Annotated in this window: 177 protein-coding genes and 4 tRNA genes (1 of these 181 running past the window's edge); 99 read left to right on the forward strand and 82 right to left on the reverse strand. The window is 64.6% G+C overall.

The features are described from left to right. From AAEO60_RS02145 to AAEO60_RS02170, 6 genes are all read right to left on the reverse strand, one after another. Nucleotides 1-647: the 5' portion of a type II secretion system F family protein gene (locus AAEO60_RS02145; protein WP_341672002.1), read on the reverse strand. Its footprint begins 325 nt before the window's first position; 647 of the gene's 972 nt are visible here — the first part of the coding sequence; the start codon lies at nucleotides 645-647; the stop codon falls past the left edge of the window. Between the two features lie 79 nt (nucleotides 648-726). After that, on the reverse strand, nucleotides 727-2,025 hold the full coding sequence (locus AAEO60_RS02150; protein ID WP_341672003.1) for a pilus assembly protein CpaE: 1,299 nt from the start codon (nucleotides 2,023-2,025) through the stop codon (nucleotides 727-729). Between the two features lie 3 nt (nucleotides 2,026-2,028). Continuing rightward, nucleotides 2,029-2,679: a CpaD family pilus assembly protein gene (locus tag AAEO60_RS02155; RefSeq protein WP_341672004.1), complete on the reverse strand. Its 651-nt coding sequence runs from the start codon at nucleotides 2,677-2,679 to the stop codon at nucleotides 2,029-2,031. A gap of 5 nt (nucleotides 2,680-2,684) precedes the next feature. Then, nucleotides 2,685-4,298: a type II and III secretion system protein family protein gene (locus AAEO60_RS02160; protein WP_341672005.1), complete on the reverse strand. Its 1,614-nt coding sequence runs from the start codon at nucleotides 4,296-4,298 to the stop codon at nucleotides 2,685-2,687. Between the two features lie 65 nt (nucleotides 4,299-4,363). After that, a complete protein-coding gene (cpaB, locus tag AAEO60_RS02165) occupies nucleotides 4,364-5,470 on the reverse strand; it encodes a Flp pilus assembly protein CpaB (RefSeq protein WP_341672006.1) in 1,107 nt (368 codons plus the stop codon). Nucleotides 5,471-5,545: 75 nt separating this feature from the next. Continuing rightward, nucleotides 5,546-6,103 (reverse strand): A24 family peptidase, encoded by a 558-nt coding sequence (locus AAEO60_RS02170; RefSeq protein WP_423970067.1) that lies wholly within the window; start codon nucleotides 6,101-6,103, stop codon nucleotides 5,546-5,548. A gap of 57 nt (nucleotides 6,104-6,160) precedes the next feature. Here AAEO60_RS02170 and AAEO60_RS02175 point away from each other — a divergent pair, with 57 nt between their 5' ends. The 3 genes from AAEO60_RS02175 (at nucleotide 6,161) to AAEO60_RS02185 (ending at nucleotide 8,459) form a co-directional block, all read left to right on the forward strand. Continuing rightward, on the forward strand, nucleotides 6,161-7,117 hold the full coding sequence (locus AAEO60_RS02175; protein WP_341672007.1) for an alpha/beta fold hydrolase: 957 nt from the start codon (nucleotides 6,161-6,163) through the stop codon (nucleotides 7,115-7,117). Next, complete coding sequence (locus AAEO60_RS02180; RefSeq protein WP_341672008.1) at nucleotides 7,117-8,214, forward strand: NAD(P)/FAD-dependent oxidoreductase; 1,098 nt, start codon at nucleotides 7,117-7,119, stop codon at nucleotides 8,212-8,214. Before AAEO60_RS02175 ends, AAEO60_RS02180 begins: the two co-directional genes overlap by 1 nt. A gap of 68 nt (nucleotides 8,215-8,282) precedes the next feature. Next, nucleotides 8,283-8,459, forward strand: a complete 177-nt coding sequence (locus AAEO60_RS02185) for a YegP family protein (RefSeq protein ID WP_341672009.1) — start codon at nucleotides 8,283-8,285, stop codon at nucleotides 8,457-8,459. On the opposite strand, the gene rnhA is transcribed toward AAEO60_RS02185, so the two are convergent. The 3 genes from rnhA to ispH are packed head-to-tail and all read right to left on the reverse strand — an operon-like array spanning nucleotide 8,460 to nucleotide 10,856. Further along, nucleotides 8,460-8,900: a ribonuclease HI gene (rnhA, locus tag AAEO60_RS02190; RefSeq protein ID WP_341672010.1), complete on the reverse strand. Its 441-nt coding sequence runs from the start codon at nucleotides 8,898-8,900 to the stop codon at nucleotides 8,460-8,462. Continuing rightward, the gene (thrB, locus tag AAEO60_RS02195) at nucleotides 8,897-9,871 is read right to left on the reverse strand and encodes a homoserine kinase (RefSeq protein ID WP_341672011.1); all 975 of its coding nucleotides are present in this window, start codon (nucleotides 9,869-9,871) and stop codon (nucleotides 8,897-8,899) included. Before thrB ends, rnhA begins: the two co-directional genes overlap by 4 nt. Nucleotides 9,872-9,881: 10 nt before the next feature. After that, entirely contained in the window at nucleotides 9,882-10,856 is a 975-nt protein-coding gene (gene ispH / locus AAEO60_RS02200; RefSeq protein ID WP_341672012.1) for a 4-hydroxy-3-methylbut-2-enyl diphosphate reductase, read from the reverse strand. 88 nt (nucleotides 10,857-10,944) lie between these two features. On the opposite strand from ispH, the gene AAEO60_RS02205 reads away from it, so the two are divergent. The 9 genes from AAEO60_RS02205 to tatC all read left to right on the forward strand — a co-directional run bounded on the left by AAEO60_RS02205 (nucleotide 10,945) and on the right by tatC (nucleotide 18,397). Next, nucleotides 10,945-11,595: a hypothetical protein gene (locus AAEO60_RS02205; protein ID WP_341672013.1), complete on the forward strand. Its 651-nt coding sequence runs from the start codon at nucleotides 10,945-10,947 to the stop codon at nucleotides 11,593-11,595. 87 nt (nucleotides 11,596-11,682) lie between these two features. Further along, entirely contained in the window at nucleotides 11,683-13,422 is a 1,740-nt protein-coding gene (argS, locus tag AAEO60_RS02210; RefSeq protein ID WP_341672014.1) for an arginine--tRNA ligase, read from the forward strand. A 3-nt stretch (nucleotides 13,423-13,425) separates the two neighbouring features. After that, nucleotides 13,426-14,124 carry an SPOR domain-containing protein gene (locus AAEO60_RS02215; protein ID WP_341672015.1) on the forward strand — a complete coding sequence of 233 codons (699 nt, stop codon included), beginning with the start codon at nucleotides 13,426-13,428 and terminating at the stop codon, nucleotides 14,122-14,124. An 85-nt stretch (nucleotides 14,125-14,209) separates the two neighbouring features. Further along, complete coding sequence (gene nagZ / locus AAEO60_RS02220; protein WP_341672016.1) at nucleotides 14,210-15,229, forward strand: beta-N-acetylhexosaminidase; 1,020 nt, start codon at nucleotides 14,210-14,212, stop codon at nucleotides 15,227-15,229. After that, entirely contained in the window at nucleotides 15,226-16,092 is an 867-nt protein-coding gene (locus AAEO60_RS02225; protein ID WP_341672017.1) for a segregation and condensation protein A, read from the forward strand. The genes nagZ and AAEO60_RS02225 overlap by 4 nt, the downstream gene beginning before the upstream one ends. Beyond that, complete coding sequence (gene scpB / locus AAEO60_RS02230) at nucleotides 16,085-16,777, forward strand: SMC-Scp complex subunit ScpB (RefSeq protein WP_341672018.1); 693 nt, start codon at nucleotides 16,085-16,087, stop codon at nucleotides 16,775-16,777. The genes AAEO60_RS02225 and scpB overlap by 8 nt, the downstream gene beginning before the upstream one ends. Nucleotides 16,778-16,811: 34 nt before the next feature. Beyond that, complete coding sequence (gene tatA / locus AAEO60_RS02235; RefSeq protein WP_341672019.1) at nucleotides 16,812-17,060, forward strand: twin-arginine translocase TatA/TatE family subunit; 249 nt, start codon at nucleotides 16,812-16,814, stop codon at nucleotides 17,058-17,060. Between the two features lie 26 nt (nucleotides 17,061-17,086). After that, on the forward strand, nucleotides 17,087-17,575 hold the full coding sequence (gene tatB / locus AAEO60_RS02240) for a Sec-independent protein translocase protein TatB (protein ID WP_341672020.1): 489 nt from the start codon (nucleotides 17,087-17,089) through the stop codon (nucleotides 17,573-17,575). A 3-nt stretch (nucleotides 17,576-17,578) separates the two neighbouring features. Beyond that, entirely contained in the window at nucleotides 17,579-18,397 is an 819-nt protein-coding gene (tatC, locus tag AAEO60_RS02245; RefSeq protein WP_341672021.1) for a twin-arginine translocase subunit TatC, read from the forward strand. Nucleotides 18,398-18,512: 115 nt separating this feature from the next. On the opposite strand, the gene AAEO60_RS02250 is transcribed toward tatC, so the two are convergent. The 3 genes from AAEO60_RS02250 to AAEO60_RS02260 all read right to left on the reverse strand — a co-directional run bounded on the left by AAEO60_RS02250 (nucleotide 18,513) and on the right by AAEO60_RS02260 (nucleotide 21,412). Beyond that, nucleotides 18,513-18,755, reverse strand: a complete 243-nt coding sequence (locus AAEO60_RS02250; RefSeq protein ID WP_341672022.1) for a hypothetical protein — start codon at nucleotides 18,753-18,755, stop codon at nucleotides 18,513-18,515. A 105-nt stretch (nucleotides 18,756-18,860) separates the two neighbouring features. Next, nucleotides 18,861-20,525, reverse strand: a complete 1,665-nt coding sequence (locus tag AAEO60_RS02255) for an amidohydrolase (protein ID WP_341673531.1) — start codon at nucleotides 20,523-20,525, stop codon at nucleotides 18,861-18,863. Nucleotides 20,526-20,527: 2 nt separating this feature from the next. Next, on the reverse strand, nucleotides 20,528-21,412 hold the full coding sequence (locus tag AAEO60_RS02260) for an NAD(P)-dependent oxidoreductase (protein WP_341672023.1): 885 nt from the start codon (nucleotides 21,410-21,412) through the stop codon (nucleotides 20,528-20,530). A 103-nt stretch (nucleotides 21,413-21,515) separates the two neighbouring features. On the opposite strand from AAEO60_RS02260, the gene AAEO60_RS02265 reads away from it, so the two are divergent. From AAEO60_RS02265 to AAEO60_RS02280, 4 genes are all read left to right on the forward strand, one after another. After that, nucleotides 21,516-22,754 (forward strand): threonine ammonia-lyase, encoded by a 1,239-nt coding sequence (locus AAEO60_RS02265; RefSeq protein WP_341672024.1) that lies wholly within the window; start codon nucleotides 21,516-21,518, stop codon nucleotides 22,752-22,754. A gap of 174 nt (nucleotides 22,755-22,928) precedes the next feature. Then, entirely contained in the window at nucleotides 22,929-23,780 is an 852-nt protein-coding gene (locus AAEO60_RS02270; protein WP_341672025.1) for an arginyltransferase, read from the forward strand. Then, nucleotides 23,713-25,899, forward strand: coding sequence for an autotransporter assembly complex protein TamA (locus AAEO60_RS02275; protein ID WP_341672026.1), 2,187 nt, complete (start codon nucleotides 23,713-23,715; stop codon nucleotides 25,897-25,899). The genes AAEO60_RS02270 and AAEO60_RS02275 overlap by 68 nt, the downstream gene beginning before the upstream one ends. After that, on the forward strand, nucleotides 25,899-30,104 hold the full coding sequence (locus AAEO60_RS02280; protein ID WP_341672027.1) for a translocation/assembly module TamB domain-containing protein: 4,206 nt from the start codon (nucleotides 25,899-25,901) through the stop codon (nucleotides 30,102-30,104). The genes AAEO60_RS02275 and AAEO60_RS02280 overlap by 1 nt, the downstream gene beginning before the upstream one ends. A gap of 15 nt (nucleotides 30,105-30,119) precedes the next feature. Here AAEO60_RS02280 and AAEO60_RS02285 read toward each other — a convergent pair whose 3' ends face one another. The 3 genes from AAEO60_RS02285 to AAEO60_RS02295 form a co-directional block, all read right to left on the reverse strand. After that, complete coding sequence (locus AAEO60_RS02285; RefSeq protein ID WP_341672028.1) at nucleotides 30,120-30,674, reverse strand: fasciclin domain-containing protein; 555 nt, start codon at nucleotides 30,672-30,674, stop codon at nucleotides 30,120-30,122. Nucleotides 30,675-30,686: 12 nt separating this feature from the next. Continuing rightward, nucleotides 30,687-31,694 carry a hypothetical protein gene (locus AAEO60_RS02290; RefSeq protein ID WP_341672029.1) on the reverse strand — a complete coding sequence of 336 codons (1,008 nt, stop codon included), beginning with the start codon at nucleotides 31,692-31,694 and terminating at the stop codon, nucleotides 30,687-30,689. Nucleotides 31,695-31,765: 71 nt separating this feature from the next. Next, nucleotides 31,766-32,419, reverse strand: coding sequence for a lysozyme (locus AAEO60_RS02295; protein WP_341672030.1), 654 nt, complete (start codon nucleotides 32,417-32,419; stop codon nucleotides 31,766-31,768). 138 nt (nucleotides 32,420-32,557) lie between these two features. Here AAEO60_RS02295 and AAEO60_RS02300 point away from each other — a divergent pair, with 138 nt between their 5' ends. Further along, a complete protein-coding gene (locus AAEO60_RS02300; protein ID WP_341672031.1) occupies nucleotides 32,558-32,764 on the forward strand; it encodes a helix-turn-helix transcriptional regulator in 207 nt (68 codons plus the stop codon). Next, complete coding sequence (locus AAEO60_RS02305) at nucleotides 32,761-33,420, forward strand: hypothetical protein (RefSeq protein WP_341672032.1); 660 nt, start codon at nucleotides 32,761-32,763, stop codon at nucleotides 33,418-33,420. The genes AAEO60_RS02300 and AAEO60_RS02305 overlap by 4 nt, the downstream gene beginning before the upstream one ends. Nucleotides 33,421-33,505: 85 nt before the next feature. Here AAEO60_RS02305 and glnA read toward each other — a convergent pair whose 3' ends face one another. The 5 genes from glnA to AAEO60_RS02330 form a co-directional block, all read right to left on the reverse strand. Then, nucleotides 33,506-34,915: a type I glutamate--ammonia ligase gene (gene glnA / locus AAEO60_RS02310; RefSeq protein ID WP_341672033.1), complete on the reverse strand. Its 1,410-nt coding sequence runs from the start codon at nucleotides 34,913-34,915 to the stop codon at nucleotides 33,506-33,508. A 57-nt stretch (nucleotides 34,916-34,972) separates the two neighbouring features. Next, nucleotides 34,973-35,311, reverse strand: coding sequence for a P-II family nitrogen regulator (locus AAEO60_RS02315; RefSeq protein WP_341672034.1), 339 nt, complete (start codon nucleotides 35,309-35,311; stop codon nucleotides 34,973-34,975). 255 nt (nucleotides 35,312-35,566) lie between these two features. Continuing rightward, the gene (gene argC / locus AAEO60_RS02320) at nucleotides 35,567-36,496 is read right to left on the reverse strand and encodes an N-acetyl-gamma-glutamyl-phosphate reductase (protein WP_341672035.1); all 930 of its coding nucleotides are present in this window, start codon (nucleotides 36,494-36,496) and stop codon (nucleotides 35,567-35,569) included. Between the two features lies 1 nt (nucleotide 36,497). Further along, nucleotides 36,498-36,857, reverse strand: a complete 360-nt coding sequence (locus AAEO60_RS02325; protein ID WP_341672036.1) for a hypothetical protein — start codon at nucleotides 36,855-36,857, stop codon at nucleotides 36,498-36,500. A 76-nt stretch (nucleotides 36,858-36,933) separates the two neighbouring features. Next, complete coding sequence (locus AAEO60_RS02330; protein WP_341672037.1) at nucleotides 36,934-38,316, reverse strand: leucyl aminopeptidase family protein; 1,383 nt, start codon at nucleotides 38,314-38,316, stop codon at nucleotides 36,934-36,936. Between the two features lie 48 nt (nucleotides 38,317-38,364). Between AAEO60_RS02330 and AAEO60_RS02335 the strand changes: the two genes are divergently transcribed. The 3 genes from AAEO60_RS02335 (at nucleotide 38,365) to AAEO60_RS02345 (ending at nucleotide 40,466) form a co-directional block, all read left to right on the forward strand. Beyond that, complete coding sequence (locus AAEO60_RS02335; protein ID WP_341672038.1) at nucleotides 38,365-39,183, forward strand: DUF4163 domain-containing protein; 819 nt, start codon at nucleotides 38,365-38,367, stop codon at nucleotides 39,181-39,183. A gap of 25 nt (nucleotides 39,184-39,208) precedes the next feature. After that, nucleotides 39,209-40,033: a type I methionyl aminopeptidase gene (map, locus tag AAEO60_RS02340; RefSeq protein WP_341672039.1), complete on the forward strand. Its 825-nt coding sequence runs from the start codon at nucleotides 39,209-39,211 to the stop codon at nucleotides 40,031-40,033. A gap of 85 nt (nucleotides 40,034-40,118) precedes the next feature. Beyond that, the gene (locus tag AAEO60_RS02345) at nucleotides 40,119-40,466 is read left to right on the forward strand and encodes a c-type cytochrome (RefSeq protein WP_341672040.1); all 348 of its coding nucleotides are present in this window, start codon (nucleotides 40,119-40,121) and stop codon (nucleotides 40,464-40,466) included. Here AAEO60_RS02345 and AAEO60_RS02350 read toward each other — a convergent pair. From AAEO60_RS02350 to ccmA, 4 genes are all read right to left on the reverse strand, one after another. Further along, the gene (locus AAEO60_RS02350) at nucleotides 40,460-40,864 is read right to left on the reverse strand and encodes a GIY-YIG nuclease family protein (protein ID WP_341672041.1); all 405 of its coding nucleotides are present in this window, start codon (nucleotides 40,862-40,864) and stop codon (nucleotides 40,460-40,462) included. The genes AAEO60_RS02345 and AAEO60_RS02350 overlap by 7 nt on opposite strands. Next, nucleotides 40,861-41,931, reverse strand: a complete 1,071-nt coding sequence (locus tag AAEO60_RS02355) for a hypothetical protein (protein ID WP_341672042.1) — start codon at nucleotides 41,929-41,931, stop codon at nucleotides 40,861-40,863. Before AAEO60_RS02355 ends, AAEO60_RS02350 begins: the two co-directional genes overlap by 4 nt. 88 nt (nucleotides 41,932-42,019) lie before the next feature. Continuing rightward, the gene (locus AAEO60_RS02360) at nucleotides 42,020-42,682 is read right to left on the reverse strand and encodes a heme exporter protein CcmB (RefSeq protein ID WP_341672043.1); all 663 of its coding nucleotides are present in this window, start codon (nucleotides 42,680-42,682) and stop codon (nucleotides 42,020-42,022) included. Further along, on the reverse strand, nucleotides 42,679-43,272 hold the full coding sequence (gene ccmA / locus AAEO60_RS02365) for a heme ABC exporter ATP-binding protein CcmA (RefSeq protein ID WP_341673532.1): 594 nt from the start codon (nucleotides 43,270-43,272) through the stop codon (nucleotides 42,679-42,681). The genes AAEO60_RS02360 and ccmA overlap by 4 nt, the downstream gene beginning before the upstream one ends. Nucleotides 43,273-43,325: 53 nt before the next feature. On the opposite strand from ccmA, the gene AAEO60_RS02370 reads away from it, so the two are divergent. The 3 genes from AAEO60_RS02370 to AAEO60_RS02380 are packed head-to-tail and all read left to right on the forward strand — an operon-like array spanning nucleotide 43,326 to nucleotide 45,261. Continuing rightward, nucleotides 43,326-43,613 carry a 4a-hydroxytetrahydrobiopterin dehydratase gene (locus tag AAEO60_RS02370; RefSeq protein ID WP_341672044.1) on the forward strand — a complete coding sequence of 96 codons (288 nt, stop codon included), beginning with the start codon at nucleotides 43,326-43,328 and terminating at the stop codon, nucleotides 43,611-43,613. Next, nucleotides 43,610-44,758: a hypothetical protein gene (locus tag AAEO60_RS02375; RefSeq protein WP_341672045.1), complete on the forward strand. Its 1,149-nt coding sequence runs from the start codon at nucleotides 43,610-43,612 to the stop codon at nucleotides 44,756-44,758. The genes AAEO60_RS02370 and AAEO60_RS02375 overlap by 4 nt, the downstream gene beginning before the upstream one ends. Further along, the gene (locus AAEO60_RS02380; protein ID WP_341672046.1) at nucleotides 44,755-45,261 is read left to right on the forward strand and encodes a DUF1697 domain-containing protein; all 507 of its coding nucleotides are present in this window, start codon (nucleotides 44,755-44,757) and stop codon (nucleotides 45,259-45,261) included. The genes AAEO60_RS02375 and AAEO60_RS02380 overlap by 4 nt, the downstream gene beginning before the upstream one ends. Here the strand turns inward: AAEO60_RS02380 and AAEO60_RS02385 are convergent. The 4 genes from AAEO60_RS02385 to AAEO60_RS02400 all read right to left on the reverse strand — a co-directional run bounded on the left by AAEO60_RS02385 (nucleotide 45,258) and on the right by AAEO60_RS02400 (nucleotide 50,071). After that, nucleotides 45,258-46,076, reverse strand: coding sequence for an SDR family oxidoreductase (locus AAEO60_RS02385; protein ID WP_341672047.1), 819 nt, complete (start codon nucleotides 46,074-46,076; stop codon nucleotides 45,258-45,260). The two genes, AAEO60_RS02380 and AAEO60_RS02385, sit on opposite strands and share 4 nt — an antisense overlap. Nucleotides 46,077-46,087: 11 nt before the next feature. Further along, the gene (locus tag AAEO60_RS02390; RefSeq protein ID WP_341672048.1) at nucleotides 46,088-48,049 is read right to left on the reverse strand and encodes an alpha/beta hydrolase family protein; all 1,962 of its coding nucleotides are present in this window, start codon (nucleotides 48,047-48,049) and stop codon (nucleotides 46,088-46,090) included. 163 nt (nucleotides 48,050-48,212) lie between these two features. Beyond that, a complete protein-coding gene (locus tag AAEO60_RS02395; RefSeq protein ID WP_341672049.1) occupies nucleotides 48,213-49,337 on the reverse strand; it encodes a DUF3500 domain-containing protein in 1,125 nt (374 codons plus the stop codon). A gap of 116 nt (nucleotides 49,338-49,453) precedes the next feature. Beyond that, nucleotides 49,454-50,071: a DNA-3-methyladenine glycosylase family protein gene (locus tag AAEO60_RS02400; protein WP_341672050.1), complete on the reverse strand. Its 618-nt coding sequence runs from the start codon at nucleotides 50,069-50,071 to the stop codon at nucleotides 49,454-49,456. A gap of 73 nt (nucleotides 50,072-50,144) precedes the next feature. Between AAEO60_RS02400 and AAEO60_RS02405 the strand changes: the two genes are divergently transcribed. From AAEO60_RS02405 to AAEO60_RS02560, 32 genes are all read left to right on the forward strand, one after another. Next, nucleotides 50,145-50,462: a 2Fe-2S iron-sulfur cluster-binding protein gene (locus AAEO60_RS02405; RefSeq protein WP_341672051.1), complete on the forward strand. Its 318-nt coding sequence runs from the start codon at nucleotides 50,145-50,147 to the stop codon at nucleotides 50,460-50,462. A gap of 63 nt (nucleotides 50,463-50,525) precedes the next feature. Beyond that, nucleotides 50,526-51,548, forward strand: coding sequence for a cysteine synthase A (locus tag AAEO60_RS02410; RefSeq protein ID WP_341672052.1), 1,023 nt, complete (start codon nucleotides 50,526-50,528; stop codon nucleotides 51,546-51,548). A 10-nt stretch (nucleotides 51,549-51,558) separates the two neighbouring features. Further along, nucleotides 51,559-51,930 (forward strand): hypothetical protein, encoded by a 372-nt coding sequence (locus AAEO60_RS02415; RefSeq protein WP_341672053.1) that lies wholly within the window; start codon nucleotides 51,559-51,561, stop codon nucleotides 51,928-51,930. A 28-nt stretch (nucleotides 51,931-51,958) separates the two neighbouring features. Beyond that, nucleotides 51,959-52,744: a Gldg family protein gene (locus AAEO60_RS02420; protein ID WP_341672054.1), complete on the forward strand. Its 786-nt coding sequence runs from the start codon at nucleotides 51,959-51,961 to the stop codon at nucleotides 52,742-52,744. A gap of 269 nt (nucleotides 52,745-53,013) precedes the next feature. Beyond that, entirely contained in the window at nucleotides 53,014-53,451 is a 438-nt protein-coding gene (locus AAEO60_RS02425; protein ID WP_341672055.1) for a division/cell wall cluster transcriptional repressor MraZ, read from the forward strand. Continuing rightward, a complete protein-coding gene (gene rsmH, locus AAEO60_RS02430) occupies nucleotides 53,448-54,398 on the forward strand; it encodes a 16S rRNA (cytosine(1402)-N(4))-methyltransferase RsmH (protein WP_341672056.1) in 951 nt (316 codons plus the stop codon). Before AAEO60_RS02425 ends, rsmH begins: the two co-directional genes overlap by 4 nt. Then, a complete protein-coding gene (locus AAEO60_RS02435) occupies nucleotides 54,395-54,928 on the forward strand; it encodes a hypothetical protein (RefSeq protein ID WP_341672057.1) in 534 nt (177 codons plus the stop codon). The genes rsmH and AAEO60_RS02435 overlap by 4 nt, the downstream gene beginning before the upstream one ends. Beyond that, nucleotides 54,925-56,688, forward strand: coding sequence for a peptidoglycan D,D-transpeptidase FtsI family protein (locus AAEO60_RS02440; protein ID WP_341672058.1), 1,764 nt, complete (start codon nucleotides 54,925-54,927; stop codon nucleotides 56,686-56,688). The genes AAEO60_RS02435 and AAEO60_RS02440 overlap by 4 nt, the downstream gene beginning before the upstream one ends. Beyond that, nucleotides 56,688-58,160: a UDP-N-acetylmuramoyl-L-alanyl-D-glutamate--2,6-diaminopimelate ligase gene (locus tag AAEO60_RS02445; RefSeq protein WP_341672059.1), complete on the forward strand. Its 1,473-nt coding sequence runs from the start codon at nucleotides 56,688-56,690 to the stop codon at nucleotides 58,158-58,160. Before AAEO60_RS02440 ends, AAEO60_RS02445 begins: the two co-directional genes overlap by 1 nt. Continuing rightward, a complete protein-coding gene (locus AAEO60_RS02450; protein ID WP_423970068.1) occupies nucleotides 58,127-59,614 on the forward strand; it encodes a UDP-N-acetylmuramoyl-tripeptide--D-alanyl-D-alanine ligase in 1,488 nt (495 codons plus the stop codon). Before AAEO60_RS02445 ends, AAEO60_RS02450 begins: the two co-directional genes overlap by 34 nt. 11 nt (nucleotides 59,615-59,625) lie before the next feature. Then, entirely contained in the window at nucleotides 59,626-60,696 is a 1,071-nt protein-coding gene (gene mraY / locus AAEO60_RS02455; RefSeq protein ID WP_341672061.1) for a phospho-N-acetylmuramoyl-pentapeptide-transferase, read from the forward strand. Continuing rightward, a complete protein-coding gene (gene murD / locus AAEO60_RS02460) occupies nucleotides 60,693-62,111 on the forward strand; it encodes a UDP-N-acetylmuramoyl-L-alanine--D-glutamate ligase (RefSeq protein WP_341672062.1) in 1,419 nt (472 codons plus the stop codon). The genes mraY and murD overlap by 4 nt, the downstream gene beginning before the upstream one ends. After that, nucleotides 62,108-63,328 (forward strand): FtsW/RodA/SpoVE family cell cycle protein, encoded by a 1,221-nt coding sequence (locus AAEO60_RS02465; RefSeq protein ID WP_341672063.1) that lies wholly within the window; start codon nucleotides 62,108-62,110, stop codon nucleotides 63,326-63,328. Before murD ends, AAEO60_RS02465 begins: the two co-directional genes overlap by 4 nt. After that, nucleotides 63,325-64,512, forward strand: coding sequence for an undecaprenyldiphospho-muramoylpentapeptide beta-N-acetylglucosaminyltransferase (murG, locus tag AAEO60_RS02470; RefSeq protein WP_341672064.1), 1,188 nt, complete (start codon nucleotides 63,325-63,327; stop codon nucleotides 64,510-64,512). Before AAEO60_RS02465 ends, murG begins: the two co-directional genes overlap by 4 nt. Next, entirely contained in the window at nucleotides 64,509-65,942 is a 1,434-nt protein-coding gene (gene murC / locus AAEO60_RS02475) for a UDP-N-acetylmuramate--L-alanine ligase (RefSeq protein WP_341672065.1), read from the forward strand. Before murG ends, murC begins: the two co-directional genes overlap by 4 nt. Continuing rightward, a complete protein-coding gene (gene murB, locus AAEO60_RS02480) occupies nucleotides 65,939-66,868 on the forward strand; it encodes a UDP-N-acetylmuramate dehydrogenase (protein WP_423970069.1) in 930 nt (309 codons plus the stop codon). The genes murC and murB overlap by 4 nt, the downstream gene beginning before the upstream one ends. After that, nucleotides 66,868-67,827: a D-alanine--D-alanine ligase gene (locus AAEO60_RS02485; protein ID WP_341672067.1), complete on the forward strand. Its 960-nt coding sequence runs from the start codon at nucleotides 66,868-66,870 to the stop codon at nucleotides 67,825-67,827. Before murB ends, AAEO60_RS02485 begins: the two co-directional genes overlap by 1 nt. Continuing rightward, entirely contained in the window at nucleotides 67,827-68,744 is a 918-nt protein-coding gene (locus AAEO60_RS02490) for a cell division protein FtsQ/DivIB (RefSeq protein WP_341672068.1), read from the forward strand. The genes AAEO60_RS02485 and AAEO60_RS02490 overlap by 1 nt, the downstream gene beginning before the upstream one ends. Next, nucleotides 68,744-70,042 (forward strand): cell division protein FtsA, encoded by a 1,299-nt coding sequence (ftsA, locus tag AAEO60_RS02495; RefSeq protein WP_341672069.1) that lies wholly within the window; start codon nucleotides 68,744-68,746, stop codon nucleotides 70,040-70,042. Before AAEO60_RS02490 ends, ftsA begins: the two co-directional genes overlap by 1 nt. 106 nt (nucleotides 70,043-70,148) lie before the next feature. Beyond that, the gene (gene ftsZ, locus AAEO60_RS02500; protein ID WP_341672070.1) at nucleotides 70,149-71,810 is read left to right on the forward strand and encodes a cell division protein FtsZ; all 1,662 of its coding nucleotides are present in this window, start codon (nucleotides 70,149-70,151) and stop codon (nucleotides 71,808-71,810) included. A gap of 53 nt (nucleotides 71,811-71,863) precedes the next feature. Beyond that, on the forward strand, nucleotides 71,864-73,429 hold the full coding sequence (locus AAEO60_RS02505) for a tetratricopeptide repeat protein (RefSeq protein ID WP_341672071.1): 1,566 nt from the start codon (nucleotides 71,864-71,866) through the stop codon (nucleotides 73,427-73,429). A 184-nt stretch (nucleotides 73,430-73,613) separates the two neighbouring features. After that, on the forward strand, nucleotides 73,614-74,120 hold the full coding sequence (locus AAEO60_RS02510; protein WP_341672072.1) for a type III secretion system chaperone family protein: 507 nt from the start codon (nucleotides 73,614-73,616) through the stop codon (nucleotides 74,118-74,120). A gap of 32 nt (nucleotides 74,121-74,152) precedes the next feature. After that, nucleotides 74,153-74,953 (forward strand): pyrroline-5-carboxylate reductase family protein, encoded by an 801-nt coding sequence (locus AAEO60_RS02515; protein ID WP_341672073.1) that lies wholly within the window; start codon nucleotides 74,153-74,155, stop codon nucleotides 74,951-74,953. Between the two features lie 129 nt (nucleotides 74,954-75,082). Continuing rightward, nucleotides 75,083-75,871: a Bax inhibitor-1/YccA family protein gene (locus AAEO60_RS02520; RefSeq protein ID WP_341672075.1), complete on the forward strand. Its 789-nt coding sequence runs from the start codon at nucleotides 75,083-75,085 to the stop codon at nucleotides 75,869-75,871. 143 nt (nucleotides 75,872-76,014) lie between these two features. Continuing rightward, complete coding sequence (locus AAEO60_RS02525) at nucleotides 76,015-76,944, forward strand: hypothetical protein (RefSeq protein WP_341672076.1); 930 nt, start codon at nucleotides 76,015-76,017, stop codon at nucleotides 76,942-76,944. Between the two features lie 99 nt (nucleotides 76,945-77,043). Further along, nucleotides 77,044-77,119, forward strand: a tRNA-Ala gene (locus AAEO60_RS02530). Between the two features lie 34 nt (nucleotides 77,120-77,153). Then, a complete protein-coding gene (locus AAEO60_RS02535; protein WP_341672077.1) occupies nucleotides 77,154-77,612 on the forward strand; it encodes a hypothetical protein in 459 nt (152 codons plus the stop codon). A gap of 55 nt (nucleotides 77,613-77,667) precedes the next feature. Beyond that, nucleotides 77,668-78,738, forward strand: a complete 1,071-nt coding sequence (gene obgE, locus AAEO60_RS02540) for a GTPase ObgE (RefSeq protein WP_341672078.1) — start codon at nucleotides 77,668-77,670, stop codon at nucleotides 78,736-78,738. A gap of 40 nt (nucleotides 78,739-78,778) precedes the next feature. Then, nucleotides 78,779-79,912, forward strand: coding sequence for a glutamate 5-kinase (gene proB / locus AAEO60_RS02545; protein WP_341672079.1), 1,134 nt, complete (start codon nucleotides 78,779-78,781; stop codon nucleotides 79,910-79,912). Further along, entirely contained in the window at nucleotides 79,909-80,817 is a 909-nt protein-coding gene (locus tag AAEO60_RS02550) for an NAD-dependent epimerase/dehydratase family protein (protein ID WP_341672080.1), read from the forward strand. The genes proB and AAEO60_RS02550 overlap by 4 nt, the downstream gene beginning before the upstream one ends. Nucleotides 80,818-80,926: 109 nt before the next feature. Further along, a complete protein-coding gene (locus AAEO60_RS02555; RefSeq protein WP_341672081.1) occupies nucleotides 80,927-81,382 on the forward strand; it encodes a hypothetical protein in 456 nt (151 codons plus the stop codon). A gap of 85 nt (nucleotides 81,383-81,467) precedes the next feature. Beyond that, the gene (locus AAEO60_RS02560) at nucleotides 81,468-82,670 is read left to right on the forward strand and encodes a cupin domain-containing protein (RefSeq protein WP_341672082.1); all 1,203 of its coding nucleotides are present in this window, start codon (nucleotides 81,468-81,470) and stop codon (nucleotides 82,668-82,670) included. A gap of 10 nt (nucleotides 82,671-82,680) precedes the next feature. Here the strand turns inward: AAEO60_RS02560 and AAEO60_RS02565 are convergent, their stop codons facing one another. The 11 genes from AAEO60_RS02565 to AAEO60_RS02615 form a co-directional block, all read right to left on the reverse strand. Then, the gene (locus AAEO60_RS02565) at nucleotides 82,681-83,181 is read right to left on the reverse strand and encodes a DUF6152 family protein (RefSeq protein WP_341672083.1); all 501 of its coding nucleotides are present in this window, start codon (nucleotides 83,179-83,181) and stop codon (nucleotides 82,681-82,683) included. Then, on the reverse strand, nucleotides 83,088-83,930 hold the full coding sequence (locus AAEO60_RS02570) for a hypothetical protein (protein WP_341672084.1): 843 nt from the start codon (nucleotides 83,928-83,930) through the stop codon (nucleotides 83,088-83,090). Before AAEO60_RS02570 ends, AAEO60_RS02565 begins: the two co-directional genes overlap by 94 nt. Before the next feature lie 29 nt (nucleotides 83,931-83,959). Further along, on the reverse strand, nucleotides 83,960-84,757 hold the full coding sequence (locus AAEO60_RS02575; protein WP_341672085.1) for a phosphoadenylyl-sulfate reductase: 798 nt from the start codon (nucleotides 84,755-84,757) through the stop codon (nucleotides 83,960-83,962). After that, nucleotides 84,750-85,220: a DUF934 domain-containing protein gene (locus AAEO60_RS02580; protein ID WP_341672086.1), complete on the reverse strand. Its 471-nt coding sequence runs from the start codon at nucleotides 85,218-85,220 to the stop codon at nucleotides 84,750-84,752. Before AAEO60_RS02580 ends, AAEO60_RS02575 begins: the two co-directional genes overlap by 8 nt. Continuing rightward, complete coding sequence (locus AAEO60_RS02585) at nucleotides 85,213-86,847, reverse strand: nitrite/sulfite reductase (protein ID WP_341672087.1); 1,635 nt, start codon at nucleotides 86,845-86,847, stop codon at nucleotides 85,213-85,215. Before AAEO60_RS02585 ends, AAEO60_RS02580 begins: the two co-directional genes overlap by 8 nt. Before the next feature lies 1 nt (nucleotide 86,848). Further along, nucleotides 86,849-87,145, reverse strand: a complete 297-nt coding sequence (locus AAEO60_RS02590) for a DUF2849 domain-containing protein (RefSeq protein ID WP_341672088.1) — start codon at nucleotides 87,143-87,145, stop codon at nucleotides 86,849-86,851. Beyond that, entirely contained in the window at nucleotides 87,142-87,897 is a 756-nt protein-coding gene (gene cobA, locus AAEO60_RS02595; protein ID WP_341672089.1) for a uroporphyrinogen-III C-methyltransferase, read from the reverse strand. The genes AAEO60_RS02590 and cobA overlap by 4 nt, the downstream gene beginning before the upstream one ends. 102 nt (nucleotides 87,898-87,999) lie before the next feature. Continuing rightward, nucleotides 88,000-88,731 (reverse strand): hypothetical protein, encoded by a 732-nt coding sequence (locus AAEO60_RS02600; protein ID WP_341672090.1) that lies wholly within the window; start codon nucleotides 88,729-88,731, stop codon nucleotides 88,000-88,002. Nucleotides 88,732-88,800: 69 nt separating this feature from the next. Beyond that, the gene (locus tag AAEO60_RS02605; RefSeq protein ID WP_341672091.1) at nucleotides 88,801-90,039 is read right to left on the reverse strand and encodes a mechanosensitive ion channel family protein; all 1,239 of its coding nucleotides are present in this window, start codon (nucleotides 90,037-90,039) and stop codon (nucleotides 88,801-88,803) included. Then, on the reverse strand, nucleotides 90,036-91,253 hold the full coding sequence (gene metC, locus AAEO60_RS02610) for a cystathionine beta-lyase (RefSeq protein ID WP_341672092.1): 1,218 nt from the start codon (nucleotides 91,251-91,253) through the stop codon (nucleotides 90,036-90,038). Before metC ends, AAEO60_RS02605 begins: the two co-directional genes overlap by 4 nt. Beyond that, nucleotides 91,250-92,098, reverse strand: coding sequence for a sulfurtransferase (locus tag AAEO60_RS02615; RefSeq protein ID WP_341672093.1), 849 nt, complete (start codon nucleotides 92,096-92,098; stop codon nucleotides 91,250-91,252). Before AAEO60_RS02615 ends, metC begins: the two co-directional genes overlap by 4 nt. Before the next feature lie 83 nt (nucleotides 92,099-92,181). Here AAEO60_RS02615 and queF point away from each other — a divergent pair, with 83 nt between their 5' ends. Then, the gene (queF, locus tag AAEO60_RS02620) at nucleotides 92,182-92,634 is read left to right on the forward strand and encodes a preQ(1) synthase (protein WP_341672094.1); all 453 of its coding nucleotides are present in this window, start codon (nucleotides 92,182-92,184) and stop codon (nucleotides 92,632-92,634) included. A 76-nt stretch (nucleotides 92,635-92,710) separates the two neighbouring features. Beyond that, nucleotides 92,711-94,015 carry a UDP-glucose dehydrogenase family protein gene (locus tag AAEO60_RS02625; protein ID WP_341672095.1) on the forward strand — a complete coding sequence of 435 codons (1,305 nt, stop codon included), beginning with the start codon at nucleotides 92,711-92,713 and terminating at the stop codon, nucleotides 94,013-94,015. Nucleotides 94,016-94,275: 260 nt separating this feature from the next. Here the strand turns inward: AAEO60_RS02625 and AAEO60_RS02630 are convergent. Continuing rightward, nucleotides 94,276-94,351: transfer RNA gene (locus AAEO60_RS02630), tRNA-Thr, on the reverse strand. A 132-nt stretch (nucleotides 94,352-94,483) separates the two neighbouring features. Here AAEO60_RS02630 and AAEO60_RS02635 point away from each other — a divergent pair. Next, the gene (locus AAEO60_RS02635; protein ID WP_341672096.1) at nucleotides 94,484-94,867 is read left to right on the forward strand and encodes a TM2 domain-containing protein; all 384 of its coding nucleotides are present in this window, start codon (nucleotides 94,484-94,486) and stop codon (nucleotides 94,865-94,867) included. Nucleotides 94,868-94,876: 9 nt separating this feature from the next. On the opposite strand, the gene AAEO60_RS02640 is transcribed toward AAEO60_RS02635, so the two are convergent. Both AAEO60_RS02640 and AAEO60_RS02645 read right to left on the reverse strand, forming a co-directional pair. After that, the gene (locus AAEO60_RS02640) at nucleotides 94,877-95,758 is read right to left on the reverse strand and encodes a hypothetical protein (protein ID WP_341672097.1); all 882 of its coding nucleotides are present in this window, start codon (nucleotides 95,756-95,758) and stop codon (nucleotides 94,877-94,879) included. After that, a complete protein-coding gene (locus AAEO60_RS02645; RefSeq protein ID WP_341672098.1) occupies nucleotides 95,751-97,067 on the reverse strand; it encodes a replication-associated recombination protein A in 1,317 nt (438 codons plus the stop codon). The genes AAEO60_RS02640 and AAEO60_RS02645 overlap by 8 nt, the downstream gene beginning before the upstream one ends. 104 nt (nucleotides 97,068-97,171) lie before the next feature. On the opposite strand from AAEO60_RS02645, the gene AAEO60_RS02650 reads away from it, so the two are divergent. Then, nucleotides 97,172-97,993, forward strand: a complete 822-nt coding sequence (locus AAEO60_RS02650; protein ID WP_341672099.1) for a PadR family transcriptional regulator — start codon at nucleotides 97,172-97,174, stop codon at nucleotides 97,991-97,993. A gap of 59 nt (nucleotides 97,994-98,052) precedes the next feature. Here AAEO60_RS02650 and AAEO60_RS02655 read toward each other — a convergent pair whose 3' ends face one another. Continuing rightward, nucleotides 98,053-99,204 (reverse strand): glycosyltransferase family 4 protein, encoded by a 1,152-nt coding sequence (locus AAEO60_RS02655; RefSeq protein WP_341672100.1) that lies wholly within the window; start codon nucleotides 99,202-99,204, stop codon nucleotides 98,053-98,055. Nucleotides 99,205-99,280: 76 nt separating this feature from the next. After that, on the reverse strand, nucleotides 99,281-101,122 hold the full coding sequence (gene typA, locus AAEO60_RS02660) for a translational GTPase TypA (protein WP_341672101.1): 1,842 nt from the start codon (nucleotides 101,120-101,122) through the stop codon (nucleotides 99,281-99,283). Between the two features lie 321 nt (nucleotides 101,123-101,443). Here typA and AAEO60_RS02665 point away from each other — a divergent pair, with 321 nt between their 5' ends. The 3 genes from AAEO60_RS02665 (at nucleotide 101,444) to AAEO60_RS02675 (ending at nucleotide 105,242) form a co-directional block, all read left to right on the forward strand. Continuing rightward, on the forward strand, nucleotides 101,444-104,173 hold the full coding sequence (locus tag AAEO60_RS02665; protein ID WP_341672102.1) for a TonB-dependent receptor: 2,730 nt from the start codon (nucleotides 101,444-101,446) through the stop codon (nucleotides 104,171-104,173). An 82-nt stretch (nucleotides 104,174-104,255) separates the two neighbouring features. Then, nucleotides 104,256-104,690: a DUF805 domain-containing protein gene (locus AAEO60_RS02670; RefSeq protein ID WP_341672103.1), complete on the forward strand. Its 435-nt coding sequence runs from the start codon at nucleotides 104,256-104,258 to the stop codon at nucleotides 104,688-104,690. An 87-nt stretch (nucleotides 104,691-104,777) separates the two neighbouring features. Next, nucleotides 104,778-105,242, forward strand: a complete 465-nt coding sequence (locus tag AAEO60_RS02675; protein WP_341672104.1) for a DUF805 domain-containing protein — start codon at nucleotides 104,778-104,780, stop codon at nucleotides 105,240-105,242. Nucleotides 105,243-105,261: 19 nt separating this feature from the next. Here AAEO60_RS02675 and AAEO60_RS02680 read toward each other — a convergent pair whose 3' ends face one another. Next, on the reverse strand, nucleotides 105,262-107,769 hold the full coding sequence (locus AAEO60_RS02680) for an ABC transporter permease (protein ID WP_341672105.1): 2,508 nt from the start codon (nucleotides 107,767-107,769) through the stop codon (nucleotides 105,262-105,264). A gap of 3 nt (nucleotides 107,770-107,772) precedes the next feature. Then, nucleotides 107,773-108,474, reverse strand: a complete 702-nt coding sequence (locus AAEO60_RS02685) for an ABC transporter ATP-binding protein (protein ID WP_341672106.1) — start codon at nucleotides 108,472-108,474, stop codon at nucleotides 107,773-107,775. A 27-nt stretch (nucleotides 108,475-108,501) separates the two neighbouring features. Here AAEO60_RS02685 and AAEO60_RS02690 point away from each other — a divergent pair, with 27 nt between their 5' ends. Next, on the forward strand, nucleotides 108,502-109,239 hold the full coding sequence (locus AAEO60_RS02690; RefSeq protein WP_341672107.1) for an arylesterase: 738 nt from the start codon (nucleotides 108,502-108,504) through the stop codon (nucleotides 109,237-109,239). Here the strand turns inward: AAEO60_RS02690 and recF are convergent. Next, a complete protein-coding gene (gene recF / locus AAEO60_RS02695) occupies nucleotides 109,236-110,321 on the reverse strand; it encodes a DNA replication/repair protein RecF (protein ID WP_341672108.1) in 1,086 nt (361 codons plus the stop codon). The two genes, AAEO60_RS02690 and recF, sit on opposite strands and share 4 nt — an antisense overlap. Before the next feature lie 225 nt (nucleotides 110,322-110,546). On the opposite strand from recF, the gene AAEO60_RS02700 reads away from it, so the two are divergent. From AAEO60_RS02700 to AAEO60_RS02710, 3 genes are read left to right on the forward strand one after another with little or no spacing between them, the layout of a single operon-like run. Next, nucleotides 110,547-110,675: a hypothetical protein gene (locus AAEO60_RS02700; RefSeq protein WP_341672109.1), complete on the forward strand. Its 129-nt coding sequence runs from the start codon at nucleotides 110,547-110,549 to the stop codon at nucleotides 110,673-110,675. Nucleotides 110,676-110,709: 34 nt separating this feature from the next. Next, nucleotides 110,710-110,838, forward strand: a complete 129-nt coding sequence (locus AAEO60_RS02705; RefSeq protein WP_341672110.1) for a hypothetical protein — start codon at nucleotides 110,710-110,712, stop codon at nucleotides 110,836-110,838. After that, nucleotides 110,835-111,056, forward strand: a complete 222-nt coding sequence (locus AAEO60_RS02710) for a PspC domain-containing protein (protein WP_341672111.1) — start codon at nucleotides 110,835-110,837, stop codon at nucleotides 111,054-111,056. The genes AAEO60_RS02705 and AAEO60_RS02710 overlap by 4 nt, the downstream gene beginning before the upstream one ends. Nucleotides 111,057-111,073: 17 nt before the next feature. On the opposite strand, the gene AAEO60_RS02715 is transcribed toward AAEO60_RS02710, so the two are convergent. Beyond that, entirely contained in the window at nucleotides 111,074-111,802 is a 729-nt protein-coding gene (locus AAEO60_RS02715; protein WP_341672112.1) for a queuosine precursor transporter, read from the reverse strand. Between the two features lie 57 nt (nucleotides 111,803-111,859). Here AAEO60_RS02715 and AAEO60_RS02720 point away from each other — a divergent pair. Further along, a tRNA-Arg gene (locus tag AAEO60_RS02720) sits at nucleotides 111,860-111,936 on the forward strand. Between the two features lie 214 nt (nucleotides 111,937-112,150). Here AAEO60_RS02720 and AAEO60_RS02725 read toward each other — a convergent pair. The 10 genes from AAEO60_RS02725 to AAEO60_RS02770 all read right to left on the reverse strand — a co-directional run bounded on the left by AAEO60_RS02725 (nucleotide 112,151) and on the right by AAEO60_RS02770 (nucleotide 117,926). Then, nucleotides 112,151-112,768 carry an SOS response-associated peptidase gene (locus tag AAEO60_RS02725; RefSeq protein WP_341672113.1) on the reverse strand — a complete coding sequence of 206 codons (618 nt, stop codon included), beginning with the start codon at nucleotides 112,766-112,768 and terminating at the stop codon, nucleotides 112,151-112,153. Nucleotides 112,769-112,780: 12 nt separating this feature from the next. Then, on the reverse strand, nucleotides 112,781-113,659 hold the full coding sequence (locus AAEO60_RS02730; RefSeq protein WP_341672114.1) for a hypothetical protein: 879 nt from the start codon (nucleotides 113,657-113,659) through the stop codon (nucleotides 112,781-112,783). A 112-nt stretch (nucleotides 113,660-113,771) separates the two neighbouring features. Further along, entirely contained in the window at nucleotides 113,772-114,101 is a 330-nt protein-coding gene (gene grxD, locus AAEO60_RS02735; protein ID WP_341672115.1) for a Grx4 family monothiol glutaredoxin, read from the reverse strand. Between the two features lie 33 nt (nucleotides 114,102-114,134). Then, nucleotides 114,135-114,368: a BolA/IbaG family iron-sulfur metabolism protein gene (locus tag AAEO60_RS02740; RefSeq protein ID WP_341672116.1), complete on the reverse strand. Its 234-nt coding sequence runs from the start codon at nucleotides 114,366-114,368 to the stop codon at nucleotides 114,135-114,137. A 4-nt stretch (nucleotides 114,369-114,372) separates the two neighbouring features. Then, a complete protein-coding gene (locus tag AAEO60_RS02745) occupies nucleotides 114,373-114,696 on the reverse strand; it encodes a DUF1476 domain-containing protein (protein ID WP_341672117.1) in 324 nt (107 codons plus the stop codon). 17 nt (nucleotides 114,697-114,713) lie between these two features. Further along, nucleotides 114,714-115,334 (reverse strand): 3-isopropylmalate dehydratase small subunit, encoded by a 621-nt coding sequence (leuD, locus tag AAEO60_RS02750; RefSeq protein WP_341672118.1) that lies wholly within the window; start codon nucleotides 115,332-115,334, stop codon nucleotides 114,714-114,716. Next, on the reverse strand, nucleotides 115,334-115,498 hold the full coding sequence (locus AAEO60_RS02755; RefSeq protein WP_341672119.1) for an isopropylmalate isomerase: 165 nt from the start codon (nucleotides 115,496-115,498) through the stop codon (nucleotides 115,334-115,336). Before AAEO60_RS02755 ends, leuD begins: the two co-directional genes overlap by 1 nt. A gap of 6 nt (nucleotides 115,499-115,504) precedes the next feature. Next, nucleotides 115,505-116,020, reverse strand: coding sequence for a DNA-deoxyinosine glycosylase (locus AAEO60_RS02760; protein WP_341672120.1), 516 nt, complete (start codon nucleotides 116,018-116,020; stop codon nucleotides 115,505-115,507). After that, entirely contained in the window at nucleotides 116,007-117,449 is a 1,443-nt protein-coding gene (gene leuC / locus AAEO60_RS02765) for a 3-isopropylmalate dehydratase large subunit (RefSeq protein ID WP_341672121.1), read from the reverse strand. The genes AAEO60_RS02760 and leuC overlap by 14 nt, the downstream gene beginning before the upstream one ends. Nucleotides 117,450-117,521: 72 nt before the next feature. Continuing rightward, on the reverse strand, nucleotides 117,522-117,926 hold the full coding sequence (locus AAEO60_RS02770; RefSeq protein ID WP_341672122.1) for a hypothetical protein: 405 nt from the start codon (nucleotides 117,924-117,926) through the stop codon (nucleotides 117,522-117,524). Nucleotides 117,927-118,144: 218 nt separating this feature from the next. Here AAEO60_RS02770 and AAEO60_RS02775 point away from each other — a divergent pair, with 218 nt between their 5' ends. The 3 genes from AAEO60_RS02775 to AAEO60_RS02785 are packed head-to-tail and all read left to right on the forward strand — an operon-like array spanning nucleotide 118,145 to nucleotide 119,524. After that, entirely contained in the window at nucleotides 118,145-118,570 is a 426-nt protein-coding gene (locus tag AAEO60_RS02775) for an acyl-CoA thioesterase (RefSeq protein ID WP_341672123.1), read from the forward strand. A gap of 41 nt (nucleotides 118,571-118,611) precedes the next feature. Next, on the forward strand, nucleotides 118,612-119,130 hold the full coding sequence (locus AAEO60_RS02780) for a sterol desaturase family protein (protein WP_341672124.1): 519 nt from the start codon (nucleotides 118,612-118,614) through the stop codon (nucleotides 119,128-119,130). Next, on the forward strand, nucleotides 119,123-119,524 hold the full coding sequence (locus tag AAEO60_RS02785) for a hypothetical protein (protein ID WP_341672125.1): 402 nt from the start codon (nucleotides 119,123-119,125) through the stop codon (nucleotides 119,522-119,524). Before AAEO60_RS02780 ends, AAEO60_RS02785 begins: the two co-directional genes overlap by 8 nt. Before the next feature lie 9 nt (nucleotides 119,525-119,533). On the opposite strand, the gene AAEO60_RS02790 is transcribed toward AAEO60_RS02785, so the two are convergent. From AAEO60_RS02790 to AAEO60_RS02850, 13 genes are all read right to left on the reverse strand, one after another. Then, complete coding sequence (locus AAEO60_RS02790; RefSeq protein ID WP_341672126.1) at nucleotides 119,534-119,881, reverse strand: YbaN family protein; 348 nt, start codon at nucleotides 119,879-119,881, stop codon at nucleotides 119,534-119,536. A gap of 5 nt (nucleotides 119,882-119,886) precedes the next feature. Beyond that, complete coding sequence (locus AAEO60_RS02795) at nucleotides 119,887-120,309, reverse strand: SufE family protein (RefSeq protein WP_341673533.1); 423 nt, start codon at nucleotides 120,307-120,309, stop codon at nucleotides 119,887-119,889. A 23-nt stretch (nucleotides 120,310-120,332) separates the two neighbouring features. Continuing rightward, nucleotides 120,333-120,572 (reverse strand): hypothetical protein, encoded by a 240-nt coding sequence (locus AAEO60_RS02800; protein WP_341672127.1) that lies wholly within the window; start codon nucleotides 120,570-120,572, stop codon nucleotides 120,333-120,335. Next, nucleotides 120,573-120,860 (reverse strand): hypothetical protein, encoded by a 288-nt coding sequence (locus tag AAEO60_RS02805; RefSeq protein WP_341672128.1) that lies wholly within the window; start codon nucleotides 120,858-120,860, stop codon nucleotides 120,573-120,575. Continuing rightward, entirely contained in the window at nucleotides 120,857-121,156 is a 300-nt protein-coding gene (locus AAEO60_RS02810) for a hypothetical protein (RefSeq protein WP_341672129.1), read from the reverse strand. The genes AAEO60_RS02805 and AAEO60_RS02810 overlap by 4 nt, the downstream gene beginning before the upstream one ends. Beyond that, nucleotides 121,156-121,404: a hypothetical protein gene (locus AAEO60_RS02815; protein ID WP_341672130.1), complete on the reverse strand. Its 249-nt coding sequence runs from the start codon at nucleotides 121,402-121,404 to the stop codon at nucleotides 121,156-121,158. The genes AAEO60_RS02810 and AAEO60_RS02815 overlap by 1 nt, the downstream gene beginning before the upstream one ends. Beyond that, complete coding sequence (locus AAEO60_RS02820) at nucleotides 121,404-121,736, reverse strand: hypothetical protein (RefSeq protein WP_341672131.1); 333 nt, start codon at nucleotides 121,734-121,736, stop codon at nucleotides 121,404-121,406. Before AAEO60_RS02820 ends, AAEO60_RS02815 begins: the two co-directional genes overlap by 1 nt. Next, nucleotides 121,736-122,020 (reverse strand): hypothetical protein, encoded by a 285-nt coding sequence (locus tag AAEO60_RS02825; RefSeq protein WP_341672132.1) that lies wholly within the window; start codon nucleotides 122,018-122,020, stop codon nucleotides 121,736-121,738. Before AAEO60_RS02825 ends, AAEO60_RS02820 begins: the two co-directional genes overlap by 1 nt. Before the next feature lie 62 nt (nucleotides 122,021-122,082). Further along, the gene (locus tag AAEO60_RS02830; RefSeq protein ID WP_341672133.1) at nucleotides 122,083-122,394 is read right to left on the reverse strand and encodes a hypothetical protein; all 312 of its coding nucleotides are present in this window, start codon (nucleotides 122,392-122,394) and stop codon (nucleotides 122,083-122,085) included. A 37-nt stretch (nucleotides 122,395-122,431) separates the two neighbouring features. Next, nucleotides 122,432-122,809: an envelope stress response membrane protein PspC gene (gene pspC, locus AAEO60_RS02835; RefSeq protein ID WP_341672134.1), complete on the reverse strand. Its 378-nt coding sequence runs from the start codon at nucleotides 122,807-122,809 to the stop codon at nucleotides 122,432-122,434. Then, entirely contained in the window at nucleotides 122,806-123,102 is a 297-nt protein-coding gene (gene pspB / locus AAEO60_RS02840; RefSeq protein WP_341672135.1) for an envelope stress response membrane protein PspB, read from the reverse strand. The genes pspC and pspB overlap by 4 nt, the downstream gene beginning before the upstream one ends. 3 nt (nucleotides 123,103-123,105) lie before the next feature. Further along, a complete protein-coding gene (gene pspA / locus AAEO60_RS02845) occupies nucleotides 123,106-123,915 on the reverse strand; it encodes a phage shock protein PspA (RefSeq protein ID WP_423970132.1) in 810 nt (269 codons plus the stop codon). Nucleotides 123,916-123,938: 23 nt separating this feature from the next. Then, nucleotides 123,939-124,091, reverse strand: coding sequence for a hypothetical protein (locus AAEO60_RS02850; RefSeq protein WP_341672136.1), 153 nt, complete (start codon nucleotides 124,089-124,091; stop codon nucleotides 123,939-123,941). Nucleotides 124,092-124,242: 151 nt separating this feature from the next. Between AAEO60_RS02850 and pspF the strand changes: the two genes are divergently transcribed. The 9 genes from pspF to AAEO60_RS02895 all read left to right on the forward strand — a co-directional run bounded on the left by pspF (nucleotide 124,243) and on the right by AAEO60_RS02895 (nucleotide 133,092). Next, nucleotides 124,243-125,271 carry a phage shock protein operon transcriptional activator gene (gene pspF / locus AAEO60_RS02855; protein ID WP_341672137.1) on the forward strand — a complete coding sequence of 343 codons (1,029 nt, stop codon included), beginning with the start codon at nucleotides 124,243-124,245 and terminating at the stop codon, nucleotides 125,269-125,271. A 121-nt stretch (nucleotides 125,272-125,392) separates the two neighbouring features. Beyond that, on the forward strand, nucleotides 125,393-125,827 hold the full coding sequence (locus tag AAEO60_RS02860; protein ID WP_341672138.1) for a hypothetical protein: 435 nt from the start codon (nucleotides 125,393-125,395) through the stop codon (nucleotides 125,825-125,827). 160 nt (nucleotides 125,828-125,987) lie between these two features. Next, the gene (gene rimP, locus AAEO60_RS02865) at nucleotides 125,988-126,548 is read left to right on the forward strand and encodes a ribosome maturation protein RimP (RefSeq protein ID WP_341672139.1); all 561 of its coding nucleotides are present in this window, start codon (nucleotides 125,988-125,990) and stop codon (nucleotides 126,546-126,548) included. Next, entirely contained in the window at nucleotides 126,548-128,212 is a 1,665-nt protein-coding gene (gene nusA, locus AAEO60_RS02870; protein ID WP_341672140.1) for a transcription termination factor NusA, read from the forward strand. Before rimP ends, nusA begins: the two co-directional genes overlap by 1 nt. Next, nucleotides 128,193-128,915 carry a DUF448 domain-containing protein gene (locus tag AAEO60_RS02875; protein ID WP_481125108.1) on the forward strand — a complete coding sequence of 241 codons (723 nt, stop codon included), beginning with the start codon at nucleotides 128,193-128,195 and terminating at the stop codon, nucleotides 128,913-128,915. Before nusA ends, AAEO60_RS02875 begins: the two co-directional genes overlap by 20 nt. Before the next feature lie 51 nt (nucleotides 128,916-128,966). Continuing rightward, nucleotides 128,967-131,495, forward strand: coding sequence for a translation initiation factor IF-2 (gene infB / locus AAEO60_RS02880; RefSeq protein WP_341672142.1), 2,529 nt, complete (start codon nucleotides 128,967-128,969; stop codon nucleotides 131,493-131,495). 136 nt (nucleotides 131,496-131,631) lie between these two features. Beyond that, nucleotides 131,632-132,054 (forward strand): PaaI family thioesterase, encoded by a 423-nt coding sequence (locus AAEO60_RS02885; RefSeq protein WP_341672143.1) that lies wholly within the window; start codon nucleotides 131,632-131,634, stop codon nucleotides 132,052-132,054. Beyond that, entirely contained in the window at nucleotides 132,054-132,449 is a 396-nt protein-coding gene (gene rbfA / locus AAEO60_RS02890) for a 30S ribosome-binding factor RbfA (protein ID WP_341672144.1), read from the forward strand. Before AAEO60_RS02885 ends, rbfA begins: the two co-directional genes overlap by 1 nt. Nucleotides 132,450-132,510: 61 nt before the next feature. Further along, complete coding sequence (locus tag AAEO60_RS02895) at nucleotides 132,511-133,092, forward strand: thymidine kinase (protein ID WP_341672145.1); 582 nt, start codon at nucleotides 132,511-132,513, stop codon at nucleotides 133,090-133,092. 4 nt (nucleotides 133,093-133,096) lie between these two features. Here AAEO60_RS02895 and AAEO60_RS02900 read toward each other — a convergent pair whose 3' ends face one another. Both AAEO60_RS02900 and AAEO60_RS02905 read right to left on the reverse strand, forming a co-directional pair. Continuing rightward, nucleotides 133,097-133,588, reverse strand: a complete 492-nt coding sequence (locus tag AAEO60_RS02900; protein WP_341672146.1) for a flavodoxin family protein — start codon at nucleotides 133,586-133,588, stop codon at nucleotides 133,097-133,099. Then, complete coding sequence (locus AAEO60_RS02905; RefSeq protein ID WP_341672147.1) at nucleotides 133,585-135,174, reverse strand: AbgT family transporter; 1,590 nt, start codon at nucleotides 135,172-135,174, stop codon at nucleotides 133,585-133,587. The genes AAEO60_RS02900 and AAEO60_RS02905 overlap by 4 nt, the downstream gene beginning before the upstream one ends. A gap of 123 nt (nucleotides 135,175-135,297) precedes the next feature. On the opposite strand from AAEO60_RS02905, the gene AAEO60_RS02910 reads away from it, so the two are divergent. The 8 genes from AAEO60_RS02910 (at nucleotide 135,298) to AAEO60_RS02945 (ending at nucleotide 144,136) form a co-directional block, all read left to right on the forward strand. Continuing rightward, on the forward strand, nucleotides 135,298-135,984 hold the full coding sequence (locus tag AAEO60_RS02910; RefSeq protein WP_341672148.1) for a site-2 protease family protein: 687 nt from the start codon (nucleotides 135,298-135,300) through the stop codon (nucleotides 135,982-135,984). 79 nt (nucleotides 135,985-136,063) lie between these two features. Next, a complete protein-coding gene (locus AAEO60_RS02915; protein WP_341672149.1) occupies nucleotides 136,064-136,444 on the forward strand; it encodes a DUF6491 family protein in 381 nt (126 codons plus the stop codon). Nucleotides 136,445-136,498: 54 nt separating this feature from the next. Next, the gene (gene truB / locus AAEO60_RS02920; RefSeq protein WP_341672150.1) at nucleotides 136,499-137,464 is read left to right on the forward strand and encodes a tRNA pseudouridine(55) synthase TruB; all 966 of its coding nucleotides are present in this window, start codon (nucleotides 136,499-136,501) and stop codon (nucleotides 137,462-137,464) included. A 23-nt stretch (nucleotides 137,465-137,487) separates the two neighbouring features. Continuing rightward, nucleotides 137,488-137,757 carry a 30S ribosomal protein S15 gene (gene rpsO / locus AAEO60_RS02925; protein ID WP_341672151.1) on the forward strand — a complete coding sequence of 90 codons (270 nt, stop codon included), beginning with the start codon at nucleotides 137,488-137,490 and terminating at the stop codon, nucleotides 137,755-137,757. Nucleotides 137,758-137,961: 204 nt separating this feature from the next. After that, nucleotides 137,962-140,247 carry a polyribonucleotide nucleotidyltransferase gene (gene pnp / locus AAEO60_RS02930; RefSeq protein ID WP_341672152.1) on the forward strand — a complete coding sequence of 762 codons (2,286 nt, stop codon included), beginning with the start codon at nucleotides 137,962-137,964 and terminating at the stop codon, nucleotides 140,245-140,247. Nucleotides 140,248-140,446: 199 nt separating this feature from the next. Beyond that, complete coding sequence (locus tag AAEO60_RS02935; RefSeq protein ID WP_341672153.1) at nucleotides 140,447-142,573, forward strand: PA5441 family protein; 2,127 nt, start codon at nucleotides 140,447-140,449, stop codon at nucleotides 142,571-142,573. Between the two features lie 16 nt (nucleotides 142,574-142,589). Continuing rightward, entirely contained in the window at nucleotides 142,590-143,282 is a 693-nt protein-coding gene (locus AAEO60_RS02940) for a DUF3142 domain-containing protein (protein ID WP_341672154.1), read from the forward strand. Nucleotides 143,283-143,347: 65 nt separating this feature from the next. Then, nucleotides 143,348-144,136: an SDR family NAD(P)-dependent oxidoreductase gene (locus AAEO60_RS02945; protein ID WP_341672155.1), complete on the forward strand. Its 789-nt coding sequence runs from the start codon at nucleotides 143,348-143,350 to the stop codon at nucleotides 144,134-144,136. Here the strand turns inward: AAEO60_RS02945 and AAEO60_RS02950 are convergent. Genes AAEO60_RS02950 through AAEO60_RS02960 form a run of 3 tightly spaced genes read right to left on the reverse strand, consistent with a single transcriptional unit; the run spans nucleotide 144,133 to nucleotide 146,728 of the window. Then, nucleotides 144,133-145,740 (reverse strand): GMC family oxidoreductase, encoded by a 1,608-nt coding sequence (locus AAEO60_RS02950; protein ID WP_341672156.1) that lies wholly within the window; start codon nucleotides 145,738-145,740, stop codon nucleotides 144,133-144,135. The two genes, AAEO60_RS02945 and AAEO60_RS02950, sit on opposite strands and share 4 nt — an antisense overlap. Then, nucleotides 145,740-146,258 (reverse strand): nuclear transport factor 2 family protein, encoded by a 519-nt coding sequence (locus tag AAEO60_RS02955; RefSeq protein WP_341672157.1) that lies wholly within the window; start codon nucleotides 146,256-146,258, stop codon nucleotides 145,740-145,742. Before AAEO60_RS02955 ends, AAEO60_RS02950 begins: the two co-directional genes overlap by 1 nt. After that, nucleotides 146,258-146,728, reverse strand: a complete 471-nt coding sequence (locus AAEO60_RS02960) for a DUF3237 domain-containing protein (RefSeq protein WP_341672158.1) — start codon at nucleotides 146,726-146,728, stop codon at nucleotides 146,258-146,260. Before AAEO60_RS02960 ends, AAEO60_RS02955 begins: the two co-directional genes overlap by 1 nt. Before the next feature lie 73 nt (nucleotides 146,729-146,801). Between AAEO60_RS02960 and AAEO60_RS02965 the strand changes: the two genes are divergently transcribed. Continuing rightward, nucleotides 146,802-148,388, forward strand: a complete 1,587-nt coding sequence (locus AAEO60_RS02965) for a GMC family oxidoreductase (RefSeq protein WP_341672159.1) — start codon at nucleotides 146,802-146,804, stop codon at nucleotides 148,386-148,388. On the opposite strand, the gene AAEO60_RS02970 is transcribed toward AAEO60_RS02965, so the two are convergent. Both AAEO60_RS02970 and AAEO60_RS02975 read right to left on the reverse strand, forming a co-directional pair. Further along, nucleotides 148,385-149,683 carry an MFS transporter gene (locus AAEO60_RS02970; RefSeq protein WP_341672160.1) on the reverse strand — a complete coding sequence of 433 codons (1,299 nt, stop codon included), beginning with the start codon at nucleotides 149,681-149,683 and terminating at the stop codon, nucleotides 148,385-148,387. The genes AAEO60_RS02965 and AAEO60_RS02970 overlap by 4 nt on opposite strands. Before the next feature lie 130 nt (nucleotides 149,684-149,813). Beyond that, nucleotides 149,814-150,329 carry a MarR family winged helix-turn-helix transcriptional regulator gene (locus AAEO60_RS02975; RefSeq protein WP_341672161.1) on the reverse strand — a complete coding sequence of 172 codons (516 nt, stop codon included), beginning with the start codon at nucleotides 150,327-150,329 and terminating at the stop codon, nucleotides 149,814-149,816. 174 nt (nucleotides 150,330-150,503) lie between these two features. On the opposite strand from AAEO60_RS02975, the gene AAEO60_RS02980 reads away from it, so the two are divergent. From AAEO60_RS02980 to AAEO60_RS02990, 3 genes are all read left to right on the forward strand, one after another. After that, nucleotides 150,504-152,864, forward strand: coding sequence for a TonB-dependent receptor (locus tag AAEO60_RS02980; RefSeq protein WP_341672162.1), 2,361 nt, complete (start codon nucleotides 150,504-150,506; stop codon nucleotides 152,862-152,864). A gap of 153 nt (nucleotides 152,865-153,017) precedes the next feature. Beyond that, nucleotides 153,018-153,704 carry a spermine/spermidine synthase domain-containing protein gene (locus AAEO60_RS02985; RefSeq protein WP_341672163.1) on the forward strand — a complete coding sequence of 229 codons (687 nt, stop codon included), beginning with the start codon at nucleotides 153,018-153,020 and terminating at the stop codon, nucleotides 153,702-153,704. Nucleotides 153,705-153,773: 69 nt separating this feature from the next. Next, on the forward strand, nucleotides 153,774-154,838 hold the full coding sequence (locus AAEO60_RS02990) for a class I SAM-dependent methyltransferase (RefSeq protein WP_341672164.1): 1,065 nt from the start codon (nucleotides 153,774-153,776) through the stop codon (nucleotides 154,836-154,838). On the opposite strand, the gene AAEO60_RS02995 is transcribed toward AAEO60_RS02990, so the two are convergent. After that, nucleotides 154,835-155,365, reverse strand: coding sequence for a DUF1993 domain-containing protein (locus AAEO60_RS02995; protein ID WP_341672165.1), 531 nt, complete (start codon nucleotides 155,363-155,365; stop codon nucleotides 154,835-154,837). The genes AAEO60_RS02990 and AAEO60_RS02995 overlap by 4 nt on opposite strands. 124 nt (nucleotides 155,366-155,489) lie before the next feature. Between AAEO60_RS02995 and AAEO60_RS03000 the strand changes: the two genes are divergently transcribed. The 4 genes from AAEO60_RS03000 to AAEO60_RS03015 all read left to right on the forward strand — a co-directional run bounded on the left by AAEO60_RS03000 (nucleotide 155,490) and on the right by AAEO60_RS03015 (nucleotide 159,062). After that, nucleotides 155,490-156,383, forward strand: a complete 894-nt coding sequence (locus tag AAEO60_RS03000) for an SDR family NAD(P)-dependent oxidoreductase (protein ID WP_341672166.1) — start codon at nucleotides 155,490-155,492, stop codon at nucleotides 156,381-156,383. After that, nucleotides 156,380-156,766: a VOC family protein gene (locus tag AAEO60_RS03005; RefSeq protein ID WP_341672167.1), complete on the forward strand. Its 387-nt coding sequence runs from the start codon at nucleotides 156,380-156,382 to the stop codon at nucleotides 156,764-156,766. Before AAEO60_RS03000 ends, AAEO60_RS03005 begins: the two co-directional genes overlap by 4 nt. Continuing rightward, nucleotides 156,766-158,160, forward strand: a complete 1,395-nt coding sequence (locus tag AAEO60_RS03010; RefSeq protein ID WP_341672168.1) for an MFS transporter — start codon at nucleotides 156,766-156,768, stop codon at nucleotides 158,158-158,160. Before AAEO60_RS03005 ends, AAEO60_RS03010 begins: the two co-directional genes overlap by 1 nt. A 206-nt stretch (nucleotides 158,161-158,366) precedes the next feature. After that, on the forward strand, nucleotides 158,367-159,062 hold the full coding sequence (locus AAEO60_RS03015) for a helix-turn-helix transcriptional regulator (protein ID WP_341672169.1): 696 nt from the start codon (nucleotides 158,367-158,369) through the stop codon (nucleotides 159,060-159,062). A gap of 377 nt (nucleotides 159,063-159,439) precedes the next feature. Here the strand turns inward: AAEO60_RS03015 and AAEO60_RS03020 are convergent, their stop codons facing one another. Next, nucleotides 159,440-160,123, reverse strand: coding sequence for a GcrA family cell cycle regulator (locus AAEO60_RS03020; protein WP_341672170.1), 684 nt, complete (start codon nucleotides 160,121-160,123; stop codon nucleotides 159,440-159,442). A gap of 80 nt (nucleotides 160,124-160,203) precedes the next feature. Between AAEO60_RS03020 and AAEO60_RS03025 the strand changes: the two genes are divergently transcribed. After that, nucleotides 160,204-161,061 carry an ABC transporter permease gene (locus AAEO60_RS03025; protein ID WP_341672171.1) on the forward strand — a complete coding sequence of 286 codons (858 nt, stop codon included), beginning with the start codon at nucleotides 160,204-160,206 and terminating at the stop codon, nucleotides 161,059-161,061. Between the two features lies 1 nt (nucleotide 161,062). Here AAEO60_RS03025 and hspQ read toward each other — a convergent pair whose 3' ends face one another. Beyond that, nucleotides 161,063-161,443 (reverse strand): heat shock protein HspQ, encoded by a 381-nt coding sequence (gene hspQ / locus AAEO60_RS03030; RefSeq protein WP_341672172.1) that lies wholly within the window; start codon nucleotides 161,441-161,443, stop codon nucleotides 161,063-161,065. A 166-nt stretch (nucleotides 161,444-161,609) separates the two neighbouring features. Between hspQ and AAEO60_RS03035 the strand changes: the two genes are divergently transcribed. Beyond that, nucleotides 161,610-161,700, forward strand: a tRNA-Ser gene (locus AAEO60_RS03035). A 307-nt stretch (nucleotides 161,701-162,007) separates the two neighbouring features. Here the strand turns inward: AAEO60_RS03035 and AAEO60_RS03040 are convergent. Beyond that, nucleotides 162,008-162,451: a PilZ domain-containing protein gene (locus AAEO60_RS03040; protein ID WP_341672173.1), complete on the reverse strand. Its 444-nt coding sequence runs from the start codon at nucleotides 162,449-162,451 to the stop codon at nucleotides 162,008-162,010. Between the two features lie 526 nt (nucleotides 162,452-162,977). Here AAEO60_RS03040 and AAEO60_RS03045 point away from each other — a divergent pair. After that, a partial coding sequence (locus AAEO60_RS03045) for a beta strand repeat-containing protein (RefSeq protein WP_341672174.1) occupies nucleotides 162,978-165,727 on the forward strand: 2,750 nt, incomplete at its 3' end.

Genomic DNA, 165,727 nt, shown 5'->3' on the forward strand with positions numbered 1-165,727 from the left:
TCTGCGGTGCCCAGCTTGTCGGCCGTTTCCTGCAGCGATTCTTCCATCGTGCGACCGATCTTGATGCGTTCGACCGCCGCGCGGAATTCCTGGCCCACGGGGCCGGGCACTTCCTGCGCCACCACGCCCAGCGTCTCGGTCACCGGCAGGCCGGAGCGCAGGCCGCGGACCAGCAGTTCGATGCCGTCAGGGAACTTGGCGTTGAAGTTGTTGGTACGGCGCTTGATGAAGAAGCCGACGAGCCAGTGCGGCAGGCCCGCACCGACGAGCACACCGACGCCCAGCGACATCAGGGCCGCTCCGCTCTTGAAGTAGAGCAACGCGGCAACTGCCAGTGCCAGTCCAAGCGAAGCGTAGAAGTACTGCGACAGCGTCCAGCCCATGCCGGTCCGATCAAGCCGGATTGCGAGGGCTTCCATCCGCGAACTGGCACCGGCCCGAGAGAACTGCTTCGGCTTGCGCGCGGCAATCGCCTTCTTCAGCTGGCTCTCGACCTTGTCCTTGGTGTTTTCCGAGTGGCGATAGCGAACCGCCTCCAGGCGTCGCTGGCCTTCCTTGGACGGCGAGCTGCCGTTGAGCAGCATATAGCCCAGGATCATCAGGCCCATGAGGCCACCGGCAACAAGCAGGAGCTGGATAATGCTCATGGCGATCCTTCTTTCACTAGTACGTCATTGCGCCAGCGGTTGGCGGGCAAGGGGAAGGCCTTGCCCGCCTGCCGCAGTCTTATTCGGCCGGCTCGGTAGCAGCGGCCTTGCCCTTCTTGGTGGAACCACCAAGCAGTGACTTGAGGTCGAAACTGCCGAGCATGGAGCTCTTCTTGCCAGCCTCTTCGATGCTCGCACCGCCATCCTCGCCCACGCCGACAATCATGCTGGCGATTTCGCGGATGGGGCCGACCGTCTTGGAGCCCTTGTTGGCCTCGATGAAGGTCTGGCCAAGCTTGGCAGCATTGGCGGCGGCCTTTTGGTCGAACGGGATCTGGAAGTTGATCTTGCGTTCGATCGAAGCCTCGAAGTCGGCCTTGCTGATTTCCGCCGCGCCGGTCTGCATCTTGTTACAGACGATCAGCGGATGGGCAGCCGGGGCATTCGACTTCAGCCACGAGAGGATGCGGATCGTATCGCGTGCCGAAGCCAGCGTCAGTTCGGTGACCAGGGTCACGACCTGTACTTCCTGCAGCAGGTGCGGGAAGTTGATCAGCATGTTGCGCGGCAGGTCGATGACAGTGGTGTCAAAGGCCTGGCGGAACTCTTCCTCCAGTTGCAGGAAGGCCGTGCCATCGGTCATCATCGGCGAACTGATCGGCGCCTCTGCGGACATGATGGCCAGATTGTCGTTGGCGCGGATCATGGCGCGTTCGATGAACAGGCCGTCGATACGGCTGGGGTTCTCGATCGCGTCGGTCAGGCCGCGGCCCGGCTCCAGGTCCAGCGCCAGGGCGCCGGTGCCGAAGTGGACGTCGAGGTCCAGCAGTGCCGTCGAACGGTGATGTTCGCTGGCGAACAGCCAGGCCAGCGAAGTGGCGAGGGTGGATGCACCCACACCGCCGCGCGTGCCGACCACGGCCGTGGCGACATGTTCGCGTTCGCCTTCACCGTCGGCATTGCGCGGCGAAGAGAAGACAGCCTGGGCCTGGGTCAGCGAATCCCGCAGCTGCGATGCCGACAGCGGCTTCAGCAGGTAGTCGTGGATGCCGCTGGCGAGCAGGTCGCGATAGAGGCGAACGTCGTTCACCTGGCCGACGGCGATCACCACCGTGCCGGGTTCGCAGACTTCGGCCAGACCGTTGATATCGTTCAGCGGGTCACCGCTTTCCGACAGGTCGACCATCAGGATGGCCGGGCTCGCGGCGATCGAGAGCGACTGGATGGCGTTACGCAGACCACCCTTGTTGCACTTCTCGGGCTGCCAGCCCATTTCGATCACCACGGGGCGCAGCACATCAAGCGCGGCTTCGTCGCAGATGAAGGCCGAAAACGGATCGCGATTGGCCATCGCACCGGATTTGAATGGCGAGTTCATCGATTAATCCCCCTCGGACGAAATTTGCGGAAGGCCACCGGCACCGGTGGGCTCCTGGTTACGATAAGTGTCGATCGCACGGTTGGAGGTCATCACGACCGTCTCGCCCGTGCCTTCGGCTCCCTCGAGCAGGTGCTCGGGGTTGGCGACCATGGCAGCCAGGTTGCCGTTCACTGCGCAGCCGAAGCCGTCGGAAGTGAAGTTGCCCTGCTCGAAACCGTAGTCTTCCGACCAGTTCGGGCAGTTCGGCACATGCGCCATCGAGCGCGTCACTACCACGCGGACATTGCCGGCATCGACATAGCCCTGGGTGATCGGTGTGCCTTCGGTCAGCAGCACGCCGTAGCGTCCGGCAACCGCAGCCACATCCTCGCGCACGGCGGGATTGGCGACCGGGCTGTCGATGGCGACGCGGTCGCCATAGCCAAGATCCAGCGTTTCGAACCAGTCAGCCAGGCGGCTTTGTTCAACCCCGTCGAGGCCGTTCGCACCGGTGCGCAGGTCGAGCACGTAGTTGCTGCGTTCCACGACCGGCTGGTTGACGCTGTTCAGCGAGTAGTTGTTGCCTTCAGCCATGCCGCCGCAAGCGGCGAGACCAAGGCTGAGCGAGATCGCCAGGGCAGAGCCCGCAGCACGTTTGATGCGATTGGTCATGACGATCACTCTCCGTTTGCAATGCTGAAGCCGGGCGTCGCCGCCGCGGTCTGCTGGTTGGCACCAGCCGGGCGTTCGCCGCCTGCCAGCGCAGTGCCGTTCTGGTCGATAAGGCTGACTTCAGGATTGGCCGGCGCTTCGTTGACAGCGCGCGGCATCGGGCGGCTTTCGCCGTCACGACCCGCAGTTTCGCGGCCGAGCAGGAACTGCTCGATAGCGCGCGGGCTGTTGTAACCGTCAGTCGGCAGGTGGATGTCGCGATCGTTGACCGGCTGCACCAGGTACGGCGTCACCACGATCACCAGCTCGGTTTCGCCACGCTGGAAAGCGTTGGAGCGGAACAGGTTACCGATGATCGGAATGTCACCCACGCCCGGAGCCTGGTTGATCGTGGACTGCGCATTGTTCGACAGCAGGCCGGCGATCATGAAGCTCTGGCCGGAGCCGAGTTCGATCGAGGTTTCCGCGCGGCGCACGGTCAGGGCGGGGATGGTGAAACCGTTGATGTTCACCGCGCCCTGGCTGGAAAGTTCGGAAACTTCCGGACGCACGCGGATGGAAATCCGGCCATTGGCCAGCACCGTGGGGGTGTAGGCCAGCGAAACGCCGAACTTCTTGTATTCGATGGTGGTGGTGCCAAGACCCTGCGACAGCGGGATCGGGAATTCGCCACCGGCGAGGAACTCTGCGGTTTCACCCGACAGCGCCGTCAGGTTCGGCTGCGACAGCGTGGTCACCAGACCGCGTGTCTCACCCAGGTCGAGCGCGGCACCGATATCGAGGCCGAACAGCGAACCGACGGCACCCAGTGTCGTGCCCGGTGAAATCGAGGTAATCGCGGTGCCCTGTCCGTCAATGAATTGCGGGTTGGCACCAGAGACGGGCTGCAGCGGATTGAAGTTCGGGTTGGGGATCTGAACGGCCACATCGCCGGCGTTGACGCCGGTCGCCGTGCCGGGCGCGAAGAATTCCGCGCCACGGCCCTGGCCGACACCGAACTGGAAGCCGCCCGTGCCGTCGATCGTCTGCAGGTTCGCTCCGATGTTGCGGACCAGCGAGCGGCTGACTTCGGCGAAGCGTACGCGCAGGTTGACCTGCAGCGGCGTTGCCATGCGCAGACGCGAAATCACGTTGGCTTCACCGCCGACGAAGGCCTGCACGAGACGCTCGGCTTCGGCGGCATCTTCCGGGGCCGCCACGGTGCCGGTGAGCAGCACGGTGTTGGAACCCATGGTAGCGACGCGGATGTCGGCTTCCGGCATGGCCAGGTCGAGCATCTGGTCGATGGAGTCGATGTTCGAACCCACACGGACGTTGGCAGACCAGATGATGTCGCCGGCAGCATTGCTGGCGTAGATCGTGGTCTCGCCACCCGACAGGCCGAAGACGAACAGCTGGCGCTGGGACTTCACCTGGACGTCGGCGACCGTGTCGTTCGACACGAAGATGTCAGCCATGGTGCCGGGGACGGTGATCAGTTCACCGCGACCGATCGACAGGACGATGTCGTTCGCAGGGCTGACGGTAGTCTGGGCGTTGGCCGTGCCGACCGGAACGGCGGCCAGCGGTGCCAGGGCGCAGGCAGCACCAAGCACGGTCTTGAAAAGGCGGCTAGTCATCATCTTGCCTTTCGTTTTCGCGTTTGCAGGCGAAGTGGATTGCGTGTTGAGAATGCTCATGGTGATCACCGCAGCGTCGACATGCCGATGGCACCGACGCGGCCAGCATCGCCCACACCCTGGGAGGTGCGGTCGAGCAGGGCACCGGCACCGGTGGTGACCGGGGTCACCGTGGTGCTCTGGCCACGGGTCACGCGAACCGTGGGTCCCGAAGGCGTGGCGTTGGCCGATACACCCGGCGCCATGGCCATAGCCGGCTGGCCATTGCCGCCGCCGCTGCGGTCACCGCCCTGCGGGGGCAGCGTACGACGCTGGAAGCGCGATACGTCACCGCCGGTCTGGTAGGTGCTGGCACCAGCACCCGGACGCGACATGGCCGTGCGCAGCAGACGCTCTTCCTCTTCGGGCGAGGCATCGTCAGGCAGGCTCACTTCGCCAGCGGCAATAGCGCGTTCCAGTTCGGCCTGATTGTCAGCGATCGAGCGCAGCGAGAGGCTGAGCGTACCGATGGTCTGAGCCACAGCAATCTGTTCAGCAATGCGCGGCGTCACTTCCATCGTCACCGTACGGAAGGCGCGGACAACAGTGCGGCCATCTTCGGTGGTGGTGGTTTCGGTCGACTGGTCAGTCGCCAGCACGCGCAGGTTGGTAAGGATCGTCTCCGAGGTGCGCAGGGTAGCGCCTTCATCGCCGGTCACCGACTGGGTCAGCACCATGTCGACGCGGTCACCCGGGAAGACGAAGCCGGCCACACCGGTACGCGCGGACACCGGAACGGTGACGGCACGCATGCCCGGACCAAGCGCCGCAGCAAGGAAGCCACGGTCACCAGGGGCAACGAGCGAACCCTGGGTCACCGGTTCCCCGGCAGTAACCTGGTGGCGAACCACCGTGCCGAGCAGCGCTTCCATGTCGGCCTCGCCGTCGATGAAGTAGGCGTCCTGTACCAGTTCCTGCGGCCACAGCTGGTAAGCCACGGCATCAGCAGTAATGATAGTGCCGACGGGCAGGCTGCGCTTGGCAACCAATACCTTCGGGCCGGTCGGTTCAGCGACAGCAGCCGCTTCGGCTTCGGGTGCAGCTGCACCGGCGAACATGCTCCGCGCAGCGAAGGCGGTACCGATCGCGATGATCAGCGCCCCTACCAGCAGAATAAGTTTCTTCTTGTCCATGGTGCGTCAAGCCCCCTCAGATGGTCCTTGCGTTAAGGTTTCCGCCAGATACGGCGGCAGTGGTTAAAATCAGGTTCACTGCACGGCTCCGGCCATGGCGGAGGCGGGCATGTAGAAGCTGCCGAGTACCCACAGGGCAGCCGCGGAGATCGCGACACCATAGGGAATTCCGATCTTGTTCTTTTGGCGGCGCATGACGTTCCAGCCGCCGAGGACCAGGGTGAGGACGCCGCCGAGCAGCGCCATCATCACGATGAGTTTCAGGAACAGTGCCGGCGCGATCCACAGCGCGAGGGCAGTCAACAGTTTCACGTCGCCGCCGCCCATCGCCTTGATGGCAAACAGCACGGAAAGGATGGCAAAGGTAATCACCGCAACGCCGAGCTGGGCGACAATGCTGGTCGGTTCGAACCAGCCGTCGGTTGGTAGGAACGGGATCTTGGCAGCCCACCAGTAGAGCGGTGCACCCAGCGCGATGGCGAGGTTCAGCCAGTTGGCGATGCGACGGCTCTTGAGGTCAGTAAAGGCCGCAATGAGCAGTGCGATTGCCAATGCGGCAAGCAAGCCATATTTGATCGGATCGTCTAGCATGAAGCCCCCGGTAAGTCCCTTGAGGCTCGTGCTAGCGCGCATGGCTTACTAAAAAGTAACCACAGGCAGGAGGATGGAATTAGCCACGCTGATCACGCTTTGGAGCCGGGATTCGATCGCCGGGTCATTCCGGAGGGGGCTACAGAGACGCTGTGGACCGCTGCTGACGGGCAGGAGATACGCCGGATCGACTGGCCTGCGCCCGCTGCCGGAACGCCGGTGCGCGGTTCGATCCTGTTCATGGCGGGGCGCGGTGACGCCTACGAGAAATACCTCGAGACCTTCGAATACTGGCGCCAGCGCGGCTGGCAGGTGAGCGCGGCTGACTGGCGCGGGCAGGGCGGTTCGGGCCGTCTCGGCAATGACGACAGCACCGGCCACATCGACGATTTCGGCTTGTGGATCGAAGACCTCGGCCAGCTCTGGAAGGAATGGGCTGCCGGTCGCGGGGGGCCGCTGGTGCTGGTAGGCCATTCGATGGGCGGGCACCTTGTCCTGCGCGCCGAGATCGACCAGGCACTGGACCCCAAGCCCGATGCCATGGTGCTGTCCGCGCCCATGCTCGACACCTTTCCCGAATCCCTGCCGCTGCCGGTCAAGCGCGGCTTTGCCTGGTTGATGACCGCTATCGGCGATCCCAAGCGTCCGGCATGGAAGATCAGCGAGAAGCCCGGCTCCAGGCCGGAAATGCGCCAGCTGCTGCTGACGCATGACGACGATCGCTATGAGGACGAACGCTGGTGGCGCGAACACCGGCCCGAGCTGAAGCTTGGCCCGGGCAGCTGGGGCTGGGTGAAGGGGGCGGCGGAAAGCTCGATGGCGATATTCCACCCGGGCGCGCTGGAAGGGGTGGACCTGCCGGTATTCATTGTTGCCACCGATGCGGACAAGCTGGTCAGTCCCTCGGCCATCCGTAGCGCCCTCGCAAGATTACCGAAGGTAGAATCCCTTATCTTCGGCAAGGAGGCGAGGCACGAAATTCTTCGCGAAGAGGACAAGATCAGGAACCGCGCGCTTGAAGCGATCGACCAGTTCCTCGACAGACACCTGTCGTAATGACCGAATCGTTCGATATTGCCGTAATCGGCGCCGGCATGGCCGGGGCCTCCATCGCCGCGGAGCTGGCGCCTTACGCGCGCGTGGTGATCTGCGAGGCAGAAGACTTTCCCGGCTACCACACCACCGGCCGTTCGGCGGCGTTTCGCGAAGAGTGCTACGGCGGCCCCGACGTGGTGCCGTTGACGCTGGCCTCCGGTGATTACCTGCAGGACAACGGATTCCTGACGCCGCGCGACGGGCTATATCTCGCGCAAGCCGGACAGGAGGATAAGGTGCAAGCCTTCCTCGACACCTTTCGTGACGCCGGGGTCACCATCGAGCGGCTGGACCGGGCTGCGCTCGAAGCCCGGTTGCCGGGGGTCCGTGCAGGGTGGGACCATGCGATCAGCCAGCCCAATTGCGCCGATATCGATGTCGCCGGCCTGCACCAGCACTACCTTGGCCTGGCAAAAGCGGGCGGTGTGGACCTGCGGGTGCGGCATCACTTGCAGGCGCTTGAGCGCGAAGGCGATAGCTGGCTGCTCGACTTCGGTGCTGCCGGAGAGTTGCGGGCGAGCGTGCTGGTCAATGCGGCCGGGGCGTGGGCAGATCATGTTGCCGCGCTTGGCGGGGCAGGGCCACTGGGTATCCAGCCGCTGCGCCGCACCGTCGTGCAACTGCGGGTCTCGCCGCCGTTCCCGGCTGACCTGCCGCTGACGCTGGATATCGCAGGTGGCTTCTACTTCCGTCCCGAGAACGGTCGCCTGTGGCTGAGCCCGCATGACGAGACGCCAAGCGAAGCCTGCGATGTCGCGCCGGAAGAATATGACGTCGCCCTGGCAATTGATCGCTTCGAAAAGGTGGTCGATTGGGAGATCGAGGCGGTCGAACGAAAGTGGGCGGGCCTGCGCAGTTTCTCGCCCGACCGGCTGCCGGTTTATGGCTACGACCCGGCCAGGGACGGTTTCTTCTGGTTCGCGGGGCAGGGTGGCTACGGCATCCAGACTGCACCCGCCGCAGCGCGCTTCGCGGCACAACAGCTGCTCGGCCAACCGCGCGATGCCATGACCGAACGGCTTGAAGCAGGGCTCTATTCGCCAACACGCTTCAGCTAGATCAAGCGCTGGCCAAGCCGTTCATCTTTGTTATTGTAGCCAGCATCCAAGCAAAGGAGACCAGCTGAATGGCACACCATTTCCAGATCTATAAGGACAAGGCCGGCGAATTCCGCGTGCGCTTCAAGTACAATGACGAGATCATGTTCTCGACCGAGGGCTATTCGTCGAAGGCCAGCGCCAAGAATGCCATCGAGTCGATCCAGAAGAACGGCCCGGGTGCCGAGGTCGTCGACGACAGCTAGTTATTGCGTACGCGCGCGGTCGGCGGCCTCGCTGGCGAGGCAGTCGACCCGCTCGTTCTCCGGGTGACCGTTGTGGCCTTTCACCCATTCCCAGGAGATCTGGTGCGGCAGCGCCGCCTCGATCAGGTCATGCCATAGCTCTTCATTGCGAACGGGCTTCTTGTCGGCAGTCTTCCAGCCACGCTTCTTCCAGCCATGGATCCACTTGGTCATGCCGTCGACGACGTAGCGGCTGTCCGTATGCAGCACGATCTCGCACGGCTCGGTCAGGACCTTGAGCGCGCGGATCACCGCGGTCATTTCCATCCGGTTGTTGGTGGTATCGGGGTCTGACCCCGACATTTCCTTTTCGTGCTTGCCCATGCGCAGCAGCGCGCCCCAGCCGCCGGGGCCGGGATTGCCCTTGCAGGCACCGTCGGTGAAGATTTCGATCTTCTTCATGATCCGAAAACCTGCGCTCCATTCTCGCGATAAAAATCCAGGCGGCGGACGAAGTCCATCGGGTCCTTGCGCGTTACCAATGCATCCGCCGGCGTATCGATCCAGTCCTGTGCGCGGCTGGAGACGAACCGCAGGGCTGCACCCTGTGCCAGCAACGACAGGGATTCACGCTCTGCGGGCAGGAGTTGCCGAACCGATTCATAGCCTTGCAGCAGCGCCTGTCCCACTTCGGGCCTGTAAGTGCGGCCATGATCGGCAAAACTCCATGCCGCATGGGTCACGGCCAGGTCGTAGGCCATGGCGTCGTTGCAGGCGAAGTAGAAGTCGATCAGCGCGCTGACCTTGTCGCCCAGCATCAAGACGTTGTCGGGAAACAGGTCGGAGTGGATCACCGATTGCGGCAGATCGGTGGGCCAGCGGCTGGCAATGTCCCCGGCCACGGCGATCACGGCAGGCAGGGCGGGGTCGATCTGCGCCAGCGCATCAGCGCCGCATTCCGCCAGCACGGCTGCCGAAACGTCCGGCCCAAGGTCGTTGGCGCGCTGGCCGGAAAAATCCTGAGCCAGCGCGTGCATCTGTGCCAGCACCTTGCCGACGGAGCGCGCCTGCGCGGCTGTTGGCTCGTCGACCGAAACACCGGGCAGGAACTCGATCAGGGCAACCGCCTTGCCCATGATCGTGCGCGAAGCCGCGCCGCTGCGATCGTGGATCGTGCGCGGCACCGGCGCGCCGTGTTCGGACAGGTGATCCAGCAGGCCAAGGAAGAAGGGCAGTTCGGCAATGTCGATCCGCCGTTCGTACATGGTGAGGATAAAGCGCGTTCCGCCTTCGGTCCCGCCCGTGGTCTCTACCAGCCAGTTGGAGTTGGACACGCCTTCGGCGATGCCTTTTGCGGATACAACTTCGCCCACGTCGTAGTGCGCGATGAGGTCCGCCAGCGCCTCTGAAGACAGGTGTGTGTAGACCGCCAAGACGCTTGCCTCAGTCCATCAATTGGCGAGGCAGCTTGAACACCATCTTTTCCTCGGCCGTGCGGATCTTGCTTTCCTCGACCTCGCGCCATTCGCCCAGCTTGGTGACGACTTCGCGCACCAGCACTTCGGGCGCGCTGGCTCCGGCGGTGACGCCCACGGTGCCCACGCCGTCGAGCCATGTGGGATCGATCTCGCTGGCGCGCTGGATCAGCCTTGCGGTGGTGCCCATGCGTTCCGCCACTTCGACCAGCCGCAGCGAGTTGGAAGAATTGGGCGCGCCGATGACCAGCACCAGGTCACAGCTCGGCGCCATGGCCTTCACCGCTTCCTGCCGGTTGGACGTTGCATAGCAGATGTCCTCCGCCTTGGGCGCGACGATGTGCGGGTAGCGTGCTTGCAGCGCCACCACGATCTCTGCCGTGTCGTCGACCGAAAGCGTGGTCTGGGTGAGGAAGGACAACTTGTCTTCATGCGTGAAGGGCAGGGTGGCGACATCTTCGACCGTTTCCACCAGCGTCATCTGCCCCTCGGGCACTTGCCCCATGGTGCCGATCACTTCGGGATGGCCGGCATGGCCGATAAAGATGATGTGCTTGCCCTTTTCGATCAGCCGTTCGGCCTGCCGGTGCACCTTGGACACCAGCGGGCAGGTGGCATCCACATAGATCATCTCCCGCCGCTTGGCCTCGGCGGGCACCGATTTGGGCACACCGTGGGCGCTGAACACCACCGGCATGTCGTCGGGCACTTCCTCGAGTTCCTCGACAAAGATTGCGCCCTTTTCCTTCAGGCTGTCGACGACGAAGCGGTTGTGCACGATCTCGTGGCGCACATAGACTGGCGCACCGAACTTCTCGATCGCCTTCTCGACGATCTCGATGGCGCGGTCGACACCCGCACAAAAACCGCGCGGGGCGGCGATCAGGACCATCAGCGGCTTGCGCTCGCCGGATTTTTTATCTTGCTGAAAGGGGGCGTTCATGGGCGTCTCTCTAGCTGTTGTGGCCGCCTCGCGAAAGGGCTAGGGCCTCGCAAACGCATTTGACGGTTTACTTGTGCAAGGAATGGGAATGAACGCTCGGATCGCAATGGTTGCTGCATTGGCAGGCCTGGTAGCCCTTGGTGGCTGTCGCAGCGAAGGCGATATCGTGGTGGATACGGGCGTGGGTATCACCGCGCTGCGTTCGGTTTGTCCGGCAGTTGGCGTTCCCGATTACACCGGCGACATCACCCTGTTCTCGCCCGAAGATGCCCGCACGGCCGATGCTATCGACGTGACCGCGGCGATCACCAACGTTCGCAGCCAGTGCAACGAAACAGGCGAGCAGGTCTATTCCAGCGCCACTTTCGACGTGGTCGCAACGCGCATGGACACTTCCACGGCGCGCACGGTTTCGCTGCCTTACTACTCCACCGTCCTGCGTGGCGGCACTTCGGTGGTGGCCAAGCGGATCGGTACGGTGGAACTCAATTTCGCTGCGGGCCAATCGCGCGCGCAGGGCAGCGGCACTGCCGGCGCCTATGTCGATCGTGCCGAAGCCACGCTTCCGGCGGATATCCGCGAGCGGATTACCCGACGACGCCGTGCGGGTGACCAGTCTGCCGCCATCGACCCGCTGACGGAGCCCGATGTGCGCGCAGCCCTCGCTCGCGCCACTTTCGAGCTGATGATCGGCTTCCAGCTGACCGAAGACCAGCTCGCCTACAACGCGACCCGTTAAGTCGAACCTTGAAAAATTGTCGCGTCCCCGCCAACGCGGGGGCCTGTTACAGGGAGGCTTCCGCCTGAGCGGGGGCTTACGAATGCTATGACCGATACGCTGTATTCCGCCTATGCGGAGAAGATCGACGCCGTGCTGGCAGCGCTGGAAGCCGAGGCCGTGCTGCCCGCCGGCACCAATCGCGCCAATGTCAGCGTGGAGCCGCCGCGCGACCCATCGCACGGAGACCTTGCCACCAACGCCGCCATGGTGCTGGCCAAGCCCGCCGCCACCAATCCGCGCGCGCTGGCCGAGAAGATCGTCGAACACCTGCAGCGCGATCCCGCCATTACTTCTGCCGAGATCGCCGGCCCCGGTTTCATCAATCTGCGGCTCGCCCCGCAAAGCTGGACGGACGAGATCGCCGCCATCGCCGAACTGGGCGATGACTACGGCAAGTCCGACATGGGTGCGGACACGCGGGTGAACGTCGAATATGTCTCTGCCAACCCCACCGGCCCCATGCACATGGGCCATTGCCGTGGCGCGGTGGTCGGTGATGCGCTGGCCAGCCTGCTGGAGCACGCCGGGCACGAGGTGATCCGCGAATACTACGTCAACGACGCCGGCGGTCAGGTGGACACGCTCGCCCGCTCGACGCACCTTCGCTACCGCGAGGCGTTGGGCGAAGACATCGGAGATATTCCGGAGGGCTTCTACCCCGGCGAATACCTGGTCCCGGTCGGCCAGGCCGCTGCCGAAGAGTTCGGCGACCGCTTCCAGGCAGCACCCGAAGAGGAATGGCTGCCGCTGTTCCGCGCCTTTGCGGTCGAGCGGATGATGGAAATCATCAAGTCCGACCTTGCCATGCTGGGTATCAGGCACGACGTGTTCTCGTCCGAAGCTGCGCTGCAGGCTGCGAAGAAGCCCGAAGCCGCCGAAATGTGGATGCGCGAGCACGACCTCGTCTACGATGGCGTGCTGGAACAGCCGAAGGGCAAGACGCTGGAAGACTGGGAACCGGTCGAACTGCCGCTGTTCCGCAGCACCAGGTTTGGTGACGACCAGGATCGCCCGATCAAGAAGAGCGACGGCAAGTGGACCTATTTCGGGGCTGACCTCGCTTATCACATGCAGAAGGCAGAGAACGCCGATGCGCTGATCGACATCTGGGGTGCGGACCACGCCGGCACGGTGAAGCGCATCAAGGCTGCCGTGGCCGCCATGTCCGAAGGGCAGGGCAAGCCGATCCCCTTCGACGTGAAGCTGGTACAGATGGTGCAGCTGCTGCGCGACGGCGAACCAGCCAAGATGTCCAAGCGCAGCGGAAATTTCGTCACCATCGCCGACATGGTGGACGAAGTGGGCAAGGACGTGGTGCGCTTCACCATGCTCACCCGCAAGCCCGAGGCACAGATGGATTTCGACTTCGCCAAGGTGGTGGAAGCCTCGAAGGACAACCCGGTGTTCTACGTCCAGTACGCCCATGCGCGGATCTGTTCGATCCTGCGCAAGGCAGCGGACGAGGGCATTGCGCCCTCGGGCGAGCAGCTAGACCTGCTGGGCGAAGACGAGCTGACGCTGGTGAAGCAGGCCGCGCAGTTCCCGCGCGAGGTGGAAGCGGCGGCGCGTGCGCGCGAACCACACCGGATCGCCTTCTACCTCTACGACCTCGCGGCGGCTTTCCATGCCTATTGGAATCTCGGCAACGACGATTCGAAAATGCGCATCATCGTGGCACAGGACCCGGCCCTCTCTGCCGCGAGGCTTTTCCTCGCTGTGCAAATCGGGCAGGTTATCCGTAATGGGCTCGGCATATTGGGTGTCGAGGCGGTTGAGGAGCTCTAGGTCATGATCTTTCCGGCAGGGGACCCGGACGACGAGGATATCGTCGACGAAACCTATGAGGCCGAGGAAGAACTCGCTCTGCAGGGCGAAGACGACAGCCTGCCGTGGCTTGAGGACGACGAGTATTACGAGGATGAAGGCGGTTTCGACGGCCGGATTATCTGGTTTGCCCTGATCGGCCTGCTGGTAATCGCCGGCATTCTGCTGGCTGCGTGGTGGTTCACCAAGGACGCGCCCGATGACGAGCTTGCTGCCGACGGTTCCACCATCGAGGCACCCGAAGGGGCCTACAAGCAGCTTCCCGAGGACCCCGGTGGCCGTCAGGTCGAAGGGACCGGCGACACCGCCTACCAGGTCGCCGAGGGGGAATCGCAGCGCGGTATGCTGGCCGACGATACGCAAGTGCCCCGGCCAAGCATCGACATAAACCAGGGTGAAGGCGAAGACGGGGCAGGCAGCGAAAGCCCCGATGCGGTCTATGTCCAGATCGGAGCCTTCACCAGCCGTTCCGATGCCAGTGAGGCATGGGTCAGCGCCAGCAACCGCTACAGCGGGCTGTCGGGGATGCGTCACCGCATCGTCGAGGCCGAAGTGAACGGGGCGACCGTCTACCGTTTGCAGGTCATTGCCGCCAACCGCGAAGCCGGGGACGCCGCCTGTCGCTCCATCCGCAATGCGGGCGGGGATTGCTACATCCGCTAAGGCCTGAGCTAAGTCGGGCGTTTTCCCCGATGGGCAGGTGAAGCGCACTTGCACCTCGGTAAGCTTTGGGGCCTATTCCAAGGCGATGACGCCCGCGATTTTCAGCCTTTCCGGCCCGGTCCTGACGCCGGACGAGCGCGCCTTCTTCAAGGAGGCGCAGCCGGCGGGCTACATCTTGTTCGGGCGCAATGTCGAAAACCGCGCCCAGCTTCGCGCGCTGACCGATTCGCTGCGCGAATTGCACGGGCGCGACGACCTGCTCATCTCCATCGACCAGGAAGGCGGGCGGGTGGCGCGGATGAAGCCGCCTGAATGGGACAAGTATCCCGCGCCTGGCGTCTTCGCACAGCTTTACGACGTCGCTCCAGCCAGCGCCATCCAGGCCATCCGCGCCAATTCCCAGCTGCTGGCCGCTGACCTTGCCGAAGTCGGCATCACGGTCGACTATCACCCGGTGCTCGATATCCCGGTGGAGGGCGCGCACGACGTGATCGGAGACCGCGCCCTGGGCCGCGAACCGATGCAGGTAGCCGCCCTTGGCCGCGCCACTCTGGACGGGCTGGCGCGCGGCGGTGTTGTCGGCTGCATCAAGCACATGCCGGGCCACGGCCGGGCCACGGTGGACAGCCACAAGGACCTGCCCACGGTCACCGCCAGCGACGCGGAGCTGGAGCGCGATATCGCGCCCTTCGCCAAGCTCAACGACGCGCCCATCGCCATGACGGCGCATATCCGTTTCACTGCCTGGGATGCCGACAATCCGGCCACCCAGTCGGAGAAGGTGATTTCCCAGATCATTCGCAAGCGGATCGGCTTCGACGGCCTGCTGCTGTCCGACGATATCGACATGGAAGCGCTGGAGGGCACAATTCCGGAAAGGTCGCAGCGCGCCATTGCCGCCGGGTGCGATCTTGTGCTGAATTGCTGGGGCAAGATGGATGACATGGTCGAAACTGCCCGGTGTTTGCCCGCGATTTCCGATGCCAGCCGGCAGCGGCTGGATCGCGCCATGGCCTCTGCCGGCAAAGTGAGCGACGACACGCCCCGTGCCGACTTGCTGGCCGCGCGCGATACCCTGCTCAAGCAGATGGAAGTGCGGGCATGACCGACGACGGCAACCGCCTCGACCATCCCGATACGCCCGACCTGCTGGAAGGCGGGACGGTGGACGGAAACGCCACGCTCTCGCGCGAGGGTGAAGATGAGTGGCGCGGTATCGCCGCACCCGGCACGGCCGACGAGAACGCGCTCTACCTTGAACTGGACACGTGGGAAGGTCCGCTGGACCTGCTGCTGGACCTCGCGCGGCGGCAGAAGGTCGATCTCAAGTCGATCTCGATCCTCTCGCTGGTCGACCAGTACATTGCCTATATCGAGCGCGCCGAGGCGCTGAAGCTGGAAGTCGCTGCCGACTATCTCGTCATGGCAGCCTGGCTGGCCTACCTGAAAAGCGGCCTGCTGCTACCCAAGGACGAGCAGGAAGATCCTTCGCCCGAAGAACTGGCGCTGAAACTGCAACTGCGGCTGCAGCGGCTGGGCGCCATGCGCGAGGCTGGTGCTCGCCTGATGGGGCGGAACCGGCTGGGCCGTGACGTCTTCGCCCGCGGCGCGCCCGAAGGCTTGAAGATTCTCAAGAAGAATCACTGGCAGTGCGACTGGTTCAGCCTTGTCCATGCCTATGGGCAGGTGAAGTTGCGCACCGAACCCGTGGTGCACATGGTCGCCAACCGACCGGTGATGACCCTGGAAAGCGCGATCGACCGCGTGTCGGCCATGCTCGGCGTATCGCTCGACTGGATGGAACTGCGCACCTTCCTGCCCGGTGACGCCGAACCGCGCCTCAAGCGTTCGGCGCTGGCTTCCAGCTTTGTCGCCGCGCTGGAACTGGCGCGGATGGGCAAGGCGGAAATCCGCCAGGAAGAGATTTTCGGGCCGCTGCACCTGCGCCGGATGAAGGCCGATGCCTGAGGCCGAGAGCCCTGACGAACTGGTCCGCGCGGTAGAGGCTTGCCTGTTTGCCGCCGAAGAGCCGATGACGCGCGAGCAGATTTCGGCGCACCTCGGCGACGCCGACGTGAAGGACGCGCTGGAGGCGCTGGTCGAACATTACGCCAACCGCGGCATCCAGCTGGTCGAGCGCGGCAAGCGCTGGCAGTTCCAGACCGCGCCGGACCTTGCCCACTTGCTCCGCCGCGAGAAGGACCAGCTGCGCCGCCTCAGCCGCGCCGCGACCGAAGTGCTGGCAATCGTGGCCTATCACGAACCGGTCAGCCGCGCCGAGATCGAGGCCATTCGCGGGGTGCAGACCAGCAGCGGCACGCTCGACGTGCTGATGGAAGCGGGCTGGGTGCGCATCTCCGGCCGCAGAGAGGTGCCGGGGCGTCCGGTGATCTATGCAACGACCCCCGAATTCCTGACGCATTTCGGCCTCGAAAGCCGCAAGGACCTGCCCGGTCTCGCCGAGCTCAAGGCGGCTGGATTGCTCGATCCGGTAGAGGACGCCTACGAAGACCTGATGGCTGAAAAGGCGGACGAAACCGAAGAGGCCGAGGACGAATCCGGCGAAACCGACGAGGTGGAGGAAGAGGAAATCGACTCCGTCGATCTCGATTGGGAGGCCGAAGCGCTGGAAAGTCCGGAGGAAAGCGCCTAAGTTAGGCTTCGAAGCGTAATTCGAGGAATTTCACATGCAGCCGGGTATTTGGCAGATCCTGATCGTCGCCGTCGTTGTTCTCATCCTGTTCGGACGTGGACGCATCTCGGAAATGATGGGCGATTTCGGCAAGGGAATCAGCAGCTTCAAGAAGGGTATGAGCGAGGAACGCAATTCCTCGGACAGCAGCCCGCAGATCCAGGCTCCGGCACCGACCGAAACGCCTTCTGCTACTGCGGACACCGCGGAAACCGCCAACACTGGCGACAAGTCCGCATCCTGATCCACTTCTGCGAGCGCCGCTGACCCATGTTCGATATCGGCGCAACCGAACTGTTGCTGATCGCCGTGGTGGCCATTCTGGTCATCGGGCCGAAGGACATGCCGCTCGCCCTGCGTACGGCAGGTCGCTGGATCGGCAAGGTCCGCAAGGTCTCCAGCCATTTCCGCTCCGGTCTCGACGCCATGGTGCGCGAGGCAGAACTGGAGGACATGGAGAAGAAGTGGAAGGCGCAGAACGAGAAGATCATGCGCGAACACCCCGATGGCGGTCCGTCAGAGATGGAGCCGACCGGGGCCTATCCGCCCGAAAAGCAGGCTGAGCTGATCAAGCTGACCAAGGAGCGCGACAAGGCGCGCGCCGAACTGGACGAAGCCAATCGCGTGGCGGAAGCTGCCGCGAAGAAGAGCGCGGCCGCAGGCAATGCCTCTGCCGAAGTGGAGGCAGAGCCAGCCGCCGAAGGCGAAGCTGCCGCCGAGAAGGCCGCCGATCCAAGCAAGCCGGCGAGCGAGGGGTAGGTCATGGCGCTCAAGCTGAAAGACCTCGACGACACGCAGGCGCCGCTGCTCGATCACTTGATCGAACTGCGCGGGCGGCTGGTGAAGGCCGTGCTGGCGCTGCTGGCGGCCTTTGCCGTGTGCCTCTATTTCGCGGACCGCATTTTCGGCTTTCTCGTTCGCCCGCTGACCAACGCCTTCCCTGAAGGCCAGGGCCAGCTGATCTACACGCGGCTGTACGAAGCCTTCTTCGTCGAAGTGAAGGTGGCGCTGTTTGCGGCTTTCTTCGTCGCCTTTCCTATCATCGCCAACCAGCTGTGGGCCTTCATTGCGCCGGGTCTCTACGCGCGGGAGAAGCGGGCCTTCCTGCCGTTCCTGATCGCGACACCGGTCCTGTTCTTCCTTGGCGGATCGCTGGCCTACTATGTCGTGATGCCACTGGCCTTCACCTGGTTCCTCGGGTTCCAGGGCGACGCGGGCGGGCTGGAAGCTCAGGCCTTGCCTGCCATGGGCGAGTACCTCGACCTGGTGATGCGCTTCATCCTCGCCTTCGGGATCAGCTTCCTGATGCCGATCCTGCTGATGCTGCTGAACGGGGCGGGGCTGGTGACCCGCCAGCAGCTGGCGACGGCGCGCAAATATATCGTCGTGCTGGTGTTTGCCCTGGCCGCGATCATCACCCCGCCGGACGTCATATCGCAGTTATTGCTCGCAGGCCCCCTGTTGCTGCTGTTCGAAGGTTCACTGGTGCTGATGCGGATAACCGAACGCCGCCGCGCCAAGGAGCAGGCGGCTGCCGAGGCCGAGGATGCAGAGGACGCCCCGGAAAAGGCCGAAAGCTAAGAGCAAAGATTGGCAATGCCCGCGCAAGTGGCCGAGTGCCAACACCTGCGCGGATTGCACATATGAAAACGGGGCCACGCGGGCCCCGTTTTGCATTCAATCTGTAGAAACAGCCTTACGGGCTTGCGGGCAGATCGTCGTCGCTATCGCCGAAAGCGATAACAACACCGGCAATGATCAGGCCAGCGGCCAGAGCGCCGAGCAGGATACCCGGGCCGTTATCATCATCGCTACCCAAACCTTCGGCCTGGTCGATGGCAGCCGCTGCAGCGCGCTGGGCGACTTCGCTTTGCGCCAGCACCGGAGTCGCAACCAGTGCGACAGTCGCAGCAACAGTCGTGAAAAGCTTCTTAGTCATGAATTCGGTACCCTCGTATTCTTCACGTCGCTTATGCCCATAAACCAAGCGCATGGCAATGGCGAGCCACTAATCTATAAGATTTCCGCTTGGTTTGAATGATGTCTAGCGATTTTGCAATTCGAAATCGTAAACGCGTTGTCCGGCAATCCACGTCTCCAGGATCCGGATGTTCCGTAACTCGCTGGGGTTTGCCAGCAGCGGATCGCGGCTCAGCATGACGAAATCGGCGCGCTCGCCGGGGGTGAGGCTGCCAAAGCGACCTTCGGCAAAACCGGCATAGGCTGCACCCGCCGTGTAGGCTGCAAGTGCCTGTTCACGCGTGATAACCTCTTCCGGATGCCAGCCGCCATCAGGCTCTCCGTCAGCGTTGGTACGACTGATCGCGACAGCGAGGCCAGCCAACGGGTCGATCGGTTCGACCGGCGCATCGGTGCCGAAAGCCAGCAATCCCCCGGCCTCGAGCACCGAGCGCCAAGCATAGGCGCCGCCCAGCCGGTCCGGCCCCAGCCGCGCTTCGGCCATGAACATGTCGCTGGTCTGGTGGACCGGCTGCATCGAGGCGATGATGCCGTTCTGGCCGAATCGCGGCAGGTCTGCCGGATCGACGATCTGCGCGTGTTCGATGCGCCAGCGGCGGTCGCCTTGGTAGTCGCGCGAGAGCTCCTCGATCGCGCCCAGCGCTTCGGCATTGGCGGCATCGCCGATGGCATGGATGGCGACCTGGAAATTGTCGAGCGCGGCGCGGCTCATCAGGTTGCGCAGCTGGGTGCCGGACAGCTGCGGCAAGCCGCGGTTGCCGTGATCGTCCGAATAGTCGGCGTTGAGCAATGCCCCACGCGAACCGAGCGCGCCGTCGAGGTAGAGCTTCACGCCGTTAAGCCGCAGCCGGTCGTCATAGAGCCACTGGGTCGGTCCCGGGCCGCCGATCAGCAGCATGGAATCGACAGAGTCGGCATAGGAGATGACGCGCAACTGCAGGCGGCCGGCATCGCCCGCGCGGCGGAAAGTCATCCAGTCCTCGACGCTGGTGCCCATGTCGGCGACGGCGGTGACGCCGTGGCTCAGCAGCAGCTGCTGGGCATTGTGCAGGGCAAGGTCGCGATCTTCCGGCAGGGGTGGCGGGACGGCGGCGCTGATTATCGGCACGGCCGCATCGACCAGCACGCCTTCGGGCGCGCGCGAACCGGCAATGCGCTCGATCCGTCCGCCGACAGGGTCGGGCGTGGCAGCAGTGACATTGCCCGCGCGCAGGGCCATCGAATTGGCCCAGCCGGCATGGCCGTCGACGCGTTCCAGCCAGACCGGGCGATCGCCAACGACCGCATCGAGTTCGGCGGCCGTCGGGAAGCGGCCAAGGCCCCAGCGCTCCTGGTTCCAGCCGCGCCCGATGATCCACGGACGGTCGGGATAGGCAGCGGCATAGGCGGCGATGCGGCCGAGTGCCTCATCGAGGGAGTTGGTCATCGACAGGTCAAGCACCAGGGTGCCGAGGCCGATGCCCATCAGGTGGGCGTGGGCGTCGATGAAACCGGGCACGACCACGCGGCCTTCGCCGTCGATGCGGTATTCGATCTCGCGGGTCGGGCGATCACCGAAGTCGAGCAGCTCGGAAATGCGGCCATCCTCGTCGATCACCATGCCGGTGAAGCGGTCGATGGAGCCGTCACGGCCCACCGAGATGCCGTCGATATTGTCGATATGGGTATCAGCCAGGGCGGGGACGGGCACGGACAGCATGGCCGCGATGGCAAGCAGGCGAGCGACCATCATCATGCCTCCGGCAAGTGACGGATCAGGGCGCTGGTGTCCTGCCGCGCGCCGCCTTGCGCCTGGACCTGGGCATAGAACTGGTCGACCAGCGCAGTGATGGGTAATGACAGACCTGCCTGCTTCGCTTCGCCGAGAGCGATGGCGAGGTCCTTGCGCATCCAGTCTATGGCAAAGCCGAAATCGAACTGGCCTTGCACCATGGTCTCCCAGCGGTTTTCCATCTGCCAGCTTTGCGCTGCGCCGCCGCTGATGGCTTCCAGCACCTTGTCGGTATCGACGCCGGTCGCCTGCGCCAGCCGCACGCCTTCGGAAAGGCCGGCCAGCACGCCCGCGATGCACACCTGGTTGACCGCCTTGCAGGCCTGCCCCGCGCCAGCCTCGCCCACGTGGACGATCCGGGCGGCGAAGGCTTCCATCACTGGTGTAGCAGTGGCCATGGCAGCATCCGTGCCGCCGCACATGATGGCGAGCTTGCCGTTCTCGGCGCCGGCCTGACCGCCCGAAACGGGGGCATCGACGCACAGCAGGCCGCGCGCTTCTGCCGTCTCGGCCAACTGCTTGGCGAGGGCGGGGGAGACGGTGGTGTGATCGATGAACAGCGCGCCTTCACGCATGGCTGCCAGCGCACCGGCATCGCCCAGCATGACACTGGCGACGTCATGGTCATTGCCGAGACAGGCCAGCACCACGTCGCAACCGGCGACAGCTTCGGCAGGCGTGGCGGCAATGGCGACGTCCAGCCCTTCGGCTGACAGCCTTGCTGCCCATGCGTCCGCGCGGCTGGCGGTGCGGTTGTATCCGGTGACCTGGTGCCCGGCGCGGGCGAGGTGTCCGGCCATTGGCGCGCCCATCACGCCAAGGCCCAAAAAGGCGACTTTGCTCATGGGCGCCGCACTGCCTTACCTCGCCCCTCAAGGCAATCTTTGTGCGGGCAAAGTCCGCCAGCTATTTGCACGCGCGCGCCATTGCTCTAGGCGCATCCCCGTAATGACCGAGACAACCACAGAGCAACAGGCCAGCCTCACCCTGCAAGACGTGCGCGACGCTGCCGAGCGGATCGCGGGTGCCGTCGTGCGCACGCCCACCATGCATTCGATCACGCTTTCGGCGATTACGGGCGCGGAAATCTGGCTGAAGTTCGAGAACCTGCAATTCACGGCAGCCTACAAGGAGCGCGGCGCGCTCAATGCGCTGTTGCAACTGACCGATGAACAGCGCGAGCGCGGCGTGATTGCGGCTTCGGCGGGCAACCACTCGCAGGGCCTCAGCTATCACGGCACGCGTCTTGGCGTTCCCGTCACCATCGTCATGCCGCGGACCACGCCGACGGTGAAGGTAATGCAGACCGAGGCCGTGGGCGGCAAGGTCGTGCTGGAAGGCGAGACTTTCGACGAGGCCTATGCCCATGCGCGCAAGCTGGAGAAGGAACTGGGGCTGACCTTCGTCCACCCCTTCGACGATCCGCATGTCGCCGCAGGGCAGGGCACCGTGGCCCTCGAACTGTTCGAGGACGCGCCCGATCTCGATTGCATCGTCGTGCCGATCGGCGGCGGCGGCCTGATTTCGGGCATGGCGACCGTGGCCAAGGCGCAAGAACCGCCGGTAACCGTGATCGGCGCCGAAGCGCGGCTCTACCCGTCGAGCTACAATGCCTGGCACGAAACCGACATGCCTTGCGGCGGCGACACGCTGGCCGAGGGTATCGCGGTGAAGGAGCCGGGCAAGTTCACCCAGGGCATCATCGAAGAGCTGGTTGACGACATCCTGCTCGTCGACGAACCGCATCTGGAAGAGGCGGTCTCGCTGCTGCTGCAGATCGAGAAGACCGTGGTCGAAGGGGCAGGCGCCGCGGGCCTTGCCGCCGTGATGGCGCACCGCGACCGGTTTGCCGGAAAGAAGGTCGGCCTGGTGCTATGCGGCGGAAACATCGACACCCGCCTGCTCGCCAACGTGCTGCTGCGCGACCTCGCGCGCTCAGGTCGCCTCGCACGGCTGCAGATCACCCTGCAGGATCGCCCCGGCGCCCTGTTCAAGGTGATGCGCGAGTTCGATCGGCATAGTGTCAATATCCTCGAAATCTACCACCAGCGCATTTTCACCAACCTGCCGGCCAAGGGCCTTGTTACCGACATCGAGTGCGAAGCGCGTGATCGCGGGCAGCTGGAGGCGCTGGTGCGGTCGTTGACCGACAAGGGATACACCGTCAGCCAGGTGGAATTGAACTGACCCGATACGGGGCGTTAACCGAGCCCCGTCGGCAATTTGTGGAAAATAATGGTCTGGCGGGCCTGTTTTATGGTTAATACAGTTCATCGCTGCGAATCCGTGTGGTCTTAAGGGGCAATACGGAATTCGGCGATCCGCGTCGTAACCGTTTGGCCACAAGGACAGCACAGCTTCGTGACGGCACCCGTTCGCTTCCCCCGCTTCTTCGTGACCAGCCCTGCGCCGTGTCCCTATTTGCCGGGCAGGACGGAGCGCAAGGTGTTTACCGAGCTCAAGGGCCCACACTCCGAACAGCTGAACGATGCGCTGGGCCGGATCGGTTTCCGTCGTAGCCAGACCGTGGCCTATCGTCCCAGCTGCGAAGGCTGCCGCGCCTGCGTCTCGGTGCGCGTCGTGGCGAACGAATTCCAGCCCTCCAAGGCACAGCGCCGCGTGATGAACCGCAACCGCGACCTTGTCGTCTCGGAATGTCGTCCGTGGGCAACCGCAGAGCAGTTCAGCTTGCTGCAACGTTACCTCGAACATCGGCATCCCGGTGGCGGCATGGCGGCGATGGACGAAGTCGATTATGCAGACATGGTGGAACACACGAGTGTTTCCAGCTTTGTTATTGAATACAGAGAACCTTCTGCAGATGGCCGGCCGGGACGCCTAGTCGCGGCTTGCCTGACAGACCGGCAGGGGGACGGGTTGTCGATGATCTACAGCTTCTACGACCCGGCAATCGAGGACCGTACCGGGCTTGGCAATTTCGTCATTCTCGACCACATCGAACGCGCGACGAAGGCAGGGCTGCCTTACGTCTACCTCGGCTATTGGGTCGAAGGATCGCCGCGCATGCAGTACAAGGTGCGCTTCCGTCCACTCGACGTGCTTGGTGCCGAGGGCTGGCGACGGCTTGGCGATGACGAGCAGCGGCGGCTTATCGAAAACGTGGCCAAAGGCGGTACTTCGCGCGATGCGGCAGAAGAAGGAAGTACCAAGGATCCTGCGGCAGACCTGCAGCGCGAATTCAAGCTCGCCTGACGTTATCCGACAGTGCTGGGCCACGACGACCGCGCTTGGCGCGGCATTGCTGCTGTCGCAGCCGGCGCTGGCGCAGGACATGCGCGATACGCCGCGGCTCGAAGACCTGATCCCCGATTCCGCGGTCGAAAACCCTGAGGATTGGGCTGCTCAGGGCGTAACCCCGCAGGACGAGGCAGCGGCTGAGAGACAACCCGAACTGCCTGTCGACGCGCCCATGGAGGAGATGCCGCTGGTCACCATTCCGTGGCCGGAGGATGTCGAGCTGCCCCAGCTGGCGCCGCTGGAGAGCGACGACGAGCAGATCGAATTCGTCCAGTTCGACGACGAGATCGGCCGCTTGCCCGAGGGCAGCGAGGAGCGCCTGTCCGACGAACTGGTGATTGTCTTCCCGACCGACCGCACGCTGTTCCCCGAACGCGACGACTTCCTCGACCGGTTCGAGGCACTGTCGACGGTCGAAGGGACCGATGCCGACGGCAACCTCGCTCGCCTTGCCGCACAGGCACGGGTGGACGAGGAACTGCTGCTGCGCCTGCTGGGCGTCTACGGCTATTTTGGCGGTCAGGTGATCCGCACCGTCGGCATGAACGGCGACCAGCCGGAAGTGCGCTTCGACGTGATCCCCGGCCAGCGGTTCCTGGTCGGTACGGTCGACCTTGGCAACCTCGCCGCCACGGGCGAGAACTTCGCAGACCTGCGGGCAGCCTATGCCATCCAGCCGGGCGATCCGGTGTCGCTCGATGTCGTTGCCGACCAGCAGATACGGCTGGATACGGCCCTGGGCGAAAGCGGCTATCCCTTCGCGGAAATCGACCCGCCCAGCCTGCTGGTTGATCACGAGCGGTACGAAGGCGACATTACGATGCCGGTGGAGCCGGGCGGGCAATATGTCTTCGGTTCGGTGCGCAGCGACAGCGAGCAATTCCTCTCCAGCCGCCACCTTACCCGCATCGCCCGCTGGCACGAAGGTGACACCTACCGTCGCAGCGACGAGTTCGACCTGCGCCGCGCCATCCTTGCTACCGGGCTGGTGGGGGCCGTCGATCTGGAGCCTGTCGTCGTGCAGGAACCCACGGAAGACGCGCCGGGCGTCGTCGACATTGCGGCCAGCCTTAGGCCGGCACCGCTGCGCACGATTGCCGGCAACGTGGGCTTCGGCACCGAGGAAGGTATTCGTGTCGAAGCGAGTTGGGAGCACCGCAACCTCTTCCCGCCCGAAGGCCTGCTGCGCGTGCGCGGGATTGCCGGCACGCAGGAGCAGCTGCTGGGCGTCACCTTCCGCAAGAACAACTTCCACGGCCGCGACCGCATCCTGACGCTGGATGCCTATGCCAGCACGATCGACTACGACGCTTACGATGCGCGCAGTGCTGCGCTGATCGGTACGTTCGAACGCGTCAGCACCTTGCTGTTCCAGAAGCAGTTCAGCTGGTCGCTGGGTGTTGAACTGGTGGCCACGCAAGAGAGCGAGCGGCTGGCCGACGGCAGCAGCCTTGAGCGCGAGACCTACTTCATCGGGGCCCTGCCGGTGTTCGCCCAGCTTGACGCATCGGACGACCTGCTCGATCCGACCAAGGGCTGGCGACTGTCGGGTCGGCTGTCGCCCGAAATTTCGGAAAACGACGGGGTGCAGAGCTTCTATGTGCGCAGCCAGGTCGACGCGGCCTTCTACCAGTCGGTGGGCGAGAACACGGTGCTGGCGGGGCGGGTACGCGTGGCGAGCATCCCGGGTGCGCCGCTGGAAGCTATCGCGCCGTCGCGGCGGCTCTATGCCGGTGGCGGCGGATCGGTGCGTGGTTACGGCTATCGCCAGATCGGCCCGCTGAACGACACGGGAGATCCGCTGGGCGGCCGCAGCCTGGTCGAATTCTCGCTCGAGGCGCGCATCGGTACGCCGCTGATGGACGGCGCGGTCAGCGTGGTGCCGTTCGTCGATGCAGGGTCCGTGGGCCTCGATCCGCTGCCCGACTTCGACACGATCAAGTACGGCGCCGGCCTGGGCGTGCGCTATGAAACCGGCTTCGGTCCGCTGCGGCTGGACGTGGCCGTGCCGCTCAATCCGGGGCCCAACGACAACTGGATCGCGGTCTATGTCGCGCTGGGGCAGGCGTTCTGATGGCTGACGAAGCAATCGCCGAGGACGCGACCGTGAGCGAGGCGAAACGTCGGTCTTGGCCTGTGCGCCTGTTGCGCTGGCTGGGTCTCGGCCTGCTGGCGCTGCTGGCGCTGTTGCTGGCGATTGTCGTCTTCCTGCACACCCCGCCGGGCCGCCAGTTCATCGTCGACCAGATCGCCAAGATCGCCCCGGCATCGGGCCTGCGCGTCGAGGTGGAGAGCATCGACGGTTCGGTGCTGTGGAGTAGCACGCTCAACGACGTGAAGTTCTACGATGCTGACGAGGTGCTGTTCCTCGAAGTGCCGACGATTGATCTCAACTGGCGACCTTTCAACTGGTTCACCAGCGGGCTGGACGTGCGTCACCTCGTGCTGACTGACGGTACGCTTTACGCCGCACCGCGGTTGGAGCCGGGCGATCCCGATGCGCCGATCCTCCCCGATTTCGACATTCGCGTTGACCGCTTCGTGATCGACAACCTTACCGTGGCCGAAGGCCTGCTGGGCGAGCAGCGCGTGATCGGCTTTGCCGCCGAGGCGGATATCCGCGACGGGCTGGTCTACCTCGACGCCGATGGCGACTTCGGCAGTGGCGACGATTTCGCGGTGCTGATCCATGCCGAACCCGATGGCGACCAGTTCGACTTCGACCTGACTTGGGAAGCCCCGGCGGGCGGCTTCCTCGCCACCATGGTCGGTGCGGAAGAGGACCTTTCGGTCGCGGTCGAAGGCGAAGGCAGCTGGTCGGCTTGGCAGGGAGACCTGCTGGCCCGCCAGGGCGAAACCGACCTGCTCGACTTCGATCTCTACAACGAGGCGGGACAGTACCGGCTGGTGGGCGAGGCTCGTCCCGCTGGTTATGTCGAAGGCGTGGCGGCGCGCGCGCTGGGCGACGTGGTCAGCCTGACGGCATCGGGCACGCTGGAAGATTCCGTGCTGGAAGGCGATTTCACCCTCCGCGCTCGCGGGATCAATGCCGACGGCGCGGGCGCGGTGGACCTGGCGGACAATGCCTTCGACGGTTTCGAACTGGGCGTGGAACTGCTCGACGCGACACTGTTCTCGCCCGACGTGGCGCTGAACGGGGCAGTCCTGCGCGGTACGCTGGATGGCCCGTTCCGTGACCTCACCATGCCGCACCGCCTGACCGTGCGCGAGATCAACGCGGGCGGGATCATTGTCACGGGCGTCGATCAGCAAGGTACACTGGCGTTCGACGGCAACCGCCTGACGATCCCTGTCAGCGCCGAGATTGCGCGCATTGTGAGCGGTGTCGAGCTGTTCGACCCGCGCCTTGCCAACGGCTCGCTCGCGGGCACGCTGGTCTATGCCGACGGGGAGATCCTGTCGGACGACCTCGACGTGCGCTTCCCGGGCATGCAGGCGCGGCTGGGCCTGAACTCGCGCCTGTCCGACGGGCTGACGCGGGTGAACGGTCCGGTCACCGTGAACGACCTGGCATTCGACGGCGTCGGGCTGGTCGATGGCGGCGCCCGCATCGACTTCCGCATCGGCGGCGGTGCGCCGTGGCAGTTGCAGGCAGACCTGCGCGGACTGGTGGACGAGGTCACCAATTCCACGATTACCTCGCTTGCCGGTGAGGATATCCGGTTCGACGGCGGCTTGGCCATGACTTCCGGCGGCCCGCTGCGGTTCAGCAATTTCGACGTCAACGCCACCCTCGTGACAGCGAATGTCGACGGCGAAGTGACCGAGGCAGGCACCAGCGTTATCGGTGCGGGCGAACACTCTGATTACGGTCCGTTCACCGTCGAGGCCCTGCTGGCTCCCGAAGGGCCGAGCGCAACACTTGTCTTCGCCAACCCGCTACCCGCCGCAGGCCTCGCCGACGTGCGCGTGGCGCTGGCTCCCAGCGACGAAGGCTTCCGCATCGAGACCAGCGGCGGCTCGCTGCTGGGTCCGTTCGACGGTTTGCTCGACCTCGTCATTGCCGAGAGCGGGGATACCGCCGTGCGCATCAACCGTCTCGACGTGGCGCAAAGCCGCGTGGCGGGTACGCTTAACCTTGTCGAGGGCGGGGCTGCGGGGCGGCTGTCCGTCAATCGCGGCGGGATCGACGGTGCGATTACCCTTGCCGTGCGTGATGGCGGGCAAGGTTTCGACGTCGACCTGACGGCGCGCGATGCCATGTTCGGGGGAGAGACGCCGCTTGGCATCCGGCGTGGTACGATCACAGCGCAGGGCCTGCTGCGCGAAGGCAGCTCCACGGTCACCGGCAATGCGAACCTGCAGGGCCTGAGCTACGGCAGCCTGTTCGTCGGACGCATGGTCGCGCAGGCCGAGGTCGAGAACGGCAGTGGCCATTTCGACGCCGCGCTTACCGGCCAGCGCGGCAGCCGCTTCGAGCTGCTGGTGAACGGCGACCTCGCACCGGGCCGCATCGCGGTGGCGCTCGACGGGTCCTATGGCAATCGTGACATCTCCATGCCGCGCCGAGCGATCTTCGTGAGTACCGAGGATGACGGCTGGCAGTTGCAACGAACCCAGCTGAGTTATGGCGACGGCTTCGCGATAGCGAGCGGACGCTTCGGCGGCGATGCACCCATGCTGGGTCGCCTGTCGTTGTCCGACATGCCGCTCGATCTTGCCGGTGCGATCACCGGCGACCTAGGCCTCGGCGGCGAGCTGTCTGGCGTTGTCGAGCTGACCGAAGGCGCGGGCGGCCTGCCCGTGGGCGAGGCACGCTTGCAGGTGGCGGGGCTGACCCGTTCCAGCCTGCTGCTGACCTCCGAGCCGCTCGACATTGCGCTGGTGGCGGAGCTTTCCGAGGACCTGCTGCAGACGCGCGCGGTCATTTCCGACCAAGGCGGCGCGAATGGCCGGTTGCAGGCGCGTATCAGCCAGCTACCCGCTACCGGCGGATTGGTCGACCGGCTCTACGCCGGCAACCTCGTCGGACAGTTCCGCTTCAACGGATCGGCGGCCAGCCTGTGGCGGCTTGCGGCCATCGACCTGCTCGACGTGACGGGCGACATCGGCATCGCCGCCAACCTGCGCGGCAGTCTTGGCGACCCGCAGGTGCGCGGTTCCCTGTCAGGTGACGGCTTGCGGGTGCGCAGTGCGATTACCGGCACCGACATCACCGACGTTTCGGCGCGTGGCCGTTTCGCCGGATCGCGGCTGGCGCTCACCAGCTTCTCCGGCACGGCGCCGGGCGGCGGACGTATCTCTGGCAGCGGCACGGTGGACCTTGCGGGTATCTCTGCCGAGCGCGGTCCGCAGATCGACCTGCGCATGGCAGCGCGCAATGCCCGCATCCTCGACCTCGACAATATGGGTGCGGTGGTGACGGGACCCATGCGGATCGTCTCCAACGGCGTGGGCGGCACCATTGCCGGTCGCCTGACCGTGCGCGAGGCCAGCTGGCGGCTGGGGCAGGCCGAGGCGGTCGCCGAGCTGCCCAACGTGGCCGTGCGCGAAATCAACCGGCCGGCTGATGCGCGACCGCTGGCCGCCAACCCGGCACCGTGGCGCTACCTGATCGACATCAGCGCGGCTGGCGGGATCGAGGTCGACGGCATGGGCCTCGACAGCGAATGGCGCACCAACAACCTCCTGCTGCGCGGGACGACTGACGATCCGCGTATTGGCGGTTCGGTTTCCATCGTGCCCCGGCAGGGATTCTACTCCTTTGCAGGGACCCGCTTCGAGATCACGCGCGGGGAGATCGCCTTCGACCAGTCCGTGCCGATCGACCCGCGTATCAACCTGACTGCCGCGACCGCCGTCAACGGCCTGAGCGTCGAGGTCGACGTGACCGGTAACGCCAGCCAGCCTGCCATCGTCTTCAGCTCCACGCCCGCCTTGCCGCAGGAGGAACTGCTGGCACGGTTGCTGTTCGGTGGTTCGATCACGGATCTGTCCGCCACCGACGCATTGCAGCTGGCGAGTGCCGTGGGATCGTTGCGGGGCGGGGCGGGCATGGGGCCGATCAACAGCCTGCGCAATGCCGTGGGGCTCGACCGCCTGCGCATCGTCCCGGCGGACCCGGCGCTGGATCGCGGGACGGCGGTCGCGCTAGGCCGCAACTTCGGCAATCGCTTCTATGTCGAGATCATCACCGATGGTGCCGGCTATAACGCCACCGACCTGGAGTTCCGCGTGACCAACTGGCTCAACCTGTTGGCAACGGTGAGTACGGTGGGGCGGCACCAGGTCGCAGCGGAGATCCGCCGCGACTACTGATGCCGCGAGAAGGTGTCAGTCGGAAGCGTCCGCAGACTTGAGAACCGCATCGACCGGGAAAAGGCTGCCGTTCGTTCCGGTCATCACGGTGCCGTCGACATGGGCTTCCACGCCATCGGCAGACGAGATGACCACGTCGCCCTCGTCGAGGGTGAAGGTGAGCGCGCCGCTACCCATGGTCGGCATTTCCACCGCGCCGCCCGCTGCCTCTGCGGCAGCGGTGATGTCCTCCAGCGTGAGGTAACCCGGCACGATGTGCTCGCGGATCACCGCGACACGCGCGGCGCGCAGGTCGTCGCCCTCCAGGGGCAGGTCGAACTGCGCAAAGGCGTCGTCGGTGGGGGCAAACAGGGTGTAGGGAACGCTGCCGTCGAAGAGGCCCTGCAGCCCGGCATCGCTGAGCAGGTCCGACATGGTCGAAAGTTCGCTCGCATCGCCCACCAGGGTGGCGAGCGTGGCGGAGCTGTTTTCCACGACGGGGACGTCCTCGCCTGTCTCGCCATCGCTGCAGGCGGGAAGCAGGACGAGGGTCGCGGCGGTAAACGCCGACAGCATGGGCGTGATCTTCATCGGTGGCACCTGTCAGGTCAGCAGCTGGATCGCGGAAACGACCAGCATGGTTTCGGGGTCGATCTCGTAGACGTAGCCGTTGTTGTAGCGATAGCGCGCGTCTGGCCGGTCATAGTACCGTTCACGATAGCTGTAGGGCACGTTGTAGACGTCGTAGCCGCGCGGGGCGGGCTGGCCGACCGTGAACTCGTTGCCTGTCAGCAGCGCCGCCACCGAGGCGATGGCCGCCGTTTCCGGGTCCATCCGGTAGATGACGTTGTCGGCATAGCGATAGTCGCGCGGCGACCCGAGGCCGTAGTAGCTCTCGTAATAGGAGGGCATGCGCGAATAGCGGTAGTCGTCGGGCCAGGGGTTGCCGACGGACAGCGCGCCGCCCAGCAGCGGGATGTAGCCCGAGATGCCGCCGTCACCGCCGATGCGCAGCAGGAAGCCGTCATCGTAGAAGTAGCTGCCTGAGCGACCGTAGCCGCGATAGCCCCACCAGTCCGGAGCGTAGCGGCGAAAGCCGTCCTGCTGGCGGGCAAGGCCGGGCGGGCGGCAGCCGTTGTACTTGCGGGCGAGGCCCGGAGGGCATCCATCGGCGACGCGGCGCGTGTCGGTACGGTAGGTGATGAAGTCGATCAGCCCGCCGCCCGAGACGTTTCCGCGTCCGTTGTTGCCATTACCGTTACCGTTTCCGCGGTTGCCCCGGATCGCCGGAGCGTTGCCGTTGCCATTCCCGCGATTTCCGCGAACTGCGGGGGCATTGCCATTGCCGTTTCCGCGCACGGCGGGCGGTCCACCGCGGTTGTCGTTACCGTTGCCGTTCCCGCGCGTTTGCGGTGGTCCGCCCCGCTCGTTCCGGGCATTGCCGCGCTCGTTAGCGCGATTGCCGCGTTCGGCATTGCCCTGGCCATTGCCGCGGGCGTTGTCCGACGCTGCGGGGTTGTTGCCGCGATTGCCGTTGCCGTTGTTTCCTTGCGCCAGTGCCGGGGTGGCCGCCAGTGCCAGTACCGATAGTCCTACGAGCAAATGCTTCATGGGTCTGTCTCCTCTTCCGCCCAACGACCAGCAGAGCCTCAAGGTTCCTAACGGCGGTTGCAAGGACAGGGTTAAGCGCCCGAACGGTAAAGCGCGGCTTCCGCTGCCCGCCGCCGAACGAGGCCCTTCATCACCCGTCCCCCGGCATGGCACCAGCGCTCGAACTCGCGTGCTGCCCCGGCGAAGTCGCCTGCCTTGTGCAGCCGCGTCAGCGTGGCCTTGGCGATGGCGCCGGTGTTGTAGTGGAAGCTGACCAGGGCATCGAACTGCGGCTGGCTGGTGGGTGCATCGCCCAGCGCGCGAGCGACCTCGCGGGCGTAGCGTTCGAGGTCTGCTTCCAGCCGCGCATCGCAGGCATCCTGCGTCCACACCGTGCCGGGACCGATGCCGGGCCCGGTCGCACCCCAGCCGATGGTCCACGGCTCGCCGCTACCGGATCCGGTCCGGGCCAGGCTCGAACCGGGGTCGGGATAGGCTTCCACCTTGCCATCGCGGCGCTGCCTTGCGCAGCCCTCGAATTGTTGGATGAGCGCAATGCCCTTTTCGCCGACTTTCCAGTCACTTGCGGGCGAAGGTGTGACAGGTGTGACAGTGTCCTGGAGAAAATTGTCACAGGTGCCTCCGGGCACCTTGTCCAGCACGGCGTCGATGGCGTCGACTTCGCTCTGGCGGAAGGGTCGCCCCAGTGCGCGGCGGATCAGGTCGAAGACGGTTTTGCGGTTCATGGGCAGGCCTTTCGTGCAGCGATTCGGGCTTGCCCGCTAGGCCCGGCATGAGGCTGTAGGAAAGTGGGTTGTAAAGAGCTCTTGACTGACAAGAGTTCTTTACAGTAAAGAGCTCTTTACAGGCAACGAGGTGAGTCGGTGAAAAACCGCGTGAAGGAATATCGCGAAGGGCAGGGCTGGAGCCAGGGTGAGCTGGCGCGCCGGCTGGGCGTTTCGCGGCAGACGATCAACGCGGTGGAAACCGACAAGTACGACCCCTCGCTGCCGCTGGCACTGCGCATGGCGAAGCTGTTCGCCGTGACCGTGCCGGACCTGTTTATCGACGACTGGGAGCCAGAAGAATGACCGATGCCGATATCGCAGCGGCCGACAAGAAGCGCCGATTCAAGAAGACCCTGTTTGCCATGGTGCTTGGCGGGGCAGCCGGTTTCCTGGCCGCCTTTACCGCGCTTCAGCTGATGGATGCGGAGACCATGCCCGAATTCGGCGCGTCGGTCGAAGTGGCCGTGCTGGTGGGGCTCATCTACGTGATCACCGCGCTGGCCGTGGCCGTGGGCGTGCTGAGCCCCAGGGCGGGGGCGAAATTCCTGAACGTCGAGGATGCCGAGGAGTTGCAGGAACAGCGCTCCATGCTCACCACTTCCGCCATTGGCATGGGTGCGGCGGGCATTGCCCTGGTGGTCGTGGCGCTCGGCGGATCGGTCGGGTTGGTGGACCCCACGGTTGCCCTGGTCGTCTACGCCGTGCTCTGCGCGCTTGCCGTATGGGTTTCGCTGAAGTCGTGGAAGCTGCAGGACGAACTGATGCGCGCCGTCGGGCGTGAAAGCGGTGCCATGACGTTTTACCTGGTGGTGGCCATTGGCGGTACCTGGGCGCTGCTGGCGCACCTCGGCTTCGTTGCCGGCCCGCAAGCGCTCGACTGGCTGACCATGTTCTGGGGCCTGATGTTGCTCGCCTGCTTCATCGTCGTGGGCAAGCGCGGGATGCTGGTGATGCGGTAGGCGTTGCCGTTCATCATTTGCCTAACCGAAAAGGGCCGCCCGGTTTCCCGAGCGGCCCTTTTGTTTGGCTTGAAGCCGGTGGCTCTTACGAGCTGTAGTACATGTCGAACTCGACCGGGCTCGGCGTGGTCTCGAAGCGGATGACGTCTTCCCACTTGAGATCCATGTAGGCTTCGATCTGGTCCTTGGTGAACACGTCGCCCTTCAGCAGGAAGTCCATGTCGTCGCGCAGGGCGAGCAGGGCTTCACGCAGCGAACCGCAGACGGTCGGCACGTCGGCGAGTTCGGCCGGCGGCAGGTCGTAGAGGTTCTTGTCCATGGCGTCGCCCGGGTGGATCTTGTTCTCGATACCGTCGAGACCAGCCATGAGCAGCGCCGAGAAGGCGAGGTACGGGTTGGCCAGCGGATCGGGGAAACGGAATTCCACGCGCTTGGCCTTTTCGCCCGAGCCGTAGGGGATACGGCACGAAGCCGAACGGTTGCGCGCCGAGTAGGCCAGCAGCACCGGAGCTTCGAAGCCCGGCACCAGGCGCTTGTAGCTGTTGGTGGTCGGGTTGGTGAAGGCGTTCAGGGCCTTGGCGTGCTTGATGACACCGCCGATGTAGAAGAGGCAGTTTTCCGACAGGCCGGCATATTCGTTGCCGGCGAAGGTCGGCTTGCCATCCTTCCAGATCGACATGTGGGTGTGCATGCCCGAACCGTTATCGGCCTTGATCGGCTTCGGCATGAAGGTGGCCGTCTTGCCATAGGCGTGGGCAACCTGCTGCACGACGTACTTGTAAACCTGCACGCGGTCAGCGGTTTCGGTCAGCGAACCGAAAGTGATGCCAAGCTCGTGCTGGGCAGCGGCCACCTCGTGGTGGTGCTTGTCCATCGGCAGGCCCATTTCCATCATGGTCGAAACCATCTCGGCACGGATATCCATGCAGCTGTCGACCGGTGCGACGGGGAAATAGCCGCCCTTGGCGCGCGGGCGGTGGCCCATGTTGCCCATTTCCATCTCGGCGCCCGAGTTGGTCGGCAGTTCGACATCGTCGATCTGGAAGCCCGAGCCCGAATAGCCGTCTTCGAAGCGGACGTCGTCGAACATGAAGAATTCGGGTTCCGGACCGACGAAGATCGTGTCGCCGATGCCGGTGGTCTTCAGGTAGGCTTCGGCGCGCTTGGCGGTGGAACGCGGGTCACGCGAATAGAGTTCGCCGTTGGACGGTTCGACGATGTCGCAGTTGATGATCATCATCGGCGTGGCGCTGAACGGATCGATGTAGACCGATTCCAGATCCGGCTTCAGGATCATGTCGCTCTCGTTGATGGTCTTCCAGCCCTCGATCGAGGAGCCGTCGAACATCATGCCTTCTTCAAGCATGTCTTCGTCAACGACGCTGGCGCACATGGAGAGGTGCTGCCACTTGCCCTTGGGGTCAGTGAAGCGGACGTCGACCCATTCGATCTCTTCGTCCTTGATGCGCTTCACGATGTCCTTTGCACTGGCCATTTTGGTAAATCCTTCTGTGAACGTATGCGTTTTCTGATTGGCGGGAATTCGGGTGGTCTAGAGGGCTGACTCGTCCTGCTCACCGGTCCGGATGCGGATCGCGGCGCTGATGTCCGAGACAAAAATCTTGCCGTCACCGATCCGCCCAGTCTTGGCTGCATTGGCAATGGCCTCGACCACCTGGTCGGCAAGGCTGTCGGCCACGATGACCTCCAGCTTCACCTTGGGCAGGAAATCGACGACATATTCGGCGCCGCGATAGAGTTCGGTATGGCCCTTCTGGCGACCGAAACCCTTGGCTTCGGTGACAGTGATGCCGGACACGCCCACTTCGTGCAGCGCGTCCTTCACCTCGTCGAGTTTGAAGGGCTTGATGATGGCTTCGACTTTTTTCACGACGTCCCTGTCTTTATGTCCGCTGGGTGCGGATGTTTCTCCCGAAGGCAATTCCCGAACTTTCAAGGTTCAAGAATCATGCCAGAGTGTGGAGTGACGGGGTTAGACAATCGTACGGCGCAACGAAAGGGCGGATTCGCAACATTTGCGCGCGCTGCCGCGCGTCACGCGACAGCAAATTGCGCGTCAGGCGGGCAAGGATTGGCGATTTAGCAAGCAGGCCTGCCCAAAATATGGGCACTGGCTGGCGCGCGATCAGAGCCGCAGGCCTGCCATCGGGTCGCACCCGGCCATCAGGTTGAGCGACTGCACGGCGGCGCCACTGGCACCCTTGCCGAGGTTGTCGAGCACGGCCACCAGCCGCGCCATCGAGCCGTCCTTGTTGGCAAAGACATAGAGGTCCAGCCGGTCGGACGGCGGAGCATCCTTGTGCAGCACCAGTTCGCCCACTTCTTCGTCGTGGACCGTCACCAGCGGGGCATCGGCGAAATAGCGGGCCAGTTCCTCGCGCAGTTCCGCGGGCGGCGAGGCGCTGCGCATGGCGGTGATCTGCAGTGGCACTTCCACCACCATGCCGCGATATCCGGGCACGACAGCGGGCGCGAATACCGGCGGATAGGTCAGGCCGGCTTTCGACTGCATTTCGGGCAGGTGCTTGTGATCGAGGCCGAGGCCGTAGTCGCGGAAGGCGATGTTGTTGCCGTCGCCTTCGAAGAACTGGATCAGGCTCTTGCCGCCGCCCGAATATCCGGAGACGGCGTTGACCGTGTACGGCCAGTCGCGCGGCAGCAGCCTGGCGCGGACCAGCGGCGCTATCAGCGCGAGGAAGCCCGTCGGATAGCAGCCGGGGTTGGACACCCGGTCCGCGCCGGCGACGACGCTGTCGCCGACCAGTTCGGGGAAGCCGTAGATCCAGCCCGGCGCGGTGCGGTGCGCGGTGGAGGCGTCGATGATGCGCGTGCCCGACTCCGGATCGATCATGTCCACGGCATCGCGTGCGGCATCGTCCGGCAGGCAGAGGATCACGAAATCGGCAAAGTTGAGCGCGGTGCGGCGGCAGTCCTCGTCCTTGCGTTCGCCTTCGTTGAGGCGGACGAGGTCGAACTCCTTCCGGCCTTCGAGCCGGTCGGCGATTTCCAGACCCGTCGTGCCGGCTCCGCCATCGATGAATACGGTGTGGGCCATATCAGGCGACGACCGGTTCGAGGTGGTCGAGGTGGACATAGCCCACCGGACCTTCGAGCGAGAGGCAACCCCAGGCCCATTCGCGGGAAAGGTCGAGTACTTCGAAGCTGTCGCCTTCCAGCAGGACGCACAGCTCTTCCGCCGTTTCCGAAGGTTCTGCCAGCAACCGCGCGCCGCCGGGCAGGACGCCGCGCGGCTGGGGTACGGCATAGTGCGGTACGAAGTGCTTTCCGGCGAGGCCGACATGCGCCAGGTCACCGCGCAGGGGTACCTTGCGCGGATCGGGGCGTGCAATCGGCCCCGCCAGCGCAAATGGTCCCTTCGCCGAGGTGGCGAGATCGTTCAGTTCGTCCTGGCTCAAGCGCCCAACATCCGTTTCACAATACCCTGTCATCCGCGCGCTTAGACGCGCTGGCGAACGGCTGCAACCTCACCTCTTAGCCGTAGCGTCCGCGCAAGGTGTGGAAAGCCGCACGCAAGCCCAGCGCCGCGCCACCCTTGGAACGGCCGGGCTTGGCAGCGGGACGCCAGGCGAAGGTGTCGAAATGGGCCCAGTCGATGTCGTCGCCAACGAACTTGTCGAGGAACAGTGCCGCGACGCTGGCCCCGGCAAAACCGTTGGTGTGGGTGTTGTTGGTATCGGCAATGTCGGACTTCAGCCATTCCGAATAGCCCTGGTGCAGCGGCAGGCGCCACGGCTCGTCATCGTGCGCCTTGCCTGCGGAAATCAGCGCTTCCGCGGTGTTGTCGCGGCGGGTGAACAGGGCGGGCAGGTCCGGCCCCACGGCCACGCGGGCAGCGCCGGTCAGCGTGGCGAAGTCGATGATGAAGTCGGGCTCATGCTCGCTGGCGAGCGTCAGGGCATCGCCGAGGATCAGCCGGCCCTCGGCATCGGTATTGCCGATCTCCACCGACAGGCCCTTGCGGCTGGCCAGCACGTCGCCCGGACGGAAGGCATTGCCGGCAATGGCGTTCTCTACCGCGGGGACGATGCAGTGCAGGCGGACCTTCAGCCCCGCTTTCATCACCAGTTCGGCGAGCGCCAGCGCGTGGGCCGCGCCGCCCATGTCCTTCTTCATCAGCAGCATGCCGCGCGATGGCTTGATGTCGAGACCGCCCGAATCGAAGCACACACCCTTGCCGACAATCGCCACGCGCGGATGATCTTCCTTGCCCCAGGTCAGCTCGATCAGGCGCGGAGCATGCTTGCGCTCTGCCGCGCGGCCCACGGCGTGGACCATGGGGAAGCCTTCCTCCAGCGCGTCGCCGCGCGTCACTTCGACCTTCGCATCCTGTTCCTTGGCGATGCGTTCGGCCTCGGCCTCCAGCGCGGCAGGGCCCATGTCCTCGGCCGGGGTGTTGACGAGGTCACGCACCAGCGAGGCGGCCTGTGCTTCTGCCGTCACGAGGTCGATCTTGGCGACGTCCTCGGTCAGCAGCACGCGCGGGCCCTCGGTGCTGTCGTCGCTCAGGTAGCGGTCGAAGCGATACTGCGCGGTGAGCCAGCCGAACATGGCCGGGCCCGCCTTCACGTCGGCGAGACGATAGGTCCCGGCGGGAAGGCTCTCGGCCAGCTTGGCAAGGCACCAGCTGGACAGGTCTTCCGGATCGGCCACGCCGCCCACGGCAAACCAGTGTTCGCCATCGGGCACGATTCCCACCTGGTAGCCGCCGCCGGTGAACTTCTGCCCGGCCAGCGCGGCGCGTTGCGGCCCGCTGAGATTTTTGGCAAAGCCCTCAAAGCTCTCGGTATTTACGAGATGGATCAGGGTGGCGTCTTGCCCGCGGTCGGGCAGGATCAGGTCTGCTGCGATAGTCATGTAATTCCGCTTGCCGTTTTCGTTGCCGTTTGGGAAGGCTGCATTCCTATGCTGGGTCGATTCACCGCAATTGCAATGCTTGCTGCGGCTCTCGCGGGGTGCGAGCCTGCGGAAGACGTGGCCGATCCCACGCCTGCCGCAACGCCCGAACCGCCTGTTCCGCCGGGTGACACCGAAGCGCCTGCCCCCGCTGGCGGGGCGCGGCAGGTGGCTGAGCGGACGGACTTGTTCCTGTTCGAATATTCCTATCCGCAGGCCGCCGGCGACGTGGAGCCGCTCGCCCGCTGGCTGGACGAGCGGCTGGCGCGCGAGCGCGACCGGCTGGCCCGCAATGCCGCGACAGGACGCAGCGAGGCGCGCGACAACGGCTTCCCGTTCAACGCCTATTCCAGTGAAACCGCCTGGGAAGTGGTGGCCGACCTGCCCGACTGGATCAGCCTGTCGGCAGACTTTTCGACCTACACTGGCGGCGCCCATCCCAATTACGGCTTCGACACGGTGGTGTGGGACAAGCAGAGCGAAAGACCGCTGGAACCGATCACTTTCTTCACCTCGCCCGCAGCACTCGACGGTGCGATCGGCGAACAGCTGTGCGACGCGCTGAATGCCGAGCGTGCCGAGCGTCGCGGAGAACCCGTCGAGCAAGGGTCGCAGGATACTTTCGATACCTGCATCAAGCCCGACGAGACCAACCTGCTGCTGGGATCGAGCAATGGCGTGACCTTCGACCGCATCGGCATCCAGATCGCCCCCTATCTCGCCGGTCCCTATGCCGAGGGCAGCTACGAATTCACCTTCCCGGTGACCGAGGAAGTGCTGGAAGTGGTGCGCGAGGAATATCGCCCGGCCTTCGCATCTCGCAATTGAGCGAAACTGCCTCTATGTGGGGCGCATGACCGAATACCAGCACGTAACCGAAGACATGTCCGTCTACCGTGACGGCTCCATCAAGCTGCATGGGCCGGAAGGCTACGAAGGCATGCGCAAGGCGGGCCGTCTTGCGGCCGAAATCCTCGACGAACTGACCACCATGGTGGAGCCGGGCGTCACCACCGGCGAACTCGACGCCAAGGTGCGTGAACTGACGCTAGATGGCGGCGCGGTGCCGGCAACGATGGGCTATCGCGGCTATACCCATTCGTGCTGCATCTCGATCAACCACGTGGTCTGCCACGGCATCCCGTCGGACAAGCGGCTGAAGGAAGGCGACATCGTCAATATCGACGTGACCCCGCTGCTCGACGGCTGGCACGGCGACACCAGCCGCATGTTCTTTGCCGGCGAGCCTTCGATCAAGGCGAAGAAGCTCGTCGAAGTGACCTACGAGTGCCTGATGATCGGAATTGCCCAGGTACGCCCCGGTGCGCGGCTGGGCGATATTGGCGCGGCGATCCAGGAACACGCCGAAAGCCACCGCTACGGCGTGGTGCGCGAATTCTGTGGCCACGGCCTTGGCCGCCTGTTCCACGACGCGCCCGAAGTGGTCCACGCCGCGCGCGCCGGTTCCGGTCCGGAACTGCGGGCGGGCATGTTCATGACCATCGAACCGATGATCAACCTCGGCAAGCCGCACGTGAAGCTGCTCAACGATGGCTGGACCGCGGTAACGCGTGACAAGAGCCTGTCGGCGCAGTTCGAACACTCGATCGGCATTACCGAGGACGGCTGCGAGATTTTCACCAAGAGTCCCAAGGGACTCGACAAGCCGCCCTATTGACCGGTTCTCTTGCTCGGGCCGGTTGATCGCGCGCAATGACACCTGTCCTGCACTAGGCTATGTGTGAAAGCAGCAGGAGTTCGCAATGATCCGTAGCCTTTCCCTTGCCCCGGCCCTGTTGCTGGTGGCCGCATGCCAGACAACGCCGCCGGAACAGACCGCCGTCCATCCCGATGCCCATGCGCTGGCCCAGGCGGCATGCGCCGGGTGCCACTCGGTGGAACCCGTCGGCCTCTCGCCCAATCCCGACGCGCCCGAATGGCCGGTGATCGCCAATACCCCGGGCCTGACGCGGCAGTCGCTCACGGTCTGGCTGACCGACGCCCACGCCTATCCCGAGGAAATGGATTTCTACCTCGAGGAAGACGAGGTCGACATGCTGGTGGGCTATATCCTTTCGCTGCGCAGCGAAGACTACCACCCGCCCTATTGAAGCCGGAGCAGGTGTGCCGGGCACGACCGGCAATCGCTTGATCCGAAGCCGGGCAGCGGGGCTTCATAGCCTTCGCCGAGTAACCGCTCGACCAGAGCGCACTCGTTGCCGCCGGGAAAGGCGAAGGCGGTGATCTCGCTCGCAGCCACGGTCAGCGCGTCGACGTGCCAGTGCAGCTTCTTGTCCTTGCGCATATGTCGCGCCACGCGCGCCGCCACGCCGCCGGGGCCATTGGCGCTGCCCGCATAGACATAGGTGCCGGCTGGCAACTCGTAGGGTTTGCCGCGCAGCGATCCAGCGAATTTCTCTCCGAGCGAGATCGTCAGCAGGTAGGCACCGGACTGCACCGGCATATTGGCCGTCCGGGCTCCGGGAAAGAGCCGCAGCAGGCGGTTCACTCACCCGAACCGGCTTCGCCGCCTTCCGCCGCCGCCTGCGCATCGCGCAGCCGCTGCGCGCGAGAAGAGTTGATCATGTCGCGCACCTGCACGTTGCCTTCGTGGCAGGCGAATTCGTAGAACTCGTAGCCGTCGTTGCGCGTCCAGTCGTACCGAGCGGTCCACGGCGCGGTGTAGACCTGCGGATCGCTGTAGGTGATCTCGTAGATGATGCGTTCGGGGCTCACCATGGTCAGCCGCTCGGTCACGCGCGCCTCGGCGCTGGTGGGGTAGGTCGTGTCCCAGGCATTGGGAGAGGCGGCGCGGCGATGGATGTCGGGATCGGCAGCGTCACCGTCGACGATATTGGTCGTCTCGATCACCAGCGTATTGCCGTCCCAGTGGCCGATCGGCTGGCCCATGTAGGTGCGCACGTCTTCCGGCCAGCGTTCGGTCGGCCCCAGCGGGACGATGCGCGTCGACATCATCTCGTGATGGATCACCACCATGCCCGGCGCCTGGAACACGCGGATGCCGTTGTTGTAGGGGAAGGGGAACATGCTGGCAGGGAAGCCGCGCGTCACGCAGCGGTCGTAGATGTCGAGATCGGTGATCCAGTCGCGCGGCTGGCCGCTGACCCAGCTCGACCGTCCGGCCTCCTGCAAGGGCCGGGCTGCTTCGGTCAGCGGCGGGAAACGGCCGTTGGGCGGATCGACCAGCATCGAGTTGCGGCGGCCCATGTCGGTCGATTCCAGCCAGCCGGAGAGGCCGATGGTCCCGCGCGTGCGCAGTTCTTCCTCGAAGCTGCCATCGCTTTCGCGCGCGGCCGCCAGCCGCTCGGCGTATTCCTCATTGGTCAGCCATGCGCGATTGCCGAACTCCTCTTCGCGCTCGATCGGCAGGTTCATCTGGTCGAGGTTCTCGATCGGCCATGTGCCGCGCAGGTCCGGATCGCCCCACGGCGTGCGCGGCGGTTCGTAGTCGGTCGTCACCGGCGGCATGGTGGTCAGGTCGTCGGGCACGATTTGCCCGCTGGCGGGTGTGGCCAATGCGACCGTGGCGAGTGCGGCGAAAATGAAATTGCGCATGAAGTCCCCCCGAACTTGCTGCGACCTCGAGGGAGAATACAGGAAATGCGGCGGCCCGCCAGTCCCTGCCTTTGCCAGTCCCCGCCTGTCAGCCCTCGCGCGCAGCCCGGATCGCCGCGCCGCCGGCAAAGGGCGCCATGGCTACCAGCACCAGGCTGATCGCCGCCGTAAGCGCGAGGCCTGCGTCGCCGCCGGTCGACAGGCTGCCCGCGCCAAAGACCAACAGCGGCACGGCCAGCGGGATCGCGAGCAGTCCGGCCAGCGCCGCTCCGCCGCCGCGCAGGCCCACGGTGACGCTGGCGATGATCAGGCCGATGGCGGCAAGGCCCGGCGTTCCTGCCAGAAGTCCCAGCTCCACCGTCCACAGCGTCTGGGCATCGATGCCCAGCAGGGCGCTGGCGGGCAAGGCGGCGAGCATCAGGAAGGGCCCGAAACTGAGCCAGTGGGCGACCAGGCGCACGGTCACCACGGCTTCTTCCGAAATCCCGCGCAAGGCCCACTGGTCGAAGAACCCGCTCTCGACGTCGGGCGCAAGCAGCCGGTCGAGCGGCAGGATGGCGGCGAGCAGCGCGGCGACCCAGATCACCCCGCCGCCGGTCTGCGCCAGCAGCGTCGGGTTGGGGCCGACCGCGAAGGGATAGAGCATGGCCACGGCCAGGAAGAACAGCAGCGGCAGCAGCGTGTTGCCGCTGCGCGCACCGGGCAGCAGGCGGGACAGGTCGCGCCACAGCAGGCTGCCGAGCACGCTCACGCGTAGGCGTCCTGCGGAACGAAGTCTGGCAAGTGCAGCTTGCTCATGCCCGCGACGGCAATCGGCTGGTGGCTGGCGATGAGCGCCACGCCGCCCGCCGCGACATGCTCCGCCACCAGCGCCTCAACCAGCGCCACGGCCTCGCTGTCCAGCCCGTTCAGCGGTTCGTCGAGCAACCAGATATCCGCGCCCTGTCCCAGCAGGCGCGCGAGGGCTGCACGCTTGCGCTGGCCGGTGGAGAGATAACGCACGGGCACGTCGAGCAGGTCGCTGAGGCCCAGCCGCGCGAGGTCGACCGTGGCGCTGCCATCAATGCCGCTCCAGAAGTCCAGCGCCTTGGCCAGCGGCTGGTGCTCGTCGAGGGCAATGTTCTGGTCGAGCAGGGCCATGGAGCCTTGTCGCTCGACGCTTCCGGCGAGGGGGCACAGCAGGCCGGCCATGATGCGGATCATGCTCGACTTGCCCACGCCGTTGGGGCCGGTGACGTGGCACGCGCTGCCGCTTTCGAGCGCCAGCGACAGGCCAGCGAACAGCAGCCGCTCGCCGCGGCGGCAGGCCAGTTCAGTCGCGGCTAATCGGCACGGTTCCATCATTGGCCGCGTTAGGGCATGCAGACCGCAAGAGGCAAGCAAGGGAGCATCACATGACCGTCGAGAAACTCACCCCCAGCGAGGCCGAAGCGGGCCTGAGCGAACTCGACGGATGGGATTTCGCCCGCGACGGGGACGCCATGCGCAAGGTCTTCAAGTTCGCCGACTTCAGCGAGGCATGGGGTTTCATGAACCGCGTCGCGCTGATCGCCGAGAAAAGCGACCACCATCCCGAATGGTTCAACGTCTACAACAAGGTCGACATCACGCTGACCACCCACGACGCGGGCGGACTGTCGCAACGCGACCTCGATATGGCCAGGGTGATCGAGGCGCTGTGAGGCGGCTGGGGGCGGTCTGCGCGGGGCTGTTGGCGCTGGTCGCGACACCGGCGGCGGCGCAGGAAACCGGCCTTCGGGGCGTCTGGCAAGGGACCGTCGGCAACCTGCCGGTCCATGCCTGTTTCAATGGCGAGGATGGCGACGGCGTCTACTACTATGATCGCCACAAGCTGCTGATCGGGCTGTTGAACGAAGAGGGTGTCTTCGCAGAGCGGATCGGTTACGACGATCCCGGCGAGGCGAACTGGCGGATGACTGCCATCGAAGGCGGCAGCGCGAGCGGCACCTGGCAGGAGGGGGCAAGAGCCCTGCCGATCACCTTGCAGCGGCTCGAGTGGGAGCAGGGCCGGGAGCTTGCCAGTCCGTGTGAAAGCATGGCTTTCATGGGGCCTCGCTTGTCTGGGGGCAGAATCGAGAGCGCCCCCGGCGAGATCGCCGGACAGGCTTATACCGTGCTCCGTTATGTGCCGCCCGCGCACTTCGACGAGGAAGATGTGGCGATCTCCACCTTCGCCCTCGTCAGCAGCGTGCGCAGCGACGTCCTCGTCAACCAGCAATTGGCATTCGACTTGCCGCGCGGCGATGTAAGTGACGATTATGCGCAGTGCTTCGGCATGCACGCCGCTTTCCGCGGCCTCGACGGCTATTTCTACAAGGAAGTGCGTCCCGAAGTGCTGACGGAACGCTGGGTCGGCGCGATCGAGCACAACAGCCTCTATTGCGGCGGTGCGCACCCGTCGCACTGGTCGCTGCGGCGCGTCTATGATCGTTATTACGGCACCCAGGTCCAGGCGCAGCAATGGCTCAACGACCGGGCGCTCGACCGCGAAATCATCTCCGAGGGATTTGTCTTTGCGACTGTGTCCAAGGCCTTCATGCCGGTCTTGCTGGGCAACTGGTACGACTTGCCAGAAGGCAGTCCGGAAGGTGATGTGGCGCACCGCACCGAGTGCATCGAAATCGCCGGACGCACGCCGAACTGGGACGTCGGCCTGGCGGAGGACGGCAGTGGCCTGGCCTTCATTCCCGGCGTTCCCCATGCGGCGACGCCCTGTGCCGAAACCGTGGTCGTGCCGTGGGACGATCTCTCGCCGTTCCTGACCATCGAAGGGCAGGCCGTTGCTTCCACATTTGTTTCGCCGTGACGGCGTGGGTCGCCCTGCTGCGTGCCGTGAATGTCGGCGGGACCGGCAAGATCGAGATGGCGCGCCTGCGTGAGGCGTTGGGCAAGACCGGGCTGGAACAGGTGCGCACCTACATTGCCAGCGGCAACGTGGTCTTCGCGGGGCCGGATGACGTGGAGGGAGTGCGAAAGGTCCTCACCGACGCTATCACCGGCGAGTTCGGCGGTTGTCCGGAGATCATCCTGCGCACCGGCGAGGACATGGCCCGGGTGCTGGCGCGCAACCCCTTTCCCGATGCGGCGGGCAATCAGGTGATCGTGGTGTTTGTCGATGGACCGATCGAGGTTGGCGAGCTTCGCCACCAGAAGGACGAGCAGGTCGTCGCGGGCGAAAGCGAAGTCTTCGTCCACTACCCGTCAGGGCAGGGGCAATCGAAGCTGGTGGTTCCCGCCGCCAAGCACGGCACCGGACGCAATATCAACACCGTCGCAAAACTGGCCGCGATGGCGGCGGAGATCGCCTAGCGTCCTTCGCTCTTGTTGTGGGCGTTCTTCAGCGTGGCCGCGCGCTTCTTCAGCAACCACGGCATCCACTTGGCCACCCGCGCCAGCTTGCGCGCGGTCTTGCCGACGAGAATGTGCGTCTTCTCTCCGTGCACCGCGTCCCACGCGGCCTGCGCCACCACTTCGACCGGCGTGAATTCCAGCCCGGCAGCCACCACGGCCTCGCGGATCGGGGTATTGCGGCTGCGGTTGGGCGGCACCTGCAACAGCGGGGTGTCGATGAAGCTGGGCATCAGCGAGCGCGACTTGATCCCGAACTCGCGCCATTCGGCATCGAGGCTTTCGGTCAGCGAGCGCACGCCCGCCTTGGTCGCACCGTAGACGCTCTGGTTGGCCATGCCGTGGATGGCCGCGGCGCTGGCGGTGTTGAGCAGGCAAGAACCCGGCGCGGCAGCCTTGAGATAGGGGTAGGCGGCCTTGGCGCCGTAGAACACGCCGCGCAGGTTGACGTCGATGAGCAGGTCCAGCTCTTCGTAGGTTACCTCGTCGATGGCGCCTCCGGCAGGCAGGCCTGCGTTGTTGGCAACCACGTCGATCTTGCCATCATTCAGCGCGGCGAATTCACCCAGCGCCTTGTCCCAGCCTTCGCGGTCGGTGACGTCGAAGACATAGGTGTGACACAGGCCTTCGGGCAGCAGGGCCTTGGTCTCTTCGAGGCCCAACGTATTGCGGTCGGCGATGCCGACCAGCCAGCCCTTGGCGCCGAAATGCTGCGCAATGGCGCGGCCGATTCCGGACGCACCGCCGGTGATGAAAATGCTCTTCTGCGCTGCCATGCGCCCTCTCCCTACAGGCCCTTTACGTGCTCCTTACCTGCACGAATGTCAGCTGTCGATGCGGCCAGCACCTCGCCAGCCGGCTCGGCCCGCCCGCCGATGCATTCGGCGAGGAAGTTCTCGGCAATGGCGTTGAAGGCGATGTTGTTTTCCGGTCGGTGGAAGCCGTGGCCTTCGTCGGGGAAGAGGACATAGGTGACGGGCACGCCGTCGCGTTCCATGGCCTCCACGATCTGGTCGCTTTCGGCCTGTTTCACGCGCGGATCGTTGGCGCCCTGGCCGATCAGCAGCGGCTTGACGATGTCCCTGGCCTTGTACAGCGGGCTGATCGACTTGAGGAAGTCCTTGCCCTCGGGGGTCGAGGGATCGCCCATGCGCTCGTGGAACTGCTTCACCACCGGCTCCCAGTAGGGCGGGATGGTTTCGAGCAGGGTTTCGAGGTTCGACGGGCCGACAATATCGACGCCGCAGGCGAAGACCTCGGGCGTGAAGGTCAGGCCCACCAGCGTGGCATAGCCGCCGTAGGAGCCGCCCATGATCGCCACCTTGTCGCGCTCGGCAATGCCGGCCTCGATGGCCCATTCGACCGCGTCGATCAGGTCGTCATGCATCTTGCCCGCCCACTCGCGGTTGGCGGCATTGATGAAATCCTTGCCGAAGCCGGTCGAGCCGCGGAAGTTCACCGACAGCACACCGTAGCCGCGGTTGGCGAGCCACTGGTGCGTGCGGTTGAAGCCATAGCCGTCGCGCGCCCAAGGGCCGCCGTGGACCAGCAGGACCATCGGCACCGGGGCGTCGGGCACGCCGTCGCCATCGGGATCGGACTGGGGCGGCAGGGTGAGGTAGCTGGGCAGGGTCAGGCCGTCGCGTGCGGGTATCTCGCGGGCGTGCATCGGCTGGAGGGGAGCACCCTCCAACTCGGGGTAGGTGGTGTAGAACTTCGTCAGCGTCATCGCGTCGCGGTCGAACAGGTAGCTGCTGATCGGCGCGGTCAGCGGGTCGTTCCACACCAGCCAGCGGCGGTCGTCGTCGGTGCGCGACTGCACGCCGAAATCGCCCTGCAGCTGCTCGCGCAGCCATGCGAAGGCCGCCCCGATATCGGGGTCGATCGCGTGGTGTTCGGTGCGCAGGTAGGTGGCGCTCCAGGCCAGCACTTCGCCGGTGTCCTGGTGGCGCAGGGTGCCGCCGATGTCGGCCTTGTCGTGCTCGGCGATGAGGGTGCGCTCGCCCGTCTCGCAATTCTCGGCAAACAGCGCGGCGGTGTTCCGGCCGCGGCTGTCGAGCCAGTAGAGCGTCTTGCCGTCGGTAGTGTAGCCCGCCATGCCGGTGGTGAGCGCATCGTCGAGGCCGGTTACCTCGCGCGGCTCTTCCGCCACCACGCCATCGGTGATCTCGTGCATGTCGGTGCCGCCCTCGGCATTCTGCCGCATGGCCCAGCGCAGTGTGAGGCTGTCATCGCTTTCAAAGCCCGCCCACTCGTTGTTCTCGAACACCAGCTCCAGTTCGCCGGTACCCAGGTGCAGCAGGTAAATATCGTGGAAGCGCGGATCGCGGTTGTTCACGCCCACCAGCAGCTTGTCCTTGATCGTGTCGGACGCGCCGACCAGCTGGACACGGGTTTCCTCGAAGGGAGTGAGGCACTTCTCTTCCGCGCCCTCGGTCACGCCGACCTGGTACAGCAGGAAGTTCTCGTCGCCTTCCTTGTCGCGGATGTAGAGCAGGCTCGCGCTGTCGGGTACCCAGAAATAGGTTGGGATCGGGCGGTCGGTGGCGGAAGTCATGCGACGCACGTCCTCGTGATCCTCGGCCGGGGCCATGAACACGTTCATCACCCCGTCCCACGGCGCCATCCAGCTGACCCACTTGCCGTCCGGGCTGATCTTGCCCTGCGAGCGGGTGGGGTTCCCGAACAGGTGATCGCGCGGGATCAACGGAGTGTCGGAAACGCGGGCGGCGGCAGTGGTGTCAGGCATGGTTTCTCCGGATTGGTCCCGGAGGGGGAGTTAGGGAGGGGCTGCGGAAAAGCAATGATCGCAAGGCCAGTTCCTGCACCATGCGTCTGGTAGGCTGCAGGGAAAACGCACCAGGAAACAAGGGAGCGCCTTTCCGCTCCGACGGCCGCAATTGTTGCGTGCGCTACTCGCCGTGAGACTCGTCATAATGAATGGCCAACCAGTCAGCGCCGTAGTCATTCGAAGGGTCCCGCACGATCGAATGAACGTGATTGAACGCATCGTCGCCAGACGACTCCCGCACATAATCGATGAGGATGGAGGGTCCTTGAATGCGGAACATGTATCGTCCCGTCGGCTCTCCGGTCGGTCCCCACCAGGCAAAATGAAGTGACTCGACCCCGTCTTCATCGATCGCTAGCCGTTGGCGAGCCGACGCTTCATCCGATGCATGATCGAGAAACTCGTTGACGAGTGCTTCAAGGAGGTAGTGCTGGAGCGGTCCCAGATCAGAGGCTGGAATCCCGAGCGGCGCTGCAATTCTGTCCTGACGACCGGGACCTGCGAAGACCTGGCCATCAACCGCATCCGCTATCACCGCACGTTCAAGTTGCGCAGCGTCCAGTGAAGCTATGAGCGCCATTGCCCGATCGGCTTCATGCTGGAGCAGACGGAAACCCGCAAATCGCCCCTCAGGTACAACCTGCGGATTGGCACCGAGGAACAGGGGAGTGAACACGATCCTGCCCGAGGAAACCGTGAAATTGACAGCGTAATGATGACCCGTAACGGTCCAGCCCCAATCGCTTCCCTGCGGGTCACCAAAAACGACGACGTAGAATTTTTCGGCATCGTAGTTTGCGATGAATGCTTCACGTTGCGCGCGTAAGGGATCGTCCTCCGACATGGTGGCGATTATGCTGGCACTGAGTTCGTGCAGCACATCCTCGTTAGACATTATGGTAGTGGTCGTCAGATATCCTTGGCTGGAAAAGGCAGCTGCCAGCATTGCGTGAAAGGCAATACGCTGGCCGGAATTCATTTCCTCGACTGCTATACCGGAGCGTGGTGCCACGCCTACAGGAAGGTTCGACCAGTTCGTTCGGGTTCCCACATCGTCGATCGCGGCGATGACAAGATCGCGCTGCGCATCGTTCAACGTCGCAATGAAAGCCGTTGTCGTTGCCTGCATCGCATCGACACGGGCTTCCTCGCGCGCTTGTTCGACCGCTTCGTGCGCTTTCACCGCTCCAGAAGCACCCATCGCCACCGCAATCGAGATTGCGGTGCAAGTGATGAAAGTTCGCATTGATTTAGCCCCCTATTGCCATTGATGCCTATAGACCATGATTGAACATGGCAATGGCGGGGTGGAAGTTCGCCAAATCTGGCTTGAACCCGTTTTGCAGCGTCGGAGTCGAGCTTTCAAAGCGCCGGATTGTTATAGCAATGCCAGGTGAAGATCGCCGTCGCGCCGCGATGGGGGCGCCAAGGTTCGGCCAGCGCGCGGGTGGCCTTTTCGTCGGGGCGTTCTTCCATGCCGAGGATTTTCCCGATGCCGGCCATCACCGCGAGATCGCCTGCCGGCCAGATGTCCTGCCGCCCCTCGGCGAAGAGCAGGTAGATCTCGGCGGACCAGCGGCCGATGCCCTTGATCTTCGTCAGTTCGGCAATGGCCTCCTCGTCGTCGGCGGGGAGATTATCGAAATCGACTTCGCCGGCCGCTACCAGTTCGCACAGGGACCGCGCATAACCCTGCTTCTGCCGCGACAGGCCGCAGGCGCGCAGGGTGTCGAAATCGCGTTCGAGCAGGCAGGTGGGCTTGAAGTCGGCGCCCAGTTCAGCCTCCAGCTTGTTCCACATGGAGGAGGCTGCCGCGACGCTCACCTGCTGGCCGACGATGGTGCGCAGCAGGGTCATGTAGCCGCGCTCGCGGATGCGCGGTTCGGGGTAGCCGGCCTTCTCCAGCGCGACAGCGATGGCGGGTTCGCGATCCGCCACCGCGTCGAGGGCTGTCTTGATCTGCTGTGCCGTCAGGCCCATCTGCCCCTCCTTGCCAATTATCGCACGATTGCCTAGCAGCCGCGCGACTGATCACCAGAGGAAATCCGCAGCAATGCCCAAGCTCACTGTCGTCAACCGCTCCGGCGAGGAATCCACCATCGAGGTAGGCGATGGCCTGACCGTGATGGAAGCCATCCGCGACAATGGCTTCGACGAGCTGCTGGCCTTGTGCGGTGGCTGCTGTTCCTGTGCGACCTGCCACGTGCACGTCGACCCTTCGTTCAAGGACAAGCTGCCGGAAATGAGCGAGGACGAAGACGACTTGCTCGATTCCAGTGACCATCGCGACGAGAACTCGCGCCTGTCGTGCCAGATCGCCTTCACGGCAGACCTGGACGGCATGAAGGTGACCATCGCCGAAGAAGATTGAGTTGGGGGCACCCAAAGCCATATTACATTGCGCTAAACTGTCGGTCCTCCTAACTTCCGGACCATGACAACTCTGCCCGTCCGTTCGTCCACGCTCGACCTTATCGGCAATACGCCGCTCGTCCTCCTGCAGGGGCCCAGCGAGGCCGCCGGGTGCGAGATCTGGGGCAAGTGCGAATTCGCCAATCCGGGTGCCAGCGTGAAGGACCGCGCGGCGCTGTGGATCGTGCGCGATGCAGAGGCGCGCGGCGAGCTGCAGCCGGGCGGTACGGTTGTCGAAGGCACGGCGGGCAATACCGGCATCGGCATTGCGCTGGTGTGCAACGCGCTTGGCTACAAGTGCGTAATCGTCATGCCGGACAACCAGTCGAAGGAGAAGATGGACACCCTGCGCGCGCTCGGCGCGGAGCTGGTGACCGTCCCGCCGACCAAGTTCGCCGATCCCAACCACTTCGTCCACACCAGCCGCCGCATCGCGGAAGAGATGGACAACGCCGTCTGGGCCAACCAGTTCGACAATGTCGCCAACCGCCGCGCCCATATCGAAGGCACCGCGCCCGAGATCTGGGACCAGATGGACGGCAAGATCCACGGCTTCACTTGCGCCGTCGGCACCGGCGGCACGCTGGCCGGCGTCGGCATGGGGCTGAAGGCCTTCGACGAGGCCGTGCGCATTGCCCTGACCGATCCCTTCGGCGCGGCGCTCTACAGCTACTACGCGGAAGGCGAGCTGAAGTCCGAGGGCTCCTCCGTTGCAGAAGGCATCGGGCAGGGCCGTATCACGGCGAACCTCGAAGGTGCGCCGATCGACACGCAGTTCCGCATTTCCGATCCCGAGGGCCTCGACTGGGTTGCGCGCCTGCTGCGCGAGGAAGGGCTGTGCCTGGGGCTCTCCAGCGGCATCAACGTTGCGGGCGCCGTGGCGCTGGGCCGCCAGCTTGTGGCCGAAGGGGTGGAGAACCCGCGCATTGCCACCATCCTGTGCGATACCGGCTTCCGCTACCTTTCGACGCTCTACAACGCCGAATGGCTGGCCGCGAAGGACCTGCCCGTTTTCGACTGGTTAGGTTCAGCTTCGGAAGGCTAGGGGAGTGCGCATGGCATTCGATCCGCGCGATTTCTTCCGCCCCAAGCCCGAGGCCGAGCCCGCTCCGCTCGCCGGGACGCGCGCCGAACGCATGCAGCGCTTGCAGATCGGTGGCTTCGGCGTGCTGGCCATGGTGCTGCTGGTCGGCCTTGCCGATGCCATCACCAGCCGCGTGCAACTGACCGAGGAAGGCGTCGTGCCTGACGCCGCGCCGACCGTGGTCGCCAGCGAAACGGCCGCGCCGCGCGATCCGCTGGCCGATGCCGGCGTGGTTCCGGACTTGCCGGCAGACCCGACACCAACACCCACGCCCACCGCCTCGCCCGCTCCGGAGCCGAGCGATGACCAGACGCGTCCGGCCAGCAATGTGCCTCTCCAGTAAACTGGTTGCCGCGCTGGCTCTTGCCTGCATGGCTGCTCCGGCAGTTGCGCAGGACGCTGGCGAACAGCCCGCGCTGGCCCTGATGGGAACAGTGCCGATCTACTGGGGCGAGCCGGCCGACTTTGGCGAGACGCTGCAGGGTGAGGCCGAGCCACACTGGGCACGCGCGGTGCTGGAACAAGGTTTCGCGCTGGCGCCGGTCGACTACCTCTCCGAAGAAGTCCTGGCAGGCTACGACTACCTGCTGCTGGCCCAGCCGCGCGGATTGAGCGCGGAGGAGAACGTCGCGCTCGACACCTGGGTGCGCGAAGGCGGCCGCCTGCTGTTGTTTGCCGACCCGCTGATGACCGGGGAATCCCGGTTTGGCATCGGTGATCGCCGCCGTCCGCAGGATGTCGCACTGCTCTCGCCGATCCTCGCGCGCTGGGGTCTTGAACTCACTTTTGACGAAGCGCAGGCCGAGGGCTTGCAGCAGGCCGATCACTTTGGTGACCCGCTGCCGGTGAACATGCGCGGCGCATGGGACTATTCTGGGGCCACCCGCGAGTGCACCATTCCCGGCGATGCCTTGCTGGCTCACTGCCGGATCGGGGCAGGGCAGGCGCTGCTGGTGGCCGATGCCGCCATGCTCGATATTGCCGGTCCCTATCCCCACGCGGAAAGCGCGCTGACCTGGCTGTTGGAGCACGGCTTGGGGATCGCGCGGGAGAATATGCCCCAAAGCGGCGATTCCTCGCGGGAAATCGTGGGAACTGTTGGTCTTGGCAGCGAAACGTCGGAAAACAGGCGCGAGCAGGTGTCCGGAGAGAGATAGTAAAAACAAAGACTTAAACCTTTCTCCCACAATTTCCCGCAATTTCCCCTTCCATCCCGCGTCTGCACGCGGTATCCCCTGATTCTATCGGACACACCGCCCGTGTTGCGTTCCCTTGCAGGAGCGAACCGGTCGTGCATGCGCGCGGCTCGGAGCGGGGAGGGTGTGTTCGCGAGGGAACTTCGGTTGAGGGACAAGGGCTCGTGGCGCAACGGCCGACAGGTTACAGGGGGCAGGGCTTTTCGCTTCGCGGCGAAAAGGATCGCTTCGTGCTGCCTCCGCTGTTCCGCAAGGTCTTCGCCGAACTGGGTGACGAGGGCGTGCTCTGCGTCGCCAAGCACCACAAGTATCCCTGCCTGACCGCCTTCGGTCTCTCGCGTACCGACAATTTCGAAGACATCCTCGACAAGGAAGAAGAGAACGCCGTGCGCCGCGATCTCGACTTCGACCGAGACCTGCGCTCCACCCAGATGTGGACCTTCACCGAAGTGCCCTACGACAAGAGCGGTCGATTCATCCTGCCGCCGCGCTTCTGCAAGGTCGGCGGCATCGGCGACAACATCTGCTTCCTCGGCGGCGGCCAGTTCCTGACCCTGTGGGACCTCGACAAGCTGGGCCAGATGGGCGGCGGCTGGCAGGACCAGTACGAACTGTGCCTGGCCGATGCCGAAGACGCCTGGGCCAAGGCGAAAGGGAAAGGCAAGTGACCGCTCCCGCGCCGCATGTCCCCGTCCTGCTCGACGAAGTGATCGAAGCCCTCGACCCGCAGCCGGGCGATGTCGTGATCGACGCCACCTTCGGCGCCGGCGGCTATACCCGTGCGATCCTTGACCGCGGGGCGACCGTCCACGCCTTCGACCGCGATCCCGATGCCATCGCCGCCGGCCAAGAGTGGCCCGAGACCAGGGAGCAGCCGCCGCGCCTGGTGCTGCACCACCGCCGTTTCTCCGAGATGGTGGCAGCCATGGCCGAAGCCGGCGTGGCGCAGGTCGACGGCGTCACCATGGATATCGGCGTCTCCTCGATGCAGCTGGACCAGGCCGAGCGCGGCTTTGCCTTTTCCAGCAACGGTCCGCTCGACATGACCATGAGCCAGTCCGGCCCGACCGCTGCCGACTTCGTCAACGAAGCGGCGGAAAAGGACATCGCCGACGTGCTCTACCAGTATGGTGAAGAGCGCCAGTCGCGCCGCGTCGCCCGCGCTATCGTGGCCGCACGCCCGCTGACCACCACCGGCGAACTGGCCGAAGTGGTGCGCAAGGCGCTGGGCCACCGTCCGGGCGACAAGAAGGACCCGGCCACCCGCAGTTTCCAGGCCATTCGCATCCACGTGAACGGCGAGCTCGACGAGCTGCGCGAGGGCCTGCATGCGGCAGAGGTCCTGCTGAAAGAGGGCGGGCGGCTGGCCGTGGTCAGCTTCCACTCGCTCGAAGACCGGATCGTGAAGCAATTCTTGCGTGACGCGGCAAATGCAACCCCCCGCGCGTCACGCCACCTGCCCGAAGCGCGCGCCCTTCCGCTTGCGCGCTTCGGGCTTCTGACCAAGGCGATCCGCCCCTCGCAGGCAGAGATCGATCGCAACCCGCGTGCGCGTTCCTCAACGCTGCGCGCCGCCACCCGCACCGCCGCACCAGCAAGGGAGAATGTCGCATGACACCGCAAGCCCGCATCCGCCGGATCGGTTGGTTCGCCGCGCTTGGTGTCTGCCTGGCGCTGTACACCCTGCTGCACCTCAAGGTGAACGCGGTGCACGCCGATGTCGTGCGCGCCGAGCGCGAGATCGTGCGGCTGGAAGAACAGAACATGCTGCTGGAGACCGAATTCCTCACCCGGTCCAACCAGGTCCAGCTGGCGGCATGGAACCGCGTCGACTTTGGCTTCGAAGCGCCGCGTGCCGAACAGTTCCTCGACAGCCCGCTGCAACTGGCCAGCTTCGGCAGTCCGCGCACCGGCGATTCCCCTGCGCCGATCATGCTGGCCGGGATGACGAGCGGCGAGGACGTACCCGAATTTCCCGAGCTGGTCTCCCCGCTCACCGGTCGCCCGGTGGACGAAGCAGTGCTGGCGGGCGGCCCGCCTGACAATGGCCGTCTTACCGTAGCCATTGCGCCCGGACCGCTGCGCGTGCCGATTGCTGGTTTCAGGGTGACCGAAGTTGCTGCTGCAGGAGCCGCCGTCCGGTGACGACCTTCGCCGCCCCGCGCACTATCATTACCGGCCAGGCGGGGCGCTTCGATCATCGCCGCCGCGCATTGCTGGTCGCGCGGTTGCGCCTGCTGCTGATCGCCGCCGTGTTCGTACTGGTGGCCAGCGCGGCGCTGGCGCGCATCACCTGGATCGGCGCGGTCGAGAGCGGCCCCGCGGAACACTCGATGGCCGATGCCTTGCTGCCCCCGCGCGGCGAGATCACCGATCGCAACGGCGTGCCGCTGGCGCGCGCCTTTCCCGCCTATGCCCTGTGGTTCAACCCCAATGCCATGTCCGAGGGCGGCGATGGCGGCCCGCCGCTGGTGAAGTCGCCAGAGGAAGTCGCGGCAGAGCTGCAGGCGATCTTCCCCGATCTCGACACTTATGAAGTGACCGAGCTGCTGCGTTCCGGCCGGGCAGGCTACATCCGTCGCCGGGTCCTGCCCGAACAGGCCAACCAGGTGATCGCCATCGGCGAACTGGCGTTGGAACTGCCGCGCGAGACAGACCGCCATTACCCGCAGGGATCCCTGGCCGCTCACGTGCTCGGATATGTCAGCGCAGACGGCCATGGCCGGACGGGCATGGAAGAAGTGCTCGACGAACAATTGCTCGATCCCGCGGCGCGCGGTGAGCCGGTGGCGCTGTCCATCGACATGCGCGTGCAGGGCGCGTTGGAAGACGAATTGCGCAGCGGGATGCTGGCGGTGAACGCGGTGGGCGCGGCCGGCATCGTGCTCGACGTCGACACCGGTGAAATCCTTGCGCTGGCCAGTCTCCCCGACTTCGACCCGAACGAGGTGCAATCATCAGACGTGCGCGTCACGCAGGATCAGCATGATCGCGGCATTACCGCGCCGGTTTTCAACCGTGTGACCAACCAGGTCTACGAACTGGGCTCCACCTTCAAGCCGCTGGCAGTGGCCGCCGCCATCGACAGCGGTTCCATCACGGACCTGTCGCGCCGCTATTCCGCCGAACCCTACATCGTGCAGGGCCGCACCGTGCGCGACAGCCACCCAATCGGCGATTCGCTCAATGTCCCGGAAATGCTGATCCATTCGTCCAACGTGGTGACCGGCCATGTCGTCGACGAGATGGGCGCTGCCACCTTGCGCAACTACATGGCCGAGCTGGGCATGAACGAGCGTCCCTATGTCGAATTGCCGGCGCGAGGTTTCCCGATCTGGCAATCCGGAGAATGGTCACGTATTCGCGGGATTACAGTGGGATACGGCCACGGCGTCGCCGTTACGCCGCTGCACCTTGCCAGCGCCTATGCGGCCATGGTCAACGGCGGCATCTGGCGTCCCGCCACGCTGCAGCGTGTCGAACCGGGGCAGGCCCCCCGCGGTCGCCGCGTCTTCCGGGCCAGCACCAGTGCACGCATGAACCAGTTGCTGCGGATGATCGCTGTCTACGGCACGGGGCGCAACGCTGACGCTCCCGGCTTCCGTATCGGCGGCAAGACCGGCTCGGCCGAAAAGCCCGGCAACGGCGGCTATCGCCAGTCCTCGCTGGTATCCACCTTTGCGGCAGCCTTCCCGATGGATCGCCCGCGCTATGTCGTGATCGCCATGCTGGACGAGCCGCAGGGCACTGCCGCCAGTTCATACCAGCGCACCGCGGCATGGAATGCCGCGCCCATCGTCGGCCGGCTGGTCCCGCGCATCGGCCCGCAGCTGGGCGTCTTGCCCGATGCCGACCGCGATATCGACCTGACCGACCTGCGCCCGCTGGTGGGGGATCTGGACTGATGCTGCTGTCCGATCTTGCGAGCGTCTTGCAAATCGATGCCGGGGAGGCGGGCGAGACCCGCGTCACCGGCTTTGCCATCGATCACCGCAAGATCGCCCCCGGCAATGTTTTCGGCGCCTTCCAGGGCACGGCGGTGAATGGCGAGGACTTTATCGAAGCCGCCATTGCCGGTGGTGCCGTGGCCGTGGTCGCGCGTCCGGAAGCCATGGTCGAAGGTGCCTTGCACCTGGCAGATGACACACCGCGCCGGGCCTTTGCCCGGCTCGCCTCGCTCTATTTCCGTCCGACGCCGGAAACGGTGGTCGCCGTCACCGGCACCAACGGCAAGACCTCTTGCGTCGAGATGACCCGGCAGATCTGGCGCATGTGCGGCGAGCGCGCGGCTTCGATCGGTACCTTGGGGGTCACCACGCCGGACGAAAGCGTTTCGACCGGGCTGACCACGCCTGACATCGTCACCTTCCTGTCGAACATGACCGGCCTTGCGCGCGAAGGCGTGACCCATGTGGCTTACGAGGCATCGAGCCACGGGCTGTCGCAATACCGCAACGAAGGCCTGCCGGTGAAAGCCGGTGCCTTCACCAATCTCAGCCGCGACCACCTCGACTACCACTCCGACATGGAAGACTACTTCTCGGCCAAGATGCGGCTGTTCACCGAAGTCGTCGACGATGGCGGTGCGGCAGTGATCTGGGCGGACGACGAATGGTCCGACCGCGCCGTTGCCGTGGCGAAGGAACGCGGCCTCAAGCTGCTGACAGTGGGTGCAAAGGGCAAGGGCATCAACCTGATCGCCCGCACGCCCAGCCCCTTGGGGCAGGACCTCAAGATCGTCTACGATGGCCGTGCTTATGCCATCCGCCTGCCGCTGATCGGGGCTTACCAGGTAGCCAATGCATTGGTTTCTGCCGGACTGGTGCTGGCGACCGGCATGCCCGCCGCGCAGGTGATCGACGCCGTCGCCCGCTTGCAGCCGGTGCGCGGACGTCTCGAACGGGCCGTCATCACCAAGAGCGGGGCGCCGGTCTATGTCGACTATGCCCATACGCCTGACGCATTGAGCGCGGCGATTGCCGCGCTTCGGCCCCACGTCACGGGCCGCCTCATCACCGTCTTCGGTGCCGGCGGCGACCGTGACAAGGGCAAGCGCGGGCCGATGGGGGAGGCTGCCGCTGCCGGCAGCGACCTCGTCATCGTAACCGACGACAATCCGCGCGGCGAAGATGCCGCCACCATCCGCGAAGCCGTGATGGCCGGTGCAGGTAAAGCAGCCCGCAACATCGGCGGCAGGCGCGAAGCCATTGCCGCCGCGCTCGCCGAAGCCGGCGCCAGCGACATCGTGCTGGTGGCGGGCAAGGGACACGAACAAGGCCAGATCATCGGGTCGGGAGAAAACATGCAGGTATTGCCGTTCGACGACGTAACCGTTGCACGCGAATGCGCCGCTCAGCTGGCCGGAGCAGTCCGGTGAGCGCGGTGCTCAAGCCCCTGCGCTGGCCCACCAGCGCTGCCGCTGCCCCGCGCCTTGCCTTGTGGACCGCTGCCGAAATCGCGGCCGCTACCGGCGGGACCGCTTATGGTGAATTTCAGGTTAGCGGCGTCGAAATGGACAGCCGCGACGTTCGCGGCGGCGACCTGTTCGTGGCGCTCAAGGGTGAGGCGATGGACGGCCACCGCTTCCTCGACAAGGCCTTCGCCAATGGCGCGGCTGCCGCCTTGGTGGACCGCGAGGTGGACTATCCGCACGTCCGCGTCGCCGACACCACAGCAGCGCTGATGGCGCTGGCCCGGGCGGCGCGCGAGCGCACCACCGCCAAGGTGATCGGCGTGACGGGATCGGTCGGCAAGACCGGCGTCAAGGAAGCGATCTTCACCGCGCTTGAGCGCAGTTCGCGCGGCGCGGCGCATCGCTCGGTGCGCAGTTACAACAACCACGTCGGCGTCCCGCTCAGCCTGTCGCGCATGCCCGCGCGCAGCCGCTTCGGCGTGTTCGAAATGGGCATGAACCATGCGAACGAGATTTCCGGCCTCACCGCGCAGGTGAAGCCGCACGTCGCGGTGATCACCACGCTGGCACCCGCGCACATCGAGAACCTCGGTTCGATGGAAGCCATTGCGGATGCCAAGGCCGAGATCTTCGAAGGGCTGGCAAAGGGTGGCACTGCCGTGATCCCTGCTGACGTCGAATGGACAGACCGACTGCGCGCTGCTGCGGAGCAGCACGGTGCCTCGGTTATCGCCTTCGGTCGCAGCGCTTCGGCTGACATGCGCCTGCTCGATGCCGTACCCGATGGCAGCGGCGGTTCGCTGGTGACGGCGGCCATGGGCGACGTGCGGCTGTGCTTCACGGTTGCGGAGCCGGGCGAACACTGGATCGACAACGCGCTGTGCGTGATGGCCGCCGTGCATGCGGCTGGCGGCGACATGGGCGCGGCAGGACTTGCGCTTGCCGAGATGGGCGGGCTGAAAGGGCGCGGCGCGCGCTTCCGGGTCAAGGTGCCGGGCGGCCATGCGCTGGTGATCGACGAGAGCTATAACGCCAACCCCGCGAGCATGCGCGCAACGCTCGCGCAGCTGGGCCAGACCCCGGCCTCGCGCCGAGTTGTCGTCCTCGGTTCGATGAAGGAACTTGGCGATTTTGCTCCCGGCTTCCACGCCCAGCTGCTGGAGCCGATCATGGGGGCAGGTGTCGACCATGCGATCCTGGTGGGCGAAGAGATGGCGGCGCTCGCGCGCGAAATGGGGAAAGAGCCCCAGCGCCCGCTTGGCAATGCGCCATCCTTTGCCCATTGCGAGAATGCGGGCGAGGCAATCGCCGCCTTACAGGAATTCTCCCTCGTCGGCGGTGACGCCGTGCTGGTGAAGGGTTCCAACTCGGTCGGTCTTGCCCGCGTGGTCGAACATTTCACAGCCAGGGAAGGCTGACGCGCGCACCCATGTTCTATTTCCTCGCCGAGCTGCTTGATTTCGAGGGTATCTTCAACCTCGTCCGCTACCAGACCTTCCGCGCTGGTGCGGCCATGATGACGGCACTGATCATCGGACTGGTGATCGGCCCCAGGTTTATCAACATGCTGCGCGTGCGGCAGGGCAAGGGGCAGCCGATCCGCTCCGACGGACCCGAATCGCACCAGAAGAAGGTCGGCACCCCCACCATGGGCGGGTTGATGATCCTCACTTCGCTGACCATTTCGATGCTGCTGTGGATGGACCTGTCGAGCCCGTTCCTCTGGGCCTGCCTGGCGGTGACGCTGGGGTTCGGTGCGATCGGCTTCTTCGACGATTACGACAAGGTCACCAAGGCCAGTCACAAGGGCGTGTCGGGCAAGGTGCGCTTGCTGGCGGAATTCATCGTGGCAGGCATCGCCAGCTACCTGATTGTCAGCGAGATCAGCACCGACCTCTACGTGCCCTTCGTATCCGGCCAGGCCGTGCCGATGGGCTGGTTCTACTATGTGTTCGCTGCCGTATTCATCGTTGGCTTCGGCAACGCCGTGAACCTGACCGACGGGCTGGACGGCCTCGCCACCATGCCCGTCGTGGTGGCTGCCGGTGCTTTCCTGGTGATCTGCTACCTCGCCGGACGCGTCGACTTTTCCGAATACCTCGGCATCCCGCACGTGCCGGGTGCGGGTGAACTGGCGATCCTGTGCGCGGCGATCATGGGCGGCGGGCTTGCCTTCCTGTGGTACAACGCCCCGCCGGCCGCAGTGTTCATGGGCGACACCGGATCGCTGGCTCTGGGCGGCGCGCTGGGAGCGATTGCCGTGGCCAGCCATCACGAGATCGTCCTGCTGATCGTCGGCGGCCTGTTCGTGATGGAGACCGCATCGGTCATCATCCAGGTCTTCTGGTTCAAGCGCACGGGCAAGCGGATCTTCCGCATGGCCCCCATCCACCACCATTTTGAACAGCTCGGCTGGAGCGAGAGCAAGGTCGTGATCCGCTTCTGGATCATCGCCATCGTGCTTGCCGTGATCGGGCTGGCCACGTTGAAGCTCAGGTGATCACGGCAAAGGTCTTTTCCGGAAAGAACTACTGCGTGCTCGGGCTCGCCCGGTCTGGGATGGCCACGGCCGAGGCGCTGCTGGCCAGCGGTGCGCGGGTGACCGCATGGGACCGCCGCGAGGAACCGCGCGCGGAACTGGAAGGCCGCGCGACCATTGCCGATCCGCTGGAGATCGACCTGTCGGGCTTCGACGGGATCGTGGTGTCGCCGGGCGTGCCGCTGAACACGCACCCCATTGCCGCCAAGGCGCGCGAGGCGGGTGTTCCGGTGATCGGCGATATCGAGCTGTTCGCCATGGCCCGACCCGAACTGCCGCCGCACAAGGTGGTGGGCATTACCGGCACCAACGGCAAGTCGACCACGACGGCGCTGGTGCATCACATCTGCAAGACCGCTGGCCTGCCCACGACCATGGGCGGGAACATTGGCCTGCCGATCCTGGCGCAGGACCCGCTGCCGGAAGGCGGGGTCTATGTGCTGGAGCTGTCGAGCTACCAGATCGACCTGACATATTCGCTCGATTGCGACGTAGCGGTGTTGCTGAATATCACACCGGATCATCTTGATCGATATGATGACTTCAGGGCTTATGCTGCATCAAAAATGCGCCTTTTTGGCATGCAGACTTTCCCGCACACCGCGATCATAACAAGTGAAGCATCGCGTCAACCTGCGATTGATCGTGGCTGGTTCACAGACTTGCAACTCAACCGCTTGGTGGCAGCCGATTGGGACGAGCCGGGCTATCTGGGCAGCGCAGTGTTCGACGGGCGAGCCTTCGACGAAGGAGAAGAGTTCTCAAACCAGTCATACTGGCCGTCGTTGCAGGGGCCACACAACGCACAGAACGCAGGCGCAGCGATCTGTGCCTGTTCCAATCTTGGTCTCTCGCTGCAACAGATTGACGAAGGGTTGCGCACCTATCCTGGCCTGCCGCACCGCATGGAGCGGCTGGGTGAGGCGCACGGTGTCCTGTTCGTCAACGACAGCAAGGCCACCAACCCGGCCTCGACTGCGCCTGCGCTGGCAGCCTATCCGCCGGAGGAAGGCCAAGGACCGCGCGTACACTGGATTTGCGGCGGGCTGGCCAAGGACGACAACCTCGACGACTGCGCGCCGCATTTCGGCAATGTCGCCTGCGCCTATACTATTGGAGAAGCGGGACCGATGTTCGCGGACTTGCTGGAGCCGTACATGGCCGTCGAACGCTGCGAGCTGCTGGCCGAAGCCGTCAGCCGCGCGGTCGCTGCGGCCACGCCGGGCGACGTCATCCTGTTCAGCCCCGCCTGCGCCAGCTTCGACCAGTTCCGCGACTACGAGGCGCGCGGCGATTCCTTCCGCGAGCTTGCCGCCCAGATCGGCTGCAATGCATCACCTGCCGAGTGCGGTTTCGACACGAGGTCGGCGGCATGAGTTCGGCAGACTTCTACATCCCGCGCAGCGGGCAGGGGTTCAAGCGTCCGCAGCTGCCGCAGGACCGCAAACGCGAGCTGCGCATATGGTGGCAGGAAATTGACCGCTGGCTGCTGTTCTTCGTCCTGTTGCTGATGGCGGTGGGCACGCTGGCGGTGGCGGCAGCCTCGCCCGCAAGCGCGCACCGCCTGTCGACTGCCGACGAGACCTTGCCGGACCTCTATTTCTTCTGGGCCCATGTGCGCTGGCAGGTGCTGGGCTTGCTGGTGCTGGTCGGAACTTCGCTGTTCCCGCGCGACCTGCTGCGGCGGGGGACGATCCTGTTCGCCGGGGCCATGCTGTTCCTGCTGCTACTGGTGCCCTTCATCGGGTACGAGGTGAACGGCGCGAAGCGCTGGATCCGCTTCGGGATGGGCGTCCAGCCGAGCGAATTCCTCAAACCCGCCTTTGCCATTGTCGTCGCCTGGATCCTGTCGTGGAAGCTGCGCGATCCCAAGCTGCCGGTGATTGCCATTTCCGGCGCGCTGGTGGGCGTGATCGTGGTCATGCTGATGGCGCAACCCAACCTGGGCGCGGCCATCCTGTTCATCGGCACCTGGCTGGTCATGGTCATGCTCGCGGGCCTGCCCTTGCAGCGCATCGGCATGCTGGTGGGCGCGGGCATTGCCGGGATGCTGGCGGCCTACATGTTCTACGACAATGCGCGCCACCGCATCGACGCCTTCTTCGGCGGCCCCTCCGCCTACGACCATGTCGACCTTGCCAACCGCACGCTGACCGGCGGTGGCTGGACCGGCAGCGGCTTCTGGCTGGGCGAGAACAAGATGCGCCTGCCCGAAGCGCACACCGACTACATCTTCTCGGTAATCGGCGAGGAGCTGGGCCTGCTGGTCTGCGCCATCGTGGTGATCCTCTACCTCGCCATCATCCTGCGCGTCCTGATCCGGCTGGTGGATGAGGACCGGCTGTTCATCATCCTTGCCGCCAGCGGGCTGGTTGCGCTGTTCGGCGGGCAGGCCTTCATCAACATCCTCGTCAACCTGCAGCTGTTCCCCAGCAAGGGAATGACCCTGCCGCTGGTCAGCTATGGCGGCTCGTCTACCATCGCGCAGTGTTTCACCATCGGGCTGCTGCTGGCGGTGACGCGGCGCAATCCCTATCTCGCACCGGAGCCTTTCGACCTGAAAGACGCTTTGGACAAGGAGGACGGGCAATGACAGCTTCGTCACGGCATTTCGTGCTCGCAGCAGGCGGCACCGGCGGGCACCTGACGCCCGCATTCGCACTGGCGCACGAGCTGGAACGGCGCGGCCACCACGTCGCGCTGATCACTGACGAGCGCGGCGCGGCCATTCCCGGCAAGCCCGATTTCCTCACCACCCACGTCCTGCCCGCGGGCCGGTTCGGCAAGAACCCGCTCAAGTGGATCGGCGGGATCATGGCCGTGCTCAAGGGCCGCTCCATGGCCAAACGGGTCTACGAGAATTTCAACCCCAGCGCCGTGATCGGCTTTGGCGGCTATCCCGCCCTGCCTGCCCTGCTGGGCGCGCAGGCGATGAACATCCCCACCGTCATCCACGAGCAGAATGCCGTGCTGGGCCGAGTCAACCGCCTGATGGCGGGCCGCGTCGATGCCATCGCGCTTTCCTATCCCGCCGTCGACAGGCTGAAGGCCAAGTACGAGGACAAGACCGTGCTGGTGGGCAACCCGGTGCGTCCGGGCGTGCTGGCCCTGCGCGACGAGCCTTTCCCCGCCTTCACCGAAGACGGCCTGTTCCGCGTACTCGTGACCGGCGGCAGCCAGGGCGCCCGCGTCCTGTCCGAAGTGGTGCCTGATGGCCTTTCCATGCTCGCACCCGCCCTGCGCGCGCGGCTGCAGGTGACGCAGCAGTGCCGCCCGGAAGACCTCGAGGCAGTGCGCGCCCGCTATGCCGGGCACGACATTCCCGCCGAGCTGGGCAGCTATTTCGAGGACATGGCCGCGCGCCTGGCCGATGCGCACCTGTTCATCGGCCGCGCCGGTGCCTCGACCATTGCCGAACTGACCGCGGTCGGCCGTCCGGCGATCCTCGTGCCGCTACCCATTGCTACCGACGACCACCAGGCGGCCAACGTCCGCGAAGTGGTCAAGGCGGGCGGCGCGCGCTCGATCCGCCAACACAATTTTACCGCCAAGGAACTGGCCAAGCAGATCAATGCCATGGCGCAGCGTCCCGAAACGCTCGCCAATGCCGCGCACGGCGCGTGGAACTGCGGGCGGCCCGATGCGGCCAAGGACCTTGCCGACCTGATCGACAGCTTCGGCGGCGCTGACATGATGGACGTGATCCGCGTCGGCAGCAGCGAGAAGCGCTCTGCCGAGCAGGTGACCCAGGCAGCGACGCGGGAGACTGCCGAGTGAAGGGCGTTCCCACCGACATTGGCACGATCCACTTCGTCGGCATCGGCGGCATCGGCATGTCGGGCATTGCCGAGGTTATGGATAACCTTGGCTACAAGGTGCAGGGCAGCGACCTGTCCGAAAGCACGAGCGTGCAGCGCCTGCGCGACCGCGGGATTACCGTGCACATCGGCCACGATGCGGCGAACCTTGGCGATGCAGCCGTGGTGGTGACTTCTACCGCGGTGAAGCGCACCAATCCCGAAGTGGCTGCCGCGCTCGAAGCGCGCATCCCCGTGGTGCGCCGCGCGGAAATGCTCGCCGAACTGATGCGGCTGAAAAGCACGGTCGCGGTCGCGGGTACTCACGGCAAGACCACCACGACCTCGATGGTTGCCGCCCTGCTCGACGCGGGCGGGGTGGACCCGACCGTGATCAACGGCGGCATCATCGAAAGCTACGGTTCCAACGCGCGGCTGGGCGACAGCGAGTGGATGGTGGTGGAGGCCGACGAGAGCGACGGTTCCTTCCTGCGCCTCGACGGCACAATTGCCGTGGTCACCAATATCGATCCCGAACACCTCGACCATTACGGCTCCTTCGACGCGGTGAAGGACGCCTTTGTCCAGTTCATCGAGAACGTGCCGTTCTACGGCGCGGCGGTGCTTTGCGTCGATCACCCGGAAGTGCAGAACGTCATCGCCAAGGTGCGTGACCGGCGGGTGATCACTTACGGTTTCAGCCCCCATGCCGACGTCCGGGCGGAGAACATAGCAGCCGAAGGCGGCTCGACCCGGTTCGACGCGGTCCAGCGCGATCGTGACGGCACCGAGCGGCGGGTGGACAACATCGTGCTGCCCATGCCGGGCCGCCACAACGTGCAGAATGCCTGCGCGGCCATTGCCGTGGCGCTGGAGATGGGCTGCGAGCCCGACACCATCCGCTCCGGCTTCTCGCGCTTCGGCGGGGTACGGCGGCGCTTTACCCATGTCGGCACGATAGATCCCGACGTGCGGGTGATCGACGACTATGCCCACCACCCGGTGGAAATCCGCGCCGTGCTTTCGGCCGCGCGCGATGCCGTTGCAGGCGGTTCCGGGGGCCGCGTGATCGCGGTTGCCCAGCCGCACCGCTACACCCGCCTGCGCGACCTCCTCAGCGAATTCCAGGGCGCGTTCAGCGACGCCGACCTTGTCTACGCCGCGCCGGTCTATCCGGCAGGCGAGGACCCCATCGAAGGCGTGGACGAACACGCGCTGGTCGCCGGCCTCAAGGCGCGCGGCCATCGCCATGCCCAGCCTGTCACGGGTGCAGATGACCTCGCTGCGCAGCTGGCGCAGGAAGTGCAGCCGGGCGACATGGTCGTCTGCCTCGGCGCCGGGGATATCACCAAGTGGGCGGCTGGCCTCGCTGGCGCGGTGAACGAACTGCGGGCAGGGGGCGCGGCATGAATTCCATGCGGCAAGCAGACGAAGCCGCGGCAGCGGGCGGCGCCATCCCCACCGACGTGCGCGGCGCACTGAAGGCCGATGCGCCGCTGGCAAAGCTCGTCTGGTTCAAGAGCGGCGGCAAGGCCGACTGGCTGTTCGAACCCGCCGATACCGAGGACCTGACCACATTCATGTCGCGCCTCGCGCCCGGCACACCGGTGATGGCGCTGGGGCTCGGCTCCAACCTCATCATCCGCGACGGCGGTGTCCCCGGCGTGGTGGTGCGGCTGGGCAAGCCTTTCGCCAGCGTCGAAGTGAAGCGCGACTGCGTGATCGAATGCGGCGGCGGCGCGCCGGGTATCCTCGTCGCCAGCCAGGCGCGCGATGCCGGGATCGCCGGTCTCGAATTCCTGCGCGGCATCCCCGGCACTGTAGGCGGCTTCGTGCGCATGAACGGCGGTGCCTATGGCCGCGAGGTGGCGGATATCCTCGTCGACTGCGACGTGGTGCTGCCGGGCGGCACGCTGGTGACCTTGCCGGTGGAAGACCTCGACTACTCCTACCGCCACTCGCGCCTGCCGGACGGTGCCGTGGTGGTTGCGGCGCGGTTAAAGGGCGTCCCGGGCGATCCGGCAGAGATCGGCGCGGAAATGGACCGGATCGGTGCAGCGCGCGAGCAATCGCAGCCGCTTCGCACCAAGACCGGCGGCTCGACCTTCAAGAACCCCGAAGGTGGCAAGGCCTGGCAGCTGGTCGACGAGGCCGGGTGCCGCGGATTGACAATGGGCGATGCGCAAGTGAGCGAGAAACACACCAATTTCCTGATCAACAAGGGCGAGGCTACCAGCGCCGACATCGAAGGGCTGGGCGAGGAAGTCCGCCGCCGCGTGGCGGAGAAGACCGGCGTGACGCTGGAATGGGAAATCAAGCGGGTGGGGCGCTGGTAATGGCGCGGCTCGAGCCCCTCCACGTACTTGTCCTGATGGGCGGCTGGGCCAACGAGCGCGAAGTCTCGTTGATGAGCGGCAAGGGCGTGGCCGATGCGCTGGAAAGCGTGGGCCACAAGGTCACCCGCCTCGACATGGACCGCGACGTTGCCGCCAAGGTGCGCGAAGCCGCGCCGGACGTGGTGTTCAACGCGCTGCACGGCGCGCCGGGCGAAGACGGCACGGTGCAGGGCATGCTCGACCTGATGGGCATTCCCTATACCCATGCCGGTCTCGCGACCTCGGTGATCGCCATCGACAAGGAACTGACCAAGCACGCGCTCGTCCCGCATGGCATCCCGATGCCGGGTGGCCGCGTGGTGCAGTCGGAAGAGCTTTACCTCGGCGACCCGATCGCGCGGCCCTATGTGCTCAAGCCGGTCAACGAAGGGTCTTCCGTGGGCGTGGCCATCGTCACCGACGAAAGCAATTGCGGCAACCCGATCAGCCGCGATGCCAAGGGGCCGTGGCAGGACTTCAAGACCCTGCTGGCGGAGCCTTTCATCCGCGGCCGTGAACTCACTACCGCGGTGATCGACACCGCCGAAGGCCCGCGCGCGCTGGGCGTGACCGAACTGATCGTCGCCAGCGGGTTCTACGATTACGAGAACAAGTACACCGAGGGCCGCACGCAGCACATCTTCCCGGCGGACCTGCCGCCCGAGATCGAGCGGCTGTGCCTCGAATTCGCCATGCAGGCGCACCAGCGGCTGGGCTGCCACGGCGTCTCGCGCTCGGACTACCGCTGGGATGACGAACGCGGCGAGGCGGGGCTGTTCCTGCTCGAAACCAATACCCAGCCGGGCATGACCCCGTTCAGCCTCGTGCCCGAACAGGCGCGCTACTGCGGGATCGAATACCCAGAGCTGTGTGAGATGATCGTCGAGGACGCGCTGCGGCGTGCGGGCAAGCTCGGCTGATGGCACGGACGAACACCCGCAAGACGCAGGGCGTCCGCCGACAGGCGCGCAAGGCGGGCACGACCCGCAAGGTTCGCTCTGCGCGCAACACGGGACAGTCGATCATTGGCCGCGCGCTGGCGCTGCTGCCGTTCACCACGGAGCAGTTGCAGAAGGCCTTTACCGTGTTGATCCTCGGTGGCGCGCTGGTGGGGCTGGGCTGGCTGGCGCAGGTCTCCGGCGCGACGGCGGTCGCTTCCGACCGGTTCGCCCACATGGCCAGCAACGCCGGTTTCAAGCTGCAGCGGATCAAGGTGCTCGGCACCGACCGTATGAACGACAATGCCATCTACGAGCGTGCCTTTGGCCAGCGCGATCTCGCCATGACCCGTGTCGACACCGTTGGTCTGCGCGACGACCTGATGACCCTGCCGTGGGTGCGCGATGCGCGCGTTTCGCGCCAGCTGCCGGACTCGCTGGTGGTCGATATCATCGAGCGTGAACCGCACGCCGTCCTGCGCCGCGCGGACCGGCTGATGCTGATCGACCCGACCGGCGTGGAGCTGGAGCCGATTTCGCAAGCCGACGCCGCCGAATACCTGCAGATCGAAGGCCCCGGCGCGCAGTCGCAGGTCGAGGCGCTGGACCGGCTGCTCGACGCCGCACCCGCACTCAAGAGCCGGGTGGTGGGCGCCGAATGGGTCGGCAACCGGCGCTGGAACATCACTTTCGAGACCGACCAGCAGCTGGCCTTGCCCGATGGCGAGGAACGCGCGGCCGCGGCCCTGATCAGCTTTGCCCAGGCCGATGGCGTGCACCGCCTGATCGGCGGCGAGGTGGTAGCATTCGACATGCGCAACCCGCCGCGCATGTACATGCGCGTGCCCGGACGCGCCGAGCAGCAGGAACTCGATATGCAAGAGCAGGAGGACAGCTGATGGCAGCTCCGCAGCAGCGGCTGGCGCGCGTCTTTGGCGCGGTGAACATCGGCTCTTTCCAGGTCTCGGCGATCATCGCGGGCCTGACCGAAAGCGGCGAGATGCAGGTGCTGGGCAGCGGCCACCGCGCTTCGCAGGGTATCAAGCGCGGCTATGTGGTCGACATGGCGGCTGCCACCTATGCCGTGCGCGATGCGCTGGAACGGGCCGAGAAACTCGCCGGGACCAGTGTCGATTCCGTCTGGATCGGTTGTTCCGGCGCGGGCCTTGCCAGTGAGATCCGCCCCGTCGAGATCGGCATCGGCGGTCGCCGCGTGGAGGAAGAGGATATCGAGGCGCTGCTGGTAACTGCGCGCGAGAGCCTGGAGCCTGACGGCCGCACCGTGCTGCACGCGCAGCCGGCCTGCTATTTCCTCGACGGGGCACACGGTGTCTCCAACCCCAAGGGCCTGCATGCAGAACGCCTCGGTGTCGACGTACACGTGATGCTCGCCGACGGCGCGCCGGTGCGCAACCTCACCGAAGCGGTGCAGAATGCGCACCTTGACGTCGAAGGTGTGGTCGCCTCGCCATTGGCGACCGGCTATGCCTGCCTCACCGCCGAAGAGCGCGACCTTGGCGTCGCCATGGTGGAAATGGGCGGCGAAGTGACCAATGTCTCGGTCTATGCCGGCGGCATGCTGGTGGGCCTCACCGCCATTCCGCGCGGCTCTGCCGATATCACCGATGCCATTGCCTCGGCCTTCTCGGTCCGCCGGTTCCAGGCCGAGCGACTGAAGTGCGTGTCGGGTTCGGCGATTGCCAGTCCGACCGACCACCGCGAGATGATCGCGGTCGTGACGCCCGGTGATGACAGTGCCGCGCCGGTCGGCCGCAAGCGCGATGCACCGCAGGAAATTCCCCGTGCCGAGCTGATCGGCGTGATCACCGGCGAGCTCGACATGTTGATGAGCGATGTGGCCAAGGCACTGGATGCCATGGGTTTTACCGGGTCCGCGCCCGGTTCCAGCGCGCGCCAGGTGGTGATCACCGGTGGCGGCGCGGAGCTGGCCGGCCTTGCCGACTATGCCCAGGGCGTGCTTGGCGTGCCCGCGCGGATCGGCAAACCGGTGGTCCTGCGCGGCCTTCCCGAGGCGCATACTTCACCCGGTTTTGCCACGCTTGCAGGGTTGGTACTCTATGCGGCAGAAGACCCGGTAGACATTCGCGCGATCGGTTCGCGCTTTACCCGCACGACATCCTACGGCCCGCTGACGACGCTGGTACGTATCTGGACGGCAATGCGGGAGTATTTCTGAGGGCAGCCAAGTTGTGGATAGTGCAAGGCCACTTATCCTTAACCGCCTGTCTTTGTGGCAAGGAAGATAACGGCAGAAATCCTAGGCCTGCCGAGGAGAAGACAAGATGAGCATCAATATTGGCCCGCCTTCGGTGGAAGAGCTGCGCCCGCGGATCACCGTGATCGGCGTCGGCGGTGCAGGCGGCAATGCGATTGCCAACATGATCGACGCGGAAATCGAAGGTGTCGATTTCATCGTCGCCAATACCGATGCGCAGGCTCTCAACAGCTCGGCGGCGGAACACCGCATCCAGCTGGGTCCGGATATCACGCAGGGCCTTGGTGCCGGTTCGCGCCCCGAAGTCGGGCGCGCCGCGGCGGAAGAAACGGTCGAAGAGATCACTCGCGCGCTGGAAGGCGTGAACATGGTCTTTATCGCCGCGGGCATGGGGGGCGGCACCGGCACTGGCGCTGCCCCGGTGATTGCGCAGATCGCGCGTGACAAGGGCATCCTCACGGTCGGCGTGGTAACCAAGCCGTTCCTGTTCGAAGGTACGCGCCGCATGCGCTCCGCCGAAAGCGGCATCGACGAACTGCAGAAGCACGTCGACACGCTGATCGTCATTCCCAACCAGAACCTGTTCCTGGTGGCCAAGGCCGAAACCACCTTCAAGGAAGCCTTCATGCTGGCGGACGAAGTGCTGCAGCAGGGCGTGCGGTCAATCACCGACCTGATGGTGATGCCGGGGCTGATCAACCTCGACTTCGCCGACGTGCGTTCGGTGATGGGCGAGATGGGCAAGGCCATGATGGGTACCGGCGAAGGCGAAGGCGACAACCGCGCGCTGGAAGCTGCCGAACATGCCATCGCCAACCCGCTGCTCGACGGCGTTTCGATGCAGGGCGCCAAGGGCGTGATCATCTCCATCATCGGCGGCGAAGACATGAAGCTGCTGGAAGTCGATGAAGCCGCGAACCACATTCGCGAACTGGTCGATCCCGAAGCCAACATCATCTGGGGTTCGGCCTTCAATCCCGAACTCGACGGCAAGATCCGCGTGAGCGTGGTCGCCACGGGAATCGAGCAGACCGGTTCAGTCCATCAGGACGAGTCCCGTCCGCTGGACCTGTCGGCCTCGCGCGGTCCGCGCACCCCGGCCCTGTCGATCCCGCAGCAAGAAGGCCGCGTCGAGGATGACGACGATACGCTGGAGCTGGAAGCCCCGGTGGAAGAAGAGACATCTGCTCCTCCCGTGCCCGAGCCTTTTGGCGAGGAGCGCGAGGAAGAAGAGACCATTCCCGAACCGGCTGACGACACGGCCTATGGCAGCGGCGAGGGTGACGGTTATGCCGAGCCTCCCGCCTATGAGTCCGCAGCGGAAGAGACCTACGACCTGGCTGAAGAAGCGGCGGTCGACGAGGGGGACGAACCTGCGGAAGAGCCCGGTTCCGGGCAGGACGAATTGCTGCTCGACGCCAGCCGCCTCGCCGAGGCTGACGAGCCGGTGCAGCCGCAGGCCGGTCGCCGTGCGCGCATGCTTGGGGGCAGCGCTGATGCTGCCGAGGGCGCAGGTGGTGACGCAAGCAGTGGCGGCCATGGTGCTGGTGCCGGAGATGCAGGTGGCGGCGGTGCCGCTCCGAGCGGCGGCAGCACCTTGTTCGAACGCATGGCCAACCTCTCGCGCCAGGCGCCCAGCTCCGACGATGACGATGAAGAGGATGACGACGACGATGGCGGCAGCTCGATGCGCATCCCGCGTTTCCTGGGGCGGCAGAACAACCAGTAATTGCGGCAAAGCGTTCTCGCGCCATTCAGCGAGGCCTGTATAGTGCGCTGACAATGATCCGCGTGCCTTTCCCTGCAATTCGCCTGCTATGCTGTTCCGCGCTCGTCGCAGCGACGGTTGTCGCCGCGCCACAAGCAGCGGCGCAGGAGATCGTTCAGCAACTGCCTGATCCGGCGACCGAAACGCTCAATGACGCGCTGCGTCGCCTGTCGCGCAATCCGGAAAGCCTGCCCGCCCTGCTGGCGGCGGGACGCGCCGCGCTGGACCTCGATGATGTCAATGCGGCGTCGGGATTCTTCACCCGCGCCCGAACTGTTTCGCCCAACGACGGCCGGGTCATGGTCGGGCTGGCGCTCGTCGCCGTCCGCCGCGGCCAGCCGATCGAAGCGCTGGAGATGTTCGAACAGGCAGAAGCGGCGGGCGAGAACCTAGATCCCTATGCCGCTGACCGGGGCCTTGCCTTCGATCTCGTTGGCCGCAACGACCGGGCGCAGCGGCTTTACCGGCAATCGCTGTCCCAGCGGGAGAACCCGGAGGTCCTGCGCCGTCTCGCCCTGAGCCATGCTATAACCGGCGACGCCGAGGCATCGGAAGCCATCCTGCTGCCACTGCTGCAACGGCAGGATCGCGGTGCCTATCGCACCCGTGCCTTTGCCCTGGCAATCCAGGGCCGGTCGACCGAGGCCATCGCCATTGCCGAGACCATGCTGCCGCCGCGCCTGTCGCAGCGGCTGGCACCCTACTTCCGCTACATGAACCAGCTCACCCCGGCGCAGCAGGCGGCAGCAGCCAACCTTGGCCGCTTCCCCAACGCGAACGAGGTGGGCGTCGATGCGCCGGAGATTGCCGCGCTGGCCCAAGGGCGGGCCGCCCCCGCCGGTCGACCGCCAAGCGGGGCAGCGCGATTGCAGCCGCGTGGCGCCCCCTTGGGAAGAACTCCCCAGGGTCAGGTTCAGCCCCAGTCACGAATTCCGACTCGACCGGAACCGCAGCCAGAGGCCGTGGCCGAGCTTGCCGACGCTGTTGCAGACCTCGCCGAGGAACCGCCAGCGGAAGCTGTCGAGGAAGCCATCGGCACCGCCCTTGCGCAGCCTGCGCCGGAGCCACAGCCGAACCCGACAACTGCTGCACCTGCGGAAGTCCAGCCGGGGTTCTCGCTGGCTGACATTGCTGAAATCGTGGACGAACCTGCCGCCAGCGAGCCGGAAGAGATCGAGGAACCCGTCGAGCTTGCCGAAGTCTTCGCAGACTTCTCGCAACCGGTCGAATCGGTCGGTCCTGGCGCGGGCGCGGTGGACATTACCGCTATCGAACCCCGGCGGGAGGCCCCACCGCCTCCGCCGCCGCCCGCCCATCCGTCGCGGCAATGGGTGCAGGTGGCCACCGGGCAGGACACCAGCGCCTTCCGTTTCGACTGGCGTCGCATCCGGCGTGAGGCCGATGGCCTGCTAGACGATGTCGAGGTGTTCGTCGCTCCATGGGGCCAGACCAACCGCCTGTTGGCCGGACCGTTCGGCAGTGCGCGCGAGGCACAGGAGATGGTCAGCGCGCTGGCCGGGGCGGGTGTCAGCACCTTCCGCTACACCAGTAGCGAGGGCGAGGAAGTCTCTCCGCTCTGAGCCATCTGAAAAGGCCTTCGCTCCCTCGGAGCCAAGTTGCCGTGGCATGATATCCCCTGAAGATTGTGCACATCTTGCCAACAAGCCAGACGCGTTTTGCCCCGCCAAATTGCGCCACCCGATTGCGGGATAATGCCTAGCGAAGCATTAAGCATCGCATGATTACTGCACTGGCCTGCACCCGATGAACACCGCCCGCGACACCATTGAGGAAGGCGCCGACGCCGCGCCCGTCGAGATGCTCGCCGCGCTGTTCGGAGCCAATGGATGGACCTTCGAACAGGTCAGCGAGGAAGAGGTTTGCGGGGAGGTTCCCGGCAGCTGGACGACCTACCAAGTGCGCGGCATCTGGCGGATCGAAGACAAGGTGCTGCAACTGCTGTGCCTCCCCGATATCCGCGTGCCCGACAGCAAGAAGCGCGACGCCTACGAACTGATGGCCATGGTCAACGAACAGCTCTGGCTGGGCCATTTCGACCTGTGGTCGCAAGGCGGGGTCATGCTTTACCGGCACGGCCTGATGCTGGGTGACGACGGCATGCTGAGCCTCGAGATGGCGCAAATGGCAATCGAATCGGCAGTTTCCGAGTGCGACCGGTTCTATCCCGCCTTCCAGTTCGTGCTGTGGGGCGACAAGAACCCGCGCCAGGCATTGGACGCCGCGCTGGTGGATGCTGCCGGAGAAGCTTGATTTCGTGGCTGCGCATGCCAAGTCATCGTCCCATGAGTCTTGAGAAAACACTGATCGTCGGCTGCGGCAACATGACCGGAGCCATGCTTGAAGGATGGCTGGCTGCAGGCTTGCCGCGCGAGCGCTTTACTGTCGTCACGCCCAGTCGCGAAAGCGTGCCAGGCGATGTCGAACTGCTCCGTGAGGTGCCCGAAGGGCGGCACTTCGATGCCGTCCTGCTGGGCTTCAAGCCTTACATGCTGGCGGACATCGCTCCGTCGCTGCAGGGCGTCTGCGGGGAAGGCACGACCGTGCTGTCCGTGCTCGCGGGGGTGCAGCTGGATACCTTGCAGAAGCACTTCCCGCAGGCGGGAGCTGTCGCACGCGTCATGCCCAACCTTGCCTGTGCAATGGGCAAGTCGCCCGTCGCCCTGGCCGAAGAGGGGCTCGACGAGGCTGCGCGCGACGAGCTGTTCGAATTCATGACCAACCTCGGCACGCCCGAATGGGTGGGCGAGGATCGCTATGACCTCGTCACGGCCCTGGCGGGCAGTGGCCCAGCCTTTGTCTATCGCTTCATTGACGCGCTCGGCACGGCAGCGGTGCGGCTGGGCCTTTCGGAAGAACAGGGACGGACACTGGCCGTAGCCATGACCGAAGGTGCAGCGGCGCTGGCCAAGGCATCCGAGCATTCGCCGGGCAAGCTCGCGGACATGGTCGCCTCGCCCGGAGGAGTAACGCGCAAGGGCATGGACGTCCTCGACGAGGACGAAGCGCTGACCCAGCTGATGACAAAATGTCTGCGGGCAGCACGCGATCGCAGCGTCGAAATGTCTCGTGAAGCGCGCGATTGAGCCGATTTCAAGGTTAACCACAGACAACGGTGACGGCGTCCGGTTTTCCTTGAAAATCGCTCGCAATATGCCGATATTGAGTTCAATCCGGTCCGCTTTGTGAGGCCGGGCAACGGAGTTTTGGATACCATGGCAGATTGGAACGACAACCAGCAGACCCGACAGGGTTTCGGTACGTCGCCGGGCCAGACGGGAGATCTTGCGGGCACGACATTCGATGCCGGGCTGCGCAAGCACATGCTCTCGATCTACAACTACATGGCCTCGGGCGTGTTGCTGACGGGTATTGTCGCAATGCTGTTCGCTCGCGGTGATGACCAGTCGATGGCCGCCCAGATGTTTTACAACGGCGGGATCCTGACCTGGATCATCCAGTTGTCGCCGCTCGCCATCGTCTTGGCGATGAGCTTCGGGCGTGACCGCTTCTCGACCGCGACGCTGCAGGCGATGTTCTGGGGCTTCTGCGTCCTGATGGGCCTGTCGCTGTCGTATATCTTCCTGATCTACACCGGCGCATCGATTGCCACGACCTTCTTCGCCACGGCGGGTGCCTTCGCTGGCCTCAGCCTGTTCGGCTACACCACACAGAAGGACCTGTCGGGCTTCGGCAGCTTCTTGGTCATGGGCGTGATCGGCCTGATCATCGCCAGCGTGATCAACATCTTCCTGCAGTCGGAAGCGCTGATGTGGGCCGTGAGCTTCCTCGGCGTGCTGATTTTCGCGGGCCTTACCGCCTGGGATACCCAGCGCCTGAAGAACGAGTACCTGGCGATCCAGCAGATCAAGATGACCAACCCCTCGGTGGCTGCGGCCTACCCGATGGGCAAGCTGGTGATCATGGGGGCGCTGAGCCTCTACCTCGACTTCATCAACATGTTCCTCTTCCTGCTGCGGTTCATGGGTGCTGCCCGCGAATAGCGACAGAACGAATCGCACAGACGATGCCCGGAGTGCACAGCCGCACTCCGGGCATTTTCTTTGTCTTTCTGAGGGTCTACAAAGATGGGCTGTTAACCACCGCTCAGCGCTGGTTCAGGGGCGACAAGGAAATATCTGGGAAGATGACAAAACCACCTCTCACCATTCGCGTGATTACGGCTGCCGTGGGTTCGGTCCTGCTGGCGGCGTGCGCCACAGTGCCGCCGCCGCCGCCACCACCACCTCCCCCTCCGCCGCCGCCTCCGCCGGTTGTGGAAACGATTCCCTATCGTCCTGTCCCCCCTGCCCAGGCGGCTTACCAGCTGGAAATCCCGCGCCGTGACGCCACGGGCGTGCGCCAGACGATCAACACCGCGCTGAATACCGACGAGACCACATGGCACTTCCGCTCCGGCTGGAACGTGGCGGCGCTCAACTGCATGCGGGACGAGCATGCGCCAATCCTGGAAGCCTACGCCCAAATGCTGCGGGCGGAATCGGCGACGCTGGCGGCTGCAAACGAGGCCGTCGAAAACCAATTCCGGGAGGCCGTGCGTGCAGAACGTACCGCCAACGGGGAATCCACTGGTCGGACCGAGGTGCGCCGTGCCGCCCTGCTCAGCCGGGAGCAGCATTCGACCAGCCTCTACAATTACTTCGCTTCACCGCCTGCGCGGCGGAATTTCTGCGCAGTGGCGCTGACGGTAGCCAACGAGTATCTCGCCAATCCGTCAGAAGATTTCACGACCTTCGCGATGAGCGGGCTGGCGCGATACGAAATGGCCTTCGAGCAGTTCTTTACCGCCTACGAGCAATATGAAGCTGCGTCTTCCGACTGGGACGCCCGCTACGGCGCGCGCTACGGGGAATCGCAGCCCGGCTGGGTGGCGCTGTACGGTACGCGCGCGCAGCAGCGGGCCATGGGGGTCGCCGTGACATCGATGATCCCGGAGGACCCGGTGGCCGTCCCGGACAGCGAGACGGGCGTATTGATCCCGGTGATCCCGGTGGACGAGACCGTTACCAGCACTCCCGTGGTGCAGCCGCTGCCCAACGATGCCGAGGACAACTAGGGCGCGCGACTTTGCCCTTCCAAGGCACGCCAACAGACGCTAAATGGCCTGCCTTCACCGTCACGGGGCCAGTCCCGTTGACGGCGGCGACACTGGAACGGGGCCGTAGCTCAGTTGGGAGAGCGCGTCGTTCGCAATGACGAGGTCAGCGGTTCGATCCCGCTCGGCTCCACCAGTTTCCAGGCGCTGCTGCAGCAGGAGAGAAGGTCATGGGGAAGGCGCTTCGGCTCGCTGTCCTGCTGACCGGTCTTGCGGCTGTTACCCTGGTCTCCTTCAGCCTTTCGTGGAACCTGTTCGTCCTGCCCGCATATCGCGATCGCGGCGTACAGACATTCGCGCGGCTGGTGAATGTCGTGCCCTCTAGCTCGCCGCGCCTGCGCGGTGACATGCTGGTGGTGAGCCATCAGCCTGACCCTGCCGGAGCCAAGTATCGCAACTGGCTGCGCAGTCCGGCAGCCAGCCGCCTGCTGCAGGAGAGCAAGATTGGCGACCCGGTGCCGGTAATCTACCTGCCCGGAGACCAGCAGGGGCGCGCCGTACTGGCTGCCGACTACGACTTCTCGCAGCAAGCCCCGTTCAACGATCCGCGCTTTGCCGCCGGCGCGCTGGTGCTGTTCGGACTGACGCTTGGACTGTCCCTTACACTGCGCCGCCGCCAGCGGCTTTAGGGGCCTGACCAGCCTCGCGCTGGCGCCGCGCGGCAAAAGCGCATAAGGGCGCACCATGCATTTCCTCGACCAGGCCAAGATCTTTCTGAAATCCGGCGGCGGCGGCCCCGGTGCCGTCTCCTTCCGGCGTGAGAAGTATATCGAATACGGCGGCCCTGACGGCGGCAACGGCGGCAAGGGCGGCGATGTCGTCCTCGTCGCCGTGCCCGGTCTCAACACCCTGATCGACTTCCGCTATTCGCAGCACTTCAAGGCCAAGCGTGGCGGCCACGGCATGGGCAAGGACCGGACAGGCGCAGGCGCCGACGACCTTGTCATCGAAGTGCCGGTGGGCACGCAGGTGCTCGACGAGGACCGCGAGACCGTGCTTGCAGACTTCACGCAGGAAGGCCAGCGCGTCGTCCTGCTGGAAGGCGGCATGGGCGGGCGCGGCAATGCCAGCTACAAGACCTCCACAAATCGCGCCCCGCGCCAGCACCAACCCGGCATGCCGGGCGAGGAGATGTGGGTCTGGCTGCGGCTGAAGCTGCTTGCCGACGCGGGTCTTGTGGGCTTGCCCAATGCCGGCAAGTCGACCTTCATCAATGCCGTTTCCAACGCGGGGGCGAAAGTGGGCGACTATGCCTTCACCACCTTGGTCCCCAAGCTGGGCGTCGTGCGCCACAAGGGCCGCGAATTCGTGTTGGCGGACATCCCTGGCCTGATCGAGGGGGCCGCCGAAGGGGCAGGAATCGGCGACCGTTTCCTGGGCCACATCGAACGCTGCCGCGTGCTGATCCACCTGATCGACATTTCGGGCGAAGACCCGGTCGAGGCCATGCGCGTCGTCGAAGGCGAATTGGAAGCCTATGGCGCGGGCCTGGAAGACAAGCCGCGCCTCGTCGCGCTCAACAAGATCGACCTTGCCGATGCCGAACTGGCTGCGGGCTTTGCCGCGGAACTGATCGAGGCCGGTGCAGCTGAGGTTTTTCCCATATCGGGCGCAACCGGCGACGGCATCAATGAACTGCTCGATGCGGTATTGGGTTACCTGCCGGACCGGACGATGACCGAGAATCCGTCACAGGAACTCTCCGACGAAGACGGGCCCGAGGAGGCGGACGAAAAGCCATGGTCGCCAATCTGACCTAGCCGAGCGGCTGGCCATGCACTATCTGCACGGCGATATGGATATTGAAACACTCAACGACTTTCGCGACCCCGAAAAATGCAAGCGGCTGGTCATCAAGATCGGCAGCGCCCTGCTGGTTGATGGCTCCGGCGGTGTTCGTACCGAATGGCTACGGACCATCGTCAACGAAATCCACGGCTGCTGCGAACGCGGCCAGGAAGTTGTCGTCGTCAGCTCCGGTGCCATCGCCATTGGCGCAAAGCAGCTGGAATTCAGCGAAGGCGGCAGGCGGACGCTGGCGGAAGCTCAGGCTTCGGCGTCAGTAGGTCAGATTACCCTGGCCTCGACCTGGTCGATGCTGCTGTCCGAACGCCGCATGATCGCGGCGCAGATGCTGCTGACGCTCGACGATTTCGAGAACCGTCGCCGCTATCTCAACATCTCCGCCACGATTCGCCGCCTGCTGAAATCGGGCGTGGTCCCGGTGGTGAACGAGAACGACACCATCGCCACGGGCGAAATCCGCTTCGGCGATAATGACCGGCTGGCCGCGCGCGTGGCACAGGCCTGCGAAGCCGATGGCGTGATGCTGTTGACCGACGTCGATGGTCTTTACGACAAGCACCCAGACCATCCCGATGCCAACCGGCTGGCCGAAGTGCGCGGCGTGACGGACGAGATCCACGCCATGGCCGATGGTGGTTCCGGCTCGGGTATGGGTTCGGGCGGCATGACGGCAAAGCTGCTCGCCGCCGAGATCGCCGAACGTGCCGGTATCGCGCTTGCCATCATCGAAGGCACGCTGGACATGCCCATGGCCCGCGCGCTGGCTGGGCAGACCGGCACGCTGTTCCTGCCCAAGCGCGACGACAGCGGCAGGCGAGCGTGGATTGGTGGACGCATGCGCTTCAACGGTGCGATCACCGTCGATGACGGCTGCGTCGAGGCCCTGCGCGACGGGAAGAGCGTGCTCGCGGCGGGTATCGTCAAGGTGGAGGGCGATTTCGAGCGCGGCGACATCATCCCGGTCTACGACATCACCAACCGCATGATCGCCAAGGGCCTGGTCGAATACGACTGGTCCGACGTGGAATCGATCAAGGGCCATTCGAGCGACGAGCAGGAGGCAATCCTCGGTCATTCGCCGCGCTCGGCCGTGATCCACCGGGATCACCTGGTCTTGTTATGATCCTCGCGGTTACCGGCGCGACGGGTTTTGTCGGGCAGGCCGTGCTCGACGAAGCGACGCAGCGCGGTATCGCGGTGCGCGCCCTGACGCGCCGGACCCAGCCGACCTGTCGTGATGTCGACTGGATTTCGGGCGATCTCGGTTCGCATGATGCGCTTGCCGAACTGGTGCACGGAGCGGACGCAGTCCTGCATATCGCCGGCGTGGTCAACGCGGCCGACATGGCCGGTTTCCACGCGGGTAATGTTGCCGGGACCGAGGCTGTCGTAGCCGCTGCAGAAGCTTCCGAGGCGAAGCGATTCGTACACGTCTCCTCCCTCGCTGCGCGCGAGCCGGGCCTGTCCGACTATGGCAAGTCCAAGCAGCAGGCAGAGGAGGCAGTGCGCGCCAGCAGCCTCGACTGGACCATGGTGCGCCCGCCTGCCGTCTACGGTCCGCGCGACACCGAGGTGTTCGAATTGTTCAAGGCTGCACGCTTCGGTTTCGTGCCGCTGCCGCCGGAAGGCAGGTCTTCGGTGATCCATGTGGATGACCTCGCCCGCCTGCTGCTCGATATGGTCGGGGAGGGGGCGGAGACTTTCGGGAAGGTCTACGAGCCGGACGACGGCACGCCCAAGGGGCTCAGCCACAGCCAGCTAGCCGAAGCCATCGGCGCGGCCATGGGCAAGCGAGTCTGGGCGCCCAACGTGCCGCGTTCCCTGCTGATGGCGGCGGCGAAAGGCGATCGGTTGCTGCGCGGGGCCAAGGCCAAGCTCACCCCTGATCGCGCCAGCTACATGTGCCATCCCGACTGGGTCAGCGATCCGGAAAAGGCCGTGCCCTCAACAATCTGGCAGCCGCAGGTGCGCTTTCCCGAGGGATTGGCCCAGACCGCAGAGTGGTATCGCGACGCCGGCTGGCTGTGAAATATTGCATCATGGTTACCCCCATGCACTTGCCATTAACCGCAAGATGGCTACTGTTATTTGATCTGTTTTGCCTCCGAGGGGTCGGAGGTTCTGTGGGGGATTTACAATGGCACGTAGGGTTAAACCCGTATCGCGGCGTTCGTTTGTCGCACTGGTCAGCGGTGGTCTGGCTGCAGGCATGATTGCCTCGCCGGCCGCGGCACAGCGCACTGGCCGTACCGACAGCGATCCGAACGATTCGGTCGGCTATGGCCGCACGGGCTATTCGGACAGCGACCCGAACGACCGGGCCGGCTACGGCCGTACCGGCGTGACCGATTCCGACGCCAACGACCGCGCCAGCTACGGGCGCGGCGGCGGTCGTCGCAGCACCGGCGTGACCGACTCGGATTCGGGCAGCAACCGTGACTGCGCCGGTTCGGGCCGCGGCACGACCACTGGCTATTCGGACAGCGACCCCAACGACCGTGGCGGCCATGGCCGCAGCGGTATCACCGATGCCGACGACGGCAACATCCGCGACCAGTCGGGCCGCGGTCGTGGCCGGGGCAGCTGCGCTTAAGGCGCCTCTATCGAATTACCTGTTTTCCAGCGCGCGACCGGTTCTGATGCCGGTCGCGCGTTTTTTCTTGCCTGTGTGAGACCCGATGCAACTCCAGACCGGTTCCATTTCGTCCTCCGACGCGCTTGACCTGCTCATCGCGCCGCTTTCCCCCGAAGAATTCTTTCGCGACTATTACGAGCGCAAGTACTTCCACTCCACGCAGAAGCACCCCGGGATGGAGAACCTTCTCTCCATCGACCGGATCGACGAGATCATCGCCGACAGCGAACTGCCGCCCACCGCGATCAGCATGGCCAAGTCGGGCCGCTCGATCGATCCGGCGGAATATACCTTCCCCGATGGCATCGTGGATCGCGGCGCCGTGCTCGACAACTTCCGCGATGGTTCGACGATCATCCTGCCGCAGCTGCACTTCGCTGACGGCAAGCTCTACGAATTCTGCCTGTCGCTGGAGCAGGCATTCGGCTCGCGCACGCAGACCAATATCTACATGACGCCACCGGGCGAACACGGCTTCGGTGTTCATTTCGACGATCACGATGTCTTCGTGCTGCAGGTGGCAGGGGCGAAGGACTGGGAGATCTACGGCGACCGCGAGACGCTGCCGTTCCGCGGCGAGGGGTTCAACAAGGACCGCGACGATACCGGCAAGCTGCGCGCGCAATTCGTGCTCGAAGAAGGCCAGTGCCTCTATGTCCCGCGCGGCACAGCGCACCGCGCCCTGACGCACGGTGACGAACCGAGCCTGCACATTACCGTGGGCATCCTCACCCAGACCTGGGCCGACTTCATGCTGGAGGCCGTGGCCGAGGCATCGCTGCGCATCCCCGAAATGCGCCACTCGCTGCCGCGCGACCTTTTCTTCAACCGGGGCAATGGGCCGGAGTACAAGGCCATGTTCGAGCGCCTCGCGCGGGAAATTGCCGACAAGGCCAGCTTCGAGGCCACTCTGACGGCCTTCTCCGGCAACTTCGTGCGCCAGCAGGGCGGGCGCGTGCGCGGCGGCCTGAAGGCACTGTGCAAGCCCATTGGCCCGGATGACCGCTTCCGTGTCCGCGACCACATCCTCTATTCGTTCGAGGACTCGACTGAGGACGGACAGGACGGCAAGCAGATCGTCCTGCTGGGCGCCTCCATGCCGTTGTCGGACGAACTGGCCGCCCAGCTGCAGGAACGCATCGCTGCCGGCTCGGTCGCCAAGTCGGACTTCAAGGTGTCAGACACCGAAGAAATGGAAGACGTGTTCGGCTCGCTGGTGGCCTACGGACTGCTGGTACGCGACTAGCCTGCGGGCGTCAGTTGCGTTCGATGTCGATCAGGCGGGCGGTAAAGGTCTCGCCGGTTTCGAGCAGCGTAACCTCGCGGAAACCGCCGCCCTGGCGGCCGTCGCGCATGGGGTTCATCTGGACGGTAACCTGGTCGCGCGGCTCGAGCGTGGTTCGGCTCCAGCCGAGACGGCGCAAGTTGCCGGGACTGGTCAGCTCGATTGCCCAGACGCCTGCCCGGCCCGTCGTGCCTTCCTCCTGTACGAACAGCGCCACGTGCGGATTGCTCCAGCGGAATTGCACCACCTGTCCGGTGATCGTGCGCACCTGCGACGAGTCAAACATGGCGAAGCTGTGGTGCGCCGAGGCGGGCAAGGTCAAGCAGGAGGCGGCGGCGATCAATCCGAGGGCAATGCGACGGAGTCCGGGGCGTCTGGTCATTCTTCGTCTCCGAGCAGTTCGAGCAGGTCGTCTGGCAGCAGGTTGCCCATGCCGTCGTGGGTGGCGGGGGCCCATGCAGCATTGCCCCATTCGTCTTCGGTCTCGATGAAATCACCGCGGCGGCACACGCCTTGTTCGATCTCGTGGCTGCGCTGGCGGCGGCGGTGGAACAGGCGCCGGGTCTCGTAGGGTTCGGCAAGGATTTCCGGTGCATCGATCACCATGTCGACCGCCAGCAGGTCCGGCTCCAGCAGGTGGATGCGTTCGCTAACGGTCATGCCACCGTTGTTGGGGATGCCCACGGCCTCGCTGATGGCGAGATAGACTTGCGGCAGGATGGCGGCGGTCTCCACCACCAGCACGCCATCGTTCCAGTAGCCGACCGAATAGCCGTCAAAGCTGGGGTCCGGATCCTCGGGCATGTCGCGACCGTCGGTCCAGATGCGACGGATGCGGTTGCCATCGCTTTCGCCCAGCACGGTGACCCGGCCGGGGGTGACGAGGAATTCGATGGCATTGTGCGTCACCGCCATAAGGCTGGGGCTGCCGTGCGGTAGGCAATCGATAAACAGGCCCTTGGGCCGTCCGGCTTCCTCTTCGGCATAGAGGTAGTCGACCTGTTCCTGCACGTGCGGCAGCCAGTTCGGCGGGTTGGTGTCCATCTGCGCGAACTGGTCGCGGATGTCGGGGCTCCAGGTACCTGACAGGTCAGGCAATTCGGCGATGGCTGCCCATTCCTCGGGCGCGGGCCGGGGCATGCTGATGGCATCCCAGTCCTGCGCAGTCGCGGTGGTGGACAGCGTTGCCGCAGCGATGATTGCAATGAGCCCCGTTCTCATTGCGCGAGGCTATCACGATTCGCGGAAAATCAGAAAACAGGTTCGTAGCCGGGAGGCAGGTCGCCGTCCTTGTTCTCCGGATTGTTGGGCGAGTGGATGCCACATTCGGTCTTGTCCCAACCGCGCCAGCGGCCCGCGCGCGGGTCTTCGCCGGGCAGGACGGTGCTGGTGCAGGGAGAACAGCCGATCGACGGGTAGCCGCGCGATTCCAGCGGGTGACGGGGCAGGTCGTGTTCGGCGAACCAGGCTTCGAGATCGTCCTTGGTCCAGTCGCCGAGCGGGTTGATCTTCATCCGCCCGTCCTCGATTTCGAACCGTGGCAGGTTCTGGCGAGTGTGCGACTGGAAGGCCTTGCGGCCCGAAATCCAGCAGTCGAGGCCCGCCTTGGCGCGGCGCATGGGCTCGACCTTGCGGATCTCGCAGCAGCCATCGGGATCGTAGGACCAGCGCATGCCGGTTTCGTCCTTGGCGGCAAGCACGGCAGGATCGGGCTGGACCACGCTGGCATTGGTGAAGCCGAGCAGCTCGATCACCTGCTCACGGTAGGCAAGGGTCTCGTCGAACATTTTCAACGTGTCGACGAAGATGACCGGCACGTCCTTGTTGGCCTGGGCAATCAGGTGCAGCAACACGACGGCCTCGGTCCCGAAGCTGGAGACCACGCCCACGCGGCCGAGGGTATCTTCCGCCAGCAGTTCGCGCAGCATGTCCGGCGCAGGAACGCCTTCGAAGCGCGCGTTCAGCGCGTCGGCATCCGCCTGCGTGAAGGCTGGTCCGGTGTCGATGCGATCGACTTCCCTGGCAATCTTGCGAGCGGCCTCAGCCATGCCGGAGCTTCCAGATGGGCGTGCTCGCATCGGCGGCTGACTGATAGACTTCTGGCAGGATACCCAAGGCCTTCTGCGCCGCAGCCTCGTCGAGCCAGCGATCCGGCGCAAAAGAGTCAATGCCGCAGCGACGCATATAGGCCAGTTGGTCTACAAGTACGTCGCCTACGGCGCGCAGTTCGCCGGTATAGCCATGCTCACGCAGCAGTCGGGCCGCGGAGTAGCCGCGACCGTCGGTGTAGCTGGGGAAGTTGACCTCCACCAGGCGCAGGCGGCCCAGGTGCGGCAGCAGGTCGCGGGTGTCATCGCCGGGTTCGATGCGCACGGCATCGGCGTCGGCCTGGTCGAGGAAGGAATCCACGGTCACGGCAGCCACGTCAGCCTGCTCGTCATCGCGGAAGCGGAACTGGACCTCGTCGCGGCCGGTGCCCAAATCCGTCACATCGGGATCGAAATCAGCCATAAAGCGCCTCCTTGAACGGCTCCATGCCGATGCGGCGGTAGGTATCGAGGAAGCGCTCGCCGTCCGCGCGCTGTGCCAGATAGAGATCGGTGACTGTTTCCACCGCGTTGACGATGCCTGCCTCGTCGAATCCGGGGCCGGTGATCTTGGCGAGTGAGACGTCTTCCGCCTCGCTGCCGCCGAGCAACAGCTGGTAGTTCTCGGTGCCTTTGCGGTCGACGCCGAGGATGCCGATGTGGCCGGCGTGGTGATGTCCGCAGGCGTTGATGCAGCCGGAAATCTTCAGCTTCAGTTCGCCCAGGACGTCACCCTTGCCAGTCTCGTCGAAGCGCTCCGAAATCTTCTGCGCGACAGGGATCGAGCGGGCATTGGCAAGACTGCAATAGTCGAGGCCGGGGCAGGCGATGATGTCGCCCACCTGGTCGAGGTTGGGCGTGCCGAGGCCAGCAGCCTCCAGCTTCTGCCAGACCTCATAGAGCTTGCCGATCTCGACATGCGGCAGGATCACGTTCTGCGCATGGGTGACGCGGCATTCGTCGAAAGAGTATTCCTTCGCGATGTCCGCCATCAGGTGCATCTGTTCTGCCGATGCGTCGCCCGGAATGCCGCCAACCGGCTTCAGGCTGATCGCCGCAGAGACATAACCCGGCACCTTGTGAGGGGAGCAGTTGCGGTCGATCCACAGGGCGAATTCGGGGTCCGAACGGTCAGCCTTTTCCGACAGTCCCGTGGCGAATTCCGGCTGCTGGAAGAAGCTGCGGATACGGTCCAGCTCGGCCAGCGGCGGCTCGACGCCCTGGTCCAGCAGGTGGGCGAATTCTTCTTCCACCTGGCGGGTGAATTCCTCCGCACCGGTTTCGTGGACGAGGATCTTGATCCGCGCCTTGTACTTGTTGTCGCGGCGTCCGTGGCGGTTGTAGACGCGCAGCACGGACTCGGCATAGGTCACCAACTGGTCCAGCGGCACGAATTCACGGATGCACGGTGCGATCATCGGGGTGCGGCCCATGCCGCCACCGACATAGAAGGCCGCGCCCAGTTCGCCAGCTTCGTTCTTCACGATGTTGATGCCGATATCGTGCAGGCGCATGGCTGCCCGGTCCTGCTCGGAAGCGATCACGGCGATCTTGAACTTGCGCGGCAGGAACGCGAATTCCGGGTGGAAGGTCGACCACTGGCGCAACAGCTCGGCATAGGGGCGCGGGTCCACCACTTCGTCCGCGGCCGCACCGGCGTACTGGTCGGAAGATATATTGCGGATGCAGTTGCCGCTGGTCTGGATGGCATGCATCTCGACCTTGGCGAGATCGGCCAGCAGGTCCGGCGTCTCTTCCAGCTTGATCCAGTTGTACTGGATGTTCTGCCGCGTGGTGAAGTGGCCGTAGCCGCGATCGTACTTGTCGGCGATGTCGGCCAGGGCGTGCATCTGGCGGCTGCTCAGCGTGCCATAGGGCACGGCGACGCGCAGCATGTAGGCGTGCAACTGCTGGTAGAGCCCGTTCTGCAAGCGCAGCGGCTTGAACTGGTCCTCCGTCATCTTGCCGTCGAGGCGGCGTTGAACCTGGTCGCGGAACTGTTCCACGCGGGCTTGGACCATGGCCTGGTCGTGTTGGTCGTATTGGTACATGTCAGATCACCCAGTCCCAGCCGACTTTCTCGGCTGCAGGTACGGCAAGGTCGGGACGCACCGTGGGGCCGAGGGCGCGCACGCGGTCCTTGATGTGAGCCGGGCGCGGGCCGTCCGGCGTTTCTTCGGCATCGATGGCATAGGCATCGTTCACCCGGCGCGCGGCGCTTTCGGTGGCGAGAATGGTTTCGGCTTCATCGCCGGCGTCGGCGGCATCGCCGATATGGATCGACCAGCCGTTGCCGGTCCACCACAAGACAGCGCCGGAACGCAGGTCGTTCCCGGTCAGGATTTTCACGAAGCTTTCTCCTCGAGCATCTGGGAGAGCACGGTGTCCGCCCGCGCGGTAACCGTGCCGATGATGATCAGGGCAGGGCTCTTGACCGCGTGGTGTTCCACGAGGTCGGGCAGGCCCGCCAGCGGACCGCGCAGCACGCGCATGTTGGTGCGGCAGGCGTTTTCGACCACCGCAAGGGGCATGTCGGGGGCAAGGCCGTCCGCCATCAGCTTTTCAGCGATACCGGGCGCGGTCTTCACGCCCATGTAGATGACCAACGTGCGACCCTGGCCCGCCAGGCCGGCCCAATTCTGTTCCGCCAATCCCTTGCACTGGCCAGCGACGAAGCTGACAATGCTGGCGTCTTCGCGGTGGGTAAGGGCGATGCCGCTGGCCGCTGCTGCGCCATTGGCGGCAGAAATGCCGGGGACGACTTGGCAAGGCACGCCAGCAGCCAGTGCGGCTTCCATTTCCTCGCCGCCGCGACCGAAGATGAAGGGATCCCCGCCTTTCAGCCGTACGACATCGTGTCCGGACTGTGCCTCTCGCACCAGCAGGGCGTTGATCTGGTCTTGCGGCAGGGTGTGCCTGGCGCGGCTCTTGGCCACCGACACCAACTTGGCATCGGGCCGCGCGAGGGCGAGGATTGCCGGATCGACCAGCCCGTCATGCACGATCAGGCGCGCGCGTTCGATCAGCCGCGCGGCGCGCAGCGTTAGCAAGTCCGGATCGCCCGGACCTGCGCCGACAAGGTGGATGGTGCCAGTTTTCATGCTGCGAAAATGCCTGTCAGGCAGGGTCATCGCCAGCGAGAATGGTTTGTCAGGGGCCTAGGTCAGCTTTAGCCGCCAGGGGCCGCCGCCTTGCAGAGTGCCTCAGTCGACGAGCAGGAGCAGCACGCCAAGCATGGCGTGAACCGGCCAGAACCAGACGATGTTACGGGTGTAGATGACGGCGGACAGCAGACCGAAGGCCACCGCGCTGCCCAGCAGCACTCCTCCGATCGCCTCGAACCCGATGCCTGCAAGCCTGGCAACGCCGATATGGACCAGCAGGACGATCGCTCCCAGGACGATGAGAGCGAGCTTGCGCGACCAGCCTCCTGACAGCAGGGCCAACAAGGTTCCGAGGGCGAGGTCCAGGAAGAACAGCTGCGCGAAGCGGTCTGCCCGGTCAACCGAGAGCATCCTGGCTGCGAGATCAGGCAGGTCTTCCCAGGCGCCGCGCCCTGACAGGTAGGCTGCCAGGGCAATCAACGCCAACGCCACACCTCCCGCAAGCGAGCGTAACAGGCCATTGACCGGCATCATGGCAGCGGCCGGGCTGCGCTGGGCGATCAGGTAGATCACCAGCGGCATGAAGATCAGCAACTGGTTGAGCGCTGCGTCCAGCGGATCGCTGTCCGGCAACAGCAAGCCCTGGTTCTCCAGCAATTGCAGGACGGCCGCGCCGATCATGGCCAGCACGAACAGGCCCAGTTGCATGACCCGGTGCTTGGGCGAGTATTCGCGCGCAGCAGGGATGGATTCGGGATGCAACAAGGCTGCCAGCCATACCAGCACCGCTGCCGCCGCGTAGGCGGTAACTATCCCGAGATAGTGCGACATGGGTTCCCCTATTGCCCAAAGGGGTTACCAAGCCGTGCATGGATTGCGAAATGAACTTATCGAATGAGGTCAGCTTTTCGTGGAATCGTTACCCATTCTCTGACTTATTGCTGCGACGAGCTGCCCGAATTGATCGTTATTACGCAAGTTTATGTCGCGTTGCGGGAACGGGATCTCAACGCCATTCTCGGCAAACAGGTGCCAGATGCGTTTGTAGACGTCGGAACGGATGTTGCTCATCCCCTCTTCCGGGTCCTGGATCCAGAACCGCACTTCGAGGTCGACCGAACTGTCGCCGAAGCCCATGATGTTCACGCGCGGCTTGGGGAAGGCGAGGATACGCGGGGTTTCTTCCACGGCCTTGTAGAGCAGCTCTTCCACCAGCGTGAGGTCGGACCCGTAAGATACGCCCACCGGGGCTCTCACGCGGACGTCCTTCGAGCTGTAGGACCAGTTGACCACCTGGTTGACCATCAGGTTTTCGTTCGGGATCAAGTATTCGGTCTGATCGCGCGTGACCACGGATATGGCGCGGATGCCGATCTTGCGGATCTGCCCGAAGCTTTCGTTTCCTGCCTGGTCCGCCACCGAGATGACGTCGCCCGGCTTGATTGACTTGTCCATCAACAGGATGATCCCGGCAATCAGGTTGCCGAAGGTCTTCTGCAGGCCGAAACCGATGGCGAGGCCGAAGGCACCGGAGAAGACTGCCAGGGCGGTCAAGTCGATCCCCAGCACGTCGATGCCGATCAGGAAGGCCGCCGCCCAGATCACGATGGTGGAGATCTTTTCCGCCAGCAGCCGCTGCGAGCCGTCGAGCTTGGTAGCGCGGCGCAAGGCCAAGCGGAACAGCCGGGTCGTGATCATGGTGAAGGCGATGACCAGCAGGATCACACTGATTACCACGACCGCGTCCCACAGGGACACGCGCATGGAGCCGATTCCCAGCGCCCATGAATCGAATGTCCGGATCACGTCACCGAAAGTCTCGCTGCGTTCGACCACGGCATCGCGGAAGTCATCGGCCGTGGAGATGGCAGTGGCCGCACTTTCGTCGGCCCCGCTTGTCGCGGGGGCCTGCGGGATTGCCATCAGCGGTTCGCCGGTCTCCGGGTCGATCATCGGCTCGCCGGTCACCGGGTCGAGCATGGGGACCGGATCAGGAGCTGGCACGCCCATCAACTGTTCACCCGTTTCGGGATTGAGCAGGGGCTCGCGCGTTGCCGGGTCCAGCAGCGGCACGGCGTCCGGATTGGGCTCGGCGGTCTCGGTCGCGCTGGGCGAAGGCGTCGGTGCGCTGGGTATCATGTTTCTCTCATCGCATCGAGACCCCGGGCGAGGTCGGCTGTCAGGTCACCTGCATCCTCTAACCCGATCGACAGCCGGACTCCAAGCCCGCTGCCGCTATCAATGCCTGGCGGCCATGCGCGCAGGGTGTGGACCGGGGTCGGATCGAAGGGGATGGCGAGGCTTTCGTACCCGCCCCAGCTGAAGCCGATCCCGAACAGGTCAAGCGCATCGATCAGCCGCGCGCGGGCTGCCACGTCCAAGCCCTCGGCGAGGACGAAGCTGAACAGGCCGCAGCCTCCCGAAAAGTCTCGCTGCCACAGTTCATGATCGCGGGTGCCGGGCAACATGGGGCAAAGCACGGCAGAAATTTCCGGCCGACTTTCCAGCCACTTGGCCACCTCAAGTGCACTTGAGGTCGATCTTTCGAGCCGCAAGGGCATGGTCCGCAGTCCGCGCAAGGCGAGTGCAGCGTCATCGGGCGAGACGACCTGTCCCATGAACTGCGCCTGCCGCCGGATGCGATTGATGACCGGTTTGGCAGCAGTCGCGCAGCCCATCATCATGTCGGAATGGCCGCCGACGTGCTTGGTGAGGCTCATCACCGAGACATCGCAACCGCGCTCAAGCGCCGGGAAGCCGAGCGAGGTGGCCCAGGTATTGTCGATCACTGACAATACGCCATGCTGGCGCGCAATCGCCGCGAGGGCGGGTATGTCGCATACTTCCATGGTCAGGCTGCCGGGACTTTCGAGCAGCACGGCCTTGGTGTTTGGGCCGATCATCGCAGCCAGGTTTTCTGGCTCCAGCGGGTCGAAAGGCTTTGCCGTGATGTCGAACTGCTTGAGCATGCCGAGCGCGATATTGCGCGAAGGCTCATAGGCGTTGTCGGTGACCAGCAATTCGTCTCCGGGGCGCAGGATCGCGAGCAGGGTGCAGGCGATGGCGGCAACACCGCTTGGGAAGAGTTCGGTTCCGTCCGCGTGCGGCTCCAGTTCGGTCAGGGCTTCGGCCAGTGCCCATTGCGTCGGGCCGCCGCGGCGCCCGTAGTAGAAGTGCCCGTCCTCGTTCGGACGACCTCCAGCCAGGTCCTTGCTGTCTTCGTAGAGATGCGTGCTGGCGCGCCAGACTGGCGGATTGACCACGCTTCCCGGCTGTCCGGGCGTGCTGGTCCATTCCTTGCGGCGTCCGGCCTCGACCGCGCGGGTGGCTGGCTTGCGGGGCTTGTCGCTCACGCAGCTTCCCCGGTTTCCTTGGGCGTATTGGGGTCGGAACCCCAGTCACTCCAACTGCCGTCATAAAGCGCGCCGTGATCGTGCCCCAGCAGCGAATGGGCGAACAGCAGGACCGATGCGGTCACGCCGCTGCCGCAGCTGGCAGCAAGCGGTTTGTCAGGATCGATCCCCGCCTTGGCAAAGGCCTCGGCAATCTGCGCGGGCGGAAGGAATGTGCCGTCCTCCGCCAGCACATCGCGGAACAGCAGGTGCCGCGCGCCGGGGATGTGGCCGCCGGGGAGGCCATGGACGGTGTCTTCGACCGTGCCGGCAAAGCGTCCGGCATCGCGGGCATCGACAACCTGCTCCACGCAACTTTTGCAGTTGGCGAGCATGTCCGCCTTGCTGCGCACTGCGCCATGACCCCCGGTCGATACGTAATCCGCGGCATCGAAGCTCGCGTGGCCTGTTTCCACCGGACGCCCTTCCGCGACCCATTTCTGCATGCCGCCGTCGAGGATCGTGAATTCCGGGTGGCCGTAAAGGCGGAAGATGAACCACGCCCGCGCCGAGGTGCGCATGTCGCTGTTGTCGTAGAGCACTACGCGGCTGTCAGCGTTTACGCCCAATGCCCCCATCCGCGCCTCGAACTGCGCGCGCGTCGGCAGGGCGGCTGGCACATCGCCTTGCGGATCGACCAGCGCGCCCATCAGGTCCAGGAATCGCGCGCCGGGAATATGCGCCGCCGCATATTCTGCGGCAGGATCGCGGCCGGTACCGGGAAGATGTGCCGATGCGTCAAGGATCACGAGATCGGCTGCGCCCATTTCGGAAGCGAGCCATTCGGTAGTCACGAGCGGTGTCATGCCGCTGGCCTAACCGCTGGCCGTGCGCCCGTAAATGGTCCTTGCGCTTGCGTGTCGGCGCAAGGCAGGCCATTTGGGCGGCCATGAGTGACACACCGTTGCATCTGGGCCAGCAAAGCGCGCTTCCGGCATCGCCCGAAGAGGCGGTGCTCGACTACGTGCCCAACCCGCGCAAGGGCACCCTGTACCTCGTCCGCTTCGCCGCGCCCGAGTTCACCAGCCTGTGCCCGGTAACCGGTCAGCCCGATTTCGCGCACCTCGTGATCGACTATGCGCCGGGTGAGACCATCGTCGAGAGCAAGAGCCTGAAGCTCTTCCTCGGTGCCTTCCGCAATCACAACGGCTTCCACGAAGACGTGACCGTCGGCATCGGCCAGCGATTGTTCGAAGAGTTGCAACCGCAATGGCTGCGCATCGGAGGCTACTGGTATCCGCGCGGAGGCATTCCCATCGACGTGTTTTGGCAAAGCGGCGCCCCGCCCGAAGGCCTGTGGCTGCCGGACCAGGGTGTGGCTTCCTATCGCGGCCGGGGTTGAATCTCCGCGCCAACAATTTCTGGCAATAACCTGGTCCGAATAGGGCCGCGCACAAGACAACGGGAACGGACATTATATGCGTATCGTGATGATCGGCACCGGCTATGTGGGTCTCGTTTCGGGCGCCTGCTTTGCCGATTTCGGCCACGAGGTGGTCTGCGTCGACAAGGACCAGTCCAAGATCGACGCGCTACTGAACGGCGAGATCCCGATCTTCGAGCCGGGCCTCGACGAGCTGGTGGCCAAGAACGTCGCCGCCGGTCGCCTGTCCTTCACGCTCGACCTCGCTGAAGCCCTGCCGGGCACCGACGCGGTCTTCATCGCCGTGGGTACGCCCAGCCGCCGCGGTGACGGCCATGCCGACCTGTCCTATGTCTATGCCGCCGCCAAGGAGATGGCTCCGCTGCTGCCCGATGGCGTAGTGGTGGTCGACAAGTCGACCGTGCCGGTCGGCACCGGCGACGAGGTGGAGCGGATCATTCGCGAGACTGCGCCGGAACTACAGTTCTCGGTCGCCTCCAACCCAGAATTCCTCCGCGAAGGCGCGGCCATCGACGATTTCAAGCGGCCTGACCGCGTGGTGATCGGCGTGAACGACGAACATGCCGAGAAGGTGCTGGCGGAAATCTACCGTCCGCTGACCCGCAACGAGAGCCCGCTGGTCTGCATGAGCAGGCGCGGGGCGGAGCTGACCAAATATGCCGCCAACGCCTTCCTCGCCACGAAGATCGGCTTCATCAACGAGATCGCCGACCTATGCGAGAAGGTGGGCGCCGACGTGCGCGACGTGGCCAAGGGAATTGGCCTCGACAGTCGTATCGGCAACCGCTTCCTTATGCCGGGACCGGGCTACGGCGGCTCGTGCTTCCCCAAGGATACGCTGGCCCTGCTCAAGACCGGACAGGACTACGAAGCGCCGCTGCGGATCGTCGAAAGCGTGGTGGCCAGCAACGACCAGCGCAAGCGTTCGATGGGCCGCAAGGTCATCCAGGCGCTGGGTGGCGGTGAACAGCACGGCAAGACCGTTGCCGTGCTCGGCCTGACCTTCAAGGCAAATACCGACGACATGCGCGACAGCCCGGCTATCTCCATCGTGCAAGCGCTGCAGGATGCTGGCATCACGGTGAAGGCCTACGATCCCGAGGGCATGGACCAGGCCGCCAAGGTGCTGTCGGGCGTCAATTACTGCGGCGATGCCTACGAGGCGCTGGACGGGGCCGATGCCGCCGTAATCGTGACCGAATGGGACACCTTCCGCGCGCTCGACCTCGACCGGGTAAAGGGCCTGCTCAACACGCCCGTGCTGGTCGACCTGCGCAACCTCTACAGCCGGCACGACGTGGAAGAGCACGGCTTTACCTACGTTGCCGTGGGTAGGTAGGGAAATTTTTGTTTTTCGCACCGACCTCTGTCGGTGCGTCCTTGCTCGACGCGCAGCATAGCTGCGCCCGCTGCGGGCGGGCAGTCGCCCTTGCGGTCACTTTCGTGACCGTTTCCAGAACAAGTCTGGCCTGTTGTGAGGGCTTCGGTCGCGACCAGCGACCGACCGCGCAGCCCGCAGTTGCCTCGCAATGAAGGCGTCAGCCGAATGAAGGGATCAGCACCGAGGACGAAGCCGCGCAGGCGGCTTCGCAAAGAAGATGGTGCCGGTTAGAGGATTCGAACCCCTGGCCTGATGATTACAAATCAACTGCTCTACCAACTGAGCTAAACCGGCATGCCGCATGGGCGGGCTGACCCTTTGGTCGAAAGCCCCGCCGTTGGCAAGTGGTCGAGATTCACTGCCAAGTGGCAGTAGGAATTGCCCCCGGAATGTGTATCTAAGGTCTTGGGACGGAAGGAGCGCGTAATGGATTCCCGGACGAGAGACCAACTGATCTACGAAGCCAATCGCAAGTCGACTGGCGTTTCCTACCTCTTGTGGTTTTTCCTGGGCGGATTCGGCGCGCACCGCTTTTACCTTGGCCAGACCGGGACGGCTGTTGCCCAGCTGTTGCTCGGCCTGCTCGGCTGGCTGCCGCTGTTCCTCGGCTGGGCCGTGCTGGGCATCTGGCTGCTGGTCGACGCCTTCCTGATTCCTGGCATGGTGCGCGACGAGAACCTCAAGACCATCAACCAGATGGGCGGCGGTCCGGATCGCCAAGAGAACGAGCGACTTGCTGCCCCGCCGTCGGAGCCGCCGCGTTCGTTCGATCCGCGTGTCGAGGAAATCCGCGAGATGCGTCGCCGCTGATTTCCGCCCTCACGGCACCCCGAAAGTCCAGCCTTCGGTGCGGGCCACCTGTCGCGTCATTCCCTTTGGAGACCACAGTTCGGGCCGGTGCGCGTTGGCGCGCATCCATGCGGCTGTCAGCAGGGCGTCGGACGAATGGTCGTCGATTGTGCCTGATCTGCCCAGCGGCGGGCTGCCGAGAGCGACCAGCGCCGCGTCCAGTTCTTCGCGCGTCTTGATCTTGGCCGTGGCTGCCGTGCGACCGGCTGCCAGCGCGGCGATAGAGGTGTAGATCTCGGCAATCACCGGTCCGGTTTGCGGCAGCGGATCGACCGGCCAGACCGACAGGTGATCGCGCAAACGGTGCAGCACGCGCATGCCGGTAAGGCTCGACTTGCCGACCTGCGAGGCGCCCACCAGCTTGAAGTTGCTCGTCGGGCGCAGGCCGAAGGCAGCCTGCTCATGCTCGGCCACGCGCAGGCGGCCGTTCTTGTGCGCGGCACCGTCACAACCGAAATGTTCGCCCTTGCGGGTGCCGTGGTGGAAATATTCCCCCAGTTCCGGGTGGGTGACAAAGCTGCCGGCGGACAGGTGCTCGTCGGCCAGGCAAACCCGGTCGACCAGTGCCCAGAGTTCTTCGGCATCCTGCGGGCTGTCTGCAAAGCCCGGAAAGAACCTGCCGCAATCCGCAAAGGGAAGCGAGACCCCCAAGTCGACGCCGACAAAGCTGTCGCGCGGCAGTTCGTCACGCAGCACCTCGAGCACTTCGTGCCGCGACCACCCACGTTCGCGCTGGATAAGGACGGGCGGCCCGCCCGCCGCGTCGGCCACGGCCATGGCGATGGATTTATGGTGTTCGCCCTTGGCGCCCGACCAGTCGATGCAGATGTAGTGCGAAAACGCCCTAACCATGGCGTTCGCGGCGCAGCTTTTCCCAGTAGTCGAGCCGCTTGGCGATCTCGCGTTCGAAGCCGCGTTCGACGGGTTCGTAGAAGGTCTGCGGAGCCATCTCTTCGGGCCAGTAGTTGTCGCCCGAAAAGCCTTCATCGGCGTCGTGGTCATAGGCGTAGCCAGCGCCGTAGCCGGCATCCTTCATCAGCTTGGTTGGCGCGTTGACGATGTTCATCGGCGGCATCAGGCTGCCGGTATCGCGCGCGCTGGCGAAGCTTGCTTTCTGCGCCTTGTAGGCGGCGTTCGATTTGGGTGCCGTGGCTAGGTAAATGCAGGCCTGCACCAGTGCCAGCTCGCCTTCGGGAGAGCCGAGGAACTGGTAGGCTTCCTTTGCCGCGATGCACTGCTGCAGCGCCTGCGGATCGGCGAGGCCGATGTCCTCCACCGCCATGCGCACCAGCCGCCGCGCGACGAACAGCGGCTCCTCGCCTGCCACCAGCATCCGCGCCATGTAGTAGAGTGCCGCCTGCGGGTCCGACCCGCGCACGGCTTTGTGCAGGGCGGAGATGAGGTTGTAATGCCCCTCGCGGTCCTTGTCGTAGACCGCCATGCGGCGCTGCAAGAACTGGCCGAGCGCGGCGGGCTCCAGCGGTTCGGGAATGTTTGCGGCGTAAAGCGTTTCGGCCTGGTTGAGCAGGAAGCGGCCGTCGCCATCGGCGCTGGCGATGAGGGCGTCGCGCGCGGCGGCAGTGAGGGGGAGGGGACCTTCCAGCTCTTCCGCCCGGTCAAGCAGCTTGCCCAAGGCTTCGGCGTCGAGGCGGTGCAGGATCAGCACCTGTGCACGGCTGAGCAATGCGGCGTTGAGTTCGAAGCTGGGGTTTTCCGTGGTCGCGCCCACCAAGGTGACGAGGCCGCGCTCGACGAAAGGCAGGAAGCCGTCCTGCTGCGCACGGTTGAAGCGGTGGATCTCGTCCACGAACAGCAAGGTGCGCTGTCCGGCCTTCTGCGCCTGTTCGGCAGCGGCAAAAGCCTTCTTGAGATCAGCCACGCCCGAGAAGACAGCGCTGACGGCTTCGTACCGCATGCCGACCGCATCAGCGAGCAGGCGGGCGATCGAGGTCTTGCCGGTGCCCGGCGGACCCCACAGCACCATGGATGACAGCTTGCCTGCCGCGACCATGCGCCCGATCGCCCCTTCGGGGCCGGTGACATGCTCCTGCCCGATCACCTCGTCCAGCGCGCGCGGTCGCAGGCGGTCAGCCAGCGGAGCATCCTCGCTCACCACGTCGGGCGCGTTCTGCGGTAGGTCATCGGCGAAGAGATCGGCCATGGCAGGCTATGTAGCGCGCTGCGGCGGAAATGCATCCTCCTCTTGTAAGCACTGTTTGAAGATATATCTTAGCCATATCGTGGGACGGATATTGGAGATGGCAAATGGCCAGGAAGAAGAACGATGACAAGGCTTCGCGCAAGTCCGCAAAGGGTGAAGAACGGGCGGAAGACCGCACCGAGGAAGTCCACGAGAACGACAATATCGAGATCGAGATCGAGATCGAAACCGATCCAGACAGCGACGACGACAACGTCCACGATGGACCGTGGGGCGACAAGGGCGTGTTTGGCGCCGATGGCCCCTTTGGTTCCAAGGGGCCGTTCGGTCCGGAAGGTCCGTTTGGTCCGGGCGGCCTGTTTGGTCCAGGCGGACTGTTCGGGCAGGGCGGCAAGCGTCATCGCCGCCGTGGCCGGGTGCACATGGGGCCGGGGGTCCCGCGCGACGAGCGCGGCCCACGGCGTCGCGAACGGATGTTCGGTTCGGGTGAACTGCGCCTCGTCCTGCTGGCGCTGATCACTGAGGAACCGCGCCACGGCTATGACTGCATCAAGGCGCTGGAAGAGGCCACCGACGGTGCCTATGCGCCGAGTCCCGGCGTTGTCTACCCGACGCTGCAGATGCTGCTCGACGAGGGCATGATCGCCGAACAGGCGAGCGAGGACAGCCGCAAGGTCTACGAGGCCACCGACGCCGGCAAGGCCGAGCTGGAAGAGCACAAGGACGAGATCGAGGAACTGCTCGAACGCCTCGGCCGCCGTGCCAAGCGGGCCAATGCCGCCAAGTCTTCGGACATGATGCGCGCCATGGGTAACCTTGCTTCGGTGCTGGCCAATCGCGCCAAGCGCGGTGGGTTCGACAGCGCCAGTCGCGAGAAGATCGTCGACCTGATCGACGAACTCGCGCGCAAGATCGAGCGGCTCTGATCCGCTGCTATACTGACACCTTCCCCTGATCTCGGTCGGGGGAGGGTGTCATGCCATTCTCAGCACTTCTTCCGCGCTGCGATGATGCGCAGGTAGGTATCGGCCACGGCGCCGTTGATCGTATCCCAATCGAACAGGTCCGCGCGCCTTGCGCCGGCCTCGCCGTGGGCTTGCCGCAGGGCCGGGTCGGCGGCGTAAGCGGCCAGCTTGTCGGCATAGGCGCCGATATCGCGCGGCGATACGAGGTGTCCGGTCTCACCTTCGATGACCAGGCTGGACGCGCCGGTCGCGTCGGCCGCGACCACGGGCACGCCGCATGCCATGGCCTCAAGTGTCACGTTGCCGAATGTCTCGGTGACGGAGGGATTGAGGAGTACGTCCATGCCCGCCACTGCGCGGCCCAGATCCTCGCCCTGCTGGAAGCCGGCGAACTTCGCTTCGGGGACCTTGTCCCTGAAGAAGTCTTTTGCGGGACCCTCGCCGATCACCAGCACCTGGTGCGGAACTTGGCGATTGCGCAACTCCACCATGGCCTCGGCAAAGATGTCGATGCCCTTTTCCAGCACCAGTCGGCCGAGGAAGCCGACGGCCATCTCGTCATCGCCGATGCCCAGCGAACGCCGCCATTCGAGGTCGCGCCGTGCAGGCGTGAAGACGTGCCGGTCCACGCCGCGTGACCAGGTGCCGATGTCGTGGTGCATGTCCTGCTCGCGCAGTTCCTCGATCATGCTGGCAGATGGCGCGACGATGGCATCGCAGCGGTGGTAGAACCGCCGCAGGATGGCGACGAAGGCAGGCTCGATGAAGCCAAAGCCGTAATAGCGCGGATAGGTCTCGAACCGCGTGTGCACGCTGGCGAGCACCGGGATGTCGTGCGCCCGCGCCCAGGTGAGCGCGCGGTGGCCGGCCACGTCCGGGCTGGAGATGTGTACGATGTGCGGATCGAACTCTTCGAGGTTGGCCTTGATCCTGGAATAGAGCCCGGTGGAGAACTGGTACTCCGCGCGGCCCGGGATCGGCACCGACGGCAGGCTGACCAGCTCCCCGGCAGGCTCGAAGGCAGGCGTATCGGTGGTCGGCGAATAGACGCGCACCTGCGCACCCTGCCGCAGCAGGTAATCGACCAGGCGGTTGAGCGCCTGGTTCGCGCCGTCGCGGACATAGTTGTAGTTGCCGCTGAACAGCGCCACGCGAAGATCGGACACTTTCATTTGGGCATTCACTTAGTCAACAAGTCGGCACTTGGCGAGAGGGGCAAAGGCGGGTCCCGCCAAGTGCAGTAATCGCTCAGCTGTCCTGTGACGACCGCTTGGCCCGCTTGCGCTCGTGCGGGTCGAGGTGGACCTTGCGCAGGCGGATGGACTGCGGGGTCACTTCCACGATCTCGTCGTCACCGATGTAGGCGATGGCCTGTTCCAGCGTCATCTTGCGCGGCGGGGTGAGGCGGATGCCTTCGTCCTTGCCGCTGGCGCGGAAGTTGGTCAACTGCTTCGACTTGAGCGGGTTGACCTCGAGGTCTTCGGGCTTGGCGTTCTCGCCGATGATCATGCCCTGGTAGAGCTTCTCGCCGGGGCTCACGAACAGCACGCCGCGTTCCTCGATGGTGTTGAGGGCGTAGGCCATGGCCTCGCCCTGTTCCATCGAGATCAGCACGCCGTTCTGGCGACCGGCGATCTTGCCCTTGTGCGGGCCGTAGCTGTCGAACAGGCGGTTCATGATGCCGGTGCCGCGCGTGTCGGACAGGAATTCACCGTGATAGCCGATCAGGCCGCGGCTAGGGGCGATGAAGGTGAGGCGGGTCTTGCCGGCGCCACTGGGGCGCATTTCGGTCATCTCGGCCTTGCGCTGTGCCATCTTCTCGACAACCGTGCCGGAGAATTCGTCGTCCACGTCGACGACGACGGTCTCGTAGGGCTCCAGCTTTTGGCCGTTTTCCTCGCGATAGAGCACGCGCGGACGGCTGATCGACAGTTCGAAGCCCTCACGACGCATGGTCTCGATCAGCACCCCAAGCTGCAATTCACCGCGTCCGGCGACTTCGAAGGCGTCCTTGCCCGCGCTTTCGGTGATTCGGATGGCGACATTGCCTTCGGCTTCGCGCTCCAGTCGTTCGCGGATCACGCGGCTCTGCACCTTGTCGCCTTCGCGGCCCGCGTAGGGGCTGTCGTTGACGGCAAAGGTCATCGACAGGGTCGGCGGGTCGATCGGCGAGGCATAGATCGGTGTGGAGACGTGCGGGGCGCACAGGGTGTTCGACACCGTGGCATCGGTGAGGCCGGCGATGGCGACGATATCGCCTGCCTTGGCGTGCAGCACGGGCTCGCGGTCCAGCCCGTTGTAGGCGAAGACCTTGGTGGCACGGCCGCTCTCGACCAGGTTGCCGTTCACGTCCAGCGCCTTGATCGGCATGCCCACTTCCAGGCGGCCGCTTTCGATGCGGCCCGTCAGGATACGGCCGAGGAAGGCGTCGCGATCGAGCAGGGTGGCCAGCATGGCGAAGTCGCCGTCGGGATCGAGGTCCGGCTCGGGCACGTGGCTGACGATCAGGTTGAACAGCGGCAGCAGGTTGCCTTCGCGGGCTTCGGGGTCTTCGCTGGCATAGCCGGCTCGGCCCGAGGCGTAGAGCACCGGAAAGTCGAGCTGTTCGTCGTTGGCGTCAAGGTTGACGAACAGGTCGAAAATTTCATCCAGCACTTCACTGGCGCGGGCGTCCTGGCGATCGATCTTGTTGACCACCACGATGGGCTTCAGGCCCAGGCCCAGCGCCTTGCCGGTGACGAACTTGGTCTGTGGCATCGGCCCTTCGGCAGCGTCGACCAGCAGGATGACGCCGTCGACCATCGACAGGATGCGCTCCACCTCGGCGCCGAAGTCGGCGTGGCCAGGGGTGTCGACGATGTTGATGCGGTAGGAATGCTGGCCGCCCTCGGGCTTCCACTCAACCGAGGTCGGCTTGGCGAGGATGGTGATCCCGCGTTCCTGTTCCAGCTCGTTGGAGTCCATGGCGCGTTCCTCCACGCGCTGGTTCTCGCGGAAGGTGCCGGACTGGCGGAAGAGCTGGTCGACAAGGGTGGTCTTGCCGTGGTCGACGTGGGCGATGATCGCCACGTTGCGAAGAGGGGCGGACATAAGTTCTAGGTTCCTGGGGCAGGTGCGGGTTGGTTGGCAGCACATCATGCTGCACCTGCGAATTGGCGCGCCGATAGCCGATGACGGCCTTGCCCGCAAGTTGGTCTGGTCGTTGCGAGCTTTACGTAATGGTGAGACTCCTCCCTGTTGCGCCATTGCTACACAGGCGGTTTCTTCCGTAACCGCCACAGCTAAGCGCGATTGTGCTAATGATTTGCGACGAGTAACGTCGCCAGGCCTATGAGAGGTCGCTTGTAGTCCGCAGAAGCCGTCAAAAAAATAGCACGCGGCGCGGGCTCCGAGGGAGAGATGGAGAAATCAATGACCAGCAAGTCTGCCGGCCTGGCCGGTTTTTCGCGCAATTTCCTGTGCGGCGCAGCCGCCATTGCCCTTTTCGCCCCTGTTGCAGCATTCGCGCAGGATAGTGCCGAGGACGAAGTCGACACTTCGAACCAGGGCAACAATATCGTCGTCACCGCGACCAAGCGCGAGCAGACGCTGCAGGAAGTTCCTGTCGCCGTCTCGGTGACCACAGCCGAAACGCTCGAGCGTGACCAGATCCGCGACATCCGCGACCTGCAGACCGTCGTGCCGTCGCTGACCGTCGGCCAGCGCCAGTCGTCGGCCAACACCGGCTTCTTCATCCGCGGCTTCGGCAACGGCGCGAACAACGCCGGTATCGAACCTTCGGTCGGCGTGTTCATCGACGGCGTTTATCGCAGCCGCACCGCCAGCTCGATCTCGGACCTGCCCAACGTGCAGCGTATCGAAGTGCTGCGCGGCCCGCAGTCGACCCTGTTCGGCAAGAACGCCTCGGCCGGCGTCATCTCGGTCACCACCGAAGAGCCGCAATTTGACTTCGGCGGCAGTGCCGAGTTGACCTATGGCAACTATGATGCCGTGGTCGGCCGTGCCTATGTCACCGGCCCGCTGTCGGACATGGTGGCCGTCAGCGTGGGTGCCGGCATCAACAGCCGGGAAGGCTTCTTCCAAGACCTCGGCACCGGCAACGAAACCAGCAACCGCGATCGCTGGTATGCCCGCGGCCAGGTGCTGATCGACAATGGCACCAACCTCAGCTTCCGGGTGATCGCCGACTACGACAGCATCGACGAAAACTGCTGCGGCGTGGTGAACGTGCAGAACGGCCCGTCAACGGCCGCAATTATCGGCGTGGGCGGTGCAGTCACTGACCCCAACGATCCCTTCGCCGACGTCGTGATCAACAATTTCGATTCGACCAACGACATCAAGAACTGGGGCGTGTCCGGCCAGCTGGACTGGGACATCGGTGATTTCACCTTCACCTCGATCACGGCCAGCCGCACGACCGAAGCCGTGACCTTCCAGGACTCGGACTTCTCCAGTGCCGACCTGATCTACCCGAACTCGCAGGACCTGGAGATCGACACCTTCACGCAGGAATTCCGCCTCACCGGTTCGATCGGTGATCGCGTCGACCTGCTGCTCGGTGCCTTCTACATCAATGAAGACGTCACCCAGTCGAACCAGCTGCTCTATGGTGAAGACTTCCGCAACTATGCCAACCTGCTGGTTGGCAACCTGTCGGGCGGCGCTTTCGTCCTGGCACCGTCTCCGCTGTTCCCGACTGCCACGCCGCTGGAGCAGGTCTTCAGCGCCAGCTTCGGCCAGAACTACGTCGGAACCTTCTTCAACCAGGGCCAGGGCTTCAACGAAGCCTACACGCTGGACTCGGAGGCCTTCTCGCTGTTCGGCCAGGTCGATATCGAGCTGGTTGACGGCCTGGTGCTGACGCTGGGCGGCAACTACACCGACGACAGCAAGCGCTTCACGCAGGAAGCGGTTTCGACCGACGTGTTCTCGTCGATCGACTTCGACGCCCCGCAGCTTGCGCCGTTCCGCGGGCAGGTGCTGACGCAGGGTGCCATTGCCACGGCGGTGGGTGACGCACTGGGGCTTGGCCGCCTGGCCACCGCCGCGGAAGTGACCGCGTTCGCAACGGGCACCAGCCCGGCTGGCGCTGCCGGTGCCGCTGCCTTCCCGACCATCCAGGCCGGGGCGATCGCCTTTGCCAATGCCAACGTCAACAACCCGCTGGCCAACCCGCTGAACCCGCTGCGCGCGCTGCAGTTCCTGCCGCCATTCCTCGGTGTTCCCAACGCGGTCGAGCCGGGCGAGACGAACGACGACAACTTCAGCTACACCGTCCGCCTTGCCTACGATGTCACGCCTGACGTGAACGTCTACGCAAGCTATGCAACCGGCTTCAAGGCAAGCTCGATCAACCTGTCGCGCGACGCCCGTCCGTCGCTGGCAGACCGACCTGCCATTATCGCTGCCGGCCTCGACCTGCCGAACCAGACCTACGGTTCGCGGTTTGCCGGACCGGAAGAGTCGACCGTCATGGAAGTCGGCATCAAGGCCAACTTCGATGTCGCTTCCTTCGCGCTGACCGTGTTCGACCAGGAGATCGAGGGCTTCCAGTCCAACATCTTCACCGGCTCGGGATTCGTGCTCGCCAACGCCGGCAGCCAGTCGACCTTCGGTGTCGAATTCGAAGGCAGCCTGTTCCCGACCGACGGCCTGACGCTGAACGGGGCGGTGACCTATCTCGATCCGCAGTTCGACAGCTTCCTGCAGTCGGCCCAGGGCGACATTTCGGGTACCGTGCCTTCGGGCATCCCCGAATGGACCGTTATCCTGGGTGCGCAGTACGAAGCCGATCTCGGCAACGCCATGCTGATCCCGCGCGTCAACTACCTGTGGACGAGCGAATTCCAGCTGGTCGAGGGCCTGCCGGCCTTCGCCGTGCGTGGCCCCGACGGCTCGATCGTAGATGGCCAGCCCGCGATCGATGCTGGCCTGCCGTTCACCGGCGAGCAGAGCGACCTCACCGCCTCCCTGACCTACGAGCACGAGAGCGGCGTTTCGATCTCGATCTGGGGCCGCAACCTGCTCGACCACCGGATGCTTGGCACGGTCTTCGACAGCCCGGCCCAGCCGCGCAGCGTCTCGGGCTACCCGAACGATCCGCGCACCTACGGCATCACCGGCCGCTTCCGCTGGTAAGCCGCGCAACCTGGGAAACGGAAAGGGGGCCCGCTGCGGCCCCCTTTTTGTTGCCTGCGGCTGCGGCTAGGAGAGCCTGGTCATGGACTGGATGTTCGTTCCCATACGGCGCTACGCCGATTTCAAGGGCCGTTCGCGGCGCACGGAATACTGGTCGTTCATGCTGTTCCAGCTGGCGGTCTATGCCTTGGTCGTGACACCCGAATTCATCGGTGAGCCTGCCGCCGACGGCGAGCTCAAGCTGTCGACGCAGATCCTGCTGGGCGCGGCCATGCTGTTCTTCGCGCTTCCCACGCTGGCAGTGCAGGTGCGCCGGATGCATGATCGCGGGCGCAGCGGCTGGTGGCTGCTGATCACCTTCTGGCCTTACATCGGCATCTTCTGGCTGTTCGTCTACATGCTGTGGCCCGGCACAAAGGGGCCGAACGACTACGGCCCGGATCCCCGCGTCCGCCCGGGCACCCGCGACGACGAGGCCATTGCCCGCGCGCGATACGACCAGCATTTCAGGTACTAGGCCGCCGCCACCACCTTTTGGGCACTTGCGTATGGCCTGCTTTCGTGGTGCGATGCATTCTCAATTGCATCCAAGAGGGGGACTCCAATGGAACCGATGCTGGCACCGTACAAGAAGCTTTACCGCGCGATCAAAGGTCGATCGGGCAGGCAGGAATACTGGATGTTCTTCCTGCTGTTCCTCGCCCTGCACATCGTGCCGTTGATCCTGTTCTTCGGCATGTTTGGCGGGATTTCCTCGCTTGATCCGCAAAACATGGCGGGTGCCATGGCGGGCCTCGGCATCATCACCATGCTGCTGTTCATCCCGCTCTATGCGGTGCTTGCCGTAACCTACCTGGCCATGGCGGCAGTTTCGATCCGGCGCCTGCACGATATCGGTATCACCGGCTGGGTCTATGTGGCGCTCTATGTGGTGCTGTTCATCCCGTTCCTGAACTTCCTCGCCATGATTGTCTATCTGGTGCTGATGGCGCTGCCGGGCACGGCTGGCCCCAACAAGTACGGCGCGCCCAACGACGAAGACGAAAGCGCCGGCGCAGTCTTTTCCTGACCGGCCAGCGACCGCCCGGCTACAATGACCTGAGGGTCTGGGCCGGGCGGGCCCGCAACAGCGGGAGCGAGGCGCCCAGAGCAAAGGCGAGCACCAGTACCAGCCCGCCGCCCAGGACGAGCAGGATCTCGGTCCAGTCGGGCAGCCAGTCGAACTCGAACAGCTGCACGATCACCAGCCAGGCAAGGCCGGTGCCCAGCGCCAGCGCCACGCCTGCGAGGACGGCCGCGAGTAGGCCGAACTCCGCAAATTGCAGCGCCAGCAGCTGGCGGCGGCTCGCGCCCAGTACGCGCAGGATAACCGTGTCGTAGATGCGCGCTGCCCGCGCCGCCGCAATCGCCCCCAGCAGTACGGCAATGCCCGCCAGTACGGCGACAGAGGCCGCAGCGAGGATGGCGAGGCTCACCTGGTCAAGGATCGTGCGGGCCTCGGTCAGCAGCGGGCCGACCTCGATCACGCTGGACGAGGGGAAGGCGGTTACCAGCTGGCGCAGCAGGCCACTGGCATCGGTGTCTTCGGGCAGTTCGATGGTCGCGGCCAGGTTGTGCGGCGCGCTGGCGAAGGTGTTGGCCGAGAAGACCCAGACATTGTTGAAGCCGAGGCTGTCCCAGTCGATCCGCCGCGTGTTGGCCACGCGCGCGGTGAACTCCACGCCCAGCACGTTGACGGTCACCAGGTCGCCGATGGCGATGCCAGCGGCCTGTGCCAGCTCCTCGTCCACCGATACCAGTGGTTCGCCCGCATAGCCCTCGTCCCACCAGTCGCCGCTGGTGATTGCGTTGCCTTCGGGGATCACGTCCGCATAGGTCAGCCCGCGTTCGCCCCGCAGGCCCCAGGTTCCCTCGCGGTCTTCCATGTCGGCGACCACGGTCATGTCGTCTTTGGGGCCGAAGCGGACGATCGAGCCGCGCAGCGTGGGGACGGTATCGACCGTCGCCTCTTCGGACACGCCCGCCACGATCTCGCGGAACTGTTCCACCCCGTCGCGGGGCACGTCGAGCACGAAGTAGTCGGGCGCGCGCTGGGGGACGGAGCGCTGGATATTGCCGTCGAGGCTGCTCTGCACGCCCGCCAGCAGCACGAAGGTGGCAAGGCCGAAGCCCAGCGCCGTCACCAGCGAGCCCGTCGCCGCGCCGGGACGGTAGAGGTTGGCGAGGGCAGCACGGGTGATCGGGTTGGCCGGGCGCGGCGCGCGCTTGGCGGCCCAGCGGATCAGGCGGCCCAGCAGGGCGAGGAAGCCCAGCATGGCCGCCGCACCGCCAAGGAACATGGCGGCGAGGATCGGGTTGCTCGAACCGACAATGGCAAGGGCGCAGATGCCGACAAGGCCGAGCACCACCGGCACGGCGGCTCCGCGCCACTGCTGTGCCAGCGGGGAGACCCGCGCGCGCATCAGGGCCATGGCCGGAAACTGCTTGGCGCGCGCCAGTGGCGGCGCGGCAAAGACCAATGCCACGAGCAGGCCGAAAGCTGCCGCGCGGCCCAGCGCCCATGGGGCGAAGACGAATTCGGTTGTCACCGGCAGCAAGGAGCCGAGCGCGCCCGCCAGCAGCGGCGTCACCAGTACGCCTGCGACTATACCTGCGAAGGCACCCGCCAGCGCCGCCAGGCCGATCTCCAGCGCATAGATGCGGACAATATCGCGCGAGGTTGCGCCGAGGATCTTGAGCGTGGCGATCGAATTGCGGCGTGCTTCGAGATAGGAATTCACCCCGCCACCGATACCGATACCCGCGATCACCAAGGCGGCAAGGCCGACCAGCGTCAGGAATTCGCCCATGCGGCTGACGAAGCGGTCTGCGCCCGGCGAGGCGCGGTTGCGGGTGCGGAAGTCGAAGGAGACGTCGGGGAAGGCTTCCTGCATCTCTTCCGTGACCACGTCCGGATCGGCGCCGCCATCGAAAGCCACGCGGGTCTTGGTCTGGAACATGGAGCCGGGCGCGACGAGGCCCGCGCGTTCGGGCAGGTCGAGCGCGACGATCACGGTCTGGCCGAGGGCAAAGCCTTCGGACAGGCGGTCCGGCTCTTCCGCGATGATGCCGGCCACGCGAACCTGCTCGGTGCCCAGCGTGAACATGTCGCCCGGCTCGATGTCCAGCCGCTCGGCCGCGCCGGCGGCGAGGTAGGCCTCGCCCGAAGCAGGCGCGCCCTTGGCGCCCTGGCCCTCGATAAGCAGCTGCCCGTACATGGGATAGTTGTCGGCGACCGCCTTCAGCTCCACCGGTACGGCGTCGCCGGGGGTGCTGGCCATGGCCTGCAGGCGGTAGCCGGGCGAGGCCTCGCCATAGTCCGCGAGGAAGGCGAGTTCCTCGTCGTTCAGCGCGCGCTGCCACAGTTCGACCTCGATATCGCCGCCCAGGATGGCCTGCCCCTGCGAATCCAGTTCTGACTGGATGGCGGAAGTCAGGCTGCCGATGGCCGCCAGCGCACCCACGCCCAGGAACAGGCAGACGAGGAGCAGCCGCAGGCCGCGGAATCCGCTCGACAGGTCGCGGCGGGCGATGGTCCAGGCGCGGCTCCAGCTCACGCGTCAGGCAGCCTTCGTATCGGTTGCCACCAGGCCATCGGCCAGCGTCACCACGCGGTCGCAGCGATCGGCCAGCGTCTTGTCGTGGGTGATGATCACCAGTGTCGCGCCGGTTTCCTCACGGCGGCGGAACAGGACCTCGACCACGCTTTCGCCGGTCGAGGTGTCGAGGTTGCCCGTCGGTTCGTCGGCGAAGATCAGCGGCGGGCGCGGGGCAATGGCGCGCGCGATGGCCACGCGCTGCTGCTCGCCGCCAGAAAGCTGGGCCGGGTAATGGGTCAGGCGGTGGCCAAGGCCGACGGCTTCCAGCTCTTCCGCTGCCCGTTCGCTCGCGCCTTTGACGCCGGCGAGTTCCAGCGGCGTGGCGACGTTTTCCAGTGCCGTCATGGTTGGCAGCAGGTGGAAGGCTTGCAGTACGATGCCGATACGACCGCGGCGGGCCATGGCCAGTGAGTCTTCATCCAGCGCGGTGAAATCCTCGCCCGCCACCATCAGACTGCCCGATGTGGCGCGTTCGAGGCCGGTGAGTACGGCCATGAGCGAGCTCTTGCCGCTGCCGGACGGGCCGAGCAGGGCCAGGGTCTCGCCTTGCGGGACCTCCAGTTCGATGCCGCGCAGGATTTCAACAGCAGCCGCGCCATCCCCAAGGGTAAGGCGCAGGTCTCTTGCCGCAATGACGGGTTTTGCAATGTCAGGACTTGTCACAGCGCGGCGATGGCATAGCTATTGCGCATGAGCAAGTTACCCCAAAGTCGGTGGCATAGCGCCGTGCGCGCTTCGTCGATCATTGCGCCGCTGGCGCTCGCGCTTGCAGCCTGCGGTGAAGAAGCCCCGGTGGCAGGTGCAGAGCCTGCTTCGATTGACGAAACCGAACTGGAAGCGCCGCTGCCTGTCATGGGTCCGGAACGCGTGATCCTGGGCTTCGGGGACAGCTTGATGGCCGGTTACGGGGTTGAGGAACAGCAGGGCTATCCAGAAGGGCTGGAGCGCGCGCTGCGCGGTAGCGGGATCAATGCCCGCGTGATCGATGCCGGTGTCTCGGGCGATACCACGGCTGCGGGACGCGAACGCATCGCCTTCGTGCTCGACAATACCACTGCCGAGATCGACCTCGCGATTATCGAGCTGGGCGGCAACGACATGCTGCGCGGCATTACGCCGGACCAGACCCGCGCCAACCTGGAGGCGATCATCGAGGAAGTGCAGTCGCGCGATATTCCCGTGCTGCTGCTGGGCATGCGCGCGCCGCCCAATCTTGGCGTGGAATACGTGGCCGAGTTCGACAGTATGTATCCGCAGCTGGCCGAGCAGTACGAAACCGCCCTGGTGCCCTTCTTCATGGAGCCGGTCTACGACCAGCCGCAGCTGATGCAGGATGACCGTATCCATCCGACGGCCGAAGGGTTGGAACTGATGGTGGCGGCATCGGTGGAAACCGTGGCGGCCGCGCTGCCAAAGGACGACGACTAGACCGGCTCTGCCACGCCGTCGGCGACGCGCCAGACGGCAGCTTCCCCCAATATGGCCTCGAACGGGGCGGGCTCGGTACCCGTCAGCCATACCTGCGTCCCGCTGTCGCGCAGCCGGTCGAACAGGGCCTCGCGCCGGATCGGGTCGAGATGGGCCGCCACTTCATCGAGCAGCAGCACGCCGGGACGTCCGCGTGCGGCCAGTTCGGCATGGGCGAGAGTAATGGCCACCAGCATGGCCTTCTGTTCGCCGGTAGAACATTCGGATGCAGGCATGTCTTTCCCGGCCATGGTGACACCCAGTTCGTCGCGGTGCGGGCCGGAGAGGGTGCGCTGTGCCGCGCGGTCGCGACCACGTTCCGATCGCCATTGCGACAGCATGACCTCTTCCTCGATCGAACCGCTTGGCAGGTATGCGAGGGCTGGGCGGGCAAAGGGGGCGTCGGGCAGTTCCTCAAGCCGAGTCGTCAATGAACCGAGCAGGCGCGCACGCCCTTGGGCCAGAGCGCTGCCGTGGCTCGCCATCTGCGCTTCGAGGGAGTCGAGCCATGCGGGATCGGGCTCCATTTCGTCCGACAGCAGCCGGTTGCGTTCGCGCAGGGCAGCCTCGTAGCGACTGGCGTGGCGGGCGTGGCCGGGCTCGATCGCCACGGCCATGCGGTCAACGAAGCGGCGGCGCGCTGTCGCCGTATCGGCGAACAGGCGATCCATTGCCGGGGTCAACCAGCCCATGGCGAGCCATTCACCCAGGCTGATGGCAGAGGTCTCGGCGCCGTTGACCTGCACGATGCGCCGCCCACTGCGCTCTGGCGACATGCCGGTGCCCAGCTTCACCGGCTCTCCGCCGTCGCCCGTGTCGAGCAAGGCGCTGGCTCCGAAACCGCCCTGGCCTGATTGTCCGGCCACCTCCGTAAGGCTGGCGCGGCGCAGTCCGCGACCGGGTGCGAAAAGTGACAATGCCTCGAGCACATTGGTCTTGCCCGCGCCGTTCTCGCCCACCAGCAGGTTGAGCTGGCGCGCGCCGTCCAGCCGTGTCGCGGCGTGGTTGCGAAAGCTGGCAAGGGTGATGTGGTCGAGCGCCATGGCAGGTGTTCCATCCCCTATGCCAGCAGTGCCGGGCATTCCACCCAATTCGGCCTGACCAAAGATTGGGAAAAAACACTAACTGTTGGGTTGGTTGTGAGTGCTACCTTTCTGTTAGCTTAACAAAAATCGCAGAATTCCGCCATTTTCGTCATTTGGCACACCTCCTGCAATGTTTGGGGCATGGGACGGAAACGACCCATTCAAACAAAAGAGGGAAACAAAATGACTTTCACGAATGACTTCTCCGCTCGCATCTCGGCCGCTTTCGCTGCCGTGGCGGTCACTGCAACGCTGCTCATCAGCAGCTTCTCGACCCCCGAAGCAAGCATCTTCGCCGGCCTCGTTGCCTGATCCAACCGACCCAACCAAGAGGGACTAGAAAGACATGACCATGACCAATGAATTGCAGAACAAGCTGGTGGCCGGCTTCGCCGCCCTGGCAGTGACGATCACCCTGCTCGTGAGCAGCTTCGCCAACCCGAATGCCACTTCGTTTGTGGGCCTGCTGGCATGACCCAGCTCGACCGCAAAAACGACGCCGTTCGCCCCGCTGGCGGGAAGAAGTTCCGCCTCGACAAGGCGCGCGGCAAGGTGGCCGGGGTTTGCGGCGGTATCGCCAACTACTTCGGTATCGATCCGCTGATCGTGCGGGTTATCTTTGCAGTGGGTGCAATTGCCGGCTTCGGCAGCTTCATCCTCATCTACCTTGCGATCTGGCTGCTGGCCGACTGACGGTCAGTAGCCAATCGCTACACCTTGCGGGCCTCGCGTCCCGCAAAGGGTGAGAAATCGGTGTCGGTATCGAAGATCTCGACCCCTTCGCGCTTCTTCAGGAAGCCGACAACGCGATAGGTGACCGGCGTCAGCACGGCTTCCCAGCCGACCTTGAGCGCCCAGTTCGTCACCATCACCAAGATTACATCGCTGGTCTCCCATACGCCAAGGAAGGCAATGGGATAGAACAATAGGCTGTCGACGGCTTGTCCGACCACGGTTGATCCGATGGTGCGGCTCCACAGCATCCGGCCCTGCGTCCAGACCTTCATCTTCGCCATCACGTAGGAGTTCACGAACTCGCCTGCCCAGAAGGCGATGATCGAGGCGATCGCGATACGCCAGACCTGGCCGAACACGGTCTCGTAGGCTTCCTGCCCGCTCCAGCTGTCGGCCGGCGGCATGGCGACGATGGCCCAACTCATGAAGGCGGCAAAGATAAGCGCGGCAAACCCGGCCCAGATCACCCGCCGCGCCCGGGCATAGCCGTAGACCTCGGTCAGCACGTCGCCAATGACGTATGAGATCGGGAAGAACAGGATGCCCGCCCCGAAGGTGAAACCGGCAACCGTCGCGACCTTCCCCGCTCCGATAATGCCCGACAGCAGGAGGATGGCGACAAAGGCTGCCATGACGAGGTCGTAGTAGCGGAAACGCGTCTGCCTGACGTCTTCGCCGGAGACCTTGATAGGTTCTGAGTCCATCCACGATGGGTAACGCCATTTGCGCCAGCCGCAAAGATCGCTATCTGCCTGCCTCACGCGCCCATAGCTCAGCTGGATAGAGCACGGGACTTCTAATCCTGAGGCCGCAGGTTCGACTCCTGCTGGGCGCGCCAATTTTTGTCGGGTTTTCTTACAACCCGGCACCCCGTTAACTTTTCGCGAACCATCGACTCCCGCAGGAATCCCCGGGTCCGCAAAACTGGCACGGGCCGTGCAATGTTATTGGCGTACCTGAGTTCTTCGAACGAGGCGGGGCCGACCCCTAGGTCCCCAACCAAGTCTCCCGGCTCCGCCTCCCCGAAGACCTTCTCCCGAAATCGGCAAAAACTAGCGTCGGCCAGCCCAGGGCTCGTCCGTGCGGTCTACCAGCATGTCGCCTGCGTAGGGGCGGCAGAGCTTGAAGGCTTCGGCCGGCTCGGCGTGCAGCCATTGCTGCCAGTCCGCGCGCGGGACGATCACCGGCATGCGGTCATGCAGGTCTTTCACGAAGCTGTTCGCGTCGGTCATCACCATCGAATAGGCTGCGCCCCATTCTGCGCTGTCGCGCCAGATGCCGCCAACGGCGAGCAGATCGCTGTCAGGCAACGAGAACCAGGTGCGCGTCTTGCCGCCCTTGGGGCCCTCCGCCTCGGCAAAGGCGGAGACCGGCACGAGGCAGCGCCGTTCGATAAAGCTGGCACGCCAGAACGGACCGCGCAGCTTGTCCGAACGGGCATTGTTGACCGGCTTGGGTTTGAGCAGCTGGCCTTTGGCGCCCTTCAGCTGGAGCGGGAAGCCCCAGGTCATCTGTTGCAAGTGGCCTTCCGCCAGCACCATGCCGGGATAACCGGGATAGACCATTTCGGGCGCATTGCCCGCCGGGCCGCGCGCCAGGTCATTGGCGATCTCGTCGAAGAAGTGGGCAACCTCGTCCTGCGTGCGGGACATCTTGTAGAGGTTGCACATGCTTGAAGCGGCCTAGTAGCCGGCCTCGGCGACAGGCACGGGCGGGGCGATCATGCCGCCGGCCATGGGCCAGAAGATGTCACCCGTCACCACGCCCATGGACATGGGTACCAGCTGGGAGATGAAGGTCTGCACGGCGTTCGGCCATTCGCCCTCGGGATATTCGGTGACGTAAACCCTCGTGGCGAGTTCGGGGTCTTCTTCGTCCCAGGTCACCACTTCGCAAGTATCGGTCACCAGCTCGGGATCGCCGATCACGCCGAATTCGTCGAAGTGGACGCGGTAGTGCTTGCCCAGCGGGATTGCGCCGTTTTCCAGCGGGCCGTTGAGCACGTAGGTGTCAAAGGCGCCGTCTTCTGCGGGAGGCAGGGCCACGGTGAGGTAGGTCACCGAAGCGCCTTCGGCCTCTCCGGCTTCCTCGCCATCGAGGCAGACGCTGGTTTCCGGCGAGGCAATGACGGCGCGCGGCGCGACAACCTGGGCACGTGCCATGGCGAGCAGGTCACCCTCCAGTTCGGGGCGCACGCCGGACAAGTGGAGTGTCTCGCCAAGAATCTCGCCCTGCGAAGTTTCGTATTCGGCCAGGGCCACGAGCGGCGCATCCTCGCCGCCGGGCTGGCCGACGATAATCGTCCGCCAGACACCCAGATCCTCGCCGGGAACCGATACAGCCCCACGATAGCCATCGCCCAGTTGTCCGGCCACCATGCCGGAATATTGCCGCTGAGCTACGGCGTTGGCCTGCAGTACTGCGCCCATCTGCATGCCCAAGGTTTCGGCGGCGCGGGCACCGGCCATGCGCTCTGCGAGATTGTCGGGCATCGCCTCCTGCGCCAGCGCCATGGCGGGCGCGGCGAGCAACAGGGCAGCGGGAACGAGGCTTCGGATCATGGGATCTCCAACGTCAGGTGCCAAAATCGGGCAAGTGCCTCTAGGAAAGCCTAGCTGAACGAAAACGGACCGCCAATGGCGGTCCGCAGTTCGTCAGTTCGGATGCCATGGATCAGGTGGCCTTGGCGACCTGCTTTTCGTCCATCAGGGCCTGAAGTTCGCCGGCTTCGAACATTTCCATCATGATGTCGCTGCCGCCCACGAACTCGCCCTTCACGTAGAGTTGCGGGATGGTGGGCCAGTCCGAATAGGACTTGATGCCCTGGCGGATCTCCATGTCCTGCAGCACGTCAACGCTTTCGAAGGCGACGTTGCAGTGATCGAGGATCGACACTGCGCGATTGGAAAAACCGCACTGCGGGAAGAGCGGCGTGCCCTTCATGAAAAGGACGACGTCGTTGTCGCCGACAAGCTTGGAGATGCGTTCGTTGGTATCCGACATGGGTTTCACCGATAAGATAGGATTGGTCGCGACTCAGTTGGGAACGCTGGTGTGCAGTTGCAAGGCGTGCAGTTCGCCGCCAAGCCGTCCGCCAAGGGCCTCGAAGACCATCTTGTGCTGCTGCACCCGGTTCTTGCCCTCGAATTCCTTCGAGGTGACCCGAGCCAGCCAATGGTCGTTGTCGTCGGCAAGCGCCTGCATCTCGACTTCGGCATCGGGCAGGGCGGCCTTGATCAATGCCTCGATCTGGTCAGCGGGCATGGGCATTGGATCAGGACTCGCTCATCAGCTGGCGCTTGGCCTCTACGGCCTTTTCTTCCAGCTTGGTGCGAACAGTGGCCTCGTCGACCTCGCAGCCGGCCTGGATCAGGTCGCCCATAAGCTTGCGTATCACGTCCTCGTCACCGGCTTCTTCAAAGTCGGCCTGAACGACGGCTTTCTTGTAGGCTTCGGTTTCTTCCGGAGTAAGGTCCATCAAGCCAGCCGCCCATTCGCCCAGCAGGCGGTTGCGGCGCGCGGCGACGCGGAAGGCGGTATCTTCATCCATCGCATACTTGGCTTCTTCGGCGCGTTCACGGTCCTTGAAATCGGTCATTTTCTTGTGGTCCCTGTTCAGGTGGCGGCATTTGCGGTGCCGCGCACCAGCCATGGTTTGGCGGCAGAGAGCCGCGTTTCGTATGCTGCAATGGCATCATTGCGCGTCAAAGTCAGCCCGACTTCGTCGAGCCCTTCAAGCAGGCAGAACTTGCGGAACGGATCGATTTCGAACGTAAAGCGATCCTGGAACGGCGTGGTAACCGTCTGCGTCTCGAGGTCGATGGTGACCGGATCGGTCTGCGCGACTTCCAGCAGCCGGTCGACCTGCTCTTGCGGCAGGGCCACGGTGAGGATGCCGTTCTTGAAGGCGTTGCCCGCGAAGATGTCGGAAAAGCTGGGCGCGATTACCGCGCGGATGCCCATGTCGAGCAGGGCCCAGGCAGCGTGTTCGCGACTGGAACCGCAGCCGAAATTGTCGCCCGCAATCAGGATCGGTGCGCCGGCGAATTCCTCCTGGTCGAAGATGTTGTCGGGATTGTCTGCGCGTACGGACTCGAAAGCCCCCACTCCCAGCCCTTCGCGGCTGACCGTCTTCAGCCAGCGCGCAGGAATAATCAGGTCGGTATCGATATTCTTCCGGCCATAGGGAATCGCCCGCCCCTCGACCTGGTCGACCCCTTTGCGATGCTTGCCCATCAGTCGGTTTCCGGCTTCTCGCCACTGGGAATCGGCGGCAATTGCTCGGGCTCATTGCCCTTCTTCTTGCGCCGGTTGACGTATAGCAGGGCAGCAGCAACTGCTGCCGAACCGATGGCACCTGCAGCGATGGCCGCTTTGCCTTTGGGGATACGGTTGGTCATGGTCCTTCAATGGTCTCGTGCGCCAGTTGTTTCAAGATAGTCGCGCAATTGTAGCCAACACCTTTCCTTTTCGGGCAAGGGCATGGCGGCATAGGCCGGGCTCGAGGAGGGCAGGGCGACTTGCGGAACAGTGGCTTCTGCCAGCAATGCGCGCCCGATCTTTTCCGCCGTCCGGCCGTTGAAGCCGACCGCTCGCAGATAGGGCAGGCGCGCGGCGAGATCGGCCAGCGGATTATGTTCGGCCTCGCGGATCGAAGCGTCGAGCGAGCCGTCACGCCGCGCGGAGGCAACGACGTCCCACAGTCCGATTCCGTGTTCCTGGAGCGTGTCCAGGCGGTCCGGGTAATCGAGCGCGGCGAGGTCGTGGCCGATAACCTTGCCGACGAGGTGCCAAAAGCGGTTCTGCGGATGGGCGTAATACTGTCGCTCTGCCAGCGAACGTTCGCCTGGCAGGCTGCCCAAGAGGAGGATTCTCGCATTGCTCGATACGGCCGGCGGAAAACTCGTCTTACGCAGGCTCACGCTGCAACTCGCGCACGTCGCTCAGCCGTCCTGTCACCGCCGCTGCCGCAGCCATCGCGGGTGAGACGAGGTGCGTGCGCGCGCCGGGCCCCTGGCGGCCGACGAAGTTGCGGTTGCTTGTGGAAGCGGAACGTTCGCCTGCGGGCACCTTGTCGGGGTTCATGCCGAGGCAGGCGGAACAGCCCGGTTCGCGCCATTCGAGTCCGGCTTCGATGAAGACCTTGTCGAGCCCTTCGGCTTCGGCCTGTTCCTTCACCAGCCCCGAGCCGGGCACGACGATGCCCCACTTGATGTTGGCGTGCTTCTTGCGCCCGCGCAGCACTTCGGCGGCAGCACGCAGGTCTTCGATGCGGCTGTTGGTGCACGAGCCTATGAAGACGTTCTGCACTTCGACCTCGGTCATCGGCGTACCGGGTTCGAGGCCCATGTAGTCGAGGCTCGCCTGTGCGGCAGCCTGCTTCGACGGGTCGGTAAAGCTGTCGGGGGACGGGACCACGCCGCCGATCGGCACCACGTCTTCGGGGCTGGTGCCCCAGGTGACGCTGGGTTCCACTTCGGCGGCATCGATCACAACCGACTTGTCGAACACGGCATCGGGATCGCTGTAGAGCGTCTTCCAGTAGGCGACGGCAGCATCCCATTCGTCTTCGCGCGGGGCGAAGGGCCGGCCCTTGATATAGGCGAAGGTCTTTTCGTCCGGCGCGATCATCCCGCCGCGCGCACCGCCTTCGATGGACATGTTGCAGACCGTCAGGCGGCCCTCGATGGACATCTCCTCGAACACCTTGCCGCGGTATTCGATCACGTGGCCGGTGCCGCCCGCCGTACCGATCACGCCGATGATGTGCATGATCAGGTCCTTGGCGGTGACGCCGGGGCCAAGCTCGCCTTCGACGCGCACTTCCATGGTCTTCGACTGGCGCAGCAGCAGCGTCTGCGTGGCGAGCACGTGCTCCACCTCGCTGGTGCCGATGCCAAAAGCCCAGGCGCCCAGGCCGCCGTGGCAAGCCGTGTGACTGTCGCCGCAGACGATGGTGGTGCCGGGCAGCGAGAAGCCCTGTTCGGGGCCGACGACGTGGACGATGCCCTGCTGGCGCGAGGTTGCGTCGAAATAGCGGACGCCGTTTGCGGGCGCATTGCGCTCCAGCGCGGCCAGCTGTTCGCGGCTTTCCCGGTCTGCGATGGGTACGCGGTTGCCATCGGCATCCACGCGCGCCGTGGTTGGCAGGTTATGGTCGGGAACGGCCAGCGTCAGTTCGGGATGACGGACCTTGCGGCCTTTCATGCGCAGGGCTTCGAATGCCTGCGGGCTGGTCACTTCGTGGACGAGGTGCCGGTCGATGAACACCAGGCAGGTGCCGTCGTCGCGGCGTTCGATAACGTGGGCGTCGAAGATTTTTTCGTAAAGTGTGCGGGGTCGGCTAGCCATGCTGGGCGCTTAGGCTGGCCGACCCTGCGGGACAAGAGAGGAATACTTCAAGCCTCTCAACTTTTCGCGTGATCAGTAGCGCCCGCGGTAGCGGCGGCGGTCGTCACGGTAGTCGTCGCGGTTGTAGCGGGCCTGATCCAGCGCATCGTAGGCCTGGTCGATCCGCCAGTTGAGCGTGCCGACATCATGGCGGGAAAGGCCATTACGGGCGAAGGCACCATAGGCGCGCTCGACCGTATCGAGCCGCAGGCTGAGGGAACGGACTTCACGGCGGTTGAGTTCACCATTCCGGCGAGCGTGGTCGATGTCGTGCGCGAGCTGGTTGATGCGGTTCTGCACCACGGCGTGACCTCGCTGTCCGCGGCGTTCGCGGCGATCAGAGCGATCGTACCGCACGTCGTGGTTATACTCGGACCAGCCGCGATCCTGGGCCGAGGCTGCCGGAGCAGCCAGGCCGATTGCGAGTGGCAGCGCCATTGCAGACGCCAGGAGTTTCAGTGTCGTTTTCATGGCGAACCCTTTCATATGTCTGCCTTCGAGACGTTCATGTTTAAGGCCAAAAATATGAACAGCGACAGTATGGGTGGTTCGTGAGACTGTTATCTGACGCGCGCCGAGACCGTCGCAGCCGGGTTTTCTGCGAAAATGGCGAGTTGGTTCTGGAAAAGTCACGCCGAAAGGCCTAACTTACATGCATGTCAGCCAAACCATTCACAATTCCGATCCGAATCCTGCCCGATGACATCGACTTCATGGGCCACGTCAACAATTCGCGCTATCTGAACTGGGTGCAGGACGTGGTCCTGCAGCACTGGCAGAAACTCGCTCCGGCAGAAGAAGTGGCCAGTAAGGCCTGGGTCGCGCTGAAGCACGAAATTACCTATCGCCGTCCGGCATTCCTTGACGACGAAGTGATCGCAGAAACGGTGCTGGAAAAGATTGCCGGCGCCCGCAGCTTCTACAACACGGTGATCAAGCGCGGTGAAGACGTGCTGGCCGAAGTGCAAAGCATGTGGTGCTGCATCGACAGCAAGACATTGCGTCCGGCACGCATCAGCCGCGACGTGGCGGAGCGCTGCTTCGGAATGCCGAAAAAGCAGGAACGCTTCACCGGCGAGTGATCCCCTTTGCGGTATTGGCTGCACGGTCCTATATTGGAGCGATGGACTTCGTCGTTCCCCTGCTGATCGTGATCGCCACCATTGCCGCGATGGAATGGGTCGCCTGGGCGAGCCACAAGTACATCATGCACGGCTGGGGCTGGGGGTGGCACCGAGACCATCACGAACCGCACGACAACATGCTCGAGAAGAACGATCTCTACGCCATTGTCGGTGCGGCGATGAGCATTTCCATGTTCGCCGTGGGCAGTCCGCTGGTGCTGGGCGGTGCCGCCTGGTGGCCGGGCACCTGGATCGGTCTCGGTATCCTTGGCTACGGCATCATCTACACGCTGGTGCATGATGGCCTCGTCCACCAGCGCTATTTCAAGTGGGTTCCCAAACGCGGCTATGCCAAGCGGCTGGTGCAGGCGCACAAGCTGCACCATGCGACCATAGGCAAGGAAGGCGGCGTCAGCTTCGGCTTCGTCTGGGCGCGCGATCCGGCCAAGCTGAAAGCGGAACTCAAGGCACAGCGCGAAGCGGGTATTGCCGTGGTGCGCGACAGCGCGGGTGCCTGAAACAAGCGTCGACCTGTCTGGCCAGTGGGACGGGGAATTCTCCTACCCAGCGGGTGAAGGGCCGGTGACACCCTTCGTCGCAACACTCGTCCAACGGGGCAACTCGGTCACCGGAAACATCAGCGAGCCTGATCTTCACCTTCCCGGAGCAACTGCAGAGGCGACCTTTGTCGGGGTGGTCACGGGCGAAGCCGTCGACTTCACCAAGACCTATCGCAAGGTGGTCTGGGGCTACGTGCACCCGGTCGACTATGTGGGTCAGATCCGAGAGAAAGGGAACGTCATCGCCGGTGTCTGGAGCTTGCTCGATATGAACGGCCGATTTGAAATGCGGCGCCACGCAACCCGAGAGTTGGCGGAAGAGCGCGAGGCAGAAATCGAGATCGAGCGTTAAACGCAACGCCTACTCATTGCGGGTGGCGATCCACAGGCTGACGCAGGCGATGCAGCCAAGGCCCAGCAACGCCCACGGGAATCCCACCGCCAGCCAGGTCGCGACACCACTGACAGCCAGTGCCGCCAGCGCGGAGACCTTGGCGCGGCGCGAGATCGCGCGGCGTTCGCGCCAGTCGACCAGCGGCGGGCCGATGACGGGATGGGCCAGCAGCCGCGCAGCCCATTCAGGCTTGCCGCGGCTGAAGCAGTAGACCGCAGCGAGGAAGAATACCGCCCCCGGCATCATCGGCATGGCCAGGCCCACCCAGCCAAGGCCGACACAGATCACGCCCGCGCCGATCCACAGCTGGCGCACCGCGCTCAGCCCTGTGCGATTCGCGCCGCGTGCTCTTGCACCAGCGCGATCATGTTGGGCACGCCCTGCGTGCGATTGGAAGAAAGCTGGTTGCGAAGGTCGAAGGGCTCGAGCGCGGCCATGATGTCCATCGCTGCGACATCGCCAGCGGGCCGGTCTTGCACGGCCGAAATAACCAGCGCCACGATGCCTTTGGTGATGGCGGCATTGCTGTCAGCCAGGAAATGCAGCTTGTCCGCTTCGCCGCCCGTATCTGAGACTGTCGGATAGACCCAGACTTGGGCCGAACATCCCCGCACCAGCGTGGCGTCGGTCTTGAGGGCGGCGGGCATGGGTTCCAGCTCGCGGCCCAGTTCGATCAGCAGGCGATAGCGTTCGTCGCCTTCGAGGAATTCGTACTCTTCGCGGATGTCATCGAGCGTGCGCATGGCCCGCATCTAGTGACTGCGCGTCAGAGGTCCACCCCATTTGCGATGGCTTCCAGCTTGCGGATGCGTTCCTTGAGGTCGGCGATCTCGATCCGGGCCATGCCCTCGCGCGATCCGCCTTCCATTTCGGCAGGCATGCGGTTCATTTCCAGCTCGCGGTTCTTGTAGGCGAGCCATCCCTGCCAGGCGGTGAGCACCGCGGCGGCCAGGATTACCAGCGCAAGCAGGGTGCTGGTGGCGATCAACAGGTCTATTTGCGTCATTTACTCCTCCCTGCCGCTCGACGAGGTTACGTCGCGCAGTTTTTCAATTTCTTCGGCGGTGCGGGTTGCGGGGTCAGTGGCAATGCGTTCGAGGACTCTCACTCGTTCGCGCAATTCCTTCACTTCGCTCTCGAGCATGGCCTTTTCGGCATCGTTCTCCGGTGTGGAGATCTTCTCGTTGCCCAGCCAATCGCGCGTGATGCCATACTTGCGATCATTGTTGGTTTTCCAGGCTGCGAAAATCATTCCCGCGATCACTATGGCAAAGATCATGGTCCATAGGGTCATTGCACTTTCTCCCGCCGGGCACTGGCTTCGGCACGCAGGTCTTCGATCTGGCGCGACAGGTCGGCGCCGGGATCGGTGACGATGCGTTCGATCACCCGCAGCCGGTCTTCGATCTGCTGCACCACTTCATTGCCGAGCGTGCGTTCACCCTTCTTGGCTTCCGCGATCCGCGCTTCCAGTTCGAGCTTGCGCTCTTTGTGTTCCACGGACTTGCGTTGAAACCGGAGCACCGTCGAAAAGGTCAGCGAAGCGGCCAGCAGCACAAAAATGAAGTTGATGATCAGATCCCAGTCCATCAGTCTGCTTTCTCCAGTTCGCGGAGGCTATCGATCTCTTCGGCGAGGCCAAGCGAGCGATCGGTAGCGATGCGCTCAAGGACCCGGACGCGCTCCTCCAGTTGGCTGTTGTTCTTGGTGACGTCCGGTCCAGAGGGCGTCTGGCTCCGTCGGCGCCGCAGGTATAGGGCAGTCGCTCCCACGCCGCCTGCAAGGGCAATTGCAGCCACGACCAAGGCGTCGAGTACGAGTGGCAGATCGGCTCCCATCAGTTTGCCTCCTGTTCGTTGCGCAAGCGTTCGATGTCGTGCGTCAGGCGATAGCCGCTATCCGTGACGATCCGTTCGACATTGCCGAGGCGGTCCTTCAGCGAGCTGACTTCGGCGCGGAGCTGGGCGTTTTCCTGCGTCAGCAGTGCCACGCGTTCCTGCGCCTCGTTGGTCAGCTGCGGGTGGAGCGGCTTGCCCCACATGCTTTCGAGCGGATAGCCGTTCTTGATCTTGATCTTGGTGGTGTGAATCCACCCCAGGATGCCGCCAAGCGCGACCACACCGACGGCGATGATGCCGGTGACGGCCATGATCATGATTTCTTCGGGCATCAGGCTTTCTCCCGGTCGGACACGTTGAGCGGCACACCGCTGTCACTGGTGCGGCGGGCAGGACGATCACGCAGCGCCTCGATTTCCTCGGCGACGGTGTAGCCCTTGTCGGTGACGATGCGTTCGAGGACGATCATGCGATCTTCCATGCGCTCCATCACTTCGCGCAGCTGCTGGTTCTGTTCGCGCAGGCGCTTGGTTTCGTCGCCTTCGGAAGGTTCGGTCATGCCGCCCCATTCGTTCTCGAGCGAGTAGCCGTGCTTGGCGCGGATCCAGTTGTTCACCAGCCAACCAATCGTGCTGATGGCGACCAGCAAGACAACAAAAGACGGACCACCCCACGACATTACACTTCCTCCTTCTTGGCGAATTCGATCTGCACACCGGCATTGGCTTCATCGACGTTGCGCTGGTCACGCAGGGCTTCAATCTGCGAAGCGACGTTGTAGCCCTGGTCGGTGACGATGCGTTCGAGCACGCGGACGCGGTCTTCCAGCGCCTGTACCTTGCTGGCGTATTGCGCGGCTTTCTCGCTGCTGGCTTCGGCCGTTGCGGCAATTCGCCGTTCCTCGAGCTTCTTCTGGTTGTTGATCCAGACAATGCCGAGCACCATCAGGAAGGGCGCAGAGACAGCCACCAGTCCGATCAGTTCACCCATAGTTGCAGTCCCCCTTCCTCGGTTACGTAATTGCTGCTCAGCGCAGCTGTTCGATTTCCTGCGACAGGCGCGGGTTGGCAGAGACGTAGTAGGTTTCCACGTCGGCCAGGCGCCGGTCGATATCCTTCATCTGCGCGCGGATTTCGCGAGCGGTCCGGCGCGGGCTCTGGCGCACGCGCTGCCAGTACTTGTTCTCTTCCGGCGCGCCGTACATGTGCGGCGGCTTGGCCGAGAGCAGCAGGCCGGCGATGAAGTAGGCCAGGATGACAAAGCCGCTGGTCATCGGGATCAGGGCCAGGGCGCCGAGGCGAACCCACAGGGCATTGATGCCGGTGTAGTCGGCGATGCCGGCGCAGACGCCCATCAGCTTGCCGTGGAGCTTGTCCCTGTAAAGCGTGGTGCGGGGGCTGTTCATGCGCGGTCTCCCTTCTTCTCGGCGAGCAGTTCTTCCAGCTCGCGCAGCGGTACATTGTCGACGGCCTTGTCATGGCGCAGTCGCGCCGGCTGGAAATCGTCGTTGTCGGCGGCCACCAGGCGTTCGACCGTGTCCATCCGTTCGTCGAGGCGCTTGGCGAGCTGGTAGAGCTCTTCCAGCAGGGCCTCGTCATCGGTGGTGATGGTGGCCGCGGTCTTCCACTTGGTGATGTAGTGCAACACCACCCAGGGCAGGCCGATGAAAATGGCCGGGACGATGAAAATCTCTTCCACGTTCTATTCCCCTTCGTTCTTCTCAGCGCCGCTGCCCTTGCCGAGTGCGCGCTTCATTTCCTCCAGTTCGTCGTCGATCTTGTCGCTGCCCTCGAGCGCGGCAAATTCGTCGGCGAGGCTCTTCGGGCCGTCCTGCGCAATATTCAGCGCATCGGCACGACCTTCGGCGTAGTCCACGCGGCGTTCGAGCTGGTCGAAGCGGGCATGGGCGTCGTCCACCCGGTCACTGGTCAGCAGGCTGCGCAGCTTGACCCGGTTCTCCGCGCTTTCGAGACGCGCGGCGATCTGGCTCTGGCGGCTGCGGGCTTCGCGCAGGCGGTTCTGCAGCTTGGCAATGTCCTGCTCGTAAGCGCGCAGGGCGTCGTCCAGCACCTTGATTTCCTGCTTCAGCTGGTCAGCCATGTCGGCGGCCTTGCGCTTTTCCACCAGAGCGGCGCGGGCCAGGTCCTCGCGGTCCTTGCTGAGGGCCAGCTGCGCCTTCTCGGCCCAATCGGCCTGCAAGCGGTCCAGCTTGACCGTGTGGCGGTGCATTTCCTTCTGGTCAGCAATCGTACGTGCGGCGCTGGCCCGGACTTCCACCAGGGTTTCCTCCATTTCGAGGATGATCATGCGGATCATCTTCGAGGGGTCGTCTGCTTGGTCGAGCAGTTCGTTGAAGTTGGCTGCAATGATGTCGCGGGTACGAGAGAAAATGCCCATCAAGGGTCCTCCAAGCTTAAGCGAATTGGCCGTCGGGGTGGGGCTGGTGCGCAGGCGCTCGATCTCACGATCGAGACGATTGCCATCGCGCGCCTTCCCGCTGCCCAGCGGCATTAACGGATTGCGATTCTCGCCGCTCACGCCAGTTCCACCAGCGGGGCACCGACAAGCATGGACTGCGCATCGGCGGTCGGCAGCATGCCAGCGAAAATCGTGAAGGCAACCATCGCTGCGATGCTGACGAGCGCGGCATGGCCGAGCTGGCTATCGAAAAAGCGTTGATTGAACATCGGTAAGTCCTCCTGATCCTTTCACCGACATGAACTGCAAGGGGTGTGCCAGTTTGTGGGATTGGCGGATTTCTGCCGTTTTTTGCGATTTCGTGGATGAAGGCGCCGGTCTCTATTGCCAAGACTTGGGAATTATCACTATATCTTGGCAATGGAGCGCGAAAACCAGTTTATCGGCCAATCCGGAGCCTTCCTCGATGCGGTCGAGCGGGCCAGCCGCGCGGCGCCCATGGCGCGCCCTGTGCTGGTCATTGGCGAGCGTGGCACCGGCAAGGAACTGATCGCTGAACGCCTTCACCGCCTGTCAGACCGCTGGGAAGAGCCGCTGATCGTAATGAACTGCGCGGCGCTGCCCGAGACCCTGATTGAAGCAGAATTGTTCGGCCATGAACAGGGTGCCTTTACCGGCGCTACCAGAGCGCGCGCCGGACGTTTCGAGGAAGCCGACCGGGGTACGCTGTTTCTCGACGAACTGGGCACTTTGTCGATGAGCGCGCAGGAACGCCTGCTGCGCGCCGTCGAATATGGTGAAGTGACCCGTATCGGTGCCAGCCGTCCGACGCGGGTCGACGTGCGCATCGTGGCGGCCACCAACGAGGACCTGCCGAAGAAGGCCGAGGAAGGCACTTTCCGCGCTGACCTGCTCGATCGCCTCACCTTCGAAGTCATCACTTTGCCGCCTCTGCGCGTACGCGAAGGGGATATCGAAGTGCTGGCGGACTATTTCGGCAGGCGCATGGCGGCCGAACTGGGCTGGGAAGAATGGCCCGGCTTTTCGGCCGAGGTGGCACAGGCGATGGAAGACCACCCCTGGCCCGGCAACGTGCGCGAACTGCGCAACGTGGTCGAGCGCGCCGTCTATCGGTGGGACCTGTGGGAAAAGCCGATTGGCGAGGTCGTGTTCGATCCGTTCGATTCGCCATGGAAGCCGTTGCCCGCACCGAAATCGAATTCCGTGGAGGAGCCCGGACAGGCTCCAGCCGCCCCGGCCCCGGCCGTGTACGATTTCGACGAAGTCGACGATCTGCGCGCCGCAGTCGACGCGCACGAAAGGACAATCGTGGAACATGCTCTTGGCGCCAATCGCTGGAACCAGCGACAGACGGCAAAAGCATTGGGCCTGTCATACGACCAGTTGCGGCACTGCATGAAAAAGCATGGATTAAGCCAGTCGAATTAATGGCTTGTCGCCAATCGTCCTGGTTTACCCGGAGTATTTAACATGAGGTTAGGGCCTGTGCCCTATGTTCCGCGCTGACTCTCGTCTGCGAGTAGAACCAAACAAACAGGTCGGAACCGCCATGTCGAACCGTGATCACCTTACCATTGACCAGCTCACCGGCTCGCGCGGTATGCGTACGCGGCGAGAAAAGCTTGGCTTGGCCATTAGTGTTATGGCCTTCTTCGGCGCGATTGGCATCGTCGGCTGGTTTGTCCTCGGCGGCAACTATGCGGAAGGCGGTTTGGATACGTCGGGTCCCAGTGTCCTTTTCGAAGGCGGTGAATACCGCACCAACGCCTCTGCGGACTCCGATAGCGATAGTGCCGGAATCGCTGACGTGGATGACTACGTCGTCGGCAGCTATGGCGATCCCGTAGACGAGCTCTACGCAGACGATTCCGATGGTGGCTGGGGTGCCATGGCCCTGGAGCGGTCGGCGCCCGACATCGATGCGGAAAGGTCCGGACCGCGGCGCTTGGGCCGCATCAGCCGCGGGAGCGGCGGCAGCAACTAGGCAGGCGCCCATGCCTTTCGCAAAAGGCATATTGCTTTCGCCGGCATCTGCGCCTAGATAGCCGCCATCCCGACATTGTCGTGACAATCAAGGATGCTGGCGCCGCAAGGGGCCGGCCCCAACCTTCTTGTCCGCATGCGGGTGTTGTGATGGAGACCCGATGGCCGATCTGGCACGCCTGACTGAACTATTCGAACCCCTCGCTGCTGCGCAGGGTTTCGAGCTCGTGCGCGTGAAGATGACCGGTTCGGGTGACGAGCGCACCTTGCAGATCATGGCGGAGGACCCGGCAACGGGCCAGCTGGTGGTCGATCAGTGCGCTGCCCTGTCGCGCGCCATTTCCGACCGCATCGACGAGATCGAGGAAGGCGGCGAGGAACTGGTCGAGGGCGCTTACAACCTCGAGGTTTCCAGCCCTGGCATCGACCGCCCGCTGACCCGCCCGAAGGATTTTGCCAACTGGGCAGGGCACGAAGCGAAGATCGCGCTTAGCGAAAAGATCGACGGCCACCGCAAGTTTGTCGGCGAACTGGTCGGCATCGACGGCGACGTGGTCACGATTGAGGACAAGCAGGCCGGCGCTGTTGCCGTGCCGCTGTCAAAGGTTCACTCGGCTCAGCTCGTCTATACGGACAAGCTGGTCGCCGCCACACAGCCGCTCGACATTGCGGGCGTCGAAGACATTGAAGAACTCAACGAGGAAGAAGAGGCTAACACCTAATGGCCAGTCCCATTTCCGCCAACAAGGCAGAGCTGCTCGCGATTGCCAATGCCGTCGCATCGGAAAAGATGATCGACAAGGCGATCGTCATCGAAGCCATGGAAGAAGCGATCCAGAAGGCCGCGCGTGCGCGTTTCGGCCAGGAAAACGATATCCGTGCCAAGCTCGACCCGGTGACCGGCGACCTGCGCCTGTGGCGCGTTGTCGAAGTGGTGGAAGAGGTCGAGGACTACTTCAAGCAGGTCGACCTGGAGCAGGCCGAGAAGCTCGAGCCCGGCAGCAAGGTGGGCGACTTCATCGTCGACCCGCTGCCCGCCATGGACGACCTCGGCCGCATTGACGCGCAGAGCGCCAAGCAGGTGATCTTCCAGAAGGTCCGCGATGCCGAGCGCGAGCGTCAGTTCGAAGAGTTCAAGGACCGCGCCGGCGAAGTCATCACCGGCGTGATCAAGTCGGTCGAATTCGGTCACGTGATCGTCAACCTCGGCCGCGCCGAAGGCGTGATCCGCCGCGACCAGCAGATCCCGCGCGAAGCCGCCCGTGTCGGCGAACGCGTCCGTGCGCTGATCTTGAAGGTGGAGCGCAACAACCGCGGCCCGCAGATCTTCCTCAGCCGCGCGCACCCCGAATTCATGAAGAAGTTGTTCGCGCAGGAAGTGCCCGAAATCTACGACGGCATCATCGAGATCAAGGCCGCCGCCCGCGACCCGGGCAGCCGCGCCAAGATTGGCGTGATCAGCCACGACAGCTCCATCGACCCGGTCGGCGCCTGCGTCGGCATGAAGGGTTCGCGCGTCCAGGCCGTCGTGCAGGAACTGCAGGGCGAGAAGATCGACATCATTCCGTGGTCGGAAGATACCGCCACCTTCGTGGTGAACGCGCTGCAGCCCGCCACCGTCAGCCGCGTGGTGCTGGACGAGGATGAGAGCCGTATCGAAGTGGTGGTGCCGGACGACCAGCTTTCGCTGGCCATCGGCCGCCGCGGCCAGAACGTGCGTCTCGCCAGCCAGCTGACCGAGAGCCAGATCGACATCATGACCGAGGAAGAAGCCTCGGAGAAGCGCAGCGCCGAATTCGCCGCCCGCTCGAAGATGTTCGAAGACGAACTCGATGTCGACGAAACCCTGTCGCAGCTGCTGGTTGCCGAAGGCTTCGTGGAGCTGGAAGAAGTGGCCTACGTGTCGCTGGAAGAACTCGCCACGATCGAAGGCTTCGACGAGGAACTGGCTGAAGAACTGCAGAGCCGTGCGCTGGAAGCGCTCGAGCGGCAGGAAGCGGCATTCCGCGAAGCACGCCGTGAACTGGGCGTCGAAGATGCTCTCGCCGATATCCCCAACCTGACCGAGCAGATGCTGCTGGTGCTGGGCAAGGCCGGTATCAAGACGCTCGACGATCTTGCCGATCTCGCCACCGACGAACTGATCGCCAAGCGCCGCGAAGCGCCGCGTCGTCGCCAGTCGGCTGACGGCCCGCCGATGCGTCGTCCGCAGCGCACCGAAGACAAGGGCGGCGTGCTCGGCGCCTTTGGCCTGACCGAAGAGCAGGGCAACGAGATCATCATGGCTGCGCGCGCGCACTGGTTCGAGGACGAGGAAGAGGCAGCCCCGGCTGCTGACGCCCCGACCCAAGCAGAGGAGGCCGCCGATGCGGAATCCTCGCAATGACCCATTAGGTTCGCCTCCAACTGAGGGCGCTGACTCCCCGGAAGCTCTTGACGAGCTGAAGGGGAGCGAGCGGCGCTGTGTGCTCACCGGACGTACAGCCGCGCGGGACGATCTCGTGCGGCTGGCGCTTTCGCCCAATGGTGACGTGCTGCCCGATGCCCTGGCCAAGGCGCCGGGGCGGGGCGCATGGATCGGCGTGTCCAAGGACGAACTCGCGGCCGCGATTGCCAGCGGTCAGCTGAAGGGCGCGTTGTCGCGGGCCTTCAAGACCGGCGATATTTCGATCCCCGAAGACTTGCCTACAAGGGTGGAGGTCGCCCTGAAGCGCGCCATGCTTGACCGGCTGGGTCTCGAAATGCGCAGCGGACGTCTTATCTTGGGGTCTGACCGTATCGCCAATGAAGCGCGGATGGGTGCCATTGCGGCACTTTATCATGCCGCCGATGCGAAAGAGGACGGGCGCCGCAAGCTGGATCAGGCATGGCGCGTTGGCCTCGACGAGGAAGGGTCCGGGATGCAGGGCGATGTCCTGCCACTGGACCGCGAGGCCCTGTCTGTGGCATTGGGCCGCGAAAATGTTGTCCACCTGGCGCTTGCCGATGCGAAATCGGCGCAGCGGATCGCACAGCCGCTGGGGCGTCTGCAAACCTTTATGGGTGTCGCTGACGCGACATTGTCACGAACCACGCCGGGTGGCGGATAGCCGCCCCGGAAGGGGCGTGAATATTTGATTTTGAAGGATTAGTACGAGCTTATGAGCGAAGAGAACGAAACCCCGAAGCGCACCCGCAAGCCGCTTGGCCTGAAGCGCTCGGTCGATGCTGGGGAGGTCAAGCAGACCTTCAGCCACGGTCGCACCAACAAGGTGGCGGTCGAGGTCAAGCGTCGTCGCAAGCTCGTCAAGCCGGGCGAAGAACCGGCGGCCCCGCCGCCTCCGCCTCCGCCGCCTCCTCCCCCGCCGCCTGCGGCAGAAGAGAAGAAGGCTCCGGCCAAGAAGGCCCCTGCTGGCGAAACGCCGCAGGAAAAGGTCGCCCGCCTGCAGCGCGAGGCAGAGGAAGACCGGCTCCGGCAGGCCGAGGAATCACGCAAGCGCGAGGAAGAGCAGGCCAAGAAGGCCGCCGAGGACGAAAAGAAGCGCGCCGAAGACAACCGCAAGGCTGAAAAGGCCGAAGAAGAAGCCGCCAAGCGCGTCGAGGAAGAGGTCAAGGCTGCGTCCGAAGCCGAGGCGAATGCCGCGGAGGCTGCCGCGACTGCCCCGGCGGACGATCCCACACCGGCACCGGCTGCCCGCAAGTTCACCCCTGTTGCGCGTCCGGAACCCAAGCGTCCCGAGAAGAAGCGCGAGGAAAAGCCCAAGCGTGGCGGTGCTGGCGGCGGTGGCGGCGGCGGCGACAAGCGTCGCTCCGGCAAGCTGACGGTCAACAAGGCGCTGAACGAGGACGAAGGCCGTCGGGCCCGTTCGCTCGCCGCGCTGAAGCGTGCGCGTGAGAAGGAACGCCGCGCCCAGGGCGGTGGCTCCAGCGCTCCGCGTGAAAAGCAGGTTCGCGACGTCGTCGTGCCCGAAGCCATTACCGTGCAGGAACTGGCCAAGCGCATGGGTGAAAAGGGCGCCGACCTGGTGAAGGAACTGTTCAACCTCGACATGATGGTGACGGTCAACCAGACCATCGACCAGGACACGGCAGAGCTGCTGGTCGAACAGTTCGGCCACACCATCCAGAAGGTCTCCGAGAGCGATGTCGATATCGACTCCTCGGAAGAGCAGGATCCGGAAGAAACGCTGCAGCCGCGTCCGCCGGTGGTGGCCGTCATGGGCCACGTCGATCACGGCAAGACGTCGCTGCTCGACGCCCTGCGCAAGACCAATGTGACCAAGGGCGAGGCCGGTGGCATCACCCAGCACATCGGTGCTTACCAAGTGACCACCAAAGACAAGTCGAAGATCACTTTCCTCGACACGCCGGGTCACGCCGCATTTAGCGAAATGCGTGCACGCGGTGCCAATGTCACCGATATCGTGGTGCTGGTGGTGGCTGCCGACGACGGCATCATGCCGCAGACGATCGAGGCGATCAGCCATGCCAAGGCGGCAAACGTTCCCCTGATCGTGGCCATCAACAAGTGCGACAAGCCCGAAGCCAACCCGCAGAAGGTTCGTGAGCGCCTGCTCGAGCACGAAGTGATCGTTGAAGAGATGTCGGGCGACGTGCTCGATGTCGAAGTGTCGGCCAAGACCGGCAAGGGTATTGATGACCTGATCGAGAAGATCAACCTGCAGGCCGAACTGCTGGAGCTGAAGGCGCGTCCGGATCGCGACGCCGAAGCCACCGTGATCGAGGCGCAGCTGGACAAGGGCCGCGGCCCGGTGGCCACCGTGCTGATCAATCGCGGTACGCTGAAGCGCGGCGACACCTTCGTCGTCGGCACCCAAAGCGGCCGCGTACGTGCGCTGGTCGACGACCAGGGCAAGCAGGTCAAGGAAGCGGGGCCTTCGGTCCCGGTCGAAGTGCTTGGCCTGGGCGGCGTGCCGTCAGCCGGTGACGTGCTGACCGTGGTCGAAAACGAGGCGCGTGCCCGCGAAGTGGCGCAGTATCGCCAGGAAAAGGCTACCGAAAAGCGCACCGCGCTGGCTCCGACCAGCTTCGACACCATGTTCAACAAGTCGAACGTGATCGAATGGCCGGTGGTGGTGAAGGCCGACGTGCAGGGCTCTGTCGAGGCGATAACCACGGCGCTGCACAACCTGTCGAACGACGACATCAAGGTGCGCGTGCTGCACGCGGGCGTTGGTGCCATCACCGAAAGCGACGTGACGCTGGCGAACGCCTCGAAGGCGCCGATCATCGGCTTCAACGTGCGTCCCAATGCCAAGGCGCGTGAACTGGTGAAGCGCGACGGCGTGCGGATGATGTATCACGATGTGATCTATCACCTGACCGACGAGATCACCAAGGAACTGCTCGGCGAGCTGGGTCCGCTCAAGGTGGAGAACGTGGTTGGCCGCGCCCAGGTCAAGGAAGTGTTCAAGTCCGGCAAGAGGGACAAGGCGGCCGGTCTGTTGGTGGAAGAAGGCGTCATCCGCAAGGGTCTGCACGCCCGTCTTACCCGCGACGATGTCATCGTTTCGGCAACGACCATCGCCAGCCTGCGCCGCTTCAAGGACGACGTCGACGAAGTCCGCTCGGGCCTCGAATGCGGCGTGGTTCTGGAAGACACCAACGACATCAAGCCGGGCGACCAGCTTGAAGTGTTCGAAGTGAACGAGGAAGAACGCACGCTTTGAGCGAAGAGTTCGAGGAAGAGCAGCCGAAGAAGGACCGGTGGTATCACCACCTGTTCGACTGATGCTTCGGCTGCTCCTTCGATCTCTTTGTAATCGCGATCGTTTTCGTTGGAACTCCTGTCTGGCGGCTTAGCTGATGACCGAACAATCTCCCATGCTGCAATGGCCCTCGGCGAAGCTGATGGGTGCAGAATTCGTGTCCTTCGACCAGGATACGCTGACGGTGGAGATGGCCTTCTTGCCGCCGCCCGAGTTCGCCAACATGCGCGGACACGTGCAGGGCGGCCTCCTTGCCGGCCCGATGGACGAGGCCATGGGCGCAGCCGTCTTTCTTGCCACGCAGGGCAAGCTGCAGCTGTCGCTCGACATCAACATCTCTTTCCTGCGCCCCGTCGCCATGGACCGGATCACGGTCAAGGCGCGCGCGGTAAAGGCTGGACGCCGTGTCAGCTTTGTCGAGGCGGAATTGTTCGATAAGGATGGCAAGCTGTGCGCACGCACGACGGCCACTTCGATGACCACCGAATGGCCGAACATGAAGCAGGGACCTGACGCCTGATGGCCAAGCATTCGCGCCCCGAAGACCAGTCCGTCCGCTTGCTCAAGGTGGGTGAGCGCGTGCGCCATATCCTCAGCGAATTGCTGGCGCGCGGCGAGGTGCATGACGACGTGCTCTCGGCGCACAATATTTCCGTCACCGAGGTGCGCATGTCGCCGGACCTGCGCAATGCCAAGGTCTACGTGAAGCCGCTGCTGGGCGAGGACGAGGACGTGGTGGTGAAGGCCCTGCGCACCAACACCGCCTTCTTCCAGCGCGAGGTCGCGCAGCGGCTTGGCCTGAAGTTCGCTCCCAAGCTGCAATTCCGCGCGGACGAGAGCTTCGACGAAGCCAGCAGGATCGAAAGCTTGCTCGACGATCCCAAGGTGCGGCGGGATATCGAAGGGGACGAGTAATCCCCAGTCCCGCTGGCCCCGCGCTTGTCGAAGGGCAGCAATCCACCTTAGCCATGTGCCCATGGCCAAGCTCTATTTCTACTACGCCAGCATGAATGCGGGGAAGTCGACCACGCTGTTGCAGGCCGACTTCAACTATCGCGAACGCGGGATGGACACGATGCTGTGGACCGCCGCGATCGACAACCGTGCCGACCATGCCATCGCCAGCCGGATCGGCCTGGGAGCAGATGCGCGGCGGTTCACGCCGGGCACCAACCTGCACACCGAAGTCATGGCGCGCCACGGGGAAAGCTCGCTGTCCTGCGTGCTGATCGACGAGGCGCAGTTCCTCACCGCGACGCAGGTGTGGCAATGCGCGCGGCTGGCCGACGAGGGCGGCATCCCGGTACTCTGCTACGGCCTGCGCACCGATTTCCGCGGGGATCTTTTTCCCGGCTCGGCGGTCCTGCTGGGCATTGCCGATGCCTTGGTGGAACTGAAGGCCGTGTGCCACTGCGGCCGCAAGGCAACGATGAACCTGCGCGTATCGGCAAGCGGGGAGGCCGTGGGCGAGGGTGCCCAGACAGAGATCGGCGGCAACGAGCGCTACGTCGCCCTGTGCCGCGACCACTTTGCCGAGCAATTGGGGATGTACGGCTAGGCGGTCAGAAGACACCCATTTCGAGGCCCGCCGCCAGTGTGGCGCCGGTCTCGCGCGCCTTGGCCAGTTCGGCCTCGTCGATCACCTTTTCGGCGAGGATTTCCTCCGGCGTCTGCGCACCGACATTGGTGATCTGCGTGTCCGCCACGCGCTTCAGCCGCCAACCCGTGCAGATGCGTTCGAGCTGCTGCCGGGCGTTCTCGCCGTCCGATCCGGCACAGATCAGCGCGGCGTAGGGGCGGCCCTCGATCTTGCCGAGCACATCGTAATAGGTGCGGTCGAACATGGCCTTCATCACCCCGGCGATCGCGGCCAGGTTTTCCGGGCAGGCAAAGAGGTATCCGTCGGCCTCCAGCAGGTCATCGGCTTCGGTTTCCGAGGCGGGAAGGAAGCGGACGTCGACATCGCCAGCTTCCGTCGCCCCGTCGCGCGCGGCTTCGGCCAGCTGGCGGCTGCCGCCGGTGCGCGAGTACCAGACTATCGCCAGCCGCCTCATTCGGCCGACATGGCTTCTGGCAAGGTGTCGATGAATACGCTCGCTCCCGGGCCGACCGGTATGTCGAAGAGGACCCAGGCCACGGTCAGCAGTACGCCGGCGGTGAGGATGCCGATGGCATAGGGCACCATGGCCGCCGTCAGGCTGCCGATACCGAAACCCTTGTTCCAGCGGCGGCAGAATACCAGCACGAGCGGGAAATAGGGCATCAGCGGGGTGACGATATTGGTGGCGCTATCGCCCACGCGGTAGGCTGCCGTGGTCATCTCCGGCGACAGGCCCAGCAGCATCAGCATGGGCACCATGACCGGCCCGAGCACGGCCCACTTGGCGCTGGCAGAGCCGATCAGCAGGTTGAGCGCCGCCCCGAAGGCGAGCACGCCGATCAGCATGGCCCAACTGGGCAGGCCGCTGGCGCGCAGGGCGTCCGCCCCGTCCACCGCCAGCACCAGTCCCATGTTGGACCAGGCGAACATGGCCACGAAATGCGCGGCGGCGAAGGCCAGCACCATGTAATATCCCATGTCCTTCATCGCCTCGGCCATCATCGTGACGAGGTCGTTCTGGGACTTGATCGTGCCCGCCGCGCGGCCATAGGCCCAGCCGGGCAGCAGGAAGACCAGAAGGAAGAAGGGCAGCAGGCTGCGGTAGAAGGGCGTCATGCGCCCTTCGGGCGGTGCCGTGGGGTCGATCAGTGGCGAATCCGGCAGTGCCAGCAACAAGGCCCACAATCCGCAAACCAGCAGCACCATCCCGAAGGCATGCAGCAGGCCGCGTTTCTGCCCGATGGTAGTCCCGGTCTGTGGCTCGTCATCGCCGGCCGCCGCTGAACCGTCGACGGCATAGCCGGACAGGCGCGGCTCGATGATCTTGTCGGTCACGAACCAGATCACTGGCAGGTAAACCACCGTCATGGCGGCGATAAAGTACCAGTTGCCCGCGATATTGGCGGTCCAGCTGGCAAAGACGGTCTGCACACTGGCCTCGGTAATACCCAGCAAGAGGGCGTCGAGCTGGCCCGGCGTCAGGTTGGCGGAGAAGCCGCCCGACACGCCGGCAAAGCTGGCCGCGATCCCGACGAGCGGATGCCGTCCGGCGGCGTGGTAGATGACGCCCGCCAGCGGGATCATCACCACGAAAGCGGCGTCGGCGGCGTGGTTGCCCAGCATCGACACCAGCGCCACTGCCGGGGTCAGCAGGGCCTTGGGCACCCGGGCCATGCTGACGCGCATGGCGGTGGAAAACAGCCCTGAACGTTCCGCCACGCCCGCTCCCAGCATCACCGTCAGGACATAGCCAAGCGGCGGGAAATGGGTGAAGGTCTGCGGCATCTCGGTGAGCAGACGGCGCAGGTTGTCAGATGACAGCAGGCTCTCCACTGCGACGATGCGGTAGGTGCCGGTTTCGGGATCGATCTCTGCCGGATGGGCCGCGGACCAGCCTGCCCAAGCGGCGACCACCGTGATCGCGACAAGTGCGAGGATAAACCAGAGAAACAGGAACACCGGGTCCGGCAGCCTGTTGCCGGTGCGCTCGACCCAGCCGAGAAAGCCGGTTTGTGATGGTGCCGCTGTTGCCTGTGTCATCGAACCCCCGTGCGAAAGCGGGCAGATTGTCACGTTGGGCGCAGGCGGTCCAGCCCCCTTGGTCGGGCCTCCATGGCGGAAGGCACTTTAACCGGGCGCGCGGCATCACCATCTGTTCCGTCAATGAATGAAACCATCCTTCTGGCGGTGATCCTGATCCCGTGCCTGATCATCGCCATCGTCTTTCACGAAGTGGCGCATGGCTGGGTGGCCAAGCTGCTGGGCGATCCGACCGCGTTCGAACAACGCAGGCTTTCCTTCAACCCGCTCCGCCATGTCGATCCGGTGGGCACCCTGCTGGTGCCGGGCGGTCTCGCGCTGGCGGGCCTGCCCGTGTTCGGTTGGGCCAAGCCCGTGCCGGTAATCAAGGGCAGGCTGGACAATCCACGTTATGGCATGATGGCCGTGGCCGCAGCCGGGCCGGGGATGAACTTGGCCCTGGCGCTGCTCGGCGCGGTGATGCTGGGCCTGTTCGGTCACCTTGCGGGTCCGTCCATCGATGGCGAGCCGAGCGTGCTGCTGATGGCCTTCACCTACTTTATCGGCATCAACGTCTTCCTGGCGCTGTTCAACATGCTGCCGATCCCGCCGTTCGACGGATCGCATGTCGTGGAGGGCTTGCTACCGCCGTCCGCCGCACGCACCTACAACAAGTTGCGGCCCTTCGGCTTTCCGCTGCTGTTCATGCTGCTGCTGGTGGTGCCCGGGCTGTTCCCGCAGGCGAATATCATCGAAAATGTTGTCTTCCCGCCGGTGGAGTGGGTGATGGCCCAGTATTTCGCGGTGGCGGATCTCGTGGCGGGAAATTAACAATCCGGCACCGGAAAGTTCATGGTTTGTTCAACGGGCTTTAGGCAGAAACGGTCTCCACAACAATGGAGAATTGAACATGGTTCGTAACATCTGGGTCGCGCCTGCAGTCGCTCTCGGTCTTCTTTCCGCACCTGCCGCCGCGCAGGATGTAGCCGATACTGCACCCGCCGCAGAACGTGCGGAGGAAGCCCGCATTCCCTTCTTGAATTACGGGGCTATCCGCAGTTGGCGTGCTGACGATCGCGACACGCTTTATATCCAGGATCGCCGCCGCAACTGGTATCGGGCGGAATTGATGGCACCGGCGCACGAGCTGCCGTATGCCAACGCGATCGGTTTCGACACCGGGCCGATCGGCCACCTTGATCGCTTTGCGGTGCTGGTGGTGGAAGGCCGACGCATTCCGCTGAAGTCGCTTGTGCAGGTGGATAGTCCGCCGATGAACGACGAAGCGTAATCTTTGCTGGACAATTGATTGCAACATGCGGGGGCGGGCCTTAGGTCCGGCCCCGTGTTGCATGGCTGGATCATCCTCGACAAGCCGCGCGGGCTGGGTTCTACCCAAGCCGTGGGCGCGGTGAAGCGCAACCTGCGCGAAGCGGGTTACGGCAAGGTGAAAGTCGGCCATGGCGGCACGCTCGATCCCGAAGCCGAGGGCGTGCTGCCCATCGCGCTGGGCGAAGCGACCAAGCTTTGCGGCCGCATGCTCGACAGCGACAAGACCTATGAATTCACCATCCAGTTCGGCGAAGAGACCGACACCCTCGATGCCGAGAGCGAAGTGGTCGCGCGCTCCGACCGGCGGCCGCCGCTCGCTGCCATAGCCGCGATCTGCGAGCACTTCACCGGCCCGATCGAGCAGGTGCCGCCCAAGTATTCGGCGTTGAAGGTGGACGGCAAGCGCGCCTATGACTTGGCGCGGGCGGGGCAGGACGTGGATTTGGAAAAGCGGGCGGTCACGATCCACTCGCTCGAATTCCTTGGCCCGGACCTGTCTGCGGAGGGGGTTTCCGCCTTTGACACGGTAGCCGGGCGTCCCGATCCCTACGATCCGCAGATGCCGCTGGAACTGGCCGACAGCGTTACACTGGTCGCCCATGTTTCGAAGGGCACATACATCCGCAGCCTTGCGCGGGATGTGGCACACGCCCTTGGAACCGTGGGCCACGTTACCTATCTCAGGCGCATAAAGGCCGGCCCGTTCGTACAGGAACAGGCGATTTCGCTGGACAAACTGAACGAAATCGGTAAGGGCGCGCCACTTCAAGACCACCTCCTGCCACTGGAGGCGGGGCTGGACGGTATCCCGGCCCTCGCTCTCGATCCGGATAGTGCGCAGGCGGCCCGACAGGGCCGGGTCGTTTCCGGATTGCCCCATCCCGACGGGCTCTACTTTGCCAAGCTGGGCGACACCCCGGTGGCATTGGTGGAACTCGAAGGGGGACAGATGAAAGTCGTCCGGGGTTTCAACGTCTAGGATACTGCGAAAGGTATGAATACATGTCGGTAACCGCCGAAAAGAAGACCGAGATCATCCAGGACAACGCCGTCGGCAAGGGCGACACCGGTTCGCCGGAAGTACAGGTTGCCATCCTGACCGAGCGTATCCGCAACCTCACCGAGCACTTCAAGGACCACCACAAGGACAACCATTCCCGTCGTGGCCTGCTCAAGATGGTCAACAAGCGTCGTTCGCTGCTGGCCTATCTGAAGAAGAAGGACCTCGGTCGCTACAACGCCCTGATCCAGAAGTTGGGTCTGCGTAAGTAAGAGTTTCTCGAAGGGGCGGCTCCAAGGGCCGCCCCTTCGTTCATTTGCGCGATGTATTTGCCGCGCAAGCAACAAGATGCATCCTTCACAAACCGGTGGAGGGGCTTCGGGGCACGCAAGGCCCCACACCGGACCGGGACGGCTTACCCGGAAACTGTAGGCCCCGCATCGCAATATGGCGCTGCGGGTTCAGAAGGATAATACATGTTCGACAAGAAAACCGTATCGCTGGAGTGGGGCGGAAAGACCCTCACCCTCGAAACCGGTCAGATCGCCCGTCAGGCTGACGGCGCGGTTCTGGCCACCTATGGCGAAACCGTGGTGCTTTGCGCCGTGACTGCCGCCAAGTCCGTTCGCGAGGGGCAGGACTTCTTCCCGCTCACCGTGCACTACCAGGAAAAGTTCTCCGCCGCGGGCCGTATCCCGGGTGGCTTCTTCAAGCGCGAAGGTCGCGCCACGGAGAAGGAAACGCTGACCTCCCGCCTGATCGACCGCCCCGTGCGTCCGCTCTTCCCGGAAGGTTTCTACAACGAAATCAACGTGATCTGCCAGGTCCTGTCCTATGACGGCGAGACCGAGCCGGATATCGTCGCCATGATCGCCGCTTCGGCTGCGCTGACCATTTCCGGCGTGCCCTTCATGGGCCCGATCGGTGCCGCACGCGTCGGCTTCGTCGATGGCGAATATGTGCTGAACCCCAGCGTTTCCGACATCTTCGAAGAAGGTCGTCTCGACCTCGTCGTCGCCGCCACCAACGACGCGGTGATGATGGTCGAATCCGAAGCCAAGGAGCTGACCGAAGAAGAAATGCTCGGCGCCGTCATGTTCGCGCACGAGGAAAGCCGCAAGGTTATCGGTGCGATCATCGAACTGGCCGAACAGGCTGCCAAGGACCCGTGGGAAATCGACACTTCGGACGATACCTCGGCGATCAAGGAGAAGCTGCGCGGCATCGTCGGTGACGACATTGCAGCCGCTTACAAGCTGACCGACAAGTCGGCCCGTTCGGACGCGCTGAACACCGCCCGCGCCAAGGCCAAGGAAGCCTTCGCAGGCGAAGAGCCGCAGACGCAAATGGTCGCCAACAAGGCGGTCAAGAAGCTGGAAGCGGAAATCGTGCGTGGTGCCATCCTGAAGGACGGCCAGCGTATCGACGGCCGCAAGCTGGACCAGGTTCGCCCGATCGAAGCCATGGTCGGCCTGCTGCCGCGTACCCACGGTTCGGCGCTGTTCACCCGCGGTGAAACGCAGGCGATCTGCACCACCACGCTGGGCACCAAGGACGCCGAGCAGATGATCGACGGCCTCGAAGGCCTGTCGTACAACCACTTCATGCTGCACTATAACTTCCCGCCCTACTCGGTCGGTGAAGTTGGCCGCTTCGGCTTCACCAGCCGCCGCGAAACCGGCCACGGCAAGCTGGCATGGCGTGCGCTGCACCCCGTGCTGCCGTCGCATGAGGACTTCCCCTATACGATCCGCATCCTGTCGGACATCACCGAGTCCAACGGTTCGTCGTCGATGGCGACCGTTTGCGGTGGCTGTCTGTCGATGATGGACGCCGGTGTTCCGATCGAACGCCCGGTGTCGGGTATCGCCATGGGCCTGATCCTCGAAGGCGACGAATTCGCCGTGCTGTCCGACATCCTGGGTGACGAAGATCACCTTGGCGACATGGACTTCAAGGTGGCCGGTTCGGAAGCGGGTATCACCTCGCTCCAGATGGACATCAAGGTGGCCGGCATCACCAAGGAAATCATGCAGAGCGCGCTGGAGCAGGCCAAGGCCGGCCGGGCGCACATCCTGGGTGAAATGACCAAGGCACTGTCGGGTGCCCGCGGTGAAGTGTCCAAGCACGCTCCGCGCATCGAGACGATGCAGATCGACAAGTCGAAGATCCGCGACGTCATCGGTACGGGCGGCAAGGTGATCCGTGAGATCGTCGCCGAAACTGGTGCCAAGGTCGACATCGACGACGAGGGCGTGATCAAGATCAGCTCCTCCAACGCCGACGAGATCGAGGCCGCGCGCAAGTGGATCGAAGGCATCGTCGAAGAAGCGGAAGTCGGCAAGGTCTACACCGGCAAGGTCGTCAACATCGTCGATTTCGGTGCGTTCGTGAACTTCATGGGCGGCAAGGACGGTCTCGTCCACGTGTCCGAAATGAAGAACGAGCGCGTAGAAAAGCCGACCGACGTCGTGTCGGAAGGCCAGGAAGTGAAGGTCAAGGTTCTCGAGATCGACAACCGCGGCAAGGTCCGCCTGTCGATGCGCGTCGTTGACCAGGAAACTGGCGAAGAGCTGGAAGACACCCGGCCTCCGCGCGAACCCCGCGAGAAGCGCGAAGGTGGCCGTGGTGGCGATCGTCGTGGCCCGCGCAGCGGTGGCCGTGGCGGCGACCGTGGTGGTCGCGGTCCGCGTCGCGATGGCGGCGGCGACAATGACGGCGGTGGCAGCGACCACATGCCGGCCTTCCTGAAGGACGACTGATCCAAGACTGTGCGTCACCCCAGGCCTGACCCGGGGTCTCGAGCCGCATGGTCCAACCGGGCAGAGACAGATCCCGGACCAGGTCCGGGATGACGAGACGGAAAAATGATGGCCGCGGAAGCACTTCGCTTCTGCGGCCATTGTTCGTTCAGGCTTCGTGTGAAATGTTCCGCCCGGGCAAACAGGTGGGAGGCAGGCAATGCGTAAGGTGTTGGCGGCGGCAGGTGTACTGGCGGGGCTGGCACTCTGGCCTGCGGCGGCAGGTGCCAGCGGCGGCTACGGTTGCGTCGGCAGCTGGACGCTGGAAGCAGGCGATTACGGCTGCGACAGCACGGTGGTGATCAGCCCCGGCAACGACACCCGCGTGAACATGCTCCTGCTGCTGCGCGAGCTGAACGGTGCCGGGACCACTCCCCGGGACCATTCCATGGAGCAATGGGAATACGACGAGTACGGTCACAGCTTCTTCGACTGGCAGCAGCTGACCGACACGCTCTATCCCGTCGATGACCAAACCGAATACTCCTCCATGAACGGCACGCGCTGCCAAAGCGTGGAGCAGGGCGGTGAACAGTTCATGGCGGCAGTCGCCCGCAACCGCGCCATCGGTGCGGCGGATCGCGACCGGCTGGCGGAAGGTCGTGCGGCGTTGCTGGATTTCTGCGTGAGCATTTCCGGCTGGTCTACACGCAACATGCCTGCAGAGTTCGACAGCGCTGCCCTGTCGCGCAGCTATTCCTCGCGAGAGGCGCGCGATTTCGGCACCTACATCAGCGGTGCAGCCGCCTTTTATGCGGGCGAATGGCGCGGGGCCAAGGCACGCTTCGCCTCGCTGCGCGGTGCCCGCGACGAATGGGTGCGCGAAGCGGCACGCTACATGGAAGCGCGCACGGCGCTGGCCGAGGCCAACGACAGCGGCCTGAACGAGTGGGGCTTCTACGACGCCGACGAGGCCGATCAGCAAAAGGCCCGGGAGGCGGGTGAAGCACTGGCCGCCTATCTCGAAGCCTATCCCTCGGGCCGGTTCTCCACCTCTGCGCGCGGCCTCCAGCGGCGCGCGCGCTGGATCGCCGGTGAGTCCGTTCAGCAGGGTGCCAACTATGCCCGCCTGCTCGCCAGCGTTGACGCGGGTTCGCGCGCGGCGGTGGACCTGATCGACGAGGTGGAGGGCAAGTTCTTCTTCGTCGACGGCGCGGAAGAGGGCATGCGCGGGCCGTTGCTGCTGGCCGTGCACAACCTGATGCGGATGCGCAGCACGCCCGGCCAGGAGTGGGATAACCGCCATGACCAGCCGTTGCTGACCACTGCCCAGCTGGCGAGCCACGAAGCGGTGTTTACCGATCACCCGGAGCTGTTCACCTATCTCCAGGCCAACCGCGCCTATTACATCGACCACGACTACCGCCGCGTGCTGCAATTGCTGCCTGACGATGCGCGGCACAGCAGTTATTCGCCGCTGCAATTCAGCCGCCAGATGCTGCGCGGCATGGCGCTGGCGCAGCTGGGCGACCGCAACGAGGTGGGCTTCTGGCGCGAACTGATCGAGGGCACGGACCGGCTTTACCAGCGCCCCACGGTCGAGCTGGGGCTTGCGCTGGCTTGGGAGCGGGCAGGGCAGGTGGACCGGGCCCTCGGCCCGGATTCGCCGATCGAGGATGCGCGGGTGCGCGAGATCCTGATCGAGTATTCGACTGGTCCGGAGGTGCTGCGCTCTCTGGCGAGCGGTGCGGGGCGCACACAGGATGAGCGCGACCGTGCCGCCTATGTCCTGCTCTACCGCGAGCTGACCCGCGGTGAGTATGCTGCGGCCTTGCGAGACCTGTCCTTGGCCCGAGCCGGAGCGCCAACCACGAACTCCGACGAGGACACCTACGAACCGCAGATCCCCGCCGGCGTCTTCGCCTCGGGCAATTTCACCGGCGCCTATGCCTGCCCCAGCCTGCGCGAGACGCTGCAGCGCCTTTCCGGCAACGCCCGCGACGTGCAGGGCCGCTTGTGCCTTGGCGACTTCTACCGCCTCAACGGGTTTGACCAGCACTACCTCGACTATGACCGCGACGAAGGCACTCTGGGAAGCCATGCCAGCTATCCGGGCGAGGCAACCCCGCGCAGCCGGTTCTACAGCGACATTATCGCCCAGCGCGGCGTCTCGCGCGAAGACCGTGCCTATGCGCTCTACCGGGCGATTCACTGCTATGCGCCTTCAGGCTATTCCAGTTGCGGTGGAGAACAGGTCGCCGAGGAACAGCGCGCGGCGTGGTTCCGCCGGCTGAAGAACGAGTTCGGCGACACCCGCTGGGGGGAGGAGGCCGAATATTACTGGTAAGCTCGCCACGGCGGCTTTGGCGCTGCTCTTGCTGGCGGCTTGCGGTTCTCGGGACGATCCTGCGCCCGAGCCGGTCGACGCGCGGCAATACGACAGTTTCTTCCTGTGGAGCGGCGTCGCGCCGCCGGATTACCTCTCCGATGCCGAGAGCGTCTACCTGCTCTGGGGCGAACTGCGGATGGATGATCCCGAGCATGTGGTCGCCCTGCGGCGCGAGGTGCCGCGCAATCCCGGCCCCGAGCTGTGGCTGGTGGTGCGCGCCGAGCGGCTCGACTGGGGCGAGCCCGCCTATGCCGAACTGCTCGCGCAGGCCGAACGCTGGCGGGTGGCGGGCAACCCGCTTGCGGGCGTGCAGGTCGACTTCGATTCCGCCACCTTGCGGCTGGGCAGCTATGCACGATTCCTGCGCGACCTGCGCGGGCGCATGCCGGACGACCTCAAGCTTTCCGCCACCGGCCTGATGGACTGGACCACCGGCGCGGCGGACGACGACCTCGCTGCTTTGGCCGAAGTGCTCGACGAGGTCGTGGTGCAGACCTACCAGGGCCGCTCCACCGTGCCCGGCTACGAAGCCTACCTGCCCTCTCTTGAACGGCTGGAAGTGCCTTACAAAGTGGGCCTGGTCGAAGGCGGCGAGTGGCAGGAACCCGACTGGCTACCAGGCGATCCCGAGTTTCGCGGCTACGTCGTATTCCTCCTCGCGCCCTAGGCGGCAAAGCCGGTTGCGGCTGGCGCACCGGGTGACTATTCCGGCCAGCGAGAGGGGAATAGTCGATGGATCTGGGAATTCGTGGCCGCAAGGCGATCGTCAACGGCGGCAGCGCCGGCATGGGGCGCAGCGCGGTGCTGTCGCTGGCGCGCGAGGGCGTGGAGTGCTTCGTCTCCGCGCGCGGCGAGGAGCGGCTGGTGGCCGCTTGCGAGGAGATCGCTGCCGAAACCGGGGTGAAGGTCACCCCCATCGCCACCGACCATTCCACCGAAGAGGGCCGCGCGAAGATCCTCGCTGCCTGTCCGGATCCCGATATTCTGGTCGGCACCTGCTCGCCGCCGCCGATGACGCCCGACTACTCTGCCATCACCGAGGCGCAGTGGCGCGAAGCGATCGACATTTCGCTGCTCTCGCCCGTCGCCTTCATGCGCGATGTGCTGGACGGCATGGTGCAGCGCAAGTGGGGCCGGATCGTCAACATCGCCACGGTGGCGGCCAAGTACCCGGGCGAAATCCGCGTACTTTCCGGCGCCACGCGGGCGGCGCTGACCAACTACACCGTCGCCGTGTCGAAGGTGGTGGCGAAGCACAATGTCATCATCAACAACCTGCTGCCGGGGATGCACCACAGCGCCTTCGTGGAGAAGCAGTTCAACGAGCGCGCTGCGGCCAAGGGCATCACCTACGAAGAGGAAGTCGCCGAGTTCTCCAAGCTCTGGCGCATCGCCGCCGAACGCTTCGGTGACTGCGATGACGTGGGCGACATGACCGCGATGTTCTGCAGCCAGCAGGCCAATTACATCACCGGGCAGAGCCTGGTGATCGATGGCGGGGCGACCACCTCTACCTTCTAGGAGCAGTCTGCCTTCACCAGGTCGGCGCCCTTTTCGCCGATCATGATGGCGCTGGCATTGGTATTGGCCCCTGGCACGGTGGGCATGACCGAGGCGTCGATCACGCGCAGCCCGTCGATCCCGCGCACACGTAGTTCGGGGTCGACCACGGCCTGCGGATCGGTGCCCATGCGGCAGGAGCCAACCGCGTGCTGGCCGATCACGGCCACGTCCCTGATCCATGCCTCCAGTTCCTCGTCGCTGTCGACCTGTTCTCCCGGCATCAGTTCGGTGCCGGTCAGCTCGGCTTGCGGGCTGGTGCGATAGATCCGCCGCGCCTCGCGCACGCCGCGGATCATCGTCTGCACGTCCCACGGATCGTCCATGATGTTCAGCGTGATGGCGGGCCGCTCGTGCGGCTCGGCGCTGCGCAGCTTCATCCAGCCGCGGCTGCGCTGGTTGAGCAGCACCACACCGCAAGCGAACTTGTGCTCGGGTTCCGGAACGAACGGCGGCAACCACGGCGTGACCCCGAAGGCGACGGGATTGGCCATCAGCTGGATGTCGGGCTGGGCGAGTTCGGGATCGGTCCGCAGGACAACGTTGCAGCTGTTGAGCTGGGTGGCGAACTTGCCGCTGCCGAACAGCAGCCATTGCAGCACGTGCCGCGCCACGCGGTCCACCCGCAGCTCGCGCACGAAAGTGACGGGCTTCGTTGCCTGCCACTCCATCCAGCAGCAGGGGTGTTCGGAGATGTTGCGGCCTACACCGGGCAGGTCCGCCCGTACGTCGATGCCCAGTTCGGCGAGGTCCTCCGCCGGGCCGATACCCGACATCAACAGCAATTGCGGCGAGTTGTAGACGCCGCCGCAGAGGATCACTTCGTGCCGCGCGCGGACCTGGCGAACCTCGCCGCCGCGTTCGTATTCGACGCCCACGGCGCGGCCGTCCTCGAATAGGATGCGGTGAGCGAGCGCCTGCTGCCGCACCTCCAGGTTGGGTCGGGAAAGGGCGGGGCGGATATAGGCCGCCGCCGTGCTGGCGCGCCGACCGCGCTTGTCCACGGTGACTTCGCCCAGTGCGGGGCCTTCGGCGTCGGCCCCACTGATGTCGTCGGTTCCGGGATAGCCTGCCGCCAGCACGGCATCGCGCATGGGCTGGTGCAGCAGGTGTCCGGTCTGGATCGGTTCCACCCGCAGCGGGCCGCCTTTGCCGTGGAACTCGTTCTCGCCGCGCCAGCTGTCCTCCATCTTGCGGAAGTAGGGGAGGACATCGTCGTAGCTCCACCCGCGCGCGCCCATCTGCGCCCAGGTGTCGTAGTCGTTGGGATGGCCGCGCATGTAGAACATGCCGTTGATCGAGCCCGATCCGCCCATCACCTTGCCGCGCGGCAGCCACAGCTGGCGCCCGCCGAGGTTGGGTTCGGGTTCGCCCATGTCGCCCCAGCTGAGCGAGGGGTCGAACACGGTCTTGAGGAAGCCCAGCGGCATGGAAATGGTCAGCTTGCGGTCGCTGCCGCCCGCTTCGAGCAGCAGGACCGAGACGTCCGGGTCCTCGCTCAGCCGCGCGGCGACGACGCAGCCCGCGCTGCCTGCTCCCACGACGATGTAGTCGAACTCATCCATCAGGCCTTGTCCTTGCGGTACAGCAGCGGCTCCAGCGGCGGTGGCATGGGGCGGGCCACGCGCTCGCCGTCCTGCCCGGCAAAATTGCCCAGCACGGGGCCGGACCAGTCGCGGATCACGCGGCGCGACAGCCGCCAGTCGCCGTCCTCGAACTGCAATTCGTCGTGGTACCAGCCCATCACATAAAGCAGGTGCGGCCCGTCACCCTGCCGCAGCGCGACGGTGACGTAGGACCTAGCGAGCGCGTGCCCGTCGCCCGGCGTGATGACCGTGTTGGTGACATGGTGTTGCCGCCCGGCAGAGCTGGGCAGGTCACGCAGCACGGTGACGAAGTGTCGCAAGGCGTCATGCCCGCGCCATTCCAGCGGCTGCTCGAAGGCATCCCATTCGAGCACGCCCCGCTTGCAGAAGCAGGCGACGAAGGCTTCGACGTCGCCGGTATCGAGCGCCCATGCCAGTTGCGAAATGCGCTCACGGATCGCCAGCCGGTCTGCGGTGTCGAGGGTGATTTCTGCCATCAGGTGACCCGGTAATAGTCGAAGAAAGTCGAATTCCCGCGTCGCTCCGCCACGCCGACGAACATGGTGCGGGTGAGCCATTCGTGCGGTCCGGCGGGTGCCTCGAAGCGCGGGGTACAGCGGACGTAATTTTCGTCCGGCCCTACCGTCTCGCCCGCCTCGATGCGTGCAAAGGCGTCAGGGCTGGACCAAGCGAGGCCGCTGTTGTGGACGTAGATCGGCGTGCCGTCGTCCGCTTCCAGCATGTAATGTGCGTCGAATTCGACCAGGCCGCCTTGCCAGAAGCGCGGCCAATCACCGCCAGAGTTGGGAACGACGCGGCCCGCCAGCATCGGGCCGGAGACTTCGCCGCCCGCCAGCCCGACGAAACCGCGCGTGAAGCTGGTGCCGCCGGGGGTGAAGCGCGTGCGCGGCCCCTCCGGAAAGTCCAGCCGGACGTGGAACGCCAGTTCCAGCGCAGGTGTCTGCAAGCGATCCTCCCCTTCCTCTTGCGCCCGCCTTTCGGCTAGGCCCCGTGGCACGACTAACGGAGGGGCGGCCCGAGTGGAAGAGTTCGACTGTATTGTTGTGGGCGCCGGCAGCGCGGGCTGCGTGCTGGCCAACCGGCTGAGCGCGGACCCCACCAAGCGGGTGGCGCTGGTGGAAGCGGGGGAGGACAGCCGCAACCTGCTGATCGACAGCCCGCTGACATGGATGCAGGCAGCGGCCGATCCGCGCTTTGGCTGGGGCTTCATGGCCGAACCCGATCCGCACCTCGACGGGCGTAGCCAGCCGGTGCCGCGCGGGCGCATGCTGGGCGGCAGCTCGGCGATCAATGGCACCATGTATATTCGCGGCGCGGCGGCGGATTACGACGCATGGCGCGACATGGGCCACGCGGGTTGGGGTTACGACGATGTCCTCCCGTTGTTCCGCCGGTCCGAGGCGAACTGGCGCGGGGCGGGTGAATATCACGGCGAAGAGGGCGAGATGGCGGTCTCCCCCATGCAGCCCGATCCGCTACTGACGCCCACCTTCCTCGAAACCGCCCGGGAGCTGGGCCTGAGCGAGTGCCCCGACTTCAACGTCGCCGCACCCGAAGGCTTTGGCATTCCTGACTGCACCATCCGAAAGGGCCGCCGCGCCAGCACCATGCGCGCCTTTGTCGATCCGGTGGCAGGGCGGCACAACCTTGCGGTCCTGTCCGGCTGCACGGTGCGCCGGGTGCTGCTGGAGGACGGGCGCGCCCTGGGCGTCGAGGTGGAGCGTGGCGGCAAAGTGCGCCAGATCGCGTGCCGGGGCGAAGTGGTGCTGAGCGCCGGAGCCTTCGGCAGTCCGCAATTGCTGATGCTGTCCGGCATCGGGCCTGCCGCCCACCTGCACGAGCACGGCATTGCTGTGGCGGCAGACCTTCCCGGCGTGGGGCAGGACCTGCAGGACCATCCCATCGCCATGGCGCTCTACAAGTCCGCCGTGCCGATCGACTTCAACCGCCAGATCCGGCTCGACCGGTTGGCGTTGAACCTGCTGCGCTGGGAGTGGAACGGCTCTGGCCTGTTCAGTCAGAGCCCCATGTCGGTGCAGGGCTTTGTCCGCTCGGGCGAGGAGCAGGACCGGCCCGATATCCAGTTCCAGGTGGTGCATTCGGGCTATGACGCCCAGCCGTGGTTCCCCGGCTGGCGCAAGCCGCCCACCGACATGTTCAGTTGCGGCGCGATCCTGCTAAACCCCGAAAGCCGGGGCGAGGTAACGCTGGCGAGTGCCAATGCCCAGGCCCTGCCCAAGGTGCAGTTCAACTTCATGAGCGCCGAGGGCGACCGCGAGCGGCTGCGGCGCGGCTTCCGTTTTATCCGACGCTTCTTCGATACGGCTCCCGCGCGTGATCTTGCGGCTTTCGAGATGGCGCCTGGTCCCGATGCGCAGGACGACGAGGCCATCGAGGCCTGGCTGCGCGCCTCGTTGATTTCTGCGGGGCATCCGGCCTGCACCTGCGCCATGGGCAGCGTGGTCGACAGCGAGCTTCGGGTGCAGGGCGTGCGCGGGCTGCGGGTGGCCGATGCCTCGGTCATGCCCGCACTCATTCGCGGCAACACCCATGCGCCCACGGTGATGATCGCGGAGAAGGCGGCGGACCTGCTGCGCGCGGTCTAGGTACGGCGGGCGGCGCGGCCCGAGGAATCGAAGCCGATCACCGCCAGCGCCACCACCAGCAGGGCGGCCAGCACGCCGATGGCGAGCGAGAAGTTGCCTGTTACGTCCACCAGCGCACCGGTCAGCCAGGGGCCGACGATCCCCCCTGCCGTGCCGAACATGCTGATCAGGGCAATCGCGCCAACTGGCACCTTGTCGCCGCCGAGGCGCACTGCGCCGGGAATGGCCCAGAACACGCCCTGCGCCGCGCCCACGCCGAAGCCAGTCAGCGTCAGCAGGGCCAGCACCGGCCAGCCGGGCTCGAGGAAGGCCGCCACCATCATGGCAACGCCTGCCAGCGCACTGGGAATGCCGACGTGGAGCAGGCGCTCGCCCGAGCCGTCCGAATGGCGGCCGTTGAGCATCAGCCCCAGCGCCAGCCCCGCCATGGGCAAGGCGCTGAGCGTGCCGATCATGAATTCGCTGTCCGTCACGGCCAGCTGGCGCACCAGCTGCGGCAGCCAGAAGACCAGCGCGTAGGAACCGGTCATCACCAGCAGCCAGGTGAGGCAACAGCGCCAGAGCCAAGGGTCGCGGGCGATCTCGCGCCAGGCCGGGGTGGGCATTTCGGTCTGTTCCTGCCTCACGAATTCGGCGGCGAGCCACCGCCGCTCGTCATCGTTCAGCCAGCGGGCCTTGTCCGGGCTGTCGACGAAATAGAGCGCGGCCACCACCGCCAGGATGACGTTGGGGATGGCGATCACGAGGAACATGTAGCGCCACGATGCCATGTCGAGGGTATTTTCGATGCCCAGCAGCCAGCCGCACAGCGGCCCGCCCAGCACCATCGACAGCGGTACGGCTACCAAGGCCCCGGCCATCGCGCGGGCACGGAGCGAAGGCGGGGCCCATTGCGAAATCAGCCAGGTCATGCCGGGAGCAAAGCCCGCCTCGGCCATGCCCAGCAGGAAGCGCGCGGCGTAGAATTCCTCCAGGCTGCGGATATGCGCCATCCAGAAGCCCGAAACGCCCCACAGCAGCATGGAGACCAGCAGCCACGCCTTGATGCCCCAGGCACGCAGCAGCCGCACGTGGGGATACTGGAACAGCAGGTAGGCGATGAAGAACATGCTGACGCCTTGCCCGAACTGGTCGCGCGTCAGGCCCAGGTCTGCCGACAGGGCGGAGCCGGCGTAGCTGACGTTCACCCGGTCGATGGAATTGACGAAGGTGAGCATGGCGATCGGCAGGATCAGCCACAGCGCCAGCTTCACCCAGACGCGTTGCTGCATGGTTTCCCGATCCGGCTGGTCCAATCTGCCCTCCCTCATCCCGGCCCGCAGGAACCACGATTGGCTGGTGGTGTAAAGTTGACACCGGCGCAGCCACACAGTTGGCTGCTTGCCGGACGTTCAGGTGCTGACGCGGAGGCTCAGTCCGGTTTGCCTATTGGTGGATCTTGGCGAGCAGGGCGCGCAGCTGCGCGATCTCGTCTTCGCTGAGGTTGGCCGTCAACGCCTTGTCAGACATCTGCACCTTCTGCCGCAGGTCGGCCAGCTGGCGTTCGCCTTCCTCGGTCAGGTGGATGCCGAAGGATCGGCGATCCTTCGGCTCCGTCCGCCGGTCGACGCAGCCGCGGTCCTGCCAGAAGTCGATCGTCAGCGTCGTGGCCGGGCGCGACAGGCCCAGCGCGGCCCCCAATTGCGATTGGGTGGCGCCAGGGTTCGACCCGATCAATTCGAGCATGGAGACGCGTTGCGGGGTGATCGCGGGATCGTCCACGTGTTTTACCAGCAGGGTGTAGCCGATAATCCACACCACTTTCAGCGGGAAGCCGGTGATGTCTTTCAGCTGGCCGTAGTCGAGCGGCCCGCTTTGCAGCTTTGGCGCCCGTCTGCGCACCGCATCGGCGGTGATCAGCGTGGCATCCCCCTTGTTGGCGTGATTCTTCACTTTGCCCATCTGGCGAACCTGACTGGTGTCGCTGCAATGTGCAAGCAGGTGTTACAGTCGATATCAGTTATTGACGATAACAATGTGGCGATCTAGGCGGCCTCTGCGCAGTCAATGGGAGTGGCTGCACGTACTGGGAGAAACATTATGACCGTTCGGACTTCGCTCCGGCGGGCGACGCTCATGAGCCGTACCGCGCTCGTCGGCCTTGCCGCCATCACCACCATTGTCGCCAACCCGGTCGCCGCGCAGGATGCTGCCGACGAGGAAACCGGCGCGGAAGAAGGTGCTCAGCAGAACACCATCGTCGTCTCGGCCCGCCGCCGCGAGGAATCCCTGCAGGATATCCCGGTCGCGGTTTCGGCCTTCAGCGCAGAAACGCTGGAAGCGCGCCAGATCAGCCAGACGCAGGACCTCGAGCGGATCACTCCGAGCCTGCAGTTCAAGCCGGCAGGCCAGCTGTCGGGCAACAGCTCTGCCTCGGTCGTCTTCATCCGCGGTATCGGGCAGCTTGACCCGACCGCCGCTGTCGACCCCGGCGTCGGCGTCTACATCGACGAAGTCTATGTCGGCCGTTCGGTCGGCGGCACCATCGAGTTCGGCGACATCGCCAGCGTCGAAGTGCTGCGCGGCCCGCAGGGCACGCTGTTCGGTCGTAACACCATCGGCGGCGCCATCCTGGTCCGCACCCGCGAACCGGAGCTGGGTGAGTTCTCCGCCCGCGGCCGCGCGCGCGTCGGTTCGGACGACCTGGTCGAAGGCTTTGCTGCGCTCAACGTGCCGCTGGGCGGCAATGCCGCAGCCCGCGTTTCGGGCGGTTTCCGCCAGCGCGATGGCTACGTGATCCGCGCCTTCGACGGGCTCGATCTGGGCAACGAGGATGTCTACACCCTCAACGGTGCCTTCCTGTGGGAAGCCACGCCGGACTTCGAGATCCAGCTGCGCGCCGACTACACCAACCGTGACGAGAACGGTGCGCCGTTCACCTTCGCCGGTATCAACGAGAACGCCCCGGTTCCGGCCATCGTCAGCGTTGCTGCCGGCTGTCCCGGTGCGACCATGCCGTTCCCCGGTACGCCGGCCCCCGGTGCGCCCTTCGTGCCCAATATCGACGATGCCCGCTGCGCCAACGATTTCCAGGCCCTGGGCAATTTCACCAACGGCGGCACGGCTGACGTGCTCAGCACTTCGGAAGTCTGGGGTGTTTCCGGCACGGCCGAACTGCGGCTGAGCGATGCCTTCACGCTGAAGAGCATCACCGCTTACCGTTCGACTGAGTCGCGCGGTATCCGCGATGCCGACAACACGCCGTTCCTGATCATCACCACCGATGTCGGCTCGGAAGCCGAACAGTTCAGCCAGGAGCTGCAGCTGCAGTATTCGGGCACTTCGGTAGATGCCATCCTGGGCGGCTACTACTTCGACGAGGACACGCTGGAGCGGGCAACCGTGCCGCTGTCGTTCCCGCCGTCGCCGCCGGTGATTGCCTCGATCCTGGCCGGTGGCCCCGGCTCGCGCGACCTGCAGTTCTCGACGCTGGAAACCCGCTCGTGGGCGGTGTTCGGTGAGCTCGACGTGGACGTCACCGACGCGCTGAGCATCAGCGGCGGCCTGCGCTATACCGAAGATCGCAAGAGCTACACCGGTATCGTGTTCAACCTGTTCCCGGGCGACCAGGCCGATCCGTCGCCGCTGCCGACCACGGCCATCCCCGACGGCGGACCGCTGTTCATCTACCCGGACCTGAACCGCGACACCTTTGACGCTCTGACCGGCTCGGCCAGCATCAGTTACGAGTTCGCTCCGTGGTTGAACGGCTACCTGTCCTACGCCCGCAGCTTCAAGTCGGGCGGCTTCAACACCCGCTACAACGCGCCACCCCCGGGTTTCCGCCCGGTCTCGTTCGACGAGGAGTCGGTGGACAGCTACGAAGCTGGCCTGAAGGCAGACTGGGGTGACATCCGCATCAACCTGGCCGCGTTCCAGGCCGACTATGCGGATATCCAGCTGATTTTCCGCCAGGGCGTGGTGCCGCTGCTGTTCAACGCCGGTGAAGCCCGCATCCGCGGTTTCGAAGGCGAAGCCAACATTCAGCCGTGGGGTACGGGTATCACCATCGATGCCGGCTTCAGCTTCCTGAACGACGAGATCCTGTCGATCACGCCGGTTCCGGGCGCAACGGCCACGGTGCAGCCGGGCGACGAATTGCCGCTGACCCCGTCGTTCACCATGAACTTCGGTCTCGGCTACGAATTCGACCTGGGCGGTGTTTCGGTGACCCCGCGCTTCGACGGCAGCTATTCGTCGAGCGTGACCTTCATCACCGGCAGCGTCGCCGAGATCGAGGAAGACGGCTACTTCGTCGGCAACCTGTCGCTGAACGTCGACCTCAACGAAAACTTCGCCGTGCAGGCTGGCATCACCAACCTGTTCGATTCCGAATACCTGATCCAGGGCAATGCCTCGCTGGGTACGCTGGGCTATGCCGAGCGCATCTACGCCCGGCCGCGCACCTGGTACCTGCAGGTTTCGGCAGAGATGTAACAAGGCTGGCCGCGCGGGGGCGACCTCGCGCGGCCGCTTGCCATCGCAGCAATCCAGGCAGCGGCAGGCGAAAGCCTTGCCGCTGTCTTGCTTTGAGGCGCCGAAGAACCAACGGCCTTTCCACCGGGGGCAACCGCGCCTAGGAGGCTGGCCATGCTACCGCGCGAAGAGATTGCCACGGCCCAGATCCCCGGTGGGGACAGCCTTACCCTGATCAGCCACGGGCGTGATTTCATCATCATGCTCGGGCGTGACGAGTTGATGGGCACGCGCATGCAGTTCAGCGAGGAACAGCTTGCCGTGTTGACGCTGGAGCGGCTGTCGGTGCCTGCCCCGCGCATGCTGATTGGCGGCTACGGCATGGGCTTCACCTTTCGCGCCGCGCTGGCGGGCCTGCCCGAGACCGGCGGCGAAGTGGTGGTGGCCGAAGTGGTGCCTGAAATCCTCGATTGGGCGAAGGGACCGCTGGCGCACCTCACGGGTGGCACGCTGGACGATCCGCGCGGACAGGTGGTGCTGGCAGATGTGGCTGCGCTGGTGGACGATGCCGTCGACGGCACCACCCCGCGCTACGATGCGATCCTGATGGATGTCGACAACGGGCCCGACGGGATCGTGCGCGACGGAAACGAGCGACTCTATACCCGCACCGGCATTGCCCGCATGCGCGATGCGCTGAACCCCGGCGGGGTGCTGGCGATCTGGTCCGCCGCGCCCGATCACAAGTTTACCGGCCGCCTGAAAGACGCGGGACTGGACGTCGACGTACGCACCGTGCGCGCTCGCCCCAACAACAAGGGCCCGCACCACACGATATGGTTCGCTCGCCGAAGAGGATAGCTAACTGCGCTTCCCTGATCGCATCCTGCTGCTAGTGTATTAGGCAAACCTAATCTGGGAGAGGACAGGATGAGCGAAGAACAGATCGATTTCGAGAAGGTGCAGGCGCTGGCGGGCAAGGCCATCGGCGATGTCGCGGGCGCGGTCAGCATCATGATGGCCTATATGGGCGACCAGGCCGGGGTGTTTGACGCCATGGACGGCGAAGGCCCGATGACGCTGGACCAGCTCACGACGAAGACGGGCATGGAGCCCAAGTACCTGCGCGAATGGCTGGGGTCGGTCTCGGCAGCTGGCTACGTCACCTTCGATCCGGAAAACGAGACCTTCGAATTGACGCCCGAACAGGCGCTGGTGTTTGCGCGCGAAGGTCAGCCCGCCTGCATGCAGGGCTTCTTCCAGGCGGTGATCGCGCAGTACGAGATGCACGAAAAAGCCGTGGAAGTGTTCAAGACCGGGCGCGGACGCGACTGGTCGGAGCATTCGCCCTGCCTGTTCTGCTCGACCGACCGCTTCTTCCGTCCCGGCTATGCCGCGCACCTCGTGACCGAATGGCTGCCCGCGTTGGACGGCGTGACCGACAAGCTGGAAGCGGGTGCCAAGGTGGCCGACATCGGCTGCGGCTATGGCTCGTCCACCGTGCTGATGGCGCAGGCCTATCCCAATTCGCACTTCGTCGGCATCGACTTCCACGAACCCAGCATCGAGGCCGCGCGCGAGAAGGCCAGGGTAGCGGGCGTTTCCAATGTCGAATTCCAGATGGCGACGGCGCAGGACTATCCCGGCGACGGGTTCGACTTCGCCTGCATCTTCGACGCCCTGCACGACATGGGCGATCCGGTCGGCGCCGCGCGGCACATCCGCGAGACGCTGAACGAGGACGGCACGTTCATGCTGGTGGAGCCGCTGGCGGGCGACAAGATGGCCGACAACATGCACCCGCTGGGGCAGATATTCTACGGCTTCAGCTGCATGGGCTGCGTGCCCGCATCGCTGGCCCAGCCGGTGGGCATGGGCCTAGGCGCGCAGGCGGGCGAGAAGCGCCTCACCGCCGTGCTCAACGACGCTGGCTTCACCAATGTCCGCCGCGCGCACACCACGCCGACCAACATGGTGCTGGAGGTGAAGGGCTAGGCTTCCGGCTGCATCGGCAAGGCGCCGAGGTAGTCACGCTTGCCCAGTGGCAGCCCGTGATGCCGCAGGATCGCGTAGCCGGTGGTGGTGTGGAAGAAGAAGTTCGGCAGGCTGAAGCCGGTCAGGAAGTCCTGCGCCAGGAAGGGCCAGCGCGTGTCGCGGAATTCGAACCGCATGGGCTTGTCGAGCAGCCCTTCCACCGCATTGCGATCGAGCGCTTCGAGGTAGGCAATGGCCTCCGCGATCCGCTCGCGCAGCCCCACGAAGGTCTCCGGATGGGGTGACAGGTCCGGCGAGAAGACGCCCTTGAAGCACCCTTCCAGCGCGCCCTGGCTGTGCATGGCGCAAGCGCGCAGCTGGCGGTTCAGCGGGAACATGTCCGCCGACAGCTTCGCCTCGATCAGCTCGGCTTCGGAGAGGTTCTCATCGCTGGCAACCACGTCGGCGACCTTGGCCAGCCAGCCGTGGGTGGCGTGCAGCGATTGCAGGAAGACAGGCACGGTGGCGTCGTAGAGGGAGAAGGTCATGGCAGGCTCCTGCAAGTGGCAATGGCCGGTGGCTGCCAGCGCGCTGATAGCTTTGCAAGTATTGCCGCTTTGCTAGTGACATTCGCTGTGGCGCTGGCATGGTGCGCGCAGGGAGTGGATGGGAATGGACACATTTGCGGGTCGCACCGCCTTCATCACCGGTGGAGCCAGCGGTATCGGGCTGGGCATGGCGCGCGCTTTCCTGGAACAGGGAATGCAGGTCTCGCTGGCCGACTTCAGCGACGAACACATTGCCAGTGCGCAGGAACTGCTTGCGGGGCAGGACGGGGTGTTCTTCGTTAAGTGCGACGTGGCCGACCGCGATTCCGTGCAGGCGGCAGCCGAAGCCACCGTGGCGCAGTTCGGCAACATCCATGTCCTGTGCAACAATGCCGGCGTTAACGGAGGCGGCAAGGCGGCTGACCCCGATTTCGAGGCATGGGACCGCGCCATGGCGGTCAACCTCGGCGGGGTGATCAACGGCACCAAGATCATTGTCCCGATGATGCGAGCGGCGGGAGAGGGCGGCCACGTCGTCAACACCAGCTCGATGGCGGGCATGGTGCCGCTGCCTAACCTCGGGGCCTATTCGACCAGCAAATACGCCATCCGCGGTTTCTCGGAGAGCCTGCGCATCCAGTTGGCGCGCGACGGGATCGGCGTCTCCTGCCTCTTCCCCGGCGCCACCCGCACGGCCATCGTCCCGCTGCCCGAAGACGATCCCTCCATCGACGCGGAGAACGCCCCGCAGTTCCTCAAGGACCTGTGGGAAGCCATGCGCGGCGCTATCGACCCGCTCGACACAGGCCGTGCCGTGGTCGAGGCGATCCGCGAGAACCGCTTCTACATTTTCACGAACCGCGAGTTCCTGCCCGAAGTGATCCAGCGCCACCGCGAAATCGAAGCCGCCTTCCCCGATGACGAGCCGACAGAAGCGCGCACCCGGTTCGAGGCGAAACGCTCGGAAATGGTCCGCCGGATCATGGCTCCGGGCCCCTATCAGGGAGAGAGCAGATGAGTGGGCCGGCCCCGCTGGTATTCTTCGACATTGCCGCCAGCGAAGGCGAGCAGCAGCGCGCCTTCTATGCTGGTATGTTCGACTGGCAGATCGGCGATGACATGCGCTTCTCGATCGACGCCCAGGCGCCCATGCAGGCGTTGCTGAGGGTCGAGGCGGAGCACGACGTGCCGATCCGCGAATGCGTGCTATACTTCGGCGTCGAGGACGTCGGCGCGGCGCTGGATAAGGCCAAGGACCTGGGCGGCGGTGTCGATTTCGGCCCCATGAGCATTCCCGGCATGATCACCCTTGGTCTTGCCATCGACCCCGCGGGCAATCGCGTGGGACTGGTTCACTGGAAAGACGGCGCGATGGTGATCCCGCCAGCAGGAGAAGCATGATGGCGAGCACACCTCGCGATACCACCACTTTTACCGACGCCCTCAACGCGCAGAAGATGAAGCCTGTGCAGTGGGCGATTGCCGCCACATGCATGCTGGTGCTGGTGTGTGACGGCATCGACCTGCAATTGCTCGGCACGGTGGCCCCTGCGGTGATGGAATCCTTCGCCGTTTCGCGCACGGTTTTCGGCATTGCCATGATGGCGGCGCTGATCGGCTTCGGCCTTGGCGGCTGGGGCGGCGGCTGGCTGGGCGACAAGCTGGGCCGGCGCTGGACGCTGGCGCTGTCCGCCGTGGTCTTTTCGCTGGCGACGGTAGGGGCATCGACCTCACATGGTACCGAAATCCTGTCACTGGGCCCGCTCTCCGCGCCGCTGGCGGTATGGGAAATGGCCGGTTGGCGATTGCTCGGCGGCCTCGGCTTCGGCGCGGCCTATGCCAACGCGCTGTCGATGGCTGGCGAGTGGCTGCCGGACCGGTGGCGCCCGATTGTCGTCAGCACGCTGGCAGTCGGTACGCCCATCGGCGGCACCATCGTCGGCTGGATCGGGCCGGACCTGGTAGAATCGCGCGGTTGGGACGGCACCTTCGTCGTCTTCGGTATCGCCACCCTCATCGTGCTTATCCCGATCCTGCTGGTGCTGCGCGACAGTCCTTCGTTCCTGCTTGTCCGCGGAAAAACGGAGGCAGCCCAGCAAAATGCGCGCATGGTGCTGGACGAGGACGTGACCCTGCTGCCCGACACGCACCACACCGATACCGCGGAAGGGCCGCAGATCGGCGTCCTGCACCGGTCGAACCTGCGGCTGAACGTGGGCATCGGCATCGCCTTCGCCGCCGCCACGTTGGTGGCCTACGGCATCCTCAGCTGGGGCACGACCTTCCTCACGGCGCAGGACTTCACGCTGGATCAGGCCGGCAATGCCGTGGCCCTGGCCGGGATCAGTTCCATGGTCGGTTCGGTCATGGTCGGCGAAGTGATGCGCCGGCTGGGTTCCAAGCTGGTCATGGCCATGCTCAGCGCGATCCTGGTCGTGTGGATGCTGGCCATCGGCTACGTCATGGAAGGCCTGCCGGACGTGCTGGACGACGGCACGCGCACCATGGTGACCTGGTTGGTGGGCCTGTCTGGCTTTGCCTTCAGCGCCTCCATCGCCGGCTTCTACGTGATGATGACTGCGGGCTATCCGTCCAGCTGCCGTTCGGCCGGTATCGGCTTCGGCATCTTCATGAGCCGCATTGGCGCGGTCTCGGCAACCGGCTTTGGCGGCTGGCTGCTGGACCTTGGCGCGGGCAGCACCTGGCCGTTCTTCGGAGCGCTGGCCGCTGCCTCCGTGCTGGTGGCGGCGGCTGCCTTCGTGGTCGATCGCCATGTGCCACCGCTGAAGCGCTAGTTCGTCAATTCTGGGCCCCGCTTGCGCGTTTGCCGCAGGCGTGGCATTTTTCCCTTCGTGAAGGCCATCGTGGGACACCAAGAGGTGGCCGCGAGCATCGTTCCTTGATGGGAGGGACCAGGATGCCGAACGACCGAAAGACAATGCTGGCGGCGCTCCATGCGATGGGAGAAGCGCCCGACGTTTGGGCGGGACGGGAGGCTGTGATGCATGCCTTGGGCCTGCTGGATATCGAGGCTGCGTTCTTCCTCGCGCCGCTGACGCCAGACCCTCGGGTAGGGCGCGTATTGCTGACCATGGGCATGTCGAGTGTGTGGGAACGGCATTACCGCGCGCGGCTCTACCTGATCGATCCCTTGCCGCGTATCGCGCTGGAAACGCCGCTGGCATTTTGCTGGCCACGCGATGTCGACATGGATGGCCTGAATGACAGCGAGCGGCGCTATCTCGCGATCGCAGAGCAACATGGTCTGGCCTCAGGGATCGGGACCGTCGGTTATGGCCCCAGCGGGCGCATGGGTTTCCTCGCTGGCATCTGGTCCAAACCGGAGCCGCCATCGGACGAGACCCTGATGGCAGTTCACCAGATCGGCCAGGTTTCGTTCGTGCGCTATTGTCAGATCGTTCGCGACGACTTCGAAGTGCCGCCCCTGTCGAACCGCGAACTCGAAGTGCTTGAGTGGATGTGTCGGGGAAAGAGCAATCCCGTTATTGCCGAAATCATGGGCGTGTCGCGCAGCTCGATCGACACCTATATCCGCCGCATCTTCGCCAAGCTTGACGTTACCGATCGTACCGCTGCTTGCATGCGCGCCTATTCGCGCGGGCTGGTTGTCACGGACGAAGTTGAGCGGCGGGTTGAGCGCGCCAAGCGCATAGGCCTGGGCCCGCGCGAGGACTGAAGCGCAAATCATTGGGGACATGAGCGCAATCCAAGCGATTGCGTGACATGACCTGCCGACTGGCCTCTCCTAACCGCCCGCCGAGGCGCTGGCATCCTTCGGGTCGCACCGTGGAGTGCCCTAGCGTCCGGGCGCTCCGGACACCCATCGTTCGGAGCGCCAAATTTCCTCCTTGTGAGCCGGTCCTCCCCCCTTACCCCCCGGACCGGATTGCAAAACAGAAACGCCCTTCGATCCTGGTGATCGGAGGGCGTTTTTGATTCCGGCTTTGGCAATGCGCCGAATTCGCTGCCGACAGTGTGCATGCCGATAGCAAGAGGCCCGCCTTCCGCTGCCGGAAGACGGGCCTCTTGGGTCGTGGGCTTTGTCCGGGCGGCCTAGCGTACGCGCGGTCCACCAAAAGGCAGCGGCGGAGGGGGACGGCGGGCGCCGCGAGGCAGTTGGGCCTGGTAGGCCCGGCCGCAGTGTTCGACGCAGTAAGGAAACCCGGGGTTCACCTTCACGCCGCAGAAATGGAAGTCCGGCTCGCCCGGATGGCCCATCGGCCAGCGGCAGACGCGGTCGTTCAGGTCGAGCAGGCTGGTCTTGTCGGCAATCGACGGATCGGGCTTGGCCGGCACCAGTCGGCGCGGCGGGGCCGGCGGGATAGGAGCCTGCTGGTCACCCGGACCCTGGCGCAGGAAGCCGCCGGGACCGTAGGACACGATCTTCGGCAGGTCTTCCTGCCGGTTGGGGATCGGCTGGCTGTTAGTGCCTGGGGAGGCTGCAGCAGGCTTGGGCTCCGGCTTGGCGGTGGCTGGCGCTTCCTTTGCCTTCTTGGCTGGCGCCGGGGCCTTGGCCTTGGGTGGCGGTGCCTTCGCCGGTGCCGCTTTCTTCTTGGCAGCCTTTTTCTTGTCGTTGGCTTTCACCGGACTGGGGCGCGCCTTCAGGCCGAGGCGGTGTGCCTTGCCGATTACCGCGTTGCGCGACACGCCGCCCAGTTCGGTAGCGATCTCGCTCGCGGTCGCGCCGCCCTCCCACATCTTGGTGAGGGTTGCGATGCGTTCTTCGGTCCAGCTCATGGGTGATGAAATTCCGTCATTGGTGTTCTTGCCCGACCGGCCTCTTGTCAGCAGGACATTGGCCAGATAGGCGCGCCGGTATGGCTGATCAAGCACCTGCAACCGCCGCACCGGCACGGGAATTCGCGCCAAAGGGAGAGCCGCAGATCACCGGGATCAACCGGATCGGTCTGTGGAGTCTCTATATTAAGGAGTGCCGCCGTTTTCTCAAGGTGCAGACGCAGACTGTCTGGGCCCCTGCGGTAACAACCCTGCTGTTTCTGGTGATCTTCACCGTGGCGCTGGGCCGTGGCGGGCGCGAAGTGCTGGGGGTGAACTTCGGCACCTTCGTGGCACCGGGCCTGATCATGATGGGCATGATGCAGAATGCTTTCGCCAATTCCAGCTTCAGCCTGCTGGCGGGCAAGCTGCAAGGGACGATCATCGACCTGCTGATGCCGCCTTTGTCCGAAGCCGAACTGATGATCGGTATCGTCATGGCCGCAATCACGCGCGCGGTGATGGTAGGCGGCGCCGTGGGCCTCGCCATGTGGCTCTATCCCGGTGTCGACCTGCACCTGGCGCACCCGTGGGCCGTCGTCTGGTTCGGCCTTATGGGTGCGGCCATGCTTGCTATCGTCGGCTTGCTGGCCAGCATCTGGGCAGAGAAGTTCGATCACAACGCGGCGATCACCAACTTCATCGTCGCCCCGCTCAGCCTGCTATCGGGTACGTTCTACGTGATTTCGAACCTGTCGCCGTTCTTCCAGGCGATCAGCAAGGCGAACCCGTTCTTCTACATGATTTCCGGCTTCCGCTTCGGCTTCCTCGGCGAAAGCGACATAGGCAACACCAATGCCGACGTGGTCAGCGCGGCCATCGGGGTCGGCGTGCTCAACCTGGTGCTGGGCTTCATTACCTACCGGGTGCTGAAGTCCGGCTGGAAGATCAAGTCCTGAGCTAGTGCGTCAGGCTGCGGCGCAGGAAGTAGCGGCCTGAGCGGAAGTCCTCGAACAGCTGGTTCACCTGCGGGTGGTCGATCGGTTCGCCGTCGGTGTCGACCACCAGGTTCTGCTGGCTGACATAGGCGACGTAGGAGCTGTCCTCGTTCTCGGCCAGCAGGTGGTAGAACGGCTGGTCGCGGTTGGGGCGCTGGCCTTCGGGGATCTGCGCAAACCATTCTTCCGAATTGGCGTAGACCGGGTCGATATCGAAAATGACCCCGCGGAAGTCGTGTTTGCGGTGGCGCACGATGTCGCCGATGGCAAACCTGGCCCGCGAACGGCGGGGGGCGTCGATCTGGCGGCCGGCCTGTGCAGAGTAGAAAACCGAACGTTCCATATTGCCAGATATATGGTCGCGCGCGGCGGTAACAACCTGCCCCTTGGGAAAGTCCCCCGATTTCGTGCCGGAAGGCACACGAAGGGACTTGGCAAGGGCGCAGCCTTTCGCTAACCGCCGCGCTTCCCAATCGACTGCGGGTTTATGTCTTAGACACCTGTCTTGCGGAGAGGTGCCGGAGTGGTCGAACGGGGCGGTCTCGAAAACCGTTGAGCCCTTATGGGGTTCCGAGGGTTCGAATCCCTCCCTCTCCGCCACACACCCTCAGCATTAGTCTCTGGTTACAGGTACCTGGCGCAAGCCCGCGGAACAGGCGGCCTTCCGGCCCTACTTCCGTGAAAGCGCCATCGTCTCTCGCGGGTACTGTCAGAGCAATTGCACCGGCCAAGGGAACGAGCGAGATCACCTAAGGCAGGGCTATGCCTCGTCCCAGAAGGCCGGCCAGCCCGTTTCGCTATTTCAACCCATCAGTCGAGATCATCCGTCCGGTGGTGATGTATGTCGATCTTGCTGCGTCGATCGGAGACAGGCTGCGATCAGGCTGACAGCACCCTTTCTTCCCAACTATTCGGAGAAAGTCAGAAAGCCGATGCCATAAAGAAGCCCACCAAGGACGAGGACAGCTATCGTCAGCAGGATCACAAGTATCAGATTGGAGATCGGCTGAACGTCAGGATACTTCGCTTGCGCCTCGTGAACCCAGTGGTCTTTGCTATCATCCGGAGTTGGTGGGGCAAATGCAGGGGCGGCAAGTTGCACAGCGCTGACTACCGCTGCCCCAATCGGTTCGTCGAACGCGACACCGAACTCATAGCCAAAGTCGGAATAGGCTTCTCGGACAATCGTCGCGGTTATGGGACCAGCTTCAGGTAATACGAGTTCGATATTTTCGCCGATTTGAAAACTGGCAGATGTCTGTATCCGCATACCTGTCGTCGAGAGATCTATTATCAGAACCCGCGTCGTCCGACGCTGTTCAATCTCGTCGAGGCCTTGATCGAGGGTCAAGCGCTTTGCGCCGCGTCGCTCGGTTGAATATCTAGGCTGAGATAGGTGGGCAACCTTCGGTAGCATCGTAGACCTCCAAGTCCACGATCACGAAATCGAACTAAGATAAGGTTAAGATTGCCTTACTTGTTGTCGCGGAATCGAAGTGATGGCTGTGCACGTTTCACAGCGGCGGCGACTCGCACTGCGTATTTCGATCATCGAAGGTTGGAATGGTAAATTTGCTGTTAGATTTGTGTGCAGGGCTGGGACGGGCCGCAAATTTCGACGGGGGCTTCATCGCCGCGCGAGAGGTGAGCACTCTTGGGTAAGAATATATAAAACATAGAAATAATGGCGGAGCAGGCCCGGAATCCGATTTTTCCCAAGATCCGGATGCCGACTGTCAAGTAGTTAACAAACTTGTAACCATATCAATTTGCTGGTCTCATCATGGCTTGTGAGCGGACTCAGGGGAGAGCCCGCTCTCGCAACAGTTTGCGGCCGGGGGCCCCTAAAGCGCTTCTGCCTGCAAGTGGGGTAGAAGATGAACGAAGAACTGAACGAATTCGGCGGCGAACTGTCGGGCGATGAATCCGTCACGGATGTTGCAGCGGGCGGCAAGCCCTCGCAGGGCAGCAAGCAGGCAACCACGCAGGTCATGGCGCCCGACGCCGGGAATACCGTGGTGCTGCCAGCCGGCCAGACTATCGAGAGCCTTGATTTCGATGGCCGCGACCTCGTCATCATCCTGGCTGACGGGACGCGGATTGTTGTCCCCGACGGTGCCATCGTTGTCCCGCAACTTGTCGTTGATGGTGTTCCCATTCCGCCAGCCAACGTCGCCGCATTGCTCACGGGCAATGAGCCTGAGCCTGCAGATGGCCTGACGCCAAGTTCAGGAGGCAATTTTGCTACTGACCCTGGCGAGATCCAATCCGCCTATGATCTCGGCGACCTGCTTCCCTACACCGAGCTGCCGCAGAACGAGCAGCCCGAAGAAGAGATCATCCCGGACCTTATCGACAATGAGCCCGACGTTGTCATCGTAACCCCCGACAACCCTGGTGGTGACGAAGACAACCCGGTGGGCGTCGAAAACGCCATTGCCCTCGTCCGCGAAGACGGCCTGCCCGAGCGCGGCGACGAGCCTGAAGGCACCGACGCCGCAAGCGACGGGGAAACCACCAGCGGCACGATCATCTTCATCGCTGAGGACGGCCTATCGGCAATCCTGATCAATGGCGTGGAAGTGACTACCGTCGGGCAAGAGTTCGTTTCGCCTTTCGGTACGCTGACGATCACCAGCATTGATCTTGGCACCGGCGAAATCGGCTTCAGCTACACTTTGGCCGACAATACGCTGGGAATCGAAGCTGATGGCTTCTTCGAGGCCACGGTAGTCGATACCGATGGTGACGTGGCGACGGCTTCCTTGCAGGTGATCTTGGTCGACGACAGTCCGATTGCCGCAGATGATATCGGCATTGTTCCTGCCGGTACCCATGCACCGATCGAGGGCAATGTCCTCGACAACGACGTGTCCGGTGCCGACGACTTCCCTGTTGATGGCGGGGTGACTGGTTTCAGCAACCAGGGCGGTTCGGCTGAGCCCGGCACCGCTCTGCAGGGCGAATATGGCGTCCTCACGCTCAACAGCGATGGCAGCTACACCTATGTTCGCGACGTAAACACGCCCGGCGGCGTCGAGGAATCCTTCGACTACTCGGTTGTGGACCAGGACGGCAGTACTTCGTCTGCCACGCTCCTCATCCAGGTCGGGGACGCGGACGACACGATCATCGCGCCGCAGATCGGCGAAGGAACTATCGTTGACGAGGGGGGGCTTCCACCGCGTACCGACGAACCGGCCGGCACCGGCGAGATCGCCGACAACGATGCCGAGAACGACAGCGATACCAGCGAAACAACCAGCGCGACGGTAATTTTCAACTCGCCGGATGGCGTGGCCGACCTGAGCGTGAACGACGTCTCGATAGACCAGGGCAACCTGCCGCAGACGGTGATTTCCGACGACACCGGGGTGCTTGTCATCACCGAGGTAACCTACGACCCGGTTACAGGTGACGGCACCATCACCTACGAATACACCTTGGTCGATAACACGGCTGGCGATGACACCTCGGTTTCGTTTGAGCTTTCCGTTACCGATCTTGATGGCGACACTGCCAGCGACACGCTGACCATCACCATCGTCGACGATGAGCCGAGTGCCAATGCGGATGCGGATTCCGTTACCGAGGATGGTCCGCTGGTCGCCAGCGGTAGCGTGATGACGGCTGTCGATCCGGCTCCCGGCGATGCCAATGCCAGCGATGGCGTGGCGGATCTCGAGGGCGCGGATGGCGCACAGGTGACCGGTGTTGCGTTCGGCTCGGCACCGGGCGACGTTGTCGGCAACGTGGGCACGGGTGTTGCAGGCACCTACGGCTCGCTGTCGATCGCGGCGAACGGGGACTATGTCTACACGCTGGATAACACCAACGCGGCGGTTCAGGGGCTGGATGGCACCGAGAGCCTGAGCGAGGTGTTCACCTACACCATCACCGATGGCGACGGCGATACCAGCACCACGACGGTGACGATCACGATCAACGGCGCGGACGACGGCGTGACCATCAACGGTCTCGACGGTGCCGGCGCGGAAGAGACGCTGTACGAGGACGATCTTGCCGACGGCAGCTCGCCTGATGCGCCTGCGCTGACGCAGACCGGTACGTTCACGGTGGACAGCCCCGACGGGCTGGCGACCTTGGCCGTTGGCGGTGTGACCGTGTTCGATGCGAGCGCTTCCACAACCTATCCGGTGACCATCGACGATCCGGTCTATGGTTTGCTGACGATCACGGGTGTGACGCCGACGTTCGATATCGCTGGCGATGTTGTCGCGGCCGTAGTCAGCTACAGCTACACGCTGCAGGATAACTCGGTGCTGCATACCGGGGCGGACGATGCTTCGTTTACGGACAGCTTCGATGTCGTGGCTACGGACACCGATGGTTCGAGCAATACTGCTTCGCTGGACATTACGATCGTGGACGACATCCCGGTTGCGGATGACGATGCGAACAGTGTGACCGAGGGTCTTGGCAACACGGCGACGGGCAATGTCTACGACGGTGTCGGGGCGAGCGCCGGGGATGATGCGGACACGATCGGCGCGGACGTTCCGGCCGGCGGGACCGAGGTGACCGGGGCCTACTTCGGTGTGGAGGCGGATCTGGGGACCGCGACGGTGACCGCGGTTGCCGGGGCGACGGTGATCAACGGCACCTA

The sequence above is a fragment of the Aurantiacibacter gilvus genome, assembly GCF_038289935.1.
Classification (GTDB): Bacteria; Pseudomonadota; Alphaproteobacteria; order Sphingomonadales; family Sphingomonadaceae; genus Alteraurantiacibacter; species Alteraurantiacibacter gilvus.

Coding starts and splice junctions, on each gene's coding strand:
- AAEO60_RS02150 (WP_341672003.1), bottom strand. CDS start 2,025: ATGAACTCGCCATTCAAATCCGGTGCGATGGCCAATCGCGATCCGTTT.
- AAEO60_RS02155 (WP_341672004.1), bottom strand. CDS start 2,679: ATGACCAATCGCATCAAACGTGCTGCGGGCTCTGCCCTGGCGATCTCG.
- AAEO60_RS02160 (WP_341672005.1), bottom strand. CDS start 4,298: ATGACTAGCCGCCTTTTCAAGACCGTGCTTGGTGCTGCCTGCGCCCTG.
- cpaB (WP_341672006.1), bottom strand. CDS start 5,470: ATGGACAAGAAGAAACTTATTCTGCTGGTAGGGGCGCTGATCATCGCG.
- AAEO60_RS02170 (WP_423970067.1), bottom strand. CDS start 6,103: ATGCGCGCTAGCACGAGCCTCAAGGGACTTACCGGGGGCTTCATGCTA.
- AAEO60_RS02180 (WP_341672008.1), top strand. CDS start 7,117: ATGACCGAATCGTTCGATATTGCCGTAATCGGCGCCGGCATGGCCGGG.
- AAEO60_RS02185 (WP_341672009.1), top strand. CDS start 8,283: ATGGCACACCATTTCCAGATCTATAAGGACAAGGCCGGCGAATTCCGC.
- rnhA (WP_341672010.1), bottom strand. CDS start 8,900: ATGAAGAAGATCGAAATCTTCACCGACGGTGCCTGCAAGGGCAATCCC.
- ispH (WP_341672012.1), bottom strand. CDS start 10,856: ATGAACGCCCCCTTTCAGCAAGATAAAAAATCCGGCGAGCGCAAGCCG.
- AAEO60_RS02205 (WP_341672013.1), top strand. CDS start 10,945: ATGAACGCTCGGATCGCAATGGTTGCTGCATTGGCAGGCCTGGTAGCC.
- argS (WP_341672014.1), top strand. CDS start 11,683: ATGACCGATACGCTGTATTCCGCCTATGCGGAGAAGATCGACGCCGTG.
- AAEO60_RS02215 (WP_341672015.1), top strand. CDS start 13,426: ATGATCTTTCCGGCAGGGGACCCGGACGACGAGGATATCGTCGACGAA.
- nagZ (WP_341672016.1), top strand. CDS start 14,210: ATGACGCCCGCGATTTTCAGCCTTTCCGGCCCGGTCCTGACGCCGGAC.
- AAEO60_RS02225 (WP_341672017.1), top strand. CDS start 15,226: ATGACCGACGACGGCAACCGCCTCGACCATCCCGATACGCCCGACCTG.
- scpB (WP_341672018.1), top strand. CDS start 16,085: ATGCCTGAGGCCGAGAGCCCTGACGAACTGGTCCGCGCGGTAGAGGCT.
- tatA (WP_341672019.1), top strand. CDS start 16,812: ATGCAGCCGGGTATTTGGCAGATCCTGATCGTCGCCGTCGTTGTTCTC.
- tatB (WP_341672020.1), top strand. CDS start 17,087: ATGTTCGATATCGGCGCAACCGAACTGTTGCTGATCGCCGTGGTGGCC.
- tatC (WP_341672021.1), top strand. CDS start 17,579: ATGGCGCTCAAGCTGAAAGACCTCGACGACACGCAGGCGCCGCTGCTC.
- AAEO60_RS02250 (WP_341672022.1), bottom strand. CDS start 18,755: ATGACTAAGAAGCTTTTCACGACTGTTGCTGCGACTGTCGCACTGGTT.
- AAEO60_RS02255 (WP_341673531.1), bottom strand. CDS start 20,525: ATGGTCGCTCGCCTGCTTGCCATCGCGGCCATGCTGTCCGTGCCCGTC.
- AAEO60_RS02260 (WP_341672023.1), bottom strand. CDS start 21,412: ATGAGCAAAGTCGCCTTTTTGGGCCTTGGCGTGATGGGCGCGCCAATG.
- AAEO60_RS02265 (WP_341672024.1), top strand. CDS start 21,516: ATGACCGAGACAACCACAGAGCAACAGGCCAGCCTCACCCTGCAAGAC.
- AAEO60_RS02275 (WP_341672026.1), top strand. CDS start 23,713: ATGCGGCAGAAGAAGGAAGTACCAAGGATCCTGCGGCAGACCTGCAGC.
- AAEO60_RS02280 (WP_341672027.1), top strand. CDS start 25,899: ATGGCTGACGAAGCAATCGCCGAGGACGCGACCGTGAGCGAGGCGAAA.
- AAEO60_RS02285 (WP_341672028.1), bottom strand. CDS start 30,674: ATGAAGATCACGCCCATGCTGTCGGCGTTTACCGCCGCGACCCTCGTC.
- AAEO60_RS02290 (WP_341672029.1), bottom strand. CDS start 31,694: ATGAAGCATTTGCTCGTAGGACTATCGGTACTGGCACTGGCGGCCACC.
- AAEO60_RS02295 (WP_341672030.1), bottom strand. CDS start 32,419: ATGAACCGCAAAACCGTCTTCGACCTGATCCGCCGCGCACTGGGGCGA.
- AAEO60_RS02305 (WP_341672032.1), top strand. CDS start 32,761: ATGACCGATGCCGATATCGCAGCGGCCGACAAGAAGCGCCGATTCAAG.
- glnA (WP_341672033.1), bottom strand. CDS start 34,915: ATGGCCAGTGCAAAGGACATCGTGAAGCGCATCAAGGACGAAGAGATC.
- argC (WP_341672035.1), bottom strand. CDS start 36,496: ATGGCCCACACCGTATTCATCGATGGCGGAGCCGGCACGACGGGTCTG.
- AAEO60_RS02330 (WP_341672037.1), bottom strand. CDS start 38,316: ATGACTATCGCAGCAGACCTGATCCTGCCCGACCGCGGGCAAGACGCC.
- AAEO60_RS02335 (WP_341672038.1), top strand. CDS start 38,365: ATGCTGGGTCGATTCACCGCAATTGCAATGCTTGCTGCGGCTCTCGCG.
- map (WP_341672039.1), top strand. CDS start 39,209: ATGACCGAATACCAGCACGTAACCGAAGACATGTCCGTCTACCGTGAC.
- AAEO60_RS02345 (WP_341672040.1), top strand. CDS start 40,119: ATGATCCGTAGCCTTTCCCTTGCCCCGGCCCTGTTGCTGGTGGCCGCA.
- AAEO60_RS02355 (WP_341672042.1), bottom strand. CDS start 41,931: ATGCGCAATTTCATTTTCGCCGCACTCGCCACGGTCGCATTGGCCACA.
- ccmA (WP_341673532.1), bottom strand. CDS start 43,272: ATGGAACCGTGCCGATTAGCCGCGACTGAACTGGCCTGCCGCCGCGGC.
- AAEO60_RS02370 (WP_341672044.1), top strand. CDS start 43,326: ATGACCGTCGAGAAACTCACCCCCAGCGAGGCCGAAGCGGGCCTGAGC.
- AAEO60_RS02385 (WP_341672047.1), bottom strand. CDS start 46,076: ATGGCAGCGCAGAAGAGCATTTTCATCACCGGCGGTGCGTCCGGAATC.
- AAEO60_RS02390 (WP_341672048.1), bottom strand. CDS start 48,049: ATGCCTGACACCACTGCCGCCGCCCGCGTTTCCGACACTCCGTTGATC.
- AAEO60_RS02395 (WP_341672049.1), bottom strand. CDS start 49,337: ATGCGAACTTTCATCACTTGCACCGCAATCTCGATTGCGGTGGCGATG.
- AAEO60_RS02400 (WP_341672050.1), bottom strand. CDS start 50,071: ATGGGCCTGACGGCACAGCAGATCAAGACAGCCCTCGACGCGGTGGCG.
- AAEO60_RS02405 (WP_341672051.1), top strand. CDS start 50,145: ATGCCCAAGCTCACTGTCGTCAACCGCTCCGGCGAGGAATCCACCATC.
- AAEO60_RS02410 (WP_341672052.1), top strand. CDS start 50,526: ATGACAACTCTGCCCGTCCGTTCGTCCACGCTCGACCTTATCGGCAAT.
- AAEO60_RS02415 (WP_341672053.1), top strand. CDS start 51,559: ATGGCATTCGATCCGCGCGATTTCTTCCGCCCCAAGCCCGAGGCCGAG.
- AAEO60_RS02420 (WP_341672054.1), top strand. CDS start 51,959: ATGGCTGCTCCGGCAGTTGCGCAGGACGCTGGCGAACAGCCCGCGCTG.
- AAEO60_RS02435 (WP_341672057.1), top strand. CDS start 54,395: ATGACACCGCAAGCCCGCATCCGCCGGATCGGTTGGTTCGCCGCGCTT.
- AAEO60_RS02445 (WP_341672059.1), top strand. CDS start 56,688: ATGCTGCTGTCCGATCTTGCGAGCGTCTTGCAAATCGATGCCGGGGAG.
- AAEO60_RS02450 (WP_423970068.1), top strand. CDS start 58,127: ATGCGCCGCTCAGCTGGCCGGAGCAGTCCGGTGAGCGCGGTGCTCAAG.
- mraY (WP_341672061.1), top strand. CDS start 59,626: ATGTTCTATTTCCTCGCCGAGCTGCTTGATTTCGAGGGTATCTTCAAC.
- AAEO60_RS02465 (WP_341672063.1), top strand. CDS start 62,108: ATGAGTTCGGCAGACTTCTACATCCCGCGCAGCGGGCAGGGGTTCAAG.
- murG (WP_341672064.1), top strand. CDS start 63,325: ATGACAGCTTCGTCACGGCATTTCGTGCTCGCAGCAGGCGGCACCGGC.
- murB (WP_423970069.1), top strand. CDS start 65,939: ATGAATTCCATGCGGCAAGCAGACGAAGCCGCGGCAGCGGGCGGCGCC.
- AAEO60_RS02485 (WP_341672067.1), top strand. CDS start 66,868: ATGGCGCGGCTCGAGCCCCTCCACGTACTTGTCCTGATGGGCGGCTGG.
- AAEO60_RS02490 (WP_341672068.1), top strand. CDS start 67,827: ATGGCACGGACGAACACCCGCAAGACGCAGGGCGTCCGCCGACAGGCG.
- ftsA (WP_341672069.1), top strand. CDS start 68,744: ATGGCAGCTCCGCAGCAGCGGCTGGCGCGCGTCTTTGGCGCGGTGAAC.
- ftsZ (WP_341672070.1), top strand. CDS start 70,149: ATGAGCATCAATATTGGCCCGCCTTCGGTGGAAGAGCTGCGCCCGCGG.
- AAEO60_RS02505 (WP_341672071.1), top strand. CDS start 71,864: ATGATCCGCGTGCCTTTCCCTGCAATTCGCCTGCTATGCTGTTCCGCG.
- AAEO60_RS02510 (WP_341672072.1), top strand. CDS start 73,614: ATGAACACCGCCCGCGACACCATTGAGGAAGGCGCCGACGCCGCGCCC.
- AAEO60_RS02515 (WP_341672073.1), top strand. CDS start 74,153: ATGAGTCTTGAGAAAACACTGATCGTCGGCTGCGGCAACATGACCGGA.
- AAEO60_RS02520 (WP_341672075.1), top strand. CDS start 75,083: ATGGCAGATTGGAACGACAACCAGCAGACCCGACAGGGTTTCGGTACG.
- AAEO60_RS02525 (WP_341672076.1), top strand. CDS start 76,015: ATGACAAAACCACCTCTCACCATTCGCGTGATTACGGCTGCCGTGGGT.
- AAEO60_RS02535 (WP_341672077.1), top strand. CDS start 77,154: ATGGGGAAGGCGCTTCGGCTCGCTGTCCTGCTGACCGGTCTTGCGGCT.
- obgE (WP_341672078.1), top strand. CDS start 77,668: ATGCATTTCCTCGACCAGGCCAAGATCTTTCTGAAATCCGGCGGCGGC.
- proB (WP_341672079.1), top strand. CDS start 78,779: ATGGATATTGAAACACTCAACGACTTTCGCGACCCCGAAAAATGCAAG.
- AAEO60_RS02550 (WP_341672080.1), top strand. CDS start 79,909: ATGATCCTCGCGGTTACCGGCGCGACGGGTTTTGTCGGGCAGGCCGTG.
- AAEO60_RS02555 (WP_341672081.1), top strand. CDS start 80,927: ATGGCACGTAGGGTTAAACCCGTATCGCGGCGTTCGTTTGTCGCACTG.
- AAEO60_RS02560 (WP_341672082.1), top strand. CDS start 81,468: ATGCAACTCCAGACCGGTTCCATTTCGTCCTCCGACGCGCTTGACCTG.
- AAEO60_RS02565 (WP_341672083.1), bottom strand. CDS start 83,181: ATGGGGCAATGCTGCATGGGCCCCCGCCACCCACGACGGCATGGGCAA.
- AAEO60_RS02570 (WP_341672084.1), bottom strand. CDS start 83,930: ATGAGAACGGGGCTCATTGCAATCATCGCTGCGGCAACGCTGTCCACC.
- AAEO60_RS02575 (WP_341672085.1), bottom strand. CDS start 84,757: ATGGCTGAGGCCGCTCGCAAGATTGCCAGGGAAGTCGATCGCATCGAC.
- AAEO60_RS02580 (WP_341672086.1), bottom strand. CDS start 85,220: ATGGCTGATTTCGATCCCGATGTGACGGATTTGGGCACCGGCCGCGAC.
- AAEO60_RS02585 (WP_341672087.1), bottom strand. CDS start 86,847: ATGTACCAATACGACCAACACGACCAGGCCATGGTCCAAGCCCGCGTG.
- cobA (WP_341672089.1), bottom strand. CDS start 87,897: ATGAAAACTGGCACCATCCACCTTGTCGGCGCAGGTCCGGGCGATCCG.
- AAEO60_RS02600 (WP_341672090.1), bottom strand. CDS start 88,731: ATGTCGCACTATCTCGGGATAGTTACCGCCTACGCGGCGGCAGCGGTG.
- AAEO60_RS02605 (WP_341672091.1), bottom strand. CDS start 90,039: ATGATACCCAGCGCACCGACGCCTTCGCCCAGCGCGACCGAGACCGCC.
- AAEO60_RS02615 (WP_341672093.1), bottom strand. CDS start 92,098: ATGACACCGCTCGTGACTACCGAATGGCTCGCTTCCGAAATGGGCGCA.
- queF (WP_341672094.1), top strand. CDS start 92,182: ATGAGTGACACACCGTTGCATCTGGGCCAGCAAAGCGCGCTTCCGGCA.
- AAEO60_RS02625 (WP_341672095.1), top strand. CDS start 92,711: ATGCGTATCGTGATGATCGGCACCGGCTATGTGGGTCTCGTTTCGGGC.
- AAEO60_RS02635 (WP_341672096.1), top strand. CDS start 94,484: ATGGATTCCCGGACGAGAGACCAACTGATCTACGAAGCCAATCGCAAG.
- AAEO60_RS02640 (WP_341672097.1), bottom strand. CDS start 95,758: ATGGTTAGGGCGTTTTCGCACTACATCTGCATCGACTGGTCGGGCGCC.
- AAEO60_RS02645 (WP_341672098.1), bottom strand. CDS start 97,067: ATGGCCGATCTCTTCGCCGATGACCTACCGCAGAACGCGCCCGACGTG.
- AAEO60_RS02650 (WP_341672099.1), top strand. CDS start 97,172: ATGGCCAGGAAGAAGAACGATGACAAGGCTTCGCGCAAGTCCGCAAAG.
- AAEO60_RS02655 (WP_341672100.1), bottom strand. CDS start 99,204: ATGAAAGTGTCCGATCTTCGCGTGGCGCTGTTCAGCGGCAACTACAAC.
- typA (WP_341672101.1), bottom strand. CDS start 101,122: ATGTCCGCCCCTCTTCGCAACGTGGCGATCATCGCCCACGTCGACCAC.
- AAEO60_RS02665 (WP_341672102.1), top strand. CDS start 101,444: ATGACCAGCAAGTCTGCCGGCCTGGCCGGTTTTTCGCGCAATTTCCTG.
- AAEO60_RS02670 (WP_341672103.1), top strand. CDS start 104,256: ATGGACTGGATGTTCGTTCCCATACGGCGCTACGCCGATTTCAAGGGC.
- AAEO60_RS02675 (WP_341672104.1), top strand. CDS start 104,778: ATGGAACCGATGCTGGCACCGTACAAGAAGCTTTACCGCGCGATCAAA.
- AAEO60_RS02690 (WP_341672107.1), top strand. CDS start 108,502: ATGAGCAAGTTACCCCAAAGTCGGTGGCATAGCGCCGTGCGCGCTTCG.
- recF (WP_341672108.1), bottom strand. CDS start 110,321: ATGGCGCTCGACCACATCACCCTTGCCAGCTTTCGCAACCACGCCGCG.
- AAEO60_RS02700 (WP_341672109.1), top strand. CDS start 110,547: ATGACTTTCACGAATGACTTCTCCGCTCGCATCTCGGCCGCTTTCGCT.
- AAEO60_RS02705 (WP_341672110.1), top strand. CDS start 110,710: ATGACCATGACCAATGAATTGCAGAACAAGCTGGTGGCCGGCTTCGCC.
- AAEO60_RS02710 (WP_341672111.1), top strand. CDS start 110,835: ATGACCCAGCTCGACCGCAAAAACGACGCCGTTCGCCCCGCTGGCGGG.
- AAEO60_RS02715 (WP_341672112.1), bottom strand. CDS start 111,802: ATGGACTCAGAACCTATCAAGGTCTCCGGCGAAGACGTCAGGCAGACG.
- AAEO60_RS02725 (WP_341672113.1), bottom strand. CDS start 112,768: ATGTGCAACCTCTACAAGATGTCCCGCACGCAGGACGAGGTTGCCCAC.
- AAEO60_RS02730 (WP_341672114.1), bottom strand. CDS start 113,659: ATGATCCGAAGCCTCGTTCCCGCTGCCCTGTTGCTCGCCGCGCCCGCC.
- grxD (WP_341672115.1), bottom strand. CDS start 114,101: ATGTCGGATACCAACGAACGCATCTCCAAGCTTGTCGGCGACAACGAC.
- AAEO60_RS02740 (WP_341672116.1), bottom strand. CDS start 114,368: ATGCCCATGCCCGCTGACCAGATCGAGGCATTGATCAAGGCCGCCCTG.
- AAEO60_RS02745 (WP_341672117.1), bottom strand. CDS start 114,696: ATGACCGATTTCAAGGACCGTGAACGCGCCGAAGAAGCCAAGTATGCG.
- leuD (WP_341672118.1), bottom strand. CDS start 115,334: ATGGGCAAGCATCGCAAAGGGGTCGACCAGGTCGAGGGGCGGGCGATT.
- AAEO60_RS02755 (WP_341672119.1), bottom strand. CDS start 115,498: ATGACCAACCGTATCCCCAAAGGCAAAGCGGCCATCGCTGCAGGTGCC.
- leuC (WP_341672121.1), bottom strand. CDS start 117,449: ATGGCTAGCCGACCCCGCACACTTTACGAAAAAATCTTCGACGCCCAC.
- AAEO60_RS02770 (WP_341672122.1), bottom strand. CDS start 117,926: ATGGCGCTGCCACTCGCAATCGGCCTGGCTGCTCCGGCAGCCTCGGCC.
- AAEO60_RS02775 (WP_341672123.1), top strand. CDS start 118,145: ATGTCAGCCAAACCATTCACAATTCCGATCCGAATCCTGCCCGATGAC.
- AAEO60_RS02780 (WP_341672124.1), top strand. CDS start 118,612: ATGGACTTCGTCGTTCCCCTGCTGATCGTGATCGCCACCATTGCCGCG.
- AAEO60_RS02795 (WP_341673533.1), bottom strand. CDS start 120,309: ATGCGCACGCTCGATGACATCCGCGAAGAGTACGAATTCCTCGAAGGC.
- AAEO60_RS02800 (WP_341672127.1), bottom strand. CDS start 120,572: ATGACGCAAATAGACCTGTTGATCGCCACCAGCACCCTGCTTGCGCTG.
- AAEO60_RS02805 (WP_341672128.1), bottom strand. CDS start 120,860: ATGACCCTATGGACCATGATCTTTGCCATAGTGATCGCGGGAATGATT.
- AAEO60_RS02810 (WP_341672129.1), bottom strand. CDS start 121,156: ATGGACTGGGATCTGATCATCAACTTCATTTTTGTGCTGCTGGCCGCT.
- AAEO60_RS02815 (WP_341672130.1), bottom strand. CDS start 121,404: ATGGGAGCCGATCTGCCACTCGTACTCGACGCCTTGGTCGTGGCTGCA.
- AAEO60_RS02820 (WP_341672131.1), bottom strand. CDS start 121,736: ATGCCCGAAGAAATCATGATCATGGCCGTCACCGGCATCATCGCCGTC.
- AAEO60_RS02830 (WP_341672133.1), bottom strand. CDS start 122,394: ATGGGTGAACTGATCGGACTGGTGGCTGTCTCTGCGCCCTTCCTGATG.
- pspC (WP_341672134.1), bottom strand. CDS start 122,809: ATGAACAGCCCCCGCACCACGCTTTACAGGGACAAGCTCCACGGCAAG.
- pspA (WP_423970132.1), bottom strand. CDS start 123,915: ATGCCGCTGGGCAGCGGGAAGGCGCGCGATGGCAATCGTCTCGATCGT.
- AAEO60_RS02850 (WP_341672136.1), bottom strand. CDS start 124,091: ATGTTCAATCAACGCTTTTTCGATAGCCAGCTCGGCCATGCCGCGCTC.
- pspF (WP_341672137.1), top strand. CDS start 124,243: ATGGAGCGCGAAAACCAGTTTATCGGCCAATCCGGAGCCTTCCTCGAT.
- AAEO60_RS02860 (WP_341672138.1), top strand. CDS start 125,393: ATGTCGAACCGTGATCACCTTACCATTGACCAGCTCACCGGCTCGCGC.
- rimP (WP_341672139.1), top strand. CDS start 125,988: ATGGCCGATCTGGCACGCCTGACTGAACTATTCGAACCCCTCGCTGCT.
- nusA (WP_341672140.1), top strand. CDS start 126,548: ATGGCCAGTCCCATTTCCGCCAACAAGGCAGAGCTGCTCGCGATTGCC.
- AAEO60_RS02875 (WP_481125108.1), top strand. CDS start 128,193: ATGCGGAATCCTCGCAATGACCCATTAGGTTCGCCTCCAACTGAGGGC.
- infB (WP_341672142.1), top strand. CDS start 128,967: ATGAGCGAAGAGAACGAAACCCCGAAGCGCACCCGCAAGCCGCTTGGC.
- AAEO60_RS02885 (WP_341672143.1), top strand. CDS start 131,632: ATGACCGAACAATCTCCCATGCTGCAATGGCCCTCGGCGAAGCTGATG.
- rbfA (WP_341672144.1), top strand. CDS start 132,054: ATGGCCAAGCATTCGCGCCCCGAAGACCAGTCCGTCCGCTTGCTCAAG.
- AAEO60_RS02895 (WP_341672145.1), top strand. CDS start 132,511: ATGGCCAAGCTCTATTTCTACTACGCCAGCATGAATGCGGGGAAGTCG.
- AAEO60_RS02900 (WP_341672146.1), bottom strand. CDS start 133,588: ATGAGGCGGCTGGCGATAGTCTGGTACTCGCGCACCGGCGGCAGCCGC.
- AAEO60_RS02905 (WP_341672147.1), bottom strand. CDS start 135,174: ATGACACAGGCAACAGCGGCACCATCACAAACCGGCTTTCTCGGCTGG.
- AAEO60_RS02910 (WP_341672148.1), top strand. CDS start 135,298: ATGAATGAAACCATCCTTCTGGCGGTGATCCTGATCCCGTGCCTGATC.
- AAEO60_RS02915 (WP_341672149.1), top strand. CDS start 136,064: ATGGTTCGTAACATCTGGGTCGCGCCTGCAGTCGCTCTCGGTCTTCTT.
- rpsO (WP_341672151.1), top strand. CDS start 137,488: ATGTCGGTAACCGCCGAAAAGAAGACCGAGATCATCCAGGACAACGCC.
- pnp (WP_341672152.1), top strand. CDS start 137,962: ATGTTCGACAAGAAAACCGTATCGCTGGAGTGGGGCGGAAAGACCCTC.
- AAEO60_RS02935 (WP_341672153.1), top strand. CDS start 140,447: ATGCGTAAGGTGTTGGCGGCGGCAGGTGTACTGGCGGGGCTGGCACTC.
- AAEO60_RS02945 (WP_341672155.1), top strand. CDS start 143,348: ATGGATCTGGGAATTCGTGGCCGCAAGGCGATCGTCAACGGCGGCAGC.
- AAEO60_RS02950 (WP_341672156.1), bottom strand. CDS start 145,740: ATGGATGAGTTCGACTACATCGTCGTGGGAGCAGGCAGCGCGGGCTGC.
- AAEO60_RS02955 (WP_341672157.1), bottom strand. CDS start 146,258: ATGGCAGAAATCACCCTCGACACCGCAGACCGGCTGGCGATCCGTGAG.
- AAEO60_RS02975 (WP_341672161.1), bottom strand. CDS start 150,329: ATGGGCAAAGTGAAGAATCACGCCAACAAGGGGGATGCCACGCTGATC.
- AAEO60_RS02980 (WP_341672162.1), top strand. CDS start 150,504: ATGAGCCGTACCGCGCTCGTCGGCCTTGCCGCCATCACCACCATTGTC.
- AAEO60_RS02985 (WP_341672163.1), top strand. CDS start 153,018: ATGCTACCGCGCGAAGAGATTGCCACGGCCCAGATCCCCGGTGGGGAC.
- AAEO60_RS02990 (WP_341672164.1), top strand. CDS start 153,774: ATGAGCGAAGAACAGATCGATTTCGAGAAGGTGCAGGCGCTGGCGGGC.
- AAEO60_RS02995 (WP_341672165.1), bottom strand. CDS start 155,365: ATGACCTTCTCCCTCTACGACGCCACCGTGCCTGTCTTCCTGCAATCG.
- AAEO60_RS03000 (WP_341672166.1), top strand. CDS start 155,490: ATGGACACATTTGCGGGTCGCACCGCCTTCATCACCGGTGGAGCCAGC.
- AAEO60_RS03005 (WP_341672167.1), top strand. CDS start 156,380: ATGAGTGGGCCGGCCCCGCTGGTATTCTTCGACATTGCCGCCAGCGAA.
- AAEO60_RS03010 (WP_341672168.1), top strand. CDS start 156,766: ATGGCGAGCACACCTCGCGATACCACCACTTTTACCGACGCCCTCAAC.
- AAEO60_RS03015 (WP_341672169.1), top strand. CDS start 158,367: ATGCATGCCTTGGGCCTGCTGGATATCGAGGCTGCGTTCTTCCTCGCG.
- AAEO60_RS03020 (WP_341672170.1), bottom strand. CDS start 160,123: ATGAGCTGGACCGAAGAACGCATCGCAACCCTCACCAAGATGTGGGAG.
- AAEO60_RS03025 (WP_341672171.1), top strand. CDS start 160,204: ATGGCTGATCAAGCACCTGCAACCGCCGCACCGGCACGGGAATTCGCG.
- hspQ (WP_341672172.1), bottom strand. CDS start 161,443: ATGGAACGTTCGGTTTTCTACTCTGCACAGGCCGGCCGCCAGATCGAC.